Origin of the sequence: Kribbella sp. CA-294648 (assembly GCF_050943845.1) — a bacterium.
Taxonomy (GTDB): Bacteria; Actinomycetota; Actinomycetes; order Propionibacteriales; family Kribbellaceae; genus Kribbella.
The window spans coordinates 4,469,946-4,695,338 of sequence record NZ_CP191981.1 but is presented as its reverse complement, the minus strand read 5'-3'; the positions used below and the strand labels follow the sequence as shown (position 1 = coordinate 4,695,338).

The window sequence follows — 225,393 nt, the reverse complement described above, 5'->3', positions numbered from 1 at the left end:
GACGACCTGAGCGCGCTGGACAAGGCGCTGGCGAAGAACGCGGTGGTGCTCGGCGACGGGACCGACACGGACGTGATCGCGCTGTCGGAGGACCCGCTCGAGGTCGCCGTACAGATCTTCTATGTGCGGGGTGGGCGGATTCGCGGTCAGCGGGGCTGGATCGCGGACAAGGCCGACGGTGACGCGACGACCGCCGACCTGGTCGAGCGGTTCATCCAGCAGATGTACGCCAGTGAGACCGCTGACGCGATTCCGCGCGAGATCCTGGTGCCGACCCTGCCCGCGGGCGAGGAGGCGCTGGTCGAGTGGCTGTCGGAGCTGCGCGGTTCCCGGGTCGCGATCCGGGTGCCGCAGCGCGGTGACAAGAAGGACCTGATGGCGACCGTCGAGCGGAACGCGCTGCAGACGCTGACGATGCACAAGACCAAGCGGGCCAGCGATCTGACCACGCGGAACCTTGCCCTGGAGGAGATCCAGGCGGCCCTCGATCTGCCCGAGGCGCCGCTGCGGATGGAGTGCTACGACGTCTCGAACCTGCAGGGCACCGAGGTGGTCGCGTCGATGGTCGTCTTCGAGGACGGCCTGCCACGCAAGAGCGAGTACCGGCGGTTCGTGATCAAGGGGGTCGACGGGCAGAACGACGTCGCCTCGATCGCCGAGGTACTGACCCGGCGGTTCAAGCGGATGCTGGAAGACCGCGCCGACATCCCGGTGGGGGAGGACCCCACGGCGTACCTGGTCGATCCGGAGACGGGCCGGGCGAAGAAGTTCGCCTACACGCCCGGACTGGTCGTCGTCGACGGCGGTCCACCTCAGGTCGCGGCCGCTCGCCAGGCGATGGACGAGCTCGGCCTCGGCGACATCCCGGTCTGCGGCCTGGCCAAACGGCTCGAAGAGGTCTGGCTGCCCGACGACGAGGACCCGGTCATCTTCTCCCGTACTTCGGAAGGCCTCTACCTGCTGCAGCGGCTGCGCGACGAGGCCCACCGGTTCGCCATCACCCATCACCGCAACCGGCGGTCGAAGTCGATGGTGGAGAGCGTGCTGGACGAGGTCGCCGGTCTCGGCGAGGTCCGCCGCAAGACGCTGCTCAAACACTTCGGCTCGCTGAAGAAGTTGCGCCAGGCGACGATCGACGAGGTGGCCGAACTGCCCGGTTTCGGCCGGCGGACGGCCGAGTCCGTCGTACTGGCAGTGAATTCGGCGGCAACGAAGGCCGACACCGGTCGGGCGCCGTCGGTCAACACCGCGACGGGCGAGATACTGGACGACGACGGGCCGGACCTCACCGGTCTGACCAGCGGGGACCTGAACGGGGAGAACTGAGAACTGATGGACGAGTCGAGCGGCAACCTCATCATCGTGTCCGGGATGTCCGGCGCGGGACGGAGCTCGGTCGCGGACGTACTGGAAGACCTCGGCTGGTTCGTGGTCGACAACCTGCCACCGATGTTCCTGACCACGATCGTCGAGCAGGTGGTCGGCACCGGCGCCTCACCCCGGCTTGCGATCGTCGTGGACGTCCGGACCGGGATGTTCTTCGACGAGCTCGGCGCCGCCATCGAGGACCTGCGGGCCAAGGGCTACCGGCCGGTGACGCTGTTCCTGGAGGCCTCCGACGACGTCATCGTGCGCCGGCAGGAGAGCGTCCGGCGGCCGCACCCGCTGCAGGGTGAGGGCCGGCTGCTGACCGGGATCCAGCGCGAACGCGAGCTGCTCGGCGACATCCGGGCCGGCGCCGACATGGTGATCGACACCTCCAACCTGAACATCCACCAGCTCGCCGCGAAGATCGTGAACGGCTTCGGCGACGAGGAGAACGCCGAGCTGCGGGCCACCGTGGTGTCGTTCGGGTTCAAGTACGGCATCCCGGTCGACGCCGACGTGGTGGCCGACATGCGGTTCGTGCCGAACCCGTACTGGCAGCCCGACCTGCGCCCGATGACGGGCCAGGACAAGCCTGTGTCAGACTTCGTGCTCGGTCATCCGCTGGCCCAGCAGTTCCTGCAGAACTATGTGGACGTGCTGGACACGCTGCGGACCGGGTATCTGAACGAGGGCAAGCGGTTCGTCACGGTCGCGATCGGCTGCACCGGTGGAAAGCACCGGAGCGTCGCGATGGCCGAGGAGATCGCGAAACGGCTGCGGGAGAAGGGGTCACCGACGTTGGTCGTCCACAGGGATCTGGGGCGGGAGTGACAAGAGCTCCACGTGTCGTTGCACTGGGCGGCGGGCATGGCCTCGCCGCCTCGCTGTCCGCGCTGCGGCAGGTCACCGACCAGCTGACCGCCGTCGTCACGGTCGCCGACAACGGCGGCTCCTCGGGCCGGCTCCGCAAGGAGCTCGGCGTGCTGCCGCCGGGGGACCTGCGGATGGCGCTGGCCGCGTTGTGTCGCGACGACGAGTGGGGCCGCACCTGGGCCGACGTCCTGCAGCACCGCTTCCGCAGTGATGGTGAGTTGCACGACCATGCGGTCGGCAATCTGCTCATCGTGGCTTTGTGGGAGCTACTGGGCGAGGCCGTTGACGGACTGGACTGGGTGGCCAGACTGCTCGGCGCCCAAGGCCGGGTGCTGCCGATGTCGGCCGTGCCGCTGGACATCACCGCACGGGTGCTCGGTCTCGATCCCGCGCATCCGCAGGCGATCACGGAGATCCGCGGCCAGGCGGAGGTCGCGACCACAGAAGGTCACGTGGTGGACGTCGCCCTCGACCCGGCCGACCCACCGGCCTGCCCAGAGGCGCTGGTCGCGATCGCGGAGGCCGACTGGGTCGTGGTCGGTCCCGGTTCCTGGTTCACCTCGGTGATCCCGAACCTGCTCGTCCCGGCGTTGTGCCGCGGACTGGAGCAGACCACCGCGCGCCGGCTGCTCACCCTGAACCTCGGTGAGCAGAAGGGCGAGACGGACGGGTTCTCCCCGGAGACGCACCTCGAAGTACTGGCCGCGCACGCGCCCGATCTGCGGATCGACGTGGTGCTCGCCGACGAAGGACACGTGCCGGACCCCGAGTCGCTGCGCCGGACAGCGGAGGGACTCGGGGCCGAGCTGGTCGTCGCCGACATCGCCGACGACGGCCAGCACCTGCGGCACGATCCGGGCAAACTCGCCAAGCTCTACCGCGAGCTTCTGGTCTAACGGGCGTCGGCATCGACGTCGTGCTTGGCGTCGTAGACCTTTTCGCCCTGCGCGTCGTAGCCGCGGATCCGGACGTTCTTGATGTCGGAGTTCCCGCCGGTCAGGCCCCAGATGAAGTAGCCGTTGGAGATCAGCGCCTTGACCGGGCCGATCTTCGGCAGGTCCACGATGATCTGCGCCACCCCGTCGGGGACCTGCCCCCACTCCAGCTGGATCCCGAACTTCCCGGTGGCCGGGACGCCCGAGCGGCCGTAGTCGTAGTTGTCGGCCTTGTTGTACATGTGGCACCACATGACGACGTTGTCGCCGGGAGAGACGAGCAGGGCGGTGAAGTCGATCCCGGTCCCTGTCTTCAGGACCACCTGCCAGTCGGGTGAGATCTTCCCGGCGTCGGTCGTCCGCCGGTCACCGGCCGGGCCGGCCGTGAAGTAGGCGTCGTCCGGCTTCCTGCACCTGGTCCGGATCCGGTCGTCGGACTCCGGGCTGACCGGCGGCGTCGCCACCAGCGGCTTCCCGGTCTCCGGGTCCTCGGTCAGTTCCACCTCGGGCGTGATCGCCGGCTGCAGCGTGATCTTCACGCTCGCCGGGACCGGGGTCGGCTTCGAGATCTCGATCTTCTGGTACTTCCAGTCGTACAAACGCTGACCTGCGGCGTCGTACGCCCTGACCCGCTGGACTGACGGCTGCCACTCCTCCGGCGCCGTCTTTCCCGCCGTCTTGTAGGCCTCGTCCCAGGTGGGATATCCGAGCGTGAAGAAGCCCTCGGGACCGACCAGGGCGAGCCGCGGCGCCGCCTCGCCGGCCAGGTTCACCAGCACCTGGGTAGCGCCGTCGACGGGCACCCGGACGTTCCCCTGCACGGCCTGTGGCCGCTGGTCCTTCGAAGCCTTGCCCGCTGAGAAAACCTGGGTCGTGCTGTAACGCCCGTGGGTCTTGCCCCGCTCCGGGCCCTCCATCGTGCAGGTGGAGACGATCGACTTGTCCGGTGCGAGGAAGAGCGCCTGCAGCCGCTGCTGGTCACCGCTCTTCACGAGCACCGTCCAGCGGGCATCGATCGGGCCGGCCTTGTCGAAGGTGTTGGCGCCAAGCCGCTGCATGGACGTCACGTACTGGACGTCGGAATCCTTGCAGCGCTTCAGTACCTCGGCGTCGGACAGCGGGCTCACCGGCGGTGGTGCCTGGGCCGTCTTGCCGGACTCGTTGTCGACCACGCGGCCGGTCTTGGCGTCGACGGTGATGGTCTCGTTCTTCGGCGTACCGGCCGGGCCGTCGCTCTGGTTCAGGGTGTTCGACCAGGCGGTCAGGCCGCCGATGACGGCGACCGTGGTGAAGGCCGCGGTGGAGACGATCGCGATCCGGCTGCGGCGTACCGAGCGGCGGCCGCGCCGGACGATGTCGTCGACGGTGTACCGGGTCGGCCGGTCGGTGTCGTCCGCGGCGGCTGCCAGCAGGTCTTCGAGGTCGGTCATGATGCTGCTCTTTCGCCGAGTAGTTCGCGGAGCTGGATCAGGCCGCGGGAGGTCTGGCTCTTGACGGTGCCGGTCGAGATGCCGAGCACCTGAGCTGTCTCCTCGATGCTCAGGTCGGCGTAGTGACGCAGTACGACGCACGCCCGCTGGCCGGCCGGGATGCCGGCCAGCGCGGCGATGACCACCTGCCGGTCGTCGACGATCCCGGCGCCGTCGGGGCGTGGCAGCTCGCCGGGTTCGGCGGTCGAGTGCTCGCGGCGCCATGGCCGCCTCGCCTGGTCGAGCACCACCGAGACGACCACCTTGTGCGCGTAGGTGTTCAGGCCGTCCTGCCGGTGGAGCTTGTCCCACCGGCGGTAGATCCGTACCAGCGCGTCCTGCGCGGCATCCTCGGCCCGGTGCCAGTCACCGCACATCAGGTACGCCGTTCGTCGCAACCTGCCCAGGGCGGCCGCAGCGAACTCGGTGAAGTCCGCTTCGTCGCGTCTCCGCATCCCCACTCCTCTCGTCCGACCAGGTAACGCAACGAACCACCCGAAAGGTTGTCGCCACCCGTAACACGCACCCCCACCCACCAGTTGGAAACCAAGTGACCACCACGCACCCGCACCAGCGGCACCCCCACCACCCCGCGCCTGAAGCGAGCTTTGTTCCTCACCACGCCGCGAGCGGAGCGAGTGGCTTCCGAGGGTCTTTGACAGCAGTGGGAGGATTCCCTACATGGCGATGACAGCACAGGTGAAGTCCGAGCTGACCAGCATCCAGGTCACGAAACCCTGTTGCCGCAAGGCCGAGGTGTCCTCCGTCCTGCGGTTCGCGGGCGGTCTGCACATCGTGTCCGGCCGGATCGTGGTGGAGGCCGAGCTCGACAGCGGGGCCGCGGCCCGCCGGCTGCGCAAGGACATCGCCGAGATCTTCGGGCACCCCTCGGACGTCGTGGTGATCTCCCCGTCCGGGATCCGCAAGCAGACGAAGTACGTCGTCCGCGTGGTCCGCGACGGCGACGCGCTGGCGCGGCAGACCGGCCTGGTGGACAACCGCGGCCGCCCGGTCCGTGGCCTGCCGCCCGCTGTCGTCTCCGGGGCGTCTTGTGACGCCGTGGCGGCCTGGCGCGGCGCATTCCTGGCGCACGGCTCACTGACCGAGCCCGGGCGGTCCTCGTCGCTCGAGGTGACCTGCCCCGGTCCGGAGGCCGCGCTGGCGCTGGTGGGTGCGGCCCGGCGGCTCGGGATCGGTTCGAAGGCCCGCGAGGTGCGCAACGTTGACCGCGTGGTGATCCGCGACGGCGACGCGATCGGTGCGCTGCTGACCCGCCTCGGCGCGCACGAGTCGGTGCTGGCCTGGGAGGAGCGGCGGATGCGGCGCGAGGTCCGCGCCACCGCGAACCGGCTGGCCAACTTCGACGACGCGAACCTGCGCCGCTCCGCGCGGGCTGCTGTAGCTGCCGGTGCGCGAGTCGAGCGGGCACTGGAGATCCTCGGCGACGACGTACCGGATCACCTGCAGGTGGCGGGCAAGCTGCGGCTGGAGCACAAGCAGGCCAGCCTGGAAGAGCTCGGTCAGCTGCACGAGCCGGCGCTCACCAAGGACGCGGTCGCGGGCCGGATCCGCCGGCTGCTGGCGATGGCCGACAAGCGCGCCGCCGACCTCGGCATCCCGAACACCGAAGCCAACCTCACCCCCGACATGCTCGACCCGGCCTGACCGACCCGGCCTGACCGACCTCGGCTCGCTGACTCCGCCTGGTCGGCTCCTGAGTGATCGTGTCCGGACCGTGTTCTGACCCGGGTTGACCGGGGATTCTGCGCTGCTTGGATTGCCGTACGGGGAAACTCCATCCGACGACAAACTGAGGACCCGATGGGCGACGCATCAGACGAGGCCAAGGCCAGGGACGACCTAGAACGGGTCAGAACTGAGAACGCGATCAAGGCGATGCAGCGCGAAGCGGAGATGCGCAAGCTTCGCGAGCAACAACAGGGCAACCAGGGCAACATGGTGGCGGCCCCGCAGGCGACCGGCCAGAACAGCATCGTCGCCGACGGCACCGCCGGCGTCGGCTGGCCGGACAGCGAGGTTCGGGCTGAGCCCGGGCGACTGACTCAGGCGGCGGGCAAGCTGGGTCTCGGTAGGGCCGGGGACGCGGAGCTTGCCAAGCGTCTCCTCAACGACGGGCAGCCGGCACCGGGGAGCCGCGGCTCGGCGTCGGGCGATGCGGGGAAGGGTGCGGCGGACACCGCCGGCGCCCGGGCGAAGGCCGCGGGAGTCCGCGGGGTCAACCCGGCCCTGGAGCACTGAGAGTCCGCGGGGCAAAGCCCGCCCTCGAGCACCGACGGCGAGAAGTTCTCCTGTGCGACCGGCGACCGCGGACGAAATTCCGGGGTTGCCGGTCGTTCGCAGTGGTCTGCTCAGAAGGCTACTGGTGGGTCAGGGTGGTCTGATGTGGACGGTACCAGTGGGTCGAGTGGGCTGTTGGGCTAGTGTTTCGGGCATAGCGGCAGTGCTCAAAAGCTAGATCTGAGGAGACGCAGTCCCGTGACCGTTCGCGTAGGTATCAACGGCTTCGGCCGGATCGGCCGTAACTTCTTCCGCGCCGTACAGGCGTCCGGTGCCGACATCGAGGTCGTCGCCGTCAACGACTTGACCGACAACCAGACCCTGGCCCACCTGCTGAAGTACGACTCGATCCTGGGCCGTTTCCCCGGCGACGTGTCCGCGACCGAGACCGACATCTCCGTCGGCGGCCACACGTTCAAGGCATTCGCCGAGCGCGACCCCGCCAACCTGAAGTGGTCCGACGTCGGCGCCGACGTGGTGATCGAGTCGACCGGCTTCTTCACCGACGCCACCAAGGCCAAGACGCACGCCGACAACGGCGCCAAGAAGGTCATCATCTCCGCCCCGGCGAAGAACGAGGACCTGACCGTGGTGATGGGCGTCAACCACGAGCTGTACGACGCCGACCAGCACACGGTCATCTCGAACGCGTCCTGCACCACGAACTGCCTCGCGCCGATGGCCAAGGCCATCCACGACGAGTTCGTCATCCAGCAGGGCCTGATGACCACGATCCACGCCTACACCCAGGACCAGAACCTGCAGGACGGCCCGCACTCGGACCTGCGTCGCGCCCGCGCCGCGGCCCTGAACATCGTGCCGACCTCGACCGGTGCCGCGAAGGCGATCGGCCTGGTCCTGCCCGAGCTCAAGGGCAAGCTGGACGGCTACGCGCTGCGCGTCCCGGTGCCGACCGGCTCGGCCACCGACCTGACCATCACCGTCGGCCGGGAGACCTCGGTCGAGGAGGTCAACGCCGCCGTCAAGGCCGCGGCCGAGGGTGCGCTCAAGGGCTACCTGCGCTACACCGAGGACCCGATCGTGTCGAGCGACATCGTCACCGACCCGGCGTCCTGCATCTTCGACGCGGGCCTGACCAAGGTGCTCGGCAACCAGGTCAAGGTCGTCGGCTGGTACGACAACGAGTGGGGTTACTCCAACCGCCTCGTCGACCTGGTCAACTACGTCGGCGCCTCGCTCTGACGTTCCTTTCCACAGCTTGCGTCCGATGACGGCCCGCGTACCGCGAGCCGGACTCGGGCGCAAGCCTGTTTCGACAGAGGACAACTGAACTGTGCTCAGGAGATATCTATGAGGGCAATCGATGACCTCGGAGACGTGGCCGGCCTGCGGGTGCTGGTGCGCTCCGACCTGAACGTGCCGATCAAGGGCGACCAGATCGGCGACGACGGCCGCATCCGGGCCAGCCTGCCGACCCTGCTGAAGCTGGCCAAGGCCGGCGCCAAGGTGATCGTGACCGCCCACCTCGGCCGGCCCAAGGGCAAGCCGAACCCGGAGTTCACGCTGGCGCCGGTCGCCAAGCGCCTGGGCGAGCTGCTGGAGCCCGAGGGCGTCAAGGTGCGGTTCGCCACCGACGTGACCGGTGACAGCGCCCAGGAGGCCGTCCAGGAGCTCGACGAGGGCGAGGTACTGCTGCTCGAGAACGTCCGGTACGACGCCCGCGAGGAGAGCAAGGACGAGGCCGAGCGCGGCGCGCTGGCCGAGGAGCTCGCCGGTCTGGCCGACGTGTTCGTCAGCGACGGCTTCGGTGTCGTGCACCGCAAGCAGGCCAGCGTGTACGACGTGGCCGGCAAGCTCCCGCACGCGGCCGGTGGGCTCGTGCTCGCCGAGGTCGAAGTACTGAAGAAGCTGACCGAGGAGCCGGCCCGCCCGTACGTCGTAGTACTGGGTGGCGCCAAGGTTTCGGACAAGCTCGCCGTGATCGACAACCTGCTGGCCAAGGCGGACAAGCTGCTGATCGGTGGCGGCATGGTGTTCACCTTCCTGAAGGCGCAGGGCCACGAGGTCGGCAAGAGCCTGCTCGAGGAAGACCAGCTGGACGCGGTCCGGGGCTACCTGGAGGACGCGAAGGCCAAGGGTGTCGAGATCGTGCTGCCGACCGACATCGTGGTCGCGCCCGAGTTCAAGGCCGACTCACCGGCCACGGTGGTCGCCGCGGACGCGATTCCCGCCGACCAGCTCGGCCTGGACATCGGCCCGGACTCCGGCAAGGCCTTCGCCGCCGAGATCGCCGCGGCGAAGACGGTGTTCTGGAACGGCCCGATGGGCGTCTTCGAGATGGCGGCGTTCGCCGGTGGAACCAAGGCCGTCGCGCAGGCGTTGACCGAGGTGGACGGGCTCAGCGTGGTCGGCGGCGGCGACTCGGCTGCCGCGGTACGGCAGCTGGGCTTCGCCGACGACCAGTTCGGGCACATCTCGACCGGCGGCGGTGCGTCGCTGGAATACCTGGAGGGCAAGGAGCTCCCGGGTCTTGCTGTTCTGGAAGAGGAGTAACAAGGAATGGCTGGCTCTGAGGTTCCGGCTGCCCGTACGCCGTTGATGGCGGGCAACTGGAAGATGAATGTGAACCACGTCGAGGCCGTGCACCTGCTGCAGAAGCTGAGCTGGACGCTGCAGGACAAGAAGCACGACTTCGAGCGGGTCGAGGTCGCCGTACTGCCGCCGTTCACCGACATCCGCAGCGTGCAGACGCTGGTCGACGGTGACCGGATGAAGATCGTCTACGGCGCGCAGGACATCTCCGTGCACGACGACGGCGCGTACACCGGGGAGATCTCCGCGGCGATGCTGTCCAAGCTCGGCTGCAGCTACGTGCTCGCGGGTCACTCCGAGCGCCGGCAGTACCACGGCGAGGACGACGCCACGGTCAACGCGAAGGCGACCAAGGCGCTGGCGGCCGGGATCGTCCCGATCGTCTGCGTGGGCGAGGGCCTGGAGGTCCGCAAGGCCGGCGAGCACGTCGAGTACACGCTGGCCCAGCTCGACGGCGCACTGGCCGGGCTGAAGCCGGACGACGTCCGCAAGGTCGTCATCGCCTACGAACCGGTCTGGGCGATCGGGACCGGCGAGGTCGCGACTCCCGAGGACGCGCAGGAGGTCTGCGCCGCGATCCGGGGCCGGCTGGAGGAGATTTCACCGTCGGTGGCCGACTCGGTACGGATTCTTTACGGGGGATCGGTGAAGATGGCCAGCGCAGGTGGCATCATGGCCCAGCCGGATGTCGACGGCTGCCTGGTGGGCGGAGCAAGCCTCAAGGTGGACGAGTTCGCCGGTATCTGCCGTTACCTTGACCTTCAGTTAGGCTACTCCTCGTGATTCTCGCTTTCTCGATCGTCGTGATCCTCTGCAGCCTGATCCTCACGCTGCTCGTGCTGCTGCACAAAGGCCGCGGTGGTGGCCTTTCCGACCTGTTCGGCGGCGGTGTCTCGTCCAGCATGGGCGGGTCGTCGGTGGCCGAACGGAACCTGGACCGGATCACGATCGGCGTAGGCCTGATCTGGTTCGCTGCCATCGTCGGGCTCGGCCTGCTGTACAAGCTCGGCTGAGAGGGGAGTAGCTCCCGTGGCTGGTGGTGGCAGTGCAATTCGTGGCAGCCGGGTCGGTGCCGGACCGATGGGCGAGGCGGAGCGCGGCGACACCGCGCCCCGTCAGCGGGTCGTCTTCTTCTGTGCCAATGGGCACGAGACGGCGACCGTGTTCGCGGTCGAGGCAGCGGTACCGGAGGCATGGGACTGTCCGAGGTGTGGTCTGCCGACCAGCACCGACGTCAACAACCCTCCGCCGCCCACCAAGATCGAGCCGTACAAGACCCATCTCGCGTACGTGAAGGAACGCCGCAGCGAGCAGGAAGCCGCGGAGATCCTCGACGAGGCGCTGCAGAAGCTGCGCGCCCGCCGAGCGCGCGGCGAGATCATCTTCTAGTTCGCAGCACTGCCGACCCGGCCCGAGCTGATCACCATCAGCCCGGGCCGGCTCGCGTCGTGAACCTCAGCCTCTCAGGGGTCAACCCCTCAGCGGCGGGGTTGCCTGCTCAGAATCTGGCTGGGCAACCCGTCCTCTCAGGGGTTAGCCCCTCATAGGGCGGCCGAAGAGTTCGTTGAGTTCGGCCTGGGGGATCTGGTTCATTGCGAAGGTGATGGTGCCTTCGGTCTGTAGCTCCTCGGCTGCGGTGCGGATGAAGGCCAGAGCAGCGCGGGCGATGCTGCCGCCCAGACTGATGCGCTGAACTCCGGCGGCGAACAGGTCGTGAGTGGTGAGAGCGCTCGAGCCGAGGCCCATCACCACGTTGACCGCGCCGTCGATCTCCTTGACCAGCGTCGCGATGGCGTCGAGGTCGTTCACGCCGGGCACGTAGAGACAATCGGCGCCGGCTTCGCGGTACAGGTTGGCGCGCTGGATCGAGTCTGCCAGTGGGGTCGGCGATGCCAGGAGTTGCCCGTCCGTCCGGGCTGTCAGGACGAAGTCGGGACCGGCCGCCTCGCGGGCTGCCTTGATGCGTTCGACGGACAGCGCTTCGTCGTACAGGCTGCGGCCGTCGTAGTCCTCGATGTTGCCGCCGGCCAGGCCTGCCTCGCGGGCCAGCCGGATCGTTTCGGCGACGGCCTCGGGTCGGGCGCCGTACCCGTCCTCGAGATCCCCGCTCACCGGTACGCCGGACGCTTCGGCGATCTGCTGGATGCGTTCGAACATCTGCTCGCGGGACACCGCCGGAGCCCCGTCGGGCAGGGTGTGGTCGCCCTTGCCGAGCGAGAAGGCGATGCCCGCACTCGTGGTCGCGATCGCCGGGAAACCGGCTTCGGCCAGCAGCACGGCGCTGCCCGCATCCCAGGCGTTGGGCATCACGAAGCCGGTTTTCGCGTTGTGCAGTTCACGAAACGTCGTCATGACCGCCATCGTGCCACCGGCACGGTTCGGCCTTCCCCGAACTGTCAGAGCCCCGAACTGTCAGAGCTTCGAGACTGTCACAGCTTCGAGGAGGCGGCCTCGTCGAGAAGCCACAGCGTGCGGTCGATGCCGGTCGGCACCGCTGCAGGCAGGTCGCTGGTCCCGGACAACGCATCAGCGACCGCGTCTGCCTTGTCCTCACCGGACACGACGAACCAGGTCTCTCGCGCGTTCGCCAGCGCCGGGAACGTCAGCGACACCCGGGTCGGCGGCGGCTTGGGGGAGTCGTGCACTGCGACCGTCGAGGTGTCCACGACCATCCGCGCCGGGTTGTCCGGGAACAGCGAAGCCACATGCCCGTCCGGCCCGACACCGAGCATCAGTACGTCGAAAGCCGGTACGCCGTCGCCGAAGGCGGGTCCGTTGGCCTCGCCGTCGACCGCGCCGTCTCTCGGACCGGCTGCCGCCGCCAGCGTCTCGGCGTACGCCGCCGCGGCCGCCTCCGCGCCCTGACCGGTGTCGGCAGGCATCGCGTGCACCAGAGCCGGGTCAACGTCCACGTGGGACAGCAGGGCGTCCCACGCCTGGGTGGCGTTGCGTTCCGGGTCACCCTCGGGGAGGAACCGCTCGTCGCCCCACCAGAACTCGACCCGGCGCCAGTCGATCGCGCTCCGGGCAGGGGACTCCGCCACTGCCCGGTAGACGACCGCCGCGACCCGGCCGCCGGTCAGGACGACCTGCGCGACCCGGCCGCTGCTCTGTACGTCGACGAGCTTGGTGATGAGCCTGGCCGCGACGGCGTGGGCCAGGCCCTCGGCGTCGCGGTTGATCAGGATCGACCGGGGCGGTGGGGTGGGCGCAGCCTCGGTCATGAGCGCCCGGCCACCCTCTTGCTCGTACCCGTCTTGGCGGTCGTCTTCTTGGCCGCTGCCTTCTTCGCCGGCGCCGCCTGCTTGGCCGCACCCGCCTTGCGCGCGGACTTGGCCGCCGCGCTGGTCTTCGCCGGAACCGCTTTCTTGGCCGTGGCCTTCTTCGCAGCCGGCTTCTTGGCCGCCGACTTCCGGCCGGCCCCGGCAGCCTTTGCCTCGAGCGCTGACGAAGCTGCCTTGCCCGCGACACTCGCAGTACGGCTGGCTGCCTTCTCGGCCGCGCTCTGGACGGACCGCCGGTCAGCCTCGCTCACAATCTTGGCCGAATCGGGCATCTTCTCCCGCTTGACCATGCACGCCAGCGTCTGCGCGTACACGTCGTCCGGGTCGAGCCGTCGCAGCTCCTCGCTCAGCAGCTCGGAAGTGTTGCGCCGCTTCAGCGCCACCGGCCGGTCAGGCTGACCAGGGATGCTGAACGTCGCCACCGAACCGTCCGGCCGCGTCAACGAGATCGGACCGGCCGGAGTGAACATCCGTACCGCGGTGATGCCCGGCCCCCGCGACACCCGCTGCTCAACCGGTACGCCGAGCCGGCACTGCAGCCAGGCGGCCATGAGATCCGCACTCGCGTTGCCCTTGGCCGACACCACCTCGGCGCCGCTGACCTTCGTGGGGTACTGGTCGAGTGCCGCTGCCATCAGCGCACGCCACGGCGTCAGCCGCGACCAGGCGAAGTCCGTGTCGCCCGGCGCATAGCCCTCGGCCCGTGCCGTGAAGTCCACAGCACCCCTACGGCCAGCAGCCGCGTCGGTGACCCGGCGGCGACCCAATGCGCCCAGCGGGTCTTCGTTCGGCACTGCAGGGCCGCCACCCGGCCACCAGACGATGACGGGGGAGTCCGGCAGCAGCAGCGGAGTGATGACGGACTCAGGGACCTTGGCGAGCTCACCGTGCAGCCGCAGCAGCACCGCCTCGCCCGGAATCCCTTCACCGACCCGTACTTCGGCGTCCAGCCCACCCGTTCCGCGGCCGGGACGCAGGATCGCCACCAGCACCCGCGAGGGGTGCTCGCGGCCGGCCTCGTTCGCCGCCTTCATCGCGTCGTGGTGGGACGCCTCGTCGACCACCACCACGACCGTGCCGACCATGCCCATCGCCGGCGAACCGGCGTTGCGGCGGGCCCTGAGCAACGCCGACGCGATCTCGCTGGACGTCGTACCGGTGAGGTCGATGATCATGGCCGCCTCCAGGCGCGTCCGTCGCGGGCGAGCATCGCGTGGGCGGAGTCCGGGCCCCAGGCGCCGGACGCGTACTGCTCGGGCTTGCCGTGCTCGGCCCAGTAGTTGATCACCGGGTCGAGGATCTTCCAGCCCAGCTCCACCTCGGTGTGCTGCGGGAACAGCGGCGGGTCGCCGAGCAGCACGTCCAGGATCAGCCGCTCGTAGGCCTCCGGCGACGACTCGGTGAACGAGCCGCCGTAGGCGAAGTCCATGTTGACGTCGCGGATCTCCATCATCGTGCCGGGCACTTTGGCGCCGAACCGCATCGTGATGCCCTCATCGGGCTGGATCCGCATCACCAGGGCGTTCTGGCCGAGTTCCTCGGTTTCGGTCTTGGTGAACGGCAGGTGCGGCGCGCGCTTGAACATCACGGCCACCTCGGTGACCCGGCGGCCGAGCCGCTTGCCGGTCCGCAGGTAGAACGGGACGCCGGCCCAGCGGCGGGTGTCCACGTCGACCCGCAGCGCGGCGAAGGTCTCCGTCGCGGAGTCCTGCGGGATGCCGTCCTCCTGCAGGTAGCCCTTCACCTTGGTGCCGCCTGCCCAGCCGGCGGCGTACTGGCCGCGGGCGGTGTGCAGGTCGAGGCGCTCGGGCAGCTTGACGGCCGCCAGCACCTTCTTCTTCTCCTGCCGCAGCGACCACGCGTCGAAGCTGACCGGCTCCTCCATCGCGATCAGCGCGAGCAACTGGAGCAGGTGGTTCTGGATCACGTCACGGGCGGCGCCGATGCCGTCGTAGTACCCGGCGCGGCCACCGATGCCGATGTCCTCGGCCATCGTGATCTGCACGTGGTCGACGTAGTGGCTGTTCCAGACCGGCTCGAACATGGCGTTGGCGAACCGCAGCGCCAGCATGTTCTGGACGGTCTCCTTGCCCAGGTAGTGGTCGATCCGGAAGACCGCCTCGGGCGGGAAGACCGACTCGACCACGCGGTTCAGTTCCCGCGCGCTCTTCAGGTCGTGCCCGAACGGCTTCTCGATCACCACCCGGCGCCACGACCCGGGGGTCTCCTTGGTCAGCCCGTGCTCGTTGAGCTGCTGGACGACCTGCGGGAACAGCCCCGGCGGGATGGACAGGTAGAACGCGTGGTTGCCACCGGTACCGCGGTTGACGTCGAGCTCGTCGACGGTCTCCCGCAACTTCTTGAACGCCTCGTCGTCGGTCAGGTCACCCGGCACGAACCGGAAGCCCTCGGCCAGCTGCTGCCAGACCTCCTCCCGGAACGGCGTCCGGGCATGCTCCTTGACCGAGTCGTGCACGATCTGAGCGAAGTCCTGGTTGCTGAAGTCCCGCCGGGCAAACCCGACCAGCGCGAACCCAGGCGGCAACAACCCCCGGTTGGCCAGGTCGTACACCGCCGGCATCAACTTCTTACGAGCCAGATCCCCGGTCACCCCGAAAATCACCAGACTGCAAGGCCCGGCGATCCTGGGGAGCCGACGGTCCTGAGGATCCCGCAACGGGTTGACCGGCTGAGCCGAATCCTCGTAGAGCTCGGTCATGAGGCCTCCCGGCCTTGAGCGATGAGGGGAGGGCGCCCGGTCATCGGGCCTCCCGATCTGGACTGAGGAGCGGAGGGAGCGAAGCGACCGCAGCGACGAGGGAAGATCGGGAGTTGAGCCCGATGACCCGCCGAGCCGGAGGCGAGGCCAAAAGCACAGTCATGCGCCGCTTTCCTCCGATTTGTCTGTTGCGTTGAGTAGGGAGATCAGTTGCTCTACGCCGGTGGCAGGGTCCGTCAGGTGCAGGCGCAGTACTGGGCGGCCTCGGTCAGCTAGGACGCCGGCGTCGCCTGCGGCCTGGGCCGAGATGAGAGTGCCGAACGTGAACGGGCGGTCGGGGATCTCCACATCGGTGGACTCCGACGTCGTGATCTGCAGGAACACTCCCTGCGGGTGGCCGCCCTTGTGGTACTGGCCGGTCGAGTGCAGGAACCGCGGTCCCCAGCCGAAGGTGACCGGGCGTCCGGTGCGGCTCGCCAGGGCGGGCCGGATAGCGTGCAGGTTCTCGTCGCGCTCGGAGTCCAGGTACGCCATGACGGCGAGGTAGCCGTCCTCGTCCAGCTGGCTGAGCAGCGCGTTGAGAGCACCCTCGACCGTGTCGACACCGTCCAGCAGACCGTCGGTGCCACGGACCTCCACAGCACCGTCGACGAAGGCAGCTTCCTCCGGCTCGGGCTGCGCGTCCAGCAGACCGCGTGCAGCCTGCTTGGCGCTCTCGACGTCCGGCTGGTCGAACGGGTTGATCCCCAGCAGGTAGCCGGCCACAGCAGTGGCCGTCTCCCACAGCAGGAGCTGCCCGCCCAGCGAGCCGGTGGTGACAACAGTCGGCGTACCGGAAGCGACAGAGGCTGCACTGGTGTCGGCAGCCAGCAGAGCGTGGACCAGATCACCAGCGCCGCTGTGCAGCTCGGGAGCGTGCCCGCCCTTCACAGCAACAGGCAGTACGCCGGTGCCGTTCTTGCCGGTGCTCTCGGCGATCAGCTGCTCGGCCCAGTCGGGGAAGCCCACGATGGACGAGCCGCCGGCCGCAATGATGGCCTTGTCGCGACCGGGGCTGCCGGCCAGGACAGCGGCGAGGATGAGCGCGGGGTTGTCCGCACTGTCCTCCTGCAGCTGCGGTGCTGCCTCAGCGGCCTGGTCCAGCAGCTCAGCCACATCAGCACCGGCGAGCGCCGACGGCACCAGGCCGAAGGCGGTCAGCGCGCTGTAGCGACCGCCGACATTCGGGTCGGCGAGGAAGGTCTTGCGGTACCCCTCGTCCTCCGACAGCTTCTGGAACGGCGAACCCGGGTCGGTGACGACGACGATCCGGGACGCGGGGTCGATCCCGGCGTCGTTGAACGCCTTCACGAAGGCGCGCCGCTGGCTGTCCGTCTCGACCGTGCCACCCGACTTGCTGGACACCACGACGACCGTGCGCTGCAGGTCACCGGCCAGCGCCCGGGCGATCACGTTCGGGTTGGTGGAGTCGAGCACGACGAGCTCCACACCCGCAGTACGGGTGATGACCTCGGGTGCCAGAGACGAGCCGCCCATGCCGCAGAGCACGATCCGGTCCAGACGCTCGGACCGGAGGTCGGCCTGCAGCGCCTCGATCTCGGCCAGCAGCGGCCGGGACGTGTCGTGCAGGTCGACCCAGTTCAGCCGGATGGCCGACTCGGACTCCGCCTCGGGACCCCACGTGGTGGCGTCCTTGGCGGCGATCCGGGAGGCGACCTTCTCCTCGACCAGCCGGTCGAGGACCTCGCGCCAGCCTTCGCCGTACGCGGTGACAGTGAGTGCGTCGGTCACTTGGCGGCCGCCTTCAGCGCGCCGGTGACGGTGTCCTGCAGCTCGGTCCAGGAGACCTCGAACTTGCTGACACCCTCGTCCTCGAGCACCTGGACGACCTCGTCGTACGAGATGCCCAGCTTCTCCAGGTCGGCGATCACCTTGCGGTCCGCGTCGTAGTCGCCGCGGACCGTGTCGCCACGGACCTCGCCGCTCTCCGCGAACGCATCGATCGTTGCCTGCGGCATCGTGTTCACCACACCGGAGGTGATCAGCTCCTCGACGTACATGGTGTTCTTGTACGCCGGGTCCTTCACTCCCGTGGACGCCCAGAGCGGGCGCTGCGGCTTGGCGCCGGCGGTCTCGAGCTGGCGCCAGCGGTCCGAGGCGAAGATCTCCTCGTACGCCTCGAAGGCCAGCCGCGCGTTGGCGATCGCGGCCTTGCCCTTCAGGGCCTTCGCCTCATCGGTGCCGATGGCATCGAGTCGCTTGTCCACCTCGGTGTCGACCCGGCTGACGAAGAACGACGCCACGCTGCCGAGCTTGGTCACGTCGTGACCGTTGTCGATCGCCTTCTCCACGCCGGTCAGGAACGCGTCGACGACGGCCTTGTACCGGTCGAGGGAGAAGATCAGCGTCACGTTCACGCTGATCCCGGCGGCCAGCGTCTCGGCGATCGCCGGGATGCCTTCCCTGGTCGCCGGGATCTTGACGAACACGTTCTCCCGGCCGACGGTCTCCCACAGCTCCTTGGCCTGGGCGATCGTCTGCTCGGTGTCGCGGGCCAAGCCGGGCTCGACCTCGATCGAGACCCGGCCGTCGACGCCGTCGGTGTCGTCGTACACCGGCTTGAACAGATCGGCGGCGTCGCGGACGTCGTCGGTGGTGATCACCCGGATCGCCTGGTCGGTCGAGACGCCTTCGGCGGCCAGCCGGGTCACCTGCTCGGCGTACGCGTTCGCGTCGGAGATGGCCTTGGCGAAGATCGTCGGGTTGGTGGTCACCCCGCTGACGTGCTGGTCATGGATCAGGCTCTCCAGGCTGCCGCTGGTCAGCCGCTGCCGGGAGAGGTCGTCGAGCCAGATGGAAACGCCGGCGTCGGCGAGGTCTTTCAAACGATCGGTCATGTCCGAAGCCCTCCGAGATGTTCTGTTGTGGGTGTTCAGTTGCGTTCGTTGGTGGCGTCGGCGTCCGGGTCGGCGGCCACGCTCTCGTCGTCACCAGGACCGATCGGGCCGGCCGGGCGACGGCCCGCCGGTACCGCGGAGCCACCGATCTCGGCGGCCGCGGCGATGCTGTCCTTGGCGGCCTGTACGACGGCGCCGGTGGTGATCCCGAACTCGTCGTACAGCTTCTTGTAGTCGGCCGAGGCACCGAAGTGCTCCAGCGCGACGCTGCGGCCGGCGTCGCCGACCAGGTCACGCCAGCTCATCGCGATCCCGGCCTCGACCGAGACCCGCGCCTTGACCGCCGGCGGGATGACGTCGTTGCGGTAGGCATCGTCCTGCTCGTCGAACCACTCGCGCGAGACCATCGAGACGACCCGCGCCTGGATGCCTTCCTCGGCCAGCTGGGTGCGCGCCTCGACGGCGAGCTGGACCTCGGAGCCGGTGGCGATCAGCACGACGTCGGGGGTGCCGTTCTCGGCGTCGATCAGGGTGTAGCCACCCTTCTTGACGTTCTCCGTGGTCGCGAAGCCGTCGGTACCGCGGGGGAAGACCGGCACGTTCTGCCGGGTCAGCGCGAGACCGGCCGGGCGGTCGGTGTTCTCCAGGATCGCGGCCCAGGCGGCGGCGGTCTCGTTCGCGTCACCCGGACGGACGATGTCCAGGCCCGGGATCGCCCGCAGCGCGGTCAGGTGCTCGACCGGCTGGTGGGTCGGGCCGTCCTCGCCGAGGCCGATCGAGTCGTGCGTCCAGACGTACGTGACGGGCAGCTTCATCAGCGCGGCCAGCCGGACCGACGGGCGCATGTAGTCGCTGAAGACCAGGAAGGTGCCGCCGTACGGCCGGGTGCCGCCGTGCAGGGCGATGCCGTTCAGGACCGCGCCCATCGCGTGCTCGCGGATGCCGAAGTGCAGCACCCGTCCGTACTCGTTGCCCTGGAAGTCCTTGGTGGAGTGCTCGGCCGGGATGAACGACGGCTCACCCTTCGGGGTGGTGTTGTTCGAGCCGGCCAGGTCGGCCGAACCGCCCCAGAGCTCGGGCAGCACCGGCGCGAGCGCCGACAGCACGTCACCGGAGGCCGCGCGGGTGGCGACACCCTTGGCGTCCGCGTCCCACTTCGGCAGCTTGTCCAGCCAGCCGGCCGGCAGGTCGCGCTGCTGCAGCCGGTCGAACAGCTCGGCGCGCTCGGCCGAGTCGTTGCGCCAGGCGTCGTACTTCGTCGTCCACTCGTCCTGCAGGGCCTGGCCGCGCTCGATCGCCTGGCGGGTGTGCCCGATGACCTCGTCGGAGACCTCGAAGGTCTGCTCCGGGTCGAAGCCGAGGATCTTCTTGGTCGCGGCGACCTCTTCGGCGCCGGCGGCCGATCCGTGGATCTTGCCGGTGTTCTGCTTGTTCGGGGCCGGCCAGCCGATGATCGTGCGCAACCGGATGAAGGTCGGCTTGTCGGTGACGGCGCGACCGGCCTCGATCGCGTCGTACAGGGCCTGGACGTCTTCCTCGTACCCGGCGCCGCCGTTGGTCCAGTCGACGTGGTGGACGTCCCAGCCGTACGCCGCGTAGCGGGCGGCGACGTCCTCGGTGAACGCGATGTTGGTGTCGTCCTCGATGGAGATCTTGTTGTCGTCCCAGATCAGCGTGAGGTTGCCGAGCTGCTGGTGGCCGGCCAGCGACGAGGCCTCACCGGAGACGCCCTCCTGAAGGTCACCGTCGGAGGCGATCACGTAGATCTGGTGGTCGAAAAGGCTCTCACCCTTGGCCGTTTCCGGGTCGAACAGACCGCGCTCGCGGCGGGCGGCCATCGCCATCCCGACCGCGTTGCCGACGCCCTGGCCGAGCGGGCCGGTGGTGGTCTCGACACCCTTGGTGTGGCCGTGCTCCGGGTGACCCGGGGTCAGGCTGCCCCAGACGCGCAGCGACTGCAGGTCGTCCAGCTCGAGGCCGAAACCGGCCAGGTAGAGCTGGATGTAGAGGGTCAGGCTGGAGTGCCCGGCCGACAGCACGAACCGGTCGCGGCCGGCCCAGGTCGGGTCCGCCGGGTTGTGCCGCATCACCTTCTGGAACAGCAGGTACGCGGCGGGCGCGAGGCTCATCGCAGTACCGGGGTGGCCGTTGCCGACCTTCTCCACGGCGTCCAGCGCGAGGACCCGCACGGTGTCGACCGCGCGCTTGTCGAGCTCGGTCCAGTCAAGCTTGGGGCTGGTCTTCTCCGTCACGCCGGCGGCGCTCCTCTCGATGGCTGCGAACACTGCGTCTGCTCGGCATCCGAGGGGCCGGCCGGACCACACTGGTCCCACGCCGATCGCGCCCCGCGTCACCGTGAGCGAGCCTACCGCTCGCCCGTCCCGCGCCTTCCATACGTCCGCAACCGCAACCGGCATGTCGTTGTTCCCGACCGGTCCCGGGCGTCTGGCAGATCACATCGGGTACCCGTCCGGCGCCCTGTCATGCCCTGCGTTTCAGCCCGTGGTCACCGGCTTCCGCGGGCTGTCCGGCGCGCCGGTACGGGTGGGTGTGAACTGCTCCTACGAGGCGTCGTAGACTGTCGAACCGTCAGCGCCGGTCACCGGCGTCAACCCACTCAGTTCGAGGTGTTCGTGACGGCCGTCGACCCGCGTCCAGCCGCGACGACGTCGTACCCGGCGCCGCTGCCGATGGACCCATCCCTGGAGATGACCCGTCCGTCCGTGCGCGACGTGATCAAGGCGTACGTCGGTCTGACCAAGCCGCGCATCATCGAGCTTCTGCTGATCACCACGGTGCCGGTGATGTTCCTGGCCGCCGGGGGAGTCCCCGGCCTGGGCGTCGTCGCCGCCACCCTGCTCGGCGGCATCCTCGCGGCCGGCAGCGCGAACACGATCAACTGCGTGCTCGACCGCGACATCGACGAGCAGATGCGCCGGACCCGCCGCCGCCCGCTGCCCCGGCACGCGGTCAGCCCGCGCTCGGCGACGATCTTCGGCGTCGTCCTGGGCATCCTGGCGACGATCGAGCTGGGGCTGCTGGTCAACTGGCTGTCGTCGCTGCTCGCGCTGGCAGCGAACGCGTTCTACGTCTTCGGCTACACGATGGTCCTCAAGCGCCGCACGGTGCAGAACATCGTCTGGGGCGGCATCGCAGGGTGTTTCCCGACCCTGATCGGCTGGACCTCGGTCACCAACTCACTGGCATGGACCCCGCTGGTCCTCTTCGGCGTGGTGTTCTTCTGGACTCCACCGCACACGTGGGCACTGGCGATGCGGTACCGCGAGGACTACGCCTCGGTAGACGTCCCGATGCTCCCGGTAGTCGCCACCCCGGTCCAGACAGCCCGCCAGATCCTGGCGTACTCGATCGTCATGGTCATCACCTCCCTGGCCCTCTGGCCGATCGGCAACACCGGCTGGGTCTACCCCCTGGCCGCGGTAATCCTCGGCGCCGTCTTCCTCCGCGAGGCTTTCGCCCTCCTGGCCCGAGCCAACACCGGCGCCGACGGCCCAGCCCTCCGCCCCATGCGCCTGTTCCACTTCTCCAACATCTACCTGGCCCTCCTCTTCATCGCCGCCGCGATCGACCCCCTCCTGCGCTAGCACCACGGGACAAACACGGCGGTCTGGCAGGCGGCCTTGCGGCAGTTCTTCTCAACCGGTTTCAGAGGAGGCGGGTGTAGTGGCCTGGGTGCCCGAAAGGGCAGAGATCGTTGCTCTGTCGCCCCAGGTGTCCAGCGTGAACGACCGGTGCCAGGGCGTTTTCCCGTTGACCTGAACGGGTTGTGGTGTTGCCATGGAACGTCCATGGAGGGCGGCTCCATCCTGGGGGGACTGAGTCCTAGGGGGCAGTAGTGGGGGTACGAAGGACAGCACGTATTGCGGCGGTTTCGGCCGTTGCGTTGGTCAGCACGGTGCTGGTCGCCGGTCAGGCCGAGGGGTCTGGTGGGTACGGCGGCAGCCTGAAGCCCGTGGTGACCGGCTTGAACGGGCCGCGGGGGGTCGCGGCTCATGGGGCCAAGGTCGTCTACAGCGTGGGGGACGGCTCGGTGTACGAGGCGTGGGCCTATGGCACCAACAAGGGGATCAGGGAGCTCGGCACGGTTCCCGGTGGGTTCGCGCCGGCGATCGATACCGACCGCTGGGGTACGACGTACGCCTTGACGGGCGCCGGCGGTGAGCCGGGCCAGCCACTCCCGCCAGGGGGTGCGTCCTTGTTCAAGCTGCGGCCGGGCAAGGCACCGCTGAAGATCGCCGACATCGGCCAGTACCAACTGAAGGACCCGGACCCCTACAACGTGGAGGGACCGGCGACCGAGTCGAATCCGTTCGGCGTGGCCACGCTGCGTGACGGCTCGGTTCTGGTGGCCGATGCGGCGGGCAACGACCTGCTGCGCGTCTGGCCGAACGGCAAGATCAGGACCGTCGCCCGGCTCAAGCCGCGGGTCGTCAAGGCGCCGGCGAATCTCGGTGGCCAGCTGATGCCGGCTGAAGCGGTTTCCACCTCGGTGACCGTCGGATCGGACGGCCACTACTACGTGGGCGAACTCCGCGGCTTTCCCGCGACGCCTGGCACCTCGCAGATCTGGCGGATCAAGCCAGGCTCGATGAACGCGGTGTGCGACCCCGCCAAGCCGTACAAGGGCCACTGCCAGCGGTACGCCGACGGCTACACCTCGATCGTCGACCTGTCCGCCGGCAGGCACGGCAAGCTCGCCGTGGTCCAGCTGGCCAACATCGGCTGGCTGGCGTGGGAGATGAGTGGTCAGCCCACCGCCGTTGGCGGGCTCTTCCTCCAGTATCCGGGCAAGCACCACAAGGCCGGCTACAAGAAGGAACTTGCCCGAGGCAAGCTGCACCTGCCGGCCGGGACGGAGATCAACAAGTTCGGCCACGTCTTCGTCTCGTCACCGCTGTTCGGTCCCGGAGCGGTTTACCGGATCAGGTAGCGGGTGTGCCGCGTTCGCCGTACACGGCGGTGACCAAGGCGATCAGCAGTGCGGCGAAGAACATGTGGATCAGTACCAAGACCCATGGCAGGCCCGTGAAGTACTGAGTGAAGCCGACCGCACCTTGCACCAACTCTGCTGCCAGCAACCAGGCGGCGAGTTTGCGCAGGGTGCGGGAGGTTGCTGTCACGCGGGTGGCGATCACCAGGGCGATCGTGATGCCCAGCAAGGCGAACACGGCGTCGGCGTGCAGCTGGCTGATGACCGCCTCGTCGAAGCCGTTCCGACCTGTGTCCGGATCGCCCGAGTGCGGACCTGCTCCGGTGACCAAGGTGCCGAGGGCAACGGCCAGCCAGACTGCCACCACACAAGCGGTTGCGAGAGCGCGGACCACCGGAGGCGTGTGCGGATAGGGGCTCGTCCGGGACCGTCGCATCATCGCCACGGTCAGCGTGATGATGATCGGCGAGACCAGGAAGTGCGCTGAGACGATCCACGGGTTCAGCCCGGTCAGGACGCTGACCCCACCGATGATGGCCTGCAACGGGACACCCAGCGCGGCGGCGGTGGCGAGCCGGCGCAGGTCGGTACGCCGTGGCCGGTACCGCATCACCACCAGCCAGGTGCAGATCGCGACGGCCGCGACCACGAACCCGAGCATCCGGTTGCCGAACTCGATCGCGCCGTGCATCCCCAGCTCACCGTGCGGCACGTACGACGAGTCGGTGCACTGTGGCCAAGTCGGACAGCCCAGCCCGGACCCGGTCAACCGAACCAGCCCGCCGGTCACCACGATGCCGATGTTGACCGCGACGGAGGCCCAGCCCCAGCGCCGTACGGTGTCGAGGCTCGGCTCCGGCACCAGTCGCCAGAAGCCGCTGACAGGTTCGGTTGGCTGGGTGGGGGCGTCCGTGGTCACCGGCACACTCTAGAGAAGGCTCTCGTCAGTCCCATCGGAAGGTCCGTGACACCAGGTAGCCCAGCAGGCCGGCCCACAACGCCAGGGACAGCGCGGCGGCCCAGGGCACGACGCCTTCCAGCGTGGAGTTCGCCAGCCCGTTGGCCAGCGCAGCACTCGGCAGCAGCCGTACTACGCCCTGCATGCCCTCGGGGTACTCCTCGACGGGAGTCATGATCGCGCCGCCGACCAGCAGCACCAGGTACAGGAGATTGGCGGCAGCCAGAGTCGCCTCAGCGCGCAGTACGCCGGCCATCAGCAACCCGAGTGACGCGAAGGCCGCAGTACCGCAGAGAACCATCAGCAGTACGCCGAAGACCGCAGCAGCCCCGCCGACCGGCTTCCAGCCGAGCGCGAACCCAGCAACGATCAGCACAGCGAGCTGGATCACCTGGATCGCCAGCACCGCCCCGATCTTCCCGGCCAACAGCCCGGTCCGCGACAGGGGAGAAGCACCGAGCCGCTTGATCACCCCATACCGACGCTCAAACCCAGTGGCGATAGCCAGCGACGTGAACGAAGAAGACAACACAGCCAGCGCCAGCACCCGCGGTACTGCGAGGTCGACAGCCGGCCCGTCCCCAAGCGGTAACCGATCACCCAGGCCCGTGCCGCCCAACAGGAGCAGGAGACCCAGTGGGATCACCAGGGCCAGCAGCAGTTGCTCCCCGTTGCGCAGCAGCAGACGAAACTCCATCACCGCATGCGAGTAGACCTTCCGCACCAACGGAGCACTCTGCGGATGAGGCGCATACGTGGTCATGAGGCCTCCCGGTCTGGACTGAGGAACGCAGGGAGCGAAGCGACCGGAGAGACGAGGGAAGACCGGGAGGTTAGCCTCATGACCCGCCGAGCCGAAGGCGAGGCCAAAAGCACAGTAATCACTTGCTCCCCCGAGCCGTTAGAGCCAGATAGACATCTTCCAGCGACTTCGCACCGTGTTCAGTCAGTACGTCAGGGCTGCCCGAGGCGATCACCTTGCCGGCTGACACCACATGCACCTGGTCGGACAGCTGCTCCGCCTCGTCCATCGCATGCGTGGTCAACACCACGGTCACGCCGTCGTTGCGCAGATCCCGGATCAACTGCCAGATCTCGCGGCGGCCGTGGGGGTCCAAGCCGGTGGTCGGCTCGTCCAGGAAGACGATCTCCGGGCGACCCACGATCGCCATCGCGAGCGACAACCGCTGCTTCTGCCCGCCCGAGAGCCGCCGGTACGGCGTACGGCCGCACGTCCCGAGGTCGAGTCGGTCGACCAGGGTCGGCAGGTCGAGGGGATGGGCATGGAGCGAGGCGACGTACCGGAGCATCTCCAACGCGCGGACGCCCGACCAGGCGCCGCCCTCCTGCAGCATCACGCCGATGCGGGGCATCAGTTCGTCGTGGTCGGCGATCGGGTCGAGGCCGAGGACCCGGACCTGGCCCGAGTCGGGACGCCGGAAGCCTTCGCAGGTCTCCACCGTGGTCGTCTTGCCGGCTCCGTTGGGGCCGAGCACGGACGTGACTGTTCCGCCGGTTACGGTGAGACTGAGGCCGTCGACTGCGGCCTTCTCGCCGTACCGGACGACGAGGTTCTCGATTTCCACCGCGACTGGCACAGCAGCAGCGTAGTAAACGGCTCGGCGTGACGCTGCTCACGGTCACCCCCAGGTGCAGGCGGAGCGGTAAGGGCAGCCTTATTTGAAGGCCCTCCGCATTTAGGTGACACTGATGTTGTGAAAACTCCCGCACAGAGCAGCCGCGTGCCCTCGGGCACCGCTGTGGCGCGGGACGAGTCCACCCGGGACCGGGTCGCCCGCTCGATCCTGACCAACGGGTCGTCCAGCGCCGCGGTGCTGGCCGAGCGACTCGAACTGACCCCGGCGGCGGTCCGCCGGCACCTCGACCACCTGCTCGACGAGGGCCTGGTCGAGAGCCGTGAGGAGCGTGTCTACGGCCCCCGTGGCCGTGGCCGTCCCGCCAAGGTCTTCGTGCTGACCGATGCCGGCCGGCACGCCTTCCACCAGGCCTATGACGACCTCGCCGCGACAGCACTCCGCTTCATCGCGGAGTCCAGTGGCGACGAGGCCGTGGTGGCCTTCGCCCGGCAACGGGTGGCCGAGGTGGAGACCCGGTACCGGGCGCTGCTCGAGCTGGCGCCCGCGGGCAAGGAGGCGGAGGTGCTGGCCCAGGCACTGACCGCGGACGGTTACGCCGCCTCCACGATGCAAGCCGGTGCCGGCGAACAGCTCTGCCAGCACCACTGCCCGGTCGCGCACGTGGCCGCGCAGTTCCCCCAGCTGTGCGAGGCCGAGACCGAGGTGTTCTCGAGACTCCTCGGCCGGCACGTCCAGCGACTGGCCACCATCGCCCACGGCGACGGTGTCTGTACGACGCACATTCCCGGTGCTCCGGCATCGGTTTCCCCTGTTTCCGACGGCGAATCTGCGAGGAATGCACGATGACGCAAACCGCTCACCCCGAGCTCGAAGGGCTCGGCACGTACAAGTTCGGCTGGTCCGACAGTGACGCTGCCGGCTCGATCGCCAAGCGCGGCCTCAGTGCCGACGTGGTGCAGGGCATCTCGACCCTGAAGAACGAGCCGGAGTGGATGCTGGACCTGCGGATGAAGGGCCTGAAGCTCTTCGACCGCAAGCCGATGCCGTCGTGGGGTGCCGACCTGTCCGGGATCGACTTCGACAACATCAAGTACTTCGTCCGCTCCACCGAGAAGCAGGCGACCAGCTGGGACGAGCTGCCGGAGGACATCAAGAACACCTACGACAAGCTCGGCATCCCGGAGGCGGAGAAGCAGCGCCTGGTCGCCGGCGTCGCCGCGCAGTACGAGTCCGAGGTCGTGTACCACCAGATCCGCGAGGACCTGGAGGCCCAGGGCGTGATCTTCCTGGACACCGACACCGGCCTGCGCGAGCACCCGGAGCTGTTCCAGGAGTACTTCGGCTCGGTCATCCCGGTCGGCGACAACAAGTTCGCCGCGCTGAACACGGCGGTCTGGTCCGGCGGCTCGTTCATCTACGTGCCCAAGGGCGTCAAGGTGGACATCCCGCTGCAGGCCTACTTCCGGATCAACACCGAGAACATGGGCCAGTTCGAGCGGACCCTGATCATCGTCGACGAGGACGCCTACGTGCACTACGTCGAGGGCTGCACGGCGCCGATCTACAAGTCGGACTCGCTGCACTCCGCGGTGGTCGAGATCATCGTGAAGAAGGGCGCCCGCTGCCGCTACACGACGATCCAGAACTGGTCGAACAACGTCTACAACCTGGTCACCAAGCGCGCCACCTGCGAAGAGGGCGCGACGATGGAGTGGATCGACGGCAACATCGGTTCCAAGGTGACGATGAAGTACCCGGCCGTGTACCTGATGGGCGAGCACGCCAAGGGCGAGACCCTGTCGGTCGCGTTCGCGGGCGAGGGCCAGCACCAGGACGCCGGCTCCAAGATGGTGCACAACGCGCCGTACACCTCCAGCTCGATCGTGTCGAAGTCGGTGGCCCGCGGTGGCGGCCGGACGTCGTACCGGGGTCTGGTCGAGGTGGCGCCGGGTGCGCACCACAGCAAGTCCACGGTGCGCTGTGACGCGCTGCTGGTCGACACCATCAGCCGTTCGGACACCTACCCGTACGTCGACGTCCGCGAGGACGACGTGGCGATGGGGCACGAGGCGACCGTGTCCAAGGTCAGCGACGACCAGCTCTTCTACCTGATGAGCCGGGGGATGGCCGAGGACGAGGCGATGGCGATGATCGTCCGCGGCTTCATCGAGCCGATCGCCCGCGAGCTCCCGATGGAGTACGCGCTGGAACTGAACCGACTGATCGAGCTGCAGATGGAAGGGGCCGTCGGCTGATGTCAGCCACCGAAACCCTGGTTGCGACCGGTAACCAGGCGCACTCCCACGGGCCGGGTTCGCCGGTGCCGTTGCAGGCCCGGAGCGAGCGGACGACGTCGTACGACGTCGCCGACTTCCCGGTGCCCAACGGCCGTGAAGAGGAGTGGCGCTTTACGCCGGTCAAGGCCCTCAAGGCGCTGTTCGCCGACGAGGCCGGCACCGAGACCCCGAAGATCGACGCGCACGGCCCCGACGGCGTCGTGATCGAGAGCATCGCCGTGGACGCCGTCAAGGCGCTCACCCCGCAGGACCGGATCGCCGCTGTCGCGTGGACCCACGCGGGTGCCGCGACGGCCGTCCGGATCCCGGTCGAGGCTGAGCTGACCGAGGCGGTGCACGTGAACGTCGCGAGCCTGGGCGGCCGTGGTTACGGTCACCTGGTGATCGAGGCCGGCCGGCACAGCCGCGCGACCGTGATCATCGACCACACCGGCTCCGGCGAGTACGGCGCCAACGTCGAGATCGTCGTCGGTGACGGCGCCGAGCTGCGCGTGGTGTCGATCCAGCAGGGCGACAACGAGTCGATCCACGTCGGTCAGCACGACGCCGTGATCGGCCGCGACGCCAAGCTGAACCACGTCGCGGTCACTCTCGGCGGCAAGATCGTCCGGCTGTCCACCAACGTCCGGTACGCCGGTCCGGGTGGCGACGCCGAACTGCTCGGCGTGTACTTCGCCGAGTCGGGGCAGCACCACGAGAACCGGCTGTTCGTCGACCACGAGGCGATCAACTGCAAGTCCAACGTGCTCTACAAGGGCGCGCTGGCCGGGGACCACGCCCGCTCGGTGTGGATCGGCGACGTGCTGATCCGGGCCGCGGCGGAGGGCACCAACACCTTCGAGCTGAACCGGAACCTGGTGCTCACCGACGGCGCCCGCGCCGACTCGGTGCCGAACCTGGAGATCGAGACCGGCGAGATCGAGGGCGCCGGGCACGCCTCGGCGACCGGCCGGTTCGACGACGAGCAGCTGTTCTACCTGCAGGCCCGCGGGATCCCCGAGGACGAGGCACGGCGTCTGGTGGTGTCCGGCTTCTTCAACGACATCATCGGCCGGATCGGCGTCGCCGAGGTCACCGAGCACCTGCACGACGTGATCGAGCAGAAGCTGGCCCGGACGGCAGAGCTGAGCGCCGCGGCGGCCAAGGCCTAGGCATGAGCGACTCGTTCGAACGCGCTTGCGCTGTCGCCGACGTCCCCGACGAAGGCGTCGTCGCCACCGAGGTCGGTGGCGTCGAGGTCGCGGTGGTGAAAAGCGAAGGCCAGTACTTCGCCGTCCGCGACGAGTGCTCGCACGCGCAGATCCAGCTGTCCGAGGGCGACGTCGGCAACTGCGAGATCGAGTGCTGGCTGCACGGCTCCCGGTTCGACCTGCGCACCGGCGAGCCGACCAGCCTGCCGGCCTACGACCCGGTGCCGGTCTACCCGGTCCGGGTCGACGGCGCCGATCTGCTGGTCGACGTCAAGAACCCCCTCAACCAGGCTTCCTAGTAAAGACGGAGATAGAAGAAACTCATGGCGACACTCGAGATCAGCGACCTGCATGTGTCGGTCGACACCGAGAACGGCCCGAAGGAGATCCTGCGCGGCGTCGACCTGACCATTGCTGCCGGTCAGACGCACGCGATCATGGGCCCGAACGGTTCCGGCAAGTCCACGCTGGCGTACTCGATCGCCGGCCACCCGAAGTACAACGTCACCAGCGGCACCGTGACGCTCGACGGCGAGGACGTGCTCGCCATGGCCGTCGACGAGCGCGCCCGGGCCGGCCTGTTCCTGGCCATGCAGTACCCGGTCGAGGTCCCCGGCGTGTCGGTGTCGAACTTCCTGCGCACCGCCAAGACCGCGATCGACGGCGAGGCGCCGAAGCTGCGCACCTGGGTCAAGGACGTCAACAAGGCGCTGTCCGACCTGGACATGGACGCCGACTTCGGTCAGCGCAACGTCAACGAGGGCTTCTCCGGGGGTGAGAAGAAGCGGCACGAGATCGTCCAGCTGGAGCTGCTGAACCCGAAGATCGCGATCCTCGACGAGACCGACTCCGGCCTCGACATCGACGCGCTGAAGATCGTCTCCACTGGCGTCAACCGGTTCGCCGAGCAGGGCGACAAGGGTGTTCTGCTGATCACCCACTACACCCGGATCCTGCGCTACATCAAGCCGGACTTCGTGCACGTGTTCGTCGACGGCAAGGTCGCCGAAGAGGGTGGCCCGGAGCTGGCCGACGAGCTCGAGGCCAACGGCTACGAGCGCTTCCTCAAGACAGGCGCCAAGGCATGACGGACGCCCGGACCTTCAGCAGTCCGCTGGACCTGAACTCGGTCCGGGCGGACTTCCCGATCCTCGCGCGGGAGCTGGCGAACGGCTTCCCGCTGGTCTACCTGGACTCGGCGAACTCCTCGCAGAAGCCGGTCCAGGTGGTCGACGCGCTGCGTGACCACTACCTGCTGCACAACGCCAACGTGGCTCGCGCCATGCACCAGCTCGGTGCGGAGGCGACCGCGGCGTACGAGGGTGGCCGGGACAAGGTCGCGGCCTTCATCGGCGCGCAGAACCGGGACGAGATCGTCTTCACCAAGAACGCCTCCGAGGCGCTCAACCTGGCCGCGCACACGCTCGGCGCGGCGCTGAAGCCGGGGGACGAGGTGGTGATCTCCGAGATGGAGCACCACAGCAACATCGTCCCGTGGCAGCTCGCCTGCGAGCGGACCGGCGCCACCCTGCGCTGGTTCGGCGTGACCGATGAGGGCCGGCTCGACCTGTCGGCCATCGACGACCTGATCACCGAGCGGACCAAGATCGTCTCGCTGACCTGGGTCTCGAACGCGCTCGGCACGATCAACCCGATCACCGAGATCGCGACGAAGGCCCACGCCGTCGGTGCGACCGTGGTCGTCGACGCTTCGCAGGCGGTGCCGCAGTTCCCGGTCGACGTCTCGACGCTCGGCGCGGACCTGCTCGCCTTCACCGGCCACAAGGCGGTCGGCCCGACGGGTATCGGCGTGCTCTGGGGCCGGTACGAGCTGCTGGCCGAGCTGCCGCCGTTCCTGGGCGGGGGAGAGATGATCGAGGTCGTCCGGATGACCGGCTCGACCTACGCCCCGCCGCCGGCCCGCTTCGAAGCCGGTACGCCGCCGATCGCGCAGGCGGTCGGTCTCGGTGCCGCGCTGGACTACCTGGCCGGCATCGGGATGGACAAGGTCGCGGCGCACGAGCAGGCCATCACGGCGTACGCGCTGGAAGGGCTGCAGACCGTGCCGGGGCTGAAGATCCTCGGCCCGACCGACATCGCCGACCGCGGTGGCGCGATCAGCTTCGAGCTCGACGGCGTCCACCCGCACGACGTGGCGACCGTGCTGGACACCCGTGGAATAGCGGTACGGGCCGGGCACCACTGTGCGCGGCCGGTGCACGAGCGGTTCGGCGTACAGTCCTCGACGCGGGCGTCCTTCTACCTCTACACGACGCCCGCGGAGATCGACGCGCTGGTCGACGGCCTGGGTTTCGTCCGATCGTTCTTCAAGGTGGCTTGACGTCTTATGCAGCTGGATTCGCTGTACCAGGAGATCATCCTGGACCACTACCGCAGCCCGCACCACGCGGGTCTGGCGGACCCGTACGACGTGGAGGTGCACCACGTGAACCCGTCCTGCGGGGACGAGGTCACCCTCCGCGTCGAGCTCGATGGCGACAAGGTCACCAGCGTGACGCACCACAGCGTCGGCTGCTCGATCAGCCAGGCCGCCACCTCGGTGATGAGTGACCTGGTGATCGGCAAGCCGGTCGCCGAGGGCATGGCGACGTACGAGAAGTTCCTGGAACTGATGCAGGGCCGCGGGAATGTCGAACCGGACGAAGAGGTTCTGGAAGACGGCGTCGCCTTCGCGGGTGTCGCGCAGTTCCCGGCCCGGGTGAAATGCGCACTGCTGGGCTGGTCGGCTTGGCGCGACGCCACCGCCCAAGCGCTAGCCAAGAAAGAAGGAGCCAGCAATGTCTGACCAGACCGACGAGAAGATCGAGCTGCCCGAGGTCGACCTCGACGCAGCCAACAAGCCGGCTGGTACCACGACAGTCGCCGTCGAGGACGTGACCGAGGCGCTCAAGGACGTCGTCGACCCCGAGCTCGGCATCAACGTGGTCGACCTCGGCCTGATCTACGGCGTGACCGTGGACGACAGCAACACCGCGATCATCGACATGACCCTGACGTCCGCGGCCTGTCCGCTGACCGACGTGATCGAGGACCAGACCCGGATGTCCCTGGACGGCCTGGTCAACGACTTCCGGATCAACTGGGTCTGGATGCCGCCGTGGGGCCCGGAGAAGATCACCGACGACGGCCGCGACCAGCTGCGCGCCCTGGGCTTCAACGTCTGAGCCCGCTGTACTGCGAAGCCCGGGTCAGGTGGCCCGGGCTTCCGCATGTCCTCTGCCGACCTGCGATGGGCTAGCGTCGGCGGGGTGACCCGCTTTGTGTCTGTTGCGCCTGAGCGTCTTGAGCGTTGGCTGGCCGGTTTCGGCGAGCGGCATGGGAGTACGTCGTACGACGTGACGCCGAGCCGGGTGACGGTCGAGGCCGAGGACGGGTCGCGGGCCGAGATCGACGTACCGTTCGGGCCCTTGGAGGAGCTCACGCCGGACGGGCTGGTCGCGCACGTGCTGGTCGAGCGACGGTTGGGACTTCTGCTCGTACGTCGTGGTGGCTATGGCGCGGGTGTCTTCGAGGGCACCAAGCTGGTGAGCTCGAAGGTCGGGTCCCGGCACGTGCAGGGGACGACCAAAGCCGGTGGCTGGTCGCAGCAGCGGTTCGCCCGCCGGCGGGACAATCAGGCGCGGGAGGCGTTCGCGGCGGCGACCGAGGTCGCCGTACGGATCCTGGCGCCGGCCAGGCTCGACGTGCTCGTCTGTGGGGGAGACCGCAAGGCCATCGACACCGTGCTCGAAGACCCCCGGCTGAAGGCCATCAGGCCGCTGGTCCGCCCACCCTTTCTCGGCGTGGCCGATCCCAAGCAGAAGGTGCTGGAGCAGGCCGGTGTGGATGCCCGCGCGATCCGCATCGAGCTCACCGACCCGCCCGCGTCAGACTGACGGGCCGTCAGACTGCCGGGCCGTACAGGGCGCGGAAGTCGTCGAGCGTGCCGCGGTAGTGCTCCAGGTCGTCGATCAGCTTCGAGCGGTAGACCAGCTCCGGGCTCTGCGCGACTGCCCGCTTGCCCATCTCGGACCAGATCGCTTCGGCCGGCACCACCTCCGCGCCCTCCGGCAGGAACTTCAGCGCTTCACCGACCGCCTCCGCGGCGAACTCCCAGTTGAGCTCGACCGTCGTCCGGTCCTGGTCCGGGCCGCCGGTGTAGGCCATGTCGGCCGTCAGCGCGCGGCGCGCGTAGATCGCGGCCACCAGGGCCCACTGGGCCGCGTCGACCAGTTCGGAGACGCCGAGGCCGAAGCGGGCGCCGATCTTCCGGGCCGCGTCCTCCGACACGTACGGCACGGTGATCTCGCCCGCGGTCGTGGTGATCGTCCAGGCGTCCTGGCCCTCGACCACGTTCGGGCCGGGCACGATCGGCGCGGGCTCGGTGGCCGGCAGGTTGTCGTCGGCAACGGTCGTCACGCTCACGTAGACCTGCACCTCGGCGAGGGTCCTTGCGGTCAGCATCGGTTATTTCGCTCCTGTTTCTCGGACGAGTTCGTGGTACGTGTCGCGGACCACCAGCAGGCGGTCAAGGCGGAACCTACCCGGCTCGGCCTCGAACACACCGCGGCCCTGCGGGGTCCAGAACTCGTCCGCCGGTACTTCGTCCTGTCCCGGCGGGACGAACTTGATGACTTCCTCGACCGCCGCCCGGGCAATGGAGAGCGCCGGCCCGGCCTCGACCGGATCCACCGGCACGTTGGAGGCCACCTGGTCGGCCACCGCCAGCCATTGTCCGGCGTCGAGCAGTTCCGACGGCTCGCTGCCGCCGAAGGTCGGCCACGAGCCGGCCGGAGTCTCCTTCGCCGGAAGACCGAACAGGTACTCGCGCTCGGCCCCGCAACCGGGACAGACCGCGGCGTAGCTGATCGTCAGCTCGCCGTCGATCTCCACCAGGGCGTGTTCCCACGGAGCCTCGGTGGAACCGCAGTCCGGGCAGGGCTGCAGTTCGAGGTAGAGGAGTGCCTCGTCCCTCGTACGCGCGACCGCGAACGCCATACCGTCCCTCTCGTCGTTTCGGACCATCATGCCTGTCGGTGTGTCACTGACCGGCCAGCGAAGGGCCCTGGCCGCCGTGGCCACCGGCGCTGATCGTCCGGGCGGCCGAGGCGCCGCCGGTTGGTTGGCGGGCACCTTGCCCTGCTTTCGCGGTCAGGTGCTGCGCGGCCGTCGAGTAGTCCAGGCCCTTGAGAATCGAGATCGGGATGCCCTTGTCCACGAGCTCCTTGGCCACCCGGGCGTTGAACGACTCCGACCGCGGGGTGGTGTTGTAGACCTCGCGCAGGTCGACCAGGCCCTCCGACATCCGCGCGATGCTGGGGTGCAGCTTGCCGAACGCTTCCGCGTAGCCGCTGCCGTCGCCGACCTCGGTCAGTGTCCCGTCGCTGAGCGCCTGGTACGTCCGCTCCGTCCCGCTGGCCTCCTTCATCGCCAGGACCACGGTGCGATTCTCGGCGACCGCCTTCCGCATCGCCGTCACGAGCGGCTGGTAGGGGTGGTACCCGACGTTGCCCTTCTCATCCGCGCTGTACTCCGTCGCGTGCTCGACCTTGCCCAGCTTGCGCGGCGCCGGCTCCAGCAGCGGGTCGGCCGTCGCCCCGGACTCGAGTTGCCGCAGTCCGTCCAGATAGGAGTGCTGCAGCATCTTCAGGTAGTAGACGGCCTGGGCCTGCTCGGGCAGTTCCTCGGAGTTCTTCACCTTCGGCAGGCCCGAGCCGTTGTCGGACACCTCGTGAACCGTGACGTTGTAGACCATCGGCGCCACGACCGTGGCCAGGTTTCCTTCGTGGAAGCGGCTGGTCTCCAGCCGGGTGGCGCGCGAGTCGGAGGTCTGCTCCTTGACCTGCCCAGTCACCGAGGCACCGGCGTTGACCAGACCTCCGCCGGCGCCGCCGCTGCCGGTCACCGGCAGATGGTTCGAGGTCGTGGTGATGCCACTGCTTCGCTGGCTACGCCAGACCTGGCCGCTCTGGCCACCAGTCAGCGGTGTGTCCTGCAGTTCCCAGCCGACCGGCCTGGCCTTCACCACGACGACGAACTTGGTGTTGCTGTTGCCCCGGCCGGGCATCGGCGTGAGTTCGAGGCCGCGATCGCTGGTCAGATCCTTGAGCGACGCGCGCAAAGCGGTCGGCGAGAGCGCGCTCTCCAGCGCGACGTCGTTCACCAGCATCGCCGCCTCGCCCATGCCCTTGTGGGCGACCAGGTGGCCCCTGATCTGCTGGTGCAGTTGGTCGGCCGCGGGTTGGCCTTCGCCGTAGGGGACCACCTCCTCCGCCGTGGCGTCCTCAGGGACCCGGAGGGTTCGATGATCGGGCACCGGCTTTTCCGGTACCGCGAGCGTCTGCGCGCTCTGCTCCGCACTCTTGGTCGCGGCCGGCTTGAGCAGTGGGCGCGGCACCATCAGGGTGAAGCGGGCGCGGATCTCCTCCGGGGTGGCGTGGACGGTCTGGTCGGCAGGCAAGGTCTGGTTGAGTCGCCACCGGATGCCGGCCGTGGTGGCGGCGCCGGCGCCGCTGACCCGCGACACCTGGACTTCGAAGACGCCGTCCCGCTCGACCTCGGCCGGGTCGAAGTGACCGGTCCGGTCCAGGTGGACGTTCAAGGTCTCGTCCTTGGCGCTGACAGCGCGGCTCCGTCCGGTGCCGACGCTGCCGGAACCGGTCGTCTCGCCCGACCCCTTCAGCTCCAACCCGGCGGAGTGGTCCGTGTTGTGGCCGCGCGATGCGCCCTTTCCCTTGAACTTGTACTTCTGCTTCAGCCCGATCGCGTCGACCTTGGGGACGTCCGTCGTACCGTCTTCCTTGGTGATCTGCGGCGTCCCGTCGACCTGGATCGGACCGTCGAACCGGGATTTGACCCGGACGAAGATGAGGTCGGGCTGGGCCTGGCCGGGGACCGGTACTTCGATGTCGGCGACGTAGCCGCGGACGCCGAACATCTCACCGACGTGCCCCTGCCAGGCATCGTTGCCGAGATCCTTGGTCAGCGAGTCGGCCAGCAACGGGTTCGCTGCCAGCAGGCCGGGCGCGATCTCCTCCACCTGGCGCCTGGTCGGGGTGAGCAGGTCGAGGTTCCCGCCCGGCCGGCCGGCCGGGCTGACGTCCTCCAACTGCGCCGAGGCAAGCCCGGTGTCGTACTGCGGCGGCATCTCCATGTCGATGGGCTGGTTCACGACCTGCTCGACACCGGCGAGCACCTCGTCGAGTTGCTCGTTGGCGGCCACCGCCGCCGGCTCGGTTCCCTTGCTGTGCTCGACGAGCCGCTGGGTCAGCCGTTCGTCGGTGTGCTCGGCCGCCAGGCCGGTGGTGACGCCGGCCTTCTCCTGCTTGTACCGGCGGACGAAGGCGGCAGCGTCCCGCGGGCTGATCTCCAGCTGCCCGGCCAAATACCGCTCGGCCGCATCCGTGACCACCTCGAGCGGCAGGTCGACTTCCCGTCGGCCGTACATCCGCAGCGTGCGCCGCTCGGGCGTCGTCACCTGCACCTTGGCGTCCTGCAACGGGACGCTCCGCACAACGTTGCCCTCGGCATCGACGATGTCGGCGACCATCTTGTACCGGTCGAGGAACTGGTGATGGGTGCCGATGTTGACCAGCAGGTCCTCTTCACCCGTGGTCTGGCTGGTGGTGGTGGACTGCGACGTACCACCGGTCCGCCCGCCGTTCACGCCGCCGGAGACCGCCGAGCCGTCGGCCTGGGTCAAGCCACCGCCGAGCCCGCCCGAGGCCGACCGGCCGGAAGTGAAACTGGTGTCCCTCATGGTGAGGTTGATGTCGCCGGAGTTCTCCTGGGTGGCGGTGACGAACACCCGGTCGATCGCCTCGCCCCGGACCACCACGGTGAGTCCCTGCGGCAGCACCCTGCCCTGCTGGATCGCCTCGACCGGATTGCCGGCCGGTGGGACGATCGTCAACGGCAACCGGTACTCGCCGTTCATCCACTCCTTGTGGGCGACCATGCTGTCCGGCCCGAGCATCGCGTGCAGATCGAGATAGGTGTTCGAGCCGAGCTCGATCGCGTCGACGGCCGAGGTGATCCGGTCGACCGGGTTGCCGGGGTCGACGTGGACCGGGATCGAGTGCTTCACGGCCGTCGCGCTCGGCGCCTTGCGCGGGCCGGTGTGGTCGGGCGCGGCGGCCCGGGACAACGCGCTGTCGACCAGGATCCGGGCGTTGCCCTTCACGTCGGCGATCGGGGCGGAGTCACCGTTCGCCGTGACCTCGGTGACGACCACCCGGTGTCCGACGCGCAGAATGTCCACCGGCCCGGTGCTCTCGGTCAGCGAGACCCGGTTGACCCGGCGGCCGGCCGACCAGCCGAAGCTGCGACCGATCGCATTTCGGCTGAGCTTGACGCCGATCCGGCCGGCCCAGCCGCGGACGCCTTCGGCCGGCCCGTTGCTGAGGCCGGCTCCGGCCGACAGCGGAACACCCTTCGACCGGCCACCCGACCTGCTGCTGGCGTCGGAGGCGATGCCGAGCCGCACCACGTTGTCCGTCGTACTGGTGCCCTCGCCGTGCACGTCGTCGAAGTCCTGCCGGACGGCGATCCGGAACGTCCGGTACCTCGTCGTCTTCCCGGAGGCCTGATCGACCAGCACCATCGGGATACCGCTCTGGGCGGCCTGGTTGTAGCCGGCTTCCAGGCGTTCGGCCGCGATGTGCTGGACGACCCGGTCGTAGTTGATGAACTGTCCCGCGCGCAGTACCCGGTCGTCCGGCAGGTTCGCGAAGTCGGGCCGGAAGTGCTCGTCGAGCGGCGGCACCAGACCCTTCGCGCTGAGATCGGTCAGGGTGCGCTCCAGCGCCGCGCGATCGCCGGTGAAGTTCTGCACGAGGGCCTGTCCGGCGCCGCGCATCTGGTTCTCTCCGGGCCCGATCGTGGGCGGCAGCGTCTGCTTCCCGGTCGGCGGTTCGGGATCGCCGCGCAGCAGCAGCCGGCCGTACTGGTCCAGCCGCGGCGATCCGTCTGGGTTCTTCAGGACGGCGTTCGCGTCGACGCGCCCGCCGGCCCGGAGCAGGTCGTTCTCGGGAACCCGGAGCCGCGCGTCGACGAAATCCGTCACGACCACCGGCTCGGCCGTGGGGTCGTTGAGCTTGCGCAGGGTGGCCCGGACCCGGAAGCCGACCACGACGCCCTGGGTCGGGCCCTGGTTGCGGTGCACTACGGGGGTGATCGAGGTGGCGCTGACGTTCAGCCCGCCCTGCCGCGAGACGTTGCGGCCGGCCGAGGCGTTCGGCGAGACGTCCATGCTCGTCTCGCCGATGTCACTCAGGGCGGTCGGGCTCGGCAGATAGCCCGGTACGGGCGTGGTGTCCTTCGGGTTACCCGGGAAGGCCAGGCCGACCGAGCCGGTGAGCGAGGAGCCGGAGCCCTGGCTCGCACTCGTTCCGGCGAAGTCGACCTGGACCTCTTCCTGCCACAGGTCCGGGCTGGACTCGCCGCTGAGCTTCGCCGTACTCCAGATCGGCTCCATCTCGAGCTGGACGTGATACTCGGAATCGCCGGCACTGACGATCTGGCGTCCGTAGCCGCCCGGCTGGCTGGTCTGGCGCAGCAGCCGTTTCACGTCCTGGGTGAGCAGGCCGTCGATCTGGCCGTACGCAACCTTGTCGATCGCGCCGAAGCGTTCCCGGCCGGCCGCGACCAGGCGGTCCCGGACCGACGTCAGCCCGTCGATGTCGGTGACGGTGTGCCGGGGGAAAGCCGGGTCGATCTCGTTCTTCCGGCCGAGCTCCGCCAGCGTGACGGTCTTCTCGGCGGGCTTCACGGTGTAGGCGGCGGACACCCAGGTCAGCTGCCGGCCGGCGTCGAAGGTCTCGGCCGGCGACCACGGATCGGTCGCGGACGCGCGGACCTCGATCTCCCAGCGGCCCTGCCAGCCGACCTGCAGCGACTCGCCCCGGTCGTCGTCCACCGCGCCCTGCTTGTCGTGCGTGCTGGAGCCACTGGACCGGCTCGCCGACGAGCCGGACGACACGTCGGCGCGCACCCCGACGACCTGGGACAGCGCGTGCATGGCGCTTCCTGGCGGCGCCATCGCCATCAGCGGCTGCGCGTTCACCCCGAAGCTGACGTTGGTATTCTGTGCGGCCGTGGTGGAGATGCTCTGACCGCCGTCGCCGATCGTGCCCGACATCTGTTCGGCCAGGTCGTAGTCGCGATCGAGATTCTCCCGGACGTCAGTGGCCCGCAGCCGGAGCCGGACCTGAGCCAGGTGGGTGACGTCGGTGTCCGGACCGCCGCCGACGGTGAACTCCATCCCGCCGGGGGACAGCACCTCCCGGTACGCCGCGTCCGGCAGCGGCAGCGGCCCGTCGGTTCCGCCGAGCCGGGCGGAGATGCCGTGCGCGGCGAGCACCCGGTCGATCTCGGTGACCGGAGCCTCGAGCGGCCGGCCGGCCGGAACCCCGGTGTGCAACACGTCCTTGACCGGCAGCGCCTGCTGGTCGGCGGCCTGGTACGCGTCGACCTTGGCGGCCGCATCCCGGGCCAGGGCGGCGATCGCGGTCTGCGGACGGTTCGGATCCGCGATGACGGCGTCGAGCTCGGTCAGCAGGTTCTGCTGGCTGACGAGAGCCTCGCCGGCGGCGATGGCCGCCTGCCGGTAGCCCTCGGCGATCTCGGCGTGGCGAAGAGCCTTCCGGCCGGCGCCGTTGGCTTGAACGTCCAGCAGCCGGGCCCGTTCGGGCGCATTCTTGTCCTTGAGGAGCAGTTCCGCGGCGGCCTCCGAGGAAAGCTTTCCGGCCTCTTCGATCGCCGCGCCGCTGCTGGTCACCTTCGCGGTGGCCAGGGCCTCCTGCGTCCGCACCTCCGCTTCCAGCCCGGCCAGCGTCTGCGCGACCTGCGCACGCAGCGCAGGCGGCGTGTACGGCGCCAGCTCGACCGCTTCGGCGCGGACGGCGATGGCCGCGGCCGTCCCGGCGGCCGTGGCTCCGGGGACGTGAATGGCGTCAGCAGCCCAGGGGAGGGCCGGCGCCGTACCGCCCTTCTTGCGGATCGACGTCGCCAGCGCCTCGATGTCGCGTTCCAGGTCGGCGACACTCTTCGGCCCGGTCGGCCGCCCGTACGCCGCCGTCTGCGCCCGCGCGCGATGCCAGGAGCTGGTGAGGAACTGGTACGACGCGTAGTCGGCGTTCAGGCTCCGGTCGCGCTTCTCGTGGCCGAGCAGTGACCGCAGCTTGCCCTTGAGTCCGGTCGGCTGCCCGGCGTTGGCCGCGTTGAGTTCGTGAGTCAGCTGGCTGAGCTGGTGGACCCACACCTGGGCCAGCTGGTCATCGGCCAGCCGCGGCGACATCCGTATGACGTGGGGGTCGTTCTCGGTGCCTGACCGGAGTTGCCCTTCGGCCGCAGTACCGCGGCTGGTCGGCAGGATCTCCACTCGTACGTGTTGCGGCGTCGAGTTCATGGCCGTGTCGAGCACGGCCAGCTGTGCCTGGGCGTTGATCGTCGGCCTGCTGTTGATCATGCCGCCGAGCTCCGCGCGGCCGAGCCGCTGCAGAGCCGTGAGAGCGGTGACCTCGTCGAGGTCTGGGTCCAGCGCCGGCCGGCCACCGATCCCGGTGACCAGTCCGGAGCCGCGCACCTGCGGTGTCAGGGTCCGTGCGTTCGTCGCTCGCCGGTGCTTGGCACCGACCTGGGAACGATGCCGCCCGGTCCGTGACTGCGGTGCAGCGATCGGCAGCGCAGTACCGGCCGGTGCTGTGGCCGCTTGGGTCTGAGCGTTCAGAAGGTAGGCGTCGCGGCGGATCCGGCGGGTGGCCGAGGCCAGTTCGCCAGGTGTGGCCGACCGGGACTCGTCGGGCATCGCCGCCAGCCGCGCGGCAGCTGTCTCCGACCGCCGGGCCGCGTTCGCGAGGACTCCTCGCAAGGTCGCTTCGGCCTCGGTACGCCGAGTCTGCTGGAGACCGGGGACGTGCAGGAGCCGATCGAGTGCAGCGGTCGCCCCGTCGGCCGGGTCGAGGCCGCGGTTGCGGGCGATCTCGGCACCGACCAGCGCCACCGACTCGGCCAGCAGCCGGTCGTCGCTCGCCTGGTCCGCCGCGCGACGGCTGAGCCGCTCGTCGAGCGAGGCGACGACCTCGGCGGGCAGGACCTCCCGGGCGTCCAGGCGGAAGCTGCCGTCCCGCAGCCGGAGACCGGTCGGCGCGGCGACGCCGAGGGCGATGCCTAAAGCCTCCCGCGCACGCGCCACAGCCTGGTCGCCCTGCGCTGGAGTGCTCATCCGGTGGTCTCCTTCGGCCGGTCGGACGCGGTCCCTTCGATCTTGACGCCCTAAGGGAGCAAGATGCCAAGAATGTGTCGGCAAAGTAACTTCTTGACCACTCCGCGGCAACCATCGAGAGATCACGATCCGTGATCGACGCTGCGGCGGCGGAAAGTAGCTGACCGTGAAAGTAACCGGGTGGTAACTCGGAGAGAACGCGCCGCGGTGAGGCTGGCTGCTATCTGATCCGTCTGCCGCCTCGGAGGTCCTCCATGCCAGCTGGCCCGTTCGCAACCGGCTCCGGCCGGCTGCCGGAGTACGTGGCTGTCCGTACCGACTCCTCCGGCCGGTCGATCTCCCTGGCGGACTACCCGCCACAGCGCTGGGCCGTGCTGCTGACGGGCGCCCAGGGGATGGGCAAGAGCGTGGAGCTGACCCGGGCCGAGCTGGCCGCCCGGCAGGCGGGAGCGATCGTCGTGCGGGTCGATGCTTCGCCGCGGGAGGCGCTGGAGGACAGGTTCGCTCGCGCTGTCACCCAGGACCTCGGCAGTTTGCGCAAGCAGCACGGCTTCCGAGCGGTCCGCAAGCTCAACAAGCTGCTCAAGACGCTGTCTACGGGCTCCAAGCTGTCTCACTCGGGCGGTGACGTTCGGGTGGGGATGCCGCCGCTGACGATGTCGGTCAATCACGGAGTGGAGGACACGGCCGGTGCTCCTACCGGCCAGCTGACCCAGCTGGCCGACGCCCTGAACGAACTCGGCCAGAAGAAGCGGCGGGCCGTCGTACTGATGGTCGACAACATCGACGTCGCGTCCGACCGGGACCTGTCCGCGCTGAACGAGCTGTCGGCTCACCTGGAGCGCACTGGCCAGCCGGCGCACCTGGTCACAGCAGGTGGGCAGAAGGCGGTCGGACGGCTGCTTGCGGCTTCGCAGAAGACCACAGGTGTCGAGTCCGCGATCGCGCAGCTCTACGACATCCGGGAATGCCGTCCACTGGGAGACGACGAGGCCCTGGCCGCCATGCGGTCGCCGCTGGCCAAGCTGCGGATCCCTGCCGAGGCAGCGGCAGTGACCGAGCTGGTCGATGCCGCCAACGGCAGTCCTCAGCGGCTGCAGGCGTTGGCCGCCACGGCCACCGCGATGGCGGCCAGCCAGCCGCTAGGGCTCGACAGCCGGGTTGCCAAGGCTGCGGTCGAGCAGCTGACCAGCCAGTCCAGGCCGCTCTACGAGGCTCTCTGGAACAACTCCAGCGACGGCGAGAAGGACCTGCTGGCCCGTACTGCGGTCCGCGGCACCCGTGGCCTGGCGATGTCCTCCGTCACCCAGCAGGCCGGGCCAGAACACTGGGCCGCGGTGGACAGCTCGCGACAGTCGTTGAAGAGCAGAGGAATTCTTCGCCAAGGGGAGGAATCCGGGCGGCTCAGGTTCGCGGATCCTGGCATGCTCAGGTGGGTGCAGACTCATGTCGGTCAGTCCGCGGCGCATCTCGGTGTCGCCATGCCCACTGTCACGCTTGGTGCCGGCTCGAATGGCGCCCGGCCGGCCGCTGCCCGGCGTACTGCGGGGCCGGGGCAGGCGGTGACCCGGTGACAGTGCTCACACCCTCCAGCTGGACAGTGGCGGAGGCGCGGAGCCTGGCTGCCCAGTTCCGGCAGGTGGCGACCGACGGTGAGGCCTACGACGGCATCGAGCTGTTCACCGCGCTGTGCGACTACCTGGACCAGCTGTACGGCGGGGCCGGCTTCGACCGGCTGCTGCCCGAGCCCGAGCTGTCCGAGCTGAGTGGCCTCATCCAGTGCGCCCTCGGGAAAGCCCGGACGGGGTCGGTGCTGCTCGACGACGACGGCGTACCGGTGGATCTGGCCGCTTCGGGCGCCGATCCGGTCTACGACACGCTGGTGCGGCTGGACCAGCCGGTGAACGCGGCGGTGACGCTACTCCAGGGCCGCCGGCTGGCTGCCGAGCTGGCGGCGGCAGGGGATTGGCGGAGCGAGCTCGGACGCGCGCTCCAAGGGCTTTACACCTATCTAGACCACTTGTACGGCGGACCGGGTGCGTTCACCGAATTGCTCACACCCGACGAGCGTGACCAAGTGGCGAACCGGACACCGAAGCGGTAACGGCGTGACCTTTCGGTCCAGTTGGTCCCCGGTGACCATTACGGTAGGCGCGTGAGTTTCTCGTCCTCCACACGCCCCTCGCCCTCCGGCGCCCGCGGTTCGGGCAAGGCCCCGGTCGGCGGCCCGAACCGACTCCCCGGCGGCCGTGAGCGCCGGCCCGCGCTCGCCGCGCTGGCGGTGATCCTGATTCTGCTCGGCGCGGCCGGCTCGGCCCTGATCGCCTTGCGCAGCGGCGATCGCCAGGACTACATCGCCGTCGGGTCCAAGCCGATCGCCCCCGGGCAGAAGATCTCCGTGGACGACCTGGCCAAAGGTGACCTGGCCGGCAAGACGGGCGGCCTGCTCCCGTGGTCGACCGTGAAGTCGCTGGAAGGCAAGTACTCGACCGGTTGGCTCTACCCTGGTCAGTTCCTCGCCAAGGACAGCACCACCGCCGACGCGACCCCGCCGGGCGGTGCCTTGGTCGGCATCAGCCTGGACGCGGGCCGAGCTCCGTCGATGCAGCTGAAGGGTGGCGACATCCTCCAGATCATCCAGGTGCCGGCCGCCAACCAGACCGGTGGCGCCCCCTCCGTGCTGGTCGACGCGGCCAAGGTGATGAGCGTCTCCGGCGGGATCGCCGACTCCAAGACGAACGCGAACACCACCCTCAACCTGACTGTCCTGGTGCCGACGTCGAAGGCCACGGCCCTCGCGGCCGCCGCGGCGGCCAAGGGCCTGGCGGTTGTCCAGTTGCCGTCGAGCACTCCTCCCGACGTACCGCCGGCCGACGGGGCCCGCTGATGGCACTGGTCGCATTGGCGAGCGCGAAGGGCTCGCCCGGGGTGACGACCACAGGCCTGGTGCTCGGCGCGCTCTGGCCGCGGCAGGTGCTGCTGGCCGAGTGTGACCCGGCGGGCAGCGACGTCGCGATCCGGATGACGGCGTCCGGTGGTCAGCCGCTGAACTCCGACCGTGGGCTTGTCAGCCTGGCCGCGGCCGGCCGCAAGGGCCTGGACGACGACGTGATCATGGCCCACAGCCAGCAGCTCGACGGCGGCCTGGACGTGATGGTCGGGGTCCGCACGCCCGAGCAGATCGGCGGCATGGGCGGGCTCTGGGAGCCGCTCGGCATCACCTTCAACCAGATGTTCAGCTCCGACGTGATCGCCGACTGCGGCCGGATCGGCCCGGCCTCGCCCCAGCTGCCGGTGGTCCAGGCCGCCCGCCTGGTCGTCCTGGTCTGTACGGCGACCGGCTCGTCCGTCGCCCACCTGCGCGAGCGGCTCTCGTCGCTGGTGCACCACGTCGACGCGAAGCTCGGCGTGATCGTCATCGCTGACCCGAAGCGGCGCGATGGCGTGAAGCAGGTCTGGTCGGTCCTGGACGCCATGTCCGTGCGGGTGCAGCACCGCTGGCACCTGGCCTACGACCCGGCCGGCGCCGCGTTCTTCGACGGCCGCGGCCACGGCCGCCTGGACCGCACCCCGCTGATCCGCACGGCCAGCGACATCGCCGCCGAGATGGCGGCGGTCGTGTCGATGCCGACCCAGCACGACTTCGACATGGCTCAGGCAGCCTTCCCGCCGGACGGCAACTGGGAGGCTCGATGAGCACCGACCAGGAGCTGGTCCGCAAGCTCCGGGTCCAGGTCGCCGAGCGGCTGAACGAGCAGCGCCGCCGCGATCAGGCCAACGGCGTACCGCCGATGAGTGCCGAGGACGAGCGGGAGTACGCCCGTTCGCTGATCGTCCAGGTCCTCGAGGACCACGCCCGGTACGAGCTGGCCGAGGGCCGCACGCCGCCCACGCCGGAGGACGACGCGCAGATTGCCAGCGCGATCCACTCGGCGCTGTTCGGCGTCGGCCGGCTGCAGCCGCTGATCGACGATCCCGAGGTCGAGAACATCGACATCAACGGCTGCGACCAGGTCTTCGTCCAGTACGGCGACGGCCGGGAGGAGCGCCCCGGTCCGGTCGCTGACAACGACGAGGAACTGGTCGAGCTGATCCAGGTGCTCGCCGCGCACGCCGGTCTGACCAGCCGCCCGTTCGACTCCGCCAACCCGCAGCTGGACCTCCGGCTGCCAGACGGGTCGCGACTGTCAGCGGTCATGGGCGTCACCTCGCGGCCCGCGGTGTCGATCCGGCGGGCCCGGCTGGGCCGCGTGTTCCTGCAGGATCTTGTTGCCAACGGCACCATGTCGGCCGATATCGCCTCCTTCCTCCGGGCCGCCGTAGCGGCCCGCAAGAACGTGATGATCGCGGGCGCCACGAACTCCGGCAAGACCACCCTGCTGCGCGCGCTGGCCAACGAGATCCCGGCCCACGAACGGCTGATCACGGTCGAGCGCTCGCTGGAGCTGGGGCTGGGCGAGTTCAAGGACCTGCACCCGAACGTGGTCGCGTTCGAGGAGCGGCTGCCGAACTCCGAAGGGGTCGGCGAGGTCAGCATGGCCGACCTGGTCCGCCGCTCGCTGCGGATGAACCCGTCCCGGGTGATCGTCGGTGAGGTGCTCGGCGACGAGATCGTGACGATGCTGAACGCGATGAGCCAGGGCAACGACGGCTCGCTGTCGACGATCCACTCGAACAGCTCGATGGAGGTGTTCAACCGGATCAGCACCTACGCGATCCAGGCGTCCGAGCGACTGCCGATGGAAGCCACCCAGATGCTGATCTCCGGCGCGCTCGACTTCGTCGTCTTCGTCCGCAAGCAGAACGACTACCAGCACGGCGGCACGCTGACCCGCTACATCGAGAGCATCCGCGAGGTGACCGGCTGGGACGGCCGGGTGCTGTCCGGCGAGGTGTTCGCTCCCGGGCCCGACGGCCGCGCCGCCGCGCACGCGCCGATCGCCTGCATGGAGGAGCTCGAGTTCTACGGGTACCAGCCGCTCGTGCACGGTCGGTGGGCCTGATGAACAACGAGACCCTGCTGGCACTGCTGTGCGGCGCGGTGGTCGGCGGCGCGATCCTGCTGCTGATCGTCGCGATCCGCGGTACGGAGCCGCGCGAGTCGACCCCGTCGCTGTTCCAGCGCGGCGGAAGCGTCGAGGGCCGCAAGCAACTGGTCCGGCTCGGCACCGGCCTCGGCGTCGGTCTGCTCGTCTTGGTCGTCACTCGCTGGCTGGTGCTGGCGGCGGCTCTCGGGCTGCTGGCCGCGCTGGCCGACCGCTTCTTCGGCGGTACCGGTGAAGAGCGCCGCGCGATCGAGCGGCTGGAGGCCTTGGCCACCTGGACCGAGGCGCTGCGCGACACGATCGCCGGCGCGGTCGGGCTGGAACAGGCGATCCCGGCCACCGCGGTCAACGCCGCACCCGCGATCAAGCCCGGCCTGAACCTGCTGGTCGACCGGCTCCGGATCCGCGAACCGTTGCCCTCGGCATTGATGCGTTTCGCCGACGATCTGAACGACCCGTCCGCCGACCTGATCGTCGCCGCGCTGGTGCTCAACGCCCGGCTGCGCGGCCCGGGTCTGCGCGAAGTACTGACCGCACTGGCCGACTCGGCCCGCGAGGAGCTCGACGTACGCCGCAAGGTCGCGGCCGAGCGCCGGTCCACCCGGCGCAGCGTCCAGGTCGTGGTGGCGATCACCCTGCTGGTGGCCGCCGCGCTGATCCTGTTCAACCCGGCGTACGTCTCGCCGTACACGAGTTTTGTCGGGCAGTTCGTGCTGTTCATCGTGATCGCCCTGTACGCCGTCGGGCTGGTCTGGCTGCGCAAGCTGGCCAAGATCGAAGTACCGGAACGGTTCCTGATCCGCAGTGACGACAAGCGGGCGCATCGCAGCGGTGACGACCGGATGGAGGTGGTGGGCGGATGACCGCGGCATTCATCACGGGCGGACTGGTCGGCTTCGGGGTCTACCTGCTGGTGCGGCTGCTCATCCGGCCGCGGGCGAACGTGCTGTCCACGATCGCGCGGATCGACGCCGGCCGGTCCGGCTACGTCAGCGCCGCCACCACGAGTGCGGCCGGCGAACGGGCGCTCGGCGGTGTCGACCGGGCCCGCGAGACGCTGGGGCAGCGGCTCGAGGCCGAGGCGAACGCGCGCGGCTGGGCCTTCGGGCGGCTGCGCCGCGACCTCGCGGTGATGAACCAGCCGTTCGCGACGATGCTCGCCACCAAGGTGTTCTTCGCTCTGGGCGCGCTGATCTTCATCCCGGTGGTGCTGTTCCTGTTCGCGCAGCTGGGCTTCAGCCCGCCGGGGGCGACGCCGGCCATCGTCACCCTCGGCGCGATGGCGTTCGCGTTCTTCCTGCCCGACCTGGCCCTGCGCCAGGAGGCGGAGGACCGCAGGCGTGACTTCCGGCACGTGGTCGGCAGCTTCCTCGACCTGGTCGCGATGAACCTGGCCGGTGGCCGGGGTCTGCCGGAGGCGCTGATGACGGCCTCCACGATCGGCGACCACTGGGCGATGGCGCGGATCCGGCAGGCGCTCGCCAACGCGCGGCTGATCGGAATCACCCCGTGGGACGCGATGGCGCGGCTCGGCGACGACCTCGGCGTGGAGGAGTTGCGCGACCTCGCGTCGGCACTGGCGCTGGCCGGTGACGAGGGCGCGAAGATCCGCGCCTCGCTGCTGGCCCGGGCCGCATCGCTGCGGCGCAAGGAGCTGGCCGACGTCGAAGGCAAGGCGGGGGAGCGGTCGCAGTCGATGCTCGTCGCGCAGTTGGTGATGTGTGCGGCGTTCATGCTGTTTCTCGGTTACCCTGCGGGCGCCGCGATTCTGGGCAGTTAGCGTCGGCAGCAGTCGGGGACAGGGATCCGTCAGGCATTTCTGTCCGTCGTACCAGGCATACTGAGCCTCGAATCGGGCTCACGATCGAAGCAGTAACGAGTTTCGGAGGGCAAACCGGATGAACGTGGAAACCCAGTTCGTGCGCGCGATGGTCGGCTACGCGCTGGCGCGGGCCCACAACCAACGGGCCCGCAGCGCGGCCGCGAAGGCGCGCGGCGCCCGGACCGAGCTCGGTGCGTCGGCGCTGGAGTGGGCCATCATCTCGGCGATCCTGGTCGCCGCGGCGCTGGCGATCGGGCTGGTGGTGCGCAACGTGATCGACAAGCGCACAGGTGAGATCCAGAAGGGCTGACGCGTTGTCGCGGTCACGTCCTCGAGTTCGACGGCTGCGGCCGCGCCGGCACCGGTCCGAGCGAGGGGCCTCCTCGCTCGAACTGGCCATCCTCGCGCCGTCGATCCTGGCGCTGATCTTTATGTCGATCCAGCTGGCCCTGTGGCTGTACGGCCGGTCCGTCGCGCTGAACGCCGCGCAGGAAGGGGTCTCCCGGTTGAGACTCGTCCAGCCGCCGCTGTACACCAGCGCGATCGGGGAGAAGGTCCGCGCAGACATCGAGGCGTATGCCCAGCAGGTGGGCGGCAACAGCCTAGGCGACGCCAAGGTGGAGCCGCCGAAGTACGACAACCCCGCAGGCATGGTGTCGTTCACGGTCACCGGCGACACCATCTCCCTGGTTCCCGGCCTCAAGCTGACCGTGAGCCAAACCGCCACCGGACCCATAGAACAATTCGAAGCCGACAAGTGAGTCTCCCCATGACCCAGTGCCCGCCCCGCACTCCACGCTCACCGCGCGGTGAGCGTGGAACCATGGCGTTGGAGATGGTGATTCTGGCTCCGATTCTCTTGATCCTGTTCATGTTCCTGCTGGCCTGCGGCAGGTACTTCCAGACGTCGTCCTTGCTGGAGAACGCCGCGCGGGACGGTGCCCGGTCGGCCAGCCAGACGCGGTCGCTCGCCGATGCCCAGGGACAGGTGGACCAGGCGGTGACCCGCACGATGGAGCAGGCGGTGGCGTCCTGCAAGGACTCCGCGGGGGGCAGCATCACCAGCGCGTTCGCGGCCGGGGCGACGCTGTCCGTCGAGGTGAGCTGCACGATCAACTACCGCGACCTCGGCCTGCTCGGGATCGGTGGCGACACCACCATCACCAAGCGGTTCAGCTCCTCCATCGACCCCTATCGAGGTGTCCGCGATGGCAACCAGCCCTGACCGCGGCCCGGCCGGGGCCCGCCGTACGACGCCCTGGGCCCGGCTCGCCCCGTTCCGCCGTACGACGCCGTGGGGCCGGCTCGCCGCGTTTCTCCGCATCGATGCCCCCGGCAACCATCGCGGTGCGCTCAGCCCGGCCGTCGCGATCCTCGCCGTGATGATCTTCACGCTGGCCGGTCTCGTCATCGACGGCGGCCGCCAGCTCGGCGCGAAGTCCCGCGCGGTCGGCTACGCCCAGGAGGCCGCCCGGGCCGGCGCGGCCGCCATCCAGCTGAACTCACCCGAAGCCAGGATCGACGCGGCCAAGGCCGGTACTGCGGTCGCCGACTTCTGCGCGCAGGTCTCGGCCAACGACAAGGCCGTTCAGCAGTGCGGCGCCACCGAGGTCACCCAGGAAGGCCTCACGGTCCAGGTGGTCATCCGCAACAAGACCACCTTCCTGGGCATGGTCAATATCGGCCACCTCGACGCCACCGGTACCGGCGAGGCCCACCCCGAGCAAGGCGTCACGAAGGCGGACGACAGTCCCAAGGTGCCGCCGATCGTCGTCGGCACCCGGACCGACGGACCGGGCAACATCCCGACCACCCACACCGCGGTCCCGCCGACCCTCGACCTCCCGTGCCCGTCGAACTGGACCATCGGTGTGCCGAGTCCGATCTGGACCCTGCCGTTCCCTTTGCCGGCCAGTTGCACGCCGAGCATCACGCCCACCCCGTCACCGTCGCCATCGCCGGATCCTTCGGAGACCCAATCACCGCCGAGCCCGCCAACCAGCAGTAGTGCGCCGCCCGGCGGAGGCGGCCCCCGCCCCGGCCCCGCAGTACCGCAGAACTCCCAGCCACCGGGAGCCAACTGATGAAGGAGCTCCCGTCGTGCGACGTCTGAGCGTCCCAGCCGCACTGCTGGCTACAACCCTGCTCCTGTCCGCCTGCGGCGCGAAGGAGTCGGGCGGTATGCCCGTGCCGGTCGGCGGTGGTGAGTCGGAGCGCACCATCACCCTCAGCCGGACGCCGAGCGCCGAACCCACGGCGGCGCCGCCCCCAAAGTCGTCCGGCCCCAAGAAGACGGTTGCTCCTCCGGCGGCGGCGCAGGTCATCGTCGTACCGGGGAACTTCGCGAGCAACCCCGCCGTCCAAGGCCTCGTGAAGAGCTACCCGGTCTATTTCAGCGCGCTGGTCGCCCGGGACGCCGACATCGTCAAGAACAACTTCCCGGCGTACTTCTACGCCGACGTGGAGGAGCGGATCAACGACGCCAAGCGCAACGGCTGGGTGATGAAACCGCCGGGCAGCGCCGTGGTGATGGGGACGGTGCCGCAGCCGCTGGACGTCGTCCGGGTCAAGTTGTGCCTGTCGCAGAGCACGCAGTACTGGAATCCGAAGGCGAAGGCGTGGGTGGTGGCCGGGCCGAGGGGAGTGGCGCAGGCGATCGACATGATCCGGACCGGGCTGGGCTGGCTGCCGTACCGGTTGGCGCCGGCGACGGGGATGAAGTGCGGAAAGGTGCGCTTTCCGGCCTAGACCGGACAGGAGTGCGCACCCGATGGCGTGACTGGACAGATTTCACCGGGCATGATGCCCCTGGTTGAAGATAACCTGCGAGTAGCTGGACGAGACACAGGAGTGAGGATGCGCAACCGAGTGAGCCGAGGGCTGATCGCTCTCACCACCGTGGTCGCACTGCTGGTTGTCTACTCGACCACGACGGCGTCCGCGGACACGATCTCCTCGGGTGACCGCGTCTGCTCCATGTACGTCAACTCCATCGGCTTCGGCGCCTTCTGCAGTTCCGGGGAGGCCAGCTCCGGCGGCTACGTGCCGACCTGGAAGGAGCGACTCGGCAACAACGTCTTCATCCCGTGCCGCGACTTCGAGATCCCGAAGGGGATCCACCTTGGCCCGCCTCCGGAAGACAAGAAGTGGGTCCTGCGAGTGACGATCGAGGACTACGACCTGAACAGGGTCGACGGCGGTGAGGCCGTCCATCTGGAGCGGGCGATCGTTCCTGTGGGTGGCGACGAGGAGAACCAGTGCCCCACCAGGGGTTACATGGACCGCTTCTGGAAGCAGTTCAGCAGCACCTATCCCGACCCGGCTCTCCAAGTGCGGCCCACTTACGTTCCGCGGGTCAACATCCCGACGTACTTCGCGCTGACGCGCGAGAGCTCGGTGATTTTCAAGAACGATCTGGCGTCCCCCGACCTGAACAGCGCCCTGTACAACCAGAGTTTCAACCTGACCATGCGAGGGCTGGTCACCGAGATGAAGGTCGATCCCGGTGATGGATCGCCGCCCATCACCTGCGCCATGGGCGTCGCCAAGGAAGGCGACGACGGGTACGACGAGACGAGCGACCCGTTCCACCAGATGAGCACCTGCTCGCACAAGTACAAAAAGTCGAGCGCGAGCCAGCCGGACGGGATGTACACCGTGAAGCTGACGATCACCTGGACCGTCGACTACTGGAAGGGCGGGCCGGCCTGGAATCCCGTCGGTACGGCCGTGGTTCACGCAGTACAGCGCCTGCCTGTGCAGGAAGTTGAGGCAATCGGTGGGTAAGGGAGGGACGACGATGGTGAAGACTGGTCAGCACGTGCAGGCCGCACGGCTGCCGCAGCGGTCGGGCGGAGGTGCCGCCGACCGGCTGAAGGGTCTGCTGTCGCTGGTCGCGATCGTGGCGATCATCGGCGGTGTCCCGTACCTGCTGGTGCGCTTCTTCGGAACGCCCTGGCCCGAGCGGATGCCGAACCGCGACGTCCTGTTCAGCGAGCTGAGCGCCGAAACGATCATCGGCATCATCACGTTCTTCGTCTGGGTCGCCTGGCTGCACTTCGTCATCTGCCTGATCGCCGAGGCCGTCTCGGAGCTGCGCGGCCATGGCCTGTCACCACGGATTCCACTCGGTGGCGGTTCGCAGACGCTGGCCCGCCGGCTGGTGTCCGGCGTCGTCCTGCTCGCCGGTGCCGCCAGCGTCACGCTGCCGGTCGCCAACGCGGTCACCACCGCGCCGGTGTCCGGCCCGTCCTCGGTGAGTGTTGCCCAGAGCAACGACAACAGCTCGCGCGACGCGTTCCGGGCGACCGAGCCGCGCAGTACGGTGCAGATCGGTGCGCCGGCGGTGAAGCACACGCACACCGGAGTGCGGACCAACAACGATCAGTCCGGGCAGGTCGTCAAGTACACCGAGGTCAAGCCGCCGCAGGGGCGCAACTACGACTGCCTGTGGGACATCGCCGAGCGCTACCTGGGCGAGGGCCGGCGGTACAAGGAGATCTACGAGCTCAACAAGAACAAGCTGCAGCCGGACGGTCGCCGGCTGACGAACCCGGACCTGATCATGCCGGGCTGGCAGGTGCGCCTGCCGGCCGACGCCAAGGGCCCGGGCGTGCACACCGTGCGCGTCAACGTGGACAAGACCATCACCAACGCCACCCCGGCCGGCAAGCCGACGGGCAAGCAGACCGCGAAGCCGACGACCAACCAGACGTCGAAGCCGACCGCCAAGGTGAACCCATCGAGCGAGACGCGGACCGCCGAGCAGGGCAAGCAGGGTACACAGGGCACCAACGTGCCAGGCAGCCGCTGGTTCGAGCAGGCGGAGGCTGAGCCTGGCTCGTCGATCGGGATCGGCACCAAGCCCGACCCGGGCGCGAAGACCGCCAAGCCGGGCATCAACGCGACGGCTCCGCACGAGCCGGGCACGACAGGCGCGGAGCCGGGCGATCCGGTCGCGGGTGGTTCGAAGGTGGAGCCGACCGTTCCGGTCGTCGCCGAGGAGAGCGGGTTCGACGCCACTCAGGCGGGCATCTACGGGTTCGGCGCCACCTTGCTGGCTGCCGGTCTCGCCATCGCGCTGAAGCGCCGTCGCGGCTGGGCCCAGGGCCCAGGACCGAAGGCGGCGGCTCACCGACAGACCGAGATCGACCTGCGCCTGGCCGCCGACGTACCGACGGCCCAGTTCGTCGACAACTCGCTGCGTTCGCTGGGTGTGCTGCTGACCAACGAGAACCGGCCGATGCCCTCTGTCATCGCCGCGTTGGTGACCGATCGTTCCTTGACGCTGGTGCTGGAGCCGGGGGAGAACGCGGGACCGCCGCCCGCCCCGTGGCAGGTCATTGCCGAGGGCACCCGCTGGGTACTGCGCAGGGCCTACGCGCCGGAGGCCGACGTCGAGGCGCCCGCGCCGTACCCGACGCTCGTCACGCTCGGCCGCAACGCCGACGGTGCGATCGTGCTGGTCGACCTCGACACCGCGGCCGGCATCATCAGCTTCGGCGGCGTCACGAACGCCTCCCGCGATGTCGTCGGATCGCTGGCGGCCGAGCTGGCCACGAACCTGTGGTCCGAAGGCGCCCACGTCAGCATGGTCGGTTTCGGCGACGACCTCTCGACGCTGTCACCGAGCCGGCTGAGCTACTGGGGCAGCCTGGACGACGCGCTGAACGAGGTGACCCGGCGTACCGACGCTCAGGTGCAGGCCTGCGGTCGCCGGAACGTGGACTCGGTCGCCGGCGCGCGACTGGCCCACCCGGACGCGATGCTGTGGGGGCCGGAGATCATCTTCCTGTCCGCGCCGCCGTCGCCGGAGGAGGAGCAGCGGCTGGCCCGGCTGGCCGCCGACCCGAAGCGCAGCGTCGCGGTGGCCGTCGTCGGTGACGTGATGAACTCGCCGTGGCGGTTCGTCGTGGACGAGAAGAACCAGGCCGTCTGCCGGCTGCTCGGGCTCGAGGTCGATGCCCACAGCATCAATCCGGCGCAGTTCGCGGACCTGGTCGCGCTGTTCGGCGTGGCCGAGGCCGAGGCACTGGACAAGCGCCGCGCCGAGCACGACTTGCCGGCGTACGAGTTCTCGACGTCCGATCTGAGCCGGCCCGCGCCGGTCGAGGTCGACCTGCTCGGCCCGGTCGAGGTGGATGCCCGCGGTCCGATCGACGTCGGCCGGGTGTCGCTGTCGACGGAGATCGTGGCGTTCCTGGCCAGCCAGGACTATGGCGTCCACCCGAACGTGCTGGCCGGCGCGATCTGGCCGCGCGGTATCAGCGACGAGCTGCGCAACGCGGCGCTGGAGCACACCCGCAACTGGGTGGGTGTCGACGCCATGTACACCGACGAGTCGGGCCGCTGGCTGCTGAACCGCAGCATCGTCCGGGTCGACTGGGACGTCTTCCGCACGCTGGCCAAGCAGGCGTCAATGATGGAGGACCCGCGCGGCCCGCTGTCGACGGCCCTCAGCCTGGTGCACGGCCAGTCGTGGTCGAACCTGCCCGCCGGCCGCTACTCCTGGCTCGCCGCCTCCGGCATCGAGCGCAAGATGGCCGAAGCGGTCGTCGACACGTCCCTGCGACTGGCAGAGGCCAGCCTCCGCCACAACGACGGCAACCTGGCCCGCACGGCCCTCCAGACCGGCCTGAGCTTCTCCCCGGCCTCGGAAGACCTCTGGCGAGCCACCCTGCGCCTCGCGTCGCACTTCGGTACGACGAGCGACGTCAGCAACGTGGCAGGGCAGATGTACGCGGCTCTGGCCAAGCACGGCGGCCCTCGCGGCGCCGAGGCCGAGACGGACGCCCTGGTCGACGAGCTGCTCCCCGGCTACCACCGACCGGCCGCGGTCGCGTAGGTACCGGCGTCGGCACGCGTCGGCTAGCGCAGTACCGGCTCAAGGTTGGCGCCGGGCGTAGTACCGGCTCAGACAGAGTTCCGCCCCGAGAGGTCAGCCTCTCGGGGCGGAGCTGCGTGTGGGCTCAGAGGGTGCTGGCGGACCAGGTGTCGCAGCGGGTCATGTCGCCGGAGTCCATGCCGACCTTGAACCACTTCATCCGCTGCTCGGCGGTGCCGTGGCTGAAGCTCTCTGGGTTGACCTGGCCCTGGGTCTTCTCCTGGATACGGTCGTCGCCGACCGACGCGGCGGCGTCGAGGCCGCGGGAGATGTCGTCCTCGGTGAGCTCGGTGATCAGCGGCTTGCCGTTCTGGCCCGGCACCGTGGTGGCGTGATTGGTCCAGATACCGGCCAGGCAGTCGGCCTGCAGCTCGGAGCGGACCGCGTCGGAGCTCGGGCCCTGACGGGACTTGATCTGGCCGAGGATGCCGTAGAGGTTCTGCACGTGGTGCCCGTACTCATGCGCCACGACGTACGCCTCGGCGAAGTCACCGCCCTTGGCGCCCAGCTCGGTCTGGAGGGTGCGGAAGAAGCCCAGCTCCAGGTACACGCGCTTGTCGGGCGGGCAGTAGAACGGCCCGACCGCCGCGGACGCGGCTCCACAACCCGTGTTCACGGAGTTGCTGAACACCCGCATCGGCGCGGGGATGTACTTCTTGCCGCGGCGCGGGAGCTCGGCGGCCCAGAAGTTCTGGATCGAGTTCTGGTAGAAGACGAATCGGCAGTCCTTGTTGACCTCCAGGTCCCTGCCGGTCTTGCAGGAGTCGAGGTTGCCAGGCGCGGTGTTGCGAGCCGCCGGCTCCTCGGTGCCGCCTCCACCGCCCGGCAGACCACCGCTGAGCAGGACGATGACGATCAGCAGGATGATGCCGCCGATGCCGCCGCCGACGGGAATACCCATCCCACCAGGAAGCAGCCCACCGCCTCCACCACTGCTACCACGAGTGTCCTCGACACCACTGGTGTCCAAGTCGGCGTCCGGGTTGAATTTCACCTGTGTTGCCGCGGGGAGGCTCCGTCGGACCGGACGGGGCGAAACCGCGACTTCCTCCCTTCGGCGACCGGGGACTGTCGGTCCCGGCTGATTGGGTCGATTTTAGGTCCCGGTTCCGTATGTACCCGACCGCCATGCGGCAGGCGGCGCGACTTCGACCGCGCGGCCCGGGTCCGGTGCAGCGTGAACCTCGACACGCCACCTGCGCGGAGCGGCGGGAATCCCCGTCCTCCCGGAAAGGCGTGGACGCCGGAGCACATACACTGGACCTCGCGACGAGTTCGAGCCGCCTGGTGACGTGGCGTCGCCGACGCGTCCCCGCCGAGCCCTGATCGCCCGCCGACCTGCCCTGACCCCCGACCTGAGGACTTCTGCGCCGCCATGATCACTGTCTCCAACCTCGAGGTACGCGTCGGGGCCAGGCAACTGCTCTCGCCTGCCTCTTTCCGCGTCAACCCGGGGGACAAGGTCGGGCTGGTCGGGCGTAACGGTGCCGGCAAGACCACGCTGACCAAGATCCTGGCCGGCGAGGGCCTGCCCGCGGCCGGGTCGGTCAGCTCGTCCGGCGAGGTCGGGTACCTGCCGCAGGACCCGCGCACCGGCGACCTCGAAGTACTGGCCCGGGACCGGATCCTGGCCGCACGCGGGCTGGACGAGGTGGTCCGGCGGATGCGCAACGCGGAGAAGGCGATGGCCAGCGCGGACGAGAAGACGCGCGAGAAGGGCATGCGGCGGTACGAGCGCGCCGAGGCCGACCTGCACGCGGCCGGTGGGTACGCCGCGGAGTCCGAGGCAGCCCGGATCGCGGCCAACCTCGGTCTGCCGGACCGGGTGCTGGGGCAACCGCTGGGCACGTTGTCGGGTGGTCAGCGGCGCCGGGTCGAGCTGGCCCGGATCCTGTTCGCGCAGGCGGAGACGCTGCTGCTGGACGAGCCGACCAACCACCTGGACGCCGACTCGATCGTGTGGCTGCGGGACTTCCTGAAGGGCTACTCCGGTGGCGTGATCATGATCAGCCACGACGTGAACCTGCTCGAGGAGACTGTCACCCGGGTCTTCCACCTGGACGCGAACCGGGCCGAGATCGACATCTACAACGTCGGCTGGAAGGCGTACCTGACCCAGCGCGAGACCGACGAGCGGCGCCGCAAGCGCGAGCGGGCGAACGCGGAGAAGAAGGCGTCCCAGCTGGTCGACCAGGCGAACAAGATGCGCGCCAAGGCGACCAAGGCGACCGCGGCCCAGGTGATGCTGAGGCGGGCCGAGAAGCTGATGGCATCGCTCGAGGACGAGCGCGCGTCGGACCGGGTGGCGAAGATCTCGTTCCCGACGCCGGCCCCGTGTGGCAAGACCCCGCTGATGGCCAAGGAACTGTCGAAGTCGTACGGCTCGCTGGAGATCTTCACCGACGTGGACCTGGCGATCGACCGCGGTTCGCGGGTCGTCGTACTGGGCCTCAACGGCGCGGGCAAGACCACGCTGCTGCGGGTGCTGTCCGGGATCGAGAAGTCCGACACCGGTGAGGTCATCGACGGCCACGGCCTCAAGCTCGGGTACTACGCCCAGGAGCACGAGACGCTCGACGTGAACCGGACCGTGCTGGAGAACATGAAGACCGCGGCCCCGGATCTGAACGAGACCCAGGCCCGATCGGTGCTCGGCTCCTTCCTGTTCACCGGCGACGACGCGGACAAGCCAGCCCGGGTGCTGTCGGGTGGCGAGAAGACCCGGCTCGCGCTGGCCACCCTGGTCGTCTCGGCCGCGAACGTGCTGCTCCTCGACGAGCCGACCAACAACCTGGACCCCGCCTCCCGTACTGAGGTGCTGAACGCGATCCGCTCGTACACCGGCGCGATCGTGCTCGTCACCCACGACGAGGGCGCCGTCGAGGCCCTAGAGCCCGAGCGCGTCCTGCTCCTCCCGGACGGCGTCGAGGACCTCTGGACCAACGACTATGCCGACCTGGTGTCGCTGGCCTGACCGTCAGCCGCTGACCCTCAGTTGCTGACCTCAGGCGCTGACCCGCTGCACCAGCTGGACGGGATGCTCGTCCGGATCGATCACGAACGCGATCCGGAGCGTCCCGTCCAGGAACGGGTGTGGCGGCGTGTGGTCCGTGGCGCCGGCCTCCAGCGCCATCGCGTACGCCGCCTCGACGTCGTCGGTCCACAAGGTGATGCAGGCCCGGTGGCCGGCCGTCACCGGGACGACGCCGTGGGCGGCAGCAGCGGGCTCCGGGGTGGCCAGGCCGATCGAGAAGCCGCCCAGCTCGAGCTCGATCTTGACCGGTGTGTCCTGGCTGGTCCGGAAGGTCTCCTGGAAGCCGAACCGCCGGTAGAAGGCCGCCGAGCGTTCGGTGTCGGCAACGAACAGGATCACTTGGGCGTCGGTGAAGTGCATCAGCTCATCCTTCCAGGTCATCCACAGGTGATGCAGACCTCGCGGATTCGGGGTCGGTCTCGCGTATGTTCCTTGCATGAGTGATCTTGGGCTGCGGTTGACGGTGGACGGGCCAGTGGCCCGGGTGGTGCTCGATCGGCCGGCGGTGCGCAACGCGCAGACGCCAGCGATGTGGAGCGCGTTGTCGGACTTCGGTACGTCGCTGCCTGCCGAGGTGCGGCTGGTCGTCGTCTCGGGGGAGGGCGCGTCGTTCTCGGCCGGCCTCGACCGGAACCTGATGATGGGGGAGCCGGTCGACGGGCAGGAGACACTGCTCGCGCTCGGGGCGAAGCCTGCCGACGAGCTGCAGGAGCTGATCTCGCACTTCCAGGCCGGCTTCTCCTGGCTGCGCAGGCCGGACCTCATCAGCATCGCGGCCGTGCAGGGTCACGCGGTCGGGGCCGGTTTCCAGCTGGCGCTGGCCTGCGATCTGCGGGTGATCACGCCGGACGCGAAGTTCAGCATGCGCGAGCCCGCGCTCGGTCTGGTGCCCGATCTGGGTGGGACGCAGCCGCTGGTCCAGCTGGTCGGATACTCGCGCGCCCTGGAGATCTGCGTGACGTCGCGCTGGGTCGAGGCCGAGGAGGCCCTGCAACTCGGGCTGGCCAACATCGTCGTACCGGCGGAGGAGCTGGAGGCGACGGTGAAGGACCTGTCCGATGCCGTGTTGTCGCCGATGGTGGGTGCCGTGCGGGAGACCAAGGCGCTGCTGCTGGGCGCTGCGGACCGGTCGTACGAGGAGCAGCTGACGGCGGAGCGGGAGGCTCAGACCCGGCGGTTGAGCGAGCTGTTGGCGGCTTTCGGCTGAGCGGCTGGCGTCCTTCGGCTGAGCCGGTGAGGGCTTTCGGCTGAGCTGGTGGGAAGTTTCGGCTGACCTCAAGTGTTGTCAAGGTTGACGAGTTGATGGCGGGGAGGGGAACGGATGTCTTCAGGGATGCGGATGGGCGGTGGCGGCGGCAGCGCGATGAGCTGGCGGCGGCAGGACGCGTCGGTGGTGGATCGCAAGCTGGCCAAGGGCACGCTGCGGCGCATCGTGCGGTTCGCCAAGCCGTACAAGTGGCACATCACCGCGTTCCTCGTGCTGGTGGTGATCTCGGCGGTGCTGGTGATCGCCTCCCCGCTGCTGTTCAAGAAGATCGTCGACGACGGCATCATCAAGGGGAATTCCGGTCTCGTCACCACGCTCGCGCTGATCGTCGCCCTGCTCGCCCTGGTCGAGGCCGCCCTCGGACTGATGCAGCGCTGGTTCTCGGCCCGGATCGGTGAAGGCCTGATCTACGACCTGCGGACCAAGGTGTTCGCGCACGTCCAGCGGATGCCGGTCGCGTTCTTCACCCGGACCCAGACCGGCGCGCTGGTGTCCCGGCTGAACACCGACGTGATCGGCGCGCAACAGGCCTTCACCTCCACCCTGTCCGGTGTCGTGTCGAACGTGATCAGCCTGATCCTCGTGGTCGGCGCGATGCTCCTGCTGAGCTGGCAGCTGACGCTCGTCGCGATCCTGCTGCTGCCGGTCTTCCTGCTCCCCGCCAGGTACCTCGGGCGCAGGCTGGCGGCGATGACGCGAGAGCAGATGCAGCTCAACGCGGACATGTCGACAGCGATGACCGAGCGGTTCTCCGTCGGTGGCGCCCTGCTGGTGACGCTGTTCGGCAAGGCCGAGCTGGAGAACGCACAGTTCGGCGAGAAGTCGGGCCGGGTCCGTGACCTGGGCATCCGGATCGCGATGCTCGGCCGGGTGTTCTTCACCGCCCTCACCCTGGTCGCCGCGCTGGCGACCGCTCTCGTGTACGGCGTGGGCGGCAACCTCGCGGTCAAGCAGTCGCTGACGGTCGGCACCCTGTTGGCGCTGGTCGCTCTGCTCGGCCGGCTGTACGGACCGCTCACGGCACTGTCCAACGTGCGCGTCGACGTGATGACCGCGCTGGTCTCCTTCGAGCGCGTCTTCGAGGTGCTCGACCTGGAGCCGATGATCAAGGACGCGCCGGACGCCCGCCCGCTCCCGGACACCGCCTCATCGGTCACCTTCGACAAGGTGTCATTCGCCTATCCGACCGCCGAAGAGGTCTCGCTGGCGAGCCTGGAGTCGGTGGCGGTGCTCGACAAACGCGCCTCCGCCCAGGTGCTCGAGGACATCAGCTTCACCGTCGAGCCAGGACAGATGGTCGCTCTGGTCGGCCCGTCCGGTGCGGGTAAGACGACCATCACCAATCTGGTCGCCCGGCTGTACGACGTGACGAGCGGTTCGGTGCGGATCGGTGGTGAGGACGTCCGCGAGGTGACGCTGCAGTCCCTGCACGACACGATCGGGTACGTGACGCAGGACGCGCACATGTTCCACGACACAATCCGCGCGAACCTGGCCTACGCCAAGCCGGACGCCACCGACGACGAGATGATCGAAGCACTCCGGGCCGCCCAGGTGTGGGATCTGGTCTCCACCCTGCCCGACGGGCTGGACACCGTCGTCGGGGATCGCGGGCACCGGCTGTCCGGTGGCGAGCGGCAACGACTGGCGATCGCCCGATTGTTGCTGAAGGCACCGCGCATCGTCGTACTGGACGAGGCGACCGCGCATCTGGACTCGGAGTCCGAGGTGGCGGTGCAGCGAGCGCTGGACACCGCGCTCGAAGGCCGGACATCCCTGGTGATCGCGCACCGCCTGTCCACCGTGCGCAACGCGGACCTGATCCTGGTCGTTGACCACGGCAACATCGTCGAACGCGGTACGCACGAGCAGTTGCTCGCCCTCGACGGCGAGTACGCCGATCTGTACCACACGCAGTTCGCCGAGACCGGTTCGGCGGCGGGCGTGTAGCGTTTGTTCTGACGTGAGGTCGCGAGGAAGGTCCGCCGGATGATCAAGTTCGCCCTGGTCCTGGCAGCCGGCTACACCGGTTACCAACTCGCGTACCACTCGGAGGACGGCCGCCACTACGGCAAGGTCGGTGAGCGGAACCTGCGGGCGACACTCGCGCTGATCTTCGCCGCCCTGGCCGCGGGCTGCACCTACGCGGCGCTGGTCATCAACTGAGCAGGGTCACTCAACTGAGCAGGGTCAGGCGTTGCCGACCAGCACCAGGTGGCGCCGGATCGGCACTGGTGCCCGCGGGTTGAGCGCCCGCACCAGACGGGCCAGATCCTCGTCGGTGAAGAGCATCTCGGCCGAGGGCGTGTCGTAGGACCGCAGCGGAGCCACCTTCCCGGCCGCGACCTGCTTGTAGACGGCGTGGACGGAGATCTGCAGCGCCTCGGCGACCTCGGCCGCTGTCCGGAAGGTTCGGTTCACACGTGTTCAACGACGAGGGGTTACGACCCTTCCTCGTGTTCCAGCAGGTGCAGCACCGGTACGCCGAGGTGGCGCCGGGCCGAGTTGGTCCAGTCGAGGTGGAAGAACTCCGCGACGATGTGCGGCCGGGTGAGGATGATGACCTCGCGGCCACCGACCTTGTCCACGGTCGCGGTCAGCGCGTCGATCGGCCGGTCGTGCGAGATCCCGCCCTCGGCCTGGTAGCCGAGGTCGCGCAGCCGCTGGATGCTGCGCCCGGTGCAGTCCTTCGCCTCGCTGTCGATCGCCTTCTGGGCCTCGGCGAGTTCCTGGCGCTGGTCGACGATGCCGGGCCCGTAGAGGTCCGCCGTACCGAGCGCGCTGATGGACGCCTCCACCCCGGACTCGGCGTTGTGACAGGGCACCAGAACGTGGTACTTCACCGGTTCCGGCATGTCCTGATGGAGCTCGACCACCCGCCGGGCATCTGTTTCGGTCAGTTCCTGCTCCACGAGCAGCACGACGTCGTACATCTCGGTACCTCCGGTTCGTACCAGTCGGTATGCCACCATCATGCCCCCGCAGTGGACTTTATGGGGGCAGAATGGCGCCATGCAGCTACCCGTGATGCCGCCGGTCAAGCCGATGCTGGCCAAGCCGATCAAGAAGATCCCGGACGGGAACGTCAGCTTCGAGCCGAAATGGGACGGGTTCCGCTCGATCATCTTCCGCGACGGCGACGAGGTGGAGATCGGCAGCCGCAACGAGAAGCCGATGACGCGGTACTTCCCCGAGCTGGTCGAGGCGATCAAGGCGAACCTGCCGGAGCGGTGCGTGATCGACGGCGAGATCGTCGTGGTCGGCGCGTCCGGCGACCGGCTGGACTTCGAAGTACTGCAGCAGCGCATCCATCCGGCTGCCTCGCGGGTGAAGATGCTGTCCGAGACGACTCCGGCACGCTTCGTGGCGTTCGACCTGCTCGCACTCGGCGACACCGACTACACCGAGCGTCCGTTCGCCGAGCGGCGGGAGGTGCTCGAGCAGGCGCTGACGAAGGCGGCGGCGCCGATCCACCTGACCCGGACGACCACCGACCAGGCGATCGCCACCGAGTGGTTCCACCAGTTCGAGGGCGCCGGCCTGGACGGGGTGATCGCGAAGCCGCTGGACGGGCTGTACGAGCCGGACAAGCGGACGATGTTCAAGATCAAGCACGAGCGAACCGCCGACTGCGTGGTCGCCGGCTACCGCGTGCACAAGAGCGGCGAGAACCGGATCGGTTCGCTGCTGCTAGGGCTCTACAACGCCGAGGGCGTGCTCGCGAGCGTAGGCGTGATCGGCGCGTTCTCGATCACCCGCCGCGAGGAACTGTTCGAGGAGCTACAGGAGCTAGTCACCGACTTCGACAACCACCCCTGGGCCTGGGCCAAGCAGGAGGAGGGCAACCGCACCCCCCGCAACGCCGAGGGAAGCCGCTGGCAAGCAGGCAAAGACCTGAGCTTCATCCCGCTACGCCCCGAGCGTGTAGTCGAGGTCAAATACGACCACATGGAGGGAGTCCGCTTCCGCCACACAGCCCAATTCGTCCGCTGGCGCGAAGACCGCACCCCACAATCCTGCACCTACGAACAACTAGAAGAGCCCGTCAAGTTCGACCTCGCCGACGTCCTCACCGCCCCAGCCGGCGGCTGAGCGGCAAGCTGGCGGGTCGGAAGTGAGCGCCGAGCGGGTGAGCGGTGGGCGGCGGGTGAGTACTGGCTGTGCTGGACAGGTGAACCTGGGGGCACGGACAATCCAGGCATGACGGCGGAACGGATCGAGCTGGGGCGTCCGTCGGACGCTGAGCGTGATCGGGCTCTCGCGATCCTGCGGGACGGTGCGGGTTCGGGCCGGCTGTCGCACGACACCTTCCTCCGGAGGATGAACTTCGTACTCCGCGCCCAAAGCCGCCGCGAACTGGCCAACGCGACGCGCGATCTCCCCGAGACCGAACCACGCCTGGTGCAGTTCATCCAGCGCCTGCTCGCCCGCATCCCACGCCTGACCGTCACCTCGCGCGAGACAACGCAGTACGTCCGCCCGCAGGGCCTGGCCCTCCCGCCGCCCGGCTCACCGACAGTCCGCATCGGCCGAGCAGCCGGCGCAACCCTCCGCATGGCCGACCTCTCCGTCTCCCGCTTCCACGCCGAACTCCGCCCAGTAGACGACGGCTGGCTCCTCCGCGACCTGGGCTCCATGAACGGCACCCACCTCAACGGCCTCCGCATCACCACCCCCGTCCGAGTCCGCCCCGGCGACCACATCCGCTTCGGCGCAGTCACCTACCACCTAACCTGGACCGACCCCCACTAGCCGCAGCTCAAAGCTCCTTGTCCTGGGACTTCTCAGGCCCCTCGACGTTCTTGCGCACCTCAGGAGCTTCAACCGGCTTGTTGGCTACTGCCTCGGTGGGCGACGGGAGGCCGTCGAGGGCGGTGGTGGCGGCTTGGAGGGCCTGGAGGTTGGGGTGGGTGCCGCGCTTTTGAGGCGGCAGGATGTTGTTGAGTTCGACGGCGAAGGCCTGAAGTTCTTGCTGGGTGGCCATCTTGTCGATCAACTCTGGCATGGTCCGTGGGGCGAGGCGGTTGCGGGCGACCATCTTCTCCAGGGAGGCCACTACAAGTTGCGGCTCCTCGGAGAGCAGGCGTCCGAGGAACTCTGACGTGCGTTCGATCGGCATCGCGTTGCTGCCTGTCGTGGGCGGGTCGAAATCCTTGACGTTCTCGGTCACCAGCACATCGGAGCGCGAACTGACCGCCGCGGCGAGAACGTGCTTGTCCTTCTCGTCTGCCTGCATTTCCGGCATCAGATGCTCGTAGTCCGTGACCATCGCCTTGGGGAAGGCCTTGGCCATCTGGGCGAAGCGTGACTCGGTGCGCTCGGGCGGCAGGCCAGGCGGGCGGTTACGGCGCACCTCTTCGAGTACCTCGGCGGACCAGCGTGGGCTGTAGAGCTTGCTGGCGGCAACGCTCAGGAGGACATCGGTCGTCAGTTGCCCGCGGAGCACGTTGGCGTCGAGGAAGGCGCGGCGTGGGGCTGCCATCGGCGGTCAGCGCTCCGGCGGAGACTCGTCGTCCCAGGGCTCCTCGTCGGCCATTGCCTGGAGTGCTTCCTCGCGCTGAGCCTGGAGCCGGGCATCGAAGGCGAGGACGTCGCTCAACTTCACCCAGTCGACGTACTTGGTGGAGCGGAACGGGATTTCGCCTTGGCCGACGTATTGGCGGAGCTCGTCGGGGGACATCGAGATGGCATCCGCGGCCTGGTCGATAGGTACTTCCTGGCGCAAGGGGGTGACCTGGAGGGCGTAGCCCTGTTTCAGGGCCGACTCTATGAACTGCATGACTTCGTAGACCTTGCGGGGAAGGTCGTGGCGGGTGCCGTCGGGGGAGAGGAGGGCCGGGCCGTTCGGTACTACGGTGCGGTCTTCTTCGGCGAGGAGGAAGACCTCGGTGCGGCTCGGCATGACGTCCATGGATCGGATTCTAGAGCTTGGTTACCGACGGAGGCGGCAGGTATCCACAGGGTTATGTGCGATCCCATTCGGCCGCGGGGGCATCGCAGCGGCTCAGAGTTCTCTGTCCGCGGACTTCTCCGGGCCGTCGAGGTTCTTGCGGGCCTTTGAGGCGTCAGTTGGCTGCGTGATCGCTCCCTGCGGCGGGGCTACCCCATCTAATGCGGCCTTGGCGGCTTGGGTTGTCTGAAGGGTCGGGTGGTTGCCACGCTGCTCCGGGGGTACGACCGCGTTGAGCTTGTGCGCAAAACCCTTGAGATCCTGCTGAGTGACCATCTTGTCGATCAGTTCAGGCATGGTCTGCGGAGTCCGTCGGTTGCGGTCGACCATCTTCTGCAGTGCGCCGACGACCTCGCGCGGGTGATCCTCCAGCAACCGGTTGAGGAACTGGGAGGTCCGCTCGACCTTCATCGCGTGCGGGCCGCCGGAAGGCGGATGAAAGTCCTTGGTGTTCTCGGTGACCAGAACATCCGATCCACCGTGGACAGCCGCGGCCAGCACGTGCCGGTCCTTGTCGTCTGCCTGCATCTGCGGCATCAACGATTCGTATCCGGTGGTCATCGCGGCAGGAAAGACCTTGTTCATCTGTGCGAACCGCGAGTCGATCGCCTCCCCGCTGACTCGCTGCGGACGATTCCTCCTGGCCTCGGCCAGCACGTCCGGTGACCACTGCGGTACATAGAGCCGCTCGTGGGCCAGCGACATCATGATGTCGTTCGTGAGCTGACCACGAAGGACGTTCGCGTCCAGGAATGCCGCGCGCGTGGCCACCATCGCCGGTCAGCCGTTGTTTTCGGGATCGTCGTCCCAGGGCTCTTCCTCCGCGAAGGACTGGAGCATCTTCTCCCTTTCAGCGTCGAGGCGCTTGCTGAGCTCGATCACGTCAGCGAGCCGCACCCAGTCCACGTACTCCGACGAGCGGAACGGGATGTCACCCTTGCCGACCAGCAGACGCAGTTCCCTGCGGGGCATTGAGACCGCGTCCGCGGCTTCGTCGATGGGAAGCTCGTGGCGCAAGGGGGTGATCTGGAGCGCGTACCCCTGCCGGAGGGCGTCTTCAACGTACTTCATCACCTCATGAACCTTCGGCGGAATGTCACGCCGGGAGCCGTCCGGATCGGTCAGCGCCGGCCCGTCGGCGACCAACTCGCGGTCGGCATCCGTCAGCAGGAATACCTCGGGCCGACTCGGCATGACGTCCATGACCGGATTCTAGAGGGCGGTTACGGGCGGGGGCGGTTGTTTTCCACAGGGGGGTGGACTGTGGGGTGGGCGGCTGGGGTGGTGGGCCACCAGGGGCGGGTGGCGGCGTGGGTGGTGATGGTTTCTTGGTAGACGTCTATGAAGGCCTGGTGGATCAGGTCTATGTCTTCTTGGGGGGTGCTGTCGGCTCGCCAGCGGAGGGCTCGGCGCCAGTGGAGGGGTTGGTTGGTGAGTGGGCGGACTACCGTTTTGGGGATTTCGCGGATTGTAGGGGCGCACAGGCTGATGCCGCGGCCGGCGCCGATCAGTTGTTCGATCTCGGCGGTGTCCAGGTTTGCGTAGCGGATCTCGGGGGTGAAACCGGCCGATTCGCAGACGCTGCGCAGGTAGGCCAGGTCGCCGTCTTCCTTGCCGGCCGGTGGGCAGATCCAGATCTCCTCGGCGAGGTCCTGCAGTGCCACCGTCTCCTTGCCGGCCAGCCGGTGGTCGGCGGGCAGGGCGACCGCGAAGGGCTCCGGCCAGACCATCGTCTGCTCGCGGATCCCCGGTGGGCAAGGCGGCGCAAACGCGTCGTCGCAGCGCCCGAGCATCACCACGTCAAGCACATCCGCGGCCAGCAGATCAGTCAGTACTGCGCACGACGGGTCCACCTGCGTGGCGAACTGTCGATTCGGCAGGAGCTGCTCAAGCCGCGACAGCCACGCCCCGAACATCACGGTCCGGACCGCGCCGAGCCGTAGTACCGGCGAAGTGGTCGTGTAGCGGCGGCTGCTGCCGACCAGTTCGTCCATGTCGGCCAGCATCGCGCGGGCCCGTCCGAGCACGTGCTTGCCCAGGGGAGTCGCGACGACGCCGTGCGGGCCGCGTTCGAACAGGACGCCGCCGATCGCGTCCTCGATCCGGTGCAGCTGAGCGGTCAGCGACGGCTGGGAGACGCCCAGCGCGGCGGCGGCCTTGGAAACACTGCCCGTGTCGGCGAGCCGGCAGACGACTCGCAAGTGGCGTAGTTCCAGCTCCATAGCGGTGAGGTTATGCCCAGCTGGGATATCACAGCCATAACTCGGTGGTGACAATCTCGTCCCACAGAGGACGCCGGAAGTTCATCCACCTGCCCAGCGGAACCCGGGCTTCCTCGCCCCCGCCATCGGTCGGCCTGGCTTGCAGCCCCCCGGCCCGTGGCGGGGGTTCCGCCCCTGAGTGAGGAAGTGTCCCGTGAAGAGCACAGCCCTGCGCACGCTCGCAGCCGGTTGCGTGCTGAGTCTGGCGGTCGCCGCCACGGCAGTGGTCGCCATGAAGACGCCGGCCGCCACGGCTCAGCCGTCCGAACCGCCCGTCAACCCGAGGGCCGCCGCGGTGAAGACCGCCGACCGGCTGGTCCAAGGGCGCGTCCCCGAGCTCAAGGCGAGCCCGAGCGACCAGTTCATCCGTCAGCAGGAGATCAGCACGCCCTGGGGCCTGCAGTACGTCAGCTACCAGCGCACGTACCAGGACCTGCCCGTGGTCGGCGGCGACTTCGTCGTCACGACCGATGCCCAAGGCAACGCCAAGGGCCTCGCGGTGGCACAGCAGGACGTCATCAACGTCGACCGCCAGCCGGTCGTCACCAAAGCGACCGCCAAGAAGGCCGCACTCAAGGCCATCGACAAGGGCAAGCCCGTACCGGGTGAGCCCTCGCTGGTCGTGTACGCCGGTGGCAAGAAGCCAGTCCTCGCGTGGGAAGCGATCGTGGAAGGCAGCCATGACGGCGAGGCGAGCCGGCAGAAGGTGTACGTCGACGCCCGCAACGGCAAGGTGCTGCACTCGATCGAGCAGACCGCCTCGGGCACGGGCACCGGCGTGTGGAACGGCTCCAACCTGTCGTTCGGCACCACCCAGTCCGGTTCGACGTACACCATGGCCGACCCCAACCGCCCGAACCTGCGCTGCGCCGACTACAGCACCGGTACGACGTACTCCGGCACCGACGACGTCTGGGGAAGCACCTCCAAGACGGACAAGGAAGCCGGCTGCGTCGACGTCATGTACGTCGCCACCGGCGAGTGGAACATGCTGAAGGACTGGTACGGGCGCAACGGCCTGGACAACCAGGGTCGCTGGGCCGACGCACTCGTCGGGCTGGGCGACATCAACGCCTACTGGGGCCACTCGAGCAACCCGGACGGCGTGGTGTTCGGCTACAACAACAACCGTCAGTGGATCACCGGCACCGACGTGGTCGCGCACGAGTTCGGCCACGGTCTGGACGCCAAGACGCCGGGTGGCATCTCCGGGCACCCGTCGCAGGAAGCGGTGGCCGACATCTGGGGCACGCTCACCGAGCACTTCCTGAACAACCCGAACGACCCGCCGGACTACGAGGTCGGCGAGGAGATCAACCTGCAGGGCAACGGGCCGATCCGGTACATGTACGAGCCGGCCAAGATCTCCGGCCACCCGAACTGCTACTCGACCAGCCTCCCGTCGTCGGTGCACGCCGCCGCCGGGCCGATGAACCACTGGTTCTATTTGCTTGCCGAGGGCACCAACCCCGGCAACGGCAAGCCGACCAGCCCGACGTGTAACAACACGACGCTGACCGGCATCGGCCACCAGGAAGCCGGCAAGATCTTCTACAACGCGATGCTCACCAAGACCAGCGGGATGAGCTACCCGAAGTGGCGGATCGCGACGCTGGCCGCGGCGAAGAACCTCGACGCCGGCTGCGCCCTGCACGGCAAGGTCAAGGCCGCCTGGAACGCCGTCAGCCTCGGCGCCCAGACCGGCGAAGCAACCTGTACGCCGACCGGCAACGACTTCACCCTGTCGGTATCGCCCACCACTGGCTCGGTCAAGCCGGGGGAGACGGCGACGGCCACGGTCAACACCGTGATCGGCAACGGCTCGGCCCAGACCGTCCGCTTCACCGCGACCGGCCTGCCCACCGGCGCGACGGCGACCTTCGATCCGGCCTCGGTGCAGTCGGGCAACTCGGCGACCCTGAGGATCGCCACGACTTCGACCACGGCCGAGGGCACGTACGACGTACAGATCACCGGTGACGGCACCGATGTCGACAAGACCGCCACTTTCCGGTTGACCATCGGCGGTACCACCCCGCCCGCCGGCGTACCGGACATCGATGTGGAGAAGGTCAAGGCACACCTGGTCGCCCTGCAACAAGCGGCTGACAACAACGGCGGTCATCGCCGGGCCGGGAGCGCGGGCTACACCGCGTCGGTCACCTACATCGAGCAGAAGCTGCGTGACGCCGGCTACACGGTCGCCAAGCAGCGCTGCACGAACTGCATCTACCCCTCGGACAACCTCATCGCGGACTACCCGGGCGGCGACCCCGACCAGGTGATCATGCTCGGCGCGCACCTCGATAGCGTCAGCGCGGGTGCGGGCAGCAACGACAACGCGACTGGTTCAGCCGCCATCCTGGAGGTCGCGCTGCGACTCGCGCAGGACAAGCCGGAGCTGATTAAGCACGTCCGCTTCGGCTGGTGGACCGACGAGGAGCAGGGCCTGAACGGCTCCGAGTTCTACGTCGGCCAGCTGTCCTCGACGGACCGGACGAAGATCAAGGCGTACCTGAACTTCGACATGGTCGGCTCGACCAACGCCGGCTACTTCGTCAACAACATCACCACCGACACCGGCAAGGTGCTGAAGGCCTTCTACGACGGCCTGAACCTGCAGCCGGAGGAGAACACCGAGGGGGTCGGCCGCTCTGACGACGCCTCCTTCAAGAACGCGGGCATCCCGACCAGCGGTGTCGCCGCCGGCGCGAGTGCTCGCAAGACGACCGCACAGGCGACCAAGTGGGGCGGTACGGCAAACCAGTCGTACGACCCCTGCTACCACGCCGCCTGTGACAAGTACCCGACGAATGTCTCGGCGACGGTCCTCGACCGGAGCGCCGACGCGGCGGCGTACGGGCTGTGGAAGCTGGCGGTCGGCGATGCCCCGCCGACCGGTAGCGACTTCTCCGTCTCACTGAGCCCGGCCTCCGGGTCTGTTGCCCAAGGCAACTCGGTGCAGACGACGGTCGGTACTGCGACCACCAGCGGCGACCCGCAGTCGGTCCAGCTCTCGGCCAGTGGTCTGCCGGCCGGTGCCACCGCGACCTTCGCACCCTCGACGGTGACCTCGGGCAGCTCCTCCACGCTCACTCTGGCGACGACGGCCTCGACGCCGGCCGGGACGTACCAGGTGATCGTGAAGGGGACAGGGGCGGTCAGCCACCAGGCGACGTACAGCCTGACCGTGACCGGGACGTCGACTGGCACCGTGACCGTGCAGAACCCGGGCAACCGGTACGGGTTCGTCGGCTACACGGCCTTCCCCTTGCAGATCCGGGCCACCTCGAGCGCCGGCCTGCCGATCACCTTCCGGGCGACAGGCCCACCTGCGGGCATGTCGATCAATAGCAGCGGAGTGATATCGGGTACGCCGACGACGCGCGGCTCCTACCGGACGACACTGACTGCAACCGACAGTGGTGGGGCAACGGGCAGTACCACCTTCGGCTACACGATCTACTAAGGAGTCACGCAGCAGCGCCCCGGACCGTCCACCGGGCGGTTCGGGGCGCTTGTGTCTCTCAGGGGATCAGTACGACCTTGCCGACGGTCTCGCGGTTCTCCAGCGCCCGGTGGGCGTCCGCAGCCTTGGCCAGCGGGTACTGCGTCAACAGCGGCGCCCAGCGACCCTCAATGGACTCCTGCAGCGCAGCTGCCTCCAGAGCCCGCAGCTTGCGCATCAGCTTCGGTCCGATCGCCCAGGTGGCAGTCAGGCCGCGATTCATCAGGTCCTCGGTCGTGAGCTGCACAGGCCCACCGCCGGACCAGCCGAACATCAGCAGCCGACCACCGATCCCCAGCAACTCGAACGCCCGCTGCCCGTTCTCACCACCCACGCCATCCAGTACTACGGTCAGCTCCCGCCCGTCGAGCTGTGCCTTGACCTGCTCAGGCCAGTCCGTCGCGGTGTAGTCGATCGCCACCTGAGCACCGAGCTCCGCAACCCGCTTGACCTTCTCCGCGCCGCCCGCAAGCCCGACCACCAGCGCCCCCGCGTTCCGGGCCGCCTGGACAAACAGGCTCCCCATGCCACCAGCCGCGGCAGTGACCAGTACTACGTCGTCTGCGCCGATAGCAGCCTGCTCCAGGATCCCGATGGCAGTCCGGCCGGTCCCGATGGTCGCGACGGCTACAGCAGCGTCCAGGTGGTCGGGGATCTCGTACAGCGACTCCACCTTGGCAACCGCCAGTTCGGCATAGCCACCCGGTACCGGCCCAAGGTGTACGACGGCACGCTTCCCGACCCAGGACTCGTCCACTCCCGGCCCGAGCGCAGTGACAGTGCCCGCCACCTCACGGCCCGGAATCGTCGGCAGCACCGGGGGAGCGACCGGCCCGCCGCCGGCCGTACCCGCACGCAGCGCCGTGTCCAACAAGTGCACCCCAGCCGCTTCCACCTTGATCAGCACCTGACCAGCCTCGGGAACCGGGTCGCCCACCTCCTCGTAGCTGAGGTTCTCAGCAGGACCGAACTCGTGCAGCCGCACCGCGTACATCGGATCTCCTCGCTCGACGTTGTGCAGCCAAGCTAGAACCTCAACACAACTTGAGGTCAAGCGATCTCGTAAGGTGTGGCCATGCCGATCCGACTCAGCGAGCGGCGGCCGGAGGTGAGCCCGGACCGGCTGCTGTCCGAGTGCGTGCCGCCCCCGCGCTTCGCCGACGTCCGCTTCGACACCTACCGCCCGAATGCGGAGGAGCCGAGCCAGGCGGAAGCCCTGGCCGTACTGCGCGAGCGCGGCCTCGCGTTGGCTGAACCGCGGCGGGAGCGCTCGATGTGGTCCCGGCTTCGGGGCAGCAAGCCAGGGCCGGTCGGCAAGCCGGGGATCTATCTCGACGGTGGATTCGGCGTGGGCAAGACCCATCTGCTCGCCTCGCTGTGGCACGAGTCGAGCGGACCGAAGATGTACTGCACGTTCGTGGAGCTGACGAATCTGGCCGGCGCTCTCGGGATGCGCTCGGCGGTCGAGGCCTTGTCGGAGTACCGGCTGATCTGTATCGACGAGTTCGAGCTGGACGATCCAGGGGACACCGTGCTGATCTCGCGGTTGCTCGGTCAGCTGGTCGAGGCGGGCGTGCAGCTCGCGGCCACGTCCAACACGTTGCCCGACAAGCTCGGCGAGGGCCGGTTCCAGGCGATCGACTTCCTGCGCGAGATCCAGGGGCTGGCCGCGCACTTCGACGTACGGCGGATCGACGGTCCGGACTATCGCCATCGTGGTCTGCCCGTCGCTCCCGAGCCCTGGCCGGACGACCGGGTCGAGCGGGTCGCTGCCGAGCGAGCCGGTGCGTCGTGCGACCACTTCGTCGACCTGTACCGCCAACTGGGTGAGCTGCACCCGAGCAAGTACGGCGCGCTGCTCGACGGTGTCACCACGGTCGGGATCGTCGACATCCGCGAGCTGACCGACCAGAACGTTGCGCTTCGGCTGGTGGTGCTGGCCGACCGGATGTACGACCGCGACATCCCCTTGCTGGCCGGGGGAGTACCGCTCGACCGGATGTTCACACCGGAGATGCTCAAGGGCGGTTACCGGAAGAAGTACCTGCGCGCGCTGTCCCGGCTGATCGCGCTGGCGCGAGTTGGAATGGAAGCGCCACCGAACTGAGTGTTCCTACTCACGCGGCCCGGCCTGCGGTCGTGGTTCGCTGAACTCATGACCTCTCAGGAGCATCGATCAGTCCCCACGCCGGTGGTGGGAGCCCTCGGGTTGCTGGCGCTGGGGCTCGTCCTGCTCGGTGTCGGTGGGTTCGTACAGTTCGACGACACGGCGGGTTTCGGCAGCGACCAGTGGGTGCGGCCGCTCGGATTCATCGCGGCGCTCGTCGCTGTGGCGGGTGTCGGGGTTGCTTGTCTGAGCGCCCAAGCCCGGCGATGGCTCGGTGGCGCGCTGGGGGTGCTGGATCTGTTCGTGATCTGGCAGAGCGTGACCAACGACGGCTTCCGGTTCGTCTGGAACCACGACGAAGGCGAGCTGTTCCTGCTGCAGGTGCTGCTGGGGCTGACCGCGCTGGTCCTGATCGCCACTGGCCTGCAGCCGTTCAAGCGGCCGGCCGGAGCAGGAGGGCGATGGCTCGTCCGCGTCGCGGCTTATGCGTGTGGCACCGCCATCGCGGCGTACCTCGCCTTCAACGCCGGCGTGTGGCACTACGAGACGCAGGTCTGTACGAACGAGGACTGCGACCTCGGCGGCTTGGAAGGCTTGTTCTGGTCGATCATCGCAATCGGTGTCTGCGTCGCGGTGGCCGTCGTGATCGAGGTTGTGCTGCTGGTCAAGCGCAGGCAACGGCGTACGGAAGGCCAGCCTGTCTGAGCCGATCGTCGTGCCTGATGAGGCAGGATAGGCGGATGGCGAAGACTAAGACTCCGAAGCCGGACGAAGCGGCGGACAAGCTGCTGGACCAGCTGCGAGTACCGCAGGGACCGGTCGATCTGACCTCCTGGGACACTCGCGCGACGACCGGGTTCACCGGTACGAAGGAAGAGGGCAAGCTCGCGCTGGAAGCGATGGCCCCCGAGGTCTCCGACTGGCAGGAGCGGCTGTTCGCCGAAGGACGCAAGGGCGGCGATCGGCGGGTGCTGCTGGTCCTGCAGGGGATGGACACCTCCGGCAAGGGCGGTGTGATCCGGCACGGCGCGGGGCTGATGGACCCGCAGGGTTTGCGGATCACCTCCTTCAAGGCGCCCACCCCGGCCGAGAAGCGGCGCGGTTTCCTCTGGCGGATCCGTCAGGCGCTGCCCGCACCGGGCATCATCGGCATCTTCGATCGCTCGCATTACGAGGACGTGCTGATCGCGCGGGTCCGCAACCTGGTCGCGCCGCCGGTGTGGAACCGCCGCTACGAGCAGATCAACGAGTTCGAGGCCGAGTTGGCCGGGGCCGGCGTGACGGTGCTGAAGTGCTTCCTGCACATCTCGCCCGAGGAGCAGAAGCTCCGCCTCGAAGCGCGCCTCGACGATCCGACCAAGCACTGGAAGTACAACCCGGGTGACATCGACGAGCGCGAACTCTGGCCGGCGTACGCCGAGGCCTACGAAGCCGCGATCGAGCGCTGCAACAACGCCGAGACCCCGTGGTACGTGATCCCCAGCGACCGCAAGTGGTACCGCAACTGGGCCGTCACCACGCTGCTGCTGGAAACCCTCCAGGACCTCAACCCCGAGTGGCCCACCGCCGACTTCGACGTCGAGACCGAGAAAGCCCGCCTCGCGACAACCTGAGCCCGGGCCCCCACGCACGCAGCACCCCTACTGTACCCAGCGACACGCCGGGGTAAGCCTTTGCTGGTCGTGGTGCTGCATGCGTGGCCGTCCGTGCCCCTGTGGACAACTCAGAACGTGCCAGAGCGCGACGGCGCACACTTAAGCGGTGGCCGATGTCGTCGGGATCTTGCAACGGGCCGGCGGCAGTGCCCGGTACGCCGACCTGTCGGGACTGACGTCGGCGCGGTCGATCCGCACGGCGCTGGAGCGCGGTGAGATCACGCGGGTGGCGAAAGGTGTCTACGCGCTGCCCGTCGCAGCCTCGGACCTGACGGTGGCCCGCGCCAACGGGGGAGCGCTGGTGCGGCAGAGCGCGGCGTTGCACCACGGGCTGGAGGTCGTGACCCGCACGTTCTGATCAGCCGGACGCAGCGTCGCCGTCAGACCGAGCTGAGTTGCGTTCTCCACCGCGCGAAGGACGGCATCCCGGACCACGTCACGGCGCCTCTCGAGACGGTCATCGACTGCGCCCGGTATCTGCCGTTCGGAGAAGCGTTGGCGATCGCGGACTCTGCCCTGCGCTTGCGGAAGATCGAACCGGTGGCGCTGGCCGCCGCGGCTCACGCGGTCCAGGGCGCCGGCAGCGCTGCCGCACGACGCGTGGCGGCGTCGGCTGACGCACGTGCGGAGTCGGCGCTCGAGTCGATGCTGCGAGCCAGGGTGATGGAGGCCGGGTTCAGGGGTTTCGTGCCGCAGTACCGGATCAGAGACAGGTCGTTCTTCACCCGGGTCGACCTGGCCGACCCGCTGTCGCGGATCGTGCTGGAGGCGGACAGTTTCGCCCATCACGGCAGCCGGGCCGCACTCCGCAGGGACTGCCGCCGGTACGTCGAACTCGCGGCCCGCGGATGGCTCCTGTTGCGCTACTCGTGGGAGGACGTGATCCTCGACGAAACCTGGGTCGGTACGTCGCTCGCCGCGGTGATGAGGCAGGTCACCGCCGGCGCGGCGAGCCCGGCGGCCCCAGCGGCTGGCTCAGACACGGCGGCTGCCTGATGGTTGCGGACGGCCATGCACGCAGCACCCCCTGGCGAAACCGCGACACGCCGCGGAAAGCGCTTGTGGAGTGAGGTACTGCGTGCGTGGCCGTCCACCCGCCCACCCTGGCCGGGTCAGGCGGTGCGAACCAGTTGCGGGCGGAGGAGGGTCGGGCGGGGAGCCGGCTCGAGGGTGAGCAGGTCCAGGCCGGCTACGCCGTACCGGAGCAGGACCAAGCGGGCCGCCTCGGCGCTGACGCCCAGTGGGCGGGAGACAGCGACGGCGCCGGCCTTGCGGGCGGTCTGTTCGGCCCGGTCCGGCAGGACGCCGGGAGACAGGAAGAACGAGCCGACCGCGACGTGGCGGCGGCCTTCGAGGCGCCACTGGAGCACGGCCTCGGCCGGGCTCGGGTTCGCGGCGGTGGTGAAGGCAGCGGTGACGGGCAGCTTGTGGCGCTGCCCCCAGAGCCTGGCGAGCCGGGTGACGGCTGCGTTCGCCTGGGTGTCGCTGGAGCCGGCGCAGGCCAGGACGAGCGCGTCCAGTTCGCGGACCCGGCCGTCCTTGAGCTCGGCGCGCATCCGGCGGTCGAGGACGTCGAGCAGCGTGTCGTCGTACCCGAGGACGTCGGAGGCGATGATCCGCAGATCCGGGAACCGGCTGCGGGCCTCGTCGACGACGGCCGGGATGTCGACCCGGGCGTGGAAGGCGCTGGACAGCAGCAGCGGCAGGACGACGACCTCCTCGACACCCTCGGCGGCGAGCTTCCCGATCACCTGGTACGGCGTCGGCGGGCAGTGGTCGAGGAAGGAGGCTTCGATCCGCAGGTCGTCACGCATTTCCCGCAGGCACTTGACCAGCGAGTGGACGGTGGCGGCCGACCGCGGATCGCGGCTGCCGTGGGCGAGGACTACGAGCGCGGGTGCGGTCACAGCAGTTCCCCTTCTTCGTCGTCGATCATGCCTGCGGCCAGCGTCCACCCGTCGTGGGCGTCGATCAGCAGGAACGATCCGGTGATGGTGTTGCTGGAGTACGGATCGGCGGCCAGCGGTGCGGCGATCTTGAGTTGCACCTTGCCGATGTCGTTCAGTTCGAGCCCGGTGGCGTCGATGACTCCGAGCGTGTCCAGGTCCAGGGCACCGTTGATCTTGGTGACGATGGCCTGGGCGGTCGTGGTGGTGTGCTTGATCAGCAGCCGGGCGCCCACGGTGAGTGAGCGGTCCGACAGCCAGCACACAGTGGCGGACAGTTCCCGGCGGGTGCCGGGGGAGGAGTCGGCCGCGACGATGACCGAGCCGCGGGCGACGTCCAGGTTGTCCGCGAGGCGGACCGTGACGGCTTCACCGGCGACGGCGGAGGGCCGCTCGGCGACCGCGGTACTGGTGGGACTGACGACAGCACGGTCGATCCCGGCCACCGTCGTACGGCGTCCGGCGGGCAGCACGATCACCTGGTCACCGACCGAAACGGTGCCTGAGGCAACTGTTCCGGTGTAGCCGCGGTAGTCGCGGTACTCGTCGTCGGTCTGCGGACGGATCACGTACTGCACCGGGAAGCGCAGCGGCCGGGCCGAGATGTCGTCGCGGCCGGTCGCGTTCTCGAGGTACTCGAGCAGCGTGGGTCCGTCGTACCAGTCGGTCGCCGCGGAGCGTTCCACGACGTTGTCGCCGACGAGCGCCGAGACCGGGATGGCCTGGACGTCGTTGATGTGGAGCTGCTCGGCCAGTTGGGAGACGTCTTTGGCGATGCCCTTGAAGACGGCCTCGTCGTAGCCGACCAGGTCGACCTTGTTGACCGCGAGGACGACGTGCGGCACCCGCAGCAGGCCGGCCACGGCGAGGTGCCGTCGGGTCTGCTCCAGTACGCCGTGCCGCGCGTCGACCAGGATGATCACGACATCCGCGGTCGAGGCGCCGGTCACGGTGTTCCGGGTGTACTGCACGTGCCCGGGGCAGTCGGCCAGGATGAACGAGCGCTTGTCGGTCGCGAAGTACCGGTAGGCGACGTCGATCGTGATGCCCTGTTCGCGTTCGGCCCGCAGGCCGTCGGTGAGCAGCGCGAAGTCGAAGTCACCCGAGCCGCGGCTGGACGAGACGTGCCGCACGTGCGCGATCTGGTCGGCGAGGATCGCCTTGCAGTCGTGCAGCAGCCGCCCGACCAGGGTGGACTTTCCGTCGTCGACCGAGCCTGCCGTGGCGAGCCGCAGGAGAGTGCTCATCAGAAGTACCCCTCTCGTTTGCGGTCTTCCATGGCGGCCTCGCTGGCCCGGTCGTCGGCGCGGGTGGCGCCGCGCTCGGTGATCTCGCTGGCCGCGACCTCGATCACGACCTCCGCCGCGGAGACCGCGCTCGACGCGACCGCGCCGGTGCAGGACATGTCACCGACGGTCCGGTACCTGACCAGCCGGCTGGCCACCGGCTCGCCCTCGCGGGGCTGCGAGTAGGGGCCGACGGCAAGCAACATGCCGTCGCGCTCGAACACGTCCCGCTCGTGGGCGTAGTAGATGCTCGGCAGCGGGATCTGCTCGCGCTCGATGTAGTGCCAGATGTCCAGCTCGGTCCAGTTCGACAGCGGGAACACCCGGACGTGCTCGCCCGGCCGGTGCTTGCCGTTGTAGAGCGACCACAACTCGGGCCGCTGGTTGCGCGGGTCCCACTGGCCGAACTCGTCGCGGAGGCTGTAGATCCGCTCTTTGGCCCGGGCCCGTTCCTCGTCGCGGCGGCCGCCACCGAAGACGGCGTCGAACCGGTGCCCGTTGATCGCGTCCAGCAACGGAATCGTCTGCAGCTGGTTCCGGGTGCCGTCGGAGCGCTCGCGCAGCCGCCCGTCGGCCAGGTAGTCCTCGACTTTCGCCACCTCGAGCCGCAACCCGAGCGTGGCGACCGTGGCGTCGCGGTAGTCCAGAACCTCCTGGAAGTTGTGCCCGGTGTCGACGTGCAGCAACGTGAACGGCACCGGCGCCGGCGCAAACGCCTTCCGCGCCAGGTGCAGCATCACAATCGAGTCCTTGCCACCCGAGAACAGGATCACCGGCCGCTCGAACTCCGCAGCCACCTCCCGGAATACAAAGATCGACTCGCTCTCCAGCGCGTCCAACTCGGTCACTGTGGTGTGGACGGTGGTCATCGGGCCTCCCGGTCTGGACTGAGGAGCGGAGGGAGCGAAGCGACCGCAGCGACGAGGGAAGACCGGGAGTTAAGCCCGATGACCCGCCGAGCCGGAGGCGAGGCCAATAGCACAGTGGTCATACGTGGAGGCCGCATTCGATTTTGCCTTGGCCGGCCCAGCGGCCACTGCGGGGATCCTCGCCTGGTGCGACCTGCTTGGTGCAGGGCTGGCAGCCGATTGACGGGTAGCCGTCGTACTGGAGCAGGTTGACCAGGACGCCGTTGTCGTTGATGTAGCCGTCCAGGTCTTCCTGCGTCCAGGGGGCGAGCGGGTTGAGCTTCACCATGTCGCGCTTCTCGTCGTACTCGACGACCTGGGTGTTGGCCCGCGTCGGCGCCTCTTCCCGGCGTACGCCGGTCACCCACGCCTTGTAGCCGGACAGCACCCGGTTCAGCGGCTCGACCTTGCGCATCGCGCAGCACTTGTCGGGCTCGCGGGCGAACAGATCCTTGCCGTACTCCGCGTCCTGCTCGGCGACGGTCAGCTTCGGGGTGGCGTTGATCAGGTTGATCGGGAGCGTCGCGGCGACCGCGTCCCGGGTGCCGATGGTCTCGGCGAAGTGATAGCCCGTGTCGAGGAACAGCACGTCGACGCCGGGGGCCGCCTCGGCCGCGAGGTGGGGCAGGGCCCCGTCTGCCATCGATGCGGTCACCACGAGCTCGTCGCCGAACGTCTCCCGCGCCCACGCCAGTACTTCCAGCGCCGAGGCGTCGGCTAGTCGAACGTTGGCCTCCTCGGCGAGCGTCTTCAAGTCGGTACTCATTCCACACTCACCCGCAGTCCGATCATCTTCAGCTGGAACACCCGTGCACAGGGCCGGCACTCCCACGCGCCATGGCCCTCTTCGGAAGGACGAAGGTCCTCGTCACCGCAGTACGGGCAGTACAACGGCGCAGCTCTTTCGCTCATTGCAACGCTCCTTCCTCGGCACGGACGACCCACTGGGCGAAGCGTTCGCCCTCGGACCGCTCTTTCAGGTAGTTCTGGGTGACCCGCTCGACGTAGTCGGCGAGTCCGTCCGAGGTCACCTTGTGACCCCGCAGCTTGCGGCCGAAGCCGGCGTCCAGCCCGAGACCGCCACCGAGATGGACCTGGTACCCCGGGACCTGCTTGCCCTCGGCATCCAGCACCAGCTGGCCCTTGAGGCCGATGTCGGCGACCTGGATCCGGGCGCAGGAGTTCGGGCAGCCGTTCACGTTGACGGTGATCGGTACGTCGAGGTCGGGGATCCGCTCCTCGAGCTCGGTGATCAGCTCGGCGGCGCGGGCCTTGGTCTCGACGATGGCCAGCTTGCAGAACTCGATCCCGGTGCAGGCCATCGTGTTCCGCCGCCAGGCCGACGGCCGGGCCTGGAAACCGAGGTCGGCCAGAGCGGCCACCAGCGACTCGACCTTCGACTCCTCGATGTCCAGCACGATGAACTTCTGCTGCGCCGTGGTCCGGATCCGGTCCGAGCCGTGCGCGGCGACGACGTCGGCCACCTTGGCCAGCGAACTGCCGGACACCCGGCCGACGACGGGCGCGACGCCGACGAAGTACCGGCCGTCCTTCTGCTTGTGCACGCCGACGTGATCACCCTGTACGGCGGGGATCTCGGGCGCGGGTCCGTCGATCAGCTTGCGGCCGAGGTACTTGTCGCTCTCGAGGATCTCGCGGAACTTCTCCATGCCCCAGTCGGCGACCAGGTACTTGAGCCGGGCCCGGGTCCGCAGCCGGCGGTAGCCGTAGTCGCGGAAGATGCTGACGACGCCCTTCCAGGCCAGGTGCACCTCGTCCAGCGGGATCCACGTCCCGACGCGCTGAGCGAGCATCGGGTTGGTGGACAGGCCGCCGCCGACCCACAGGTCGAAACCGGGGCCGTGTTCGGGGTGGACGACACCGACGAAGCTGATGTCGTTGACCTCCGGCACCACGTCGTGCGACGGGTGACCGGTCATCGCGGTCTTGAACTTGCGGGGCAGGTTGGAGAACTCGCTGCTGCCGATGTACCGCTCGACGATGTCGTCGATGGCCGGGGTCGGGTCGATGATCTCGTCCGCGGCGATCCCGGCCACCGGACTGGAGATGATGACGCGCGGGACGTCGCCACAGGCCTCGGTGGTGTAGAGGCCGACCGCCTCGAGCTTCTGCCAGATCGCCGGGATGTCCTCGACCCGGATCCAGTGCAGCTGGATGTTCTGCCGGTCGGTGATGTCGGCGGTGTCCCGCGCGTAGGTGGTGGAGACCTCCGCGATCACCCGGAGCTGTTCGGCGCTGAGCTGGCCGCCCTCGATCCGGACCCGGAGCATGAAGTACTTGTCGTCCAGCTCCTCCGGCTCCAGGGTCGCGGTCTTGCCGCCGTCGATGCCGGGCTTGCGCTGGGTGTAGAGCCCCCACCAGCGGAACCGGCCGCGCAGGTCGGCGGGGTCGATCGAGTCGAACCCGCGGTGGGCGTAGACGTTCTCGATCCGGGCCCGGACGTTCAGGCCGTCGTCGTTCTTCTTGTTCTCTTCGTTCTTGTTCAGGGGCTCGCGGTAACCGAGCGCCCACTGACCTTCGCCCTTGCCTTTGCGCGGGCGGGCGGCTTTGCGGGGCGCGGGAGAGGTGACGCCAGTCATCTGGGAACGTGTCCTTGTCCTAGTGACAGGTGCGTCCGCGGGAGGCTAGCTCGAAGCGTCGTCGATTCGATCTGGTCTGCGCGGTGCGCACCCAGCGGTGATCGTGTGATCAAGGGGCCGACTCTGGCCCGGCGGGGTGGCTGTCAGAACATCGAAGGACAACAGATGGCGCTGCGCATGCGACCGAGGTCGACGTGAATCCGACCTACGAGATGAGTCGAGCGGGCAGCGAGCATGCAGATAAGCGTCAGCGGAATCGGCCGGTAAATCAACTCCCATTGCCACATGCTGAGACGCAATCTCACGATGCGGCTATGTCTACCCGCCTGCTGGAGATTCTTTTCGGCCTCAAAGCCAGCTTCGGGACGCCCCGCGAGCCGATACAGAAATCCCGGCCCACCCCAGCGAGAGATGGCTCACATTGACGCCCGAACGCCGGGGTGGAGACCCCCGACGAGCCCACCCCGGCGTGACCGGCGCCTACAAGGTGCTACTGGTCCTGGCCAGGACGTCGGCCAGGAGCGCGTAGTCGACGTCCTGGCCCTCGGTGATGTCCACCGCTTTGCGATCACCCTTGCCGAGCGACCTCAGAACACCTTTCACCGGCTCGACACCGGCGGCGTTGAACACCATGAAGGAGACCTTGTCCTTGGCCACATGAAGGACCGCAGCGTGCCGACCATCCTTCAGAAAATGCGGCTTGCCGTACTCCAGCTTCTCCTCGACATCAGGAATGGTCCGGTGCACGACCTCCCGCACCCCCCCACAAACCTCCACCTGCCACGGCAACCCGCCGCCGATGTACTTCGTCACGTTGTCATCCATGAATTTCCTCCGGTTTTCCGATAACGGTTGTCAATGTCCGGGTGTGGTCAGCGCAGGTGGAAGATCTCCGCGACGTGGGGTGCATCGATCAGCGTGTGTGGCGCGACGGCGTGGTAGGCCCAGATGTGGGTCCAGGCGTTGGCGGTGCGGGTGGTCAGCACCGTTTTCATCATTCCGGGGCCGAAATAGGTGAAGAACAGGAAGATGATCGACAGGAGCCAGTTGGCCGGCGAGGTGAGGACGGTCCACGCGTCCCAGAGGTGCAGGAGCGTGTAGGTGATGCCGCCGAGGATCACCGTGGTCGCGGTCGAGCCGGTCAGCTTCAGGAAGCGCGGTACGAGGATGCAGTAGACGAACACCATCGACGGCAGGACGGCTCCCGCGAGATAGAGCAGGAACGTGAGCGGCAGGCCGATCAGGTACTGCCCGGTGGTGAGTTGACCGAAGGCTGTGGTCAGCGTGGCGAACTGGATGGCCGACTCGATGAGCAGGATGACGACGATCACCCGGGCGTCGCCGCGCCGGTCGCTGGACACGAGGTTCAGCTGCTTCGCCGAGTACTTGCGGCGGAAGTACGCCAGCGGCAGCACCGCATAGATCACCACGTTGTACGCCGCCCAGCTGATCGCCTCGGCCGGAGCGACGTGGTCGTGGGTGCCGAAGATCGAGCCGGCCAGGTGCAATCCGAACGGGTGCCAGCCGAACAGGCGGGCAAAGAAGTACCCGCCGGCCAAGCCGAGAGCGCCGTAGGTCAGTAGCAGCACGGTCTCCCGGCGGGCGACGGCGAGGTCCTGGGCTCGGGTGGCGAGGTCGGGGCGCACGCGATTTCTGGTCAGCAGACAGGTCACTGCCATCAGGCCGAAGATCGTCAGCATCCCGAGGTTGGTGTTCACCACGTGGTCGACCGTCGAACCGGGCACCCCTGGCCACCCGAACGGCAGCGCGTCGTCCGCGACGAGCAGAGCAACGAGGTTGGCGGTAATCCAGGCCGTGGCGGTCACCTGGACGCTTCGCTGGAGCGTCAAACGGCGAAGCACGGTCCGAGCAGGCGGTGCGGCAGTCAGGGGAGGCATCCGATCTCCTTGGTAGCACAGCTGTACTAATGGGACGCAACCTAGCACAGCTGTGCTATAAAAAACCATGCCGAAGATCGTCGATGCCGCGGAACGACGCCGGCACCTCGCGGAGGCGGCCTGGCGGGTGATCCTCCGCGACGGGCTCGAGCAGGCGTCGGTCCGCAACGTCGCCCGGGAGGCCGGGTTGTCGAATGGCTCGCTGCGGCACATGTTCGGGACGCAGGCCGAGCTTCTGGTGTTCGCGATGAACCAGGTGGTCGAGCGCATCGAGCGTCGTCTCGAAGCCCTCGATTCGGCCGGCGACCCGCGGGCGACCGCGGAGCGCTTCCTTCTCGAGTTGCTGCCCCTCGACAGAACCCGCCAGGAGGAGAACCTCGTCTGGCTGGCGTTCACCGCGCGCGCCCTGGTCGATCCTGAGTTGCGCGAATGCGCCGAGCGAAGTTACGACGCGCTGCGGGCCGGCTGCCGCCGCTGGGTCACCGCGATCGCCGGCGACCGGGTGGATGTGGAGCAGGAGGCCGACCGGCTCCATGCCCTGCTCGACGGCCTCGCTGTTCACGCCGCGACCCGGCCGGAGGTCGCCACCGCGGAGAAGCTTCGATCGGTGCTGGCTGGACATCTCGACACTCTGGCGGGCCTGCGTTAGCGTGTGCGCAACCGTTAGGAAGGTTTCCTAACGGTTAACGTAGAGGAGTCACCGATGGGGACGTTCCGCCGCGTCATCTCGCTCTCTTTGGCCGCCGGGTTGGCGGTGACTCCGCTCACGGCTGCCGGGACCGGAGCCAGTCCGGGGAGTGGTGGTGAGTACGGATCGACCGGCGGTGGGGTCGGGTTGATCCGGGTGAACCAGCTCGGTTACAGCGGCGCGGCAGGCGCAGCGGCGTACCTGATGACCTCGGAGGCGGCAGCGGGAGTGCGCTTCGAGGTGGTCGACCAGCGGGGGCGCCGGGTGCTGAGTGGGCGCGCCGGTCAGGACGCCGGGTCGTGGAACGCGACGTACCAGCATGTCTATCGGCTGGATCTCTCGAAGTTGCGGCGGCCGGGAAGCTATCGGGTCAAGGTGGCAGGGGTTCCGACGTCGCCCGCCTTCGCGATCGGCTCGGAGAAGCGGTTGCTGGAAGGCCCCAAGACCAAGGCCGTGAACTTCTTCACCGAGCAACGCGACGGAGCGAACGTTGTCGCCGGCGCACTCGGACGCAAGCCGGCGCACCTCACGGACCGTGCGGCGAGCGTCTACGAGTGGCCGACCTTCGCAGGGCCGGACACCGATCAGACGGTGGGGGAGCTGCAGCGGATCGGCGGGCCGGTCGATGTCGAGGGCGGCTGGTACGACGCAGGCGACTACCTCAAGTTCACCCACATCGCGGCGTACTCGGATTCGTTGCTCTGGGCATCGGCCCGCGACAGCCGACGGCTGGATGGCAAGCTACTGAAGGAGGCGCGGCACGGCCTCGACTGGCTGGACAAGATGTGGGACGAGCGGTCGAAGACGCTCTACATCCAGGTCGGTGTGGGGACCGGGAACGTCGAGGAGACCTTCGTCGGCGACCACGACGTCTGGCGGCTGCCGGAGGCCGACGACCACGACAACGCGCCGGGTCACCAGTTCCTCAAGAACCGCCCGGTCTTCCGCGCTGCCGCTCCCGGCAAGCCGATCAGCCCGAACCTGGCCGGCCGGACGGCCGCGGCCTTCGCCCTGGCAGCACAGGTCGAAGCCCGTACGTCGCCCGCTCGCGCCCGCCGGCATCTCGAGACGGCCGCTGCCATCTACGCGCAAGCCCAGACGACGAACGTTCAGCAACTGGTGACGTCCCTACCGTTCGCGTTCTACCCGGAGAGCAACTGGCGCGACGATCTGGAACTGGGCGCCGCCGAACTCGCGCTCGCCGCGCAGAAGCTGCGTGACCCCCGAGCGCGCGGCTGGTTGAAGGCAGCGCAGTACTGGGCGGGGGAGTACCGCAAGCACGAGGCGGGCGGCGACACCCTCAACCTGTACGACGTCAGCGCTCTCGCGCATGCGGATCTGATCCGTGCCGCGCGGGCCGATCGCCGGGTGCCCGTCGATGTCATAGCCCTGAAGAGCGATCTCGCCGCGCAGCTTGAGATCGGCGTGAAGCGAGCGGCGAGCGACCCGTTCGGCGCCGGCGCGCAGTACGACAACTTCGACGCCGTACCGCATGCGTTCGGTCTGGCGGCCACAGCGCGGCTCTACCGCGAGGCGACCGGTGACCGCCGGTACGACGCCTTCGGTGCCGGCCAGCTGAGCTGGACCTTCGGGGCGAACCCGTGGGGAGTTTCGTTCATGGTCGGCGTCGGCGAGAACAGCGCGAGCTGCCCGCACCACCAGATCTCGAACATCGTCGACAAGCCGGCGACCGGTGCGGTCGTCAACGGCCCGAACTCCGCCGACCTCTTCGCGGACGGGCTCGGCGACAACATGGAGAACATGAAGCCTTGCCCGGCTGGGGTCGACCGCTACGAACAGTTCACCGGCCGCGGCTCCCGCTACGTCGACGACGTCCGCTCATGGCAAGCCTCCGAACCCGCCGACGACTTCACCGCCATCGCCGTCTACGCCCTCACCAGCTGAGCCCTTCAGTACCGCCGCAATGTCACAGCCGGGCAGGCTGTCTCGTCTCGGGGTTCGAAAGCTGAATCCCGAGACGAGGAGCTGGTCGTGAGCGACCGAAGCATTGCGTTGATCACCGGAGCGAACAAAGGAATCGGGCGCGGAGCCGCCGAGCAGCTCGCCGCCTTGGGCATGACGGTGCTGCTCGGCGTACGAGACCCTCGGCGTGGTGAGGAGACCGCGGCCGTACTGCGCGAAGCGGGCGGTGACGTCCACGCGGTGACCCTCGATGTCACCGACCAGGCTGTCATCCGGGCGGCCGCGCAGTGGATCGAGGAACGGTTCGGGCGGCTCGACGTACTGATCAACAACGCTGCCATCACCGGATCGGGGCAAGTCTCGCCCCAGGACGCCGTCGACCAGGTGCCGAGCACCGTCGACCTGGACATGGTCCGAGCCGTGTTCGAGACCAACGTGTTCGGCGTGATCGCGGTGACGAACGCGATGCTGCCGCTGCTGCGCAGGTCGTCGGCGCCGCGCATCGTCAACGTGAGCAGTCATGCCGCCTCGCTGACCGTCAACAGTGACCCCGACGGGCCGTTGGCCGCCTTGCCGTCGTCAGCGGCCTACTCGCCGTCCAAGACCGCGCTGAATGCGTTGACGGTGCAGTACGCCAACGAGTTGCGCAAGGACGGGATCCTGGTCAACGCGATCGCTCCTGGGTACGTCGCCACCGACAGCAACAACCACACCGGCTTCCTCACCGTCGCGCAGGGTGCGGCCGTGCTGGTGCGGGTCGCCACGGCGGGCGCGGACTGGCCGACAGCGGGCTTCTTCGCCGCCGAAGGGCCAGTGCCCTGGTGAATTGCCGGGTGGATGTCACAGATCGCCAAGCTCGCTTTGTCTGAGGAGCATGAAGCGGACTCTGGTCAGAAGGGTGATGGATATGCGGGTATTCGTGGCAGGCGGGACCGGGGTGCTCGGGCGGCGGCTGGTGCCGCAGTTGGTGGTTCGGGGGCATCAGGTGACGGCGGCGACGAGGAGCGCGGCGAAGCTCGAGCTGCTGGCGGAGCTGGGTGCGGAGGGCGTGGTGATGGACGGGCTCGACGCGGCCTCGGTCGGTGAGGCGGTGGGCAAGGCGAGACCGGATGCGATCGTGCACCAGATGACCGCCATCAGCGGCAAGCCGGACCTGAAGCACATGGACCGGTGGTTCGCCGGCACCAACCGGCTGCGGACCGAGGGCACGGATCATCTGCTGGCCGCCGCCGAGGCGATCGGCGTGACGAACTTCGTCGCGCAGGCCTACGCCGGCTGGAACGGGCAGCGCCGGGGCGGCTGGGTGAAGACCGAGGAAGACCCGCTGGAACCGATGACCGGGACTGCCGCGGCCGCCACGATGGCGGCCCTCCGTCATGTCGAGGAGACAGTGGTGAAGGCGGGCGGCGCCGTACTGCGGTACGGGTGGTTCTACGGGCCGGGTTCCACCGAGAGTCTGGTGGAACCCGTGCGCAAGCGACAGTTCCCGGTGGTCGGCGGTGGCGAGGGCCACGCCTCGTGGATTCATCTGGACGACGCGGCTCAAGCGACTGTGCTGGCAGTCGAGCAGGAGGCGCGGGGTGTGTTCAACATCGTCGATGACGAACCTGCGCCGGCCAAGGAGTGGTTGCCCTACCTCGCGGAGTGCGCCGGGGCGAAACCGCCGATGCGGGTTCCGAGCTGGCTGGCCCGGCCGCTGGCCGGTGAGGTGGCAGTCGGCCTGATGACCGAGGGGCGCGGATTCTCCAACGCGAAGGCCAAGCGAGAGCTCGGCTGGAAACTGCAGTACCCCTCCTGGCGACAGGGCTTCAAGGCGGAGCTTGCGTGACACAGGCCGCGGAGTTCGAGGAACTGCGGCCGCTGCTGTTCTCGATCTCCTACCGGATCCTGGGCAGTGTGAGCGAGGCGGAGGACGCCGTCCAGGAAGCCTGGCTGCGTTTCCAGTCGGCGGCCAAACCGCCGAGATCAGCCAAGGCGTTCCTGTCGGCCGTAGTGACTCGGCTTTCGATCGACGTACTGCGGTCGGCGCGCAGCAGACGAGAGCAGTACGTCGGACCGTGGTTCCCCGAGCCGCTGGTGACCGACCCGTACCAGGATCCCGAGCGGTCGGCGGAGTTGGCCGACTCGGTGTCGATGGCGTCCTTGCTCCTGCTCGAGCGGCTGAGCCCGCTGGAACGGGCGGTTTTCGTCCTCCGAGAGGTCTTCGGGTTCGGCTTCGGAGAGATCGCGTCGGCGGTCGGGCGGACGGAGTCCGCTTGCCGTCAGCTCGTCGTACGGGCCCGGCGGCATCTCGACGCGGGACGGCCACGGTTCGAGGCGGACCAGGCTGAGCGGGACGAACTCGCCGGGCGCTTCCTCGAAGCCTTCCGGGACGGAGACGTCGACGGGCTGACCGCGTTGCTGGCGGCCGATGTGCAGCTCGTCGGCGACGGCGGCGGCAAGGGGCCGCAGTGGGCCGACCGCTACCTCGGTGCGCCGAACGTCGCGCGGGTGCTCGGCGCGCTGGCCGCGCTGTTCCCGCGGATTCAGGCACAGCTGGAGCCGCGGGAGGTCAACGGCCGGCCCGGCGCAATCTTCCGGGACCGGGACGGCCTGGTGCTCACCGTCTGGTCGCTCGAGATCGTCGAGGGGCGGATCCAGACCATCCACACGGTGAGCAATCCCGACAAGCTCGGGCATCTCGGGCCGGTCGCGGACGGGTGGGCGGCGCTGCGGGAAGCGCGCCGGACCGTCCGCTGACCGGCCGCGAGTCAGTCGAACGCGGGTAGGTCGAGCTGGGCGATCCGGTCCGGGTCGGCCATGATGTTGATCTCGACGATGCGGCCGCCGCGGACCGTGGTGCTGAGCACCGCGCGCGGCTGCCCTTCGATGTACGACACCCAGCCTGCCGCGCCGTTGACGATGGCCTTCCGGGGCATCGCGCCGAGCCGAGCGGACGACCGGGCCTGCCCAGCCACCGCCTCGATGCCACGCAACAGAGCCCCTGGCCCGCCCGCACCGACGTCGACCCGCAGTACGACATCGGGGTCGAGCACGGTGACCAAGGCTTCGAAGTTGCCCGCCCTCGCCGCCGCGAGAAACGCGTCGACCACCTCGCGCTGAGCCGGAAGATCGCAGTCCGGAACCGCAGCCCCGCGCACCCGCCGCCGCGCCCGGCTGGCGAGCTGGGTAGTGGCCGCCGTACTGCGCCCGACAATCGGCGCGATCTCGTCGAAGGGCACGGCGAACATGTCGTGCAGCACGAACGCGAGTCGCTCAGCCGGCGTCAGGGTCTCGAGCACGACCAGCAACGCCAACCCCACCGAGTCGGTGAGCATCGCCTCCTCGACCGGGTCGCCCACCGTCACGACCGGATCGGGCACGTAAGTCTCCAACGGCTCCTCCCGCCGGGACTTTCGCGACCGCAACATGTCGAGACACACCCGGCTCACCACCGTGGTGAGCCACCCACCGAGATTCGCGACGTCGCTGGTGTCGGTCCGAGCCAGCCGGAACCAAGCCTCCTGAACGGCGTCCTCCGCCTCAGTCAGCGACCCCAGCATCCGGTAGGCAACCGACCGCAGATGCCCCCGATAGTCCTCGAACCGCTCAGCCAGCACGTCATGCTCGTCCACTGTCAGCTTCCTCCGTCGTCGCCCGTCAGCCCTCTGACGTTCCAAACCCCACGGATATGACACAGCGCCCGCCTCGAGGGAGGCGGGCGCTGCGACGAACCATGATCAGTTCAGGTCGAGACCGGGGTAGAGCGGGTGCTTGTCGAGCAGCTCGGCAGAGGCCGCGCGGACCTTGTCGGCGACCCCGTCGGCCAGCACGTACTTCGCCTTCGACGGTGCGCCGGCAGCCGTGGTCGTCGGGGTGACGCTGGACAGCACCTCCACCATCAGCTCGGCAACGCGGTCGAATTCGTCGCCACCGAAGCCGCGGGTGGTGAGCGCCGGCGTACCGATCCGGACACCCGACGTGTACCAAGCGCCGTTCGGGTCGCGGGGGATCGCGTTGCGGTTGGTCACGATGCCCGCGTCGAGCAGCGCCGACTCGGCCTGCCGGCCGGTGATGCCGTACGACGAGACGTCGAGCAGGACGAGGTGGTTCTCCGTGCCGTCGGTGACCAGCTTCACGCCACGCTTCATCAGCCCCTCGGCCAGCGTCACCGCGTTGTCCGCGACGTTCTGCGCGTAGGTCTGGAACTCGGGGCGGCGGGCCTCGGCCAGCGCGACGGCCTTGGCCGCCATCACCTGGCTGAGCGGGCCACCGAGAACCATCGGGCAGCCGCGGTCGACGGCGTCGGCGTACTCCGGCTGGCACAGCACCATGCCGCCGCGCGGGCCGCGGAGCGACTTGTGCGTGGTGGTCGTGGTGACGTGCGCGTGCGGTACCGGGTCGAAGTCGTCGGTGAAGACCTTGCCGGCGACGAGTCCGGCGAAGTGCGCCATGTCGACCATCAGGGTGGCGCCGACCTCGTCGGCGATCTCGCGCATCTTGGCGAAGTTGATCTTGCGCGGGTACGCCGAGTAGCCGGCGATCAGGATCAGCGGCTTGAACTCACGGGCCGTCGCGGCGACCAGGTCGTAGTCCAGCAGCCCGGTCTCCGGGTCGGTGCCGTACGAGCTCTGGTGGAACATCTTGCCGGAGATGTTCGGCCGGAAGCCGTGGGTCAGGTGACCGCCGGCGTCGAGCGACATGCCGAGCATCTTCTGGTCGCCGAGCGCCTTGCGGAGCTTGGCCCAGTCCTCGTCGGTGAGGTCGTTGACGTGCTTCGCACCGACCTCGGCCAGCGCCGGCGACTCGATCCGGTTGGCCAGGATCGCCCAGAAGGCGACCAGGTTCGCATCGATGCCGGAGTGCGGCTGGACGTAGGCGTGCGGGGCGCCGAAGAGCGCCTTCGCGTGGTCGGCGGCGGTCTGCTCGACGGTGTCGACGTTCTGGCAGCCGGCGTAGAAGCGGTGCCCGACGGTGCCCTCGGCGTACTTGTCCGAGAGCCAGTTGCCCATCGTCAGCAAGGTCGCCGGGGAGGCGTAGTTCTCGCTGGCGATCAGCTTCAGCGAGGAGCGCTGGTCGGCCAGCTCGGCCTTGATCGCGCCGGCGATGGTGGGTTCCACCGCGCCGATCACCTCGAGCGCGTTGCGGTACGCGGCCGACGCGGTTGCGGCGTCGAAGGGTTGAGTCATCTTCGTCTCTCTCCTGAGGTCGCACAGGTCTCCCTGTGACGAGGTCGCGGCACCCAGGCGCACGGTGCCGGCGGTCTTTTCGCTCCCCGGTGGTCGATCCCACCTCAGCGCCAGTCGCGACGCCGTAACCCTAGCGTGTGACGGCTCGGTCAGAGGATGCGGTCGAGGATCGGACCGTACGGCGTGGTGCGCGGCAGCGTCCCGAACACGCCACCCCAGTCGCCGGCCAGCCGGGAAGCCACGAACGCATCCGCCACCTCCGGCGTGGAGTGCCGGACGAGGAGCGATGCCTGCAAGCAAACGGCCATCCGCGCGGCCAATCGGCGGGCCCCCGCCTCGGCTCCCGCCAGGTCGGAGAGCGACTCCAGTACGTCGGTCACGGCCGCGTCCAGGCGATGGTCGGCACCTTGCGCCGCACCGACTTCGAGCAGCCACGCCTCGAGCGACTCGGGTCGACGCAGTGCACGCAGTACGTCGAGGGCGTTGACCGTGCCCGAGCCCTCCCAGATGGAGTTCAGCGGGGACTCGCGGAACAGCAGCGGGAGACCGCTCTCCTCGACATAACCGTTGCCGCCGAGGCACTCCAGCGCTTCGGCGACGGTGAACGAGGTGCGCTTGCAGACCCAGAACTTCGCCAGCGGCAGCGCGATCCGGCGGAACGCGATGGCCTGCTCGTCACCGGCGATCGAGGCGTCCATCGCCGCGGCCAGCCGCATCGAGAGAGCGGTTGCCGCCTCGCTCTCGATGGCCAGGTCGGCGAGCACGTTCTGCATCGCGGGCTTGTTCTTCAGCAGGTCGCCGAAGGCGCTGCGATGCGCGGTGTGCCAGGTCGCCTCGACCAGAGCCCGCCGCATCAACGCCGCCGAGCCGAGCACGCAGTCGAGCCGGGTCGCCGCGACCATCTCGATGATCGTCCGGACGCCGGCCCCCTCGTCGCCGAGCCGATAGCCGACGGTGTTGTGGAACTCGACCTCACTCGACGCGTTCGACCGGTTGCCGAGCTTGTCCTTCAACCGTTGCAGGGCAAACGCATTCCGGTTGCCATCGGCAAGGACCCGCGGGACGACGAAGCAGGTCAGGCCGTCCGCCGCCTGGGCCAGGACGAGGAACACGTCGACCTGCGGCGCGGAGCAGAACCACTTGTGCCCGTTCAGCACGTACTCGCCGTCCGCCCCGACCGGCGTCGCGGTGGTGACATTGGCCCGTACGTCGGAACCGCCCTGCTTCTCCGTCATGCCCATCCCGGCAAGCACGCCCGCTTTGTCCGCGGCGGGAAGACGGCGTACGTCGTACTGGGTGGCGGCGAGGCGTGGGATCCATTCGCCGGCCAGTGTCTTGTCGGCGCGGAGTGCCGGGACGGCGGCGTACGTCATGGAGATCGGGCATGCGTGGCCAGGCTCGACCTGCGACCAGACGTAGAAGCCGGCTGCGCGGGTCAGGTGCGGTGACGGTTCGTCGCTGGTCCAGGGTGCTGCTTGCAGTCCGAAGCCGACCGCCTTTTCCATCAGCCAGTGCCAGGACGGGTGGAACTCCACTTCGTCGATCCGGTGGCCGTAGCGGTTGTGCGTTCGTAGTACGGGGGAGTTCTGGTTGGCGGGGAGGGCGTGCGAGAGCGCCTCCTCGCTGCCGGCGAGCTCACCGAGCTCCAGCAGCCCGGAATTCGCGCTCAGGTCAGCGTATGGACGCAGAGAGTCACCAAGTGCGGTGTCCCGCGTGAAGAAGTTCACCCCGTGCAGTGGGGGAGCCTGATTCGTTACAGCGTTTGGGTCCGCCATGTCAGTACGGTAAGCGGTATGGCACGCTCTGGGTCCGAGACCTCCGTCTCATTCGCATGGGCCCGACAACTTCCCGGTACGACGTGGCGGCTGCTGACCCAGACGGTCGGCACCTGTCTTCGCTACCGGGTCACGGGACTGGCCGCGGAGGCGGCGTTCTTCGCGATCCTGTCGCTGCCCCCGCTGATCTTCGGGCTGGCCGGCAGCATCGGCTTCATCGCGAACGAGTTCGACCTGGAGACGATCGAGGACATCAAGCTCCAGATCATCCAGCTGGCCGAGCGGGCGCTGACCGCGGACTCGGTCCAGCAGGTGATCGTGCCGACCCTCGACGACGTGCTCGGCAGTGGCGGCCGCTTCGACGTCATCTCGATCGGTTTCGTGCTGGCCCTGTGGTCCGGCAGCCGCGCGCTGAACGTCTTCGTCGACACCATCACGATCATGTACGGGATGGGCGGCCGTCGCGGCATCGTCAAGACCCGGGCGCTGTCGTTCAGCCTGTACTGCGTAGCGCTCGTCATCGGCGTGATCGTCCTGCCGCTGGTGCTGGCCGGCCCGAACGCGGTGGACGAGCTGCTGCCGCAAAGAGTCGACTTCCTGAACCAGCTGTACTGGCCGGTCGTGACGATCCTGTCGGCCGGCTTCCTCAACACCCTCTACCACCTGTCGGTCCCGGTGCGGACGCCGTGGGTCTCCGACCTGCCGGGCGCGTTCCTGGCGCTGTCGCTCTGGATCCTCGGCAGCTTCCTGCTGCGTTGGGTCCTGCAGACCACCGTCGGTGGCACCTCGATCTACGGACCGCTCGCGGCGCCCATCGCGGTGCTGCTGTGGCTGTACCTGACCGCTATCGCGGTGCTCATCGGGGCGGCGCTGAACGCGGTGGTCGACCGGACCTGGCCGGACAAGTCGCGCAAGGAGGACGCCGAACACGAGCCGGTGATGAAGGCCGACTCGAAAGCGCACCACGAGGAGACCCTGGCCCCGGACGACCGGCCGGAGATCAAGATGGCCAAGAAGGTCGAAGCCCTCGGCCAGCACAAGGCCCCGGCCGCACCGGAGTCCACCGAGGCACCGGATGCGCCTCGGGCGGCGCCGTCCCGGACGCCGGCCGTGATACACGATTCACCGCCCGAGGAGGCGCGACAGGCGCCTGCTGCGCCGGCAGCCGTAGTACCGGAGAAGGACGACGGGGCCGGCCGGCCGAAGGCCAAGCAGGCCGCGGAACGCAAGACTGCGTCGGTCGGAAAACCCGGTGCGCCGACCGAACCCGACGACCTAGGCTGAACGCAGCGCGAGGAGCTGTTCCGGACCGACGGAACGGCCTGGACAGGGAAGGGAGCTGACGCCGTCATGAGCTTGCATCAGGCCCATCGGGCCGCTGTCTCCCACTTCGTCCGTCCGCTGAGCTGAACTCGCGGCCGGGCCTCCCGAAAGGTTCGTCGCACGATGTCAGCAGAACTTCAGGCCCTGGGGCTCGACGCCCCGACAGCGGATCATCTCGCCGCACTCCCGGGCGAGCTCGTTCCCGGCCGGGTGGTGCGGGTCGACAAAGGCTTGTCGACCGTTCTCACCGAGGACGGCCCGGTCCGTGCCACTTGGTCCGGCGCAGTACTGGCGGCCATTGCCGCCGACCCACAGGCGACGCCGTGCACCGGCGACTGGGTCGCCTTACGGAGTTGGCCGGACGATCGCATCACCGTCGAAGCCGTCGCACCTCGCCGTACTGCGATCCTGCGGGCGGAGGTCGGCGGTAGTTCGCGCGGTCAGGTCCTCGCGGCCAATGTCGACGTGGTCGCCGTTGTCGTCGGGCTGCACCCCGAGCCGAACATCGGCCGGATAGAGCGCTTCCTGGCCCTCGCCTGGGAGAGCGGCGCGCGGCCGGTCGTAGTACTGACCAAAGCGGACCTGGTCGGGGATGCGGACAGTGTTGCCGAGGATGTGGCGACCGCTGCGCCCGGTGCCGACGTACTGGTGTGCAGTGCGACGACAGGTGAGGGCCTGGAGGCCGTCAGGTCACTGCTGGACGGCAACGCGACCATGGCCTTGCTGGGGACCAGTGGAGCCGGCAAGTCGTCACTGGTGAACGCACTGGCCGGTGTGGAACTCCTTGACGTGCAGGCGATCCGCGAGGACGGCAAGGGCCGGCACACGTCGGTACGCCGGGAGCTGATCCTGTTGCCCAGGGGTGGCGTCGTCATCGACACACCTGGGTTGCGGGGGCTCGGGTTGCAGGAGGCTGGCGAAGGGCTGGCGGCCGCGTTCCCGGATGTGGCGGCTCTGGCTGCGCAGTGCCGGTTCAAGGACTGTGCGCACGTGACGGAGCCGGGGTGCGCAGTACAGGAGGCTCTGGAGGAGGGGGCGCTGTCTGTGCGGCGCTACGAGAGCTGGGTGAAGCTGCAGCGCGAGGCGGCGTACATGACTCGCCGGGCCGACAACCGCCGGCAGCTCGAGGCCCGCAAGGCGTGGATCCAGGCCAAGGACTACCGTCGCGACAGTGAACCCCGCCCCTAGTGCGCCGTGTCGGAAGTTCCGACATGGCGCACTAGTTTGTCCTGAGTAATGAAAGACTCGGGGTCATGGATCGAGCTGTCTTGGTGACCGGAGCATCCCGCGGAATCGGTGCGGCGACGGCTCAGGCCTTCGCCGCCGAAGGGGATCGGGTGGCCGTGCATTACGGCTCGTCGCCCGATGCCGCCGAGGCTGTCTTGAAGGAGCTGCCGGGTTCGGGCCACGTGCTCGCCCAGGCTGACCTGGGTGATCCGGTGGCGATCCAGAAGATGGTCGAGGGCGTCGCCGACGCGCTGGGCAGCATCGACGTACTGGTGAACAACGCAGGGGTTTATGAGTCGCACCCGATCCGGCAGACGTCGTACGACGAATGGCAGGCCGCCTGGGCCACCACCCTCGGCGTCAATCTCCTCGGCGCCGCCAACGTCACCTGGTGCGCGGTGCGGCACATGTCCCGCGGCGGCCGCATCATCAACGTCTCCTCGCGCGGCGCCTTCCGCGGCGAACCGAACCAGCCCGCGTACGGCGCCAGCAAGGCCGCGCTGGTCTCGTTGAGCCAGTCCCTGGCCAGATCCCTCGGCCCAGAAGGGATCGCGGTCACCACGATCGCTCCTGGCTGGACCACGACAGACATGGCCGCCGACGCCCTCTCCGGCGACGGCTATGACCGGCGCCGCCTGGAAAGCCCGCTGGAACGCGTAGCCTCTCCAGCCGAGGTAGCGGCCGCCATCACCTACCTGGCCTCTCCACTGGCCGAGTTCGCCACCGGCACCGTTCTCGACTTCAACGGTGGTTCACACCTCCGGATGTGAGCTCGGCCATCGACTTCGCGATGAGCTGTACGGCGGAGCGGAGGCGGGCCGGGGTGAGGGTCGCGTAGCCGACGACCAGGCCAGGTGGGAGGTCGATGGCGCGGGCGTAGCGGGACAGCGGGGAGAGCTGGATGTGCTGCGCTTTCAGGTGTTTGACGACCTCGCGATCGTCGAAGCCGTTGGGTAGCTGGATGACCAGATGCAGGCCGCCTGCGATGCCGAGCGGTTTCCAGTCCGGCAGGTGCTCCGCGAGGGCAGCGAGCAAGGCGTCGCGCCGTTCGCGGTAGAGCAGGCGGGTTCGCCGGAGGTGCCGGTCGTATCCGCCGCTCTGCAGGAAGTGCGTGAGGGCCGCCTGATCCAGGGCTGATCCGCCACGGTCGTGCAAGCGCTTCTGGCGCACCACTTCGTCGAGCATGCCGGCGGGCGGCACCAGCCAGCCGAGTCGCAGGGCCGGCGCCATTGTTTTGCTCAGTGTGCCGACGTACGCGACGGAGTCGGGGTAGATCGCTTGCAGGGCGCCGACGGGTGCCCGGTCGTAGCGGTACTCGGCGTCGTAGTCGTCCTCGATCACCAGGCCCTTCGTGGAGTCCGCCCAGTCCAGTAGTGCGCGGCGACGGGCCGGACTCAGCGAGACGCCGAGCGGGTACTGGTGCGCCGACGTCACGATCACCGCCCGGCAATCTGTCCGCGCCAGCGCATCGACTCGGATGCCCTCATCGTCAACGGGCACGGGGCATCCTCGCAATCCGCGGGCCTCGAGAAGCTCGTACTGCTCCTGGTTACCGGGATCTTCGACCGCTACCTCCGTTTGACCGTCGGCTCGCAGGACAGCGCACAGCAGGTTGAGCGCTTCGAAGGTGCCGTGGGTAATGACGACACCGGCCGGGGCTGTCACCACGCCGCGAACCCGGCCGAGGTATCCGGCCAGCTCCGTCCTGGTCGTCAGCAGGCCGGCTGGATCGGGGTAGCCGAGCTCGACATCGGTCAGCGCCGCGCAGCCTTGTCGAAGCGCGGACAGCCAGGCGCTGCGCGGGAAGGCGCCGAGGGACGGCATGCCGGGGCCGAGGCGATACCGATCGGGTTTTGGCGTGGGGCGTTTCGCCGCGGGCGCCGGCTGTGGTGCGACGTCCGCGACCCAGGTGCCCGAACCATGTCGGGCCTCCAGATAGCCCTCTGCGAGGAGCTGGCGGTAGACAGCGGTCACGGTGCCGCGGGCGACGCCGAGCTGGGCCGCGAGATCCCGGGTGGACGGCAGACGCTCGCCGGTGCGCAGACGGCCGGCCCGGATCGCAGTACGGAGGGACCTCTCCAGGCCGCGGCCCGGCTGTGCCCATGCTGACCCCACGCCCCGGTCAGGTGCTGTTCCGGTCGGGAGCAGCAACTCTCGCAGAGTGGTCCAACTTTCCGTCATAGATGTGGATCTTACGACTGATCCACTTCCTGCGCAGACTCTTTCTTGTCACTGACAGAGAGAGGCAGCAGATGAGTCAACGGTGGGTGGGGACCATGCGCGGGCTCCCACGGGTGTTCTGGTACCTGTGGGCGATCACCCTGATCGGCAACATCAGCTCGTTCGTGCTGATCTTCATCACGTTCTACCTGCACAGCGAGCGAGGATTCGACCCGGCCCAGATCGGTCTGGCGCTGGCCCTGACCGGCGGCGGTTGCGTCGTGGGCAGCATCGGCGGCGGAATACTCGCCGACCGCTGGGGCAGGCGCCGTACGGCGGTCGTCGGCTACCTGGTCAGTTCGGCGGCGCTGGCAGGCGCCGGGGTGAGCGGCGGCCTGGCATCGATCATGGTCTTCCTGGTGGTCATGGGTGCGGGCACGGTCGCCGCGGGAATCGCCGGCAGCGCCATCCTCAGCGAGGTCGTGCCGGCGGAGGACCGGCCGCGCGCCTACAGCATCAACTACTGGGCGATCAACGTCGGTACGTCGATCGCGGCCCTGCTCGCCCCGGTCGCGATGAAGGCCGGCTTCGCCGTGATCTTCGTGGTCGACGCGATCGGCTTCCTGATCCTGGCCGCGCTGATGTGGTTCCTCGTGCCAGAGACCCGGGTCGCTGCCCCGCCTGAGGCCGTGGCGCCCGTCGGTGCGGTCCTGACCATCCTGCGGGACCGCCAGTTCCTGGTCTTCGTCGCGCTGTTCTTCGGTTTCCAGTTGATCTTCAAACAAAGCAACGCAGGCCTGCCGCTAGCCGTACAGCGCGACGGCCTCGACGCCCAGGCCTACGGCTGGATCTACGCGATCAACACCCTGCTGATCGTGGTCGGCCAACTCTTCGTCCCACGCCTCATCCGAGGCCACACGTACTCACGGATCCTCGCCCTAGGCGCTCTCCTAGTCGGCCTAGGTTTCGGCCTGACCGGCGTAGCCGACGTCATCTGGTTCTACGCCCTGACCGTAGCGATCTGGACCCTGGGGGAGATGGCGTACTTCGCAGTCCTCGACAGCTCCCTAGCCGGCATGGCCCCAGGACCCCTCCGAGGCCGCTACTTCGGCTTCTTCACAGCAGCCAGCCAAACGTCCCGCCTGGTAGCCCCGCTACTCAGCGGCTACCTCCTGCAGTACCACGGCCAAACCCTCTGGATAGCCTGCTTCGTCCTGGGCATCGCCCTAGCCGCGTCGTACGTACTGAGCGCCCCAGCAAGAGAACAACGCATAACAGCAGCAACAGCAGAAAGCCGCCCACTCACACCAGTCACCGACGGATAGCCAACGGAGAACCCCAGCCACAACCGGGAAGCAGACTGACAACATCAGCCGTAGACGGGAGAGCCGACTGACGGCATCAGCCACAGATGATGGGGGTGTGGGTGGCGAAGCCCCCACCCGCGGCAAGCGAAGCGCAGCCGCACAAAACGACGAGAGCGACCCGGTCCCCGCTTTCCGGGGACACGAGTCGCTCATCGATCTCGTGGACGATACTGGGATCGAACCAGTGACCTCTTCCGTGTCAGGGAAGCGCGCTACCGCTGCGCCAATCGTCCAGGAACTACTGGGTGTTCGAGGTGGAGACGGGATTCGAACCCGTGTACACGGCTTTGCAGGCCGTTGCCTCGCCTCTCGGCCACTCCACCACAGAGTCTCAGCCTACTGACCTGTACCGAGCGAACGACCGGGTTCGAACCGGCGACCTCAACCTTGGCAAGGTTGCGCTCTACCAACTGAGCTACGTTCGCATCGCGGTGAGCTGTTCGAAGTACTTCGACCTGCTCGGTGCGAGAGCAGAACAGTAGCGCACTTTTCCGGAAGTTCGAAACCGAGTATCCGGGTGTCGCGCGATCACCTGCCCAGGCGTGGATTCCGTCACTCCAGTCACACCAGTTTCACTATTTCTCAAGCGCTCCGAGCCTCGCCTGGGCCGCCCGCACCCGCCACCGCGCACGCAGTACGAGCTCCCGCGCCGCCGCCGGCGAACACCCCACGATCGCCGCGATCTCCTCGGCCGGCACCCCGAACATCGCATCCAGCACGAACGCCATCCGCTCCTCCGCGGTCAGCCCCTCGACAGCAGTGAGCAATGCCCCCTCCACCGCCGTCGCGCGCCCCGCCAACTCGTCGTCACGCCCCACGGCAGCCACCTTTCGCCCGGCCCAGTCACATCCCGGACTCGCCGCCCGTCATGGTTCTGACGAACCGCATCGGCAGAATGTGACACCGCACGACCCCCGAGAAGGAGCCCCATGCCCACCCCCGCCGCACCCCGCCCATTCGAAACCCGCAAGGCCGACACCCTCCACCGCCTCGCAACAGACATCGACGCCTGGGTCTCCACCGCATCACCCACCGGTACGCCGTACCTGATGCCCCTCTCGTTCCTCTGGATCGACGACACGATCCTGCTGTCCACGGCCCGCAACAACCCCACCAGCCGCAACCTCCAGGCAACCGGCCAGGTCCACCTGTCCTTGGGCGAAACCCGCGACGTAGTCCTCATCACCGGCACAGCCGAGCTGGTAGAAGACCTCCCCGAAGACCAGGCCAATGCCTTCACCGAGAAGACAGGCTTCGACCCCCGCCTCTCCAACTACCCGTTCTTCCGAGTAAGCCCTACCCGAATTCAAGCCTGGCGAGAAGTCAACGAACTGAAAGCCCGAGACCTGATGCTCGAAGGCAAATGGCTAGACGCATAGCCGCAGACACCCCAGCCACAACCGGGGAGCCGACATACAACACCAGCCACGGACAGGAAGCAGATCGGCAACGCCAGCCAGAGCCGGAAAGCCGACTGACGGCGTCAGCCAGAGCCGGAGAGCCGACTGGCGGCATCAGCCGTAGACGGAGGGGGGTGTGGGTGGCGAAGCCCCCACCCGCGGCAAGCGAAGCGCAGCCGCACAAAATGACGAGGGCGACCCGGTCCGCGTTCTCCGCGGACACAGATCGCCCTCGCTCCGAGTGGACGATACTGGGATCGAACCAGTGACCTCTTCCGTGTCAGGGAAGCGCGCTACCGCTGCGCCAATCGTCCAAGATTCTTCGGTGTTCGAGGTGGAGACGGGATTCGAACCCGTGTACACGGCTTTGCAGGCCGTTGCCTCGCCTCTCGGCCACTCCACCAGGTGAGAAAGCTGGCCTGCCGACTTCTCGACCAGGAGGATGGCCCTCTCCGAGCGGACGACCGGGTTCGAACCGGCGACCTCAACCTTGGCAAGGTTGCGCTCTACCAACTGAGCTACGTCCGCGCTGCAACCGGGTTTTTCGTTCCCCTCGGTGCGAGAAGAACATTAGCGCACCTCCGTGTCAGTGCAAAAACGGGGGTCACCTTCCGTCCCACCTGCGGTCACCGGCCGGTCACTCACGGACTCCCCGGCGGGCCCGGAACGACCCTCGGCATAAGGTGTGCGCGGTTGGAAGGAGCACGCATGATCATCTGGCTGAACGGCGCACTTCAGGACGAGTCTGCCGCCGTCTCGCCGCTGGACCACGGGCTCACGACGGGCGACGGTGTCTTCGAGACCCTGAAGCTCGTGGACGGGCAGCCGTTCGCGGTCACCCGGCATCTGGACCGCCTGGTCGTCTCGGCGACGGGGCTGGGTCTGCCGGAGCCCGATCTGGCGCTGGTGCGAGACGCGATCGCGACCGTCGTGAAGGCCGACCCGGACATCGCGTTCGGCCGGCTGCGGATCACCTACACCGGCGGGGTCTCGCCGTTGTCGTCGGATCGCGGTACCGCGGGCCCGACGCTGATCGTCGCGTCGCAGGCGATCGAGCGGCCCGCGCCGAGTTCGGCGATCGTGACCGTGCCGTGGGTGCGGAACGAGCGCAGCGCCGTCGCCGGGCTGAAGACCACGTCGTACGCCGAGAACGTCCGCGCGCTCGCCTATGCCAAGGCGCGCGGCGGCAGCGAGGCGATCTTCGCGAACACCGTCGGAGATCTGTGCGAAGGCACCGGTTCGAACATCTTCTGCGTTTACGACGGGGAGCTGGTGACGCCGACCCTTCAGTCGGGCGCATTGGCCGGTGTGACGCGGAATCTGGTGCTGGCCTGGTTCGGCGGGGTCGAGCGCGACGTGCCGCTCGAGATGCTGGCGGACGCGGATGAGATCTTCCTCACCTCGACCACGCGCGACGTCCAGGCGATCCACCGGGCGGACGACCGCGACCTCGCAGTACCGGGTGAAGTGACCGCCGCCGTCGCCAGGGTGTTCGCCGAGCGGTCCGCGGAGGACCTCGACCCGTAAGGGCACGCCCGTAGTAGTCGGCGCCCCAGAAGGCAGTGGCAGGAAACGGCAGCGTCCGGAGCCCCAGTGGGTGCTCCGGACGCTGATTCGTCTACTCGCCGGCGGACTTGCGGCGTTCGCGGTACGCCGCAACGTGTAAGCGGTTGCCGCAGGTGCGGGCGTCGCAGTACCGCTTGGAGCGGTTCCGCGACAGGTCGATCAGCGCGTCGTCGCAGTCCGGCGCCTCACAGCGCCGCAACCGCTCGCGTTCGCCCGCCGAGATCACCTGGGCAAGCGCGATCCCGCACTCGACCGTGATCCGGCAGGTCAGCGACGCGCCGTCGCGCGAATAGTGGATGTGCCACGGATGACCGTCGTGGTTGGTCAGCCGCGGCGTCGTCGTACCGCGCGCGACGATCGCATTGATCATCGCGGCCGCCTCGGCGTCGGACGTCGTGGTGAACACCGGCGCGAACAGCGGCCGCAACTCCCGGACGTCGTGCAGATCGGTCTCGGTCAGTTGGCCCACCGCGCTGAACTCGCGTTCGTGGACGAACTTCTCCAGATCCTCGAGCGTTTCCAGTGAGTCGACCTGGCTGGTCGGCCCGGGCAGCGTATTGACCAGCCGGACCAGCGTGCCGAGCGCGTGCTCGGTGTCGTGCGAGAAAGTCACAATCACGTCTCCAACGCGACGGGGTCTCCGTCTTGCTAGCAAGAGTAGCCCGGCCCGATTCGTACGTCGCGGATCAATGCGCTATGGTTTCACCCGCAACACAGTACGGTGCAAGCAGATCCGGGCGATTGGCGCAGTGGTAGCGCGCTTCGTTCACACCGAAGAGGTCACTGGTTCGAACCCAGTATCGCCCACCCGATGATCAGCCGGCTTCCACGGAGCCGGCTTTTTGCTTGTACTACGCCCGCGCACCCTCCGCCGGTCGCTCCTACGTCACTCCCCGCTCCGGCTGCTCCCACCCACCCCTCTGCGACTGCCGCTCCTCCGTCGCGTGGGTGCCCGGGCGCGGCTCGTCTCCTGCCGGGGACCCAGGCGACCGTCTGCCGCCAGACTCTTCAGTTGATCGAGGCCCGGGGCTCGATCAACTGCGAGGGCCGGCGAGCAGACTTCTTCGAGGAAGTCCGGGCGGGTGTGTCGGAATTGGGTGCTGGTGGTCGTAGGAGGTGTGAGGCTGCCTGTTGACGGCAGCCTGAAATTCTGACTACCAGAACCATGCTTCGACAGCACAGGGAGATGATCTTCAGATGCGCTATCTGGTTTCTGTGATTGATGACAAAGAGAATCCTGGGAGTACGGATCGGCTGCCGGCTATCAGTGCGTTCAACGAGCGGTTGATCGCTGACGGGTACTGGGTGTTTGCGGGTGGGCTTGCGGATACCGATGCGGCCACGGTGATCGATAACCGCGGGGAGCAGCCGGTGTTCACCGACGGACCCTTCGTGGAGTCGAAGGAGTATCTGGCCGGCATCTGGGTTTGGGAGGCTGCCGATCTGGATGTGGTGCTGAAGCTTGCCGCCGAGGCGTCCAAGGTCTGCGATCGGAAGATTGAGGTGCGGCCGTTCCAGTAAGCGACGTCAGTGGAGGGGATGTCTTCGGTAGCTGGGGTGGGGCGCGCCCAGTTCCAGGTCGTTCTCGTCCAGGGCGTTGCTGATCGTCAGGCGGTTGTCGGTGAAGATGAAGCTGACCGCGATCATGCGGTCGGCGACGTCCCCGCCGGCCCACTCGAGAAGCTCGACGGCCGTTAGCTGCTGGCCTTTGAGAACCTCCAGCTCGGGTCGGGGCTCAGGTCGCCACGCCAGGGAGAAGCTGTGTACCTCCGGGGTGCCGTTCGACCAGGTTGAGTGACCGACGGGATCGATCGTGTTCCAGGTGATCGACAGGTCGTTGAACTTCTGGTGGTTGAGCTCGACCTGTTCGCCGTCGAAGTCCAGCAGGACCGTCGGGGCCCGACGCAGCACCGAAACTGATAGGCCGGACCGCCAGCACTCACAAAGCGGCTTCATGGAGCGCGACACATAGGCGCCCACGCCTTGGCAGCGCCGGGCAGGTGAGCTTTGTGAGTGGGAGCCGTCCGCGGATCCGCGATGCGGCTCCGCCAGGCGAAGCGCTGGCTTAGTAGTAGCGGCGGAGGTTGGGCCAGGTTTGGGACCAGGGGGCGGTGGGGGATTGGCAGAGGACTAGGGCTGTGCCTTGTTCTTCGTTGTTGGCTCCGGCGGTGTTCTCGACCGTGCCGACCTGGGCGCAGTTGGTGAAGTGGCTTTCGTAGCGGGTTTGGCGTTCTTGCTCTACCAGGAGGACCGGGCCGTCTTGGGTGTCGGCTGGGCGGGCCCAGTCGTGGAAGCTCATGTGGCCGGAGTATGGCTGGGGGAGGCCGTGGGCTGGGCCGTATTTGCTAAGGGCGCCGGCCTGGCCGTAGTTGCCGGCGAAGAGGGTGGCGCGGGGGCGCTGGGCTTCGGGGATTTGGTGCCAGGCGGTGGCTACGGCTGCGGTCAGTTCGGGCCAGCCGATCTGTTCGCCTTGTTCCTGGTTGATGGGGATGACGAAGTTGACGGCTGAGGCCGGGAGTACCGGCAGGGTGAAGATGGCTGAGGTGACCGCCGTCAGTACGAGGCCGATCGTCAGGACGGTACGGCGTGCAGCGGCGCGGGGCGTGGTCAGCCAGTTGATGACGGGTTGGCAGCCGGCGGCCACGAGTACGAGGAGCAGTGGCAGGGCGTAGTACGACTTGCCGCCCAGTGTCAGGACGATGACGCACAGGACTGGGTAGGCGAGGGCGACCGGGCGGGCCCAGCGGAGGGTGGGGGAGCGCCAGAGGTGGAGGAAGCCGGCGACCCAGATGGGGACCAGGAACGGCGAGAGCTGGAGGATTTGGAGCGGGACGAACATGATCCGGTTCTCGGTCCCGTCGTCCTCGCTGATCCCGCTCGCGACTGTGAGTTGCGGCCAGTCATTGGCTGCCTGCCACAGAAGATTCGGCGCGGCGATGAGGGCCGCCACCGCAATGCCGGCGGGCAGCCACCAGGTGCGTAGTACGGAGCGGGGTCCGGTGATGAGGACGGCGATCAGGAGGGCGGCCAGTGGCAGTACGACGAGGTGCTTGTTCTGCAAGGCGATGCCGGTGGCCAGACCGATCGCCAGCCACCAGCGGCCGTCGCCGGTGCGGAGCAGCTTGATCGCCAGCAGCGCGATGACCATCCAGGCCAGCAGGTCGTACGTCGCGGTCGAGGCGAGATGGCCGACGCCCAGCAGAAACCCCGAGACGGCAGCACAGGTCGCCGCGAGGACCTGAGCCCGACGGCCGCCGCCGAACTCGCGCGCGATCAACGCGACCACCACGACGGTCAGCGCGCTGGTGATCGTCGAGATCACCCGGATCCCCATCGGGGTGGCGCCGAAGAGCTCGGTCGAGATCCGGACCAGCAGCGGCGTCAACGGCGGCTGGTCGACGTACCCCCAATCCAGGTGATCGGCCGCGGCGAGGAAGTACAGCTCGTCGCGATGGAACCCGTAGCGCCCCGACAAGGCAGTCAGTACCGCGGCCAGCAGGACCGCGATCCCCACCACCGGCCGGCCGGCAAACCCCACCCCAGGACGGTTCATGTCGGCATGCTGCCAGTTCACCGGCGCTCCCGAGAACCTTTAAGTCAGGAACGAGGGCGGCGCACCGCGCGGCAGGTGAACCGCCTGGCCCGCCAGTGAGTCGTCAGTGATGAGCTCGACGACCGTGTCGGTCAGGGTCTCCAGCGGCACCTGAGTCGGACCGCGCTCACGTTCAGGCAGTGCCTCGTACTCCGCGATGCCGCGTTCCGTGGCGACCCAGTCGGGCACGACACAGTTGACGCGGACGTTGTGCGACTCGCGAAGCGGAGCCAGGGTCGTCGTCAAGCGCAGCAGAGCAGCCTTCGCCGCGCTGTACTCCGGTGAGACGTGATCGCCGTACCCCAGGCCGGCCGTAGAACCCACATTGATCACGCACCCGCCGCCGGCCGAGCGCATCGGTTCCAGGGCGAGTTGGGTGGCGAGCATCGGGGCTCGCAGGTTGAGCTCCAAAGACGCGGTCCAGCGAGCTGGATCCGCCGCTGGGAAACAGGGCTGCAGTTTCGCGCCGCCGCCCGCGTTGTTGACCAGGATCTGTGGTCGGCAGGAGAGCAGGTCGGCGACCGCGGCGTCGTCGCGCATGTCCGTCTCGACGAACGAAGCCGCGTCGCCGATGAGAGCGCGGGTCTCCTCGCCACCCGCCACATCGATGTCGGCGAGTACGACGGTCGCGCCCTCGTCCGCCAGTCGTTGCGCGATCGCACGCCCGATCCCAACGGCCGCGCCCGTGACCACGGCAACCTTGCCCTTGATCCGCATGAGGTCCACCTCCTAGCGACCCACCCTGCCGCAACCCACCGACAAAGACTCGCCGCGCACCAACCCTCTGAGGGGTTGACCCCCCACTGGCTGGGTTGCCCAGCCGGAATCTCACCGGGCAACCCAGCCCTTGCGGGGTCAACCCCTCGGAGGTCAACCCGTGCCGGAGGGCGGGTGAGCGATCGCTGCGGGGCTACGTCGCTGGGTTCTCGCCGAGGAGTTGCTCGATGGCGGTGTTGATGCGACGGAGCCGCGTCTCAGGTTTCTTGGCGCTCTCGACCGCCAGTACGTGTTTGCGCCTATTGCTGTGCGACAGGCCGTCGTACGCAGCCCGGGCGGCCGGGTTGGCGTCCAGAGCACGAGCGAAATCCGGTGGCTCGACCACGGTCGGGGGCTCGGCGTCGAGTTCGACCTCGATGTCGATTTCGTCGCCCTCGCTGACACCGGCGGCTTGGCGGTTGGCGATGCTGAGGCCGAGCAGGTACCGGCCGCGCATGATCGCGACCCTGCTCTTCCAGGAGTGTCCGTTGATCGTGATGGTCACCCGCGGGCGTTTGCCGTCGCCGAGCGCCGTCACCACGTCTTCAGGGATCTCCAGCCCTCGCATAGGACCCGGAGGCTCTACTACGGCCCGGAACTTCATCCAGCTTCTCCCGTCCTCCATCGGCATCCCCGGCCGCAGTGCGCGGCCGGGGACAAAACAGCTATTCGCCGTACGTGGTGACCTTCCACAGGTAGCCGTCGGGGTCGGCGAAGTAGCCGAAGTAGCCGCCCCACTGGGCCGGGGCCGCCGGCTTGACGACGCTGCCGCCGGCCGCGATCGCGTCGCGGATCATCGTGTCGACCTCTTCCCTCGTGTCGGGGTTGAAGTGGAACGAGGCGCCGCGGAACCCGGAACCCTCGGACGGTACGCCGGCGTCCTCGGCCGCGGCCTCCCATTCGTACAGCGCCAGTTGCGGGGACCCGTCGCCCAGGCCGAGCAGGACGAAGTGGTTGGTGTCCTTCTCGAGCGTGCAGCCCAGGCCTTCGGTGTAGAACTTCTTGGCGCCGGTCAGATCCTTGACGCCGAGCATGATCGCGCTCACCTGCAATGACACGGTTCTCTCCTGGTGATCGTGGATGTCACACCGGCCTGCATTTGCCGGTCAGGAGGTATGACAGGCCCTAACAAAGGAACGTGACATTCATGGTCGAAGAGGACTGGCTGACCAAGCGGTTCGCCGAACACCACACCCGCTTGCAAGCAGTCGCCTACAAGATGCTCGGATCGTCGAGCGAGGCGGAGGACGCAGTACAGGAGGCCTGGCTGCGCGTCAGCCGCGCCGACACGAGCCAGGTGGAGAACCCCGGTGGATGGTTGACCACCGTCGTCGCCCGGGTCTGCCTGAACATGCTCGAAGCCCGGCGCATCCGCCCCGAGGACTCAGCCGGGGACCACCTGCCCGAGCCGACAGCGACCAGCCCCACGCCCGAGCGGCCCGATCCCGAGGATGAGGCGCTGCTGGCCGACTCCGTCGGTGTCGCGCTGATGGTGGTGCTGGACACGCTGACCCCCGCCGAGCGGCTCGCGTTCGTCCTGCACGACGTCTTCGCGGTCTCGTTCGGCGAGATCGGCACCATCATGGACCGTTCCCCGGTCGCGGCCAGGCAGCTCGCCAGTCGGGCCCGGCGCAGAGTGCAGGGCGCAGCCGCGGAATCCGACGCCGCGCGCTCCCCGAAGCGCGAGGTGGTCGCCGCTTTCCTTGCCGCTGCCCGCGGCGGGGACTTCGAGGCACTGGTCGACCTGCTCGACCCCGACGCCGTGGTCGGGGAGATCCGTGGTGCCGAGGCAGTCGCCACCTTCTTTGCCGGCCGGGCCCAGGCCGCAAGGCTTGCGCTGGTCAACGGCGTACCGGCGGCCATCTGGAGCCATCGCGGCCGGCCTAAGGCCCTCTTCACCTTCACCCTGTCCGACGGCAAGATCGCCGACATCGTCATCGACGGCGACCCGGATCGCCTCGACGAGCTCGACATCGTGTTTCTTCCCGCCGACGACAGGGCACGGTGATGAAGCTCGAGTCCTGCACGCTCCTCGTCCGCGACCTCGACGAAGCGCTCGACTTCTACCTCGACGTCCTCGGTTTCGAGAAACGCGGGTACGCCGCTGACGACCGTCCGTGGCTGGCGGGCGTCGGTCCGCCAGCGCAACCCGACCTGCGGATCGTGCTCGAAGCGCCGAGCGTCGACCCCGTCGTCCCGCCGAGCGATCGCTGGACCATCGAGGACCTGATGGCAAGGGGACTGCTCGGCCGGCTGGTCTTCCTGACGGACGACTGCGACGAGGTCTTCGAGCAGCTCGAGGCCGTCGGCACGGAAGTGATGCAGGAACCGGTCGACCGCCCGGATGGTGCCCGCGACTGCGCCTTCCGCGATCCGTCCGGCAACCTGCTCCGCTTCGTGCAACCGCGGTAGGCCGAGGCTGAGGTTGATATAGCTTGACCGCTCTTGCCTCCAGGCACCGTCGGCTGGTTTGGTATATCAACCTGACCGACCGAGAGGCGAAACACCGTGGCCCTGCTGTACGAGCGGATCAGCACGCACGTGCTCGAGGAGATCCGCAGTGGGGCGCTGCGGCCGGGTGACCGGGTCGCCTCCGAGATGGAGTTGGCGGCGCAGTTCGAGGTCAGCCGGATCACGTCCAAACGAGCCCTCGAAGTACTGCGGGAAGCCGGCCTCATCGAGCGCATCCGCGGCAAGGGCTCGTTCGTCGTCAAGCAGCTGCCCAACCTCGACGGCGTCACCACTCCGCTGAAAGGCGCGCTTCGCCCCGCCCGGCGCGGCCAGACCCCAGGGACGATCGCCCTCCTCATCCCCGACGTGTCGGAGGCCTACGGCCTGGAGTTGCTGCAATCCATCGAAGAGCGATGCGCCGAGGCAAAGGCGAACTTGATCGTACGGCGTACCCGCGGCCGGCAAGCCGACGAGGAACAAGCAGTGGAATCGCTGGTCGCGTCGGGGGCAGTGGACGGGCTCATCGTCTTCCCGGTGCACGGCGACTTCTACAACGCGAGCCTGCTGCGTCAGGTGCTCGACGGGTTCCCGATCGTGCTGGTCGACCGGCACCTGTCCGGCATCCCGGTGTCGGCCGTCCACACCGACAACGTCGCCGCCTCGCGCGCCCTGACCGAGCGGCTTCTCGAGCGGGGCCATCGGCACATCGCATTCGTCTCGCCGCCGCCGTTGAACACGTCGAGCATCGAGGAACGGCTGGAGGGTTTCCGGGCCGCGTTCGCCGAGCGCGAGGGTGGGGACCACCAGGCGCATCAGCTGACCGAGTTGCGCAGTACGCTGCCGGGCTCGTTCACGCCGGAGAGCGTGCAGGCCGACCTCGAGACGATCCGGGCGTTCCGGAGCCGTTTCCCGGACGTGACCGCGTTCGTCGCCTGCGAGTACAACCTCGCGAGAATGCTCGACCGGGCGCTCGGTCGGCCGCAGGACCTGGTGATCAGCTGCTTCGACTCCCCGGGCGACCCGATCGCCGGCCCGCCGTACCTGCACGTCCGCCAGAACCAGCGCGTGATGGGTGACAAGGCGGTCTACCTGCTGTTCGCCCAGCTCCGCGGCGAGTCGGTTCCCCAGCTGTCCCTGGTCCCGTTCGAAATCGTCGACGCCGACCCCACCTGACTTTCGTCAGTACTGCGGGCAGCTCGCTCTTGTGTAGCGTCAGGGCGTGAACTGGGCACGGGCGGGGGACTTCGGCATCTGGGCCGGTCTAGCTTTGCTGGTGCTCGCGGAGAGCGGCGCCCGCCAGGATCCGTACTGGATGCAGGCGGGCTGCATCGCGGCCCTCGGCGCCGGCGTTTTCCTCAGAAGGTCGCGACCGCTGACCGGCCTGACCCTGGTGATCTCGGTGCAGGTCGTGATTCTCGCCGCGAGTCTCGGGACGACGCTCGGCGTACCGATCGCGCTCGTTCCCGCGATCTCGTTGCTGGCCTACGCGTCCGGTCGCCGCGAGACGCAGCTCCGGCACTTCGTGATCATGGCGAGCTGCGAAGTCGCCGCACTGCTTGCTCTCGGCCTGTTGCTGCAGCCCGACGAGCCGGTCGGCGAGTCCGTCCTGAGCTGGATGGTCATGCTCCTGCTCGCCTTGCTGCTCGTCGTACTGCCCTGGCTCATCGGCCGGTACCGCGCACAGCAGGTGCTGCTCACGACGGCCGGCTGGGACCGTGCCGAACGGATCGAGCGTGAGCATCGCCTCGAGATCGCCCAGGAACGGCTCAGAGAGCGTTCCCGGATCGCCGAGGACATGCACGACTCGGTCGGCCACGAGCTGAGCCTGATCGCCTTGCGAGCTGCCGCCCTGGAGGTCGACGCCGAGCTCCCGGAACGCCACCGCAACGCCGCCAAGGAGCTCCGCCAGGCGGCCGCCACCGCGACGGAGAGACTCGGCGAGATCATCGGCGTACTGCGTGACGGCGCGGCGCCGGTCGTGCCGGCCCAGGAGAGTGTAGAGGACCTGGTCGACCGCGCGGCCGCGTCCGGTCTGGCCGTGAAGCTTGTCCAGGAAGGCAGTGCCGAGCTCTCCCCGATGGTCGACCGCGCTGTGCATCGCGTCGTCCAGGAGTCGCTGACCAACGCGAGCAAACACGCGCCGGGCGCCGAAGTCACCGTGACCGTCTCGCGGGTCGCCCACCAGGTCGAGGTGCGGATCGCCGACACGGGTGCGCCGAAGCCGGCGGGCGTCCCGTCGACCGGCCGCGGCCTGGCGGGGTTGACGGAACGCGTCCGGCTCGTCGGCGGAACGTTGACCGCGCAACCTCGTAGTACCGGCGGATTCGAGGTCGTCGCGCGGATCCCGCAGGCCGGCGGACGGCCCGAGCCCGAAGCGGAGAAGGCGATCGAGTCCGCGACGGCCGACGAGCGAGCCACCGTACGACGGAACGCCCGGCGCGGGCTGATCGCCGCCGTCGCCGCACCGCTGGCGATCGGCCTGATCGTCGGGTTGGTTGCCCTCGGCTACTATCTGGTCACCGGCTACAGCTCGATCCTGCGCCCGAACGTCTACGACACGTTGCGGGTCGGCCAGCCGGTCGAGGAGGTCGAGCGGTTGCTCCCGGCAATGGAGATGATCGATGCGCCGACCGAACGGCAGCCGGCGCCCAAAAACTGGGCCTGCCGGTTCTACCGGCCGGCCCCGCCGTTCTCGGCCAACTACGCGTACCGGTTGTGTTTCAGCGGCGGCGCGCTGGTCGCCAAGGACATCGTTCAGACCGGTTCGGTCGAACCAACCCCCGAAGGGACACCGTGACGATCAGGGTGCTGCTGGCCGACGACGAGGCGATGGTCCGGGCGGGGGTGCGCGCGATTCTCGGCTCGGACGAGGCGATCGAGGTCGTCGCCGAGGCCGCCGACGGGCAGGAGGCGGTCACGCTCACGCAGCGCCACCGGCCCGACGTCGCGGTGCTGGACATCCGGATGCCGCGGATGGACGGGCTGGCGGCCGGGGCCGAGATCAAGCGAACCGTGCCGGACACCGCGGTGGTCATCCTGACCACGTTCTCCGAGGACGCCTACATCGCGAAGGCGCTCGGGGACGGCGCGAGCGGGTTCCTGCTGAAGTCGGGTGATCCGCACGAACTGATCGCCGGACTGAAGGCCGTCGCGGACGGCGCGGCGTACCTGTCGCCGAAGGTCGCACAGCGAGTGATCGCCGAACTGAGTGCGGGGTCGGGTGGCGGCCGGATGGCGCGGGCCGCGGCGGCCAAGGAGCAACTCGACGTGCTCAGTCCGCGCGAGCGCGAAGTACTGGCCCTGGTCGGTGCCGGGCTGTCGAACGCCGAGATCGCCGGGCGGCTGTTCCTGGTCGAGGGCACGGTGAAGGCCTATGTCAGCGCTGTGCTCACCCGGCTCGGGGTGAAGAACCGGGTGCAGGCCGCGATCGTTGCCTACGAAGCAGGTCTGGTCGCGGACTAGCGGCCACCGGCCGGCCGGGATCGGGGGTGGCCGGCCGACGCTCCGGCGGGTGACATCGCCTGGACTCCCGGTCATGGGATAGTAGACGTCCCGGGCCGGATGTGCCTGGGATGTTTCCAGCAAGCAAGCCCCAGGGGAGCGGCAGCCCCGCCCCCTCCCACAGAAATCGGGGGATCTAGGTCGTGACCGACTCGCACAACTCCGGACAGCACAAGGACCGGGAAGCGGCGGCGGCCGAGGTCCGGAGGATGTGGCAGCCGACCCCGTCCTGGACCCAGCCGGATCCCAGCCCTGCCGCTACGCCGCCGGCCCAGAACCCGCCCGCTCAGAGCCCGCCTGCGCAGCACCCGCCCGCCCAGCAGAGCCCGCCGGCCGCTACGCCGCGCAGCAGCCAGGCGACGCCCGACCCCGAAGAGGGCGAGGAGGTAGTCGAGGAGCAGCAGCCCGACGCGCTCTCGCCGGACTACCCGGGCGACTCCTGGTCCCAGCCGGCTGCCGCTCAGGCGCCGACGCCTGACCCGTGGTCCAAGCAGCCGGCTCAGGAGCCCGCCGCCGACCCGTGGAGCAAGTCCGCCGGTCAGGAGCAGACAGGCGAATCCTGGAGCAGGACCGGTAAGCCGGAGCCTGCGGCCGACCCGTGGGCCAAGAGCGGTGCCAACGAGCCTGCAGCGGATCCGTGGGCCCAGCCGGTCGAGCAGGACCAGCAGTCTCAGCTGTCCCCGGCGGCTCAGCACTTCTTCCCGCAGGGCGTTCCTGGTCAGCAGGCGCCGCAGCCCGAGCGTCAGGTCTCGTACCGCGCTGACGAGCTGCTGCAGGCGCTCCCGTTGCCGCGGGAAGCTCCGGCGGAGAAGGGCGTCCGCAGCGTACTGCGACTTCGCCCCGGTACTGCGGAGCGGCTGGAGCGCATTGCCCGGGCCACTGCGGCGACCGCGTTCCGGCGGCCGGTGACGATCACGATCGCCAACCCAAAGGGCGGGTCCGGCAAGACGCCGACGACCCTGCTGCTGGCGGGCGCGCTCGGCCAGGCGCGTGGTGGTGGCGTGGTCGCGTGGGACAACAACGAGCTGCGCGGCAACATGCACCTGCGCACCCACGACACCAACAGCCGGTCGACCGTGACGGATCTGCTGCAGGCGATGCAGATGCTCACGCAGCCGGATGCACGGCTGGGTGACGTCGGGGCCTACCTGCGGCACCAGGTGTCGGGGCAGTACGACGTACTGACGTCGGCGACGACGACATACGCGCAGATCGAGGCGAAGGACTTCGACCAGATCCACCGGCTGCTGAGCCGCTTCTACAAGGTGCTGGTGATCGACACCGGCAACAACGAGGGCTCCAGCAACTGGCGCGAGGCGATGAAGGCCTCCGACGTCCTGGTCATCCCGATCAAGTGGAAGAGCCTGTCCTGCGCTGCCGCCGTGCAGATGCTGGAGGAGCTCGACCACCAGGGGCCGGACGCGCAGCGGTTGATCCGGCGGGCGGTGATCGCGGTCAGTAACGGACCGGGCGATGTCAACAAGGAGGTCGAGAAGCAGCTCCGCCCGTACTTCGAGTCCCGCGCGGCCGCCGTCGTCGACATCCCGACCGACCCGCACATCGCCGCCGAAGGCCCGCTCGACCACTCGGCTCTCCAGCCGGCCACCCGCCGAGCAGCCCTGGAGCTGGCCGCGAAGGTCGCCGAGCAGGTAACCATCGCACTGAACGTCCCGCGCTAAACAGCAACAGCAACAGCGGGGTGATGGCCTTGGTGGCCATCACCCCGCTGTCTTGTTCTTAGACGAAGGCTGTGACGCCCTCGTAGGTTGCCGCGGGCGCAGTGCCGGTGCAGGCGTATTCGAGAAGCAGCAAGCCTGTTGAGGTGCTTTCGTGGTTCACGAGGCGTAGGCCGGTCGCTGCGCCGGGGTGATCTAGTAGGCGTCGGCCGGCGCCTATGATGGTGGGGGCGACGGTGAGGCGGACTGTGTCGACCAGGCCCGCCGACAGAAGGGTCTGACCGAGGCGCGCGCTGCCGTGGATCTGTAACTCTCGGCCGGGCTGGGCTTTCAGTTTCGCGACCGACTCGATCGGATCGCCGGTCAGCACCGTCGTCGGGTGCCAGTTTGCTTCCGTCAGGGTGTTCGTCACGACGTACTTCGGGAGCGCGTTCATCCGCTCGGAGTACGGGTCGTCCGGGTCCGTGATCTGTGGCCAGTCGCGCGCGAACGCCTCGTACGTCCGGCGTCCGAGCAGCAACCCATCCGCGAGCCCCAGCCATTCCGACGTACGGCGGACGAACACTTCGTCCAGGTGCGGCACCAGCCAGCCGCCGCGGGTGAAGCCGTCGATGGTGTCCTCCTCGGGTGAACCGGGGCCCTGGCAGACCCCGTCGAGCGTGACGAACTCGGTCAGCACGAGCTTCATCGAGCCTCCCCGGCCTCGGCGACGCGGGCCAGTTGTTCGGTGACCGAGCCCCAGCCATCCGCGAAGCCGAGCTCGGCGTGCAGAGCGCGGGAGGCGGGGTCGGCATGGCGGACGACGATCCGGTAGCCGGTCCCGTCCGGATGGTCGGCCAGCACGATCTCGGCGGTCATCGCGATCGGCTCGGGGCGGGTCGGACGCCAGTCGCTGTCGATCGCGTTCGTGAAGACGATCTGCTCCAGCTCCTCGACGACCAGGAAGGTCGCGTCGAGATGCGGGACGAAGTCCACACCGTCCTCGCTCATCCTGGTCACCAGAGCACCACCGGACCGGACCTCCAACCGTTCCACCCGGCACAGCGCCGGCGCCGGCACCCACCACTGCTCGAACTTGGACGCCTCGGTCCACGCGCTCCAGACTGTCGCGCGGGGAGCGCGGATGACGCGCTCCAGGACCAGGTCCAGCTCGGGGTTCATCGGTGCTTCTCCTTCGGGTCGGTGACAAAGGCTTCCAGCCGGTCGGTGCGTTCGTCCCAGCTCCGGCGCTCGTTCGCGAGCCAGTCGTCGACCAGCGCGAGCCGCTCGCGGTTGAGCACGCAGGTGCGCACCCGACCGGTCTTGACCGTGCGGATCAGCCCGTTCGACTCCAGCGTGCGGACGTGTTTCATGAACGAGGGCAGGGTGATCGGGAAGGCCGAGGCCAAGTCGCCCACGCTGGTCGGCCCGCGCCCGAGGCGATGGATCACCGCCCGCCGGGTCGGGTCCGCGAGGGCGACGAAGACCCCGTCGAGCTGCGCCGAATACTGTGCCATACGGCTAAGTATTAACCAGCGCGATAGTTAGCGCAAGAGCTAACTATCGCGCTGGATCTCAGGCGTCGCGGCGCTGGAGCAGCTTCGTTCCGAGGGACAGGCTTCCGATGGCCCACAGAGCCAGTACGAGGAAGCTCGCCGTGGGGGAGAGGGGATCGGTCGAGCCATTGAGGTAGTTCTGGCCGGCGCCGCCGGGGAGGAGAGCGGCGATCCAGACCAGGGGAGTGATGTTGCTCTGGGCAAGCATCATCGGGATGACGATCAGCAGCAGGAAGGCGGCCGTGAGGGTGCCGGCGGTGCTCTTGATCACGAAGGCGAGTCCGGTGGTGATGAGACCGGCCAGCGTCAGGTAGAGCGCCACCGAGACCAGATCGACCACGAGCGTGGCCAGGTCCCAGTCGGCCCATTGGCCCATCGTCACGCCACCGACGATCGCCGCGATCACGCCGAGCCCGAGCGCATAGGCGAACAGCACCGGAGCGAGCACAATGGCCTTCGCGAGCACCACGTTCCGGCGTACCGGGGTCCATTGCAGGGTTGAGCGGATGCTGCCGGTCGCGTACTCCGACGTCACCGTCAGCATCGCGAAGGCCGCGACGATCACCTGGGCGATCACGGTCACGGACACCGCGACCCCACCGACCGCCGCCTTCTCGGCGAGCTCACCGGGCTCGAGATGCTCATTGTCGTACGCCGTCGAGAAGCCGTACTGCATCGCCAGCAAACCGGTCAGCGCCACACCGGCCACCAGGTTCAGCCAACTCGACCGGACCGTCCACAGCTTCGTCCATTCCGACGCGACCGCGTCGCGCAGCCCGCTCGACCTCTGCGAGACGGTGATGGTTGCCGTGCTCATCGTTCTCCTGTCTGAACCAGTTCGGCGTCATCCTCGACCTGAGGTTGAGGGGTACGGCGCTTGTGCCGCTGGTGCCGGACGACCTCGACGATCGACGTCACCGTGAGGGCGAGACCGATGCCGAGCGCGACGCCCTTGAGCGGGTTGTCCTCGAACGCCTTGCCGCCGATGTAGCCGACCAGCGAGCAGTAGAGCCCCCAGCTGACCGCGGCGAGTCCGGCGAAGAACGAGAAGCTCCGCAGCGGATACCGGACCGCGCCCATCGTCAGCGTCACCGCGGTGCGGCCGCCCGGCACATAGCGAGCGACGACCAGCACCAACCCGCCGCGTTCTTCAAGCGCGTTGCGGGCCCACAGCGACATCTTGTGCCGTTTGGTTCCCGGTTCGAGCCGGTCGAGCATCCGGCCGCCGGCGCCGCGGCCGAGCCCGTACGAGACGTGGTCGCCGAGGAAGGCTCCGGCCGCAGCCACCGCGATCACGGCGTACAGGTTCGGTTCGCCCAGGGCGGCGAAGACGCCGGCCGTGACGACGAGCGTCTCGCTCGGGACCGCGGGGAAGAACCCGTCCAGCGCCGCGAAGCCGAACAACGCCAGGTAGATCCACCACGACGACATCAGTTCGTGGGTGAAGTGCAGGATCGCGTCGGTCATGACGCCACCCCGTACTGAACGCTGTCCGCCGTGAGTTCCATGTAGGCCTCCTCGAGCGACGCGCGCTCGGTGTGTAGTTCGTGCAGCCGTACGCCGAGCTCGTGCGCGAGGTCACCGATCCGCTCAGCCGGTACTCCGCTGACGATGAGCTGGCCGGTCCCCAGCGGCGACGGCACTGTCTCGACCTGCTCCGCCTCGGGCAACAGCCGCTCGCGGAGCAGCGTGAGTCCCGCGCGATCCGGAAGCCCGACCCGGACGGTGGTTCGCGACGAGCCGGCGATGACCTCGGCGATCGGGGCATCGGTGATCAACCGGCCGCGACCGATCACGACCAACTGGTCGGCGGTCAGTTGCATCTCGCTCATCAGATGGCTGGACACGAAGACGGTCCGGCCCTCGGCGGCGAGGTCGCGCATCAGCCGGCGGACCCAACGGACACCGTCCGGGTCGAGCCCGTTCACCGGCTCGTCGAACATCAGTACTTCGGGGTCGCCGAGCAACGCGCCGGCGATGCCCAGGCGCTGGCCCATGCCGAGGGAGAACTGCCCGGCATGCTTGCGGACCACCTCGTCGAGACCGACGATCGACAGCACCTCGTCGACCCGGCTGACCGGGAGGCCGTTGCTGCGCGCCATCGCGATCAGGTGGTTGCGAGCCGTCCGCCGCGGGTGCAGCGCCTTGGCGTCGAGCAACGCGCCGACCTTGGTCAACGGGGCCGGCCAGTCGGCGTACGGGCGGCCGTCGACCAGGGCGCGGCCCTGGGTGGGGGCGTCGAGGCCGAGGATCATCCTCATCGTGGTCGACTTGCCGGCGCCGTTCGGGCCGAGGAAGCCGGTCACCCGGCCGGCGGCGACGGTCAGGTTCAGCGTGTCCACGGCAGTGGTCTCGCCGTAGCGTTTGGTGAGTGCTTCGAGGGTGATCACACGGAGCCCTTCAGATTCGGAGTGTGACTACGAACCTAGAAATCGAAGGCACCCCGGCACATCGGACTATGGGAGCGTCCTACCCCTGACTTTCGTCAGGTCGGCCTCCCCCTGTGGATGGGCCGCGTCGCCCCGGCAGTGGACTCGATACCATCTGCGATGTGACGGCCCGCGCACGGCGGGGCGGCGTACTCGAGGAGTGAACGTGTCCGAAGTCAAGGTCCATCTGATCGGCGTCGAGGGCGAGGCTGAGCGGAGCGTGACCGAGACGACGACCGTCGGAGAGCTGTTCGCCGAGATCTTCGGCCAGGATCGCTCCGCCATCGCCGCCAAGGTCAACGGGGAGCTGCGCGACCTGGCCCGGGTGGTCGCCGACGGCGACGAGATCGAACCGGTGCCGGCCTCCTCGGCCGACGGGCTCGCGATCATCCGGCACTCGACCGCGCACGTGCTCGCGCAGGCCGTCCAGGACCTGTTCCCGGACGCCAAGCTGGGTATCGGGCCGCCCGTCGAGAACGGTTTCTACTACGACTTCGACGTGGCCACCCCGTTCACCCCGGAGGATCTGGCCAAGCTCGAGAAGAAGATGCAGCAGATCATCAAGGAGCGGCAGCGGTTCAGCCGCCGGGTGATCTCGGACGACGATGCGCGGGCCGAGCTGGCCGACGAGCCGTACAAGCTGGAACTGATCGGGATCAAGGGGTCTGCCTCAGCGGATGCCGCCGAGGGCGCCTCGGTCGAGGTCGGCGCCGGTGAGCTGACCATCTACGACAACATCCGGCGCGACGACTCGGTCGCCTGGAAGGACCTGTGCCGCGGGCCGCACGTCCCGGCGACCGGGTATCTGGGCAACTTCAAGCTGATGCGCGTCGCGGCGGCGTACTGGCGGGGGAGCGAGAAGAACCCGCAGCTGCAGCGCATCTACGGCACCGCGTGGGACACCCGCGACGCGCTGAAGGCATACCTGACCCGCCTGGAGGAGGCCGCCAAGCGCGACCACCGCAAGCTGGGCACCGAGCTCGACCTGTTCAGCTTCCCCGACGAGATCGGCTCCGGCCTCGCGGTGTTCCACCCCAAGGGTGGCGTACTGCGCAAGGTGATGGAGGACTACTCGCGCCAGCGGCACGTGGAGGACGGCTACGAGTTCGTCTACTCCCCGCACATCACCAAGGCGCAGCTGTTCGAGACCTCGGGCCACCTGGACTGGTACGCCGACGGCATGTACCCGCCCATGCACCTGGACGAGGAGCGCGGGCCGGACGGCGAGATCCGCAAGCAGGGCCAGGACTACTACCTGAAGCCGATGAACTGCCCGATGCACAACCTGATCTTCGACGCGCGCGGCCGCTCGTACCGCGAGCTGCCGATGCGGCTGTTCGAGTTCGGCACCGTGTACCGGCTGGAGAAGTCCGGTGTCATCCACGGCATGACCCGGGCCCGCGGCTTCACCCAGGACGACGCGCACATCTACTGCACCCGCGAGCAGATGCGCGACGAGCTGAAGAACCTGCTGACCTTCGTGCTCGGCCTGCTCGCCGACTACGGCCTGGACGACTTCTACCTCGAGCTCTCCACCAAGAACCCGGAGAAGTCGGTCGGGTCGGACGAGGTCTGGGAGGAGGCGACCGAGACGCTGCGCGAGGTCGCGGAGAGCTCCGGTCTCGAGCTGGTGCCGGATCCGGGCGGCGCGGCCTTCTACGGCCCGAAGATCTCGGTGCAGGCCCGGGACGCGATCGGCCGGACCTGGCAGATGTCGACGATCCAGCTGGACTTCAACCTGCCGGAGCGGTTCGAGCTGGAGTACACCGCCTCCGACGGCTCGCGGCAGCGGCCGGTGATGATCCACCGCGCGCTGTTCGGCTCGATCGAGCGCTTCGTCGCGGTGCTGACCGAGCACTACGCCGGCGTCTTCCCGCCGTGGCTCGCGCCGGTCCAGGTGATCGGCATCCCGATCACCGATGGCCACGTGGACTACCTGTACGACGTCGCCGCGCAGCTCAAGGCGGAGGGGATCCGGGTCGAGATCGACAGCTCCGACGACCGGATGCAGAAGAAGATCCGCAACGCCCAGAAGTCGAAGGTGCCGTACATGCTGATCGCGGGCGACGAGGACATGGCGGCCGGCTCGGTCTCCTTCCGCTACCGCGACGGCACCCAGAAGAACGGCATCCCGATCGCCGACGCGGTCGCGGAAATCGTCGAGGCCGTGAAGAAGCGCGTGCAGGTATGACCGATCTCCCCGGCGATTCGCCGTACGAGCCGGAAGGTGTGGACCGGCAGGACGGGATCGGCGTCCCCGATCCGTTCCTGCGGCTGTGGACCCCGCACCGGATGGCTTATATCGCCGGGGAGAACAAGCCGGTGATCGGTGCGGCGGGGCAGGGGTGCCCGTTCTGCCGGATGCCGTCGTTGTCGGACGCGGACGGGTTGATCGTGCAGCGGGCCGAGGCGGCGTACGCCGTACTGAACCTGTATCCGTACAACCCGGGCCATCTGATGGTCGTCCCGTACCGGCATGTCGCCGACTACACCGAGTTGACCGCGGCCGAAGTGAGTGACGTGGCGAGGCTGACCCAGCAGGCAATGCAGGCTGTGCGGATCGTGTCGGCCGCTCACGGGTTCAACATCGGCATGAACCAAGGCGAGATCGCCGGCGCGGGGATCGCGGCCCATCTGCACCAGCACGTGGTGCCGCGCTGGGGTGGCGACGCCAACTTCATGCCGGTGATCGCCCAGACGAAGGTCCTGCCGCAACTGCTGTCGGACACCCGCGCCCTCCTCGCCAAGTCCTGGCCGACCAGCTCCTAACGAAGGAACAGCGGCATCAGCGGGGCGACCAAGTCGAGGAGCGTCTGTAGCGGGATTTCGCGCGGCGGGTTGGTCAGGCCGGTCACCCGGACCACGCGGCGACCCTGACGGAAGACGAGCTCGCCCTGCTCGGGCAGGTAGTACCCAGGCCGGCCGATCGGTGCTGACCGCGGCGGCGGCGTCTGCATCGCCTCCGGGATGCTGTCGGGGTGGAACGACTCGACGATCGAGATGGTCGCGTCGAAGCTGCCCCAGATACAGGTCAGTGCGCCGTTCACCCGATAGTCCCGCCGCAACTGCACCTGCACGCCGACAAACTGCTCGGCCTCGGGAGTGGCTAGCTGACACGCCGAATCGGACTGCCGCGTCTCCCGCAGCAACTTCGGTACGACGGTGCGCACCGCCCGCGCGATCGCGATGGCCTTCGCGCGGGCGATCCCCGTCGGCTGGCGGTTGATCCCGCCGGTCGAGAGCACCCTCACCGCACGGTCGTCGACCGCGAACACCACGCGTGACGGGGTGATGCGTGCGTCAGGGCCTAGCTCGGGCAGCAGTTCCGGCGTACCGGAGTCGGCGATGAGCCGGTCGAGCGAATCCGGCTGCTTGGGGAGGGCGCTGATGCCGACCGTGACCGTTCGGCCCTCGAGGACGAGAGTGCACAGGTCGAGTGCCGGGAGGCCGCCGTCGTTCCAGGAGAAGGGCTTGGCCGTGACGGGCAGCCGGAGTTCCTTGCTCAGGGTCGCCGTCACGGCTGAGCACACGGTCGGTCCCGGCTCGCCCGCGGAGCCGTCCAGCCCTTCCGCCTGCGGAGGGGCGACCACCTTCGGCATCACCGTGGGTGGCGGCGGCGTGGACGGCGGGGCCTGATTCGCCCGCCGCGCCACCGAACAACCAGCCACCAACCCGAGGATCACGCAGCCCGCGACGACCTGTCGCAGGCGCACGGCGCGGGGCGGGGGCACGGTCATTCGGACCTCCCGGCGGACGGTGGGCGTGAGCCCATGGTGCGGCACCGGAGGGGAGTTGCGGAAGCTGTTCGGGTGCCGGTTGACCCATCCGCGACCCGGCTGGACTACGATCGCGACGCCATGCTTAACAGATTCCGGCAGTTCTGGACCAAGGTGATCGCACCGATCGCCAACCTCCTGCTCAAGCTCGGGGTGAGCGCCGATGCCGTCACCCTGGTCGGCACCATCGGCGTCAGCGCCGGGGCGCTGATCTTCTTCCCGCGCGGGCAGATCTGGCTGGGCGCGGTGGTGATCACCTGTTTCGTCTTCTCCGACCTGATCGACGGCTACATGGCCCGCACCTCGGGCACGTCGTCGAAGTGGGGGTCCTACCTGGACTCCACGCTGGACCGGCTGGGCGACGGCGCGATCTTCGGCGGCCTCGTCCTGTACTACGCCGGCAGCGCGGGCGACTCCTCGTTCATGGCGGCGGTGGCGCTGTGGGCGCTGGTGATGGGAGCGACCACGTCGTACGCGCGGGCGAAGGCGGAAAGTCTCGGCCTGCAGGCGAGCGGTGGCCTGGCCGAGCGGTCGGACCGCCTGGTCGCGGTCCTGGTCGTCGGCTTCTTCTCCGACGTCCTCAACCTGCCGATCCTGCTCGAGATCATCCTGTGCGCCCTGGCCGTCGCCAGCACCATCACGGTGGTCCAGCGAACCCTGTCGGTCCGCAAACAGGTCCTCGCCGACCCCGCCAACGCCGGCCTCGGTACGCCGCCCACTCCGCCGGCCGGCCCGGATGACGGGACAGCCAACCCCGGCCCAGGCACTCCGCCCGCCACTTCCTGAGCTGTGGAGGCACTGCGGCAGCGGGTCGTCGATCTGACGTTCGCGCTCGCCTGGGCACTGGTACGGCGGTTGCCCGAGCGACTCGTCACGGCGATCTTCCGGCGCGCCGCCGATTTCGTCGTCCGCCGCAACGGGCGCGGCGTTCAGCGTCTGAGGGCTAACCTCGCCGTGGTCCGGCCGAACGCGACCCCTGCCGAACTCGACGCGCTGGCACGCGCGGGGATGCGTTCGTACCTGCGCTACTGGCAGGAAGCGTTCCGCCTGCCCGAGTGGGACGACGCGCGGATAGTCGGCCGGGTCCGCACGGTCAACGAGAAGGTACTCCGCGACGCGCACGCCGCGGGCAAGGGCGTGATCTGCGCACTCCCGCACCTGGCGAACTACGACCACGCGGGCGCCTGGGCGGGCCGGACCGGGATGCCGGTGTCGACGGTGGCCGAGCGGCTGCGTCCTGAGTCCCTGTTCGACCGGTTCGTTGCCTACCGTGCCAAACTCGGTATGGAGGTGCTTCCCCTGACGGGAAGCGACGAGCACGTGTTCGGAGTACTGGCGCAGCGGTTGCGAGCGGGCGGTTTTGTCTGTCTGGTCGCCGACCGGGACCTGTCGGAGCGCGGCCTACCGGTGAAGTTCTTCGGCCGGCAGTCGCGGATGCCGGCCGGCCCCGCCGCGTTGAGCGTCCGGACCGGCGCCCCACTGATCCCGGCGACGCTGCACTACGACGGACCCGACCTGGTCATCACCTTCCACGACCCGATCGACCGCACCGGCGGACCCGCCCAGATGACCCAACGCTGCGCCGACGCCTTCGCCACCGGCATCGCCGACCACCCACAGGACTGGCACATGCTGCAACAAATTTTCGTGGACTAATGAAGATCGGGCTGGTCTGTCCGTACTCGCTGGGCACGCCTGGCGGGGTGCAGAACCATGTTCGGGATCTGGCTGAGGCGTTGCTTGCCCTTGGCCACGAAGTGTCGGTGCTGGCGCCGGTGGACGACGACCAGGCGCCGCCGTACGTCGTGTCGGCGGGGCACGCGGTCGGGGTGCCGTACAACGGGTCGATCGCGCGGGTGACGTTCGGGCCGCGGACGGCGGCGCGGGTGCGGAACTGGCTGACCGAGGGGCGTTTCGATGTCGTCCACGTGCATGAGCCGACCACGCCGAGTGCTTCGATCATCGCGCTCTGGGCCGGTGACGGGCCGTTCGTGGCCACCTTCCACACCTGGCAGGTCCGCTCGCGGGCGATGAGCGCGGCGGCCGGGCTGCTGCGACCCGCGCTGGAGAAGCTCGACGCGAGGATCGCGGTGTCGGAGAACGCGCGCTCGATGATGGTGCAGCACATCGGCGGTGAGGCCGTGGTGATCCCGAACGGCCTCTACACGAGTCGGTTCGCCGGCCGGATCCGTCCCGAATGGCAGGGCACCGACGGGACGATCAGTTTCCTCGGCCGGATGGACGAGCCACGCAAGGGTCTCGCCGTACTGCTGGCCGCCGTACCGCGCCTGGTCGCCGAGAGGCCCGGTCTGAAGGTGCTGGTCGCGGGAACAGGGCAGGCGGATGACGCTCGGCGATCGTTGCCTGCGGATTGCCGCGAGAACGTGCTGTTCCTCGGCGCGATCGACGACGAGGCGCGGGCCGACATGCTGGCTGGTTCGGACATCTACGTGGCACCGCATCTCGGGGGCGAGAGCTTCGGGATCGTGTTGCTGGAGGCGATGGCCGCGGGCGCGCCCGTTCTCGCGAGTGATCTCGCCGCGTTCCGGCAGGTACTCGACGGTGGCCGGCTGGGCGAGCTGTTCGAGCCGGGCAACTCCGATGCGCTGGCCGCGCAGGCTTCCCGGTTGCTGAGTTCGCCTGACGAGCTCGACAAGCTGCGCGAGGCGGGGCGGGTCGCAGTACTGCGGTATGACTGGGGTGCCCTGGTCGGTGAGCTCGTCGCCGTCTACGAGTTGGTCGCGCGCCGATAGCTGTCGAGCAACGCCTGGCGAGTGGCGGGGGAGATGGTCTTCGCGGGCAACCCGTCGAGGGCCTGCACGGTCTGCCGGATCTGATCGAGATAGCGGTCGCACCCGTCGCACAGCGGGAGGTGGTCGATGAACCGCTGCTCCGCGTCGGCATCGAGCTCGCCTTCGAGAAAAGTCGTCACCTGCTCCACGAACTCCTGGCAGTTCAGCTCGGTCATGGATTCGCCTCCTGCGTGTAGTACTCCTCCAGTGTGCCGCGAACCGACGCGCGCGCCCGGTGCAGCAGCACCCGCTGATTGGCCGCGGAGATCTCGAGCAACTCGCATACCTCCTCGGAGCTGTAGCCCTCGACGTCCCGCAAGGCGATCACCGCCCGCTGCCGCTCTGGCAACCCGTCAAGCGCCGCGGCCAGCAACTCCCGTACTTCGGAACCGAGCACGCCCTGCTCGGGTGTCGGCCAAGCGAGTGGAAACTCCCACCAGTGGCCGGGGAACGGATCGCCGGCGGGCCGGAACCGGGCGGGATCGACCGTCGGCTCGTCGGCGGCGTGACTGCTCAGCGGCATCACCTTGTGCTCGCGGATGCCGCGGCGTTTGGCCGTGTTGGTCAGGATCCGGTAGACCCAGGTCTTCACCGACGAACGGCCCTCGAACTTGTCGATCCCCTCGATCACCGCGAGCCACGTCTCCTGAACGACCTCGGCCGCCGACTCCTCGGTCGACACGAAAGTCCTGGCCAGTCGTAGCAGTCCGCCGGACCAGCTGTCCAGCACGAGGGCGAAAGCGGTCTCGTCCCCGTCCCGCAACCGGGCGACCAGCTCCTCGTCCGGCGGGAAGTCGTCCATCGGCTCAGCGTAGTCACACAGCGGTCCGCTGTACGGGGCGCAGAGTCACCCAGATCAAGGCGGCGCCGGCCAGTACCGCGGCCACGGTGATCATCCAGCCGGAGGTGTAGACGCCGGATTGCTTGCTGACGGCACCGAAGCCGAGCGCGAAGGGCAGGAACAGGATCCACGACATCGCGTTGACGCCCGAGGCGACCCCGGTCCGGATCGTCGAGGGCACCGCATCATGCATCAAGTGGCTGACGTGGATGCCTGCGACAACGACCAGCAGCGCGAGCACGATCATGGCGCCGGTCAAAGCCAGCAGGTTGTGGCTGGTCGTCATGGTCACGCAGGCAAGCAGCATGACGACCGCGACAGCGGCTGCCGGCAGCGGCCGGTCAAGCTTCAGCCGGCCGGCCAGCAGACCGCCGATGCCGAGGGTCGCGACCAGGCCGGCCCAGAAAGGTCCGTACAGCACGGCAGCCGCGGAGAGCGCGATCAGCCACAGCGGGCCGAACTCGAAGATCGTCTGCAGGATCATGGCCGACATCACCGCCGCCGCCGCGATCGGGATGAGCCGGCCGCGATGCACGATCGCCCGGTACGTCGTCCGCAGGTGCGCCCGCAGCGCAGAGCGCTCCCCGGCCTGGTGCAGGCGCGGCTCACGGAACCGGGAGAGCGCGACCAGGTAGAGGACGACGAAGGGCAGGGTGAGGAAGTAGGTGAGCCGGGTCGACGTGACGCCGGCGATCCAGCCGCCGGCGAAGGCGCTGAGGACGAGCGCGCTGCTCTCGAGCAGCCGGATCCGGCCGATCTGACGCTCGTACGCCGTACTGTCGCCGGTCTCCTCGAGCACGGTGTCGTAGACGATCGCCTCGACCGTGCCGGAGTACATCGCGAGGTAGACGCCGAGGACGAGCGCCGCGGCGATGTAGGTGATCACGTGGTGGCTGAACCCGCCGATCAGGAGGCTCACCAGCATCGCGATCCCGGCGAGGACGAGCACGCCGCGCCGGGACCAGCGGTCGGCGAGGACCCCCGAGACCACCTCGACCAGCGGCACCACCGCGGCGTACGCGGCAGCCATCACACCGATCGTGGCGGCGTCGAAGCCGATCTCGGTCATGAACAACTTCTCGACCGGCACCCACAGCCAGATCCCCTGGACGAAGGCGGCCAACTGAAGCGGCAGCAACCGCCGCGCCAGCGCCCGGCGTACGACGGACGGCGGCCTCCGCGTCCGATCGGGCGCGGTGTCCTGGACGGGACGCTGGTCGGCGGTGATTGCTGACATGGTGACCTCAGCTGCTCTCGGCGAAATCTCTTCCGCCAGTGCAGTGTCATGAGGCCGCCAGGCGTTACACCGCGCGAAGGGTGTCAGCCGTGGCCGCGATGTTGTCGGGGTCGCCGGCCGTCGGGTGCCAGGGGAGTTTCAGCGGGTCGTCCTTGTAGCGGGGGACGACGTGCAGGTGGGTGTGGAACACGCTCTGCCAGGCGTCGGCGCCGATGCAGCTGAGCAGGTTGGCGCCGTCGGCGTCCAGCCGCTCGATCACCCTGCTGACCAGCGACTGGGCCAGCAGGGTGGTCGCGACCAGATCGTCGGGCGCGGTCTCCCGCAGATCGGTGGAATGTGCTCGCGGCACGACCAGCAAATGCCCCCGGGTGGCGGGGTTGATGTCCATGAAGGCGATCGCCCGCTCGTTCTCGGCGACCTGCTGGGACGGGATGGTTCCGGCCACGATCCCGCAGAAAAGGCAGTTCTCACTCATCGGCTCAGCCTAGTGCCCGCCGCGCGGGCGAAGGCCCTGGCGCTCGGCTCAGGCGGGAACGAGCCACTTCGGGTCGAACCGGCGGAGCACCACGGCACACGGTGAGTTGTTCAGTCCGGCGATCGTCGGGTTGGCGGTCTGCACCCTGCGCGCCTCGACCAGCGCAAGGATGATGCCGCTGCCGGTCGAGGTCAGCGCCGAGTAGCCGCCCTCACGCAGGTCCCCGACCCGATTGCCTTCGCTCGCCAGCGGGTCAGCACTCAGCGGCCGCTGCGCTGACCAGGTCTCACCGTCGTCGGCACTCACACGCAGAGTCATCACGTAGCGGTTGCCGATCTCCCGGCTGGCGGAGTTGAGGTGAACGAGATGCCGAGCGCCGTTGATCGAGTGCGAGATCTGCGCGGCATGGGCGCCGGGGTCGATGATCTGGGCGCGCCAGTGCTCCTGGCCGAACAGCTGCCAGTCGCCCGGATTCCCGATCGCGACCCGGCGGGTATGGGGGTACGGGGCGCCGTTCTTGAGCTCCGAGTCCAGAGCGCGGTAGTTCAAGATCAGCCGGCCGTCCGAGCGCTCCGCAACGGTTCCTTCGCCGTACGGCAGGTCAGACAGCCCTTGAGGAAGACCGTGGCCTGCCCAATCCCCACCTGGTGCCTTGATGATCAGGCGGCCCCGGGCCGGGACCACGAGGGTTCCGTCGGCCCGCTGGATCCCGTTGCCGGGCCCGATGAAGTCGTTGCCGCCCGCCGCGCGGTTCAGGTCGGGGCGCGCCACCGGGGTCGTCCAGGTCGCTCCGTTGTTCGTCGACGTCGCGATGTAGACCTCGGGATCGTCTTGGTAGAGCTCTCCGAGTTGCCGGCGCAGCATGAAGCAGGTCAGTCGGCCGGTGGTCCGATCGTGGACCAGCGTGGGGTTCGTCCAGCTCTGCAGGCCGGCTCCCGTCAGCGTGGTCGCGACGCTCCAGGTCAGCCCGGAGTCCGTCGACCGGCGCATCAGGAGGTTGAAGTTCCCGCTGGCATCGAGATTGCCGTTGGGTCGGCCCTCGACGATCGCGACGACGACACTCGTCCCTGGGATGGCGAAGATCGAGGGGATGCGGCAGGTGTGGTAGTTGCCGTTGCCGCTCTCCTTGGGAATCGCGGCGGCTCCCGCTTGCGCGTCGCCGAAGAGCATCTTGCTCTCCATGCCGTCGGGGTCGAGTGCGAGTGCCCGTTGCGGGAACAGCACTCCCGCTCCCGTAACTCCTAACGCAGCCGCACTGGCTGCTCCACCGATAAACGTCCGACGCGACAACGTCATGATTCATTCCTCACAGACCTGTTGGTTGCCGTAGACGCTGTCGACGGCGTCGGGGCGGCTCGGTGCCGAGGTTAGGAATCGCCGCTGTCGCCGGGCTGCCCGTACTGCGCCCGTACCGCTGGGTGGCCGGTGCGAAGGGCTAAACTGCGCGAGCCTGATCCAACCGAGGAGCCCCATGCCCGACGAACTGCTCCGCCCCACCATCAGCGCGGACATCGATCTGTCCGCGCGCCCGTGGCGGTTGATGTCCCAGGCGTACGTCGCGTTCTTCGGCGGGGTCATCGCGACGACCGTGATCGCGGTGCTCAACGCCCGTCGGCTCGGCGTACCGGTGAGCGGCCGGCGGCAGCTTGTCCTGTCCGGCGTCATGGGTCTGATCCTGGCTGCCGTGGCGATCGTGCTGCTGACGGACCAGGTGACAGCCTCATCGGGCACTCGGCTGGCGATCCGGGTGGTCGCGGTCCTGACGTGTCTGTTCCAGCTGCGGATTCAGCAGCCGATGGATCGCGCGTTCCAGCTGCGCGGTACGGAGTACAAGTCGCTGTGGGGGCCGGGGATCGCGGCCGTGGTCGGTTGTGGGCTGCTCGAGGTCGGACTGCTGGCCCTGGTGGTGACGGCGGTATGAACGAGCCGATCGAGGCCAGACTTCAGCTGGCCGGCCACTGGTTGCAGATCGGGCATCCCGAGCGGACCCTCGACGAGCTCGAGGGGTTGTGGGGTGACGCGGCGCTGGACTATCGCGCCTTCCTCTTCCGGGGTGCCGCGTTGCACGCGCTGGACCGCAACGACGAAGCAATCGCCGTACTGCGCGACGGTCTCTCCCATTACGGGATGTCGGGCCCTTTGCTGCAACTCCTCGGCTCCGCCCTGCGTGCGGCCGGGCAGTTGCGGGAGGCCGAGTCGGTCTATCTGCAAGGGCTCAGCCTCGACCCCAACGAACCGGACTTGTTGCTCGGCTATGCGCTGGTCTGCCTGACCGCGGGGCAGACGGACAAGGCGTCTGCTCTGGTCGAGCGCGCTGCGTCGTACGCGCCGGAGAGTGCGGCCGTTTCGTCGGCGCGGGCCCAGGTCGCCTTCGCGCAGGGCAAGCACAAGGAGATGCGCCAGCACAGCCAGAAGGCGCTGTCGGCCGATCCCGAGGACACGGGCGCGCAGGCTCTGCACGGTACGGCGGCCCTGCTCACCGGTGACGCCAAATCGGGCTACCGCTCGCTGGCCTCGGCCGCCGCGTCCAACCCGGCCGACACCGATCTGCGCGGAGCGGCTCGGGAAGCCAAACTGGCCAACCATCCGCTGTTGCGGCCGCTGTGGCCCATGCAGAGGTTCAACCCGCTCGTCGTCTGGATCGCGGCTGTCGCGATCATCCAGCTACTGCGGTTCGCGGGGCTCCGGCCGCTCTCGACCCTCTTCGCGATCAGCTGGCTCGCGTACTGCATCTACTCCTGGGTCGCGCCGCCACTCGTACGCCGCTGGCTCAACTGGAGGTGGGGCTCATGACGAACGACCGGATCTCCGCGCTGCGCAAGGCGGTCGAGGCCAGCCCGGACGATGTCCTGCTTCGCCTCATCCTGGCCGAGTCGCTGGTCGCCGCCGGGGAGACCGAGTCCGCGCTCGACGAGTACGTCGTACTGCTCGATCAAAACGGTCTTCCAGCCGATCAGCTGGTGACCGTCGGCGAGTTGGCCGCGGCCAACGGACGGCTCGCCTTGCTGCGGAGCTGCCTCGAGGCGGCCCGGCAGGCCGGCATCGTCGAGGGGACCGGGCGGTTGCAGCAGTTGGCCGACGAGATGATCACCGAGCGCAGCGGCGTACGGGTGAAGGTCGGGCCTGAGGACGAGCCGGTGTTCGAGAGCGACGCGGCCAAGGAGACCACGACCTTCGACCAGGTCGGCGGGATGGACGAGATCAAGCGGGTGATCCACCGGATGGTGATCCTGCCGCTGAGCCGTCCGGAGCTGTACCAGAAGTACGGCCGCAAGTCCGGTGGCGGCGTGATGCTCTACGGGCCGCCCGGTTGTGGCAAGACGTTGCTCGCGCGGGCGACCGCGGGGGAGTGCGGGCTGCCGTTCGTCAACGTCCGGATCGAGGACGTGATGGATCCGTACCTCGGGGTGTCCGAGCGCAACCTGCATGCCGCCTTCGAGCGGGCGCGGGCCAACTCGCCGTGCGTGCTGTTCCTCGACGAGCTGGACGCGCTGGCCTTCGCGCGGCACAAGCACGGCGGGTCGGAGTCGCGGCGGCTGGTCGACGTACTGCTGCAGGAGATGGACGCGATCGGCTCCGAGAACGAAGGGTTGCTGGTGCTCGCCGCCACGAACGCGCCCTGGGACGTCGACGAGGCGATGCTGCGGCCGGGACGCTTCGATCGGGTCATCTTCGTACCGCCACCGGACGAGCCTGCTCGGGCCGACATCCTGTCGGTGCTGCTGAAGGACGTGCCGACGACGGGTGTGGATCTCAAGGCGCTCGCCGGGCAGACGCCGATGTTCAGCGGCGCGGACCTGCGCGCGCTGATCGAGCGTGGCGTCGACCGGGTCATCGACGAGGCACTCAGCAGCGGCGGCGAACCGCCGCTGTCGATGCAGCACCTCTCCGCGGCGTTGCCGACGGTGAAGCCTTCCACACTGGACTGGTTGCACCGCGTTCGCTCGTACATCGAGTTCGCCAACCAGTCCGAGCGGTACGACGACGTCGCCGCCTACCTCCGCAGCCGCGAAATCCGCCGCCGCCTCAGCTGACGGTCGGCCGGGGCCAGTTGTCGGTCAGTCCGGAGGCCGGTTGTCGGTCAGCCGTGGATCAACTGACGGTCAGCCCGGGAGTCAGCTGACCGTCTTTTGGCGGGTGGCGACGGAATCGGGCATCGCTTCGTAGCGGGCGAAGCTCCGGGTGAACGACGCGGCGCCGTGGGAGAGCGAGCGCAGGTCGATGGCGTAGCGGGTGATCTCGACCTGCGGCACCTCGGCTTTCACCAGCGTGCGGTCGTCGCCGACGCGTTCGGTCCCGAGGAGCCGGCCGCGCCGTCCGGACAGGTCGCTCATCACGGCGCCGACCAGGTCGTCGGGAGTGAGCACCGAGACGAGATCCACCGGCTCCAGCAGGTTGATCTTGGTCGCGGCCGCCGCCTCGCGCAGCGCCAGCCCACCAGCCGTCTGGAACGCCATGTCCGACGAGTCCACGCTGTGCGACTTCCCGTCCAGCAGCGTCACCCGGATGTCGACCATCGGATAACCGGCGCCGACGCCCTTCTCCATCTGCGCCCGGATGCCCTTCTCCACGCTCGGGATGAACTGCCGCGGCACGGCCCCACCGACCACCTTGTCGACGAACTCGAAATCCGAGCCCTGCGGCAACGGCTCCACCTCGATGTCGCAGACGGCGTACTGCCCGTGCCCGCCGGACTGCTTGACGTGCCGCCCGTGCCCCTTCGCCTTGCCACCGAAGGTTTCCCGCAGCGGCACCCGCAACTCGACGGTGTCGACCGTCACGCCGTACCGGTTGGCGAGTGCGTCGAGGACGACGTCGGAGTGCGCCTCGCCCATGCACCACAAGACGATCTGGTGTGTCTCCGCGTTCTGCTCGATCCGGAGCGTCGGGTCCTCCGCGGCCAGCCGTTGCAGCCCGACCGACAGCTTGTCCTCATCAGTTTTCGCATGAGCCTGTACTGCGATCGGCAGCAGCGGCTCGGGCATCGTCCAGGGTTTGAGCAGCAGCGGCTCGGCCTTGTCGGAGAGCGTGTCCCCGGTCTCGGCCCGGGTGAGCCGGCCGATCGCGCACAGGTCGCCCGCGATCACGGCGGGGGCAGGACGTTGCTGCCGGCCGAGCGGGAACGAGAGGGTGCCGATCTTCTCGTCCTCGTCGTGGTCCGCGTGACTGTTGGCCGCGCCGAAGAAGGACGTGAAATGGCCCGACACGTGAACCGTCGTGTCGGGCCTGATGGTGCCGGAGAACACCCGCACCAGGCTGACCCTGCCGACGTACGGGTCCGAGGTCGTCTTCACCACCTCGGCCAGCAGGGGACCTTCGGGGTCGCAGGTGAGCTTCGGGCGCGGTACGCCGTGGGGCGTGAACACCTCGGGCAGCGGGTGCTCCAACGGCGAGGGGAAAGCACTCGTCGCGATCTCGAGCAGCTCCAGCGTGCCGACGGCGGTCCCGCTGCAGACCGGGATGACGGGGAAGAACGACCCGCGGGCCACCGCTCGCTCGAGGTCCTCGATCAGCACCGCCTGGTCGATCTGCTCGCCGCCGAGATAGCGCTCCATCAGCGACTCGTCCTCGGACTCCTCGATGATGCCCTCGATCAGGGTGCCGCGGAGTTCTTCGAGCTGATCGGCGTACTGCGGGTCCGGGTCGTGCGTGGTCCGTTTGCCGTCGGCGTACTCGTACTGCGTCTGCGACAGCAACCCGAGCAGCCCGTCGCCGGCCGGCAGATAGAGCGGGAGGACCTTGTCGCCGAAGGTGTTCTGCGCCGCGGACAGCGCGTTCTGGTAGTTCGCCCGGGCATGGTCCAGCTTGGTGATCACGACCGCACGCGGCATCCCGACCTGGTCGCACTCGTGCCAGAGCGCCTTGGTCGGCTCGTCGACGCCCTCGTTCGCGGCGATCACGAAGAGCGCGCAGTCGGCCGCACGCAGACCGGCGCGCAGTTCACCCACGAAGTCGGCGTACCCGGGCGTGTCGATCAGGTTGACCTTGACGCCGTCGTGGAGCAGCGGCGCCAGCGCGAGGCCGACCGACCGCTGCTGCCTTATCTCCGCGTCGTCGTGATCGCAAACCGTCGTGCCGTCGGTGACGGTGCCGGGTCTGTTGAGCACTCCGGCCCCGACCAGCAAGGCCTCGACGAGAGTGGTCTTGCCGGCGCCCGACGGGCCGACGAGCACCACGTTACGAATGGCGGCCGGGCTGTCCGCGACCGGAGCACCACCGCCCTGGGAAGTATTCGCCTTGTCTGCCATGACGTTCCTCCTGGACCACAACCATTCCCCCAACCCCCCACCCAGCACAACCCCACACGCGCCCGCCGTAGCTGCTGGTCGGACGACGGCCTTGCCCGACTTTGTACACGACCTGAGTCCCGGGTCGCCCCCCAGGTGCTCAGGTGGTGCCCAAGGTGCTGGTCGGGCGACGGCCCGCTCGACTCTGTGCACGACCTGAGCGCCACGGCGCCGGCGATCTGCTCAGGTGGTGCCCAAGGTGCTGGTTGGGGCGACGGCGCCAGGTGCTCAGGTGGTCGGCTGGTGCAGGAGGTCGGGGGCCGTGGGGGGTTCAGGGGGTGGGGCTGGGGGTGAGGGCGGCGAGCATGGCTTGGAGGTCGTCGGGGTGGAGGCGGGGTGAGGGCTTGTCAGCTAGTTCGGCGCGGAGGCGGGCGAGCTCGGCGAGTGTCTGGGCGGTGGTTTCGCGGAGGCGGCTGAGCTCGTCGTCTGTTTGGGAGCTGGTCTGCCGTAGATGGGTCAGCTCGGTCTCGGACCGTACGAGGGCAGCGCGAAGTTCCGCCTCCAAGTCGGCTGCTGCTTGAGTCGTCGCCTGCAGGTCAGCTTCGACCCGGGCAGCCACCTTCTGCGCTGCGTGGCCAACGGCTTCAGCTGCCACGGCGCGTTGTTGCTCGACCGCTAGCTCGGAGCGCAGCAGCTCCAGCTCGTCCCGCCGGTCCTGCTCCGCACGCAGCGCCGCATCGCGCTCACCGGCCGCCCGGTCGACAGCAGCCGCCGTCTCCAGGCGCTCACGCTCGACAGTCGCCGCCAGCTCGAGGCGCTCTCGGTCGATCGCAGCTGCCAACTCCTGGCGTTTACGCTCGCCGGCGCGGACCTGGTCTTCCAGTGCAGCCAGTACTGCGGCTGCCGCCTCCGCTCGCTGTACTGCAGCGTCTCGCGCGCTGATCGCGTCCTGCGTCTGCTGACGAGCGGCACCGAGCGCCTCGGTGGCTTCCAGCGCCTGCCGTGCGGCAGCGCCCGCGCGATCCACTGCCTCGGCTCGCTCCTTAGCTGCCCGGTCTGCAGCGGCCGTCGCCTGGCGAGTCCGCTGCTCGGCACTCTCACGCGCCTCCTCAGCAGCCAGTCGCGCCCGCTCAGCCTCCGCCACCTGGCCGTGTGCCGCCTCCACCGACGTGACCGCCGCTGCCTCGACCTCATCCAGGCGAGCACTCACAGCAGCCAGCGCTGCCGTCAGCGCATCTACCGGTTCGCGGATCGTCTCCAGGTGATCCCGCAACCGCTCAGCGTCCAGCCTGAAGGTGCTGCTACCGGCATCCAGCCCCAGTCCCAGCGCTCCAAGCGCTTCGCGTTCTGCCCGGGCCATCTGGGCGCAGGTTCTGCCGCCTTCCCAGCGCGTGTCCCGGCAGAAACTACGCGGCCTCCCGCCCTGCATCCCGGGCGCGGGCAGCTCCGCCCGGCACTTGCTGTATCCGCAGCGCCCAGCCTCTTCGATCATGTCCGTGAGCGTAGAGGTTAGAAGAAACGAAACCTCGAAACCGGTTCGGCGTTTCGTAAACAAAACTAAGGACCAACGAAACCAGTGTTTTGTTGGCGCGACCGGCGAGCCGCCGGAAACGGAGACCTGAGCCGGGGGAGGATCGGAGAATGACCGCAGAAATGGACGCTCTGGTTGTCCTGGAGACGCTCAGAGAACCGCCGACCGCGGTCGAACCGGCGGGAGACTGGCCAGGCGTCGAAAACCCCGCCGAACTGCAGGCCCAGATCGCCGACTGGCTAACCCAGTACGCCAACCCAGGCACCCGCAAGACCTACGCCTACGCCCTCGGCCTCCCCACACCCTGGGTAGACGCCCTAACGGGCGCCGCCCCCGGCGGAGGCCAGGCAACGGGACGACGCGCAGGCAGCGCGGCGACCCGTGGAGGAGCGGACGCGACCGGAGCACCGTCCGGCGGGAACCTCGCGACGGGAGGACACGGGGCCGGGGGAGCGACAGGTGCTGCTGGGGCGACCTGGGCGACTGGCGGGAGCGCTGCAACGCCGGCTGCGGCGGGGCCGCCTGTGGGGCGGTTGGGGGTGTTGCATCAGTTGGCTTGGTTTCGGTGGTGTGCTGGGCGGGGGATGGATCCTCGGGCTGCGACAGGTGCTGACGTGAAGGCTTGGCTGCATCAGCTTGATGCGGCGGGGGCGGAGAAGCGCACCCGGCAGCGGATGCTCTCCACCTTGTCCGCCTTCTACGGCCACCTCACCGAAGCGGGCGTAGTACCGGCCAACCCGGCGGCGCTCAACCGTGCTCGGCTCGGCCTCGGCAGTACAGCCCGCGACGCCTCCCCGACCATCCGGCTCACAGCCGGACAGCTACGAGCGTTGCTGGACGCAGCAGCCGAGCTACCCAACCGCACCCGCTACCGAGAGCTCTACGCCAAACGAGCAGTAGCAATAGTCGCCCTGCTCACCCTCGGCCTCCGTGTCTCCGAGCTGGTCGGCTTGGACCGCGACAGCCTGGTCGTGTCCGGCGGAGAACCCATGCTGCGAGTCCTCGGCAAGGGCGGCATCCACCGCGAGGTCTACCTGACCGATCTGGCCGCGGTCGCTCTCACCGACTACCTGGCCGAGCGAGACCGAGCCGCCGAAGCCTCCACCCCACTACTCCGCGGCAGGACGAGCGCCAGCCGCTCATCCCTGATCGCCACCCGTGACGGAGGCCGGTGCTCCCGCTTCGACATCAACGCCCTGCTGCGGCGGGTCGCAGTACAGGCTGGGCCTGCGTTGGCTGATGTCGCCGAAAGGGTTCACCCGCACGCGCTCCGGCACGCGTACGTGACGATCGCGCTCGAGCAGGACGCCCGCATCCAGCACGTCCAAGCCGACGTCGGCCACGCCAACATCTCCACCACTCAGTACTACGACCGCGGCCGCCGCACCCGCGACACCACCGCCGCCGACCTCGTCGCGGCCGCCATCCAGGCCGCCGACCCGAAGGGCCAAACATCTGCTTGACCTGCCAGTCGTGACTGCCGACGGACCCTCGCCATCGGTACTGTCACGACATGCGTAGGGGACTCTTCACCGCTGTTGCCGCGACCTTCACCGGGCTGTTCCTGGCCGGCGTCGCCACCGCGGCTCCGGCCACGGCCGCCGACACGAGTACGGCCGACGTCGGCGACATCGTGACGAACATGCAGATCGACTACAACGTCACCGCCGACGGCGTGTTGCAGGTGAAGGAGACGATCGACTACAGCTTCGGCAGCCTCGGCCGGCACGGCATCTACCGCAACCTGATCACCCGCGAGGTGTACGCCGACGACAGGTCGAAGGATCAGAAGTACGAGATCTCCAACATCCGGGTCAGCAGCCCCAGCGCCCCGGACAGCTTCAGTGAGAGCACCGAGAAGTCCAACAACCAGCGCGACCAGAGCATCCAGATCAAGATCGGCGACGCGGACAAGATCGTCACCGGCCGCAAGGCGACGTACGTCATCCAGTACGACGTCCGCGGTGCGCTGCGGCACTTCGACGACCACACCGAGCTCTACTGGGACGCGACCGGCAACGGCTGGGACGCAGTCCTGCAGAACGTCACCGTCAACGTTACGGTCCCCGATCCCGGCGTCCAGAACGTCGAGTGCTTCGCCGGTCCGCCGGAGCGGGCCTGTGAGGGCAAGACGATCACCGCCGGCCAGGCGACCTTCCGGCAGTCCAACCTGACCCGAGGCAAGCAGCTCACCATCGTCGCCGGCATCAAGGCCGGTGTGGTCAGCAACGACACCCCGATCGTGGTCGACCCGCCGGGGTTCCTGGAACGCTCCGGCCTGACCGTCCCCGGCCTCGCCGGCTCCGGCGCGGTTACGCTCGCCGCCATCGTCGCCGCCTTCCTCTACAGCAAGAACGGCAACAGGGACCTCCGCTTCGCCGGGATGCCGCCGGGCACCTTCCCGCCGAGCGGCGTAGTGGGTGTGCCGGTCAAGGACGACCTGGACGAGAGCCAGCTCCCGGTCGCGTTCTCGCCACCCCGGATCCCGGTCGCCGAAGGCGGGCTGCTGATCGATGCGAAGGCGAACACCACCGAGACCGCGGCCACCCTCATCGACCTGGCCGTGCGCCGCGGCATCCGGATCGACAACACCGGCAACGAACAGAAGGCCGTGCTGCTGAATCCGGCGGTAGCGACGGTTCCCCACGAGCAGCGGCTGGTTCAGGGCTTGTTCCCGACGCTGCAGCCGGGGTCCGAGATCGTCCTGGAACGACGACCGACCGGCGACACCTCGATGCGGCAGGCGCACGACGCGATGGTCAATCAACTCCGTGAGCAGATCCGGCAGCGCGAATGGTACGTCCGCCTGCCGCGCGCCGGCGGCGGTTCGAGCTTCGCCAGCGGCGCGAAGATCGCCTGTATCGGCATGATCGCCATCTGGGCGTTCGGCGCCGGGATCGCCGGCACCGTGATCGGTGCCGCCACCGGTGGTTTCGGGCGCGCCGTCAGCATCCTCGTCCCGGTGGCCGCGGTGCTGATCGCGATCGGCGTCTGGTTCGGCATTCGGGGCCGAGGGCAACGGAACGCCGCGGGCCGCGCGGTGACGGACCAGCTGATCGGCTTCCGGACCTATCTGGCGACGGCCGAGGCCGATCAACTCCGGTTCGAGGAGGGCGAGGACATCTTCAGCAAGTACTTGCCCTGGGCCATCGCTTTCGGCCTGGCGGACCGCTGGCAGCGCGTCTGTGCCCAACTGGTCGCGGCCGGCCGGATCCCGCCGGACCCCTACTGGTACACGGGTCCGTCCTACTACAGCTCAGGATTCGCCGCGGGCAACATCAGCCAGACCGTGGCCAACACCTTCGACCCGCCCCCTGCTCCGGCAGGAAGTGGCGGTGGTGGCGGCAGCTCGTCCGGCTTCAGCGGCGGCTCGTCCGGCGGCGGTGGAGGCGGCGGAGGCGGCGGCTCCTGGTAGTCGCAAGCTGACACTGCGACGTGGTGCCTGCAAGCCGGTACTGCGAGGCGGGCTGGTACTCAGTCCGCCGGCACCTGCTGAGCAGGTGACTCCTGGCCGGGGCCGCCGCGCGCATGGCGGCGGCCCGGAGCACGTTGGTGGGACGCCTTCAGAACAAGGCGTTCAGACCAGCACTCAGGTCAGACCTTGCCGCCGGCCGCGGTCGGCGCCGTCGGGTCACTGCCCTGGTCGCCGACCACCTCGCGAGCGAGGAAGTCCTCCAGGTGGAACAGGTTGTCACCGGCCCGCTTCGCAACGTTGACCAGCGTCGTCATCGCGGAGACTTCCTCGACCTGCTCCTTGAGGAACCACTGCATGAACTGCTCGCCGACGTAGTCGCCGTCGTCCCGCGCGGTCCGGGCCAGTGTCTCGATCTGCTTGGTGACGGTGATCTCCTGCTGCAGCGCGAGCTCCAGCGGCTCCAGCGCGGTCTTGAAGTCGTTCACGACCTCGCCGACGCCGGGGATCTGCGGCCGGATGTCCATGTCCAGCAGGTACTGCACCATCATCATCGCGTGGTTGCGCTCTTCCAGCGACTGCTTGTAGAAGTGCGACGCCAGCCGCGGCAGGTCCTGATCGTCGAACCAGACGGCTACTGCCGTGTACTGGTGCGACGCCGTGAACTCGTTGCGAATCTGGTCTTGAAGAAGTTTCTGGTACGTGCTCATGCTGGCCAATGTAGTCCGCCGCGGATGATTTCTCACCGTTGGCGAGGCTGGCCTAACAGCGTGTCAGAACACCCTATGAACCGGCCTGTCAGACCTGTCCGCGGACATGCGCCCGGATAGCGGGCAGGTTGCCCAGCGGGGCGAAGTACCCGCTGATCCCGTGGTCGAAAGTGATCGCCGCGATGCCCTGCTGCAGCCAGACCGGCGCCTGCGCGACCGCGTCGTCCGGGGCCAGTGCGAGCACCAGAACTTCCGCGTCGGCCGGAATCAACCCGTTCTCGATCGCGAACCCTCGGGCCCGCTGCGCGGAGGTGAACGCCATCAGGAACGGCTGGTCCTGGTGCACCCCGACGAACGGTTGCGGGTTGTCGGGTTCGCCGCGCTGCACGAACCACCAGCGCTCCAACGCGAAGGTTGCCCCCCACAACTTTTCCTGGTTCGCCGTACTGGGGTCGGCCGCCACGGCTGCCGACAGGGCGTCGGTGGCAGCGGGTTCGATCGTTTCCGTCATGGCTCCACCGTACGAGATCAGCGGTTCCCGAGCCGGACAATTTCCTGGTCGTCGCCGGGCAGTGTGAGAGTTACCTCGTTGCCGTCGACGGCGACCTCGATGCCCTCGGCAAGTGCCTCCGGGCGGATCGCGTCACGGGTCAGCAACACGGCGTGAACAAGCACCGACGGCTCGCCGGTGTGGGACACGGTCAGGTACGGCGTGGCCGAGTGCGGCCCGAACGGGTTCGCCCCGAGATCGCGGTGCAGCCCGGCCTCGTCGTACCCGTGCAGGTTGACCACGGCCGACATCAGCCCGTCCGAATTGCGTGCCGACGCCCACGCCGGCCCTTCACCAACTGTTGCCGTTGGCAATGAGTCGCCGGCGACCGCATACCCGCCGGTACGGACCAGTACCCCGGCCGGCCCGTGCACCAGTGAGCACCGGATCTCCCACCCGGCGTGCACCACGGAGGCGGTCTCGATCGGCCACGGCCCGTCACCGCCGACCCACGCGTTGTGCCAGGAGGCCGCGGACCGTGAGCCGACTCCCAGCCTGCGAATCCGTCCGCGGTTGCTCGGCTTGCCATGCTGATCGACGAGTGAGGTCAGGTTGTCGACCCGCTGTAGCGAGGCCGCATCGGAAATTTCGGGCCCGGCGTGGTTGGCATAGGCCAGCCGGTCGTAGTGCGGGTCGGCAGCCGGCTCAACGCCCTCTGGCTCGGCCGGGGGAGCGTGGTCGGCTCCGTGGTTGATCAGCTTGACCACCTGGTCGTGCCTGCTCGCGTGGACCAGCCACCCGGGCGCGGGCATCGCGCGGACCTGGTCAGCCTCATCCAGCGGCACTGAGTCCTCCGGGTCCGACCAGACCGGGTGCTCCGGCGGCAGCAGCAGCCCGATGAAGCCCTTCGACGCCCAGTACGGCGAACCGGGCCCGGAGTACGCCTGTGTGGTCGGGAGGAACGTGTCGTACCACCCCAGCGTCAGCAGCCCCCGCTCATCCGGTACGCCGTGCTGCACGAAGTGACGCGCGATTCCGGAGCACAGGCGTCGCGTGGCACCGGGCGTGATCGGGGAAGCGTCGAGGAGCTGCCCCATCCAGTACGGCGTCGCCGCGGCCATCCGGTACGTCAACGACCTGCCCTGGTAGACGGGCGCGCCGTCGTTGCCCACCAAGTGGATCGCATCTTCCAGGAACAGGCTCAGCCGATCCCGGTACACCTTCAACCGATCCTCGTACTGCGCGCCCGGGGTGGCCGCCGCCATCCGGGTCCAGATCCCAGGGTAGAGGTGCATCGCCCAGCCGATGTAGTTGTCGAAGTTCTGCCCGTCGCCGTCGGAGTACCAGCCGTCGCCGACGTACCAGTCCTCGATCCGGTCCAGTCCGCCGTCGATGTCCTCCTGGGAGTACGGCGCGCCGACCGAGGCGAGGAACTGCTCGCTGACCACCTGGAACAACCGCCAGTTGTTGTCGTGGGTGGTCGAGCCGATGAACCCACCGAGCCACTCCGCGACATGCTCCTGCGCGCGGGTGTCGAGCCGGTCCCAGATCCATTCGCGGGATTCGTGCAGCGCGACGGCGATCGCGGCCGCCTCGACCATCTGCTGGGAGCGGGGAGTCAGGCGCAGCCACGCCTCGGGGTGATCCGGGTCGGCACCGTTGGTGACGCCGCGCACGTACCGCTCGATCAGTTTGTCGCAGCCCTCGCCGCGTACGCCGGCGATCCGGAAGGCGGCGAGCATGAACGATCGGGCGAACCCCTCCAACTCGTCGGACGCAGTACCGGAGCGGCTGGGTCGGCCGGGCAGGACGACGCGTGCGTTGCCGGGGGAGAAGTACGGGACGAGTGAGTCGAGCAGGTGGTCGGCCAGCGCCTCCCAGTGGGCGCGCACCCAGCCGGTCTGGCGGGACAGCACCCGGTCGGTGTCCGGCAGCACGAGGCGTGTCATGCGATTCTCCCGAGTTCGGCAGCACTGATTGTGTGTTGTAGAGGAGCGCCGGCGGCAAAACGTTCCATCTCACTGACGGCGAGTTCTCCGAGCCGTGCGACCTCGTTGCCGACGGCACCCGCTACGTGCGGCGTCAGGAACACGTTCGGCAGGTCGAGCAGCGGCGAGTCCGCGGGCAACGGCTCGGGATCGGTCACGTCCAGGACCGCGTCGAGCCGTCCCGAGCGGCACTCCTGCTCCAGCGCGGCGGCGTCGACGATGCGTCCCCGAGCCGTGTTGATCAGCACGGAGCCGTCCTTCAGCAGACCGAGCAAGCGGGCGTCGATCAGCCCGACCGTCTCCGGCAACAGCGGAGCATGCACGCTCAGGACGTCGCTGCGACTGAACAGCTCGTCCAGCTCCACGAGTTCGGCGCCAAGCTCGGCAGCCTCGGCCGCGGTCAGATACGGATCGCTGATCAGTACTTCGAGGTCGAACGCGCGAAGCCGCTCCGCCACCAGCCGCCCGATCCGGGAGGCGCCCAGGAGTCCCACGGTGTTCCCGTAATTGCCCGGCACGGTGCTGTGATCCGGCTTCTGCCGATTGCCCTTGTACTCCGCGCCGAGGCGGAATGCGCGCTTCCCGCTGAGCACGATCGTGGCAGCCGTGAACTCGGCCACCGGCAGCGCGTTGGCCACCACCGCGGAGGAGACCTGGATACCGCGCTCGAAGGCGGCCGGATCGACGAAGTGCTTCACCGAGCCGGCCGAGTGGATGATCGCCTTGAGCTTCGGTGCCGCGTCGAGGACCTCCGGCGTGATCGCGGGGCATCCCCACCCGGTGAGCAGTACGTCGACGTCGCCGAGAGCAGCCAGAACCGCCGGGTCCGCCAGGAACGGACCGCCAGGGCCGACCGGCAAGACGTTCGCCACCCGCTCGAGGCGCTCCCGGACCGCGGAGACGAGCACGCGGACCCGGCTCGGCTCGTTCATCGCCAGCATGACCGTCGGCCGGCCGGTGACGGCCTCGGTGACGGCCTCGGTGGGCGATGGAGCGGCGGCAGACTGGGCGGGGGAGGCGGTCGGTTCCGATTCGGTGCGCACAGGAGCACGCTAGCAAGCGCTTTCCCGAAATGCTCGTCCTAGGGCATGTCCAGGCGCCTTCGAGCACCTCGGAGCACGCGGCAACCAGCGGCGCGGCGTACCGGGCGTGACAACAGGTGAGAAAGATTCGGGCAGCCGGAATTCCTGCCCGGAGCGGCGACGTTGTTGAAGGGGAAGGCAGGATAGAGGGGCCGACCCGCCCTGAAGGCCACGAGAAGGAGACGACGATGCTGCGACCGGACGACCTCTACGAGATCGTCGACGAGTCGGTGGCCACCGGCCCGGCGGCTGCGCCGAAGGTGCTGGTGCATTCGCTCGACGGGTTCATGGACGCCGGCCAGGCCGGCCGGGTGACCGCTGACCACCTGCTCGAGGTGCTGGACAGCCGGCTGCTCGCGCGGTTCGACGTCGACCTCCTGCACGACTACCGGGCCCGCCGTCCCGAGGTGACGTTCGCCGAGGACCGGTTCATCGACTACAGCCCGCCGACGCTGTCCCTGCACCTGCTGAAGGACGACGCGGGCGTGGAGTTCCTGTTGCTGGAGGGCGTCGAGCCCGACAACCACTGGAACCGTTTCGCCGGTGCTGTCCGCCAACTGATCGACCTGTACAACGTGACGCTGACAGTGGGCGTGCACGGCATCCCGATGGGCGTGCCGCACACCCGCCCGCTCGGCCTGACCGCGCACGCGACGCGCCCCGAACTGGTGAACCGCTCGAACATCTGGGAGGGCGAGATGCGCCTCCCGGCGAGCGCCGCGACCATGCTCCAGGTGCGCCTGGGCGAGGCCGGCAAGGACGCGATGGGCTTCGCGGTCCACGTGCCGCACTACCTCGCGGAGAACCGCTTCCCGGGCGCAGCGCTGGCTTTGGTCCACGCCGTCTCGGCGGCGACCGGCCTGCTGCTCCCGAGCAAGGCGCTGCTCGACGAGGCGGCCGTGACCGGCCGGATGGTCGACGAGCAGGTCGAGGCATCCGAGGATGCCGCCTCCGTGGTCAACGCGCTGGAGACCCAGTACGACGCTGCCGCCGGCTCACTCAGCCGTGGCAGCCTGCTCGCCGGCTCGACCCCGTCCGCCGACGAGCTCGGCGCCGAGGTCGAGCAGTTCCTCGCCGAACTGAACCGCGAAGAGGACAACTAGCCCGAAGCCACCAGTGGTGGGCTCGGACACCGGGCGGTGAGTGTGAACAAGGTGTGCGGTGTTCACAGTGACCACAAGGTGTCCGAGGTCGCCACAACCGGACGGCCGCGTTAGGCGGAGAGGCTGGCGCGCTGGTCGGTGCTGCGGGTGAGCGCGTTGTCGAGGGAGATGCGGCCGGCACCGACCGCGGCGAGCGTCAGCGAGAACAGACCGAGGGCGACCACCAGTTCCCAGCCGCCGGTTGCCACGAAGACGCCGTTGGACATGTGGACGAAGAGGAATGCTCCGGCCATGTTCACCGCCAGCAGCACGCCGGCGACAGTGGTCAGCATGCCCACGATCAAGGCTGCTCCACCGACCAGCTCGATGGCCGCCGCGAAGTACGCGGACAGCGTCGGCGCGGGGATGCCCATCTGGTCGAAACCCGTCGCCGTCTTGTCGAGACCGTTGGTGCTGAACTTCTGCCAGCCGTGGGCGATGAAGATCACGCCGAGGCCGACGCGCGCGACCAGCAGAACCAGGTCACGGGCGGCGTGGACGGGCCGGTTCAGCGTGCGGAGGGAACTCAAGACTGCTCCTGTCGTTCGGGGATGTGATGATTGAACGTTCATCAATGTACCCAAAGCGACCGAAAGCTCACCGAAAACTGTGTTTTTGGCCTCGCCTTCGGCTCGGCGGGTCATGGGGCTAACCTCCCGGTCTTCCCTCGTCGCTCCAGTCGCTTCGCTCCCTCCGCTCCTCAGTCCAGACCGGGAGGCCCCATGACCGGGCGCCCTCACCTCATCGGTCAAGGCTGGGAGGCCCGTGCTCGCAGTGCGGGCAGAAACTGACAGGATGAGGTATGCCTGAGTCGCTGGAGGATCTGGTCGAGCTGCTCGACCTGGAGAAGCTGGACAACGACCTGTTCCGCGGTCAGCAGCCGCAGACATCCGCTCAGCGGGTGTTCGGCGGACAGGTGCTCGGCCAGGCGCTGGCGGCGGCGAGCCGCACGGTCGGCCCGGATCGCGTGGTGCACTCGCTGCACGGGTATTTCCTGCGTCCGGGCGACACCTCGGTGCCGATCGAGTACCAGCCGGAGCTGATCCGCGACGGGCGTTCGTTCAGCAGCCGCCGGGTGGTCGCCACCCAGCGCGGCAAGACGATTTTCTACATGTCCGCGTCGTTCCAGGTGCCCGAGCGCGGGCTGGACCACGCCGACCCGATGCCGGACGACCTGGTGCCGCCCGACGAGGCGCCGACCCTCGCGTCCGTCTTCGAGGCGGCCAGCGGGCGGAAGGCCGAGGACTGGAACAAGGAGTGGGCGGCGCTCGACGTCCGGCTGGCCGGGCTGACCGGACGGCAGTTCTGGATCAGGGCCGCGGGCAAGCTTGACGACGATGCCGCCTTGCACGCTTGCGTTCTGGCCTATGCGAGTGACCTGACGTTGCTAGGGGCAAGCTTGTTGCCGCACGGCATCATCATCGGCGACCGGCGGATCCAGCCGGCCTCGATCGACCACGCGCTGTGGTTCCACCGGCCGTTCCGGGCGGACGAGTGGCTGCTGTACGACCAGGCGTCGCCGTCGGCTTCGGGGGCGCGCGGGTTCGCCACCGGGCGGCTGTTCAGCCAGGACGGGAAGCTGGTCGCATCGGTCGCGCAGGAAGGCCTGATCCGGCCGATCGGGCTGGATCTGAACGACGAGTGAGCTCGATCCGTCTGCTACATTGGCGACCATGATGCAGCGCGCAGTGGTGACGACGACGCCGAGGTTTGTCCCGGCGCGCTGACAGCTGACTGTCGAAAACCAAAGCCCCGGGGCGAGTGCCCGGGGCTTTGCCATGTGGACACTCGCCTCTGTCACTGAGGAGTCCACCATGTACGACCACCGCAAGCTCGGCCGCGAACTCGGCCTGTTCGACTCCGACCCGCTGATCGGTGCGGGTCTGCCGTACTGGCTGCCGGCCGGTGCCGCGATCCGCCAGTCCCTCGAGCGCTACATCGTCGACGTCGAGCGAAGAGCCGGCTACCAGCAGGTCTATTCGCCGGTGCTCGGCAAGCGCGAGCTGTACGAGATCTCCGGCCACTGGTCGAAGTACAGCGAGGACATGTACCCGCCGATGGACATCGGTGGAGAGGAAGTCATGTTGCGGCCGAGTCTGTGCCCACACCACGCGTTGATGTTCCGCTCACGGGCTCACAGCTACCGCGAACTGCCACTGCGCATGTCGGAGCTCGGCGGGCAGTACCGGTCGGAGCTGTCCGGAGTACTGGGCGGCCTGACCAGAGTTCGCGCGATGCAGCTGAACGACGGGCACATCTTCTGCATGCTGGAGCAGGTCGCGTACGAAGCGTTGGCCGCGCTCGAACTGATCAAGCAGGCGCACCGCGACATGGGCATCAGCGCGTCGAGCTACATGCTCTCGTTGCCCGCCGAGGACGCGCGGCTCGGCGAACCGTCGAGCAAGTACGTCGGCGACGCGGAGAGCTGGGCAATCGCTGCCGACCTGCTGAGGGACGTGCTGGAGAAGGCCGGAGTCGCGTACTCCGAGGAGCCTGGCGAGGCAGCCTTCTATGGTCCCAAGATCGACATCCAGATCGAGGACTCGGCGGGCCGGGAGTCGACCCTTTCCACCATCCAGGTCGACTTCCACCAGCCGGCCGCGTTCGGGCTCGAGTACATCGGTGCCGACGGCAACAAGCACCGCCCGGTGATGATCCACCGCGCCATCGTGGGCAGCATCGAGCGCGCCGTCGCCCATCTGATCGAGGTGCACGGCGGAGCCTTCCCCGCCTGGCTGGCCCCGGTGCAACTCGTCGTACTGCCGATCTCGGACGACCAGGAGAAGCTGTCCGGCGAGGTAGCGCGGCGAGCTCGCGACCGTGGGCTGCGGGTCGAGATCGCACATGCCGACGAGGGCACCTTGGGCGCGCGCATCCGCGAGAACCGGCTGGCGCCGTACCAGGCCGTCATCGGCCCCCGCGAAGCCGAAGCCGGCGCCCTCGCCCTCCGCCTCCGCAACGCCAACCAGTTGCCCCCAGCCCCCATCGCCGAAGCCCTCGACGGACTCGCCGCCGCCTGCAACCCGCTGATCCGCGACTGACTCAGCGGGGTTGGAGTTGGCCGATCAGGTGGGTCAGGGATCGGTCCTCGTTGTAGAGGGCGAAGTCGGTGGGGCCGCCGTCAGCGGTACGCCGGTGGGCGAAGGTGACTCGGGAGGGGAGGAGGAGGGGTTTGCGGAAGTCGACGCGGACTGTGTAGGCGTCGGGGAGGCCGCCGGCTCGTTGGATGGAGGCGAGAGCGGCGGCCTTGGCCCACATGCCATGTGCGATCTGGCGCGGGAAACCGAAAGCCTGTGCCGAGAGCTTGAACAGGTGGATCGGGTTGCGGTCACCCGACGCAGCGGCGTACCGGCGGCCGAGGTTGGCGCGCAGGTCCCAGGCGGCGGTCGGCTCGAGCTCCGGGTCGGGGAGGAGGTCGGCGTGTGCCGACGGGGTGCCCGCGGAGCGGCTCAGCAGCGTGGTCGAGTCGGTCCAGACGACCTCGTCGTCCACGCTGACCTTGCTGAGGATGTCGAAGACGGTGCCCTTCGGGTGCGGCCGCTCCGGGCTGCTGTGCACGCTGATCGCGAACTCGGCGTGCATCGGCAGCGGCTTCAACTGGGTGATCGTGTTCGACAGGTGCACGATGCCCATCGGCTTGTACGGGAACGACGGATCCGACATGAGATCCAGATGCAACGGAAACGCGAGCACGTGCGGATACGTGACCGGCAACGCCGGCCCGGCGCTGAACCCGGTCACTTCCCGGTACGCCGTGAGGTGGTCCTGGTCGACCGCGGCGCGCGGCAACTCCAGGGTCAGCCCGTCGACGTTCGGCTCGTACTCCGCTTTGCGCAGCGTCGCCTTGACCGTCCGTGCGTACAGCGCGCCGAAGCCCGGCGAATCGTCGTACCGGCGGGTCGGCATCTCAGGCTCCGAGCATGCTCTGGCCGCAGACGCGGACCACGTTGCCGGTGACGCCCGCCGAGGCCGGGTCGGCGAACCAGGCGATCGTCTCCGCGACGTCGATCGGCTGACCACCCTGCTGCAGCGAGTTGATCCGGCGACCCACCTCGCGGATCGCGAACGGCACCTTCGCGGTCATCTCGGTCTCGATGAACCCGGGTGCGACCGCGTTGATCCGGATCTGCCGCTCGGCCAGCCGCGGCGCGAGGGCCTCGACCAGGCCGATCACACCGGCCTTGGAGGTGGCGTAGTTCGTCTGGCCGTTGTTGCCCGCGATCCCGGCGATCGAGGCGACGCCGATCACCGAACCGCCGTCGTTCAGCCCGCCGGACTCCAGCAGGTGCGCGGTGATCCGCTCCGGCGCCCGGAGGTTCACGTCGAGAACGGCGTCCCAGGCGTCGGTCCGCATGTTCGCGAGACGCTTGTCGCGCGTGATGCCCGCGTTGTGGACGACGATGTCGAGCCCGCCGAGCTCAGCGCCGGCCGCTGCGATCCGTTGTGGCGCGTCGATCGCGGTCACGTCGAGCAGCAGCTCACTGCCGCCGATCTTGGTCATCACCTTGCGCAGGTCGTTGGCGTTCTGCGGTACGTCGACACCCAGCACGGTGGCGCCGTCGCGCGCCAGGGTCTGCGCGATCGCGGCGCCGATGCCACGCGCCGCACCGGTGACGAGCGCGACCTTGCCGGTCAGGGGAGCGGTCGGGTCGTTGCCGACCAAGGGGCCGGTCCCGACGCGGACGACCTGGCCGTCGACGTACGCGGACTTGGGGGAGAGGAAGAAGCGCAGGGTCGAGTCGAGTTGCTCGTGCGCGTCCGGGGCGACGTACACGAGGTTGACCGTCGCGCCTCGCTTGACCTCCTTGGCCAGCGACCTGGTGAAGCCCTCCAGGGCTCGCTGCGCGATCTGCTGCTCGGGCGACGCGGACAGCTCCGGAGTACGGCCGACGACGATCACGCGTCCCGCCGTACCGAGCTGGCGAATGAGCGGTGAGAAGAAGCGCTGCAACGAGGTGAGCTCTGCCGTCGACGCCGCACCGGTCGCGTCGAAGACGAGTGCCTTCGGGCGCAGAGTGCTGGACGCGACGCCTTCGGCCGCAGTACTGAAGGAGGCTCCGACGTCGCGCAACAAGGCCTGGATCGCCTTGCCGGCATCGGTTTCGCCGATCGCGCCGAAAACCACCTGGCCGTCGATCACCGGCGAGCCTTCGGTCCAGCGCGGCAACGGGGTCGGGTCAGGGAGCCCGAGGTTCTTCACCAGCGTGCGGCCCAGCGGCGTACGGGTGAAGGTCTGGTAGCGATCCGTCATCTTCGGTCTGCTCCTACTTCTCGAGGATGGCGACGACGCCTTGGCCACCGGCGGCGCAGATCGAGATCAGGCCGCGGCCACCGCCGTTCTCGTCCAGCTGCTTGGCCAGTGCGGCGACGATCCGGCCGCCGGTCGCGGCGAACGGGTGACCCGCCGCCAGCGAGCTGCCGTTGACGTTGAGCTTGTCGCGGTCGATCTCGCCCAGCGGCGCGTCCAGGCCGAGCCGTTCCTTGCAGAAGATCGGGTCCTCCCAAGCTTTCAGCGTGGACAGGACCTGCGAGGCGAAGGCCTCGTGGATCTCGTAGTAGTCAAAGTCCTGCAGGGTGAGGCCGGCTCGCTGGAGCATCCGCGGTACGGCGTACGCGGGGGCCATCAGCAGCCCTTCCGCGCCCTTCACGTAGTCGACGGCCGCGGTCTGCGAATGGGTCAGGTAGGCGAGGGGACGCAGCCCGTGCTCGGCGGCCCATTCGTCTGTCGACAGCAGGACCGTGGAGGCGCCATCGGTCAGGGGAGTGGAGTTGCCGGCGGTCATCGTCGCCGTCTCGCCCTTGCCGAACACCGGCTTGAGCTTCGCGAGCTTCTCGACGGTCGTGTCGGGGCGGAGGTTCTGGTCCTTCTCCAGGCCGAGGTACGGCGTGATGAGGTCCTGCTGGAAGCCGCGGTCGTACGCCTTGGCGAGGTTGACGTGCGAGCGGTAGGCCAGCTCGTCCTGCGCCTCGCGGGTGATGCCCCACTCGAGCGCGGTCAGGGCGGCGTGCTCGCCCATCGACTTGCGCGTCCTGGGCTCCGCGTTGCGGGGGATCTCGGGTACTACGTCCTTCGGGCGGACCCTAGCGAGTGTTTTGAGGCGGTCTTGGAAGGACTTGGCTCGGTTGAGGTCGAGCAGGACATTGCGGAGGGCGTTGTTGACCGCGATGGGGGCGTCACTCGCGGTGTCGACGCCACCGGCGATACCGGCGTCGATCTGGCCGAGCGCGATCTTGTTGCCGACCAGGATCGCCGCCTCCAGACCGGTGCCACAGGCCTGCTGGAGGTCGTACGCCGGGGTGGTGGGCGCGAGCTTCGAGCCGAGGACGACCTCGCGGACCATGTTCCAGTCGCGGGCGTGCTTGAGGACCGCGCCGGCGACCACCTCGCCGACCTCCTGGCCGCCGAGGCCCGTGCGGTCGACGAGACCGTTGAGGGCGGCGGTGAGCATGTCGGAGTTCGAGGCGTGCCGGTAGGTCTTGTCCTGCCGGGCGAAGGGGATGCGATTGCCGGCGACGACTGCCACCTTGCGGATCTCGGTCACTGGTTGTCTCCTGCGGTGCGTGAGGGTGAGCGCCGGGCGGTGGCCTTGCCATTCGTGGTCCTACCGGTGCTGCTAGTACTCGTCTTGCTGGCCTTGGCGGGCGTAGTACTGGTGAGTGCTTTGCGGCCGACCGCGGTGGCCAGCGTGGCGGTGATGGCGGTCGCCCGCACGGTGCCGATGTCGGCCTGGTGCACCACCGGGTGGCCGGGGCGATCGCCTTGGTGTGGCGTGTCGCGCGAGACGATGAGCCCCATCCGCGCCATGTGCATCGCGCCGAGCGTCTGGGTGTAGAGGTGGTTGGCGAGGTAGTCGGTGTCGACCTCGTCGAAGACACCGGTCCGCTGGCCGGCCTTCAGGATCGCCGAGATCCGGTCGAGCGCACTGGCCATCGCGGCACCGAGCTTCACCATCACCGGTTCGGTGATCTCGCCGAACAGTTCCTCACCGGTACGCCGCAGCAGGCTCATCGCACAGTCGGCGAACGCCGGATACTCCAGGCAGAAGTCGACGAACACCTCGCTGAGAGCGCGCAGTCTGTTCATCGGCGCCTTGCGCGGCCCGTCGACCTGCTGCAGGCGCTCGTCGAGCTCGCCGAGATAGTCGACCAGGGTGAGCGCGAACAGCTCTTCCTTGCCCGCGAAGTGCCGGTAGATCAGCGCCTTGTTGATCCCGACCCGCTTGGCGATGTCGTCGATCTGCGCGTCGATCGCGCCGCGCTCGTCGAACAGCTCACGAGTCGCCCGGATGATGTCCCGCTCCCGGTCGCGACGACGCTCCGCCGTGGTCCGGCGGCGTCCGATCGCGAGCAGCGCGGAGCTCATGGACCGATCTTAGCCATAGCGGTACCCCTGAGTGCAAACGATAGTTACACTCGTGGGTAACATCATCGTCGTACGGCCGTTTGTCACCGTTGGCTTGTCACCCGTTGTCGGAGGAATCGCAGATCATGACCGAGTCTCCCGCAGTACCGGCTTCCCTTGGATCGGCTCCCGTTGTCTCCGCCGATGTGATGGCGCTGGCCGGCGAACTCGCCGCCGAGCGCTCCAAGCCGGGCTGGAGCACCTTCTCGCTCGGCCTGAACGAGGACCAGCTGGAGCTCCAGAAGTGGGCCCACGACTTCGCCGAGACGGTGATCCGGCCGGCCGCATCCGAGTGGGACGAACGCGAGACGACGCCGTGGCCGGTGATCCAGGAAGCCGCGAAGATCGGCCTGTACGGGCTGGACGCGAGCATCAATCTCTTCATCGACCCGTCCGGCCTGCTGATGCCGGTGGTCCAGGAGGAACTGTTCTGGGGTGACGCCGGCATCGGCATGTCCCTGGTCGGCACCGGCCTGGCCAGCTCCGCGATCTTCTCCAACGGCACCCCCGAGCAGTGGAGCGAGTGGCTGCCCCGCTGCTACGGCACCCCGGACGACGTGGTGGTCGCCGCCTTCTGCTCCTCCGAGCCGGGCGCCGGCTCCGACGTCTCCGCGATCCGCACCCGGGCGACGTACGACGAAAAGACCGACGAGTGGGTCATCAACGGCCAGAAGGCCTGGGCCACCAACGGCGGCATCGCCGACATCCACGTGGTGGTCGCCACGGTCGACCCGTCCCTGGGTACGAAGGGCCAGGCGGCTTTCGTAGTACCGCGCAGTGAAGTGAAGGGCCTGGAGCAGGGCACCAAACTCCGCAAACACGGCCTCCGCGCTTCCCACACGGCCGACGTCTTCTTCGACAACGTCCGCATCCCCGCCGCGAATGTCCTTGGCGGCAAGGAGAAACTCGACGCCCGTCTCGCCAAGGCCCGCGAACCGCAGCCCGGCGACCGAGCCCGCAACGCCTCCATGGCCACCTTCGAGATGACCCGCCACATCGTCGGCGCCCAGGCCATCGGCATCGCCCGCGCGGCGTACGAGTTCGCCCTCGAATACGCCAAGGGCCGCGAACAGTTCGGCCGCCCGATCATCGACAACCAGGGCATCGCCTTCAAACTCGCCGACATGGCCATGGAAATCGACGCCGCCCGCCTCCTGGTCTGGCGCGCCGCCAACATGTCCGCAGCCCTGATGCGCGGCGAAACCCCCAACTACCGCACCGGCGAAGGCTCCATGGCCAAACTCAAGGCCGGCGAGGTAGCAGTAAAGGTCACCGAAGAAGCCATCCAAATCCTCGGCGGTAACGGCTACACCCGCGAATACCCAGTAGAACGCATGCACCGAGACGCCAAAATCTACACAATCTTCGAAGGCACCTCAGAAATCCAACGCCTGGTCATCTCCCGCGCAATCTCGGGCATGCGAATCAGGTAAGAATTTCTTCCCACGCCAGAGCTACGCCCGCTCCTCCGTCGCGTGCTACGCACCGACCCCGCCCACCCCTACCTGCCTAGCGGGCTACCGCCCGCGCCTTGGGCGCTGCCGCGCCCATTCGACTACCCGTGGTCGGCGTGTTCCGCAACTCAACCGCGGTCACGCCGACCGTGTAGTTCACCCTGCCCGCGCTCCGCCCACTCCTAGGTCGCGGGCTACGCACTGGCGCTGTCCACCCGATCCTTCGCAGGGTTCATCTTGACGGCCTCGTCATCGACAGCGATCTCCAGCGCTCCACGCAAGACTAGGTAGCCAAGGTCCATGCGCATCGGCTGGCCACTCTCAGATCTGGCGCCGACGAACTGTGGCACCGCTACAAGTAGTTGTAGGCCCGGTCCAGCCATGGCCGCCAACCACCCTGCGGCCTCAGCACACCTACGCTGAACTCCACGCCTGCGCCGCCGCCGGCATCCACGCCTTCATGCCGCCTACCGCTGACCCGCCGAAATCCCAGCCCCGACCAATCTTGAGAGGGCCGTATGACCTGGTCCGAACGCATCGTGAAGAGTGATGGCGTCCGCATCTCCTGCCGCGACTGGGCAGGGCCCGGACGCCCCGTAGTCCTGCTGCACGGACTGGCTGGCCACGCGGGTGAATGGGACGCCATCGCCGGGCACCTGAGCACCCGGCACCGGGTCGTGGCAGTCGACCAGCGCGGCCACGGTGCCAGCGAACGCCTCCCCAACGACCTGTCCCGCGCCGCCTATGTCGCCGACATCGTCGCCGCACTCGACCAGCTTGACCTGCGGATGCCCGTCCTGATCGGCCAGTCGCTCGGCGGTCACGCTGCCATGCTCACCGCCGCCGCACACCCCGACCTCATCCACGCACTCGTCCTGATCGAAGCTGGACCCGGTGGCCCGAATCCCTCCGTGCAGGAGAAGATCGGCGGATGGCTCGACTCGTGGCCGAACCCCTTTCCATCGCGACAGGCCGCCGTCGACTTCCTCGGCGGCGGGGTAGTCGGCGAAGGCTGGGCAGCCGGGCTTGAGGAGCGTGACGGCGGCTGGTGGCCGCGTTTCGACCGCGACGTCATGGTTGCCTCGCTGGCCGACAACGCCCGGCGCTCCTTCTGGGACGAGTGGACGAAGATCGCATGCCCGACCCTGGTCGTCCTCGGCCAGGCCGGCATCATCGCCCCGCAGGAGATCGACGACATGCTCCGCCTGCGACCGGACACGACAGCCGTGAGCATTCCCGGCGCAGCGCACGACGTCCACCTCGAACGAACCGACGCGCTGCAACGGATACTGCAGGAATTCCTCCGCGACATACCCGAGGAACCCGCCCACAGGCGCGCCTGACCCGGAACGGACTCGGCGCCGGGCAGCAGGCCGAACTCGGCCACAGGAACGTGCGCATCAGGTAACGAGATCCCCGTCGCTAGCAGTGGTCTCGATGGGGTTCGGAGCTAGGCCGGGCGGATGTGGGTTTCGGTTAGGGGCTTTGGGGAGTTGGCGGCGGGACGTGATGGATAGTTTGGTGAAGACTTTTTCTGAGGTTCCGTTCTACGGTGTGGCGGCTTAGGAATAGTTGGGCTGCTATTTCGGGGCTGCTAGTTCGGCTATGTGGGCTTCTAGGGAGGTCAGGGTTTCGGGCGAGTGGGGTGTTCGTTTGGTGATGTTTTCGCCGGTGGCGGCTAGTTCGTGGTGTAGGCGGTCGGCGAAGGCGTGGGAGCCCACGGTGGCGAGGATGTTGTAGGCCGTTCTCAACTGTTCGCGGGCGTCTTGGCGGCGGCCTTCTCGGCGGAGCCATTCGCCGTAGAGGAGGTGGGCGCGGGCCAGTTCGATGCGGAGGCGGGTGCGGCTGAGATGGTCTATGGCTTCTCGATAGGAGGTCTCCGCCGCTGGGCCGGTTGTCAGTAGGGCGGTTGATCGGGCGAGTACGCCGAGTGCCCAGTCGGTGCCGGCTGCTTGCATTAAGCGGGTCAGGCGGGAGCTGGGTGAGGTCGACTTGCTCGCGGGCGATGCTCTCGTGCCGTGCGGTGAGGACGTCCCAGCACTCGAGGTCCCTGAGGTCGATCGCGGTGCGCGTCGTCGGGGCCGGACCGGCCGTGCACGCACTGCCCCGTCGGCCGGGGATTGCCATGCTCGCCGCCCCGGCCATCCGGCTCCGACGTGGGCTGCCCCGAGTACGCCGCCGGCGCCGGCCACTACGGCCACCGGGCGGGGAAGGGCGGCCAGGCCGTCGGCGGCAGGGGCTTCCCGGCGCTCGGTAACCGTCATCGCGCACCTCTCTGGACGGCATCGAAGGTCTGCTTTCACCAGCTGAGACCGTGCGCGGGCGTGGTCTGTGACACCACCGTGCGATGTCACACAGCAGCGCCGGCCGCTGTCTCTTGAGAGTCCGATCACTAAAAGTCAACGCCGGTTGATTTTTGCGGCGGGCGCTTCCTACCGTAGAAGTCAACAGCCATTGACTAAATCCAGAGGTCGTCATGACGCAGCTATCGACCGGCGCAGTACGGCGTTCCGAGCCCCCGCGGGCCACCCAGGAAGGGCTGCGCCGGTTCGTCGAGGGATTTGCCGAGGACCATCCGCCGTTGTCACTGGCTGCCGCGGATCTGACCCTCAACAACCCCGGCGAGGTGCGCCGCCGGTACGGCGCGGTGTTCGGCTACCTGACCCGGGTCGAGTTCGAGGTCGAGCGCAATGTCCTCGAACTGCGCGCCCTGATGCCGGACGCCACCGAGACGGACCGGTTCTTCTACCAGGAGGTCTGGTCGCCCCAGGAACTGCAGCACGGAGTTCTCCTCGACGCGGTGCAGCAGGGACTCGGACTGACGCCGGAACCGGTCGACGTGAGCAAGGTGAGCGCCAAGATCCGGCTGGTGGGAGTGCTTTCACACCTGCCCGGCATGCTCGGTGTCATTCGGCTGCTTTATTACCTGACCGGCGCCGCCACCGAGCGTTCGGCCGTCGTCGCGTACTCGCGTCTGGTCGACGGACTGCGCGCCATGGGCGAGCGCGCTGTCGCCGAGACGATCATCGCCCCGATCAAGCGGCAGGAGCCAGGCCACTTCGCCTTCTACCGGCTGTCGGCCCAGGCGCTGATGGCGGAGGAAGGACTCCAGGCCTGGCAGCTCCAGCTGGCACGAATCCTGCGCCGCCGGTCCTTCCGGCTTGTCGGGGCGAACAACCGCAAGCAGCAGGCCGACTTCGGTGACGTCGCCCGCACCCTCGGCCTGGACCGGGACCTGCTGGAGGTCGCGCGGCAGGTCAGTCTGGTGGAGCGTGAACTGCTGTGGGCTCAGCAGCGAGGCATGGACATCCCCGGCTACATCCTTGCGGCGCTTCGGGAAGCGATCGAGCTGAGCGTCGTACGCGAGGCCGGCGTTCAGTCTGCGACGGTGTCGAGAGTGCCCGACAAGTAACGCTGTAACGATGGCGCCACGTCGGCGACCAGGCCGTCGGGGCTGCGATCGACCACGTCGGGCAGGCGCAGAAGGTAGCGCGTCAGAGCGATCCCCAGTATGTGACTACTGACGAGACCGGCTCGGCGCGTGACCTCGGCATCGGGCGCGACAGTGGCAACCATGACGCGCACCTGTTGTTCGTAAACCTCTCTGAGCCGTGCCGCGGCCGTCTCGTGGGTCGCGGCGGACCGCAGCAGGATCGGCAACGCGGTCTGCTTCCCTTCGCCTTCCCACAACTCGAGGAAGTGGCGCAGCAGAACCTCACCGCGCCGGTCGGCGTCAACGATTCGGAGGTCGGGCAACTGCAGGTCGAGGTCGACGACCGTCGCGAACAACGTCTCCTTGCTGGTGAAGTACCGCAACACCATGGCCGGATCGATCCGCGCCTGAGTGGCGATCGCCCGGACACTCACCCGGTCATACGGACACAAGGCGAACTGCTCTCGCGCAGCCGCAAGAATCGCCGCCCGGGTCCGCTCGGACTTCTTCATCCCCCCACCGTAACAAGAAAGTCAACATCAGTTGACTTCTCTGCCGAATCGGCCGTGCGGGTGATGGTTGGGAGGGGTTGGCTGCGCTAGCTTCGAGGTGTGGTGGCGGTTGAGGGGTCGCGAGCGGGGTTCCGGGTGGGGCGGTTTGCGCCTCCGGTGGGGGATGCGCTGCTTGCGGTGGCGTTTGTGGTGTTTGTGGTTGTTGAGTCGGTGGCTAGTAGTACGGCGCGGTCTCCCGTGGTGCATGGGTTGATTGCTGTGCCGGCTATGGCTGCGTTGGCTTGGCGGCGGCGGTGGCCTATTGGGGTTGCTGCGGTGGTGATCGGTAGCAATCTGGCGATCAATCCGCAGGGGGAGTTCTCCACTTTGCTGGCGTTGGTGTTGGTGTCGTTCACGGTGGGGGCTGAGCTTGCGGCGCCGCGTAGTTATGTGGGGATCGCCGTGCTGGGAGTTCCGTTCCTCGCGGGGATGGTCATTGAAGGGCTTGAGCCGAGTGATGTGGCTGCGGCGATTGTGTTTCTGGGTGGGCCGTTCGCGGTGGGGGTCGGGCTTCGCCAGCGGTCGGCCCGGCTGGCTGAGGTGATCGCTCGGGCCGAACGGTTGGAGCGGGAGCAGCAGGCTCGGGCTGCGGCCGCGGTGGCGGAGGAGCGGGCCAGGATCGCTCGGGAGCTCCACGACATCGTGTCGCACTCGATCAGTGTTGTTGCGATCCAGACCCAGGCGGTACGCCGGCGCCTTGGGCCGGAGCAGCGCCGGGAGGCGGCTGACCTGGCTGCGGTCGAGACGACCGCGCGGCAGGCGTTGGCGGAGATGCGGCGGTTGTTCGGCGTACTGCGAAAGGACGGCGACTCGCCCTCACTGGCGCCCCAACCGGGACTCGGTGAACTCGATCGGCTGGTGGAGCAGGTCCGATCGGCGGGTCTGCAGGTTGAGGTGTGTGTCGAGGGCGAACGGGTCGACTTGCCACCCGGGATGGACCTCGCGGCGTACCGCATCGTGCAGGAGGGCCTGACCAACGCATTGAGGCACGCACAGGCGAGCAATGCCGGCGTACGGCTCGTTTACGGCGAAACCACACTGACTGTCACGGTCACCGACGACGGTCGGGGCGCCCAGGAGGTTGCCGGCGGCCACGGTCTGGTCGGAGTACGGGAACGGGTTGCCCTGTACGGCGGTTCGGTGGTGACCGGGCCTGGGCCGGACGGCGGCTTCCGGCTCGAGGCGACGCTGCCAATGCGGGAGCGGCTGTGATCAGCATCGTGGTGGCTGACGACCAGGGGATGGTGCGCGCCGGCTTCCGGTCGCTGCTCGAGGATGTGCCGGACCTGCGTGTGGTGGGCGAGGCATCGGACGGTGAGCAGGCGATGGAGGCGGTCCGGCGGCTCCGGCCTGATGTGACGCTGATGGACATCCGGATGCCGGTCCTGGACGGCATCGCGGCCACCCGCCGCCTGGTCGGCGAGGGTACGCCGTCGCGCATCCTCGTACTGACCACCTTCGATCTTGACGAGTACGTCTTCGAGGCGCTGCGGGCCGGGGCGTCCGGCTTCCTGCTCAAGGATGCGCCGGCCGAGGAACTGGTGGCCGCGATCCGGGTGGTGGCGTCCGGTGACGCACTGCTGGCGCCGGGAGTCACCCGGCGCGTGATCGACGCGTTCGTCCGGCTGCCGGCGCCGCGGCCCGCATCCTCCGATCCGTTGCTGTCTGCGCTGACACCCCGAGAGCGCGAGGTGCTGGCACTGCTGGGGCGCGGTCTGTCGAACGCCGGTATCGCCAGTCAGCTGTTCGTGTCCGACGCGACAGCGAAGACTCATGTCAGCAACGTGCTCGGCAAGTTGGGACTGCGCGACCGCGTGCACGCGGTGATCTACGCCTACGAACATGGCGTCGTCGTCGCGGGCGACCCGACGATCGACGGACCTCCGTCGCGCGGCTGAGACCAAGCTCGGTCGCGCGGCCGATGTGGCGGACCGGGGTTGAGCGCACGGTGGAGGTATCGCCAAGGAGGTTGATCCCATGCATTCCCAGTCCACCGATGCCGATTCCGCGACCTCGACGGTCGCCGCCAAGAGTTCCGCAGTACAAGCTTCTTCCACTCGCCGCCGGGGTGTCGCGTCCGGCCGGGCGGCCCGCCGCTGGTTCCTCGTCACGGCTCCCGTCCTCGCCGGTCTGTTCGTGACCATGGGAGCGCTCGGAGACCCGGCCGTCGGTCAGGACGGCCGGGTGCTCTACGAGGCGTACGCCGCCAATCCCGACCCGCTGCAGTTCAAGTCGGTCGGCTTCCACTTCGGGTATGCCTTCTGGATCGTGCCCGCGATCCTGCTCGCCGGCTATGTGCGGGATCGCGGTATCTGGATCGCCAACGTCGCCGCCTTCCTGGGTTGGCTCGGCATCTCGACGTTGCCCGGGTTGCTGATGATCGACCACTACGACTCGGCGATCGGCCAGGTCGCGGGAGTCGAGACCACGCTGCGGGTGCAGGAAGTGATGGAAACGATGTGGGGCGTACCGGTCATCGTGACGCCAGGGATCGTCGGCTTCGTGTTCGCACTGCCGCTAGCCGCCGTCGCCGCCTGGCGAGCTGGCCTGGTGAAGTGGTGGGCCCCGCTGGCGGTGATCTGCGGCTTCCTCGCCTTCACGCTGTCAGGCGTAGCACCGTGGGGGACAGCCATCACGACGGCGTTCTTCACCCTCTTCGCCTACAGCCTGTGGCGCGGCACCCGTCCTCTGCCACGCGCGTAGGGGCGGGTTAGTCCATGGCGGTTGCTTCGATTGCGACCAGTAGGTCGGGGCCGGCCAGGGCGGTCACGCCTAGGACGGTGGTGGCGAAGGGGTGCCGACGAAGCGGTCTTGTTATCGGGGGAAGTGCTGTAGTACGACGTTGACGTCGGTGGAGTAGAGGTTGATCCGTACTACGTTCATCAGGGTCATGTGGGCCTCGTTGAGGACAGTTTCGAATGTCGGCGGCACCTTGAGGCTCAGGCATCCAGGCCGCGCCTCGATGCCGTCTTGAGGTAGGCACCGCGCCTCTCGTCACTGCGGACGTTGATCGCGGTGATTGTCTATCCGCCGAATGAGGCCCAGACTGCGAACTGGGGGTGGAGAGCAATGAGTGCGCATATTGCTGGGCGGCGGGGGAAACGAGACGCGCCTGGGGGCAAGGTCGAGTCGGGGCGCCATAGTCTCTGGCCCGTCCGAGCTGCGGTGGTCGGTGCGATCGCAACCATGATGGCTACAATCGGCAGTTTGTACTTCTCTGGCCAGGCAGTTCGCCAGTCGACGGAACAAGCGCGCCAGGCTCAGGTCGCGCAAACTTCCGAGCGGTTCTCACGATCCGTCGAGCAACTCGGGTCTGACTCGATGGCCGTGCGAGTCGGCAGTGTGTACTCGTTTGCCCGGCTCATGCGCGACTCGCCGGACGACCAGGAAGCCATCGTCAGAATTCTGAGCGGTTTGGTGCGGGTTCAGACTGCGCAAGTCAGTCATCCGGCCAGACCGAAGCGTCAAGCGGCACCCGCTGACGTCCGCGCTGCGTTGGGGGTGCTGGCGGACCAGCCCGAACCTCGACCGGTCGGGGTCTTCGGCATCCTTCCGACGATGCTTCTTGACGGCGTCGACTTCTCGGGTTTCGAACTCGCGTACATGCCCCTACGTGATGCGCAGCTTCAAGGCGCCAACCTGTCGGGGGCGAATCTGCAGCGCGCAGCCTTGTCGAGTGTGACCTTCACTGGTGCCGATCTGAGCGGTGCCGATCTGCGCGAAGCTGGCCTGTCCGGAGCGTCACTTCGGGGTGCCAGCCTGAAAGGCGCAGACCTGAGTGGTGCCTCCCTTAGGGACGTGTACGCGAAAGAAGCCAATCTGACCGGAGCAAACTTGAGTGGCGCGATCTTGATCGACGGCGACCTGACGGGGGCAAACTTCACCGGCGCCGTGATGACACGCGCCCACCTGACTGGCGCGGACCTGACAGGTGCGGATTTGACCAGGGCCGTAGATATAGCTCATGCCGTCTGCTCGCCTCAGACGATCTGGCCCCAAAGCATCCCGCCGGCGCAGAGGCCGCTGTGCACGGCGACCGGCTGAGCGTTGAGCTGTCACGGCACTTTCAGTCTCTGATGGAGATGGATGGTTAGGTACTCGCGTTCATTCCTGACAGCGGAGCCGGACTCGATGTCTCAGCTTGGGAGACCTCATCCAGCGTCTTTGGGTCGATTCGAATGAGCCCGTCCGCCGTTCCGCAACGGTATGGCAGACTCCGCATCTGAATCTCTAGATAGGCAGGGACTGCGGTGGATACATCGCTCTTCGAGACCATCTTGAATAAGGCTGCCGCCGACACAAGAGCTCGCATCATCGGCGATCGGCGACTTGGACTTGAGCCGCACGAGGAGACACTCACACAAAACCTCGTATCCTTCATCTCGCGTTCAGTTCATGAGCTCGAGCTTCCGGTGGCGATGGTGGAAATCGATCGCAGGTCGGAGTCGAGGCTGTACGGCGCAGATATCGCGCTCTGGATCAGAGGAAGGTCCGGTGGGCTGATGGGTCTGCACCTTCAAGCGAAGCGCCAGTACTTGGACGACACCTACCACGGCATCGGCTATGTACCAGCCAACGGCGTAAAGCAGATCGATCGACTGATCGGCGGTGCCCAGGCAAGCGGGGCGGGAGCGGGATACGTCTTCTACAACGGCCTACGCGGCGATCAGCCCACCGGATCCGCATGCTGCATAGCTGATTATTCACCGACCCGTAACGGCATCACCGTCGCGACGGCAAGCGATGTCAAAGAGGCAGCTGGGGAGGAGGCAGTAACCCCGAGGCAGGAGGTCGAAGAATTTTGCACGCCGGTGGCGTGTCTTGCGCGATGCGTCAAGGCGACGAGTGGCGCCGAAGACGACGACGACCCGGCCATGGCCCTCGCTTCGTGGTGGGCCGTACGCGAGGGCTCCGCACCCGTTGATCTACTTGACGTGTCCGCGGCGCCTTCGTACCTGGAGATTCCGCTTCGGCAACTCGACATTCCTTTCGAAGTTGACGCGCTGAACCGAGAGCGCCCCGCGTGGGATGCAGACGAAAGGGTCTTGGGGCTCATGGAAAGCCCAACCTTTTCCCAAGTCACCTTGATCGACGCTCAAGGCGCGTAACTGGCGTCCCCCACCCCGCCCAGGAGTCTGCGGTTAGCTGTAGGCCTGGTGTTGGGCTTCGACGCGTTGCTGGTCTTCTGCGAGTACGACGCCGTCTACGGCGACCAGATCTAGCGAGTGTTCGTGGAGGAACGTGATGAACCACGGAAGTCCGTAGGCTTTGGCCACCGCTGTGTTGAGCTTCTGGAGCATTGTGCGTTTGGTGTCGGCGTCGACGCCTTCGGGGACGTGGGCAACGAAAGCAGGCCTGGCTGGTTCTGAGCCGAGGAGGCCGTTCTGGCTGACGCTGTCCAGTGGCCACTCGCGGAGGAAGATCCGGGTGTCGTCTGGGAACGGGTAGGCCTCGCGGATGGCTTCGTAAATCGCCTTGACGAGTTCTTCCTTGGTGTTGAGGTCGGCGCCGGTGGGGACGTCGAGGTAGCCGATGGGCATGGTCTTTCTCCTTGGTTTGTGGGTGATGAGAGGGCTTAGTCCATTGCGGTTGCTTCGATTGCTACGAGGAGGTCCGGGCCGGCGAGGGATTCGACTCCGAGGACGGTGGTGGCGAATCGCTGACCGTTGAAGCGTTTGGTCACCAAGGGGAAGTGCTCCAGGAGGGCGTTGACGTCGGTGGCGTAGAAGTTGAGCCGTACTACGTTGGCGAGGGTCATGTCGGCATCGCCCAGGACTGTTTCGAGGTTGTTGAGGGCGTGCTCTAGTTGGGCGGCCAGGTCGCCGGGGTGCAGGGAGTTGCCTTGGGCATCGACTGCGTCTTGGGCGCTGCAGATGAGTTCTCGGCGGTGGCCCTCGATGAGCTGGGCCTGGTCGAAGCCGAGTTCGATCGAGAACGGCCAGGGGTTGATGGCGGTGCGATTCATGATCGTCCTTCGCGGAGGTGTGCTTGCTTTTGGGAAGTAACTAGTAGAGCAGAGCTAGTGATCACTAGTCAAGAGCGAGTCCCCAGGGCTATAGTCGGAATCATGGCTACGACTCGCCGGTATGGCGACGGATGTGCGATCGCGACTGCGCTCGACCAGGTGGGGGAGCGGTGGGCGCTACTTGTCGTGCGCGAGCTCCTGCTTGGGGCCAAGCGGTTCACGGATCTGCAAGAGGGGCTGCCGAACGCGGGGCCGAAGATCCTTGCGCAGCGGCTGCGGGAATTAGATGCCGCTGGCATCGTGGTACGCCGCACTCTGCCGCCGCCCGCGGCATCCCAGGTCTACGAGCTGACCGAGCGAGGCGCTCAACTGGAGGACGTCGTGGTCGCGCTCGGGCGATGGGGAGCGGGCGGGACCGAGTCAGAGGATCCTGTGAGTGCGGATTCGGCCATGATCAGGTTGCGGAGTCTGTTTGTTCCGCAGTCGCTGCAGCCGTGGACTGCGACGTACGAGATGCGGCTGGGCCGGCATCGCTTCACCGTCCAGGTCACCGACGGTGAGCTTGTCGAAATGAGCCGCGGGGAGCCGCGCGCCAGGGTCGACGTGGTTATTGAGTCCGACGCCGACACGCTGGCCCGCGTCGTCGGCGACGGGCCGGCGCTGCCCAAGGCGATCAAAGACGGCCGACTCACCATCAGCGGGGACAATGTCGCCGGCAAACGCCTCTTCAGGGCCGCCCAGAGCTAGTCAGCGGATTGCAGCGACCACGTGGTGGTCGGCGGATTGATACAGAGGGCCTATCTCAGCGAAGCCGGCAGCCGCCAAGGCATTCATCAAAGTTGGCAACGTCACCTCGGACTCCGGCTCGGTGAGGTCAGCTAGGGCTGAGGCTCGTTGGGTGAGCAGGTCTTTGAAGGCTGGTTCGGTGTGAGCTGATTGCCACCACTCGGTCCAAGTCTCGGCGTTGGCGGGTGCGCCGCCGCCGTCCCAGAGGTGTTGACGGAGGTCCACGGCCAGGCGGTCCAGTTGGGGGCGCTGGCTGGGGTCCAGGCGGAGGGTGTCGGCGATGACCAGGACGCCGCCGGGGCGTAGGTGGGATGCCAGGGTGGCTAGCAGAGGGTCCAGCTGGCTTGGGTTGAGGTAGTGGATTGCGCTCACCGAGGTGATGGCGTCAAAAGTGCCTTCGCCGAGCCAGCCTTCCTCGCAGTAGTTGGCTTGGATGTAGGTGGCGGAATCGGGATGGGCCTGGCGGGCCAGTTCGAGGAGGAACGGGTCGAGGTCTACGCCGGTGAGGTCGGCGGTCGGGAAGCGGTGGCGGGCTCGGCCGAGCAATGAGCCGGGGCCGCAGCCGAGGTCGAGCAGGCGCGGCATCGGGCCCGCCAGGCGTTCGACGATGTCCAGAATCAGCCGCAGGGTGTGTTCGCGGTCCGGGAGGTAGTTGCTCTGCTGGGCGTCCCAGCGCTGGAGCCAGGCCTGCCAGTCGACTGTGACCGTCATCTGTCCGTCCTCGGGTCGGGGATGGTGCGATACTATCGACAATGATTCTCAGGTTCATTAGGCGAGTGGGAGTGGTTGTCGATGGTGGTTGAGCCGGTACCGGTGACGGTGCTGTCCGGGTTCTTGGGGGCGGGCAAGACCACGCTGCTGAACCACGTGCTCGCCAACCGGGAGAACCGGCGGGTCGCGGTGATCGTCAACGACATGAGCGAGGTGAACATCGATGCCGCGCTGATCGCCGGGCAGGGGCGGCTGGACCGGACCGAGGAACGGCTGGTCGAGCTGACCAACGGCTGCATCTGCTGCACCCTGCGCGAGGATCTGCTCGCCAGCGTTGCCGAGCTGGCCGCCGATGGGCGGTTCGACTCGATACTGATCGAGTCGACCGGGATCTCGGAGCCCATGCCGGTGGCCGCGACCTTCGAGTGGGAGTTCGAGGACGGCACCAGCCTGTCCGACCGGGCCCGGCTAGACACGATGGTGACCGTCGTCGACGCCAGCGGGTTCCTCCGCGAACTGGCCGTCGGCGATCGACTGGCCGAGCGAGGGCTGGCCACGGCCGAGGAGGACGAGCGCAGCATCTCGGACCTGCTCGTCGATCAGGTCGAGTTCGCCGACGTACTCGTCATCAGCAAGGCCGACCTGGTCTCGTCCGACGAACTCGGCCGGCTCGAGGGCGTACTGCGCAGGTTCAACCCCACGGCCCGCCTGATCTACGGCCGGTACGGCGAAATCCCGATCGGCGAGGTGCTCGACACGCATCGTTACAACCCGGTGATGGCCGCACAGTCACCCGGCTGGCTCGCCGAGCTGGAAGGCGGCCACACGCCCGAGACCGAGGAGTACGGCATTCGGTCGGTCACCTACCGATCGCCGCGGCCGTTCCATCCGGCCCGTCTCATGAAGGCCCTCGCGGACTGGGAAGGAGTACTGCGCAGCAAGGGTTTCTGCTGGATCGCCAGCCGCCCGGACGTGCTGGCGGTCTGGTCGCAGGCAGGGCCGAACCTCAGCATCGAGCCGGGGCAGAAGTTGCTCACCCCGGACGAAGCGCCCGGTCAGGAGCTCGTGTTCATCGGGGTCGACCTCGATCTGGACGAGCCGCGCCGGCGACTCGACCCTGCCTTGCTGACCGACGAGGAGCTCGCCCTCGGAGCAGCCGGCTGGGCGAAGTTCGAAGACCCCCTCCCGGACTGGGATCTGGGCGAACTCGACCACGATCACTCCCACGACGCGTACCGCGGCCCTGGCGACCGGTCCGGTGTCTCGGTCCGAGCCCTCGACCGCCAAGACTTCGGCCAGGACCCAGCCGGTACTGCGTTGCTTGCCCTGGTCGAGCGCATCCAGCAGCAGCCGCCGTACTCGTACCGGCCCGGCGAGATCCGGCCGGCCACCAACTGGTTCCCGGCGCTGCTGGCGACCTCACGCCTCGCCTTGGTCGCAACCACCAACGAGCATCCGGTCGGGTACTGCGTCAGTCTGCCCATCACCGCGTACGGAAAGCTGGACGACCTGATCCCGCAACTCCAAGTGGACCCGGCGACCACGGAGTACTTGGCCGAGTTGGGAGTTGATCAATCCATCCGGCGACAAGGAGTGGCCTCCGCACTCCTGGACCGGATGCACCATGGCCTTCCCCCGTCGACGACCGCGGTCGTTGTCCGCACACTGGCCACCAATGAACCCGCGATCGCCTTCTACCGACTGCACGGCTACGAGCTCATCGACGGCGTGACGCAACTGTGGAACGGCCGTGAGCGGATCTTCCTGGTACGCCGGCTGGCCCACTGACTGAGCTCAGGAACTCGAGCCGGTCCGGATCGGGCGGTAGCGGACGTTGATCTCGGCCCTGGGGTGGTTGCCGTTGACAAGTTCGAGAGCGACAGGCGAGCCGCCGGGATTGTCGAACAGGCGGATGCCGTCGCCGAGCAGGACGGGGGCGATGTGCAGGTCGATGTCATCGATCAGGCCGAGTTCGAGTGCCTGGCGGCCGATGGAGGCGGACAGGATCTCGAGGTTCTTGCCCCCGGCGGCTTCGAGACCGATCCGGACCGCTTCGGCGACACCACAGTTGAGGAAGACGGTGTTGGGTGTGGCCGGGGCGTCCTCGGGGTGGTGGGTGAGGATGAAGACCGGCGCCTGCCAGCTGCCGTCGTACGTCGAGTCGGCGTCGGGGAAGGCCTCGAAGCCGTCCCGGCCGCCGAGGATGGCGCCGGTGGTGCTGGTGTATTCCTGGGTGATGTCCGGGCGGAGGTTGACGATCCCGCCCATCCAGTCCATGGCGTGGTTCGGGCCGGCGATGAAGCCGTCGAGCGACATCGTGAAGTGCCAGAGGACCTTGCCTGCGGCGGTCTGCGGGGCGGTGTCCGGAAGGGCGGTGCTGGTCATCGTGTTCTCCTGCTGTGCCGGGGTTGGGTGACTCAATCCTCGACCAGGATCGGTCCGCCCTGAAGAACCAATCGGCAGGGCGCAGAGCGGACCAATTGCGCGTTGACCGGCGTACCGGAGGCGGTGGTGGCCGTGTCAGGGCGGTGACTGGGTGGTGTCAGCGCGGGTCGTCATCGTGATCCTCATGACTACGACAAACGGTGTGACCGTACACGGACAGGTTGAGGACGGATGGGGAAAGGTCGCGGACGCGTTCTGGGCCAACTTCGAGGGAAACCCCGGTGAGGCGGGCGCGTCGTGTTGCGTCTACGAAGGCGGCCGGCCGGTCGTCGATCTGTGGGGCGGCTTCGCCGACACCGCGGCCCAGCGGCCGTGGCAGCAGGACACCATCGCCCAGGTCGCTTCCACGACGAAGGGCGCCACGGCGATCTGCGCGCATCTGCTGGCGCAGCGCGGTGAGCTCGATCTGGACGCGCCGGTGGTCAAGTACTGGCCGGAGTTCGGTGCTGGAGGCAAGGATCAGATCCCGGTCCGCTGGCTGCTGTCGCACCAGGCCGGCCTGCCGGTCGTCGACGGACCGCTGACCCTCGAGGAGGCCTATGCCTGGGATCCGGTGATCCGGGCGCTCGAGGCACAGAAGCCGTTGTGGCAGCCAGGCACGGAGCACGTCTACCACTCGATGACGTACGGGTACCTGGTCGGTGAGGTCGTCCGCCGGATCTCGGGCAAGTCGCTCGGCTCGTTCTTCGCCGACGAGGTGGCCGGTCCGCTCGGTCTGCGGGCCTGGATCGGATTGCCCGAGGAGCAGGAAGACAAGGTGGCGACGATCGAGTACGCCGCTCCGTTCACCCTGGAGGAGATGACCCAAGGCATTCTCGAGACCACCGGGCTGGACGCAGAGACGGTGAACACCTGGATGACCTCGGTCTGGGGCGAGGACTCCGTCCAGGCGAAGGCCGGAACGCTCGGTGGCGCTTTCGACCCGACCTCCGACTACTTCACCAAGCGCGCCTGGCGTGCGGCTGAGGTCCCGGCCGCGAACATGACCGCCGACGCACGCTCGGTGGCCCGGATGTACGCCGCTACGGTGAGCGACGTCGACGGGATCCGGCTGCTCGAGCCGGTCACGGTCGAGCGGGCGATCGAAGTACAGACGGACAAGACGCGAATGCACGGGCTGCCGCCGGGGTTCGACCTGCCGGCCGACCGGTCCTTCTACATGTCGCTCGGCTTCTGGAAGTCCTGCCCGCCGCAGCCGATGCTGGGCCCGAACTCGTTCGGCCACCCGGGCTCCGGCGGATCGATCGGCTGGGCGGACCCCGACGCGGGCGTCGGCTTCGGCTACGTGATGAACCGCTGGTCGTTCCGGGTCGGCGAACCGCGGGCGTCGAGCCTCGCCGCGGCGGTCAAGTCCTGCCTCAGCTGACACGGAGCCGAGGGCAACCGTGGAGACCCTGCACGGTTGCCCTCGACAACGATGTCAACGCCAACTTCACGCGATGGAGACATGGCGGCTCTTGCTGACTTCGAGGGGGCGAGAGGAAGGTGAGAGTCAAGCGACATCGTCTCTAAGGAGTAGCTAGTGACCACACATGTCGAGGATCTCGATCACGAGCATCTGCCAGATGACGGTTGCCCGACAGTGCTGCACGGTGATCACGTGGACCACGTGCACGACGGGGAGCGGCACGCGGAAACCAAGGTGCACTCCGGCCATGGTGACCCACACACCGACGGTGACGGTTGCGAGACCGTCCAGCACGAGGACCACGTCGACCACCTGCATGACAGCCATCGGCACTACCAGCACGGCGACCACGTCCACGAGCATTAAGCCCGGCGACAGGAACGTCAGGACGGTTGGGCCTCGGTCGTACCGAAAGTGCGGTGGCGGAGGGGGGAACGCCAGGCTAGGAGGGCGCTGAGTAGTACTGCGGATGACATCACCGCGTAGGCGGATCTGGTGCCGATTGTCTCGGCTAGTACTCCGCCGAGTAGGGCTCCTAGCGGGGTGCCGCCCCAGGCGACCATGCGGGCGGTGGTGTTGACGCGTGCCTGGAGGTCGAGTGGTGTGACGAGTTGGCGGGCGGTGATGCCGTTGATGATCGTCAGCACGTTGGTGAAGCTCCACAGGAGTAACGGAGCAGTTGCCCACAGCAACGTCGGGGCGGCAGCCGTCAGGAGCAAGGCGATCGGGTTGGCCGTCAGAGTGGCCAGGGTGATCCAGCCGACCGGCACCCGAGCGGCCACTCTGGGCAGCGCAAGGGCGGCGAGGAAGGCGCCCGCGGCAACGACCGCGACCAGGAAGCCGATGCCGCTGCCCTCCTCGGACAGCCCGAGGTCGCGGACTGCGAAGACCACCAGCAAGGCGGTGACCGCCCCACCGGTGATCGAGTTGCCGACGCCCAGCAGGGTCAGCGAGCGGACCACCGGCTGCCGCCACACGAATTCCAGGCCTTCCCGGATGCCGCTGCGGAGACTGCCCTGAGGGTCAGTGCGAGGCTCTCGGGCATCGAAGGACCGGCCGATCAAGGCCAGCAACGCGCCGGCGACGACGTACGAGGCGGCGTCGAACGACAGCGCCTGGGCGGCACCGACGGTTGCGACCAGGACGCCGCCGACCACCGGTCCACCGAGGCCCACCAGGGTCGTCACGATCCAGACCATGCTGTTCGCCGGAACCACCCGATCGCGGCCGACCAGGGCCGGCAGAGCGCCGAAAGACCCGGCGTCGAACCAGACGAAACTCGTAGCGACGACGGCCGATACTGCCACTGCATGCGGTGCGGTGAGTTCGCCGAGCCAGGAGGCGACCGGGACACTGAGCAGCGCAGCGGCCGACACCGCCTGGCAACCGATCATGAGCGATCGACGCGGGAGCCGGTCAGCCATCGCACCGGCGATCAGCCCGAACAGCAGGTACGGAACGACCTGGACCGCCGTGACCAGGGACGTCACCAAGGCAGATGACGTCACCTGGAAGACCAGCAATGGCATGGCGACCGACGTGATCGCCGACCCCGCGACCGCGACCGTGCGGGCCAGGAGGAAGAGCATGAAGGCCCTGTCCCGCAGGAGTGACGGCGGGACGTCAGCGGTCTGCGTCATCTGGTCAGCCCTTGGGGTGCAGGCCGTCGGCGATCGCTGCGACACCCTCGATCGACGCGAGCGTGCCGGGCGCGAACGTGGTGTTGCGGACGCCGACCAGCTTGCCGTCGCGGACAGCCGGCGTACTGGCGAAGGTCCGGTTCAGGTAGTCGACGGTCTGCCGCTGGTGCGCGTCGTCCTGTACGGCGAACACGAAGGCCTCCGGATTACGCTCGAGCACCACCTCGGCGTTCACCTCGGCGGCGTAGAAGTCGGCGAAGCGCTGTTCGGTGGCGGCGAAAACGTTCTGGCCGCCGCCGAGCCGCAGCATGTCCACCTCGATCGCGGCGCCGATGGCGTAGAGCTTGCCGGCTTCGTAGAACACCTGAGCGGTCTTCACCGGCGGCCGTCCCGCGATCCGCCCGGTCACCGCGGCCAGGTCAGCACGAGCCTTCTTCTCCAGCTCAGCCGCCTCAGTCGTGCGGCCCAGCACCTTGCCGAGCGTGCGCAGGTCGGTGAACGCGTCCTCGACCGTACCGGCCGAACGCCGCTCCCGGCAGCCGGCGGTCGCGACGTACGGCGTCGCTCCGGCCTTCACCAGTTCGTCCTTGCCGGCAAAACCCTGCTCCGTGTTGAACTCGTACTCCGAGCCGCTGTAGACGAAGTCCGGCTGCTGCGCGACCAGAATCTCCTTGCTGGGTGGGGTTTTCGCCCCGAGCGAGTGGATCGACGTGAAGTCCTTCGCCAGCTCCGGATCCGGCTTCGACCTGCCTTCCTGCGCCTGCGCGACGATCCGGTCCTTCAGGCCGAGCCGCAGGAGGATCTCGGTCTGGCCCGGATACAGGCTGACGATCCGCTGCGGCTCCTTCGCGATCGTGTACTGCGTGCCACAGTTCGTGATGGTCATCGGGTACTGCGACTGGGCGCTCGCGTCGCCGGCTGCAGGCGTTTGCGCGCTGGTCGAGACACTGCCGCAGGCGGTCAGAACGGTCAGGGCGGTGAGCGCCAGAGTTGTTGCGAACGGGCGGATAGTCATGCGGTGGATTCCTTTGCGGGGGAGGCGGCCAGGTCCAGTGCCAGCAGCAGCCGGCCGGTCCGGGGATGGACGAGTACGTCGCAGGCGACGCCGTAGACGTCGCGCACACGGTCGGGGGTGAGGACTTCTTCGGGCGGTCCGGCTGCGACCAGCCGGCCCTGATCGAGCAGTGCGAGACGATCGCAGTACGCCGCCGCGAGGGTGAGGTCGTGCAGCGCGATCACGGCCGTGACGCCCAGGCGGCGTACCAGGCTGAGCAACTCCAATTGGTGCGCGATGTCGAGATGGTTGGTGGGTTCGTCGAGCAGTAGCACCTTGGGCTGCTGGGCCAGCGCCCGTGCGAGCAGGACCCGCTGGCGTTCCCCGCCGGACAGGGTCGGCAGCATCCGGTTCTCGAGATGCGCCGCGTCGACCCGGTCGAGGCATTCGCGAGCAAGCGCCTCGTCGTCCCGATCGCTGCGCCGCAGGAGGGTGCGGTGGGGGATCCGGCCGAGCAGGACCAGGTCGAGCACACTCAACTCGACCTCGGTCGCGTGATCCTGAGTCAGTACTGCGCACCGCCGGGCGACCTCGCGGGTTGTCGAGCTCCACACGTCGAGACCGCCCACCTCGACCGCGCCGCCGTCCGGACGGATGGCCCGGTAGATGGTACGAAGCAGGGTCGACTTGCCGGAGCCGTTCGGGCCCAGCAGTCCGAGTACCTCGCCCGAGCGCACCTCGAGATCGACGCCGGTCAGTACTGGCCGGCCGGACAGACTGACGACGACATCGCGTGCCTCCACCTTCATCGGACACCTCCGACCGGCCGGCGGCGGAGCAACCAAAGGAAGAACGGTGCGCCGATCGCGGCGGTGACGATGCCGATCGGCAGCTCCTGTGGCGCGGCCGCGGTCCGGGCCACGATGTCCACCAGGACGAGGAAGATCGCGCCGGCCAGTGTCGCCACCGGGATCAGCCGTCGATGATCGGCGCCGACCACCAGCCTGCACACGTGCGGGACGACCATGCCCACGAACCCGATTCCGCCGCTGACTGCGACGACCGCGCCGGTCAGCAGCGAGGTGGCGATGAGCATCTCGATCCGGAACCGCGAGACGTCGACACCCAGCGAGGTCGCGGTCTCGTCACCGGTCATCACCGCGTTCAGCGGCCCGACCCGGACCCTCGCATGGATGACACACGCCAGTACGACGACCGCCGGGATCACGAGCATCTCCCACGTCGCCGTCGACACGCTGCCGAGGAGGAAGAAGACCAGTCCAGGAAGCTTGCCGTGCTCGGCTGTCACGGTGATCCAACTGGTCGCGGCGCTGAACAAGTACGACAGCGCGACGCCGGCCAGGACCAACCGGAGGGACTCCACCCGACCGCCGCTCTGCGCGAGGACGAAGACGAGCAGCGCCGCGATCGCAGCGCCGGAGAATGCCGCGCCCGAGACAAGAAGGCCTGGTACTACGGCGCCTCCGGCGAGCGCAGCGACCGCACCGAGTGAAGCACCTGACGAAGCGCCCAGCACGAAGGGGTCGGCCAGCGGATTCCTGATCACCGCCTGGAGCACGGTGCCGGCGACGGCCAGGGCGGCGCCGACAAGGGCCGCGAGCAACGTTCGGGGCAGCCGGAACTGCCAGACGATCTGATCCTGGGCGAGACTCCAGCTCGCGATGTGCTCACCAGGGACGAGATGAGCCCAGAGAATCCGGGCCGTCGTACCGACCGGAACGGCCACTGGACCGACGCCGGCGCTGACCACGATGATGACGAGGAGAGCGACAGCCAGCCCGCTGAGGACGAGACCAGGGCGGGCTGGCAACAAGTTCACTGACACAACAGTAAACGATAACCGTTGTCATTTCTATTTAGAAACTCACCTACGATTCCCGGCTGAGGATTGGTAGGTCAGCGGGCAGCGGAGGTGCTGTAACTGTGGATGATCACGCCGGAAGGTGCGACCGCGGTGTCGGTCAGGGTGAGCATGATCGGCGCCGGAAGGTCGGTGAACATCTTCTTGCCGGTGCCGAGCACCAGTGGGAAGGTCAGCAGATGAAGCGCGTCGACGAGGCCGTGCTCGAGCAGGGTGGTCAGCAAGACGCTGCTACCGAACACCACCAGATCACCCCAGGCTTCTCCTTGAGCCGGGCGACCTCGGCCGACACGTCGGCGCCGAGAATGGTGGTGTTCGCCCAACTGCCTTCGGTGAGCGTGCGAGATGCGACGTACTTCGGCATCTGGTTCATCGCCGCGACGGCTGGGTCCTCCTGGTCGGCGTACGGCCAGACGCTGGCGAAAGCCTCGTAAGTCCGGCGGCCGAGTAGTAGCGCACCGGCACTCGTGGTGTGCCGGCCCATGAACTCGGCCACGATCTCGTCGGTGTAGGGCAGCACCCAGCCGCCGTGCTCGAAGCCGCCGTCGCGGTCCTCGTCCGCCGAGAGTACGGATTGGATCACGCCGTCGAGCGACTGGAAATTGACCACAGTCACCTTGCTCACAAGCCGTCCTCCCGGGCAGGCAGCAGCATCGCCGTCACGGTAACAAACCCTTCCGACAAGTCGCGGTCGCGCGAAAACTCCTGTGACTCGGTTGCGGGCGGAGGGCTACGGTGCCTGCATGTCTGGTCAGGGTGGGGTGTTGCCGCGGTCGGCGCCAAACGCTTCGGGGGTGTCGTCCCGGGCGGTCGTCGCGTTGCTGGATCGGCTCGACGAGTTGTCCGTGGAGTGTCACTCGATCATGGTGGTGCGGCATGGGCATGTCGTGGCCGAGGGTTGGTGGGCGCCGTACTCGGCCGAGCGCCCGCACCTTCTCTACTCGCTGACCAAGTCGTTCACCTCAATCGCTGCCGGCATCGCGGTCGGCGACGGGGTGCTCTCGCTGGACGAGCTGGTGGTGGACCTGCTGCCTGATCACGTCCCCGCCGACATGCCGGAGCAGGGCCGCCGGCTGACCGTGCATCACCTGCTGGCCATGACGACCGGGCATCGCGATGACAGCCTCACCGAGGCCTGGGAGCTGGAGCCGGGCGATCTGGTGAAGGGCTTTCTGCGCGTACCGTTTCCCTATCCTGAGGGGACCCGGCACGCCTACGACAACGCGACCACCTTCGTGCTGGCCCGGATCGTCGAGCGGGTCACCGGCCGTGGGCTTCCGGAGTATCTCGACGAGCGGCTGTTCAAGCCGATGGGCATCGACCACGCGGAATGGGACCGGGTGGCGAGCGGTGCCGCGTTCGGCTTCCATGGACTGCACCTCAGGACCGAGGCCGTCGCGGCCTTCGGTGAACTCCTACTCCGCAAGGGCCGCTGGGGTGACCAGCAGCTGGTACCGCGCGAATGGGTGGAGCTCGCGACCACGCGGCACATCGAGACCCTGCCACCCGAGGACGCGGCGGCCGATTGGGAAGCCAATCCCGACTTTCTCTGTGGGTACGGCTACCAGTTCTGGATCGGGCGGCACGGCTACCACGGCAACGGCGCTTTCGGACAGCACTGCGTGGTTGTCCCGTCCCACGATCTCGTCGTGGTGGTGACGTCCGCCGTCGACCAGGGAACGGCACTGCCCGGCGCCATCTGGGAGTGCCTGCTGCCTGGCGTCGACCAAGCGGGAAGCGCCCAGGAGGACGAGATGCTCGCCGAACGGCTGCAGCAGCTGTCACTCGCGCCGGTACGAGGTACAGCCGAGCCGGGGCGTTCGGTCAAGGCAACCCTCGACGCCTCCGCGGCGGACTCGGCGCTGCCCGACGGAATCACCGTGGTCGTCGATCCGGTGGATGGCGGATGGCTCGTGCGATGCGGAACTCTCTTCACCGTTGAGGTTGGACACGGCGAATGGCGGGAGAGTTCTCCGCTCGGTCGCCCAGTCGTCGCGGACGGCGGCTGGCAGGGCAACACGTTCGTCGCCGAGCTCTACGTCATCACCAGCCCGCATCGGGTTCGGCTGGTGGTCGACGCCGACGCCGGTACTGCGGTGGCGAGGTGGAACATGGTGCCGCTGACGGGTCCGCGGTTGGAGCTTCATCTGCAGTCGCCGCTGATGACCCGCCCCGACGTCGCGTAGGTCAGTTGGTGTGAAGGGTCCGGAACTGGGACGGATCCGTGGGGGAGCGGTCGGCGATCTGGATCGGTGGCGAAGGCCATTGCCAGACAGGGATTTCCGGGGTGCGGGTGAAGTGGATCCGGCCGCGGGTTCCCTCGACGTCGACGTGTTGCCAGGACTCGGCGATACGGGTTCGGTCTGGACCGTGCGTTCGTAGTACGGAGGCCAGGACTGTGATTGCGTCGTAGCCCTCGAACGCCACAAAGGAAGGTGCCTCGCTCAGAGATGCTTTCACCCGTGTGCCAAGGGGTGTGAGCTGCTCGGGCAGGTAGCGCAGGAACGGGATCGCGGTGCCCTCGTCGCCGAGCAACGCGCCCCATTCGGCGAACTCGGGTTGACCGGCCGGGGCACCGATGAGGATCCCGGCGAGACGGTCGTCGCGGCGTACAGCTTGAACAGTGGGAACCGCCGGCTCCGGGTGGCCGGTCAACAGGAGGAGGGCTGTCGCGCCATTGCCGGCGAGCTCGTCGCACACGACCGACGGGGTGAGCGTGTCGAGCTCGATGATCGCGCCGCCACGTGGGGCGAGGTCGTTCCGCAGGATGCGGATCCCGGCTGTCCAGTAGATGCTCGGGGCAACTACTACGGCAATGCGGGTGTGGCCTGCCTTGAGCAGGTAGTCGGCGTAGAGCTGCCAGCCTCGCGACTGCGGCGGGCAAAGGCGAGCGACCCAATCCGTTGGCTGTTCGGTGAGCTCGTCGAGCACTGCCGACGAGCACAGGAACGGTACGCCGAGCGCGTCGGCTCTGGTCGCCGCGGCCCGAGCGACAACGCTGTGATACTCGCCAACCAGAGCAGCTACGCCCAGGCCGGCCAGCTCGTCGACAGCCGCTACAGCCTTCTCCGTTTCAGCCGCCGTATCGCGGACCACCAGCTCGAGCTGGATCCCGCCCGCTGCGTTCACGTCACGAACCGCAAGCTCCATCCCGGCAAGCAAATGCCGTCCCGCCTCGTCCCACCCCGGTTTCGTGAGCGGAGCCAGAACACCGAGCTGAATGACCATCCCGGACATTGCATCCATCCCACCGCCGGTAAGCAACCGATTAACCGGGTTGGCCTCGGAGGGGTTGGCCTGGGTAGGCATCGGGTTCCAGGGCTCCGTTGCGTACTACGGAAATGCCGGCGACCAGGAGTTCGCGGACGCCGGATGACGGGCGGGTGGAGTCGGCGTACGTCGCGTTGTCGGTGACTGCTTCGGGGTCGAGTACGACGATGTCGGCGTCGGCCCCGATGCCGAGGTGACCCTTGCGGCGGGCGTCGGGGGCGATGTCGTCGAGGACCCGGGCCGGCAGGTAGGAGCAGCGTCGGAAGGCCTCCAGCCAGCTCCACAGACCGGTCTCGCGAACCAGTTGGCGCAACGATTTTGCGAAGGTGCCGGCAGTGCGGGGATGGGTCGTGGCGCCAGGTGGGAGCGGCCATGCGCGGGTGTCGGTGGAGCCGTCGGGCCACGACAACGGCATCGCGTCGCTGGCGACAATGGAGTCGGGGAAGATCAGACCACGCTGGAGCAGGTCGCGATCGGCGGTGTCGTCCTCGTCCAGGAAGTGCACGATGCACAACGCGCCGGGATCTGCCGACCGGAGCTCTCGCAGCCTGCCGAGATCGGCGACGCGTTCGCCGGAGTTCACCATCACGATGTCGGACGGCGCCAGCCCCATCACGGCGATCCGGTCCGGCGCAAGGAAAGACGCACCGACACCTGTACTGCCGGCACCGTAGGGATAAGCCTCGACGGTCAGCGGAGCGCCGAGCGAGCGCGCGTTGTCCAGCCTCGCAAGCACTTGGTCGAGGTGCCGCCGCGAAGTGCTGTTGACATGACAGTGATGCATCGCGGCGCCGGTCTCCGTGGCCGCGCGGATGAGTTCGGTCGATCCGTCGATCGGCGTGGTCGGGTCGGCCTCTGCGATCTCGCGCACATGCGTGAACGCCGGAGCTCCCGCCTTGGCCGCGAGGTGCGCGACGGCCAGGAACTCAGCCGGGTCCGAACGCGGTGCATAGCCCATCAGTACGCCGATGCCGAGCGCGCCGGCCGCCAACTCGTCATCCAGCAACTCGAGCCACCGAGCGAGCTCCCGTGGCGTCGACGACCGCTGCCAGCGCGGGTCGCCCAGCAACGCCAGTTGGGTCGTCATGTCCGCGTCGGGCTCGACTCCGGCCAAGACTTGTCCGCGCGCGAACGCCCACGATGCCGAGAACCCATAGTTGAGTGGCCGGCCGGCCTTGGCTGCCTCGTCGTACGCGCGTTGCAGCGGCATCACCCCGGCTTCGAGATCGAGCGCGGTGGTCACGCCGTCCAGTGCCTGCAGTCGCTGACCGGCGATCGAATGCACGTGACTGTGCAGATCGACGAACCCAGGTCCGACAACCAGCCCGCGTACGTCGATGACCGCCGCCTCGCCTGCATCGGCGATGGACTCGGACAACGCGCTGACCCGCCCGCGACTGATGCCGACGTCCAGGATCGCGTCGGTACCGGTGCCGGGGTCGATCACCCGGCCGCCGCGCAGAATGGTGTCCACCAAAAGACCTCCGTCGCTGGGATTCGACGATCGTGGCGCAGCGCAACCAGCTTGGTCATCGTCGCGCCGCACCACAATCGCCCTCGGATCTGTCGCTTTCACCAAACGTGCGAGCTACAACTCAGCATCCCCCTGATGCGCCACCGCCCGATAGAGAAGGACGGAGAGCGCGAGAAGGAGCAGACCGGCGAGAGGTGCCTGCGCCAGAGATGCGGAGGCACCCCAGGTGTCGGCGGCATGACCCGCCAGCGAAGCTGCCAGAGCCGAACCGGCCGCGCTGGCCGAGTTGTTCCAGGTGAAGGCTTGGGTGAGGACCGACGGGCGAATCGTCTTCTCGGTCAGCACGTTCAGCAGGACAAGGATCGGCGGTACTGCGGCTTCCGCGGCGACGACGGCCACACCCAGCCAGAGTGCGGAGGGCGCAAGGGGGAGTAGGACGCTGGCGCCGGTCAAGGAGGCGGTGGCGATGACGAGTTGCCGCTGCGCCGGAGTGCCGCGGCGCCGCAGTCCGTAGTACCAGCCGGAGATCAGGCCGCTGAGGCTGGCGGCGGCGATGATCGGTGCTGCTGCCCCTGGCATGCCGTGGCTGATTGCGAAGGCTGATACGGAGACGCCCATCGTTCCGAAGTACAGGCCGATGGCGACGTTGAGCAGGGCCAGGAGGAGGAACGTCGGTTGGAGCAGCGATGACCGTTGGCCGCGGGCACTGCCGCCCTCAGGCCTTGGCGCCGTGCGGTGTTGGGCGGCGAGTGCTGCTCCTCCGCCGAGGATCAGGGTTGCGGCGATGGCGCTGGCCAGGGTGGTGTTGCCGCCGGCGCCCAGGGCGGTGACCAGGACAGGGCCGAGGAGGAAGGCGGTGGCGTTGGCCAGGGATTCGAGTGAGAAGGCGCTGGGGAGTTCATCGGCGCGTTCGCCGCGCAGTAGGTGAGCCCAGCGGGCGGCGGAAAGGGCGCCGAGTTGAGGGACGGCCGCGCCGGCACAGGTGGCGGCGACGATCGCTGTGACCTGAGTGGTGGACGCCAGGACGCCGACGACGGCTGCGCCGTGGGCGAGGAGGCAGAACGGTAGTACCCGGGTCTGTCCGAAGCGGTCGATCAGGCGGGCCGACTGTGGGCCGATGAGAGCTTCGGCGAGGGCGAAGCCAGCAGCAGCGAGGCCTGCTGTGGTGTAGGAGCCGGTGCGGGCGTGCAGCAGCCAGACCAGGCCGAGGCCTGTCATGGCGATGCCGACACGGCCGACGGCAGCGGTCAGGAAGAAGGCGGCGGCACCAGGAGTGCGCAGTACGGAACGGTAGCCAGTGGTGGCTGGAGGCACGAGTGTCCTTCGTCGCCACCCGGCGGGGCGAGCCACCCGGGGTCGCCGGCGCCTGTACTACGGAAGGTGCGACCCGTGGCCCGCCAGGGGACATCCAGGACTGCGGCCGGACGGGACACGCGCCCTAGCCGCCACCCCCGACACCGGGCGGAACAATCCATCAGACTCAGGCCAAGGCGGACCCGAGCAACTCCAGCGACCCTAACACCCACGGCCGGCCCCACCGCATTTCGGCGGTCAACCCCCGAGCTGGTGGGTTGCCACCCCGGAGTACCGGGTGGCAACCCACGATTTCGGCGGTTGACCGCCGAAATCGTCAGGGCCCGGGAGGGGTCAGGCTTCGAGGGCGTTGGTGAGGAGGGTTACCAGGGCTTCGAGTTGGAGGTCGGCGGAGGAGGTGACTTCCTCGTCGGAGCCGTCGAGGGCGCGGGCGGCCAGGCCGGCCTTGGTGTCGATCAGGTCGGCGATGCGGGTGTCGATGGTCTGCGCCGCGATGATGCGCCAGGCCGTGACGGGCTCTTCCTGGCCGATCCGGTGCACCCGGTCGATCGCCTGGGTCTGCTCGGCGTTGGTCCAGGACAGCTCGGCCAGGACGACGTTCGAGGAGACCTGCAGGTTGAGGCCGACGCCGGCGGTCAGCAGTGAGCAGACCGCGATGGAGACCTCGGGATCGTTGACGAACGCATCGATGTTCGCCTGGCGCTTCTTCGGGGTCTGGTCGCCGCGGATCGAGGCGAACCGGATACCGCGCTCGGTGAACAGCTCCTCGGCGGTGTCCATCACCTCGATGTGCCGGGCGAAGAAGACCACCTTGCCGACGTTGTGCGCGAGCTGCGCGGCGTAGTCGGCGGCCAGCCCGGCCTTGGCCTGACCGATCCGGCGGACCAGGCTGAAGATGTTGTCGCCGGTCTTCGCCTTGGCCTGTTCGCTGCGTTCCCAGCCGGCCACCTGGCGGACCAGGCCGTGGTCGATGCCCTCGACCGTGACGCCCGAGCTGCGAGTAGCCAAAGCAGTCTCGTACCGCGCGACGAGGCGGTCGGCCAGTTCGCGTTCGGCGGCCCGGATCGAGCGGCCGACCGCACCGTCGAGCTCGACCGGCAGGTCGGCGATCCGGCGGGCCGGGATGTCGGTGGCGACGTCGACCTTGCGGCGGCGCACGATGCCCATGTCGATCACACAGGACCGGGCGGCCGCGTAGAAGCCGGGGTCGGCCGGGGTCAGGTCGGTCGCGTCGAGCTTGGCCATCAGCTCGGCGCGCGGCGCCTTCTCGTCGATCCAGCCGAGGTACTGCCAGATCGCCTTGAAGTCCTCGATGTCGTTGATCAGCGGCGTACCGGTGAGCGCCATCAGCAGCGGGCGCAGGGTCCGGTTCTGGATCCGCTCGGACAGCTGCAGCACGTTGCGCGAGCGCTGCGACTTCTTGTTCTTGATGAAGTGCGCCTCGTCGACCACCATGCCGCGCAGCCCGAGGTCGCCGAGCCAGCCGACGTGCCGGTCGAGCACCTCGTAGTTGACGATGACGATGTCGGCGAAGCCGTCGATCGTGTCACCGTCACCCTGGATCACGGTCGCGACCCGCTTCGGCGTCCAGATCCCGGCCTCGCGGGCCCAGTTGGTCTTGACGACGTTCGGTACGACGACCAGCAGCGGGTACGCGTTCGTCGCCTGGGCAGCGAGTAGTGCCTGAGCCGTCTTGCCCAGACCGGGCTCGTCGGCGAGCAGGAAGGTGCGGTGCCCGGCCGCGGCGGCTGCCACGAGCTGCGCCTGGTGCGGCATCAGCTCCCGGCCACCGGGGAGTTGCAGCGAGTCCGGCTCGGGTAGTGACTTGGTCGCCGAAGCGGCGGCGTACTCGAAGGACTTGAGGAGCGGCCCGATGAGTTCCCAGCCGGACAGGCGGCGCACCTGCGGGGGCCGGGGGATGGCAGCGGCAGCGCTGAAGTCGGGCGCGAGGAAGGGGTTGGCGAGCTGCCGCGAGACGACCGACTGCGGCACGACCTGTCGCGGCGGCGGTGCGGCCGTCGTCGTCGGCTCGGGGACGGTGGGCTCGACGGCGGCCGGCTCCTCACCGGCGGCGCGCAGCATGTCGCGCTTGAGGGCGGCGGCGCTCTCGGAGACGACGGCGTCCTCGGCGAGCAGCGCGAGCAGGGACGGCTCGAGCGCGGCGCTCTTGGCGAGGATGGTGGCGAGCCCGTCGAGGCGGCGCAGCTGGGTGGTCCGGTAGGCCTCGGTCGCCTTGCTGTCGGCGTTGACCCGGGCCTTCTCCTCGCGGACCAGCAGCGCGACGACCTGGAACTTGGTGCGGACCGACGGCTGCACGTTCGAGCGCTCGACGGCTGCCTCGATCTCGCGGACCGCGCGGGCGAGCACCGGGATGAGTCCCTCGGCGTCCTTCGCGGGACGGCGTCGGTTCGGAGCAGCAGTACGCCGGGCGCCGGGCTGGCGCTGGCCTCGTCGGGCCAAACTTTCCTCCTCAAAACTGCCACGGCGTGTTTGCCGTGGCGGTACGGCGGCACCGCACGCCCTCGCAGGCCCGGTCGGACGTCGCCGCAGGTGGTCCGGGCCGGCCGATCGGCAAGGCGGCTCGGGTCACCGCTGCTGCGAGCGGTCGAGACATCGGTTCCGGCGGGGCTGGCTGCCGGCCATCAATGGTCGGTACCGGTCGGCGAGCGCAGCCGTTACGAGGTGATCGGCGTCGCCTGAGGCGTCGCCGAGGTCGGTGCTGACACCAATCGTAGCCGCACTCGGGTCAGCACAACATTCCGGGCCACAGAAAAGAGCGAGTCGAGCCCTTCGCCGGGCATCGCAGCCGCCGACCTTGTGCACGACCTGAGTGTCCTGGGCGGGAAGATCTGCTCAGGTCGTGCACAAAGTGCCGGTTTGAGGGGGCGCGAGTGGCGCGGGCTGGGGCTAGGCGCGGCGGCGGCGGGGGGTGGCGGCGGCGAGGGCGACGGCGATCAGGGTGCCGCCGGCGGCCAGGATCAGCCAGGGGCTTTCTTCTGAGGTGGAGGTGCTGGCAGTCACGTCGTAGCCACCGGCGGTGCCGTTCTCGTTGTAAGCACTGTCCCCCTGCTTGTCCGCGTAGCGGGCGTGGACCAGCTGGCCGTAGGCCTTGAGAGTGATCGGGCTGCTCCCGATCGCCGCGGTGGCCTCCGGGTTGAGAGCCCGCAGGGTGTTGCCGGTGACGGCGTACCAGGCCCCGAGCTGGGGCTCGGTGAGCAGCTTGGCGCCCCGCGCCGACGCGGCCAGCTTCGCCTCGGTGTTGCCGGTGGCAACATTCACCGGCCGCCAGGCACCGGCCTGGTCAGGGGCGGTGAAGACGGTCAGCTGGGTGCTGCCCTTGGCGGCCGGGGTGGCGACGTACCAGAGAGTGCCGACCTCGCCGGACTTGGTGCGGACGAAGTCGGCGTTCAGCGCGTACACCGGGATGGTGTCCTGCTGGACGGCGAGCTTCGCGCCGGCCTCGCTCTTGGCGGTCGCGGTGCGCTGGGCGACCTTGTTCAGCAGTTGGGCCGCTTCGGCCGAGTGAGCGGCGGACCGGGCCGCGGCGAGGTCTGGTCCCGGGCTCGCCGCGGCCGACGCGACCGTCGCGGCGCCCGCGAAGGCGAGGAAGGTGCCGACCAGGCCGGCCGCCGTACGCAGTACGAGCTGCTTCAGGGGCTTCATGGCTCAGGCTCCGATCCGGTAGAGCGAGTGCGTCCAGGTGAACTGGGTGTTGTTCCGGTACCAGTTGTAGGTCGAGTAGTTGTACCGGGGAGAGCTGCCCCACGGGTCGTAGTACTCGATCGTGGAGTCGGCGGAGTCGTAGCCGAGGATGTCCATCATGTGACCGCCGCCGGCCTTCCAGCCGATCCGGGTCATCACCGGGCGGTTGGCGTTGATCTCGGTGACCAGGCCGCTGAAGCTGAGCGTGCCGTTGATGTAGTTGCCGGCGCTGATGCCGATCGCCCGGAACGCGCGCTGGTCGTTGCCCAGCGTCGCCTGGTTGTTCGGGCAGGTGGCGTTCATGCTGTAGCCGAGGGCCAGGTTGCAGAACTGGTTCTGCGAGTAGTTGTAGCCGTAGTACGCCGCGATGCTGTTGCCGGTGGCGGCCCAGCACCAGTTGGACTTCTGCTGCGCCTGACCGGTGACGTTCAGGTAGCGGCTGGCCAGGACAGTCTCGGTGGCCGGCGCCGGGGCGGTGGCGATGGTGGCGGCGGACGCGGCCGGTGCGAGCGGCAGCAACAGGGCGATGCTTGCGATGGTTGCCCCGAGCCACGATGTGGTCCGGGGTGTGCTGACCCTCCTCATGGGGGCCTCCTTCACTGGGGCGGTGAGGGCACTCATCGTGATGACTCGCTCACGCCGGGACAAGCGCTCGCTCGGCCGCCCAAAGGCCCTTGTGAACGGCAGACACCGGGTGAACGGCGGAAGTCCATTGGCTGCCCGGCAAGAGTGTGAACGTTTACACTGACGCCGACCTGCCTCGGCGAGGGAGCGGACGATGACGCAAGCGCGGACCCACGTGCCCGACGTCGGCCCGGAGGCGCCGTTCGCCGACGCGCTCAGAGCGGCGATCGCGCATCGCGGGCTGGCGCTGAACCGGATCCAGGCGCGGCTCGCCGACCGCGGCCTCCACGTCGGTGTGGCCACGCTCAGCACCTGGCAGAACGGCAGCCGGCACCCCCGCACGGGATCTCTCGCCGTCGTCACCGCGCTGGAAGAACTGCTGGACCTGCCGGCCGGCTGGCTCGCGGTCCGCATCCCGCCCGCCGTCGAGGCACCCACCCGCCCGTACGCCGTGGTCGCGAACGCGTCGACCCTCACGCGTCTGCTGGACGAAGTCCGCCGGGACGCCCACGGCCGGCTGCGCAGCGTCACGGTGGTGGAGGAGATCGTCATCGGCGCGGACCACAGCCTGACCGCGAAGCGGGTGATCCAGACGATGGTCGCGGTCCGCGAGGCCGACCGCCAGATCGTCGTCCACCAGGGCGAGCTCGGTTCCGATGCGGCCAAGATCGTGCCGCGCGGCCTGACCGGCTGCCGGACCGGCCGAGTCGCTCGCGATCCCGACGGCGGTGCGGTGCTCGGCGAACTGCTGCTCGATCGCACCCTGGCCGTGGGTGACACCGCGGTCGTCCACTACGAGATCGCCGACCTCAACGGCTTCCCGTCGACGCAGTACTTCCGGTTCCACGAGTGGGCCGGCACCCATCACGTGCTGGAGATCCAGTTCCACCGGGAGGCGCTGCCGGTCCGCGTCACCGAGTTCCGGCGACACCACTCGGGTGAGCCCGACGTACTGCGCCGTGAGCTGATGATGACACCCGACGGCCGGGTCCACGTCGTCGTACCGGCGGCCTCACCCGGCGTGATCGGGATCGACTGGGAGTGGGACTAGTTGCAGGAAGCTGCAACGGGTAGGTGATCACGCGAGGCTTGAGCGCCGATAGGCTCCGGGCATCGAGGTGAGTCGTTGCGGCTATTCGACAGGCCGCCCGCGACTCGCCTTTGATTGGGGTAGGGCTGGGGATGTGGGGCGGGCGGTCACATCTGCACGGCCGTTCGTCTTCGTGAGGAGCTTTGGTGAGGCTAGTAAGACCTGTCGTGCTTTCCGCTGCTGTTGCACTGATCGGGGGACTTCTGGGCGGGGCGGCCGCCGACGGCGCCACCGACCAGACCATCTCGTACCACGGGTACCAGGTGACCGTCCCGGCCAGCTGGCCGGTGGTGGACCTGGCCAAGAACCCGACCGCCTGTGTGCGCTTCGACCGCCCAGCCGTCTACCTGGGCCGCAGTACTGGGCAAGCTGACTGCCCGGCGCGCCTCATCGGCCGCAGCGAAGGACTCGTGCTCGAGCCGCTGACCAGGGCTGCCAAGTCCTCCGAGGGCGAGCTGCAGATAGCAGTCCCGGACGCCGGCGTCCTCGCTACCGCGTACTACGCGCCCGGCGCGGAGCAGTTGGCCCGCAAGGTGCTCGACACCGGCCGGGTGACCTCCAAGTCGCAGTCGACCCGCGTGGCGCCACAGGCTGTCGCGGCCGCGCCGTCGATCGTCGCGACCGGCTCTATCGCCGCTCCCGGCTTCGACAAGTGTGAGGCGCCCACACAGGCTCAGATGGACGCCTGGCTGTACCCGGCGTCGCAGTACAAGGCCGTCGGTATCTACACGAGTGGTGCTCTTCGCGCCTGCCCGCAGCCCAATCTGACGCCTGAGTGGGTTGCCACGAACGCCGCCAAGGGGTGGCAGTTCCTGCTGATCGACGTCGGGATGCAGGCACCTTGCACCACCTACAAGAGCCTGATGTCCGCCGTCCCTGCGACCGCGCGGTCGCAGGGACGCAACGCGGCCATCAATGCGGTGGCCGCGGCGCAGGCCCTCGGCTTCGCCCAGCGAAGCGCGATCTACAGCGACATCGAGTACTACGTGTCGACGGCTTCCTGCAAGGCTGCCGTCTTGTCGTACCTGAGTGGCTGGACTGAGGAACTCAACGCGCGGGGCTACGTCGGTGGCGCCTACGTCAATGCTTCGTCCGGCGCGGCGGACCTCGTGGCCGAGTACAACAACCCGGCTTACGTCCGCCCGGACAACCTGTGGTTCGCACACTACAACTCGACGCCTGGCAGCAGCCGCTTCGTCCCGGACACCTACTGGCCGAACCATCGACGCGTTCACCAGCACGCCGGCGACATCACCGAGACGCACGGCGGCGTGACGATGAACATCGACAGCAACGCGCTCAATCTGACGGCACCACCCGCACCCGTCACAGGTTTCGACGCCACTGGAGCCACCGGGGCCGCAGCACTGAAGTGGACCATCCCCACCGGAACCAGGCTCGGTCAGGTCATCGTCCGGCGAAACACGGGCGCCACCCCGCCCGCTTCGCCGACACTCGGTACTGCGGTCTACGCGGGCACCGGCAGCGCGGCGACCGCCACTGGGCTGGTCAATGCGGGCAGCTACAGCTTCCGCGCCTGGGTGAAGGACTACTACGGCAAGGTCGGGCCCGCCGCGGACACCTACCTGGCCGGCACGAGAGCCACCATCGGGGCCAGCGCGCCCACGATCATGTACACCACCCCGGTGACGCTGAGCAGCCGCGCTACTCGGGCGGACAATGGCGCGTACCTGTCCGGCGTACCGGTGACTCTGTACGCGAAGGCCGTCACCGCGTCGAAGTGGCAGGCGGTCGCGACGGTGACGGCGTCCAGCACCGGCATTGTGAACTCGGTGCAGAAGCCTGCCGTCTCGACCTACTACATGTGGGGCTACAACGGCTCGGGTGACCTGCTGGGTTCGCGCAGCGCGGCAACGTTGGTGCAGGTCCGGCCGGCCATGTCGGGGTATCTGCCGGCCTCGATCACGCTGGGCTCGACGGCCCTGCTGTACGGCTACCTCAACCCACCCCACGCCGGCACGACCGCATATCTGCAGCGCAAATCCGGCACGAGCTGGGTCGGGGTGACGTCGGTCAAGCTGACCACGAACGGGAAGTTCGGGTTCGCCATCAAGCCGACCGTTCGCGGGACCTACACGTACCGGGTGGTCTGGTTCGCCGACGCCGACCACGCGGGGACGCAGACACCGTCCAAGGTGATGACCGTCAGCTGACCTCGTCGATCCTCCGCCGGAGAAAAGCACGCTCGGGCTCCGTGGTCGCCTTCGTGAGGGCGTCGCGGTAAGCCTGGGCGGCTTCGGGATGCCGCCCGGCCCGGCGGAGGAGGTCGGCGCGGGTGGCCGGTAGTAAGTGGTACTCCGCCAAGGTGCCTGAGGCAACCAGTTCGTCGACCAGCAGCAGGCCGGCGGCCGGGCCCTCGGCCATCCCGATCGCGACCGCTTGGTTGAGGCGAACCACCGGAGACGGCACGTAGCGCGCCAGTTGGTCGTACAGGCCGGCGATCTGCGGCCAATCGGTGCCGGCGGCAGCCGATGCGGTGGCGTGACAGGCGGCGATGGCGGCCTGGATCTGGTACGCGCCGGGCTCGCGCCGCCGGAGCGCGGCCTCGAGAATCTCGATGCCCTCGGCAATCATCGTCGCGTTCCAGCGAGTCCGGTCCTGTTCCTCCAGCGGGATCAGGACGCCCGCTTCGTCCTGCCGGGTTTCGCTGCGTGCGTCGTGGAGCAGCATCAACGCGAGCAGGCCGGACACCTCGGGTTCGTCCGGCATCAGGTGAGCGAGCACCCTGGTCAGACGGATCGCCTCGGCGCTGAGGCTTCGGCGTACCAGGTCTGCTCCGGTCGTTGCGGTGTAGCCCTCGTTGAAGAGCAGGTAGAGCACGGCCAGTACGGCGGGGGTGCGTTCGGGCAGCAGATGCGCCGGCGGCACGCGGTACGGGATGGCCGCGTTCCGGATCTTCTGCTTGGCCCGGGCGATCCGTTTCTGCATGGTCTGCTCGGAGACCAGGAACGCCCGCGCGATCTCTCCGGTGCCGAGCCCGGCGAGCGTGCGCAGGGTGAGCGCGACCCGCACCTCGATCGACAGCGCAGGGTGACAACAGGTGAACATCAACCGCAACCGCTCGTCCGGCACGTCGTCGGAGTCAGCAGGAGACACCTGTACTACGTCGTCCGCCATCGCAGCCACCTCTCGTAACTTCGCGGCGCCGACCGCCTCCCGCCGCAGCCGGTCGATGGCGCGGTTGCGGGCGGTCGTGGTCAGCCAGGCACCCGGCCGGTTCGGGATGCCGTCGCGCGGCCAGCGCTCCAACGCTGTGGCGAACGCGTCCTGGGCGCACTCCTCGGCCAGATCCCAGTCGCCGGTGACCCGGATCAGCAGCGCGACCACCTGGCCCCACTCCTCCCGGAACGCCTGGCTGACGGCCTCCTCGACCGGATCCGCGGGGACCACCTCAGTGGGCCTCCGGCGGTGGGCCGTCGATCACCGGGCGGATCTCGATCGTGCCGTACCCGGCAGCCGGGTGTTTCGCCGCGATCTCGATCGCCTCGTCCAGGTCGGCGCACTCGATCAGCACGAAGCCGCCGATCATCTCCTTGGTCTCGGCGAACGGACCGTCGGTCAGCAGCAGGTTGTCGTCCCGCACGCGCACGGTGGTCGCATCGGTGGGCGGAGCGAGCCCGGCGCCGCCTCGCACCACACCTCGCTGCTCCATCTCCTCGGACCAGCCGCCGCAGCCGTCGTTGGCGTGCTCCGCGGCGGACTCGTCGCCACAGATCATCAGCAGATACTTCATCAGATCGCCTCCTTCACCTGACCGACGAACGGGATCATCCCGAACGGACAGGGTCGCAGCAGGAATCTAGTCCAGCTGCCGGAGGATCGCGGTGAGCTGCTCCTCGGCCTGCCGGGGCGGGGGAGCGGAGACGGTGAGGCTGTCCAGGACGTGGGTGTAGGTGTCGAGGTCGTCGCGTTTGTCGAGGTAGAGCGCGCTGGTCAGGTGCTCGAGGTAGACGACGTCGGGCAGATCCGCCTGGGGAAAGCGCAGCACGCTGAACGCGCCGGCCGTCGCCGCGTGGCCGGCACTGCCCAGCGGGATGATCTGCACGGTGACGTTGGGCCGCTGGATCGCTTGGAGCAACGCGGACAGCTGGTCGCGGAGGACCTGCGGGCCGCCGATCGGGCGGTGGAGCACCGACTCCTCGATCACCGCCCAGAGTCGCAGCGGGGGATCGCGGTCGAGCACGGCCTGGCGGGTCTTGCGCAACGCCACGATCCGGTCGAGCTCGTCCGCCGACCGCTCGGTGCCGGAGGTGAGCCTGGCAACGGCCCTCGTGTACTCCGGCGTCTGCAACAGGCCGGGCACGAACTGGACCTCGTAGGTGCGGATGAGGTCTGCCGCCGCCTCCAGGCCGAGGTAGGCGTCGAACCAGTCCGGGGTGACATCGTTGTAGCGATGCCACCAGCCACGGTTGTTCGCATCTTTGGCCAGCTGCAGCAGCCGCCCGCGCTCGCCCGTCTGCGTCACGGAGTACAGGGTGAGCAGGTCTTCGACGTCGCGTTGCTTGAACCCGACCCGGCCGAGCTCCATCCGGCTGATCTTCGACTCGGACGCCCGGATCGCCCAGCCGGCCTCGGCCCGGGTCAGCTCGGCGCGCTCCCGCAACCGCCGCAGATGCGCACCCAACATGATCCGCAACGCGGTGGGCCCCGCCTCACTCCGCCCAGCCATGCACCGATCTTACCTCATTATCGAACATATGTTCCCTTAAGCCTTCGTAACGATGTCTTTGATGTAGCCGACGCAGCTGCATAGCGCGTAGCGGCCGTGACGGATCGTCGTTATCTGGAGTGTTGTCGACGCTCTGGAGGCGGTTGTGGGTCTGGTTGTGCAGCGGGTGGATCTGCCAGGTGGCGAGGTCTCGTGGACGGTCCTGGACGAGGACTATGCGGTGGTCGGGCCGGTGGATCGGTTCCTGGCGCATCTGAGTTCGGTCGACCGGTCGCCGACAACGGTGCGCTCGTATGCGTTCGACCTGCGGGACCTGTTCAGCTTCCTGCAGCAGATCGATGTCGCGTGGGATGCGGTGCGGCTGGAGGACCTGGGCCGGTTCGTGGGGTGGCTTCGGCAGTCGCCGGCCGAGCGGGCTGGGAACGTCACCCGGTTGCCGCGCGCCGACGGGCACTGTTCGGCGTCAACGATCAACCGGAAGCTGGCGGCGGTCGGCTCGTTCTATGAGTTCCATCAGCGCCACGGCGTGAAGTGTGAGTTCTTGTGGTCGCTGCGTCGCGGTGGTGGCCGGGCGGGTTCGTGGCGGCCGCTGCTGGCCCACCTGGGCGAGTCGCCGCGGCCGCGCAAGGAGATCAAGCTGAAGGCACCGAAGCGGACTCCGCGAGTCCTGACAGCGGAACAGATCGTGAGCGTGCTGGATGCGTGTGAGCATCTGCGGGATCGGTTCTTGTTCGCGTTGCTGGCCGGCACCGGGATGCGGATCGGTGAGGCGCTGGGGCTGCGGCACGAAGACATCGACACCGCCGGCTGCCTGGTGCGGGTCCAGCCACGGCGCAACGTGAACGCTGCGCGGGCGAAATCCGGCGCTCGGGACGTGCCGGTGGATCCCGGTCTGCTGCGGTTGTATGCCGACTACCTGTTCGACGAGTACGGCGCGCTGGACAGCGACTACGTGTTCGTCAACCTGTGGGCCACCCCGGTCGGCGCCCCGCTGGGCTACTGGAACGTGATGGACCTGGTGGCGCGGCTGCGCGATCGCACCGGCGTGAGGTTCACCCCGCACCTGTTCCGGCACACCTATGCCACCGATCTGCTGCGCCGCGACGTCCCGTCCGAGGTGGTCCAGAAACTCCTCGGGCATGCATCGGTGTCGACCACGATCGACACCTACGCCCACCTCGAGATCGAGCACATCCGTGGGGCGCTGCGGACGGCAGGCTGGTTGCCGCAGGCTGCTGCAGCTCATGAGTCGGGAGCGGCTCGGTAATGGCGCCGGTGACGGTTGCACAACAGCTGAGCAGGGTCGTCGGCAGCGGCGCCGACGCGCTGGCCACGATGCGGCTCGCGCTGGATCCCCGCTTCGCCGGTGAGGTGATCACGTTCGACGCCGAACTGGCCGAAAGGGCGTTCCGGCTCTGCGCGGCGACCGGATGCCTGCGGCATCGACGTTCGAAAACCCTATGCCTGACGCACCTGGATCGTTGGCACCGGCGAGGGGAGCCACAGCTGGAGGAGTTCCTCGCTGAGCCGGGGTCACCGACCAATCCCGAGCAGATCTGTCTCGACGGCCTGCCGGAGCGGCTGCGCGTCGAGATCGCGTTGTCGGTGCAGCTGACCGTCGCGGCAGTCACGCGGCATCTGCATCCGTACTACCTTCGCCGGCTCGTGGCCTCCGTTGGTGAGCATCAACCGGCGTCGCTGCTGGGCGCTTTGCCGGACAGCCTGCGGGCCGAGCTCGAAGACGCTAGCCGCACTAACCAGATGATCCGTCGAGCGCTGCGCTCGGTCATCGCCACGCTGGAAGAGTTCCTGCACCCGCCGCGGGCCGAGGAAGAGTTCGAGCGTGACATCTGGCGCCTGCCGGTTATGGGCCTGGCGGCAGGCCCGAACGGCGTGGTCCGGTTCGACACGATCCCGCAGCCGTGGCTGCGCCACCAGATCAAACGGTTCCTCCGCTGGCGGATCAGCACCGGCAAGAGCTACCACCAGATCAACCGCGACAGCGCCGCGCTGCAACGCCTGGTCGACGCGTTCACCGCCCAGGCCGGGCCGGCCGCCGGCCCGGAGCAGTTCAGCCGGGCAACGATCGAGTCCTACCTGACCCTGCTCGTCGAGAAGGGCCTTGGGCCGGCCAGCCGCGGCTACGACCTCAGCTCGGTCAAGACCTTCCTGCAGACAGTGCGCCAACAGGAGTGGCCACCGGAGCTGCCCCGCTCGGCCGATGTGTTCCCCGGCGACCGGCCCCGGCTTCCCCAGGCCGCGCCCCGGTCGCTGCCGGAGTTCGTGATGGCCCAGATCGAGGACCGGGCAGCACAAGCCCGACTGGCCCAGCCCCACCGGCTGATCCTGCAACTCCTGATCCGCACCGGGCTGCGCATCAACGACGCCCTCCGGATCGAGTTGGACTGCGTCGTCCGCGATGCCCAGCAGGCGCCCTACTTGCGCTACTACAACCACAAGATGCGCCGCGAGGCGTTCGTCCCGATCGACGACGAACTCGCCACCGCGATCCGCGAACAACAAGACGCCACCTTGGCCCGGTGGCCAGAGGCCACCCTCCTCCTGCCCGCGCCGGCCTCACGAGACGGCCGCAAACACCGCAACACCAGTGGTGGCGCCTTCGGGGCGATCACCGCCTGGCAAGACACGATCGGGCTGCGCGACGAGCTCGGTCGGCCGTTCCGGTTCACCGCCCACCAGTTGCGTCACACCTACGGCACCCGCCTGATCAACGCCGACGTGCCCCAAGAGGTCGTCCGCCGACTCCTCGACCACGAATCCCCCGAAATGACGGCCCGCTACGCGCGCCTCAAAGACGACACCATCCGCCGGCACTGGGAACGCGCCCGCAAGATCAACATTCAAGGCGAAACGATCATCCTCGACGCCAGCACCCCGCTCAGCGACGCCGCCTGGATGAAAGAGAACCTCGGCCGCGCCACCATGGCACTGCCCAACGGCTACTGCGGCCTCCCGCTGCAACAGACCTGCCCCCACGCCAACGCCTGCCTCACCTGCCCGGTCTTCATCACCACCCCCGACTTCCTCAGCGAGCACCTCGACCAACTGCGCGCCACGAAACGACTCATCGCCACCGCCGAAGCCCGCGGCAACACCAGGCTGGCGGAGATGAACCAGCGCGTCGCCACCAACCTCGAAAACATCATCGACACCATCCAGGCACCCGACACCACGGAGACCGGCGATGCGAGCTGACAACACACAACACCTGCTCGTCGCCGCCCAGCAGCGCAGCGACGACGCCCGGCGCCGCGCCGAATGCGCCCTTGAACAGCTCATCGCCGACCAGCGACCCCTCACCGCTGCAGGCCTTGCCCGCGCCGCCGGCGTCTCGCGCTCCTGGCTCTACACCCAACCTGACCTACTCGACCAACTCCAACGCCGCGCCAGCGACAAGACCACCCTCAGCACCGCCACTACCCGAGCCTCCGACGCCTCACTCCAACGACGCCTCGAACTTGCCCACCAACGCATCCACCAGCAGGCAGAAGAGATCACCAGGCTCCGAACCGCGCTCGCCCGAGCTCACGGCGACCTCCGCGCGGCTACCGCCTTCAGACCCAACACCAGAGGACCAGAACCACCCGAATAACCGACCGCTGGTCCACGTGGAGACCGCAGTCGCAGCTGACACGGTGTTGTTGGCTTGGCTGGGGGCGCTCGGACCTAGGCCAGGTCCGAGCGGGTACTACGAGGCTCTGATAGTACGAGCTATCGCTTCTCGGCGCGCAGCGCTAGGACCCATGGCACCGGATCGCTCCGCGGCTCAACGGTCCGGGTGATCATCAGACCTGCCTTAGTGAACGAGTTGAGAAGGTCGGCAAGCGGCAGGTGTCGCATCCCGAGCCGCTGACGAATACCGCCCTCACCCCACCACGGCGCCGGCGGATGCCAGCCGACGGTGCGGTAGGTCGGGTGGACGATGCGCCCATCGTCGGCGCGGACTTCAGTGTGTGGCCCGTTGAAGCATGGGTGGGCTCCATAAAACACCACCACGCCACCCGGACGCAGCACACGGGCTGCCTCGGCCAGGACAGCGGCGAAGTCGTCGACGTCGGTGGAGAGCCACAGGGCGGCGACAGTGGAGAAGACTGCATCGGCGAACGGTAGAACGGCCGCGTCGGCCTGGATCAGCGCCTCGCCGGGGGCGGCGCGTTGCTGGGCGAGGCGCAGCTGATCAGCGGAGTACTCGAGGCCAACGACGGTGCGTCCGGTGCTGCGCAACGTCTGCAGATTCTGTCCGGTCCCGCAGCCGAGGTCCAGGCACATGCCGTCTCCCGGACCCAGCAGATCCAGCAGGGGCTCACGGTTGGAGTCCGCCGCGGCCGCGTTGTGCTCGTCATACCAGTCCGCCAAACCGTCATAGCGCGCGGTCGACTTCGGTGTGAATGTCATGCCGAGGTTCTCCTCTCGGGGCGCTTCGCGCCTCATTCTTCCGAGAGTTTCAATTCACACGCCCCAGCGTGGAGCGTGTCGACTCGGCCCGGTCGAGCGCATCTAGTCGAGATCCCGCGCTGGCCTCGTTGATCCGCACGCGATTTCAGCAACCACGCGTGACAGACACTGTCCACAACGCAGACCCCCAGGTCACGACCCCATCGCAGAATTCGAGCTTAAGGGAACCTATGTTCTAGCGCCTGCCAGAGGTTGAATCCATGAGGCATTTATGTAACTTGCTTATATAGTTGCGGGTGTGAGCCGTGAGTTGAGTGTCAGTGAGCTGAACGCCGTGATGGGTGCCTTCACCCGGATGAACATCCGGTTGCCGGCCGTCCAGCGGCTCAGTTTCACCACGTTGTCCGTGCTGCACACGCTGGCGACGACCGGGCCGCGGCGGCTGACCGAGTTGACCGCGAGTGAGCAGGTCACCCAGCCGGCCATCACCCAGATCGTCACCAAGCTGGAACGGGACGGGTTGGTGGAGCGGCGGCCGGATCCCTCTGATGGGCGGGCGGTGCTCGTGCACATCACCGAGGCAGGCGCCGCCGTGGTCGAGGGACGGCGGGCCGAGCGGATCGCGCGGCTGACCGAACTCTCCGCCCGCCTCACACCCGCCGAGCGGAGTGCAATCCAGGCCGCGCTGCCCGCCCTCAACCGGTTGGTCGAACTCCATCGAGAAGAAGGAGAGCAATGAGCGACTTCCCCCTGGATGCCACACCGATTCACGTGCCGGACGCAGTACTCGAGGATCTCCGGCAACGCCTCGCGCTGACCCGGTGGACCGAGGACGCGGGCAACGAGGACTGGTACTACGGCGTACGGCGCGAGTACCTGCAAGAGCTCGTCGAGTACTGGCGTACCGACTACGACTGGCGAAAAGCCGAGGAGGCCATCAACGCCTATGAGCAATACCGCGTCGAGGTCGGCGGCGTACCGGTGCACTTCCTGCGCAAGGTCGGGGTCGGACCGAATCCGGTCCCGCTGATCCTCACGCACGGCTGGCCGTGGACGTTCTGGCACTGGGCGAAGGTGATCGACCCGCTCGCCGACCCCGCGGCGTACGGCGGTGATCCGGCCGATGCGTTCGACGTGATCGTGCCGTCGTTCCCCGGTTTCGGTTTCTCCACGCCGATGACCGGCCGGCCGGACCTGAACTTCTGGAAGGTGGCCGATCTGTGGCATGAGTTGATGACCGAGACGCTGGGCTATCCGAAGTACGCCGCTGCTGGTTGCGATGTCGGCGCCTTGGTGACCGGGCAGCTCGGGCACAAGTACGCCGACGAGTTGTACGCGATCCACATCGGCTCCGGCCTGAAGCTCGACTTCTTCAACGGTGACCGGGCCTGGGACTTCAGTGGCGGCCGCCCGATCCCGGACGGACTTCCGCCGGAGATTCACGCCCAGATCATCCAACTGGACAAGCGTTTCGCGACGCACCTCGCCGTACACGTGCTGGACTCCAGCACGCTCGCGCACGCGCTGTCCGACTCACCTGCCGGGATGCTGGCCTGGATCCTGCAGCGGTGGCGCAGCTGGAGCGACAACGGTGGCGACCTGGAGACGGTGTTCAGCAAGGACGACCTGCTGACCCACGCGATGATCTATTGGGTCAACAACGCGATCGGGACGTCGATCCGCACGTATGCCAACAACAACCGCTATCCCTGGACGCCCTCCCACGACCGGCAGCCGGTGATCGAGGCGCCGACCGGGATCACCTTCGTCGCCCACGAGAACCCACCGGGCGTCAGCACCGATCTAAGGGTCCAGAGCTTCCTGGAGACCGACCGCGCGTCCTGGTACAACCACGTCAACCTCACCGCGCACCCGCAGGGCGGCCACTTCATCCCGTGGGAGGTCCCGGACGAGTGGACCACAGACCTGCGCAACACCTTCCGCCCGTACCGCCCATAAACCGTTGGATCACGCACACAGCGCGTTGCTAAGCTCACTCGCATGTACTTTCTCTGAATCCGGGCCACGGCCGATGCCGCCGTTTCTGCTCCCGTAGACCCTTCACATTCCCCAGGGAAAGTCTCATGCGCCGAAGCGCTCCTTCCACTCCCGCTACTAGAGCTCGAAGACGTTGCTGTCGGCAACCGACTACAGCTGGACGGCCTGCTCTCCATCACCCCGGGCCAGCGCCTGCTGGTCACAGGGGAGAACGGCGCAGGCAAGACAACCCTCCTGCGGGTACTGGCAGGAGACCTGCGACCAGACGCCGGCGCAGTACGGCGTAACTCCACCCGCATCGGCTACCTGGCGCAGGAGCTCCCCGCGCGCTCGACGCGTCTCCCGCTACTGGCCGCGTTCGCAGCCGGTCGTCCCGGCCTGCCCGACGTCCTACCCCCGTGCCGTCGTCGCCGTGTCCCACGGCTGCTCGTTCTGTGACCACTTCCCAGCCGAACACCTCAACCTCCAGAAGGGCCGCAGATGCTGACCTCACAACTCCGCCGTACCTCCGCCGCCGTCGATGCGGCGGTCGGCGCCGCGCGCGATCTGGGCCTTGCCGTAACCGATGCCAAGGTGCTGCACGACGTCTTCTCCGTCGTCGTGCACCTGGCGCCCGAACCGGTCGTTGCCCGGGTGCCCACGGTCCTGCCGCCCAGCGAAGATCTCGCCTCGCTCGCCCGCCGCCAGCGGTCTGAACTCGACGTGGCCCAGTGGCTCGCCGATCAGGGTATTCCGGTGATCCCGCCCAGCAAGCTCGAACCGGTCCAGCGCGACGGCTTCTCGATCACGTTCTGGCAGTACGTCGAAGAGGACAAAGGCAAGGAACCCGACTACGTCGCCAACTCCGAGAGCACCGCGGACCTACATGCCGCGCTGCGGGGCTACCCGGGCGACCTGTCGTTCCTGTCCGCGGCCGACCCGGCATTCGTCGAGGAAGGTCTCGCACAGCTCGACGGCGAACCCGACCTGATCAGCCCCGACGACCTCGACCGTGCCCGCCGCGAGTGGCAGATCCTCGCCCCGCTGGTGCGTTCGCAAGAGGCGTTCGAGGCAAGGTTCCCCGGGATCGAGCTCCAGCCCATCCACGGCGACTCTCCGCCCGCGAACATCTTCAACGGCGTAGCCGGAGACCTGTACTCCGACTTCGAGCTGGTCACCCTGGGCCCGGTCGAGTGGGACCTGGCCGCCCTCGGCCCGGAGCACATAGCCGCCTACAACCGGGGCGCCGCCCGCAACGGCAGCCGGCCTCTGGACGAAGACGTCCTGCACTTCGTCAATGCCGTCGGGATGCTGCGGGTCGTCGCAACCCTCACGCTCACCCCGCAGTTGCCGGAGTTGGTCGACTACCTCAAGCCTGCCGTCGAGCACTGGCGCACGTTGCCGTTCGCCGGTGGCCTCGCCGGCTGACGTTCAGCTCGGGTCGTCGGTACTGCGCTGGTGCTCGGTACCCGTGTCGAAGAACGTGTCGAGGTACTGCTCGGGCGCGAGAGGGCTGCTCCGGATCAGGGAGTAGACCTCCGTGCCCTGGTGGATCTGGGTGACGTCGTCACCGAGGTAGAAGCACTGCGCCAGGCCGAGATAGGCCCAGTCGGTGTCCTCGATGTAGTCGAGCGCTTCGTTCTCCGCGAGTTCGATCGCGGTGTCGAAGTCGTCGGCGCGCCACAGCGTGATGCGCTCCTCGTACGGCGAGTCGTCCGCCCGGATCCCGTTCAGCTGGAAGATGCAGCGCACGCTGTACCAACCCATCGATCCCACCCCCTCAGCCCCGATCTGCTGACACTAGCGCGTCCGGGCCCTTCTCCGCCGGGAAAACCGCCGCCCGAACGAGCGGCGGTTTCTCCGCGGATCAGCTGATTTCGAGCAGCTTCTGGGCCTCGGCGGCGCCGCGCGAGGCGGCCGCCCGCTTCTCGGCCTCGGCGAGCGAGTCGCCCGCGTGCTGGGTCCACCAGTTCTGGCCCTCGACCGGCAGCGTGTCGATCGGGTCGTAGTACTCGTAGGTGCGGTTCAACGCCTCGGGGTCCTGCTGCTCGATCCCGGTCCGGTAGTTCTTCTTCCAGTACGAGATGCCGCGGACCTCGTCGTACTCCGACAGTTGGTGCACCCAGCGCTTGCCGACGTACGGGACGTCGCAGACGATGCGCGGGGTCGCGAAGCCCGGCAGGTAGCCGAGGATGCCGTGCTGCAGGTGCTGCGCGTCCTTCACCGACACCCGCCAGTGCTCGGAGAACGGGATCATGTCGCACATGTAGAAGTAGTACGGCGTGATCGTGGCACCGTCGAGCAGGGCGAAGCACAGGTCGAGCAGCTGCGGGACGGAGTCGTTGACGCCGCGCATCAGCACGCCCTGGTTGCGGACGTCGCGCAGACCGGCGTCGAACATCGCCTTGGTCGCTTCAGCCACCAGGGGAGTCACCGACTGGGCCGCGTTCACGTGCGTGTGCATCGCGATCATCACGCCGCGCTGCCGGCCGAGCAGGGCGACCCGCTCGACGCCGGCCCGGACGTCGTCGGACAGCCAGTGCTGCGGCATCCCCATCAGTGCCTTGGTGGCCAGCCGGATGTCGCGGATGTTCTCGATCTCCAGGAGGCTGGTCAGGAACGCCTCGAGCCGGGGCCAGGGCATGTTCGCCACGTCGCCACCCGACACCACGACGTCCCGGACGCCGGGGGAGCGGCGCAGGTAGTCGAGCATGTCGTCCAGCCGCTGCTGTGGCTTGATGGTGAACTTCAGCTTCTCGATCACCGGGGTCGAGTTCCCGACCAGGTCCATCCGCGTGCAGTGCCCGCAGTACTGCGGACAGGTCGGCAGGATCTCGGCCAGCACCTTCGTCGGGTAGCGGTGGGTCAACCCCTCCGTGGCCCACATCTCGTGCTCGTGCAGCGAGTCCCGGGTCGCGTGCGGGTGCGACGGCCAGTCCGTGCGGCGGTCGGTGAACATCGGCAGCATGTAGCGGCGCACCGGGTCGGCGTAGAACGCCTCTGTATAGGTCCCAGCGTAGTCGTCCGGATTCGGAACGATGGTGTTCAGCATCTGCGGGGGCAGCAGCATCGACATCGTCGCGCGCTCGGCCTGGTCCCGGGTCAGGTCCTCGTAGACCCGCTCCTCGAGCAGGTCACCCATCACGTCCCGCAGTTGCTTGACGTTCTTCACGCAGTGCGAGCGCTGCCACTGCACCGAGCGCCACTCCTCGGCGGTGACGTCTTTGAAACCGGGCATCCGGGTCCAGTCGGGCTCGACGAGGTCGGCCCGGCGGTACGCGTACGGCTGCTCGTTCAGGTCGGCAGCGGCAAGCTCCGGGCTGATCAGATCGGTCACGAGTCCTCCTGGGGGCTCAACACTGGGGTCGGTCGCATGTGAGGATAGCGATAGAACTTATGGTAGATCCATTAGATCACCGCAAGATTTCCTCCGTACAACCGCCACACTAGTATTTTGCCCGTCCTGACCCCAAGGAGTTCTCTCGTGCCGGACAGTGCTGGTTCGCCCGTCGGACTGCATCGCGTGATCGAGCCCGCCGGCGTGTTGCCGCAGGCCGCCCAGCGGCTCGACGCCTCGGCCGAGCTGTGGCCCGACGAGGTGCGGATCTCGATCGAGCGCCTCAACCTGGACGCCGCGTCGTACCGGCAACTGGCCGAGGAGCACGGCGGTGACGGCGAGGCGGTCAAGCAGGCCGTACTGCGAATCGTCGGCGAGCGCGGCAAGATGCAGAACCCGGTCACCGGGTCGGGCGGGATGCTCGTCGGCACGGTCGACGAGGTTGGCCCGGATTCGCCGCTCGGCGTCCAGAAGGGCGACCGGGTCGCGACGCTGGTCTCCCTCACCCTGACGCCCCTGCAGATCACTGATGGGCTGGCCGACTGGGACGGTCGCAGTGAGCAGGTGCCGGCCAAGGGGCACGCGATCCTGTTCGCGCGGTCGATCGTGGCGAAGCTGCCCGACGACCTCGTTCCCGAGCTGTCGCTGGCCGTGATGGACGTGTGTGGAGCGCCTGCGCTGACCGCTCGCGTGGTGCGCCAGTATGTCGACAAAGGCACAAAGCCTGTCGTGTCAGTTATTGGCGGCGCAGGTAAAAGCGGGTCGCTGTCGCTGGCGGCGGCCCGTGATGCCGGAGCGGCTCGGACGATCGGCATCGTCCCGTTCCAGGCGGAAGCGGACAAGCTTGAGAAGGCCGGCCTCGCCGACGCAGTAGCCCTCGCCGACGCCCGCGACCCGGTCGCGCTGGCCAATGCGGTGGCCGGCGCGCTGGAGGAGACCGGGGGAGCCGCCGGCGACGGATCAGCGGGATCGGCTGACATCACGGTGGTCTGTGTTGATGTGCCGGGATGTGAGCACGGCGCGGTGTTGTCCACGAAGGCTGGTGGCACCGTCATCTTCTTCTCGATGGCCACGTCGTTCTCCGCCGCGGCGCTCGGCGCCGAAGGCCTCGCGGCTGACGTGACGATGCTGGTCGGCAACGGTTACGTGCCGGGCCACGCGGAGTACGCGCTGAAGCTGTTGCGGGACGAGCCGGGTGTCCGTGAATTGTTCGAGGGCAGGCTGGCGGAGGATTAGGTCCGTGCGCACACTTCTGACCAACGGTTCCGTCTACTCACCCGCCGACCCCCACGCGACCGCGATCGCCTTCGACGACGGCGTCGTCAGCTGGCTCGGTGACGACAGCAGCGCGGCCGCCTACGCCGACGGTGCGGACGAGGTCGTCGACCTGCGGGGCAAGCTCGTCGCGCCCGCGTTCGTCGATGCCCACATCCACACCGCCCAGACCGGAGCGCTGCTGACCGGCCTCGACCTCACCGGTACGGCGAACCTGACGGAGGCGCTCGACCGGCTCTCCGCGTTCGCTGCCAAGGTCGGGCCCGATGCCGTGATCGACGGAGCCGGCTGGGACGAGACCAAGTGGCCCGAGGGTCGCCCGCCGACGTCCGAAGAGCTCGATCGGGCCGCTGACGGCCGGCGCGTCTACCTCTCGCGGGTCGACGGACACTCCGGCGTCATCTCGTCATCACTGGCCGCCGCGGTCGAGGGCTTGGCCACTCAGGCCGGGTACGAGGCGACCGGACGGGTCGAGCGCGCCGCCAACCACGCCGTCCGCGACGCGCTGAGCGAACTGGTCGGTCCGGAGCAGCGCCTCGCCGATTCCCGGGCGGCCGTGCGGGCGATGGCCGCGCAAGGCATCGGCGCCTTCCACGAGATGGCCGCGCCGCACATCGGCCCGCTGTGGGAGTTGCCGCTGGTCCGCCAGGCCGCGGGAGAATTGGGGCTCTCGGCAACGCTCTACTGGGGCGAGCCCGGCGTCTTCGAGAACGTCACCACCTACGGCCTCGCGGGACTGGCCGGCGACCTCAACGCCGACGGAGCGCTCGGCTCACGGACGGCCGCGCTGCGAGCGCCGTACGAGGACAAGGCGGATCATCGCGGCCACGCCTACCTCACCGCCGAGCAGATCGCCGAGCACGTGATCGCCTGTACCGAAAGGAACCTGCAGGCCGGCTTCCACTGCATCGGTGACGCCGCGCTCGACAACATCGCGCGTGGCTTCGAGCTCGCTGCCGAGAAGGTCGGCGTGCAGGCGCTGGTCGCCGCGCGGCACCGGCTCGAGCACGTCGAGATGGTCGACGACGCGGCGATCGCCACCCTCGCGCGGTGCGGGGTCGTCGCCAGCGTCCAGCCGATGTTCGACCGGCTCTGGGGCGGACCGAGCGACATGTACGCCGAACGCGTGGGTGACCGCTGGGTGGGCATGAACCCGTTCGGCTCGCTGGCGCGCGCGGGCGTCGTACTGGCCTTCGGGTCGGACTCTCCGGTGACGGCGGTGGGTCCGTGGGAAGCGGTGCGGGCTGCTGCGCTTCATCACGAGGCTGGGCAGCGGATCACCGTCCGTGCCGCTTTCGCCGCGCACACGCGGGGTGGCTGGCGAGCGGCGGGCATCGACGACGCCGGAGTGCTCGCGCCAGGGAGCGCGGCGACGTACGCGGTCTGGGAGAGCGACGCGGAGCTGGTCGTCCAGACGCCCGACGAACGCGTCGCGGCGTGGTCGACCGATCCGCGCGCAGGGGTACCGGTGTTGCCGGACTTGTCCGATGAGGCACCTGTGCCGAGCTGCCGGCGGACCGTCGTCGGCGGTCGTGTCGTGTTCGAATCCGAAGGATGGTCGTCGTGACCCGTGCTGTGAAGAAGCTTGACCTCGATCCGGTCACCGTCCGGAAGGCGCGGAGTCTGGCGCGCAAGGCGGGGCGGCCGATCGTCAACATCGCCAAGCAGCACACGACGGTGTCGGTCGAGCGCGCCGTACTGCGGCTGGCGGGGCTGGCCGGCGCCGACACCGAGGGCATTCCCTGGGTGAACCGGCTGGCCGACACAGTGCGGGCCGACGTCGGCCTGGAGCACGGGCTCGCGTTGCCGGTGTGGGACGCATTGGTCAGGGGTGAGGCGGAGGACCTGTCCGTTCTGGCGCAGAAGGCGGCCTCCGGGTCGGTCACGTTCCGGCTGCCGGAGGGACGGGACGCAGTACGGGCCCGTGCTGCTGCGCGCAAGGCGGCGGCGGCCGGGATGAAGAAGGTCGACGGGCGGCGGCGTGAGCGTGACCGGCTGATCAAGAAGCACGGTGACCCGGAGCAGCGGCCGTGGATCTACCTGATCGTTGCCACCGGCGACATCTACGAGGACATCCCGCAGGCGCAGGCCGCGGCCCGTGCGGGTGCGGACATCATCGCGGTGATCCGGTCGACCGGTCAGTCGCTGCTGGACTACGTACCCGAGGGCGCGACCCGCGAAGGCTTCGCGGGAACGTATGCCACCCAGGAGAACTTCCGCCTGATGCGTGCCGCGCTGGACGAGTCGTCACGGGAGCTCGGGCGCTACATCCGGCTGACGAACTACGCGTCCGGGCTGTGCATGCCGGAGATCGCGACACTGGCCGGGCTGCAGCGGCTGGACATGATGCTGAACGACTCGATGTACGGGATCCTGTTCCGCGACATCAACCCGATCCGCACCTTCGTGGACCAGCGGTTCAGCCGGCAGATCCACGCCCGCGCCGGGATCATCATCAACACCGGCGAGGACAACTACCTGACCACCGCCGACGCGGTCGAGGCCGCGCACACGGTGACGGTGTCGCAGCTGCTGAACGAGTACTTCGCCAAGGAGGCGGGGCTGGAGGACTGGCAGCTCGGCCTCGGGCACGCCTTCGAGATCACCCCGGAGATCCCGGACTCGTTCCGGATGGAGCTGGCGCACGCGATGCTGGCGCGGCAGCTGTTCCCGGACGCGCCGCTGAAGTGGATGCCGCCGACCCGGCACATGACCGGCGACGTCTTCCGCGGCTACCTGCTGGACGGGTTCTTCAACCTGGTCGGCGCGCTCACCGGTCAGGGCATCCTGCTGGTCGGGATGATGACCGAGGCCGTGGTGACGCCGTGGATCTCCGACCGCGACCTGGCCCTGCAGAACGTCCGCTACGTATTGGGTGCCGCAGGCAACCTTCATGAGGACTTCCATCCGGCTCCGGACGGCTTCATCGCCCAGCGGGCCCGGCAGGTGCTGGGGGAGTCGGTGGAGCTGCTGGAGCGGATCGTCGACGACGGGCTGCTGAACGCGATCGGCGACGGCACCTTCGGGCTGATGAAGCGCCCGCAGGACGCCGGCCGCGGTCTCGAAGGGGTGGCCCGCCGCTCCTCGCAGTACTACAACCCGGCGATCGAACTGCTCGAGACTGCAGAATCGAAGGAGGGACAGTGAGCATCATCCGCCCCTACGGCGACACCACCGGTGACGGGATGGTGCAGATGTCGTTCACGCTGCCGATCCCGCACGACAAGCGGGCCGAGGGCGCCGCGATCCAGCTGGCGAACAAGATGGGGATGGACCCGGCGCTGGTCGTGCACGCCAAGCCGATGGGCCCGGACTTCACCTTCTTCGTCGTCTACGGTCCGGTGAACCACCTGGTCGACACCGACAAGGTCGAGGTGATCGAGCGGGACTATCCACTGCTCTCGCCGAAGGACGCGAACCTTGCCATCCGCAAGGGCCTGCGGCGCCGGCTGACCGTGGTGGGCGCCTGTATCGGGACCGACGCGCACACCGTCGGGATCGACGCGATCATGAACATCAAGGGGTTCGCGGGGGAGAAGGGCCTGGAGTACTACCGGGAGCTGAAGGTGGTCAACCTCGGCGCCCAGGTCGCCGTACCGGAGCTGGTCCGGCGGGCCAAGGCCGAGAAGGCGGACGCCATCCTGGTGTCGCAGGTGGTCACCCAGCGGGAGGCGCACGTGCTGAACACCAAGGAGATGTCGGCCGCCTTCCGCGAGGCCTACACCGAGGACACCCGGCCGATCTTGGTTGCCGGTGGCCCCCGTTTCACCGAGGCGATGGCCGGCGAGCTCGGCGTCGACCGGGTGTTCGGCCGCGGTACCACTCCCGGCGAGGTGGCCAGCTACCTCGTCGATGCCCTTGTCACCCGTCGCAAGCCCACCGCCGTTCGGAGAAGTGCATGACCAAGGCAACTATCGGCCTGACCGTCACCCATCGCCAGTACGTCCCGTACAGCCACGCGCACTACGCGGGCAACCTGGTCGACGGCGCCTACGTGCTGGGCCTGTTCGGCGACGTCGCGACCGAGGTGTGCATCCAGAGCGACGGAGATGAAGGTCTTTTCGCTTCCTACTCCGACGTGCAGTTCCTGCAGCCGTTGCGGGCCGGCGATGTCGTGGAGGTGACGGCAACGATCTCCCGGGTCGGCAACCGCAGTCGCGAGCTGGAGTTCGTCGCCCGGGTGGTCTGCCGGGGACGGACCGACCTGTCCGCGTCAGCGGCCGAAGTACTGGCCGAGCCGCTGGTGATCACGCGCGCAACCGGGACCGTCGTCGTACCGGTCGCGTGACGATTAGTTGCCCTGGGTAACGATTACGTGGAGTGCCGAGACGGCTCTGTAACGTGACACCGCTGGCGCTTGCTCGTTTGTCCTGTGAGAGCAGGCAACTGTGTTACAACGGCTTGAAGGAGCGGCCGGAGAGGTTGACACTTCGGCTGCGAACGCGCATCGTTTTGGGAGTCGTCATCACCCGTTTCTCCAACGGATCAAAGAAGTTCGGCCACCGGAGATCCCGCGACGCTGACCAGGCCAGTGCCAGGCCTGAGTCGACGGGGGCTGAGATCGCCGGTGGTTAGCCCCCCGCGGGGCAGAGGTGGAAGAGGCTCGGCGCCCAGTAGACAACAGCCGACGGGCTCGCATCCAGCGGGTCTGCGGTTGGTCCGAAGGAGCGCCGAGCCTCTTTCCTTTTCCGCCCGCTTTCCGGCCCTCGCCGGTCCCCGTTCGTCCGCTCGGCAACTCTTGGTCACCGACCGGATCGTTCCGCGCCCGCCGGACGTTGTACCGTCGTGCGACCGGTAGCAACCGGGTGGTGAGGCGAAGGGGTGTGCTGGTGGAGCGGCTGAAAGCGTTGGGGCGCATCTTGCCGAGAGTGATCGTGGCGGTCGGCGCGGGCGCGCTGCTGGGGATGTCGTTCGAGCCCCACGACCATCCCTGGCTGGCCGTCGTCGCCGTGCCGCTGCTGCTGGCCACCCTGAACGGCGTCTCGATGAAGGCCGGCTTCCTGATCGGCTCCGGCTTCGGGATCACGTACTACGCGGTGCTGGTGCCCTGGCTGACCGTGATCGGCGGTGACGCCGCGATCGCCCTGGCCATCCTCGAGGGGCTCTTCTACGGCGTCTTCGGCATGTTCGCCGGTCAGGTGCTCAAGCGCAAACTGTGGATGCTCTGGGTGCCGTGCCTGTGGGTCGCCACCGAGTACGCCACCAGCTCCGTCCCGTTCGGCGGCTTCCCCTGGGGCCGGCTCGCCTGGGCCTTCACCGACTCGTCGCTCGGCAAGCTCGCTTCGCTGACCGGGATCGCGGGCCTCAGCTTCGTCATCGCCCTGCTCGGCGTCTTCGTCTACGCAGTACTGCGTCGCCGCAGCGGCCTGAGCCTGCGGGCGGTCGCGCTGGTTGCCGGGATCGCGATCGTCGGCCTCAGCTCGCTGGTCACGCTGTCGACCGAGGGCAACGGCAAGACCGTGACCGCCGCGATGATCCAGGGCAACGTGCCGGGCAAGGGGCTGGAGTTCCTCGGCCGGGCCAGGACAGTGACCAAGAACCACCGCGACGCCACGCTGGATCTGCAGAAGCAGGTCGAGGCCGGTACGCAGACCAAGCCCGACATCGTGATCTGGCCGGAGAACTCGACCGACATCGACCCGTACAAGGACGCCGAGACCCGGGCCGACATCGAGACCGCGGTGCAGGCCGTGAAGGTGCCGATCCTGGTCGGCGCGGTGACCGAGGGACCCGGCCCGAACGAGCGCCAGACCACCGGCATCGTCTGGGACCCGGCCACCGGTCCGGGCCAGCGGTACGCGAAGCGCCATCCGGTGCCGTTCGGTGAGTACGTCCCGTTCCGCGAGCAGCTGCTGCCCTACATCAAGCGACTGGAGATGGTCGGCCGGCAGACCGCGCCGGGCGTGGGTCCGGGGCTGATGCCGATCAACGGCGTGACCTACGGCGACCTGATCTGCTTCGAGCTCGCCTACGACGGCGTGGTGCACGACGTGGCCAAGGGCGGCGCCCAGATCCTGGTCGTGCAGACCAACAACGCGACGTACGGCGGCACCGGGCAGCCGGAGCAGCAGTTCGCGATCACCCGGATGCGCGCGATCGAGACCGGCCGTACCGTGCTGATCGCGTCGACCAGCGGGATCTCCGGGGTGATCAACCCCGACGGCAAGGTCGAACACAAGACCGGGCAGTTCGTCCGGGACGTCTACGTGACGCAGGTGCCGGTGCGGGACGCCAAGACGCTGGCCACCACGCTGGGCGGCTGGCCGCAGTGGGTCTTGACCGGCCTGGGCATCCTGGGGGCAGTACTGGTGTTGCTGGGCCGCCTCACGTCACGCGCGGGGGAGCCCGACAACCCGCCCGCCGCGACCCCTGAGCGTGAAAAAGTGCCCGTCTGAGTACGCCCGAAGGCCTCTGCAGTAAGAAGGTGTGAGCATGCCCTGGTTCGTCGCGATCGCTCTGCTGGTCGTCCCGATCATCGAGATCTACGTGATCATCCAGGTCGGCCAGGTGATCGGTGGCTGGCCGACGGTCGCGCTGCTGCTGGTCGAGAGCGCGCTGGGTGCGTGGCTGATCAAGCGGGAGGGCCGCCGGGCCTGGAAGGCGCTGCAGGAGGCCACCCAGACCGCGCGGATGCCTGGCCGGGAGCTGGCCGACGCGGCCCTCGTACTGGTCGGTGGCACGCTGCTGCTCACGCCGGGCTTCATCACCGACATCTTCGGATTCTTCTTCGTGCTGCCCTTCACCCGGCCGCTCGCTCGCAAGGTGCTGGCCTCGTTCCTGAGCCGCCGGGTTGCCGCCCAGCTCGGCGGCAACCCGATCACCGGCTTCATGCCGGGCACCTTCCGCCCACCCACGGCCGAGGACACCCACCGCGCCCACCGCGAACGTGAGGCCGCGCAGGACGTCGTACAGGGCGAGGTCATCGACCCGGAACCGCCGAAGGACAAGTAGCCTCCGGCGGTCCGGTCCTCAGGTGACGCGGTCGGTGGCGGACTCGGGGGTCGGGTCGACCGCCAGTCCGGCCGGTGGTTCGACCACGGTCTCGGGGGTGGCCGGCTCCGGCTCGGCCTGCGGCTTGGGCTTGATCACGCGACGGATGCCGATCGCGCCGATCACCGTGGCGACCACCTCGATCAGCGTCATCCACAACCAGACCCGCTGGCCGACGCGCTGGAACAACAGCACCCCGAGCACCGGCCCGATCGTCGCCCCGAGGCCGAACATGGTCTGCATCGCCCCGATGTAGCGGCCGCGCAGGTGCGGCGGCGCGATCATGCCGGGGTAGGCGAACATCGTCGGCACGCCGATGATCTCCGACAGGGTCCAGAACAGCGTGCCCAGGATCAGGAACACGGGCAGCAGCTCGATCGCATACATCGCGTAGCCCAGCGCGACCAGGCTGAAGCCGACCAGCTGCACCACCCGGATCGACCAGCCCTGGACGAACTTGGTCGCGATCATCTGGCAGCTCGCGCAGATGACCGCATTCATGGTGATCAGCGCGCCGTACCACCAGATGCTCTGTCCGGATGCCTTGATCGCCAGCGGGAGGGCGGCGGTGTACTGGACGTAGACGACGGCCTGGAGGAAGAAGGCGAGCATGAACAGCGAGTACCGGTAGTCCTTGAGGACGTCCAGGTAGCGGCCGCGGATCGCCGGCTCGGCGGAGGCCTCTTCCGCCTTGGCCGCGGCCACCGCGCTGCGGTCCGGTTTGGGGAACGCGACGAGGGCGATCAGACCGAAGGCGAGGACGGCGAGCGCCTCCGCCCAGAACAGCAGGTTGTACGAGATCTGGGCCAGCGCGACCCCGACCAGCGGCGCGACCGTGGTGCCCAGGTTCACGCACAGCATGTACATCGCGGTGACCATCACCAGTTTGTCGGGCGGGGTGAGCTGGGTGATCATCGACTGGGCCGCCGGCCGGTAGAACTGCCCGACCGCACTGACCAGCAGGACCGCGAGCAGGATCACCGGGTAGTACGTGATGTAGATCAGTGACGCGATCAGGCCGGCCGACCCCATCATCGAGATGATCGTGGCCGAGCGCGGGGTGAGCCGGTCGCTGAGCCAGCCGCCGACCGCGGTACCGACCACCGCGCCCGCGCCGTACACGCCGAGCGCGAAGCCGGCCTGACCGGCCGAGAACCCGCGATGGGTCAGGAACAGCACCAGGAAGATCTGCAGGAACGCGGCCAGCTTGCTGACGAACACACCGGCCAGCAGCGCCTTGGCCTCCCGCGGCGTCTGCCGCCAGGTCTCGAACACCCCCGGCCGGGACGGTGTCCCTGTCCCTGCCGCAGTCCCTTTCCCGGTCCCTGCCGCGCCATCCCCGCCTGCCACGTCACCGCTCATCGGCGATACACCCTTCTGTTCCCCCCGGGCCGCAGCGGCCTCCGCTGCCTGTCGCCCTACTGAGCAACCGGCACGGCCCTGCTGATACAGATTCGGGGGACTGTACGCCGGGGCAGCACAAAACTGGCTGCCCTGGTCTGTATCAGAACGGGCAACCCGCAGGACTCTCTCTGAAGGAACGCGACGCAGAGCGGGGGCTCGACGGCTCGCGCGCGCCACCTATTGGGAGGGGAACCCGGATGGCAGTTGAAGCTGTGCAGCCTGTCGAGGCTGTTCAAACGATTGAAGCACCACCGGCCGAAAAGGTACAGGCGCTGGAAACCCTGGGCGAGGACTTCGTTCAGCGGCAGGCGCACTACCTGCGCCGCTTCCGCGGTGAGGGACCGGTCCACGAGGTGATCTTCCCGCACGGCGCCAAGGTCTGGCTGGTCACCCGGTACGCCGACTGCAAGGCGCTGGCCCTGGACCCGCGGGTCGGCAAGGACGGCCGCCGGCTGAACGAGATGTACGCCAAGCACTCCACGCTGAGCTCGCCGATGCACTCCACGACGGCCGAGGAGGAAGAGGCCGAGCCCGGCTTCGACGACGACCTGGCCGCGCACGTGCTGAACAGCGACCCGCCGAACCACACCCGGCTGCGGAAGCTCGCGATCAAGGCGGTGACGCCGGCCCGCCAGGAAGCGCTACGCCCCGGTGTCGAGGTGGCGGTGGAGAAGCTGCTGGACAGGCTGGCGGAGGCCCCGGTCGTCGACCTGCTGGCCGAGTTCGCGTGGCCGCTGCCGCTCGGCACCATCTGCGATCTGTTCGCGATGCCCGAGGAGGACCGGGAGAACTTCCGGAAGTGGTCGGGCACCCTGACCGGCGCCGGCCAGGACCCGGCGGAGGTCGCGTCCGCGTCCAAGAACATGACCGAGTACGCGAACTCCCTGATCGACGCCCGGCGGGCCAACCCGGGCGACGACATGATCAGCGAGATGCTGCGGATGGACCTCGACGGCGACCAGCTGACCCAGGGCGAGATCGTCGGGATGATCTTCATCATCGTGACCGCGGGCCACGTCACCACGGTCCACTCGATCGGCAACGGCGTCTTCAACCTGCTCACCCACCCCGAGGAGCTGGAGAAGCTGCGCGCCGACCCGTCGCTGATCCCGGCGGCGGTGGACGAGCTGATGCGGTACGACCCGGCCGCCTCGGTCGGCACCTTCCGGTTCACCAAGGCCGAGATCGAGATCAACGGCGTGACCATCCCGAAGGACCAGATCCTGGCCCTGTCCTGGGGCTCGGCGAACCGGGACGAGACCAAGTTCGCCGACCCGGACCGGCTCGACGTCACCCGCTGCCCGCAGGGCACCTTCTCCTTCGGGCACGGCGTGCACTACTGCATCGGGATCCCGATGGCCAAGATGCAGATCGAGATCGCGCTGGAACGGCTGCTCGCCCGCTACCCGCACCTGAGGCTCGCAGTACCGGCTGAGGACGTGCGGTGGACCAGCAGTGCCCTGCTGCACGGCCTGGCCGGGCTACCGGTCTCGGTGTTCCCGCCCGACGAGGCCTGACCTGCTCCGCGCCAGGACAGACTGAACGGCCCGTCTCCACCAGGTGGTGGAGACGGGCCGTCCGGGTTTGTCAGGCGCTGCGCTTGCCGGTGGAACGGGTGCGGTGCAGGTGCGCCGGGCCGATCTCGCCGGAGCGGAGCAACGCGACGCGTTCCGCGAGCAGTTCCTCCAGTTCGGAGATGCTGCGACGCTCACGCAGCATGTCCCAGTGCGTCCGGGCCGGCTTCTCCTGCTTCGGCTCCGGCTTCTCACCGGTCGAACGGGCGGCCTCGCTGCCGCAGTGGGGGCACTCCCAGATCGCCGGTACCTCGGCGTCGTGCGCCATCGTGACCTCGACCACGTGGCCTCGTGGGCAGTCGTAAGTGATCATCTGGCGCGGCGCGAACTCCACGCCACGGTCATCCTCGAAGCTGACCCCACCCAGCCCCGAACCACGCAGAACGCGATTAGACATGTCAAACCTCCGAGATTCGTCATCCGAGACAACGGTCGGCCGACCCGGATCATTCCCATTTTGGCATGCCCGAGCCCCAGGTACGCACCTGACAGCACCGTCATCACCCCCTGTCATCAGGTGTTCACAAATCACTGTGTGTCGCAGCCCACAGTCCCTCGCGTGTCGCCGGTCACCCAGAGTTGCCGAAGACTGGGGACGCGGGACCATCGATCAGCGGCCGCCTCGATCGTCGTCAAGGTAGACGGGCCGTCACCAGGCCCCCGAGCGATGGGATTCCACGATGGCGAAGTACCTGCTCCTCATCTACGGCAACGAGCAGACCTGGGAGGCGCTGTCCGAGCAGGAACTGACCGACCTGGGTGCGGCGCATGCCGCCTTCGCCGCGGCGGCCGGCGACGCGCTCCTGGCCGGCCACGAGCTTCGGCCGACGACGACCGCGACCACCCTCCGCGGCAGCATCAGCGGCCCGCCGACCCCGACGGACGGGCCGTTCGCGGAGACCAAGGAGGCACTCGGCGGGTTCTACCTGGTGGAAGCCGCCGACCTCGACGCTGCGCTCGCACTCGCCCGCCTGCTGCCCGAGACCTCGGCGGCACACAGCGGCGTGGAGATCCGGCCGGTCAACGAGCCGGGGACGGCACCGGCTTGACGCAGTACGCCGACGTCGCGGCAGCCGTCGCCAACGCGCACCGTCACGAGTGGGCCAGAGTGCTCGCCGCGACGGTGCGCGTGACGCGCGATCTCGACCTCGCCGAGGAGTGCACCCAGGACGCCTATGCCAAGGCGCTGGCGCACTGGGCAGCCAACGGCGTACCGGATCGTCCCGGCGCCTGGCTGACCACTGTCGCGCGTAACCGGGCGAGGGACCTGCTGCGGCGGGAGTCGGTACTCCGGTCAGCGTTGCCGTTGCTGGTCATGGACGACGTGGTGGCGGGGCCGGAGGATATGGCTGATCCGCAGGAGGTCGCGGACGACTGGCTGCGCCTCATCTTCACCTGCTGCCATCCGGCGCTGTCGCGGGACGCCCAGGTCGCGCTGACCCTGCGGCTGGTGTGCGGGTTGTCCACGACGGAGGTGGCGCGGGCGTTCCTGGTCCAGGACGCGGCGATGGCCGCGCGGATCACACGAGCGAAGAAGAAGATCAGCGCCGCCCGGATCCCGTACCGGGTGCCAGATCGTGCCGAGCTGCCGGGGCGCATCGACGCCGTCCTCGAGGTCGTGCATCTGGTGTTCACCACCGGCCACACCGCGCCGGCTGGTGGTGAGTTGGTGAGGCGGGACCTGGTCGACGGTGCTATTCGGTTGGCCCGGAACCTGCACGATCTGCTGCCCGGCCACAGCGACGTGGCCGGCCTGCTGGCGTTGCTGCTCCTCACCGACTCCCGCCGCGACACCCGACTCTCCGACAGCGGAGAACTGGTCCTGCTCGCTGAACAGGACAGGTCCCGGTGGGACGCGGTGGAGATCGAGGAGGGGGTCGCGCTGCTGACGGATGCGCTGCGGAGGACTGGCGCGAGCAGGTACTCGGTCCAGGCGGCAATCGTCGCGGTGAACGCCGAGGCCGCCACCTGGCAGGAGACCGACTGGACCGAGGTCGTCGGCCTGTACGACGTACTGCGCCGCCTCTGGCCGTCGCCGGTCGTCGAACTGAACCGAGCGGTCGCGATCGGCTATCGAGACGGTCCGTCAGCTGGTCTCGCCGAACTCTCGCCTCTGCAGGATGAACCAGCTTTGAGCACCTATGGCTACCTGAGCGCCGCCCGAGCCGACTTCCTCAGCCAACTCGGCCGGCGGTCGGAGGCGGCCACGGCCTACGAGGAAGCGCTGGCAATGACCAGCAACGAGGTGGAACGCACCTTCCTAGCCCGCCGACTCAAGCAGGTCACAACCCACCTCTGACCGGCAAACACCCACGCGTGCTCCTCCGTCGCCCGCTCCCCACCCCCAGCTACCTCGCTCCTCCGTCGCTCGTCCCGCTGCCGCGAAAGCAGAAGTCGACGCAAGCCAGTCCCCGACCGGTGGAACGCAGGCTGACGCTCGGCCTTCCCCTCGCCCGCGCCCCGCGATTTCCAGAGGCCACCCTCCAACCTGGCCGGCCCGACGATCCCGGCCAACCCGAAACCCAGCCAGCCCGGCGACCGGCTTTGTTCTGACGGACAGGAGGTAGGGCTCGAATCCGGGTCATCGGCCTGCTGGGTGAGCGTGAGGGCTCGGGTTCATGCGGAGCACCTCCTGTCCCTCGGCACACGGAGCTCTGCGACAGCGGAGGAGCGTGACCGTCGGCCCTATCGCCCAGTGGTCGGCCGACAGGAGCTGCCTGCTCGCCAGCCAGCCGAGCGGCTCATCTGCGCAACACGTACTCGCGGCAGCGGGACGAGCGACGGAGGGGCGAGGTAGCTGTGGGGTGGGAGCGGGCGACGGAGGAGCACGCGTGGGCGTCGTCGTACTGGGCGCGCTCCCATGTCGTGAGGCATGTCGAATCATTGACGGCCGCGCTTGGAAAGCGCTATCTTGCGACGAAATGAGGCGTAAAAAGTACAAATCGCCTCTTCGTCGACAGGCTGCATGGGCAGGCTGCATGGGCAGGAGAAGTTGGCATGGCTAGGTCGTTGAGATGGGCTGCCCTGGGGCTGGGGGCGGTGCTTGTGGTGGCCGGTTGCGGTAGCAGTGGGGCCGCCAAGGTCGAACAGGATCCGAAGGCGCCGTTGGAGCTGTGGACGCGGACCAAGCCGGGTGGGGACGGCGAGAAGGGGATGAAGAAGCTGGCTGCGGCTTTCGAGGCCAAGACCGGGCAGAAGGTGGAGGTGACCGCGATCTTCGACGACTTCGAGACGAAGTTGTCGCAGCGGGCGGCCCAGAAGGATCTGCCGGACATCGTGATGAACGACTCGGCCCAGCTCGGGTCGATGGTCAGCGAGGGGATCGTCCGCGAGGTCGACCCGGCCGCCGTACCGGGTAGCGACCAGTTGATCGAGACCGCGCTGGCGTCCGCCCGCGCCGGTGACGGCAAGCTCTACGGCGTCCCGTACTCCGCGCAGGCCAGCGCGTTGCTGATCCGCAAGGACTGGCGGCAGAAGACCGGGTTGCCCGCACCGAAGACCCTGGACCAGTTCGTCGCGCTGGCGAAGGCGTTCACCACCCAGGACCCGGACGGCAACGGCAAGAACGACACGTTCGGGCTGGCCGTGCCGGGCTCGACCAAGCGCGGGTATGCCTCCTGGTACTTCTCGAACTTCCTCTGGGCCGCCGGCGGTGAGTTCATCGCCAAGCAGGCCGACGGGAAGTACAAGCCGGCGATGTCGACGCCGGAGTCCGTGGCCGCCACCAAGTGGTTCCGCGACCTGGCCTGCACCAGCAAGGTGATCCAGCCCGGCGCCGCGACGATGGACACGCCGCCCACCAACGAGACGTTCGAGGCGGGCAAGACCGGCATGTACGTCGTCGGCCCGTACCTGATGCCGCGGTTCGACAAGTCGCTCGGCAAGGACAAGTACGAGGTCGTCGCGATGCCGCCGGGTGCGAAGGACTCCACCGTGCTGGCCGAGGGCGGCAGCGTCTACATGATGGCCGGCTCGGCGAACGAGGCCGCTCAGAACTCGTTCGCCTCCTTCGTGATCTCCGTCGAGGGGCAGAAGGTCGGCATGGAAGGCGAGGCCGCCTTCAACGTGCAGCTGCCGGTCAACAAGGCCGTCGACGTCACCACGGTCCGCAAGGATCCGCGCTGGAAGGTGTACGCCGATGTCTACCGTGACCACGGCCGGTACTCGCCGACCATCCCGAACTGGACGCCGGTCCGGCAGGCGACGGCCGACACGATCAACGCCCTGATCGCCGACTGCGGGCTGGACGTCCCGGCGGAGCTGACCAAGCTCGACGGCAAGCTGGCCGAGACGCTCAAGCAGCAGGGCATCGACGCCTCGTGACTGTGCAAGAAGCTCCACCTGCCTCGCCGCCCTCGGCGGCTGCCCCCGGCGCTCGGCGCCGGGGGACCGGCTCCCGGGCCAGGGCCGCCCGGGGCGGCCGGTGGTGGATTCCGTGGCTGTTCCTGGCACCGGCCCTGATCCTCTTCCTGTACTTCAAGTTCATCCCGATGGCCCAGGCCATCTCGATGTCGGTGCAGGAGGTCCGGCCCTATCTCGGCAACACCTGGGCCGGTACGGCGAACTACAGCGAGATCCTCTCGTCGGAGAGCTTCCGGTCGGCGACCTGGAACACGATCGTGCTGGCGGTCGGACAGACGTTCGGTGCGATGGCGCTCGGTTTCGCGCTGGCCCTGCTGGTGGAGGGCCAGACCCGCAAGCTGAACTTCATCCGGTCGGCGGCGTTCCTGCCGGTCGTCGTACCGATGGCGGTCGTCGCCGAGCTGTGGCGGATCATGTACCACCCGACCAGCGACGGTCTGATGAACCAGGTGATCGCGCTGATCGGTCTCGGCCCGTCGGGGTTCATCAACGATCCGGACACGTCGCTGGCGTCGATCGCGGTCACCGGCATCTGGCGCGGCGCGCCGTACGACATGATGATCTTCCTGGCCGGGCTGGCCGGGATCGACCGTGGCCTGTACGAGGCCGCGACGGTCGACGGCGCGTCGACCAAGCAGCGCATCCTGCATGTCACCCTGCCGGGTCTGCGGCCGGTGTTCGCGATTCTGTTCGTGCTCGCCGCGGTCCGTGGTTTCCGGAGTTTCACCGAGGTCTTCCTGCTGACCAACGGCGGGCCGAACGGTTCCACCGAAGTCGTGATGACGCTGATCTACAAGCTCGGCCTGGAACAGAACCGGCTCGGCGTGGGCTCGGCCGGTGCCGTCCTGCTCTTCGCCGCGACCCTCGTCCTGACCGTCTGCGTCCAGTTGCTCCGGAGAAGGAGAGCCGCATGAGTGTCGCCACCGAGACCGCGCTGGGTCTCACCGAGAGCAAGGGCATTCGGGCCCGGATCGTCAAGATCATCGTCTACACCGGCTTGTTCGTGGTGTTCGCCGGGCCGCTGCTGGCGCTGCTGGTGAGCTCGTTCAACCATGTCTCCGACCCGACCCAGCTGAGTGTGATCCCGAAGAGCCCGACGCTCGACAACTTCCGGATCGCCTTCGACCAGGGTGTCCTGAAGTATCTGCTGAACTCGTTCTTCGTGGTCGGTTTCGGCCTCCTGCTCCAGGTCGCGGTGTCTGTCCTTGCGGGCTACGCCCTGGCACGCAAGGTGTTCCCGCTGATGACGCTGGTGATGGTCGCGATCCTCGCCACGATGATGCTGCCCGAGGAGATCCTGGCGCTGCCGCTGACCCTCGTGCTGGCCGACCTGCCGCTGGTGCACGTCAACCTGATGGGCACGCTGGCCGGGATGATCGTGCCGCTGGGTGCGTGGGCCTTCTCGATCCTGGTGATGACCGAGTTCATGAAGGACGTACCGCGTGAGCTCGAGGAGGCGGCCCGGATCGACGGGGCCGGCGAGTTCCGGATCTTCGCCCAGATCATCCTGCCGCTGTGTAAGCCCGCGCTCGGCGTGATCGGGGTGTTCGGCTTCACGATGATCTGGGACCAGTACCTCCTGCCGTTGCTGGTGGCAACCAACTCCGACGCGTACACGCTCCCGCTGGCGCTGCGGACGTTGCGGATCGACCCGCTGGTGACCCCGGGAGTCGTGATGGCCGCTTCACTGCTCGCGTTGCTGCCGTCGGTGCTGGTCTTCCTGTTCTTCCAGCGTTCGTTCGCCCGCGGGCTGACCCAGGGAGCGTTGAAGGGATGAGTGGAAAGGCGTGGTTCCGCCACGAGCGACTCGGGATGTTCGTCCACTGGGGCCTGTACGCCCTGCCCGCCCGGCACGAGTGGGTCAAGAACCGCGAACGGATGACCGACGAGCAGTACGCCCGGTACTTCGAACGCTTCGACCCCGATCTGTACGACCCCCGTGAGTGGGCCAAGTCGGCGCGAGCGGCCGGTATGCGGTACGTCGTACTGACGACCAAGCACCATGACGGCTTCTGTCTGTGGGACAGCGCGCTGACCGACTACAAGGTGACCAACACGCCGTACGGGCGGGACCTGCTCACGCCGTTCGTCGAGGCGTGCCGGGCCGAGGGGCTCAAGGTCGGCTTCTACCACTCGCTGATCGACTGGCATCACCCGTCCTTCCCGGTCGACGGGCTGCACCCCCAGCGCGACGACGAGGAGTTCAAGACAGAAGCGGCCGGGCGCGACATCGCGCAGTACCGGGAGTATCTGCACGGGCAGGTCAGGGAGTTGCTGACCGGATTCGGGCAGATCGACTATCTGTTCTTCGACTTCTCCTATGCCGGGCGACCGCAGACCTGGGGTGGGAAGGGCGCCGAGGAGTGGGGTGCCGAGAAGCTGCTCGCGATCGTCCGGGAGCTGCAGCCGGACATCCTGGTCAACGACCGGACCGGTCTGCCGGGTGACTTCGTGACGCCGGAGCAGTACCAGCCGGCGGGTCCGATGACCGGTCCCGACGGGCCGATCGCGTGGGAAGCGTGCCAGACGCTCAACGGCAGCTGGGGTTACGACCGCGACAACTTCGACTACAAGAGTCCCGACCTCCTGGTCCGGATGCTGATCGACGGTGTCTCGAAGGACGGCAACCTCTTGCTCAACGTCGGCCCGACCGGCCGCGGCCTGATCGACCCACTCGCCGAAGGAACGCTGGCCGCGATCGGCGACTGGATGCGGCTGCACGAGCGGTCGATCCGCGGCTGTGGCGCTTCCGAGTACGCCGCTCCGCCCGACAGCCGCTACACCCAGAACGGCGATCGGCTCTATCTGCACTTGTTCAGCTGGCCGTTCAAGCATGTGCATCTACCTGGACTGGCCGGCCGCGTCGACTACGCGCAACTGCTGTCCGACGCCTCGGAGATCCAGCTGGTCGAGCCCGACCCGAGCCGGTTGCACGAGAACACCCAGCCGGGCGGACAGCCGCCCGGCACCCTGACCCTGCAACTTCCGGTACGCCGCCCCGAGGTCGCCGTACCCGTCATCGAGTTGTTCCTCACTCCATCCGCCTGAAGTCCGCCTGAAATCCGCCTGATCCGGGAGACCTGATGAACCGCCGTACCTTTCTCACCGCTGGGACTGTCGCCGCCGGGCTGGCCGGAGTCTCGATGACCAGCGGGCTGCCCGCCTCGGCCCGGACGCGGGACCGCCGCTTCGTCCGCTCGCTCGACGAGTTGCGGCGCGCGCTCGCGACCGCCGTACCGAGCACCGTGATCACCGTTGCCGACGGCCACTACGCGGTCCCGGCCGGGGCGCCGATCGCGATCACCGGGATGCGAGGCGCGCCCGGTCGGCCGATCACCGTCCAGGCCGAGACGCCGGGTGGGGTGGTGCTGACCGGTGAGCAGAGTTTCGTGCTGACCGGTTCGTCGGACATCACGCTCAGCGGGTTCGCGTTCCGGCAGAGCACGACGCTGGAGCTGCCGCCCGACTGCCGGCGGATCCGGCTGACCCGCAACGACTTCCAGCTGGCCGATATCGCGGGCCTGCACTGGGTGATGGTGCGGGCCGACCACTCGAGCGTCGACCACAACGCGTTCCACGGCAAGACGACGCTGGGCATCTACCTCGGCATCGAGGGCGCCGGGACCGACGGGATGGCTTCCGGTGTCCGGGTGTACCGCAACCACTTCAGCGATCACAGCTTCCCCGGCAGCAACGGCGGTGAGTCGATCCGGCTCGGAGTGAGCCCGCGGGCGCTGTCCACCGCCGGTGCGATCGTCGAGTTCAACCTGTTCGAGCGGGCCGACGGCGATCCGGAGGCGATCTCGGTGAAGTCGTCGGGCAACGTCGTGCGGCACAACACGATCCGCGACAGCATCGGCGGCATCGTGCTGCGGCACGGCAACGCGAACCGGGTCGAGGGCAACTACCTGCTGTCCGGTTCGAACGGGATCCGGATCTACGGCGACCGGCACCTGGTCGTGAACAACTACCTGGAGCGGATCGGCGGTTCGGGCATCGTGCTCGGCAGCGGCAACGTGCGCGATCACTTCCCGGGGGAGTCACCGGCGTCGCGGCGCGGCAACGACGCGCCGGACGGCGTACAGATCGCGCTCAACACCGTGCTGGACTGCGGGACCGCGATCAGCGGCGAGAGCCACCGGACCCTGCCGCCGCTGGGTTGCGCGATCACCGACAATCTTCTGATGGGTGACAACGGACAACTCGTGAACCTACCGTTCCAGGAGGGAATCGCCTGGTCGGGCAACCTGCACTGGGGTACGGCGACAGACGGCAACGCGCCGGCCGGGACCTTCAAGCGGGCCGACCCGAAGCTGGTCGCGGGGCCGGACGGGATCCGCCGGCTCACCACGGGCAGCCCGGCGATCAACGCCGCTACCCGCTCGTACCGTGACGTTGACACCGACCTGGACGGCGACCGGCGTACCGGCCGGGCGGATGTCGGCGCCGACGAGTTCTCCCGCCGGCGGCCGTGCCTGCGGCCGCTGACGCCTTCCGATGTCGGGCCGCATGCGTCATGACAACCCGGGCCCCGGTCATCACCCGACGTGAGGACGAGCTGATCAGAACCCAGCTGGATCGGCTGCGGCTGGATCTTGTCGTCGCTGCCCGGATCACCCGGGTGCACCGCGAATGGTCGCGGCCGCTGCAGCCCGATCCGTTCTCGCGGCTCTACCTCATCCTCGAGGGTGAGGGCCGGCTGGTGGTCGGGGAGGAGGAGCTCTATCCGGAGCCGGGGGATCTTTGTTATCTCCCGGCCGAAGTACCGGTGTCGTACGAGACGATCAGCGACAACGTCTTCCGCAAGCACTGGCTGCACTTCTCGGCGCTGATCGGTGACCGGGACATCGGTGAGTTGCTGACGTTGCCGTACATCGTGAAGAGCAAGGCGCCGGAGGAAGCTGCGGCTCTGTTCGAGCAAGTCGGCGCCGCCGATCGCGATCCGCCGGGACTGGCGACACCGCTGCGCCTGCGGTCGGCTCTGACCGCGCTGTTCGCGCATTACCTGGACAGCGCGCCGCCCGGGTCTGTCCGGCTGTCGACCCAGCAGACCAGCGAGTCCAGTGTCGTTCAGTACATCCAGCAGAACCTCGGCACGCCTCTGACGGTCGAGGAACTGGCTGCCCACTTCGGGCAGGATCTGGCGACGTTCGTCCGGCGCTTCCGCGCCGAGTTCGGGCTGTCGCCCAAGCAGTACATCAAGCGGGCCCGGATCGAGTGGGCGCAGCGTGAGCTCGCCTCGACGACCCGGCCGATGGAGGAGATCGCGGCCGCGGTCGGCATGGACCAGTCGTACTTCTCCAAAGTGTTCCGTCAAGTCAGCTCGGTGACGCCGAGTGAGTACCGAAAGCTGTACCGCCCCAACGGTTGAGGAGACTTGTCATGGATCGTCGTGCCTTTCTGGCCGGCGGCCTCGGTGTTGCCGCCGTCGCCGCCTTCCAGCTACCCAGACCACGCTCGGCGGACGCGCGAGCGACCGCGGTGGTCACGTCGCTGTCCCAGCTCCAGTCGGCCATCAACTCGGCCACCCCCGGAACCACGATCGTGCTCGCGAACGGCTCGTACGCCGTACCGTCGGGCTCGCCGATCAGGGTCTCCGGCAAGAACGGCACCAGTACGTCGCCGATCACCATCAAGGCGGAGAGCCGCGGGGGTGTGACGCTGACCGGTTCGCAGAGTTTCGTGATGTCGAACTCGTCCTGGATCACGGTCAGTGGGTTCGTCTTCAAGCAGAGCACGACGCTGGACCTGCCGTCGTCGTGTACGCGGATCCGGCTGACGCGCAACGATTTCGCGCTGGCCTCGGCGGCCAGCCATTGGGTGGTGGTGCGCGGTGACGACGTGAAGGTCGACCGCAACGTTTTCCATGGCAAGTCCACGGTCGGCTGCTACCTGGTGATAGACGGCCCGTCGAGCACGGTCATGGCCAAGCGCACCTACATCCTGCGCAACTATTTCCGGGATCACTCGTTCAGCGGGTCGAACGGCGGTGAGCCGATCCGTCTGGGGGTCAGCAGCAAGGCGTTGAGTACGTCGGCGGCGACGGTCGAGTACAACCTGTTCGAACGCACCAACGGCGACCCGGAGGCTATCTCGGTGAAGTCGTCCGGAAACACGATCCGGTACAACACGTTGCGCTCGTCCGGCGGCGGCATCGTCCTGCGGCACGGCAACGCGAACCGGGTCGAGGGCAACCATGTGCTTGCTGGCGGCAATGGGATCCGGATCTACGGCAACGATCATCTGATCGTGAACAACTACGTCGGTGGTGTGCGCAGTGCGGGGATCGTGCTCGGCAGTGGTTCGGTGCGGGACCACTACGAGGGTGAGCCGTCAAGCTCGCGAACCGGCAACGACGCTCCCGACCGGGTGACGATCGTGCTCAACACGCTGCGCAACAACGCCGAGGGCATCGTCGGAGAGAGCCACCGCACCCTTCCGCCCCTGGCGTGCAGAATCTCCGACAACCTCCTGGTCGGCTCGAGCGGCCAACTGGTCGACATGCCGTACCAGCAGGGCATCACCTGGTCGGGGAACATCCTGTGGGGCTCAGCCAGCAACGGCAACATCCCGTCATCCGGCTACACCCGAGCCGACCCGAAACTCGTGGCTGGCACCGACGGCGTCTACCGCCTCGGCTTCGGCAGTGCCGCCGTGAACGCAACGAGCATGGACCACTCAAGCCGAGTCACCGACGACCTAGACGGCCACCCCCGCACCGCGCCGTACGACGTGGGTGCTGACGAGTACTCCACGGCTGCACCTGTACGGCGGCCACTCACCCCAACTGAGGTCGGCCCGGGCGCAGCCTGACGGCTGCAAAGAAAGGGCGGGGTGAGCCGCCCGGCCGTGTTGGTGTGGGGTGCAGGTTGCCGTGGGGTGCCGCGGCAACCTGCAGGCGGCAGCGCCGGCTTCCCGCCCACCACGGTGGTCGTGTAAACGGCTTGGGTGTTGTGGTCAGACTCGGGTTGGTTGGGGGTTGCCGGCTTGTTCTATGCCTTGGCGCATGTCGACCCGGGAGAGCAGGACCAGGCCGATGACGAAGAAGAGGCCGAGGGCAACGATCGCGGGCCGGTACGAGCCGGTGATCTGGTGGACCAGGCCGAAGACGAGGGTGCCCAGCCAGGAGGTGCCTCGTTCGCCGGCCTGGTAGAGGCTGAAGTACTCCGCTTCGCGGCCTTTCGGGATGAGTTGGCTGAAGGCTGAGCGGGACAGCGCCTGGGTGCCGCCGAGGACGATGCCGATGGCGGCGCCCATCGCCAGGAACGGGACGATCTGCCGGGCCGGGAGCATGAAGCCGGCGATCACGATCAGCATCCAGACCACCAGGCCGCCCATGATCGTGCGCTGGGTGCCGAACCGGCGGGCGAACCGCCCGAACGCCAGCGCGCCGAAGAACGCGATGAACTGGACCAGCAGGATGGTCATGATCAGCACCTGGGTCTCGAACCCGAGCTGCTTCTCGCCGTACGTCGAGGACACCGCGATGACCGTCTGGATGCCGTCGTTGAAGAACAGATAGGCGACCAGAAACAGCAACGTCATCGGATAGGTCCGGATGTGCTTGAGCGTCGCGAACAATTGACCGAAGCTCTGCTTGACCAGGCTTCGGCTGCGGACCGGTACGACGCTGGCCGGCGGGCGGTTCTTCAGCCGGATGAACGGCACAAAGGTGAACAACCCCCACCACAGCCCGGCGGTGAGCAGGCTCAACCGCACCGCCGTGCCCGTGCTCATCCCCAGCGCGTCGTGCGCGGTGACCACACCGAGGTTGATCGCGAGCAGGACGAAGCCACCCAGGTAGCCGAACGCCCAGCCGCGCGAGGACACGTCGTCGCGGTCATCAGGCCCGGCAATATCGACCAGGATCGAGTCGTAGACGACCATCGACGACCCCAGACACAGGTTCCCGACGAACAGCAGCAACGCGCCGAGCTCCCAGCGGCCACCCTCGACGAACACCATGCAGCAGGCAGCCAGCGCACCCGTCCACGCGAACGCGCACATCAGCACCTTCTTGCGCGGAGACCGGTCGGCGATCGCCCCAACGATCGGCAGGAACAGCGCCGACATCAGGGTCGCGACGGTCACGACGTAGAAGGCCAGCGAGCCGGGAGCGATGCCGAGCCCGAGCACCTGGAGATTGGTGGTGCACGGATCTTCCGCGGTACCGACGCGCCCGCAGGCGGCGGTTTCGGCGACCGAGGTGAGGTACGGCGCGAACAGCACGGTCGCGACCGTCGTCACGTAGCCGGAGTTGGCCCAGTCGTATAGGCAGAAGCCCCAGTACTCGCGCTTGTCCACCCTCGCCGGGGCCGAGAGAATTCCCATGCGGGGGAGTGTGTCAGGAAACCCACTGATTCCGCTCGACCAGTACGTCGCGCAGCAGGTCGGTCCGGTCGGTGATCAGCCCGTCGACGCCCGCGTCGAGCAGCCGGTGCATCTCGGCCGGGTCGTCCACGGTCCACACGTGCACCTGCTTGCCGAGGGCATGCGCCCGGCGGAGCAGCCCGGGAGTGAGCACCCGCAGGCGGCCGTAGTACTCGGGGATCTGCAGGCAGGCGCCGGGTGACGACAGCCGGAACGGCGAGAAGCGCAGCCGGGCGATCTCGCGTTGCCCGAGGCCGGTGGCGAGCCGTTCGCCGAGCTCGCGCCGGATCAGCTCGACGCGTGCCTGCGAGAAGGAGGAGACGCAGACGCGGTCGATCGCGTCGTGCTCGCGCAGTACCTTGGCCGCCGCCAGGACGCCGTTGTCGGCCTTGATGTCCAGGTTGAGCCGGACCTTGGGGAAGTGCTCCAGCACCTCCGACAGCAGCGGGATGGGCTCGTGCCCGTTGATCTTGGCCTTGCGGACCTCCGACCAGGGCAGCTGGGAGATCACGCCGGTGCGGTCTGTCACCCGGTCCAGGCGGTGGTCGTGGAAAGCGATCACGACCCCGTCGCTGGTCGCGTGCAGGTCCGTTTCGAGGTACCGGTAGCCGAGGGCGACCGCGTGCTCGAAGGCGTGCATCGAGTTCTCGTAGCCGAGGTTCTCCGGGTGCAGAGCACCGCCGCGGTGGGCCATCGCGATCGGCCCCTCGTGGTCGAGATAGGGATACACGCCGAGAAGTATGTACCGTTTGGGTGGTGACGGTACTCAGCCCCCGCCCAGACCTGTGGACCCTCGACCCCGGCGTCCTGCACCTGAACCACGGCTCGTACGGCGCTGTCCCGCGCCGGACGCAGGAGTTGCTGGCCGCGTTGCGGGCCGAAGCCGACGCGAATCCGATGCGCTGGTTCCGCTCGGTCGCCGACCGGCTGACCGCCAGCCGGCTGGAGCTGGCCGCCTACCTGCAGACCGACCCGGCGGGCTTCGCGCTCGTCCCCAACGCCAGCGCCGGCGTCACGGCCGCGCTCGCGGCCATCACGATCCCGGCAGGCAGCAGGATCGTGCTGACGAACCACGCGTACGGCGCGGTCCGGTACGCCGCGGAACGTTTCGCCCGGGCCAACCAGGCTGAGGTCGTCACCGTCGACGTACCGCTGGAGGCCGACGACGACTCCGTGGTCGCGGCCATCGAGGCGGCCCTCGACGACCGGGTCGCGGCGCTGATCGTCGACCAGATCAGCTCGGCGACCGCGATGGTCTTCCCGATCCGCCGCCTGGCCGACCTCTGCCGCTCGCGCGGCATCCCGTCGATCGTGGACGGAGCCCACGCCCCCGGACTGCTCGACGCACCGGCCGAGGACGGCGCCGACTTCTGGACCGGCAACTTCCACAAGTGGCCGGCCTCGCCGCGCGCGACTGCCGGGCTGGTGGTGGCCGAGCAGTGGCGTACGGCGACGCTGCCGCTGATCGTCAGCTGGTCGGAGAACGACGAGCGCCTGCCGGAGCGGTTCGACCAGCAGGGGACCGCCGACTATGCGCCGTGGATCGCCGCGCCCGAGTCGCTGCGGGTGCTCGCCGAGCTCGAGTGGCCGCGACGCCGGTCGGAGCTGTCGGCCATGCTCGACGAGAGCGCGAAGCTGCTCGCCAAGGCGCTAGGGACCGGCCTCGGCGAGGTCGCCCACTCGGCGGCGACCATGCGTCTGGTCGAGCTTCCTTTCGCGGGAGTGCCCTCGCCAGAGGCAGGCGAGGCCTTCAAGGCGAAGGTGTCCCGCGACCTGAAGGCAGAGATCACGTTGACGGCCTTCGACTCCCGCGTCTTCGTCCGGCTGTCGGCGCACGCCTACAACAGCGCCCAGGACTACCAGCGGCTCGCCGAGCAGCTCCCGTCAGTGCTCTGATGCTGCCGGGCTGACGGCACTTCCGAGAGTCAAAGCGGCCAGGGACTTCGGTGCGCCCGGCTGGTAGAACACGTCGGCCTGGGTGATCGTGAAGCCGGCGGTGGTGATGAGTTCTGCGATCGGCTTCGTGAGGTGACAGCCGCCGGCGACACGTCGCTGGATGGGCTCCAGGCGGTGTTGCCAGCGGCGTACGGACTCGTCGGGGGCGAGGCCGTGCTCGACGAAGTGGAAGGTCCCGCCCGGCTTGAGGACGCGGCGGAGCTCGCGCAGGGCGGCGACCGCGTCCGGGATGGTGCAGAGGGTCCAGGAGGACAGCGCGCTGTCGAAGGTGTCGTCCTCGAAGGGCAGGGCCTGACCGTCGAGACCGGCGCGGCGTACCGGCAGTTGGGCCGCGACGACCCGGTCCGCGGCGAGCCGCCAGGCGACCTCGGACGGCTCGACCGCGGTCACCGCCGTCACGGCCGCGGGGTAGTGGGGAACGTTGTGGCCCGATCCGAACCCGATCTCGACAACCTCGCCGTGCAGCCCTTCGCAGGCGCGCCGCCGGAGCGGATCGACCATCCTGGAACCGCAGGTGAGGTTGACGAGCCGGGGTACTACGCGATCGGAGTAGAAGCCCATCTCCGCATGCTACTCAGCCCTTGACGGCGCCGGCGGTCATGCCGGCGACGATCTGGCGGTTGAAGAACAGGAACATCACCAGCGGTGGAAGGGTGATCAGCAGAATGTTCATGAACAGCAGGTTGTACTGCGTGGTGAACTGGCTGGAGAAGTTGTAGAGGGTCAGCTGGACGGTGGCGTTCTGGTCGCCGGGCAGGAAGTACAGCGGGTTGACGAAGTCGTTGAAGACGACGACCGACTGGACCACCACGACCGTCACGATGACCGAGCGCAGCAGCGGGAAGATCACCGTGAAGAACAGCCGGACCGGTCC

Annotated in this window: 215 protein-coding genes, 7 tRNA genes, 1 pseudogene and 1 riboswitch (2 of these 224 running past the window's edge); of the genes and pseudogenes, 118 read left to right on the top strand and 105 right to left on the bottom strand. The window is 68.3% G+C overall.

The features are described from left to right. The 3 genes in view from uvrC to ACQPYM_RS22305 are tightly spaced (at most 6 nt apart) and all read left to right on the top strand, a layout consistent with a single transcriptional unit that may run on beyond the window. On the top strand, positions 1-1,326 hold the 3' portion of the coding sequence (gene uvrC / locus ACQPYM_RS22315) for an excinuclease ABC subunit UvrC (RefSeq protein WP_433002910.1). Its footprint begins 702 nt before the window's first position; the window shows 1,326 of its 2,028 coding nt (coding positions 703-2,028); its start codon lies beyond the left edge, outside the window; its stop codon occupies positions 1,324-1,326. 6 nt (positions 1,327-1,332) lie between these two features. Then, a complete protein-coding gene (rapZ, locus tag ACQPYM_RS22310) occupies positions 1,333-2,199 on the top strand; it encodes an RNase adapter RapZ (RefSeq protein WP_360273391.1) in 867 nt (288 codons plus the stop codon). Further along, positions 2,196-3,137 carry a gluconeogenesis factor YvcK family protein gene (locus ACQPYM_RS22305; protein WP_360273394.1) on the top strand — a complete coding sequence of 314 codons (942 nt, stop codon included), beginning with the start codon at positions 2,196-2,198 and terminating at the stop codon, positions 3,135-3,137. Before rapZ ends, ACQPYM_RS22305 begins: the two co-directional genes overlap by 4 nt. Here the strand turns inward: ACQPYM_RS22305 and ACQPYM_RS22300 are convergent. After that, the gene (locus tag ACQPYM_RS22300; RefSeq protein ID WP_433002906.1) at positions 3,134-4,606 is read right to left on the bottom strand and encodes a hypothetical protein; all 1,473 of its coding nucleotides are present in this window, start codon (positions 4,604-4,606) and stop codon (positions 3,134-3,136) included. The genes ACQPYM_RS22305 and ACQPYM_RS22300 overlap by 4 nt on opposite strands. Further along, positions 4,603-5,100, bottom strand: coding sequence for a SigE family RNA polymerase sigma factor (locus ACQPYM_RS22295; RefSeq protein WP_433002903.1), 498 nt, complete (start codon positions 5,098-5,100; stop codon positions 4,603-4,605). Before ACQPYM_RS22295 ends, ACQPYM_RS22300 begins: the two co-directional genes overlap by 4 nt. 226 nt (positions 5,101-5,326) lie before the next feature. Between ACQPYM_RS22295 and whiA the strand changes: the two genes are divergently transcribed. From whiA to ACQPYM_RS22260, 7 genes are all read left to right on the top strand, one after another. After that, positions 5,327-6,310, top strand: a complete 984-nt coding sequence (whiA, locus tag ACQPYM_RS22290) for a DNA-binding protein WhiA (RefSeq protein ID WP_020384835.1) — start codon at positions 5,327-5,329, stop codon at positions 6,308-6,310. A gap of 156 nt (positions 6,311-6,466) precedes the next feature. Then, positions 6,467-6,904, top strand: coding sequence for a hypothetical protein (locus tag ACQPYM_RS22285; RefSeq protein ID WP_433002899.1), 438 nt, complete (start codon positions 6,467-6,469; stop codon positions 6,902-6,904). 237 nt (positions 6,905-7,141) lie between these two features. Further along, positions 7,142-8,146 (top strand): type I glyceraldehyde-3-phosphate dehydrogenase, encoded by a 1,005-nt coding sequence (gap, locus tag ACQPYM_RS22280; RefSeq protein ID WP_020384834.1) that lies wholly within the window; start codon positions 7,142-7,144, stop codon positions 8,144-8,146. A gap of 108 nt (positions 8,147-8,254) precedes the next feature. Beyond that, positions 8,255-9,457 (top strand): phosphoglycerate kinase, encoded by a 1,203-nt coding sequence (locus ACQPYM_RS22275; protein ID WP_433002895.1) that lies wholly within the window; start codon positions 8,255-8,257, stop codon positions 9,455-9,457. A gap of 6 nt (positions 9,458-9,463) precedes the next feature. Further along, positions 9,464-10,279: a triose-phosphate isomerase gene (tpiA, locus tag ACQPYM_RS22270; protein WP_433002892.1), complete on the top strand. Its 816-nt coding sequence runs from the start codon at positions 9,464-9,466 to the stop codon at positions 10,277-10,279. After that, complete coding sequence (secG, locus tag ACQPYM_RS22265; RefSeq protein WP_433002889.1) at positions 10,276-10,509, top strand: preprotein translocase subunit SecG; 234 nt, start codon at positions 10,276-10,278, stop codon at positions 10,507-10,509. Before tpiA ends, secG begins: the two co-directional genes overlap by 4 nt. Positions 10,510-10,576: 67 nt before the next feature. Further along, positions 10,577-10,885, top strand: coding sequence for an RNA polymerase-binding protein RbpA (locus ACQPYM_RS22260; RefSeq protein WP_020384830.1), 309 nt, complete (start codon positions 10,577-10,579; stop codon positions 10,883-10,885). A gap of 144 nt (positions 10,886-11,029) precedes the next feature. On the opposite strand, the gene ACQPYM_RS22255 is transcribed toward ACQPYM_RS22260, so the two are convergent. From ACQPYM_RS22255 to tkt, 7 genes are all read right to left on the bottom strand, one after another. Beyond that, positions 11,030-11,848: an isocitrate lyase/PEP mutase family protein gene (locus tag ACQPYM_RS22255; RefSeq protein ID WP_433002885.1), complete on the bottom strand. Its 819-nt coding sequence runs from the start codon at positions 11,846-11,848 to the stop codon at positions 11,030-11,032. A gap of 77 nt (positions 11,849-11,925) precedes the next feature. After that, positions 11,926-12,720, bottom strand: coding sequence for a 6-phosphogluconolactonase (gene pgl, locus ACQPYM_RS22250; protein ID WP_433002882.1), 795 nt, complete (start codon positions 12,718-12,720; stop codon positions 11,926-11,928). Continuing rightward, positions 12,717-13,955, bottom strand: coding sequence for a glucose-6-phosphate dehydrogenase assembly protein OpcA (locus ACQPYM_RS22245; protein ID WP_433002879.1), 1,239 nt, complete (start codon positions 13,953-13,955; stop codon positions 12,717-12,719). Before ACQPYM_RS22245 ends, pgl begins: the two co-directional genes overlap by 4 nt. Next, positions 13,952-15,499 carry a glucose-6-phosphate dehydrogenase gene (zwf, locus tag ACQPYM_RS22240; protein ID WP_433002876.1) on the bottom strand — a complete coding sequence of 516 codons (1,548 nt, stop codon included), beginning with the start codon at positions 15,497-15,499 and terminating at the stop codon, positions 13,952-13,954. Before zwf ends, ACQPYM_RS22245 begins: the two co-directional genes overlap by 4 nt. 159 nt (positions 15,500-15,658) lie before the next feature. Next, positions 15,659-17,290 (bottom strand): glucose-6-phosphate isomerase, encoded by a 1,632-nt coding sequence (locus ACQPYM_RS22235; protein ID WP_433002873.1) that lies wholly within the window; start codon positions 17,288-17,290, stop codon positions 15,659-15,661. Beyond that, positions 17,287-18,396, bottom strand: a complete 1,110-nt coding sequence (tal, locus tag ACQPYM_RS22230; RefSeq protein WP_433002870.1) for a transaldolase — start codon at positions 18,394-18,396, stop codon at positions 17,287-17,289. The genes ACQPYM_RS22235 and tal overlap by 4 nt, the downstream gene beginning before the upstream one ends. Positions 18,397-18,431: 35 nt before the next feature. Continuing rightward, on the bottom strand, positions 18,432-20,648 hold the full coding sequence (gene tkt, locus ACQPYM_RS22225) for a transketolase (RefSeq protein WP_433002867.1): 2,217 nt from the start codon (positions 20,646-20,648) through the stop codon (positions 18,432-18,434). A 438-nt stretch (positions 20,649-21,086) separates the two neighbouring features. Between tkt and ACQPYM_RS22220 the strand changes: the two genes are divergently transcribed. Together ACQPYM_RS22220 and ACQPYM_RS22215 are read left to right on the top strand one after the other, a co-directional pair. Beyond that, positions 21,087-22,001 (top strand): heme o synthase, encoded by a 915-nt coding sequence (locus ACQPYM_RS22220; protein WP_433023357.1) that lies wholly within the window; start codon positions 21,087-21,089, stop codon positions 21,999-22,001. Between the two features lie 251 nt (positions 22,002-22,252). After that, positions 22,253-23,347: a ScyD/ScyE family protein gene (locus ACQPYM_RS22215; protein WP_433002864.1), complete on the top strand. Its 1,095-nt coding sequence runs from the start codon at positions 22,253-22,255 to the stop codon at positions 23,345-23,347. Here ACQPYM_RS22215 and ACQPYM_RS22210 read toward each other — a convergent pair. The 3 genes from ACQPYM_RS22210 to ACQPYM_RS22200 all read right to left on the bottom strand — a co-directional run bounded on the left by ACQPYM_RS22210 (position 23,340) and on the right by ACQPYM_RS22200 (position 25,903). After that, complete coding sequence (locus ACQPYM_RS22210) at positions 23,340-24,266, bottom strand: COX15/CtaA family protein (protein ID WP_433002862.1); 927 nt, start codon at positions 24,264-24,266, stop codon at positions 23,340-23,342. The genes ACQPYM_RS22215 and ACQPYM_RS22210 overlap by 8 nt on opposite strands. A gap of 25 nt (positions 24,267-24,291) precedes the next feature. Further along, positions 24,292-25,068, bottom strand: coding sequence for an ABC transporter permease (locus ACQPYM_RS22205; protein ID WP_433002859.1), 777 nt, complete (start codon positions 25,066-25,068; stop codon positions 24,292-24,294). Positions 25,069-25,186: 118 nt separating this feature from the next. Then, the gene (locus ACQPYM_RS22200; protein ID WP_433002856.1) at positions 25,187-25,903 is read right to left on the bottom strand and encodes an ABC transporter ATP-binding protein; all 717 of its coding nucleotides are present in this window, start codon (positions 25,901-25,903) and stop codon (positions 25,187-25,189) included. Between the two features lie 117 nt (positions 25,904-26,020). On the opposite strand from ACQPYM_RS22200, the gene ACQPYM_RS22195 reads away from it, so the two are divergent. The 9 genes from ACQPYM_RS22195 to ACQPYM_RS22155 all read left to right on the top strand — a co-directional run bounded on the left by ACQPYM_RS22195 (position 26,021) and on the right by ACQPYM_RS22155 (position 33,286). Continuing rightward, on the top strand, positions 26,021-26,749 hold the full coding sequence (locus tag ACQPYM_RS22195; RefSeq protein WP_433002853.1) for a helix-turn-helix transcriptional regulator: 729 nt from the start codon (positions 26,021-26,023) through the stop codon (positions 26,747-26,749). Continuing rightward, on the top strand, positions 26,746-28,158 hold the full coding sequence (sufB, locus tag ACQPYM_RS22190) for a Fe-S cluster assembly protein SufB (RefSeq protein WP_360273441.1): 1,413 nt from the start codon (positions 26,746-26,748) through the stop codon (positions 28,156-28,158). Before ACQPYM_RS22195 ends, sufB begins: the two co-directional genes overlap by 4 nt. Then, positions 28,158-29,351 (top strand): Fe-S cluster assembly protein SufD, encoded by a 1,194-nt coding sequence (gene sufD / locus ACQPYM_RS22185; protein WP_433002849.1) that lies wholly within the window; start codon positions 28,158-28,160, stop codon positions 29,349-29,351. Before sufB ends, sufD begins: the two co-directional genes overlap by 1 nt. Positions 29,352-29,353: 2 nt before the next feature. After that, positions 29,354-29,689 (top strand): non-heme iron oxygenase ferredoxin subunit, encoded by a 336-nt coding sequence (locus ACQPYM_RS22180; protein WP_433002846.1) that lies wholly within the window; start codon positions 29,354-29,356, stop codon positions 29,687-29,689. Between the two features lie 24 nt (positions 29,690-29,713). Beyond that, on the top strand, positions 29,714-30,478 hold the full coding sequence (gene sufC / locus ACQPYM_RS22175) for a Fe-S cluster assembly ATPase SufC (protein ID WP_433002843.1): 765 nt from the start codon (positions 29,714-29,716) through the stop codon (positions 30,476-30,478). After that, positions 30,475-31,731 carry a cysteine desulfurase gene (locus ACQPYM_RS22170; RefSeq protein ID WP_433002840.1) on the top strand — a complete coding sequence of 419 codons (1,257 nt, stop codon included), beginning with the start codon at positions 30,475-30,477 and terminating at the stop codon, positions 31,729-31,731. Before sufC ends, ACQPYM_RS22170 begins: the two co-directional genes overlap by 4 nt. Positions 31,732-31,737: 6 nt before the next feature. Next, positions 31,738-32,196, top strand: coding sequence for a Fe-S cluster assembly sulfur transfer protein SufU (gene sufU / locus ACQPYM_RS22165; RefSeq protein WP_433002837.1), 459 nt, complete (start codon positions 31,738-31,740; stop codon positions 32,194-32,196). 22 nt (positions 32,197-32,218) lie between these two features. After that, positions 32,219-32,575, top strand: coding sequence for a metal-sulfur cluster assembly factor (locus tag ACQPYM_RS22160; RefSeq protein WP_433023355.1), 357 nt, complete (start codon positions 32,219-32,221; stop codon positions 32,573-32,575). An 84-nt stretch (positions 32,576-32,659) separates the two neighbouring features. Further along, entirely contained in the window at positions 32,660-33,286 is a 627-nt protein-coding gene (locus ACQPYM_RS22155) for an acVLRF1 family peptidyl-tRNA hydrolase (RefSeq protein ID WP_433002834.1), read from the top strand. 7 nt (positions 33,287-33,293) lie between these two features. On the opposite strand, the gene ACQPYM_RS22150 is transcribed toward ACQPYM_RS22155, so the two are convergent. From ACQPYM_RS22150 to ACQPYM_RS22140, 3 genes are read right to left on the bottom strand one after another with little or no spacing between them, the layout of a single operon-like run. Next, positions 33,294-33,854 (bottom strand): hypothetical protein, encoded by a 561-nt coding sequence (locus ACQPYM_RS22150; RefSeq protein WP_433002831.1) that lies wholly within the window; start codon positions 33,852-33,854, stop codon positions 33,294-33,296. A 3-nt stretch (positions 33,855-33,857) separates the two neighbouring features. Continuing rightward, positions 33,858-34,418 (bottom strand): hypothetical protein, encoded by a 561-nt coding sequence (locus tag ACQPYM_RS22145; protein WP_433002829.1) that lies wholly within the window; start codon positions 34,416-34,418, stop codon positions 33,858-33,860. A gap of 13 nt (positions 34,419-34,431) precedes the next feature. Continuing rightward, positions 34,432-41,613: a hypothetical protein gene (locus tag ACQPYM_RS22140; RefSeq protein ID WP_433002827.1), complete on the bottom strand. Its 7,182-nt coding sequence runs from the start codon at positions 41,611-41,613 to the stop codon at positions 34,432-34,434. Positions 41,614-41,867: 254 nt separating this feature from the next. Here ACQPYM_RS22140 and ACQPYM_RS22135 point away from each other — a divergent pair, with 254 nt between their 5' ends. From ACQPYM_RS22135 to ACQPYM_RS22070, 14 genes are all read left to right on the top strand, one after another. After that, the gene (locus tag ACQPYM_RS22135; RefSeq protein ID WP_433002824.1) at positions 41,868-43,187 is read left to right on the top strand and encodes an AAA family ATPase; all 1,320 of its coding nucleotides are present in this window, start codon (positions 41,868-41,870) and stop codon (positions 43,185-43,187) included. After that, positions 43,184-43,717, top strand: a complete 534-nt coding sequence (locus ACQPYM_RS22130; protein WP_433002821.1) for a hypothetical protein — start codon at positions 43,184-43,186, stop codon at positions 43,715-43,717. Before ACQPYM_RS22135 ends, ACQPYM_RS22130 begins: the two co-directional genes overlap by 4 nt. A gap of 51 nt (positions 43,718-43,768) precedes the next feature. Next, a complete protein-coding gene (locus tag ACQPYM_RS22125) occupies positions 43,769-44,500 on the top strand; it encodes a hypothetical protein (RefSeq protein WP_433002818.1) in 732 nt (243 codons plus the stop codon). Beyond that, the gene (locus ACQPYM_RS22120; RefSeq protein ID WP_433002815.1) at positions 44,500-45,309 is read left to right on the top strand and encodes a hypothetical protein; all 810 of its coding nucleotides are present in this window, start codon (positions 44,500-44,502) and stop codon (positions 45,307-45,309) included. Before ACQPYM_RS22125 ends, ACQPYM_RS22120 begins: the two co-directional genes overlap by 1 nt. Next, on the top strand, positions 45,306-46,616 hold the full coding sequence (locus tag ACQPYM_RS22115; protein ID WP_433002812.1) for a CpaF family protein: 1,311 nt from the start codon (positions 45,306-45,308) through the stop codon (positions 46,614-46,616). Before ACQPYM_RS22120 ends, ACQPYM_RS22115 begins: the two co-directional genes overlap by 4 nt. Further along, on the top strand, positions 46,616-47,521 hold the full coding sequence (locus ACQPYM_RS22110) for a type II secretion system F family protein (protein WP_433002809.1): 906 nt from the start codon (positions 46,616-46,618) through the stop codon (positions 47,519-47,521). Before ACQPYM_RS22115 ends, ACQPYM_RS22110 begins: the two co-directional genes overlap by 1 nt. Further along, complete coding sequence (locus ACQPYM_RS22105) at positions 47,518-48,438, top strand: type II secretion system F family protein (RefSeq protein ID WP_433002806.1); 921 nt, start codon at positions 47,518-47,520, stop codon at positions 48,436-48,438. The genes ACQPYM_RS22110 and ACQPYM_RS22105 overlap by 4 nt, the downstream gene beginning before the upstream one ends. A gap of 118 nt (positions 48,439-48,556) precedes the next feature. Beyond that, positions 48,557-48,790, top strand: coding sequence for a hypothetical protein (locus ACQPYM_RS22100; RefSeq protein WP_433002803.1), 234 nt, complete (start codon positions 48,557-48,559; stop codon positions 48,788-48,790). 4 nt (positions 48,791-48,794) lie between these two features. After that, the gene (locus ACQPYM_RS22095; RefSeq protein WP_433002800.1) at positions 48,795-49,241 is read left to right on the top strand and encodes a TadE family protein; all 447 of its coding nucleotides are present in this window, start codon (positions 48,795-48,797) and stop codon (positions 49,239-49,241) included. 62 nt (positions 49,242-49,303) lie between these two features. After that, the gene (locus ACQPYM_RS22090) at positions 49,304-49,705 is read left to right on the top strand and encodes a TadE/TadG family type IV pilus assembly protein (RefSeq protein ID WP_433002797.1); all 402 of its coding nucleotides are present in this window, start codon (positions 49,304-49,306) and stop codon (positions 49,703-49,705) included. Next, on the top strand, positions 49,689-50,564 hold the full coding sequence (locus ACQPYM_RS22085) for a pilus assembly protein TadG-related protein (protein ID WP_433002794.1): 876 nt from the start codon (positions 49,689-49,691) through the stop codon (positions 50,562-50,564). Before ACQPYM_RS22090 ends, ACQPYM_RS22085 begins: the two co-directional genes overlap by 17 nt. Before the next feature lie 16 nt (positions 50,565-50,580). After that, complete coding sequence (locus ACQPYM_RS22080) at positions 50,581-51,228, top strand: hypothetical protein (protein ID WP_433002792.1); 648 nt, start codon at positions 50,581-50,583, stop codon at positions 51,226-51,228. Between the two features lie 108 nt (positions 51,229-51,336). After that, positions 51,337-52,266: a hypothetical protein gene (locus ACQPYM_RS22075; RefSeq protein ID WP_433002789.1), complete on the top strand. Its 930-nt coding sequence runs from the start codon at positions 51,337-51,339 to the stop codon at positions 52,264-52,266. Between the two features lie 13 nt (positions 52,267-52,279). Further along, positions 52,280-55,324 (top strand): hypothetical protein, encoded by a 3,045-nt coding sequence (locus ACQPYM_RS22070; protein WP_433002786.1) that lies wholly within the window; start codon positions 52,280-52,282, stop codon positions 55,322-55,324. Positions 55,325-55,448: 124 nt separating this feature from the next. On the opposite strand, the gene ypfJ is transcribed toward ACQPYM_RS22070, so the two are convergent. Further along, the gene (ypfJ, locus tag ACQPYM_RS22065; RefSeq protein WP_433002783.1) at positions 55,449-56,357 is read right to left on the bottom strand and encodes a KPN_02809 family neutral zinc metallopeptidase; all 909 of its coding nucleotides are present in this window, start codon (positions 56,355-56,357) and stop codon (positions 55,449-55,451) included. A 381-nt stretch (positions 56,358-56,738) separates the two neighbouring features. Here ypfJ and ACQPYM_RS22060 point away from each other — a divergent pair, with 381 nt between their 5' ends. Next, positions 56,739-58,337: an ABC-F family ATP-binding cassette domain-containing protein gene (locus ACQPYM_RS22060; RefSeq protein ID WP_433002780.1), complete on the top strand. Its 1,599-nt coding sequence runs from the start codon at positions 56,739-56,741 to the stop codon at positions 58,335-58,337. Between the two features lie 30 nt (positions 58,338-58,367). On the opposite strand, the gene ACQPYM_RS22055 is transcribed toward ACQPYM_RS22060, so the two are convergent. Then, positions 58,368-58,778 (bottom strand): VOC family protein, encoded by a 411-nt coding sequence (locus ACQPYM_RS22055; RefSeq protein WP_433002777.1) that lies wholly within the window; start codon positions 58,776-58,778, stop codon positions 58,368-58,370. Positions 58,779-58,833: 55 nt separating this feature from the next. Here ACQPYM_RS22055 and ACQPYM_RS22050 point away from each other — a divergent pair, with 55 nt between their 5' ends. The 3 genes from ACQPYM_RS22050 to ACQPYM_RS22040 all read left to right on the top strand — a co-directional run bounded on the left by ACQPYM_RS22050 (position 58,834) and on the right by ACQPYM_RS22040 (position 61,830). Next, positions 58,834-59,604, top strand: coding sequence for an enoyl-CoA hydratase/isomerase family protein (locus tag ACQPYM_RS22050; RefSeq protein ID WP_433002774.1), 771 nt, complete (start codon positions 58,834-58,836; stop codon positions 59,602-59,604). Positions 59,605-59,718: 114 nt separating this feature from the next. Beyond that, positions 59,719-61,614, top strand: a complete 1,896-nt coding sequence (locus ACQPYM_RS22045) for an ABC transporter ATP-binding protein (RefSeq protein WP_433002772.1) — start codon at positions 59,719-59,721, stop codon at positions 61,612-61,614. A 39-nt stretch (positions 61,615-61,653) separates the two neighbouring features. After that, entirely contained in the window at positions 61,654-61,830 is a 177-nt protein-coding gene (locus tag ACQPYM_RS22040) for a hypothetical protein (protein ID WP_433002769.1), read from the top strand. A gap of 24 nt (positions 61,831-61,854) precedes the next feature. Here the strand turns inward: ACQPYM_RS22040 and ACQPYM_RS22035 are convergent, their stop codons facing one another. After that, complete coding sequence (locus tag ACQPYM_RS22035; RefSeq protein WP_433002766.1) at positions 61,855-62,085, bottom strand: hypothetical protein; 231 nt, start codon at positions 62,083-62,085, stop codon at positions 61,855-61,857. Positions 62,086-62,105: 20 nt separating this feature from the next. Beyond that, positions 62,106-62,597, bottom strand: coding sequence for a hypothetical protein (locus ACQPYM_RS22030; protein WP_433002763.1), 492 nt, complete (start codon positions 62,595-62,597; stop codon positions 62,106-62,108). 79 nt (positions 62,598-62,676) lie between these two features. Here ACQPYM_RS22030 and ACQPYM_RS22025 point away from each other — a divergent pair, with 79 nt between their 5' ends. Both ACQPYM_RS22025 and ACQPYM_RS22020 read left to right on the top strand, forming a co-directional pair. Then, a complete protein-coding gene (locus tag ACQPYM_RS22025; RefSeq protein WP_433002760.1) occupies positions 62,677-63,756 on the top strand; it encodes an ATP-dependent DNA ligase in 1,080 nt (359 codons plus the stop codon). Between the two features lie 108 nt (positions 63,757-63,864). After that, on the top strand, positions 63,865-64,416 hold the full coding sequence (locus ACQPYM_RS22020; protein WP_433002757.1) for an FHA domain-containing protein: 552 nt from the start codon (positions 63,865-63,867) through the stop codon (positions 64,414-64,416). 7 nt (positions 64,417-64,423) lie between these two features. Here the strand turns inward: ACQPYM_RS22020 and ACQPYM_RS22015 are convergent, their stop codons facing one another. The 5 genes from ACQPYM_RS22015 to ACQPYM_RS21995 form a co-directional block, all read right to left on the bottom strand. Then, entirely contained in the window at positions 64,424-65,146 is a 723-nt protein-coding gene (locus tag ACQPYM_RS22015; protein ID WP_433002754.1) for a PIN domain-containing protein, read from the bottom strand. A gap of 6 nt (positions 65,147-65,152) precedes the next feature. Continuing rightward, positions 65,153-65,575, bottom strand: a complete 423-nt coding sequence (locus tag ACQPYM_RS22010) for a hypothetical protein (protein ID WP_433002751.1) — start codon at positions 65,573-65,575, stop codon at positions 65,153-65,155. A gap of 93 nt (positions 65,576-65,668) precedes the next feature. After that, positions 65,669-66,388, bottom strand: a complete 720-nt coding sequence (locus tag ACQPYM_RS22005) for a hypothetical protein (protein ID WP_433002748.1) — start codon at positions 66,386-66,388, stop codon at positions 65,669-65,671. 6 nt (positions 66,389-66,394) lie between these two features. Continuing rightward, complete coding sequence (locus tag ACQPYM_RS22000; RefSeq protein WP_433002745.1) at positions 66,395-66,817, bottom strand: hypothetical protein; 423 nt, start codon at positions 66,815-66,817, stop codon at positions 66,395-66,397. 20 nt (positions 66,818-66,837) lie between these two features. Next, complete coding sequence (locus tag ACQPYM_RS21995; RefSeq protein WP_433002742.1) at positions 66,838-67,836, bottom strand: LysR family transcriptional regulator; 999 nt, start codon at positions 67,834-67,836, stop codon at positions 66,838-66,840. A gap of 193 nt (positions 67,837-68,029) precedes the next feature. Between ACQPYM_RS21995 and ACQPYM_RS21990 the strand changes: the two genes are divergently transcribed. Beyond that, positions 68,030-71,344: a M28 family peptidase gene (locus ACQPYM_RS21990; RefSeq protein ID WP_433002739.1), complete on the top strand. Its 3,315-nt coding sequence runs from the start codon at positions 68,030-68,032 to the stop codon at positions 71,342-71,344. Positions 71,345-71,402: 58 nt separating this feature from the next. Here the strand turns inward: ACQPYM_RS21990 and ACQPYM_RS21985 are convergent, their stop codons facing one another. After that, on the bottom strand, positions 71,403-72,377 hold the full coding sequence (locus ACQPYM_RS21985; protein WP_433002736.1) for a zinc-binding dehydrogenase: 975 nt from the start codon (positions 72,375-72,377) through the stop codon (positions 71,403-71,405). An 81-nt stretch (positions 72,378-72,458) separates the two neighbouring features. Here ACQPYM_RS21985 and zapE point away from each other — a divergent pair, with 81 nt between their 5' ends. The 5 genes from zapE to ACQPYM_RS21960 all read left to right on the top strand — a co-directional run bounded on the left by zapE (position 72,459) and on the right by ACQPYM_RS21960 (position 76,141). Beyond that, positions 72,459-73,490: a cell division protein ZapE gene (gene zapE / locus ACQPYM_RS21980; protein WP_433002733.1), complete on the top strand. Its 1,032-nt coding sequence runs from the start codon at positions 72,459-72,461 to the stop codon at positions 73,488-73,490. A 48-nt stretch (positions 73,491-73,538) separates the two neighbouring features. Continuing rightward, positions 73,539-74,195: a hypothetical protein gene (locus ACQPYM_RS21975; protein WP_433002730.1), complete on the top strand. Its 657-nt coding sequence runs from the start codon at positions 73,539-73,541 to the stop codon at positions 74,193-74,195. Between the two features lie 35 nt (positions 74,196-74,230). Then, a complete protein-coding gene (locus ACQPYM_RS21970) occupies positions 74,231-75,103 on the top strand; it encodes a PPK2 family polyphosphate kinase (protein ID WP_433002727.1) in 873 nt (290 codons plus the stop codon). Between the two features lie 148 nt (positions 75,104-75,251). After that, positions 75,252-75,503: a type IV toxin-antitoxin system AbiEi family antitoxin domain-containing protein gene (locus ACQPYM_RS21965; RefSeq protein WP_433002724.1), complete on the top strand. Its 252-nt coding sequence runs from the start codon at positions 75,252-75,254 to the stop codon at positions 75,501-75,503. 137 nt (positions 75,504-75,640) lie between these two features. Next, positions 75,641-76,141 (top strand): endonuclease domain-containing protein, encoded by a 501-nt coding sequence (locus ACQPYM_RS21960; protein ID WP_433002721.1) that lies wholly within the window; start codon positions 75,641-75,643, stop codon positions 76,139-76,141. A 116-nt stretch (positions 76,142-76,257) separates the two neighbouring features. On the opposite strand, the gene ACQPYM_RS21955 is transcribed toward ACQPYM_RS21960, so the two are convergent. The 8 genes from ACQPYM_RS21955 to ACQPYM_RS21920 form a co-directional block, all read right to left on the bottom strand. Next, a complete protein-coding gene (locus ACQPYM_RS21955) occupies positions 76,258-77,052 on the bottom strand; it encodes a sirohydrochlorin chelatase (RefSeq protein ID WP_433002718.1) in 795 nt (264 codons plus the stop codon). Next, entirely contained in the window at positions 77,049-78,338 is a 1,290-nt protein-coding gene (locus ACQPYM_RS21950; RefSeq protein WP_433002715.1) for a sulfate adenylyltransferase subunit 1, read from the bottom strand. Before ACQPYM_RS21950 ends, ACQPYM_RS21955 begins: the two co-directional genes overlap by 4 nt. Further along, positions 78,338-79,246 carry a sulfate adenylyltransferase subunit CysD gene (gene cysD / locus ACQPYM_RS21945; RefSeq protein ID WP_433002712.1) on the bottom strand — a complete coding sequence of 303 codons (909 nt, stop codon included), beginning with the start codon at positions 79,244-79,246 and terminating at the stop codon, positions 78,338-78,340. The genes ACQPYM_RS21950 and cysD overlap by 1 nt, the downstream gene beginning before the upstream one ends. A gap of 118 nt (positions 79,247-79,364) precedes the next feature. Beyond that, a complete protein-coding gene (locus tag ACQPYM_RS21940; RefSeq protein ID WP_433002709.1) occupies positions 79,365-80,051 on the bottom strand; it encodes a phosphoadenylyl-sulfate reductase in 687 nt (228 codons plus the stop codon). After that, positions 80,048-80,197: a hypothetical protein gene (locus ACQPYM_RS21935; protein WP_166678852.1), complete on the bottom strand. Its 150-nt coding sequence runs from the start codon at positions 80,195-80,197 to the stop codon at positions 80,048-80,050. The genes ACQPYM_RS21940 and ACQPYM_RS21935 overlap by 4 nt, the downstream gene beginning before the upstream one ends. Then, a complete protein-coding gene (locus ACQPYM_RS21930; RefSeq protein ID WP_433002705.1) occupies positions 80,194-81,885 on the bottom strand; it encodes a nitrite/sulfite reductase in 1,692 nt (563 codons plus the stop codon). The genes ACQPYM_RS21935 and ACQPYM_RS21930 overlap by 4 nt, the downstream gene beginning before the upstream one ends. Before the next feature lie 480 nt (positions 81,886-82,365). Further along, entirely contained in the window at positions 82,366-82,710 is a 345-nt protein-coding gene (locus tag ACQPYM_RS21925) for a DUF1801 domain-containing protein (RefSeq protein WP_433002702.1), read from the bottom strand. Positions 82,711-82,757: 47 nt separating this feature from the next. Continuing rightward, on the bottom strand, positions 82,758-83,783 hold the full coding sequence (locus tag ACQPYM_RS21920; RefSeq protein WP_433002699.1) for a hypothetical protein: 1,026 nt from the start codon (positions 83,781-83,783) through the stop codon (positions 82,758-82,760). Positions 83,784-83,850: 67 nt separating this feature from the next. Between ACQPYM_RS21920 and ACQPYM_RS21915 the strand changes: the two genes are divergently transcribed. The 5 genes from ACQPYM_RS21915 to ACQPYM_RS21895 all read left to right on the top strand — a co-directional run bounded on the left by ACQPYM_RS21915 (position 83,851) and on the right by ACQPYM_RS21895 (position 89,133). Beyond that, positions 83,851-84,432, top strand: a complete 582-nt coding sequence (locus ACQPYM_RS21915) for a TetR/AcrR family transcriptional regulator (RefSeq protein WP_433002696.1) — start codon at positions 83,851-83,853, stop codon at positions 84,430-84,432. Positions 84,433-84,486: 54 nt separating this feature from the next. Continuing rightward, a complete protein-coding gene (locus ACQPYM_RS21910; protein WP_433002693.1) occupies positions 84,487-86,376 on the top strand; it encodes a glycoside hydrolase family 9 protein in 1,890 nt (629 codons plus the stop codon). Between the two features lie 87 nt (positions 86,377-86,463). Continuing rightward, entirely contained in the window at positions 86,464-87,219 is a 756-nt protein-coding gene (locus tag ACQPYM_RS21905; protein ID WP_433002690.1) for an SDR family oxidoreductase, read from the top strand. Between the two features lie 82 nt (positions 87,220-87,301). After that, complete coding sequence (locus ACQPYM_RS21900; RefSeq protein ID WP_433002687.1) at positions 87,302-88,222, top strand: NAD-dependent epimerase/dehydratase family protein; 921 nt, start codon at positions 87,302-87,304, stop codon at positions 88,220-88,222. Next, positions 88,219-89,133 carry an RNA polymerase sigma-70 factor gene (locus ACQPYM_RS21895; protein ID WP_433002684.1) on the top strand — a complete coding sequence of 305 codons (915 nt, stop codon included), beginning with the start codon at positions 88,219-88,221 and terminating at the stop codon, positions 89,131-89,133. The genes ACQPYM_RS21900 and ACQPYM_RS21895 overlap by 4 nt, the downstream gene beginning before the upstream one ends. A gap of 11 nt (positions 89,134-89,144) precedes the next feature. Here the strand turns inward: ACQPYM_RS21895 and ACQPYM_RS21890 are convergent, their stop codons facing one another. From ACQPYM_RS21890 to ACQPYM_RS21880, 3 genes are all read right to left on the bottom strand, one after another. After that, positions 89,145-90,008 carry a sigma-70 family RNA polymerase sigma factor gene (locus ACQPYM_RS21890; RefSeq protein WP_433002681.1) on the bottom strand — a complete coding sequence of 288 codons (864 nt, stop codon included), beginning with the start codon at positions 90,006-90,008 and terminating at the stop codon, positions 89,145-89,147. Between the two features lie 105 nt (positions 90,009-90,113). After that, positions 90,114-91,562 carry a glycine hydroxymethyltransferase gene (locus ACQPYM_RS21885; RefSeq protein ID WP_433002678.1) on the bottom strand — a complete coding sequence of 483 codons (1,449 nt, stop codon included), beginning with the start codon at positions 91,560-91,562 and terminating at the stop codon, positions 90,114-90,116. A gap of 44 nt (positions 91,563-91,606) precedes the next feature. Then, a riboswitch (ZMP/ZTP riboswitch) is annotated at positions 91,607-91,690 on the bottom strand. Between the two features lie 21 nt (positions 91,691-91,711). Next, a complete protein-coding gene (locus ACQPYM_RS21880; RefSeq protein WP_433002675.1) occupies positions 91,712-93,337 on the bottom strand; it encodes an acyl-CoA dehydrogenase family protein in 1,626 nt (541 codons plus the stop codon). 18 nt (positions 93,338-93,355) lie between these two features. Here ACQPYM_RS21880 and ACQPYM_RS21875 point away from each other — a divergent pair, with 18 nt between their 5' ends. The 3 genes from ACQPYM_RS21875 to ACQPYM_RS21865 all read left to right on the top strand — a co-directional run bounded on the left by ACQPYM_RS21875 (position 93,356) and on the right by ACQPYM_RS21865 (position 96,657). Continuing rightward, positions 93,356-94,621, top strand: a complete 1,266-nt coding sequence (locus ACQPYM_RS21875) for a YihY/virulence factor BrkB family protein (protein WP_433002672.1) — start codon at positions 93,356-93,358, stop codon at positions 94,619-94,621. 162 nt (positions 94,622-94,783) lie between these two features. Continuing rightward, positions 94,784-95,848 carry a ribosome small subunit-dependent GTPase A gene (rsgA, locus tag ACQPYM_RS21870; RefSeq protein WP_433002669.1) on the top strand — a complete coding sequence of 355 codons (1,065 nt, stop codon included), beginning with the start codon at positions 94,784-94,786 and terminating at the stop codon, positions 95,846-95,848. A gap of 65 nt (positions 95,849-95,913) precedes the next feature. Continuing rightward, positions 95,914-96,657: an SDR family NAD(P)-dependent oxidoreductase gene (locus tag ACQPYM_RS21865; protein WP_433002666.1), complete on the top strand. Its 744-nt coding sequence runs from the start codon at positions 95,914-95,916 to the stop codon at positions 96,655-96,657. Here ACQPYM_RS21865 and ACQPYM_RS21860 read toward each other — a convergent pair. Next, a complete protein-coding gene (locus ACQPYM_RS21860; RefSeq protein WP_433002663.1) occupies positions 96,629-98,068 on the bottom strand; it encodes a PLP-dependent aminotransferase family protein in 1,440 nt (479 codons plus the stop codon). The two genes, ACQPYM_RS21865 and ACQPYM_RS21860, sit on opposite strands and share 29 nt — an antisense overlap. 95 nt (positions 98,069-98,163) lie before the next feature. Here ACQPYM_RS21860 and ACQPYM_RS21855 point away from each other — a divergent pair, with 95 nt between their 5' ends. Beyond that, on the top strand, positions 98,164-99,372 hold the full coding sequence (locus tag ACQPYM_RS21855) for an MFS transporter (RefSeq protein ID WP_433002660.1): 1,209 nt from the start codon (positions 98,164-98,166) through the stop codon (positions 99,370-99,372). A gap of 203 nt (positions 99,373-99,575) precedes the next feature. On the opposite strand, the gene ACQPYM_RS21850 is transcribed toward ACQPYM_RS21855, so the two are convergent. The 4 genes from ACQPYM_RS21850 to ACQPYM_RS21835 form a co-directional block, all read right to left on the bottom strand. Beyond that, a tRNA-Val gene (locus ACQPYM_RS21850) sits at positions 99,576-99,647 on the bottom strand. A gap of 19 nt (positions 99,648-99,666) precedes the next feature. After that, a tRNA-Cys gene (locus ACQPYM_RS21845) sits at positions 99,667-99,737 on the bottom strand. A 29-nt stretch (positions 99,738-99,766) separates the two neighbouring features. Continuing rightward, a tRNA-Gly gene (locus ACQPYM_RS21840) sits at positions 99,767-99,839 on the bottom strand. Positions 99,840-99,989: 150 nt separating this feature from the next. Beyond that, positions 99,990-100,232, bottom strand: a complete 243-nt coding sequence (locus ACQPYM_RS21835) for a sigma factor-like helix-turn-helix DNA-binding protein (protein WP_433002657.1) — start codon at positions 100,230-100,232, stop codon at positions 99,990-99,992. Positions 100,233-100,343: 111 nt separating this feature from the next. Here ACQPYM_RS21835 and ACQPYM_RS21830 point away from each other — a divergent pair, with 111 nt between their 5' ends. Then, positions 100,344-100,793, top strand: a complete 450-nt coding sequence (locus ACQPYM_RS21830; RefSeq protein ID WP_433002654.1) for a pyridoxamine 5'-phosphate oxidase family protein — start codon at positions 100,344-100,346, stop codon at positions 100,791-100,793. A 263-nt stretch (positions 100,794-101,056) separates the two neighbouring features. Here ACQPYM_RS21830 and ACQPYM_RS21825 read toward each other — a convergent pair. The 3 genes from ACQPYM_RS21825 to ACQPYM_RS21815 all read right to left on the bottom strand — a co-directional run bounded on the left by ACQPYM_RS21825 (position 101,057) and on the right by ACQPYM_RS21815 (position 101,342). Then, positions 101,057-101,128: transfer RNA gene (locus tag ACQPYM_RS21825), tRNA-Val, on the bottom strand. Positions 101,129-101,146: 18 nt separating this feature from the next. Beyond that, positions 101,147-101,217 (bottom strand) — tRNA-Cys (locus ACQPYM_RS21820). Positions 101,218-101,269: 52 nt separating this feature from the next. After that, positions 101,270-101,342: transfer RNA gene (locus ACQPYM_RS21815), tRNA-Gly, on the bottom strand. 180 nt (positions 101,343-101,522) lie between these two features. Between ACQPYM_RS21815 and ACQPYM_RS21810 the strand changes: the two genes are divergently transcribed. Continuing rightward, the gene (locus ACQPYM_RS21810) at positions 101,523-102,341 is read left to right on the top strand and encodes an aminotransferase class IV (RefSeq protein ID WP_433002650.1); all 819 of its coding nucleotides are present in this window, start codon (positions 101,523-101,525) and stop codon (positions 102,339-102,341) included. A gap of 91 nt (positions 102,342-102,432) precedes the next feature. Here the strand turns inward: ACQPYM_RS21810 and ACQPYM_RS21805 are convergent, their stop codons facing one another. After that, complete coding sequence (locus ACQPYM_RS21805; protein WP_433002647.1) at positions 102,433-102,999, bottom strand: CGNR zinc finger domain-containing protein; 567 nt, start codon at positions 102,997-102,999, stop codon at positions 102,433-102,435. Between the two features lie 116 nt (positions 103,000-103,115). Between ACQPYM_RS21805 and ACQPYM_RS21800 the strand changes: the two genes are divergently transcribed. After that, positions 103,116-103,187: transfer RNA gene (locus tag ACQPYM_RS21800), tRNA-Val, on the top strand. Between the two features lie 390 nt (positions 103,188-103,577). After that, positions 103,578-103,901: a YciI family protein gene (locus tag ACQPYM_RS21795; protein ID WP_433002644.1), complete on the top strand. Its 324-nt coding sequence runs from the start codon at positions 103,578-103,580 to the stop codon at positions 103,899-103,901. A 6-nt stretch (positions 103,902-103,907) separates the two neighbouring features. Here ACQPYM_RS21795 and ACQPYM_RS21790 read toward each other — a convergent pair whose 3' ends face one another. From ACQPYM_RS21790 to ACQPYM_RS21770, 5 genes are all read right to left on the bottom strand, one after another. Continuing rightward, a complete protein-coding gene (locus ACQPYM_RS21790; RefSeq protein WP_433002641.1) occupies positions 103,908-104,291 on the bottom strand; it encodes a hypothetical protein in 384 nt (127 codons plus the stop codon). A gap of 154 nt (positions 104,292-104,445) precedes the next feature. Beyond that, entirely contained in the window at positions 104,446-105,933 is a 1,488-nt protein-coding gene (locus ACQPYM_RS21785) for an ArnT family glycosyltransferase (protein WP_433002638.1), read from the bottom strand. Positions 105,934-105,972: 39 nt separating this feature from the next. After that, complete coding sequence (locus ACQPYM_RS21780; protein ID WP_433002635.1) at positions 105,973-106,689, bottom strand: SDR family NAD(P)-dependent oxidoreductase; 717 nt, start codon at positions 106,687-106,689, stop codon at positions 105,973-105,975. A gap of 193 nt (positions 106,690-106,882) precedes the next feature. After that, positions 106,883-107,353, bottom strand: coding sequence for a YdeI/OmpD-associated family protein (locus ACQPYM_RS21775; protein ID WP_433002632.1), 471 nt, complete (start codon positions 107,351-107,353; stop codon positions 106,883-106,885). A gap of 40 nt (positions 107,354-107,393) precedes the next feature. Continuing rightward, positions 107,394-107,786, bottom strand: coding sequence for a VOC family protein (locus tag ACQPYM_RS21770; protein ID WP_433002629.1), 393 nt, complete (start codon positions 107,784-107,786; stop codon positions 107,394-107,396). An 89-nt stretch (positions 107,787-107,875) separates the two neighbouring features. Here ACQPYM_RS21770 and ACQPYM_RS21765 point away from each other — a divergent pair, with 89 nt between their 5' ends. The 6 genes from ACQPYM_RS21765 to ACQPYM_RS21740 all read left to right on the top strand — a co-directional run bounded on the left by ACQPYM_RS21765 (position 107,876) and on the right by ACQPYM_RS21740 (position 114,359). Next, on the top strand, positions 107,876-108,736 hold the full coding sequence (locus tag ACQPYM_RS21765) for a sigma-70 family RNA polymerase sigma factor (RefSeq protein WP_433023353.1): 861 nt from the start codon (positions 107,876-107,878) through the stop codon (positions 108,734-108,736). Then, the gene (locus ACQPYM_RS21760; protein WP_433002626.1) at positions 108,736-109,140 is read left to right on the top strand and encodes a VOC family protein; all 405 of its coding nucleotides are present in this window, start codon (positions 108,736-108,738) and stop codon (positions 109,138-109,140) included. Before ACQPYM_RS21765 ends, ACQPYM_RS21760 begins: the two co-directional genes overlap by 1 nt. Positions 109,141-109,236: 96 nt before the next feature. Then, positions 109,237-110,352, top strand: a complete 1,116-nt coding sequence (locus ACQPYM_RS21755; RefSeq protein ID WP_433002623.1) for a GntR family transcriptional regulator — start codon at positions 109,237-109,239, stop codon at positions 110,350-110,352. A 46-nt stretch (positions 110,353-110,398) separates the two neighbouring features. Continuing rightward, positions 110,399-111,976, top strand: a complete 1,578-nt coding sequence (locus ACQPYM_RS21750; protein ID WP_433002620.1) for a sensor histidine kinase — start codon at positions 110,399-110,401, stop codon at positions 111,974-111,976. Continuing rightward, positions 111,973-112,641: a response regulator gene (locus ACQPYM_RS21745; RefSeq protein WP_433002617.1), complete on the top strand. Its 669-nt coding sequence runs from the start codon at positions 111,973-111,975 to the stop codon at positions 112,639-112,641. The genes ACQPYM_RS21750 and ACQPYM_RS21745 overlap by 4 nt, the downstream gene beginning before the upstream one ends. A 182-nt stretch (positions 112,642-112,823) precedes the next feature. Next, positions 112,824-114,359: an AAA family ATPase gene (locus ACQPYM_RS21740; RefSeq protein ID WP_433002614.1), complete on the top strand. Its 1,536-nt coding sequence runs from the start codon at positions 112,824-112,826 to the stop codon at positions 114,357-114,359. Positions 114,360-114,417: 58 nt separating this feature from the next. Here ACQPYM_RS21740 and ACQPYM_RS21735 read toward each other — a convergent pair whose 3' ends face one another. The 6 genes from ACQPYM_RS21735 to ACQPYM_RS21710 are packed head-to-tail and all read right to left on the bottom strand — an operon-like array spanning position 114,418 to position 118,281. After that, positions 114,418-115,044 (bottom strand): dihydrofolate reductase family protein, encoded by a 627-nt coding sequence (locus ACQPYM_RS21735; RefSeq protein ID WP_433002611.1) that lies wholly within the window; start codon positions 115,042-115,044, stop codon positions 114,418-114,420. Then, positions 115,041-115,517: an SRPBCC domain-containing protein gene (locus ACQPYM_RS21730; RefSeq protein ID WP_433002608.1), complete on the bottom strand. Its 477-nt coding sequence runs from the start codon at positions 115,515-115,517 to the stop codon at positions 115,041-115,043. Before ACQPYM_RS21730 ends, ACQPYM_RS21735 begins: the two co-directional genes overlap by 4 nt. Further along, positions 115,514-115,852, bottom strand: coding sequence for an ArsR/SmtB family transcription factor (locus ACQPYM_RS21725; RefSeq protein WP_433002605.1), 339 nt, complete (start codon positions 115,850-115,852; stop codon positions 115,514-115,516). Before ACQPYM_RS21725 ends, ACQPYM_RS21730 begins: the two co-directional genes overlap by 4 nt. A 58-nt stretch (positions 115,853-115,910) precedes the next feature. After that, on the bottom strand, positions 115,911-116,708 hold the full coding sequence (locus tag ACQPYM_RS21720; protein WP_433002602.1) for an ABC transporter permease subunit: 798 nt from the start codon (positions 116,706-116,708) through the stop codon (positions 115,911-115,913). Continuing rightward, positions 116,705-117,358, bottom strand: coding sequence for a DedA family protein (locus tag ACQPYM_RS21715; RefSeq protein WP_433002599.1), 654 nt, complete (start codon positions 117,356-117,358; stop codon positions 116,705-116,707). Before ACQPYM_RS21715 ends, ACQPYM_RS21720 begins: the two co-directional genes overlap by 4 nt. Continuing rightward, the gene (locus ACQPYM_RS21710) at positions 117,355-118,281 is read right to left on the bottom strand and encodes an ATP-binding cassette domain-containing protein (protein ID WP_433002596.1); all 927 of its coding nucleotides are present in this window, start codon (positions 118,279-118,281) and stop codon (positions 117,355-117,357) included. The genes ACQPYM_RS21715 and ACQPYM_RS21710 overlap by 4 nt, the downstream gene beginning before the upstream one ends. Before the next feature lie 205 nt (positions 118,282-118,486). On the opposite strand from ACQPYM_RS21710, the gene thrS (ACQPYM_RS21705) reads away from it, so the two are divergent. Next, entirely contained in the window at positions 118,487-120,511 is a 2,025-nt protein-coding gene (gene thrS / locus ACQPYM_RS21705) for a threonine--tRNA ligase (protein WP_433002593.1), read from the top strand. Then, positions 120,508-121,089 carry an HIT family protein gene (locus ACQPYM_RS21700; RefSeq protein ID WP_433002590.1) on the top strand — a complete coding sequence of 194 codons (582 nt, stop codon included), beginning with the start codon at positions 120,508-120,510 and terminating at the stop codon, positions 121,087-121,089. Before thrS (ACQPYM_RS21705) ends, ACQPYM_RS21700 begins: the two co-directional genes overlap by 4 nt. Here the strand turns inward: ACQPYM_RS21700 and ACQPYM_RS21695 are convergent. Continuing rightward, the gene (locus ACQPYM_RS21695) at positions 121,086-122,057 is read right to left on the bottom strand and encodes a hypothetical protein (RefSeq protein ID WP_433002587.1); all 972 of its coding nucleotides are present in this window, start codon (positions 122,055-122,057) and stop codon (positions 121,086-121,088) included. The two genes, ACQPYM_RS21700 and ACQPYM_RS21695, sit on opposite strands and share 4 nt — an antisense overlap. 72 nt (positions 122,058-122,129) lie before the next feature. Between ACQPYM_RS21695 and pgsA the strand changes: the two genes are divergently transcribed. Genes pgsA through ACQPYM_RS21680 form a run of 3 tightly spaced genes read left to right on the top strand, consistent with a single transcriptional unit; the run spans position 122,130 to position 124,849 of the window. Further along, positions 122,130-122,882, top strand: coding sequence for a phosphatidylinositol phosphate synthase (gene pgsA, locus ACQPYM_RS21690; protein ID WP_433002584.1), 753 nt, complete (start codon positions 122,130-122,132; stop codon positions 122,880-122,882). Positions 122,883-122,885: 3 nt separating this feature from the next. Continuing rightward, entirely contained in the window at positions 122,886-123,752 is an 867-nt protein-coding gene (locus ACQPYM_RS21685) for a phosphatidylinositol mannoside acyltransferase (protein ID WP_433002581.1), read from the top strand. Next, entirely contained in the window at positions 123,752-124,849 is a 1,098-nt protein-coding gene (locus ACQPYM_RS21680) for a glycosyltransferase family 4 protein (protein WP_433002579.1), read from the top strand. Before ACQPYM_RS21685 ends, ACQPYM_RS21680 begins: the two co-directional genes overlap by 1 nt. On the opposite strand, the gene ACQPYM_RS21675 is transcribed toward ACQPYM_RS21680, so the two are convergent. From ACQPYM_RS21675 to ACQPYM_RS21650, 6 genes and pseudogenes are all read right to left on the bottom strand, one after another. Further along, the gene (locus tag ACQPYM_RS21675; protein WP_433002576.1) at positions 124,825-125,064 is read right to left on the bottom strand and encodes an anti-sigma factor family protein; all 240 of its coding nucleotides are present in this window, start codon (positions 125,062-125,064) and stop codon (positions 124,825-124,827) included. The genes ACQPYM_RS21680 and ACQPYM_RS21675 overlap by 25 nt on opposite strands. Beyond that, on the bottom strand, positions 125,061-125,690 hold the full coding sequence (locus tag ACQPYM_RS21670; protein WP_433002573.1) for an RNA polymerase sigma factor: 630 nt from the start codon (positions 125,688-125,690) through the stop codon (positions 125,061-125,063). The genes ACQPYM_RS21675 and ACQPYM_RS21670 overlap by 4 nt, the downstream gene beginning before the upstream one ends. A gap of 13 nt (positions 125,691-125,703) precedes the next feature. Continuing rightward, the gene (locus ACQPYM_RS21665; protein WP_433002570.1) at positions 125,704-126,966 is read right to left on the bottom strand and encodes an MFS transporter; all 1,263 of its coding nucleotides are present in this window, start codon (positions 126,964-126,966) and stop codon (positions 125,704-125,706) included. A 64-nt stretch (positions 126,967-127,030) separates the two neighbouring features. After that, positions 127,031-127,441: an HIT family protein gene (locus tag ACQPYM_RS21660; RefSeq protein ID WP_433002567.1), complete on the bottom strand. Its 411-nt coding sequence runs from the start codon at positions 127,439-127,441 to the stop codon at positions 127,031-127,033. Between the two features lie 48 nt (positions 127,442-127,489). Continuing rightward, positions 127,490-128,665, bottom strand: a complete 1,176-nt coding sequence (locus ACQPYM_RS21655) for a sialidase family protein (protein WP_433023513.1) — start codon at positions 128,663-128,665, stop codon at positions 127,490-127,492. A 12-nt stretch (positions 128,666-128,677) separates the two neighbouring features. Next, a pseudogene (locus ACQPYM_RS21650) lies at positions 128,678-128,737 on the bottom strand (twin-arginine translocation signal domain-containing protein); the annotation flags it as partial. A 175-nt stretch (positions 128,738-128,912) separates the two neighbouring features. Here ACQPYM_RS21650 and ACQPYM_RS21645 point away from each other — a divergent pair. From ACQPYM_RS21645 to ACQPYM_RS21635, 3 genes are read left to right on the top strand one after another with little or no spacing between them, the layout of a single operon-like run. Then, entirely contained in the window at positions 128,913-129,362 is a 450-nt protein-coding gene (locus ACQPYM_RS21645) for a hypothetical protein (protein WP_433002564.1), read from the top strand. Beyond that, the gene (locus ACQPYM_RS21640; RefSeq protein ID WP_433002561.1) at positions 129,359-130,234 is read left to right on the top strand and encodes a tetratricopeptide repeat protein; all 876 of its coding nucleotides are present in this window, start codon (positions 129,359-129,361) and stop codon (positions 130,232-130,234) included. Before ACQPYM_RS21645 ends, ACQPYM_RS21640 begins: the two co-directional genes overlap by 4 nt. Beyond that, the gene (locus tag ACQPYM_RS21635; RefSeq protein ID WP_433002558.1) at positions 130,231-131,475 is read left to right on the top strand and encodes a tetratricopeptide repeat protein; all 1,245 of its coding nucleotides are present in this window, start codon (positions 130,231-130,233) and stop codon (positions 131,473-131,475) included. The genes ACQPYM_RS21640 and ACQPYM_RS21635 overlap by 4 nt, the downstream gene beginning before the upstream one ends. Positions 131,476-131,556: 81 nt before the next feature. Here ACQPYM_RS21635 and ACQPYM_RS21630 read toward each other — a convergent pair whose 3' ends face one another. Both ACQPYM_RS21630 and ACQPYM_RS21625 read right to left on the bottom strand, forming a co-directional pair. Then, positions 131,557-133,689, bottom strand: a complete 2,133-nt coding sequence (locus ACQPYM_RS21630; RefSeq protein WP_433002555.1) for an elongation factor G-like protein EF-G2 — start codon at positions 133,687-133,689, stop codon at positions 131,557-131,559. A gap of 310 nt (positions 133,690-133,999) precedes the next feature. After that, positions 134,000-135,028 carry a hypothetical protein gene (locus ACQPYM_RS21625; RefSeq protein ID WP_433002552.1) on the bottom strand — a complete coding sequence of 343 codons (1,029 nt, stop codon included), beginning with the start codon at positions 135,026-135,028 and terminating at the stop codon, positions 134,000-134,002. Between the two features lie 281 nt (positions 135,029-135,309). On the opposite strand from ACQPYM_RS21625, the gene ACQPYM_RS21620 reads away from it, so the two are divergent. Both ACQPYM_RS21620 and ACQPYM_RS21615 read left to right on the top strand, forming a co-directional pair. Then, complete coding sequence (locus ACQPYM_RS21620) at positions 135,310-136,662, top strand: tyrosine-type recombinase/integrase (protein ID WP_433002549.1); 1,353 nt, start codon at positions 135,310-135,312, stop codon at positions 136,660-136,662. A 50-nt stretch (positions 136,663-136,712) separates the two neighbouring features. Then, positions 136,713-138,614, top strand: coding sequence for a DUF2207 domain-containing protein (locus ACQPYM_RS21615; protein ID WP_433002546.1), 1,902 nt, complete (start codon positions 136,713-136,715; stop codon positions 138,612-138,614). Positions 138,615-138,793: 179 nt separating this feature from the next. Here ACQPYM_RS21615 and ACQPYM_RS21610 read toward each other — a convergent pair whose 3' ends face one another. The 4 genes from ACQPYM_RS21610 to ACQPYM_RS21595 form a co-directional block, all read right to left on the bottom strand. Further along, positions 138,794-139,321: a ferritin gene (locus tag ACQPYM_RS21610; RefSeq protein ID WP_433002543.1), complete on the bottom strand. Its 528-nt coding sequence runs from the start codon at positions 139,319-139,321 to the stop codon at positions 138,794-138,796. Between the two features lie 88 nt (positions 139,322-139,409). After that, positions 139,410-139,832, bottom strand: coding sequence for a hypothetical protein (locus ACQPYM_RS21605; protein WP_433002540.1), 423 nt, complete (start codon positions 139,830-139,832; stop codon positions 139,410-139,412). Positions 139,833-139,849: 17 nt separating this feature from the next. Beyond that, positions 139,850-141,760 carry a DUF2264 domain-containing protein gene (locus ACQPYM_RS21600; RefSeq protein ID WP_433002537.1) on the bottom strand — a complete coding sequence of 637 codons (1,911 nt, stop codon included), beginning with the start codon at positions 141,758-141,760 and terminating at the stop codon, positions 139,850-139,852. After that, entirely contained in the window at positions 141,757-142,842 is a 1,086-nt protein-coding gene (locus tag ACQPYM_RS21595) for a hydroxyacid dehydrogenase (protein WP_433002534.1), read from the bottom strand. Before ACQPYM_RS21595 ends, ACQPYM_RS21600 begins: the two co-directional genes overlap by 4 nt. A 227-nt stretch (positions 142,843-143,069) precedes the next feature. Here ACQPYM_RS21595 and ACQPYM_RS21590 point away from each other — a divergent pair, with 227 nt between their 5' ends. Further along, positions 143,070-143,984, top strand: coding sequence for a proteasome assembly chaperone family protein (locus tag ACQPYM_RS21590; protein ID WP_433002531.1), 915 nt, complete (start codon positions 143,070-143,072; stop codon positions 143,982-143,984). 110 nt (positions 143,985-144,094) lie between these two features. Here the strand turns inward: ACQPYM_RS21590 and ACQPYM_RS21585 are convergent, their stop codons facing one another. Beyond that, the gene (locus ACQPYM_RS21585) at positions 144,095-144,553 is read right to left on the bottom strand and encodes a DoxX family protein (RefSeq protein ID WP_433002528.1); all 459 of its coding nucleotides are present in this window, start codon (positions 144,551-144,553) and stop codon (positions 144,095-144,097) included. A 272-nt stretch (positions 144,554-144,825) separates the two neighbouring features. Here ACQPYM_RS21585 and ACQPYM_RS21580 point away from each other — a divergent pair, with 272 nt between their 5' ends. Both ACQPYM_RS21580 and thrS (ACQPYM_RS21575) read left to right on the top strand, forming a co-directional pair. Then, entirely contained in the window at positions 144,826-145,668 is an 843-nt protein-coding gene (locus ACQPYM_RS21580) for an acyl-CoA thioesterase (protein WP_433002525.1), read from the top strand. A gap of 169 nt (positions 145,669-145,837) precedes the next feature. Next, positions 145,838-147,064, top strand: coding sequence for a threonine--tRNA ligase (gene thrS / locus ACQPYM_RS21575; protein WP_433002522.1), 1,227 nt, complete (start codon positions 145,838-145,840; stop codon positions 147,062-147,064). Position 147,065: 1 nt separating this feature from the next. Here thrS (ACQPYM_RS21575) and ACQPYM_RS21570 read toward each other — a convergent pair whose 3' ends face one another. From ACQPYM_RS21570 to ACQPYM_RS21555, 4 genes are read right to left on the bottom strand one after another with little or no spacing between them, the layout of a single operon-like run. Then, positions 147,066-147,929, bottom strand: a complete 864-nt coding sequence (locus ACQPYM_RS21570; protein WP_433002519.1) for a MaoC/PaaZ C-terminal domain-containing protein — start codon at positions 147,927-147,929, stop codon at positions 147,066-147,068. 1 nt (position 147,930) lies between these two features. Next, positions 147,931-149,274, bottom strand: a complete 1,344-nt coding sequence (locus ACQPYM_RS21565) for a 3-oxoacyl-ACP reductase (RefSeq protein WP_433002516.1) — start codon at positions 149,272-149,274, stop codon at positions 147,931-147,933. 13 nt (positions 149,275-149,287) lie between these two features. Continuing rightward, positions 149,288-150,565 (bottom strand): acetyl-CoA C-acetyltransferase, encoded by a 1,278-nt coding sequence (locus ACQPYM_RS21560; protein WP_433002513.1) that lies wholly within the window; start codon positions 150,563-150,565, stop codon positions 149,288-149,290. Continuing rightward, the gene (locus ACQPYM_RS21555) at positions 150,562-151,386 is read right to left on the bottom strand and encodes a TetR/AcrR family transcriptional regulator (RefSeq protein ID WP_433002511.1); all 825 of its coding nucleotides are present in this window, start codon (positions 151,384-151,386) and stop codon (positions 150,562-150,564) included. The genes ACQPYM_RS21560 and ACQPYM_RS21555 overlap by 4 nt, the downstream gene beginning before the upstream one ends. Before the next feature lie 125 nt (positions 151,387-151,511). Here ACQPYM_RS21555 and ACQPYM_RS21550 point away from each other — a divergent pair, with 125 nt between their 5' ends. Both ACQPYM_RS21550 and ACQPYM_RS21545 read left to right on the top strand, forming a co-directional pair. Continuing rightward, positions 151,512-152,858, top strand: coding sequence for an acyl-CoA dehydrogenase family protein (locus tag ACQPYM_RS21550; RefSeq protein ID WP_433002508.1), 1,347 nt, complete (start codon positions 151,512-151,514; stop codon positions 152,856-152,858). 539 nt (positions 152,859-153,397) lie between these two features. After that, positions 153,398-154,222, top strand: coding sequence for an alpha/beta fold hydrolase (locus tag ACQPYM_RS21545; RefSeq protein ID WP_433002505.1), 825 nt, complete (start codon positions 153,398-153,400; stop codon positions 154,220-154,222). A 237-nt stretch (positions 154,223-154,459) separates the two neighbouring features. Here the strand turns inward: ACQPYM_RS21545 and ACQPYM_RS21540 are convergent, their stop codons facing one another. Then, complete coding sequence (locus tag ACQPYM_RS21540; RefSeq protein WP_433002502.1) at positions 154,460-155,143, bottom strand: hypothetical protein; 684 nt, start codon at positions 155,141-155,143, stop codon at positions 154,460-154,462. A 212-nt stretch (positions 155,144-155,355) separates the two neighbouring features. Here ACQPYM_RS21540 and ACQPYM_RS21535 point away from each other — a divergent pair, with 212 nt between their 5' ends. After that, a complete protein-coding gene (locus ACQPYM_RS21535; RefSeq protein WP_433002499.1) occupies positions 155,356-156,291 on the top strand; it encodes a GTP-binding protein LepA in 936 nt (311 codons plus the stop codon). On the opposite strand, the gene ACQPYM_RS21530 is transcribed toward ACQPYM_RS21535, so the two are convergent. After that, the gene (locus tag ACQPYM_RS21530) at positions 156,255-156,824 is read right to left on the bottom strand and encodes a TetR family transcriptional regulator (protein ID WP_433002496.1); all 570 of its coding nucleotides are present in this window, start codon (positions 156,822-156,824) and stop codon (positions 156,255-156,257) included. The genes ACQPYM_RS21535 and ACQPYM_RS21530 overlap by 37 nt on opposite strands. A gap of 315 nt (positions 156,825-157,139) precedes the next feature. On the opposite strand from ACQPYM_RS21530, the gene ACQPYM_RS21525 reads away from it, so the two are divergent. From ACQPYM_RS21525 to ACQPYM_RS21505, 5 genes are all read left to right on the top strand, one after another. Continuing rightward, complete coding sequence (locus ACQPYM_RS21525; RefSeq protein ID WP_433002493.1) at positions 157,140-158,075, top strand: sensor histidine kinase; 936 nt, start codon at positions 157,140-157,142, stop codon at positions 158,073-158,075. Beyond that, the gene (locus ACQPYM_RS21520; protein ID WP_433002490.1) at positions 158,072-158,761 is read left to right on the top strand and encodes a response regulator; all 690 of its coding nucleotides are present in this window, start codon (positions 158,072-158,074) and stop codon (positions 158,759-158,761) included. Before ACQPYM_RS21525 ends, ACQPYM_RS21520 begins: the two co-directional genes overlap by 4 nt. Before the next feature lie 79 nt (positions 158,762-158,840). Beyond that, positions 158,841-159,566, top strand: coding sequence for a hypothetical protein (locus ACQPYM_RS21515; protein ID WP_433002487.1), 726 nt, complete (start codon positions 158,841-158,843; stop codon positions 159,564-159,566). A 483-nt stretch (positions 159,567-160,049) separates the two neighbouring features. Further along, positions 160,050-160,907, top strand: coding sequence for a pentapeptide repeat-containing protein (locus tag ACQPYM_RS21510; protein ID WP_433002484.1), 858 nt, complete (start codon positions 160,050-160,052; stop codon positions 160,905-160,907). Between the two features lie 206 nt (positions 160,908-161,113). Next, positions 161,114-161,971: a hypothetical protein gene (locus ACQPYM_RS21505; protein WP_433002481.1), complete on the top strand. Its 858-nt coding sequence runs from the start codon at positions 161,114-161,116 to the stop codon at positions 161,969-161,971. Between the two features lie 33 nt (positions 161,972-162,004). Here ACQPYM_RS21505 and ACQPYM_RS21500 read toward each other — a convergent pair whose 3' ends face one another. Together ACQPYM_RS21500 and ACQPYM_RS21495 are read right to left on the bottom strand one after the other, a co-directional pair. Then, positions 162,005-162,403 carry a hypothetical protein gene (locus ACQPYM_RS21500; RefSeq protein WP_433002478.1) on the bottom strand — a complete coding sequence of 133 codons (399 nt, stop codon included), beginning with the start codon at positions 162,401-162,403 and terminating at the stop codon, positions 162,005-162,007. Positions 162,404-162,438: 35 nt separating this feature from the next. After that, positions 162,439-162,828 carry a RidA family protein gene (locus tag ACQPYM_RS21495; protein ID WP_433002475.1) on the bottom strand — a complete coding sequence of 130 codons (390 nt, stop codon included), beginning with the start codon at positions 162,826-162,828 and terminating at the stop codon, positions 162,439-162,441. Positions 162,829-162,930: 102 nt separating this feature from the next. On the opposite strand from ACQPYM_RS21495, the gene ACQPYM_RS21490 reads away from it, so the two are divergent. Continuing rightward, positions 162,931-163,575, top strand: a complete 645-nt coding sequence (locus ACQPYM_RS21490) for a winged helix-turn-helix transcriptional regulator (RefSeq protein WP_433002472.1) — start codon at positions 162,931-162,933, stop codon at positions 163,573-163,575. Here the strand turns inward: ACQPYM_RS21490 and ACQPYM_RS21485 are convergent, their stop codons facing one another. Beyond that, positions 163,576-164,325 (bottom strand): class I SAM-dependent methyltransferase, encoded by a 750-nt coding sequence (locus ACQPYM_RS21485; protein ID WP_433002469.1) that lies wholly within the window; start codon positions 164,323-164,325, stop codon positions 163,576-163,578. It lies immediately after the preceding gene. Between the two features lie 81 nt (positions 164,326-164,406). Here ACQPYM_RS21485 and ACQPYM_RS21480 point away from each other — a divergent pair, with 81 nt between their 5' ends. Then, on the top strand, positions 164,407-166,113 hold the full coding sequence (locus tag ACQPYM_RS21480) for a GNAT family N-acetyltransferase (RefSeq protein WP_433002466.1): 1,707 nt from the start codon (positions 164,407-164,409) through the stop codon (positions 166,111-166,113). Positions 166,114-166,119: 6 nt separating this feature from the next. Here ACQPYM_RS21480 and ACQPYM_RS21475 read toward each other — a convergent pair whose 3' ends face one another. Beyond that, the gene (locus tag ACQPYM_RS21475; RefSeq protein ID WP_433002463.1) at positions 166,120-166,710 is read right to left on the bottom strand and encodes a dihydrofolate reductase family protein; all 591 of its coding nucleotides are present in this window, start codon (positions 166,708-166,710) and stop codon (positions 166,120-166,122) included. A gap of 184 nt (positions 166,711-166,894) precedes the next feature. Between ACQPYM_RS21475 and ACQPYM_RS21470 the strand changes: the two genes are divergently transcribed. Further along, positions 166,895-168,136 (top strand): serine hydrolase domain-containing protein, encoded by a 1,242-nt coding sequence (locus tag ACQPYM_RS21470; protein WP_433002460.1) that lies wholly within the window; start codon positions 166,895-166,897, stop codon positions 168,134-168,136. Positions 168,137-168,289: 153 nt separating this feature from the next. Here ACQPYM_RS21470 and ACQPYM_RS21465 read toward each other — a convergent pair whose 3' ends face one another. The 7 genes from ACQPYM_RS21465 to ACQPYM_RS21435 form a co-directional block, all read right to left on the bottom strand. Further along, positions 168,290-168,505, bottom strand: a complete 216-nt coding sequence (locus tag ACQPYM_RS21465) for a hypothetical protein (protein WP_433002457.1) — start codon at positions 168,503-168,505, stop codon at positions 168,290-168,292. Positions 168,506-168,561: 56 nt separating this feature from the next. Then, entirely contained in the window at positions 168,562-169,818 is a 1,257-nt protein-coding gene (locus ACQPYM_RS21460; protein WP_433002454.1) for an MFS transporter, read from the bottom strand. A 4-nt stretch (positions 169,819-169,822) separates the two neighbouring features. Further along, positions 169,823-170,833 (bottom strand): ABC transporter substrate-binding protein, encoded by a 1,011-nt coding sequence (locus ACQPYM_RS21455; protein ID WP_433002451.1) that lies wholly within the window; start codon positions 170,831-170,833, stop codon positions 169,823-169,825. Then, a complete protein-coding gene (locus ACQPYM_RS21450; RefSeq protein ID WP_433002448.1) occupies positions 170,830-171,621 on the bottom strand; it encodes an ABC transporter ATP-binding protein in 792 nt (263 codons plus the stop codon). The genes ACQPYM_RS21455 and ACQPYM_RS21450 overlap by 4 nt, the downstream gene beginning before the upstream one ends. After that, positions 171,618-172,652 (bottom strand): FecCD family ABC transporter permease, encoded by a 1,035-nt coding sequence (locus ACQPYM_RS21445; protein WP_433002445.1) that lies wholly within the window; start codon positions 172,650-172,652, stop codon positions 171,618-171,620. The genes ACQPYM_RS21450 and ACQPYM_RS21445 overlap by 4 nt, the downstream gene beginning before the upstream one ends. 77 nt (positions 172,653-172,729) lie before the next feature. Continuing rightward, the gene (locus tag ACQPYM_RS21440; protein ID WP_433002442.1) at positions 172,730-172,939 is read right to left on the bottom strand and encodes a dihydrofolate reductase family protein; all 210 of its coding nucleotides are present in this window, start codon (positions 172,937-172,939) and stop codon (positions 172,730-172,732) included. Beyond that, the gene (locus ACQPYM_RS21435; RefSeq protein WP_433002439.1) at positions 172,912-173,319 is read right to left on the bottom strand and encodes a dihydrofolate reductase family protein; all 408 of its coding nucleotides are present in this window, start codon (positions 173,317-173,319) and stop codon (positions 172,912-172,914) included. Before ACQPYM_RS21435 ends, ACQPYM_RS21440 begins: the two co-directional genes overlap by 28 nt. A 118-nt stretch (positions 173,320-173,437) precedes the next feature. Here ACQPYM_RS21435 and ACQPYM_RS21430 point away from each other — a divergent pair, with 118 nt between their 5' ends. After that, on the top strand, positions 173,438-174,880 hold the full coding sequence (locus ACQPYM_RS21430; RefSeq protein ID WP_433002436.1) for a serine hydrolase domain-containing protein: 1,443 nt from the start codon (positions 173,438-173,440) through the stop codon (positions 174,878-174,880). A 1-nt stretch (position 174,881) separates the two neighbouring features. Here ACQPYM_RS21430 and ACQPYM_RS21425 read toward each other — a convergent pair whose 3' ends face one another. The 6 genes from ACQPYM_RS21425 to ACQPYM_RS21400 form a co-directional block, all read right to left on the bottom strand. Continuing rightward, entirely contained in the window at positions 174,882-175,922 is a 1,041-nt protein-coding gene (locus ACQPYM_RS21425; protein WP_433002433.1) for an ABC transporter substrate-binding protein, read from the bottom strand. 40 nt (positions 175,923-175,962) lie between these two features. Continuing rightward, positions 175,963-177,438, bottom strand: a complete 1,476-nt coding sequence (locus ACQPYM_RS21420) for an amidohydrolase family protein (protein WP_433002430.1) — start codon at positions 177,436-177,438, stop codon at positions 175,963-175,965. A 114-nt stretch (positions 177,439-177,552) separates the two neighbouring features. Continuing rightward, positions 177,553-178,752 (bottom strand): MFS transporter, encoded by a 1,200-nt coding sequence (locus ACQPYM_RS21415; RefSeq protein ID WP_433002427.1) that lies wholly within the window; start codon positions 178,750-178,752, stop codon positions 177,553-177,555. A 333-nt stretch (positions 178,753-179,085) separates the two neighbouring features. Continuing rightward, on the bottom strand, positions 179,086-181,212 hold the full coding sequence (locus ACQPYM_RS21410) for a DEAD/DEAH box helicase (protein WP_433002424.1): 2,127 nt from the start codon (positions 181,210-181,212) through the stop codon (positions 179,086-179,088). A gap of 447 nt (positions 181,213-181,659) precedes the next feature. After that, entirely contained in the window at positions 181,660-182,415 is a 756-nt protein-coding gene (locus ACQPYM_RS21405; protein ID WP_433002421.1) for a hypothetical protein, read from the bottom strand. A gap of 3 nt (positions 182,416-182,418) precedes the next feature. After that, on the bottom strand, positions 182,419-183,039 hold the full coding sequence (locus ACQPYM_RS21400) for a papain-like cysteine protease family protein (protein WP_433002418.1): 621 nt from the start codon (positions 183,037-183,039) through the stop codon (positions 182,419-182,421). Positions 183,040-183,232: 193 nt separating this feature from the next. Between ACQPYM_RS21400 and ACQPYM_RS21395 the strand changes: the two genes are divergently transcribed. Both ACQPYM_RS21395 and ACQPYM_RS21390 read left to right on the top strand, forming a co-directional pair. Continuing rightward, positions 183,233-184,129, top strand: coding sequence for a helix-turn-helix domain-containing protein (locus ACQPYM_RS21395; RefSeq protein WP_433002415.1), 897 nt, complete (start codon positions 183,233-183,235; stop codon positions 184,127-184,129). A 185-nt stretch (positions 184,130-184,314) separates the two neighbouring features. Then, on the top strand, positions 184,315-186,342 hold the full coding sequence (locus ACQPYM_RS21390; protein ID WP_433002412.1) for a glycoside hydrolase domain-containing protein: 2,028 nt from the start codon (positions 184,315-184,317) through the stop codon (positions 186,340-186,342). On the opposite strand, the gene ACQPYM_RS21385 is transcribed toward ACQPYM_RS21390, so the two are convergent. The 3 genes from ACQPYM_RS21385 to ACQPYM_RS21375 all read right to left on the bottom strand — a co-directional run bounded on the left by ACQPYM_RS21385 (position 186,335) and on the right by ACQPYM_RS21375 (position 188,858). Continuing rightward, the gene (locus ACQPYM_RS21385; RefSeq protein ID WP_433002409.1) at positions 186,335-187,579 is read right to left on the bottom strand and encodes an RNA polymerase sigma factor; all 1,245 of its coding nucleotides are present in this window, start codon (positions 187,577-187,579) and stop codon (positions 186,335-186,337) included. The genes ACQPYM_RS21390 and ACQPYM_RS21385 overlap by 8 nt on opposite strands. A 1-nt stretch (position 187,580) precedes the next feature. Then, entirely contained in the window at positions 187,581-187,922 is a 342-nt protein-coding gene (locus ACQPYM_RS21380) for a YciI family protein (RefSeq protein WP_433002406.1), read from the bottom strand. 66 nt (positions 187,923-187,988) lie between these two features. After that, positions 187,989-188,858 (bottom strand): helix-turn-helix domain-containing protein, encoded by an 870-nt coding sequence (locus ACQPYM_RS21375; RefSeq protein ID WP_433002403.1) that lies wholly within the window; start codon positions 188,856-188,858, stop codon positions 187,989-187,991. A gap of 145 nt (positions 188,859-189,003) precedes the next feature. Between ACQPYM_RS21375 and ACQPYM_RS21370 the strand changes: the two genes are divergently transcribed. The 3 genes from ACQPYM_RS21370 to ACQPYM_RS21360 are packed head-to-tail and all read left to right on the top strand — an operon-like array spanning position 189,004 to position 192,471. Then, on the top strand, positions 189,004-190,125 hold the full coding sequence (locus ACQPYM_RS21370) for a tyrosine-type recombinase/integrase (RefSeq protein ID WP_433002400.1): 1,122 nt from the start codon (positions 189,004-189,006) through the stop codon (positions 190,123-190,125). A gap of 8 nt (positions 190,126-190,133) precedes the next feature. Beyond that, positions 190,134-192,074, top strand: coding sequence for a tyrosine-type recombinase/integrase (locus ACQPYM_RS21365; RefSeq protein ID WP_433002397.1), 1,941 nt, complete (start codon positions 190,134-190,136; stop codon positions 192,072-192,074). Continuing rightward, entirely contained in the window at positions 192,064-192,471 is a 408-nt protein-coding gene (locus ACQPYM_RS21360; protein WP_433002394.1) for a DUF6262 family protein, read from the top strand. The genes ACQPYM_RS21365 and ACQPYM_RS21360 overlap by 11 nt, the downstream gene beginning before the upstream one ends. A 119-nt stretch (positions 192,472-192,590) precedes the next feature. On the opposite strand, the gene ACQPYM_RS21355 is transcribed toward ACQPYM_RS21360, so the two are convergent. Continuing rightward, complete coding sequence (locus ACQPYM_RS21355; protein ID WP_433002391.1) at positions 192,591-193,274, bottom strand: methyltransferase domain-containing protein; 684 nt, start codon at positions 193,272-193,274, stop codon at positions 192,591-192,593. A gap of 298 nt (positions 193,275-193,572) precedes the next feature. Between ACQPYM_RS21355 and ACQPYM_RS21350 the strand changes: the two genes are divergently transcribed. Genes ACQPYM_RS21350 through ACQPYM_RS21335 form a run of 4 tightly spaced genes read left to right on the top strand, consistent with a single transcriptional unit; the run spans position 193,573 to position 196,679 of the window. Continuing rightward, entirely contained in the window at positions 193,573-194,013 is a 441-nt protein-coding gene (locus ACQPYM_RS21350; protein ID WP_433002389.1) for a MarR family transcriptional regulator, read from the top strand. Next, entirely contained in the window at positions 194,010-195,233 is a 1,224-nt protein-coding gene (locus ACQPYM_RS21345; RefSeq protein WP_433002386.1) for an epoxide hydrolase family protein, read from the top strand. Before ACQPYM_RS21350 ends, ACQPYM_RS21345 begins: the two co-directional genes overlap by 4 nt. Positions 195,234-195,290: 57 nt before the next feature. After that, on the top strand, positions 195,291-195,710 hold the full coding sequence (locus ACQPYM_RS21340; protein ID WP_433023351.1) for an ATP-binding cassette domain-containing protein: 420 nt from the start codon (positions 195,291-195,293) through the stop codon (positions 195,708-195,710). 42 nt (positions 195,711-195,752) lie between these two features. Beyond that, positions 195,753-196,679, top strand: a complete 927-nt coding sequence (locus ACQPYM_RS21335) for a phosphotransferase (RefSeq protein WP_433002383.1) — start codon at positions 195,753-195,755, stop codon at positions 196,677-196,679. A 3-nt stretch (positions 196,680-196,682) separates the two neighbouring features. On the opposite strand, the gene ACQPYM_RS21330 is transcribed toward ACQPYM_RS21335, so the two are convergent. Beyond that, on the bottom strand, positions 196,683-197,018 hold the full coding sequence (locus tag ACQPYM_RS21330; protein WP_433002380.1) for a DUF4288 domain-containing protein: 336 nt from the start codon (positions 197,016-197,018) through the stop codon (positions 196,683-196,685). 100 nt (positions 197,019-197,118) lie between these two features. Next, positions 197,119-198,588, bottom strand: coding sequence for a KamA family radical SAM protein (locus ACQPYM_RS21325; RefSeq protein ID WP_433002377.1), 1,470 nt, complete (start codon positions 198,586-198,588; stop codon positions 197,119-197,121). Between the two features lie 147 nt (positions 198,589-198,735). Here ACQPYM_RS21325 and ACQPYM_RS21320 point away from each other — a divergent pair, with 147 nt between their 5' ends. The 7 genes from ACQPYM_RS21320 to ACQPYM_RS21290 all read left to right on the top strand — a co-directional run bounded on the left by ACQPYM_RS21320 (position 198,736) and on the right by ACQPYM_RS21290 (position 206,814). After that, positions 198,736-199,824 carry an L-erythro-3,5-diaminohexanoate dehydrogenase gene (locus ACQPYM_RS21320; protein WP_433002374.1) on the top strand — a complete coding sequence of 363 codons (1,089 nt, stop codon included), beginning with the start codon at positions 198,736-198,738 and terminating at the stop codon, positions 199,822-199,824. Positions 199,825-199,828: 4 nt separating this feature from the next. Beyond that, positions 199,829-201,430 carry an amidohydrolase gene (locus ACQPYM_RS21315; RefSeq protein WP_433002371.1) on the top strand — a complete coding sequence of 534 codons (1,602 nt, stop codon included), beginning with the start codon at positions 199,829-199,831 and terminating at the stop codon, positions 201,428-201,430. Beyond that, complete coding sequence (locus ACQPYM_RS21310; RefSeq protein ID WP_433002368.1) at positions 201,427-203,010, top strand: lysine 5,6-aminomutase subunit alpha; 1,584 nt, start codon at positions 201,427-201,429, stop codon at positions 203,008-203,010. Before ACQPYM_RS21315 ends, ACQPYM_RS21310 begins: the two co-directional genes overlap by 4 nt. Then, positions 203,007-203,765: an OAM dimerization domain-containing protein gene (locus ACQPYM_RS21305; protein ID WP_433002365.1), complete on the top strand. Its 759-nt coding sequence runs from the start codon at positions 203,007-203,009 to the stop codon at positions 203,763-203,765. The genes ACQPYM_RS21310 and ACQPYM_RS21305 overlap by 4 nt, the downstream gene beginning before the upstream one ends. After that, the gene (locus ACQPYM_RS21300; RefSeq protein WP_433002362.1) at positions 203,762-204,151 is read left to right on the top strand and encodes a hotdog domain-containing protein; all 390 of its coding nucleotides are present in this window, start codon (positions 203,762-203,764) and stop codon (positions 204,149-204,151) included. Before ACQPYM_RS21305 ends, ACQPYM_RS21300 begins: the two co-directional genes overlap by 4 nt. Positions 204,152-204,692: 541 nt before the next feature. Next, positions 204,693-206,258: an apolipoprotein N-acyltransferase gene (gene lnt / locus ACQPYM_RS21295; RefSeq protein WP_433002359.1), complete on the top strand. Its 1,566-nt coding sequence runs from the start codon at positions 204,693-204,695 to the stop codon at positions 206,256-206,258. Positions 206,259-206,295: 37 nt separating this feature from the next. Beyond that, positions 206,296-206,814: an FxsA family protein gene (locus tag ACQPYM_RS21290; RefSeq protein WP_433002356.1), complete on the top strand. Its 519-nt coding sequence runs from the start codon at positions 206,296-206,298 to the stop codon at positions 206,812-206,814. Between the two features lie 18 nt (positions 206,815-206,832). On the opposite strand, the gene ACQPYM_RS21285 is transcribed toward ACQPYM_RS21290, so the two are convergent. After that, positions 206,833-208,215 carry an MFS transporter gene (locus tag ACQPYM_RS21285; RefSeq protein ID WP_433002353.1) on the bottom strand — a complete coding sequence of 461 codons (1,383 nt, stop codon included), beginning with the start codon at positions 208,213-208,215 and terminating at the stop codon, positions 206,833-206,835. A gap of 239 nt (positions 208,216-208,454) precedes the next feature. Between ACQPYM_RS21285 and ACQPYM_RS21280 the strand changes: the two genes are divergently transcribed. Beyond that, positions 208,455-209,774: a cytochrome P450 family protein gene (locus ACQPYM_RS21280; protein ID WP_433002350.1), complete on the top strand. Its 1,320-nt coding sequence runs from the start codon at positions 208,455-208,457 to the stop codon at positions 209,772-209,774. Between the two features lie 70 nt (positions 209,775-209,844). On the opposite strand, the gene ACQPYM_RS21275 is transcribed toward ACQPYM_RS21280, so the two are convergent. Next, complete coding sequence (locus tag ACQPYM_RS21275; protein ID WP_026162638.1) at positions 209,845-210,228, bottom strand: RNA polymerase-binding protein RbpA; 384 nt, start codon at positions 210,226-210,228, stop codon at positions 209,845-209,847. A 283-nt stretch (positions 210,229-210,511) separates the two neighbouring features. Here ACQPYM_RS21275 and ACQPYM_RS21270 point away from each other — a divergent pair, with 283 nt between their 5' ends. From ACQPYM_RS21270 to ACQPYM_RS21230, 9 genes are all read left to right on the top strand, one after another. Next, complete coding sequence (locus ACQPYM_RS21270) at positions 210,512-210,880, top strand: YciI family protein (RefSeq protein ID WP_433002346.1); 369 nt, start codon at positions 210,512-210,514, stop codon at positions 210,878-210,880. Next, positions 210,877-212,130, top strand: a complete 1,254-nt coding sequence (locus ACQPYM_RS21265) for an RNA polymerase sigma factor (RefSeq protein WP_433002343.1) — start codon at positions 210,877-210,879, stop codon at positions 212,128-212,130. The genes ACQPYM_RS21270 and ACQPYM_RS21265 overlap by 4 nt, the downstream gene beginning before the upstream one ends. Before the next feature lie 698 nt (positions 212,131-212,828). Next, complete coding sequence (locus tag ACQPYM_RS21260; RefSeq protein WP_433002340.1) at positions 212,829-214,154, top strand: sugar ABC transporter substrate-binding protein; 1,326 nt, start codon at positions 212,829-212,831, stop codon at positions 214,152-214,154. Beyond that, positions 214,151-215,107, top strand: a complete 957-nt coding sequence (locus tag ACQPYM_RS21255) for a carbohydrate ABC transporter permease (protein WP_433002337.1) — start codon at positions 214,151-214,153, stop codon at positions 215,105-215,107. Before ACQPYM_RS21260 ends, ACQPYM_RS21255 begins: the two co-directional genes overlap by 4 nt. Further along, a complete protein-coding gene (locus tag ACQPYM_RS21250; protein ID WP_433002334.1) occupies positions 215,104-215,970 on the top strand; it encodes a carbohydrate ABC transporter permease in 867 nt (288 codons plus the stop codon). Before ACQPYM_RS21255 ends, ACQPYM_RS21250 begins: the two co-directional genes overlap by 4 nt. Continuing rightward, the gene (locus ACQPYM_RS21245) at positions 215,967-217,241 is read left to right on the top strand and encodes an alpha-L-fucosidase (RefSeq protein WP_433002331.1); all 1,275 of its coding nucleotides are present in this window, start codon (positions 215,967-215,969) and stop codon (positions 217,239-217,241) included. Before ACQPYM_RS21250 ends, ACQPYM_RS21245 begins: the two co-directional genes overlap by 4 nt. Before the next feature lie 35 nt (positions 217,242-217,276). Then, positions 217,277-218,713, top strand: coding sequence for a polysaccharide lyase 6 family protein (locus ACQPYM_RS21240; RefSeq protein WP_433002328.1), 1,437 nt, complete (start codon positions 217,277-217,279; stop codon positions 218,711-218,713). Continuing rightward, the gene (locus ACQPYM_RS21235; RefSeq protein WP_433002325.1) at positions 218,710-219,564 is read left to right on the top strand and encodes an AraC family transcriptional regulator; all 855 of its coding nucleotides are present in this window, start codon (positions 218,710-218,712) and stop codon (positions 219,562-219,564) included. Before ACQPYM_RS21240 ends, ACQPYM_RS21235 begins: the two co-directional genes overlap by 4 nt. 11 nt (positions 219,565-219,575) lie before the next feature. Beyond that, positions 219,576-221,006 carry a polysaccharide lyase 6 family protein gene (locus tag ACQPYM_RS21230; protein ID WP_433002323.1) on the top strand — a complete coding sequence of 477 codons (1,431 nt, stop codon included), beginning with the start codon at positions 219,576-219,578 and terminating at the stop codon, positions 221,004-221,006. A 144-nt stretch (positions 221,007-221,150) separates the two neighbouring features. Here the strand turns inward: ACQPYM_RS21230 and ACQPYM_RS21225 are convergent, their stop codons facing one another. Further along, positions 221,151-222,524: an MFS transporter gene (locus ACQPYM_RS21225; RefSeq protein ID WP_433002320.1), complete on the bottom strand. Its 1,374-nt coding sequence runs from the start codon at positions 222,522-222,524 to the stop codon at positions 221,151-221,153. Positions 222,525-222,537: 13 nt separating this feature from the next. Beyond that, positions 222,538-223,293, bottom strand: coding sequence for a glycerophosphodiester phosphodiesterase (locus tag ACQPYM_RS21220; protein WP_433002317.1), 756 nt, complete (start codon positions 223,291-223,293; stop codon positions 222,538-222,540). Between the two features lie 26 nt (positions 223,294-223,319). Between ACQPYM_RS21220 and ACQPYM_RS21215 the strand changes: the two genes are divergently transcribed. Next, a complete protein-coding gene (locus ACQPYM_RS21215) occupies positions 223,320-224,459 on the top strand; it encodes an aminotransferase class V-fold PLP-dependent enzyme (protein WP_433002314.1) in 1,140 nt (379 codons plus the stop codon). Here the strand turns inward: ACQPYM_RS21215 and ACQPYM_RS21210 are convergent. Together ACQPYM_RS21210 and ACQPYM_RS21205 are read right to left on the bottom strand one after the other, a co-directional pair. Next, the gene (locus ACQPYM_RS21210) at positions 224,448-225,080 is read right to left on the bottom strand and encodes a class I SAM-dependent methyltransferase (protein ID WP_433002311.1); all 633 of its coding nucleotides are present in this window, start codon (positions 225,078-225,080) and stop codon (positions 224,448-224,450) included. The two genes, ACQPYM_RS21215 and ACQPYM_RS21210, sit on opposite strands and share 12 nt — an antisense overlap. A 13-nt stretch (positions 225,081-225,093) precedes the next feature. Continuing rightward, positions 225,094-225,393, bottom strand: the end of a protein-coding gene (locus ACQPYM_RS21205) for a carbohydrate ABC transporter permease (RefSeq protein WP_433002308.1). The gene runs 552 nt beyond the window's last position; only the last 300 of its 852 coding nucleotides appear in the window; its start codon lies beyond the right edge, outside the window — the gene reads right to left on this strand; it ends in the stop codon at positions 225,094-225,096.

Bases quoted from the DNA above. Each gene is read 5' to 3' on its own strand.
- ACQPYM_RS21720 (WP_433002602.1), bottom strand. From the start codon at position 116,708: ATGAGCACGGCAACCATCACCGTCTCGCAGAGGTCGAGCGGGCTGCGC.
- ACQPYM_RS21730 (WP_433002608.1), bottom strand. From the start codon at position 115,517: ATGAACCCCGAGCTGGACCTGGTCCTGGAGCGCGTCATCCGCGCTCCC.
- ACQPYM_RS21545 (WP_433002505.1), top strand. From the start codon at position 153,398: ATGACCTGGTCCGAACGCATCGTGAAGAGTGATGGCGTCCGCATCTCC.
- ACQPYM_RS21450 (WP_433002448.1), bottom strand. From the start codon at position 171,621: ATGAAGGTGGAGGCACGCGATGTCGTCGTCAGTCTGTCCGGCCGGCCA.
- ACQPYM_RS22220 (WP_433023357.1), top strand. From the start codon at position 21,087: ATGGACCCATCCCTGGAGATGACCCGTCCGTCCGTGCGCGACGTGATC.
- ACQPYM_RS21300 (WP_433002362.1), top strand. From the start codon at position 203,762: ATGACCAAGGCAACTATCGGCCTGACCGTCACCCATCGCCAGTACGTC.
- ACQPYM_RS21785 (WP_433002638.1), bottom strand. From the start codon at position 105,933: ATGAACCGTCCTGGGGTGGGGTTTGCCGGCCGGCCGGTGGTGGGGATC.
- ACQPYM_RS21630 (WP_433002555.1), bottom strand. From the start codon at position 133,689: ATGGCAGACAAGGCGAATACTTCCCAGGGCGGTGGTGCTCCGGTCGCG.
- ACQPYM_RS22300 (WP_433002906.1), bottom strand. From the start codon at position 4,606: ATGACCGACCTCGAAGACCTGCTGGCAGCCGCCGCGGACGACACCGAC.
- ACQPYM_RS21735 (WP_433002611.1), bottom strand. From the start codon at position 115,044: ATGAAGCTCGTGCTGACCGAGTTCGTCACGCTCGACGGGGTCTGCCAG.
- cysD (WP_433002712.1), bottom strand. From the start codon at position 79,246: ATGACCACCGTCCACACCACAGTGACCGAGTTGGACGCGCTGGAGAGC.
- ACQPYM_RS22000 (WP_433002745.1), bottom strand. From the start codon at position 66,817: ATGGACGTCATGCCGAGTCGGCCCGAGGTATTCCTGCTGACGGATGCC.
- ACQPYM_RS21675 (WP_433002576.1), bottom strand. From the start codon at position 125,064: ATGACCGAGCTGAACTGCCAGGAGTTCGTGGAGCAGGTGACGACTTTT.
- ACQPYM_RS21880 (WP_433002675.1), bottom strand. From the start codon at position 93,337: ATGGCGGACCCAAACGCTGTAACGAATCAGGCTCCCCCACTGCACGGG.
- ACQPYM_RS21995 (WP_433002742.1), bottom strand. From the start codon at position 67,836: ATGGAGCTGGAACTACGCCACTTGCGAGTCGTCTGCCGGCTCGCCGAC.
- ACQPYM_RS21925 (WP_433002702.1), bottom strand. From the start codon at position 82,710: ATGGATGACAACGTGACGAAGTACATCGGCGGCGGGTTGCCGTGGCAG.
- ACQPYM_RS21245 (WP_433002331.1), top strand. From the start codon at position 215,967: ATGAGTGGAAAGGCGTGGTTCCGCCACGAGCGACTCGGGATGTTCGTC.
- ACQPYM_RS21460 (WP_433002454.1), bottom strand. From the start codon at position 169,818: ATGACGCAGACCGCTGACGTCCCGCCGTCACTCCTGCGGGACAGGGCC.
- ACQPYM_RS21715 (WP_433002599.1), bottom strand. From the start codon at position 117,358: ATGACCGACGCGATCCTGCACTTCACCCACGAACTGATGTCGTCGTGG.
- ACQPYM_RS21395 (WP_433002415.1), top strand. From the start codon at position 183,233: ATGACGCAAGCGCGGACCCACGTGCCCGACGTCGGCCCGGAGGCGCCG.
- ACQPYM_RS22075 (WP_433002789.1), top strand. From the start codon at position 51,337: ATGCGCAACCGAGTGAGCCGAGGGCTGATCGCTCTCACCACCGTGGTC.
- ACQPYM_RS21855 (WP_433002660.1), top strand. From the start codon at position 98,164: ATGCGCGGGCTCCCACGGGTGTTCTGGTACCTGTGGGCGATCACCCTG.
- ACQPYM_RS21600 (WP_433002537.1), bottom strand. From the start codon at position 141,760: ATGACACGCCTCGTGCTGCCGGACACCGACCGGGTGCTGTCCCGCCAG.
- ACQPYM_RS21760 (WP_433002626.1), top strand. From the start codon at position 108,736: ATGAAGCTCGAGTCCTGCACGCTCCTCGTCCGCGACCTCGACGAAGCG.
- ACQPYM_RS21480 (WP_433002466.1), top strand. From the start codon at position 164,407: ATGGTGGTTGAGCCGGTACCGGTGACGGTGCTGTCCGGGTTCTTGGGG.
- ACQPYM_RS21285 (WP_433002353.1), bottom strand. From the start codon at position 208,215: ATGAGCGGTGACGTGGCAGGCGGGGATGGCGCGGCAGGGACCGGGAAA.
- ACQPYM_RS21865 (WP_433002666.1), top strand. From the start codon at position 95,914: ATGGATCGAGCTGTCTTGGTGACCGGAGCATCCCGCGGAATCGGTGCG.
- ACQPYM_RS21250 (WP_433002334.1), top strand. From the start codon at position 215,104: ATGAGTGTCGCCACCGAGACCGCGCTGGGTCTCACCGAGAGCAAGGGC.
- ACQPYM_RS21660 (WP_433002567.1), bottom strand. From the start codon at position 127,441: ATGAGTGAGAACTGCCTTTTCTGCGGGATCGTGGCCGGAACCATCCCG.
- ACQPYM_RS21230 (WP_433002323.1), top strand. From the start codon at position 219,576: ATGGATCGTCGTGCCTTTCTGGCCGGCGGCCTCGGTGTTGCCGCCGTC.
- ACQPYM_RS21550 (WP_433002508.1), top strand. From the start codon at position 151,512: ATGACCGAGTCTCCCGCAGTACCGGCTTCCCTTGGATCGGCTCCCGTT.
- ACQPYM_RS22150 (WP_433002831.1), bottom strand. From the start codon at position 33,854: ATGCTGACCGCAAGGACCCTCGCCGAGGTGCAGGTCTACGTGAGCGTG.
- ACQPYM_RS21795 (WP_433002644.1), top strand. From the start codon at position 103,578: ATGCGCTATCTGGTTTCTGTGATTGATGACAAAGAGAATCCTGGGAGT.
- ACQPYM_RS21500 (WP_433002478.1), bottom strand. From the start codon at position 162,403: ATGCCCATCGGCTACCTCGACGTCCCCACCGGCGCCGACCTCAACACC.
- ACQPYM_RS21620 (WP_433002549.1), top strand. From the start codon at position 135,310: ATGACCGCAGAAATGGACGCTCTGGTTGTCCTGGAGACGCTCAGAGAA.
- ACQPYM_RS21860 (WP_433002663.1), bottom strand. From the start codon at position 98,068: ATGACGGAAAGTTGGACCACTCTGCGAGAGTTGCTGCTCCCGACCGGA.
- ACQPYM_RS21455 (WP_433002451.1), bottom strand. From the start codon at position 170,833: ATGACTATCCGCCCGTTCGCAACAACTCTGGCGCTCACCGCCCTGACC.
- ACQPYM_RS21695 (WP_433002587.1), bottom strand. From the start codon at position 122,057: ATGACCGTGCCCCCGCCCCGCGCCGTGCGCCTGCGACAGGTCGTCGCG.
- ACQPYM_RS21510 (WP_433002484.1), top strand. From the start codon at position 160,050: ATGATGGCTACAATCGGCAGTTTGTACTTCTCTGGCCAGGCAGTTCGC.
- ACQPYM_RS21635 (WP_433002558.1), top strand. From the start codon at position 130,231: ATGACGAACGACCGGATCTCCGCGCTGCGCAAGGCGGTCGAGGCCAGC.
- ACQPYM_RS21475 (WP_433002463.1), bottom strand. From the start codon at position 166,710: ATGACCAGCACCGCCCTTCCGGACACCGCCCCGCAGACCGCCGCAGGC.
- ACQPYM_RS21930 (WP_433002705.1), bottom strand. From the start codon at position 81,885: ATGACTGGCGTCACCTCTCCCGCGCCCCGCAAAGCCGCCCGCCCGCGC.
- ACQPYM_RS21975 (WP_433002730.1), top strand. From the start codon at position 73,539: ATGACCTCTCAGGAGCATCGATCAGTCCCCACGCCGGTGGTGGGAGCC.
- ACQPYM_RS22205 (WP_433002859.1), bottom strand. From the start codon at position 25,068: ATGACCACGTATGCGCCTCATCCGCAGAGTGCTCCGTTGGTGCGGAAG.
- ACQPYM_RS22170 (WP_433002840.1), top strand. From the start codon at position 30,475: ATGACGGACGCCCGGACCTTCAGCAGTCCGCTGGACCTGAACTCGGTC.
- sufD (WP_433002849.1), top strand. From the start codon at position 28,158: ATGTCAGCCACCGAAACCCTGGTTGCGACCGGTAACCAGGCGCACTCC.
- ACQPYM_RS21830 (WP_433002654.1), top strand. From the start codon at position 100,344: ATGCCCACCCCCGCCGCACCCCGCCCATTCGAAACCCGCAAGGCCGAC.
- ACQPYM_RS21485 (WP_433002469.1), bottom strand. From the start codon at position 164,325: ATGACGGTCACAGTCGACTGGCAGGCCTGGCTCCAGCGCTGGGACGCC.
- ACQPYM_RS22045 (WP_433002772.1), top strand. From the start codon at position 59,719: ATGTCTTCAGGGATGCGGATGGGCGGTGGCGGCGGCAGCGCGATGAGC.
- zapE (WP_433002733.1), top strand. From the start codon at position 72,459: ATGCCGATCCGACTCAGCGAGCGGCGGCCGGAGGTGAGCCCGGACCGG.
- ACQPYM_RS21270 (WP_433002346.1), top strand. From the start codon at position 210,512: ATGGCGAAGTACCTGCTCCTCATCTACGGCAACGAGCAGACCTGGGAG.
- ACQPYM_RS21780 (WP_433002635.1), bottom strand. From the start codon at position 106,689: ATGCGGATCAAGGGCAAGGTTGCCGTGGTCACGGGCGCGGCCGTTGGG.
- ACQPYM_RS21335 (WP_433002383.1), top strand. From the start codon at position 195,753: ATGCTGACCTCACAACTCCGCCGTACCTCCGCCGCCGTCGATGCGGCG.
- ACQPYM_RS21260 (WP_433002340.1), top strand. From the start codon at position 212,829: ATGGCTAGGTCGTTGAGATGGGCTGCCCTGGGGCTGGGGGCGGTGCTT.
- ACQPYM_RS21240 (WP_433002328.1), top strand. From the start codon at position 217,277: ATGAACCGCCGTACCTTTCTCACCGCTGGGACTGTCGCCGCCGGGCTG.
- ACQPYM_RS22070 (WP_433002786.1), top strand. From the start codon at position 52,280: ATGGTGAAGACTGGTCAGCACGTGCAGGCCGCACGGCTGCCGCAGCGG.
- ACQPYM_RS21665 (WP_433002570.1), bottom strand. From the start codon at position 126,966: ATGTCAGCAATCACCGCCGACCAGCGTCCCGTCCAGGACACCGCGCCC.
- whiA (WP_020384835.1), top strand. From the start codon at position 5,327: ATGGCGATGACAGCACAGGTGAAGTCCGAGCTGACCAGCATCCAGGTC.
- ACQPYM_RS21280 (WP_433002350.1), top strand. From the start codon at position 208,455: ATGGCAGTTGAAGCTGTGCAGCCTGTCGAGGCTGTTCAAACGATTGAA.
- ACQPYM_RS22040 (WP_433002769.1), top strand. From the start codon at position 61,654: ATGATCAAGTTCGCCCTGGTCCTGGCAGCCGGCTACACCGGTTACCAA.
- ACQPYM_RS22255 (WP_433002885.1), bottom strand. From the start codon at position 11,848: ATGACGACGTTTCGTGAACTGCACAACGCGAAAACCGGCTTCGTGATG.
- ACQPYM_RS22015 (WP_433002754.1), bottom strand. From the start codon at position 65,146: ATGGCAGCCCCACGCCGCGCCTTCCTCGACGCCAACGTGCTCCGCGGG.
- ACQPYM_RS21400 (WP_433002418.1), bottom strand. From the start codon at position 183,039: ATGAGGAGGGTCAGCACACCCCGGACCACATCGTGGCTCGGGGCAACC.
- ACQPYM_RS21970 (WP_433002727.1), top strand. From the start codon at position 74,231: ATGGCGAAGACTAAGACTCCGAAGCCGGACGAAGCGGCGGACAAGCTG.
- ACQPYM_RS22100 (WP_433002803.1), top strand. From the start codon at position 48,557: ATGAACGTGGAAACCCAGTTCGTGCGCGCGATGGTCGGCTACGCGCTG.
- ACQPYM_RS21405 (WP_433002421.1), bottom strand. From the start codon at position 182,415: ATGAAGCCCCTGAAGCAGCTCGTACTGCGTACGGCGGCCGGCCTGGTC.
- ACQPYM_RS21610 (WP_433002543.1), bottom strand. From the start codon at position 139,321: ATGAGCACGTACCAGAAACTTCTTCAAGACCAGATTCGCAACGAGTTC.
- ACQPYM_RS22020 (WP_433002757.1), top strand. From the start codon at position 63,865: ATGACGGCGGAACGGATCGAGCTGGGGCGTCCGTCGGACGCTGAGCGT.
- ACQPYM_RS22090 (WP_433002797.1), top strand. From the start codon at position 49,304: ATGGCGTTGGAGATGGTGATTCTGGCTCCGATTCTCTTGATCCTGTTC.
- ACQPYM_RS22275 (WP_433002895.1), top strand. From the start codon at position 8,255: ATGAGGGCAATCGATGACCTCGGAGACGTGGCCGGCCTGCGGGTGCTG.
- ACQPYM_RS21530 (WP_433002496.1), bottom strand. From the start codon at position 156,824: ATGAAGAAGTCCGAGCGGACCCGGGCGGCGATTCTTGCGGCTGCGCGA.
- ACQPYM_RS21555 (WP_433002511.1), bottom strand. From the start codon at position 151,386: ATGAGCTCCGCGCTGCTCGCGATCGGACGCCGCCGGACCACGGCGGAG.
- ACQPYM_RS21225 (WP_433002320.1), bottom strand. From the start codon at position 222,524: ATGGGAATTCTCTCGGCCCCGGCGAGGGTGGACAAGCGCGAGTACTGG.
- ACQPYM_RS21355 (WP_433002391.1), bottom strand. From the start codon at position 193,274: ATGACATTCACACCGAAGTCGACCGCGCGCTATGACGGTTTGGCGGAC.
- ACQPYM_RS21680 (WP_433002579.1), top strand. From the start codon at position 123,752: ATGAAGATCGGGCTGGTCTGTCCGTACTCGCTGGGCACGCCTGGCGGG.
- ACQPYM_RS21275 (WP_026162638.1), bottom strand. From the start codon at position 210,228: ATGTCTAATCGCGTTCTGCGTGGTTCGGGGCTGGGTGGGGTCAGCTTC.
- sufU (WP_433002837.1), top strand. From the start codon at position 31,738: ATGCAGCTGGATTCGCTGTACCAGGAGATCATCCTGGACCACTACCGC.
- ACQPYM_RS21540 (WP_433002502.1), bottom strand. From the start codon at position 155,143: ATGACGGTTACCGAGCGCCGGGAAGCCCCTGCCGCCGACGGCCTGGCC.
- ACQPYM_RS22295 (WP_433002903.1), bottom strand. From the start codon at position 5,100: ATGCGGAGACGCGACGAAGCGGACTTCACCGAGTTCGCTGCGGCCGCC.
- ACQPYM_RS21640 (WP_433002561.1), top strand. From the start codon at position 129,359: ATGAACGAGCCGATCGAGGCCAGACTTCAGCTGGCCGGCCACTGGTTG.
- rsgA (WP_433002669.1), top strand. From the start codon at position 94,784: ATGTCAGCAGAACTTCAGGCCCTGGGGCTCGACGCCCCGACAGCGGAT.
- ACQPYM_RS21590 (WP_433002531.1), top strand. From the start codon at position 143,070: ATGCTGCGACCGGACGACCTCTACGAGATCGTCGACGAGTCGGTGGCC.
- ACQPYM_RS21625 (WP_433002552.1), bottom strand. From the start codon at position 135,028: ATGGCCCGGGCAGAACGCGAAGCGCTTGGAGCGCTGGGACTGGGGCTG.
- ACQPYM_RS21775 (WP_433002632.1), bottom strand. From the start codon at position 107,353: ATGGAGGACGGGAGAAGCTGGATGAAGTTCCGGGCCGTAGTAGAGCCT.
- ACQPYM_RS21425 (WP_433002433.1), bottom strand. From the start codon at position 175,922: ATGGTCATTCAGCTCGGTGTTCTGGCTCCGCTCACGAAACCGGGGTGG.
- ACQPYM_RS22135 (WP_433002824.1), top strand. From the start codon at position 41,868: ATGCCAGCTGGCCCGTTCGCAACCGGCTCCGGCCGGCTGCCGGAGTAC.
- pgl (WP_433002882.1), bottom strand. From the start codon at position 12,720: ATGACCGAGGCTGCGCCCACCCCACCGCCCCGGTCGATCCTGATCAAC.
- ACQPYM_RS21875 (WP_433002672.1), top strand. From the start codon at position 93,356: ATGGCACGCTCTGGGTCCGAGACCTCCGTCTCATTCGCATGGGCCCGA.
- ACQPYM_RS21490 (WP_433002472.1), top strand. From the start codon at position 162,931: ATGGCTACGACTCGCCGGTATGGCGACGGATGTGCGATCGCGACTGCG.
- ACQPYM_RS21920 (WP_433002699.1), bottom strand. From the start codon at position 83,783: ATGCCTCCCCTGACTGCCGCACCGCCTGCTCGGACCGTGCTTCGCCGT.
- ACQPYM_RS22025 (WP_433002760.1), top strand. From the start codon at position 62,677: ATGCAGCTACCCGTGATGCCGCCGGTCAAGCCGATGCTGGCCAAGCCG.
- ACQPYM_RS22085 (WP_433002794.1), top strand. From the start codon at position 49,689: ATGGCAACCAGCCCTGACCGCGGCCCGGCCGGGGCCCGCCGTACGACG.
- tal (WP_433002870.1), bottom strand. From the start codon at position 18,396: ATGACCGATCGTTTGAAAGACCTCGCCGACGCCGGCGTTTCCATCTGG.
- ACQPYM_RS22260 (WP_020384830.1), top strand. From the start codon at position 10,577: ATGGGCGAGGCGGAGCGCGGCGACACCGCGCCCCGTCAGCGGGTCGTC.
- ACQPYM_RS21810 (WP_433002650.1), top strand. From the start codon at position 101,523: ATGATCATCTGGCTGAACGGCGCACTTCAGGACGAGTCTGCCGCCGTC.
- zwf (WP_433002876.1), bottom strand. From the start codon at position 15,499: ATGACCGAGCTCTACGAGGATTCGGCTCAGCCGGTCAACCCGTTGCGG.
- ACQPYM_RS21935 (WP_166678852.1), bottom strand. From the start codon at position 80,197: ATGAGCGAAAGAGCTGCGCCGTTGTACTGCCCGTACTGCGGTGACGAG.
- ACQPYM_RS21345 (WP_433002386.1), top strand. From the start codon at position 194,010: ATGAGCGACTTCCCCCTGGATGCCACACCGATTCACGTGCCGGACGCA.
- ACQPYM_RS21700 (WP_433002590.1), top strand. From the start codon at position 120,508: ATGACCGATCTCCCCGGCGATTCGCCGTACGAGCCGGAAGGTGTGGAC.
- ACQPYM_RS21470 (WP_433002460.1), top strand. From the start codon at position 166,895: ATGACTACGACAAACGGTGTGACCGTACACGGACAGGTTGAGGACGGA.
- ACQPYM_RS22030 (WP_433002763.1), bottom strand. From the start codon at position 62,597: ATGTACGACGTCGTGCTGCTCGTGGAGCAGGAACTGACCGAAACAGAT.
- ACQPYM_RS22105 (WP_433002806.1), top strand. From the start codon at position 47,518: ATGACCGCGGCATTCATCACGGGCGGACTGGTCGGCTTCGGGGTCTAC.
- ACQPYM_RS22055 (WP_433002777.1), bottom strand. From the start codon at position 58,778: ATGACCTGGAAGGATGAGCTGATGCACTTCACCGACGCCCAAGTGATC.
- ACQPYM_RS22005 (WP_433002748.1), bottom strand. From the start codon at position 66,388: ATGGTGGCCACGCGCGCGGCATTCCTGGACGCGAACGTCCTTCGTGGT.
- ACQPYM_RS21605 (WP_433002540.1), bottom strand. From the start codon at position 139,832: ATGACGGAAACGATCGAACCCGCTGCCACCGACGCCCTGTCGGCAGCC.
- sufB (WP_360273441.1), top strand. From the start codon at position 26,746: ATGACGCAAACCGCTCACCCCGAGCTCGAAGGGCTCGGCACGTACAAG.
- ACQPYM_RS21670 (WP_433002573.1), bottom strand. From the start codon at position 125,690: ATGGACGACTTCCCGCCGGACGAGGAGCTGGTCGCCCGGTTGCGGGAC.
- rapZ (WP_360273391.1), top strand. From the start codon at position 1,333: ATGGACGAGTCGAGCGGCAACCTCATCATCGTGTCCGGGATGTCCGGC.
- ACQPYM_RS21430 (WP_433002436.1), top strand. From the start codon at position 173,438: ATGTCTGGTCAGGGTGGGGTGTTGCCGCGGTCGGCGCCAAACGCTTCG.
- ACQPYM_RS22180 (WP_433002846.1), top strand. From the start codon at position 29,354: ATGAGCGACTCGTTCGAACGCGCTTGCGCTGTCGCCGACGTCCCCGAC.
- ACQPYM_RS22010 (WP_433002751.1), bottom strand. From the start codon at position 65,575: ATGGACGTCATGCCGAGCCGCACCGAGGTCTTCCTCCTCGCCGAAGAA.
- tpiA (WP_433002892.1), top strand. From the start codon at position 9,464: ATGGCTGGCTCTGAGGTTCCGGCTGCCCGTACGCCGTTGATGGCGGGC.
- ACQPYM_RS21900 (WP_433002687.1), top strand. From the start codon at position 87,302: ATGCGGGTATTCGTGGCAGGCGGGACCGGGGTGCTCGGGCGGCGGCTG.
- ACQPYM_RS22245 (WP_433002879.1), bottom strand. From the start codon at position 13,955: ATGATCATCGACCTCACCGGTACGACGTCCAGCGAGATCGCGTCGGCG.
- ACQPYM_RS21885 (WP_433002678.1), bottom strand. From the start codon at position 91,562: ATGACTCAACCCTTCGACGCCGCAACCGCGTCGGCCGCGTACCGCAAC.
- ACQPYM_RS21570 (WP_433002519.1), bottom strand. From the start codon at position 147,929: ATGCCGACCCGCCGGTACGACGATTCGCCGGGCTTCGGCGCGCTGTAC.
- ACQPYM_RS22050 (WP_433002774.1), top strand. From the start codon at position 58,834: ATGAGTGATCTTGGGCTGCGGTTGACGGTGGACGGGCCAGTGGCCCGG.
- ACQPYM_RS21360 (WP_433002394.1), top strand. From the start codon at position 192,064: ATGCGAGCTGACAACACACAACACCTGCTCGTCGCCGCCCAGCAGCGC.
- ACQPYM_RS21940 (WP_433002709.1), bottom strand. From the start codon at position 80,051: ATGAGTACCGACTTGAAGACGCTCGCCGAGGAGGCCAACGTTCGACTA.
- ACQPYM_RS21645 (WP_433002564.1), top strand. From the start codon at position 128,913: ATGCCCGACGAACTGCTCCGCCCCACCATCAGCGCGGACATCGATCTG.
- ACQPYM_RS21910 (WP_433002693.1), top strand. From the start codon at position 84,487: ATGGGGACGTTCCGCCGCGTCATCTCGCTCTCTTTGGCCGCCGGGTTG.
- ACQPYM_RS22115 (WP_433002812.1), top strand. From the start codon at position 45,306: ATGAGCACCGACCAGGAGCTGGTCCGCAAGCTCCGGGTCCAGGTCGCC.
- ACQPYM_RS21375 (WP_433002403.1), bottom strand. From the start codon at position 188,858: ATGGCTGGGCGGAGTGAGGCGGGGCCCACCGCGTTGCGGATCATGTTG.
- ACQPYM_RS21985 (WP_433002736.1), bottom strand. From the start codon at position 72,377: ATGTACGCGGTGCGGCTGCACGAGTTCGGTCCTGCTGAGAACCTCAGC.
- ACQPYM_RS22285 (WP_433002899.1), top strand. From the start codon at position 6,467: ATGGGCGACGCATCAGACGAGGCCAAGGCCAGGGACGACCTAGAACGG.
- ACQPYM_RS22145 (WP_433002829.1), bottom strand. From the start codon at position 34,418: ATGATGGTCCGAAACGACGAGAGGGACGGTATGGCGTTCGCGGTCGCG.
- ACQPYM_RS21495 (WP_433002475.1), bottom strand. From the start codon at position 162,828: ATGAATCGCACCGCCATCAACCCCTGGCCGTTCTCGATCGAACTCGGC.
- ACQPYM_RS21950 (WP_433002715.1), bottom strand. From the start codon at position 78,338: ATGAGCACTCTCCTGCGGCTCGCCACGGCAGGCTCGGTCGACGACGGA.
- ACQPYM_RS21725 (WP_433002605.1), bottom strand. From the start codon at position 115,852: ATGGCACAGTATTCGGCGCAGCTCGACGGGGTCTTCGTCGCCCTCGCG.
- ACQPYM_RS21210 (WP_433002311.1), bottom strand. From the start codon at position 225,080: ATGGGCTTCTACTCCGATCGCGTAGTACCCCGGCTCGTCAACCTCACC.
- ACQPYM_RS21380 (WP_433002406.1), bottom strand. From the start codon at position 187,922: ATGAAGTATCTGCTGATGATCTGTGGCGACGAGTCCGCCGCGGAGCAC.
- ACQPYM_RS21535 (WP_433002499.1), top strand. From the start codon at position 155,356: ATGACGCAGCTATCGACCGGCGCAGTACGGCGTTCCGAGCCCCCGCGG.
- ACQPYM_RS22060 (WP_433002780.1), top strand. From the start codon at position 56,739: ATGATCACTGTCTCCAACCTCGAGGTACGCGTCGGGGCCAGGCAACTG.
- ACQPYM_RS21915 (WP_433002696.1), top strand. From the start codon at position 83,851: ATGCCGAAGATCGTCGATGCCGCGGAACGACGCCGGCACCTCGCGGAG.
- ACQPYM_RS21235 (WP_433002325.1), top strand. From the start codon at position 218,710: ATGACAACCCGGGCCCCGGTCATCACCCGACGTGAGGACGAGCTGATC.
- ACQPYM_RS21615 (WP_433002546.1), top strand. From the start codon at position 136,713: ATGCGTAGGGGACTCTTCACCGCTGTTGCCGCGACCTTCACCGGGCTG.
- ACQPYM_RS21515 (WP_433002487.1), top strand. From the start codon at position 158,841: ATGCATTCCCAGTCCACCGATGCCGATTCCGCGACCTCGACGGTCGCC.
- sufC (WP_433002843.1), top strand. From the start codon at position 29,714: ATGGCGACACTCGAGATCAGCGACCTGCATGTGTCGGTCGACACCGAG.
- ACQPYM_RS21330 (WP_433002380.1), bottom strand. From the start codon at position 197,018: ATGGGTTGGTACAGCGTGCGCTGCATCTTCCAGCTGAACGGGATCCGG.
- ACQPYM_RS22120 (WP_433002815.1), top strand. From the start codon at position 44,500: ATGGCACTGGTCGCATTGGCGAGCGCGAAGGGCTCGCCCGGGGTGACG.
- ACQPYM_RS22110 (WP_433002809.1), top strand. From the start codon at position 46,616: ATGAACAACGAGACCCTGCTGGCACTGCTGTGCGGCGCGGTGGTCGGC.
- ACQPYM_RS21765 (WP_433023353.1), top strand. From the start codon at position 107,876: ATGGTCGAAGAGGACTGGCTGACCAAGCGGTTCGCCGAACACCACACC.
- ACQPYM_RS22140 (WP_433002827.1), bottom strand. From the start codon at position 41,613: ATGAGCACTCCAGCGCAGGGCGACCAGGCTGTGGCGCGTGCGCGGGAG.
- thrS (WP_433002522.1), top strand. From the start codon at position 145,838: ATGTACGACCACCGCAAGCTCGGCCGCGAACTCGGCCTGTTCGACTCC.
- ACQPYM_RS21465 (WP_433002457.1), bottom strand. From the start codon at position 168,505: ATGGCTGTCATGCAGGTGGTCGACGTGGTCCTCGTGCTGGACGGTCTC.
- ACQPYM_RS21290 (WP_433002356.1), top strand. From the start codon at position 206,296: ATGCCCTGGTTCGTCGCGATCGCTCTGCTGGTCGTCCCGATCATCGAG.
- ACQPYM_RS21580 (WP_433002525.1), top strand. From the start codon at position 144,826: ATGCCTGAGTCGCTGGAGGATCTGGTCGAGCTGCTCGACCTGGAGAAG.
- ACQPYM_RS21565 (WP_433002516.1), bottom strand. From the start codon at position 149,274: ATGACGGATCGCTACCAGACCTTCACCCGTACGCCGCTGGGCCGCACG.